The organism is Rhodococcus sp. P-2, assembly GCF_016598535.1.
GTDB lineage: Bacteria > Actinomycetota > Actinomycetes > Mycobacteriales > Mycobacteriaceae > Rhodococcus_F > Rhodococcus_F baikonurensis.
Map to the genome: position 1 here is coordinate 4,745,711 of NZ_CP066779.1, position 230,686 is coordinate 4,976,396.

Sequence of the window (230,686 nt, forward strand, 5' to 3'; positions counted from 1 at the left end):
AAAACGTCGATCGCCGTCTTACCGTCCTGTGGCCGAACGACATGTTCGAGGGCATAGACCCTCGATCCCTCCGCTGCGCGAGCGAGATCGGAAATACCGGGCAGAATGGTCGGTTCGGGTGGACCGCCCACACCACGGTGGAAGTTCTCGATCGAATGCCCCAGATAGAGGACGCGCCCGCCTGGAGTCAGCCACTCACCGATGCGCTTCAGGGTTTCGGCCAGCTCGTCGACCTCGAGGTGAAGAAAGCTGACCAACACCAGGTCGACCGCCCCTTCCGGTTGCCACGTAGTCGCGTCTCCGACCCGCCAGTCGACAACGTTGTCCCGGTCACTCGCCCGTGCCAGATCGATCGCCACGGGCGAGTAGTCGACCGCGGTCACCGACCAACCCTGTCCGGCCATCCACCGCGCATGACGGCCGTCGCCGCAGGCCAGATCGATCGCAGTGCCCGGCGTCAGGTCGGCAATGCGTGTTGCGACGGTTCCCGCCGGGTCGACTCCCCATGGCTCCGTCACCGCTCGGTATCGCTCGTCCCAGTCGTGTGCGTCCAAGATCTCTGCTCCTCGTAGTCCGAATCACCATCACTGATCAAGACGGTGCCCCGAGCAGCATAGAGAACCCGCGAACGTGACAGACACATACCCCTGGGGGTATACAAGTGGAGATCAGAAATACCCCCACCCGTATCAGGAGCGAAGATGTCAGCGACCAGAACAGTCACCGCGGACCCACCCACCCGAACCGGCGGCATACTCGCGCGCCTCGGTCGATCGATGGCGGAGCACACCCGCCTCGTTCTCGGTGTCTGGTTGATCGCGCTGGTTGCCCTCGGCGCCGCAGCACCGAGCGTCTTCACCTCCTTGGCCGGCGCAGGTTGGCAGGCGAACGGATCCGAATCAGTGCAGGTACGCGAGTTGGCCGAGCAGCATTTCGGTGGAAACTCCTCCGCCGCAGTGCAGGTGGTCGTTCACTCGGACTCGCTGCGCATCACGGATCCGTCGATGCAGCAAACGCTGGCCGCGGCAACTGAAATCTTTTCCGCGGACCCACGTTTCGGTGAAGTCGTCACTCCGCAGCCCGGAATGACCATCAGCCCGGACGGACATACCGGCATCATGATCGCGGGCGCAAACGCAAGTGCCGACGAGATGGTCAGTGCGGTAGACGAACTCGGCAAGGAACTCACTGCATTGTCCACGGACACCATCGAGGTGTACCCCACCGGCGCGTCGGCTTTGTGGAGCGATTTCAACAAGGCCAATCACGAAGCGATGATCAAGGCCGAAATGATGTCGTGGCCCGTCACTCTCGCGATCATGGTGTTGACCTTCGGTTCCCTTGTTGCCGCGGGACTCCCACTGCTGCTGACGCTCGCGGGGCTGGTCGCATCCGCGGGTGGGCTCGTGATCCTCAACGAGATCACGCCGATTTCCGTGTGGGCCATGAACTTCGCGATGATGTTCGCTCTCGCACTCGGCATCGACTACGCGCTCTTTCTCGTCGCCAGGTTCCGGGATGCATTGCGAACCAATGCGGATCCGCGGACGGCCGTGGCTCAAACCATGGACACCGCCGGCAAAGCTGTGGTCCTCTCCGGCCTGACAGTTCTGGTCAGCTTGTCTGCGGTGCTCATCGTTCCAGCCCCGGCCGTACGCACGATGGCTGTCGGAATCATGCTCGCTGTGATCTTCGTCCTCGCCGCAACACTCACCCTGCTACCGGCCGTGCTCGGCAGGATCGGCGCCAAGGTCAACGGCGGTTCACTACCGTACGCAAAGCGCCAGCAGCACCGCTCCCCGATGTTCGCAGCTTGGGCATCACTGCTGCACAAGCACCCGTGGCCTTTCGGCATCGGCGCTTTCATCGTCCTGATCGCACTCGTTGTTCCGGTCTTCGGCCTGAAGGTGGCAATGCCCTCCATCGCCGTGGTTCCCGAGGACGCCCCGGTTCGACAGGGCTACGAACTGGTCCAGCAGCAATTCGGTGACGGAGCGCCCGGAATGCTGCAGATCGTCACGTCCGCCGACGATGCAGCCGACACCTCGCGTGTTGCCATGAGCATTGACGGCGTCGCCATGGTCACCCCGGCGCAAGAAGCGGCCGACGGATCCGATCTGGCTATGCTGCAAGCAGTTCCCACTGTCGATCCGTCGGATCCTGCGATGGACACCATCCTTGCCGACCTTCGGTCGCAACTGCCGGAATCGGCGCTCGTCGGCGGCGCTCCGGCCGAAAATCTCGACCTCCAGCAGGCACTCGACGACTACCTTCCCATCGTCGTGGTCGTGATTCTGACGCTCGGATTCCTGTTGCTGCTGATCGCCCTCCAGGCACCTCTGATCGCCTTGATCGGCACGCTGGTCAGCCTGCTGTCCACCGGGGCCGCATTCGGAATCGCGAAGCTGATCTTCCAGGATGGTCACGGCGCAGGCCTACTCGGCTTCGATCCCCAGGGTTTCCTCAACGGGTGGGGTCCGGTCTTCTTCTTCGCCATGATCTTTGCCATCGCGATGGACTACACGGTATTTCTGCTCTCGAGCGCCAAGGAGCACTACGAACGCACAGGTGACCCCGCGATCGCACACATCGACGGCCTGGCACATTCAGGTCGGGTCATTGCGGCGGCAGCGGCGGTGATGGTTGCGGTCTTCTTCACTTTTGCGCTCGCAGATCCCTTGCCACCCAAGGAAATGGGCATCATTCTCGGTGTAGCCGTCCTCCTGGACGCAGTGCTCGTCCGCTTGGTGCTGCTGCCCGTTCTCCTGCGTCTCACCGGCCGGGCAGCCTGGTGGGCGCCGGTATGGCTACGTAGCGTCCTGCCGAACATCAGCTTCTCGCATGGCTGATCGTGTACCCGACATCACTGTTTTCTTGATACCCCCAGGGGTATGGTGGGAGCAAGAGAAATCGAAGACAACGACATCGAAACAACGACATCGAAACAACGGCAAGGAGCGGGCAATGACAACACCCACAGAACCGATCGCGATCGCAACCAAGGTCGCCGGAACTTTCGACGACGTCGTCACCCGGACGCGTGCTGCTCTCGCCGAGCAGGGCTTCGGCATCCTGACCGAGATCGACATGCAGGCAACGCTCAAGGCGAAGCTGGACGAGGACATGGAGAAATACCTGATCCTGGGCGCCTGTAATCCACCCCTTGCCCATCGGGCAGTCTCGGTGGATCGCCAGATCGGTCTCCTGTTGCCGTGCAACGTCGTCGTCCGAGAGGATACGACCACGGAGAATTCGTTCTTCGTCGAAGCAATGAATCCCGCTCTCATGGTTCAGGTTTCCGGCGAACCCGGCCTGAAGTCCGTGGCAGCCGACGCAGCCGTCAAGTTGCGCGCGGCCGTCGACTCGCTGATCTGACACCGCAGCCGGATCAAACACTGGATCAAGCAGTGACATGCCCCCAGGGGTACCCTTGGCCGCAGCACGAACACTCGAGAAGGGGCCACCATGACCGGCGACGAAGAGAGCATTGCGCTCGTATTGAACAGGCTTCGGCGTGCCCACGGCCAACTTGCCGGGGTCATCTCGATGATCGAGAACGGCCGCGACTGCAAGGACGTCGTCACGCAGCTCGCAGCCGTGTCCAAGGCGCTGGACCGAGCAGGGTTCAAGATCGTCGCTTCCGGGCTGCGTGAATGCCTGAGCGGTGACAGCGCCGACGGTCGAGAACCGATGACCGAGGCCGAACTCGAGAAGCTGTTCCTGGCCCTGGCCTGAAATACGAGAAGGGCCTGACCCGCAGTGAGCAGGTCAGGCCCTTTTTCGCGTGCGAAGAACTACTTCGCCAGGAAGTCGATCAGCACCTTGTTCACGGCTTCCGGACGCTCGAGGTAGCCGTAGTGCCCGGCGTCGGGAATCTCTTCGTACGACGCCGTCGCGATGCAATCCGCCACCTCGCGGGAGAGGTAAGGCGGGATCATGCGGTCGTCGGCGAAAGCGACGGACAGGCACGGGCGCATGATCGACTTGTATGCTCCCCGTCGATCGAAGGCGCGGTCCATGCCGAGCTGTGCGCGAACACCGGGTGAGGTTGCGCCGCCGGTGAACTCGAAGATGTCCATCCAGTCGCGTGCGGAGTGATCGTCGGCGAGCGTGGCCGGCGAGAGGTTCATCACCGCGGTCACTGCGGCACGGTACTTGGCCGGCAGGGCGACGCCACTGTCGAACAACTGGCGCTCACCCTCGGTCAGGACCTGCTGGAAATGATCCATCCGGGCATGGCCGGCGAGGAACACGGCTTTGCGAACCAGATCGGGCCTGGCGAGCGTCAGTTCCTGCGCTACCCGGGCGCCCATCGAGGTGCCGATGACGTGGGCCGGGCCGCCGCCGAGGTGCTCGATCAACCCGGCGGTGTCCGCAACCATGTCGGGCATCGTGATGCCGCCGAGGCTCTCGCCGGACGGGGCGATTCCGCGGTTGTCGAAGGTGGCGACGCGATAGCCGGCGGCCACCAGAGCCGGCGTCTGGTGCAGATCCCAGACGCGACCGGGGCTACCGGTCCCCATGATCAGCACCACCAGATCTCCATCACCCTTGACCTGGTAATTGATGGGGATTCCGTTGATTGTGGCGACCGTCATGTCAGCCTTCCTCCTCGTACGTGTGATCAACAATTTTGGTTGGATAGCCTAAGCTGATGGGCGGTCGTGTGACCGCAACCCCAGCCCATGCTCGTCCAGGAGGACCCCCGTTGAGAGTCGCTACGCTCGGATACCAAACCTGGGGCCACCGTACCCTGCAGGCCTTGATCGACTCCGATCACGAGGTCGTGCTGGCGATCACACACCCGAAGAGTGAGCACGTCTACGAACAGATGTGGGCGGACTCGGTTGCAGATCTGGCGGCCGAGAACGGTGTACCCGTTCACGTGGCGAACAAGCCTGACGACGCCTTCAAGGCCGCGCTGGCCGAGGCTGCTCCCGACATCATCGTCGCCAACAATTGGCGCACCTGGCTGCCGGCGGAGGTCTTCGACGCACCCAAGTACGGCACCCTCAACATCCACGATTCGCTGCTCCCCAAGTACACGGGATTCTCCCCGCTCATCTGGGCTCTGATCAACGGCGAAGAAGAAGTCGGGCTCACGGCGCACCTGATGGACGAGGAACTCGACGCGGGCGACATCGTGCTGCAGCGTTCGACGACGGTCGGCCCCACAGATACCGTCACCGATCTGTTCCACCGCACGATCGACATGATCGGCCCCATCACACTCGACGCCCTGGATCTGATCGCGTCCGGCCGTACCGACTGGACGCCGCAGGACCGCTCGCAGGCCACGTTCTTCCACAAGCGCGCACCGCAGGACAGTCACGTCGACTGGTCCTGGCCGGCCGAGGTCATCGAGCGTTTCGTCCGAGCACAGTCCGATCCGTACCCCAACGCTTTTGCGGAGTTCAAGGGCCGGCGCGTCCGCATCCTGAAGGCGTCCGTCTCACGCGGGCACTACGGCGGAACCCCCGGCCGAGTATTCATCCAGGAAGACGACGGCATGGTGATCGTCGCGGGCCCCGACGCATGGTCGGGCAAGAACAAGGGACTTCGGATCGAGCGCGTCCGACTCGACGACGGCAGCGAGTACACCGCCGCCGAGTTCTTCCCCCACGGCGGCGGGTACCTCACCTGATCGTCTGAACGCTCTCAGTCGCGACCCTCCCAGGCCGCCCACAGTTGCGCGTAACGCCCGCCCGCGGACACCAGTTCGCGGTGCGGGCCTTCTTCTACGATCTGCCCGTGTTCGAGCACGATCACTCGGTCGGCGCCTGCAGCTTGGGTAAGCCGGTGTGCGACAACCAGAGTGGCGCGGCCCTCCGTAGCAGCTTCGGCAGTCGCTTCCAGTTCCCGCGCTCCGGCGCTGCCCGCCTCCGCTGTTGCTTCGTCCAGTACCGCGACGGCGGGATCGGCCAGCACCAGTCTCGCCAAGGCCAACTGTTGCGCCTGTGCCGCCGTCATCTCGTGCCCGCCTTCACCTACGACGGTCAGCATTCCCTCGTCGAGAGCCTCCACCCACTCGTATGCGCCGACTGTCCGCAGTGCCGCGGCTACGTCCTCGTCCGAGGATTCGGGAGCCGCCAATCTCAGATCCTCGATCAGGGGTCCGGCAAAAACGTGGACCTCCTGACTCACGATCGCGATGTGGCGTCGTAGGTCGTCGAGGTCGGCAAGCGGGACACCGCCGATCGACACCCGCCCCGACGTCGGAGTGATCGAACCGGCAGCGATCGCCGCAAGCGTCGTTTTTCCGGCTCCGGTCGAACCGACGAGCGCCACGCGCTCCCCCGCTCGCAGGTTGAGCGTCACTCCATGGAGAACCTCGTGACCACCGTCGTAGCTGTGCCGGATGTCGTCCAGACGCAGCGAACCGTCAGCCGGAACGGAACCTGCATCCGTCGAAGGCTCCGTTTCCTCGATCTCGACGACGCCGACCAGTCGCGCGAGGCTGGCGCCGGCCGACTGCACTTCGTCGAAGGTGTAGAGCAGCGAGCCGATCGGGTTGAACAGGCGATGGAACAGCAGGGCAGCAGTCGTCGTCTGACCGACCGTCACGACGTCCTCACGAACCAGCAGGAATCCGACGACCAGAATCATGGACAAGCCCACGAATTCGGCGCGGTTACCGCGACCGGCGAATCTGGTGAACAGGCCGAAAACTCCGACGGCCAGATTACGCGCTTTCGCCGACGCCGCATCGATCTGACCGAGATGTTCCTTCTCGAGGCTGTACGCGCGCACGGTCTTGGCACCCTGGAGACTGCTGATCAGCGCTTGTGAACGAGCGCCCATCGCTACCCGCTCGGCAGCGTAAACGGGAGCCGATCGTGGCAGGTACCACTTGAGCGCCAGCGCGTACATCGGCAGCGCGACCATGCCGGCCAGACCGAGTCGCCAGTCGAGTCCGAGCATGGTCACCATGCTCAGAGCCACGAGCAGAACCGCCGCGATCATGCCGGGAACCACATCGGACACGGCCTTGGCGATCACCGAAACGTCGTCGCCGACTCGTGAGAGCAGATCGCCCTTGCCGACCTTCTCGACGGTCTGGATCGGCAGGCGCAGTGCCCGGTCCACGGTCCGCTCGCGCAGATCCGCCAGGATCGTCTCGCCTAGCCGCTTGATCAGATAGGCGGCCACACCGGTGAACACGCCACCCACGATTGCGGCAGCGGCGATGATCACGACCACCCCGACGATCGTCGACGTGGGCGCGTTGTCCCGGACCCGGTCGACCAGGACACCGAAGACGTAGATCGGCACCAAGGCCATCGCCGACGCCGAAGCCGCGACGATCAGGACCAGCAGGCTCTGCATCCGGTGCTCGGCCAGCGCCGCCCGTAACCACTTCCAGGTCTGGCGACCACCCGCGATCGGCAACAACTCACGCTCGGTCACCTTCTCCGCGTTCTCCCCGGCCGGCATACCGGTTGTCATGTCCGTGGCCGTCACCGCAGCACCGCTCCTCGGTAGTTCGCGTCGCCGCGAGAGAGTTCGGAATGTGTGCCCGTCGAGGCGATCATTCCGTCGTTCAACACGATCACTCGATCCGTCACGGCCAACAAGGCCGGGCTGCTGGTGATCAATACCGTCGTGTGGATGCCGCCGGCACCCTCGTGCCGCAGTTCTGCGATTCCTTCGGCGATCGACGCCTCGGTCACCGCGTCCACCGCCGTCGTCGGATCGTGCAGGACCATCACCGGTGCCTGTGCCACCAAGGCCCGCGCGAGGGCAACACGTTGCCGCTGGCCTCCCGACAAACTCGCGCCCCGATCGGTCACTTCGAGATCGAGACCGTCCGGATGTGCGTCGACGACATCCGCCGCTGCCGACGCCACCAGAGCGCTCTGGATGTCGAGACCGGCAGCATCACCGGCGCCCGCGGTCACGTTCGACGCGAGCGATCCGGAGAACAGATCGGTGATGTGCGGCTCCACCAGCACTGTGCGGCGCGCCAATCGCAAGTCCATGTCGGACAGGCTGATTCCGCCAACCCTCACCACTCCGCGATACGCGTCCTGCGCCAGCTGACCGGACAGGACCGCGACAAGGGCGTCGGCGTCCTGCGGCTGGTAAGCCACGACGCCCAGCAGTTCTCCGGCAGGCAGGTGCAAGTCGATGCCCTTGAGCGACTTGTACTCGACGCCGTCGAGGGTCAGGTCGGTGCCTTCGAGTTCGGTCTGCGAACCCGCGCCCCGCAGTGGCTCCGCGTCCAAGACCAGCGCCAGTCGATCCGACGACGCCCGCGCCACCGCGAAGTATCCGGGAATGGACGCAAGCAATCCGAGCGGTTCGATGATGAACTGCGCAAGCCCCACCACGGTGATGAGTTCACCGACCGTGATCCGGCCCTGCAACGCGAAGTATCCGGCGAAGCCCGCAACACCGACTGCGAGCAACGCACTGACGGTCGCGGCAACGCCGGTGTAGATACCGGTCGCCTTGGCCGTGCCGATCGTCGACGCGAGAGCCTGACGGCTGACTGTGCGATAGCGAGCCGACGCGGTCTTCTCGCCGCCGATCCCGCGCAGTGGACGCAATCCGCTGACCAGATCGGTAGCCATCGCGGACGCTCGCGCGATCGACGCCTGCTGACCGGTGGCCCTCGACGTGATGAGCGGCGCCGCCAATTGCAGCAGACCGAGAATGACCGGCGTTCCGATCAGAACGGCCAATCCCAGCCAGAGGTCGATCCACACCAACGCCACGGCCGACGCGACCGCAGCCGTCAGGGCCGCAGCCGCGCGCGGGACGATGTCCGCGATCCACGACGTCTGCTCGGCGTCCGATGTCGAAACAGTCAGCAGTTCACCTGAACGCAGATCGGTGCGCACCCCGCGCGGATCGAGGACGCGGTGCGCCACCTCGAGCCGGAGGCGATGAGCCTCCTGCTGCATCGCGGTGACGATGAAGCGTGCACCGAAGCGCCACGCGGCCGTCAGAACGAGAAACAGAGCCGCGAGACCGACGATGGAGACGATCAGGGCCGTGGTGTCCGAAGTCTCCACCGCACGGTCGATGATCACACCGATGGAGATCGGCACCGCCGTCTCGGTCAGTTGGTGCAGACAGACCAGAACCGTACCGATAGCGAGCGGGCGACGGTTGCGGACGAGGACGCGTCGCAAAATCGCAGCACCGCTGTGATTGCCACTATCGGGCTCGTCCGAGTCGACGGTCACACTCGAGGGGGTCGAACTCATGGAACTCCAAGCATCGATGGAAGCGATAAAGTTGAGTACAGAGATAAGTAAGTCGACCCTAATACATGAGCAACTAGCGTCGACACGCCCAGTTCTCATAGAGTCGCGAGTAAGAAACATTGCTTGCGCCGTGCAGGCAAGCACGAGAGGAACATGATGGCTGAGAACACGACCGTCGAAACCGAGATCGCGGACGAGGAAATCGAGACCGTCGCCGAGGAAACAGCGCGCATGGCGCAGCACGTTGTCGCTGCATACGCGGAGGATGCCGACGAGTGCAGGATGCTGCTCTCGATGCTCGGTATCTCTCCCGCCGCCAAGCTCGACTGAATCTTTCCCTCACCGACCGAGAAGGAACCACGTGCCTGTCAGTCCGGATTCGACCAGTTCAACCCTTTCTGACAGCGCACTTGCTTCTTCGACCGGTGACACCGTGTCCGGGCAGGCTGAGTTCGTCGTCGTAGCGAACCGCCTGCCCGTCGACTTGGAACGGCTTCCCGACGGCACCACCCGCTGGAAGCGGAGCCCCGGTGGACTGGTCACCGCTCTCGAGCCGATCCTGCGCAGCAATCAGGGCGCGTGGGTGGGCTGGGCGGGCGTGGCGGACGCCGATCTCGACCCCATCGTCGAAGACGGGCTCGAGCTCTACCCCGTGCCGCTGAGCGCCGAGGAAATCAACGAGTACTACGAGGGATTCTCCAACGCCACCCTCTGGCCGCTCTATCACGACGTCATCGTCAAACCCGAATACCACCGCGAATGGTGGAACGCCTACGTCGAGGTGAACCGGCGGTTCGCCGAAGCCACTTCCAAGGCAGCGGCACAGGGCGCAACCGTCTGGATCCAGGACTACCAGCTGCAGTTGGTACCGAAGATGCTGCGGATGCTGCGCCCCGACCTCACCATCGGCTTCTTCCTGCACATTCCGTTCCCCCCGGTCGAGTTGTTCATGCAGATGCCGTGGCGCACCGAAATCGTCGAAGGCCTCCTCGGCGCCGACCTCATCGGCTTCCACCTCCCAGGTGGCGCACAGAACTTCCTGTACCTGGCCAGACGCCTTGCCGGGCAGCAGACTTCACGCGGAACCGTCGGCGTCCGCTCCAAACTCGGTGTGGTGCAAGTAGGTTTCCGTAGCGTCCGCGTCGGCGCCTTCCCCATCTCCATCGACTCCGGCAAGCTCGACGAACTCTCGCGCACCAAGGCAATTCGGGACCGCGCCAAGCAGATTCGCAAAGAACTCGGAAACCCCAAGCACATCATGCTGGGCGTCGACCGCCTCGACTACACCAAGGGCATCGACGTCAGGCTCGCCGCGCTCCACGAACTTCTCATGGAGAAGCGCATCGATCCCGCCGACACGGTCATGGTGCAGCTGGCGACCCCGAGCCGCGAACGCGTCGAAAGCTACGTACAGATGCGCGGAGACATCGAACAGAAGGTCTCCCGCATCAACGGCGAGTTCAGCGAAGTCGGCCGCCCCGTCGTCCATTACATCCATCGGCCGATCCCGCGCGACGAATTGGTCGCGTTCTTCGTCGCCGCCGATCTCATGTTGGTCACGCCGCTGCGTGACGGCATGAACCTCGTCGCGAAGGAATACGTCGCCTGCCGCAGCGATCTGGGCGGTGCATTGCTGCTCAGCGAATTCACCGGTGCCGCAGCCGAACTCCGTCAGGCATTCCTGTGCAATCCCCATGACCTCGACGACGTCAAGGATTCGATGGAGAAGGCTCTCAATCAACCGCGAGAGGACGGCCGACGCCACATGCGCGCGTTGCGTCGTCAGGTCCTGACGCACGACGTCGACCGCTGGGCTCGCTCGTTCCTCGACGCGCTCGCACACGGCGGTGCTGCAGGCCCGGCGCTGATCGCTCCTGCCGAATCCCGAGAGCCCTGAGGCCAGTACGACAAGGCTGGGGCCGCGGAGAGTAAATCTCCGCGGCCCCAGCCTGTTTCATGCCCGGATCCAGCCCTTGGTGTGTTTGATCAGAAGGGTTGGACGTTGTTCACGAGCCAACGCCCGTCCTGCTTCTCCAGACTCATCTTCACGCGACTGCCACTGGCGACGGCTTCAGGTGATTCCGAAGACGTGGTGATCTGATTGAGGAACAGCATCGTTGTCGCGCTGTCCGCCTCCGCGTCGAGAACCGCAGCGCCCTGGACGACTACCTGAACGGTCAGCGACTTCTCCTTGGCTCCCGGAATGATCACCGATTCGATCAGATTGGTGAACGTGCCCTGGAAATCGCCCGTCAAACCGTCTGTGGCCGCGTGCAACTGCTGGTCGACGTTGTTGTAGTCGTACTGGAACATCGCAACCGCCTGATCGGAAGAGGCCTGTGCCACTTCGTCTCTGGTCTGATCGATCGCTGCCGTGTCACGCGTTCCGCCCGGACCGAAGTAGAGATACGCCGACACTGCTGCCAACGCGATGGCCACTGCGCTGATGACGCACAGAACGATGGCGAGCGGTGAGACGCGCTTGGGCTTGGACGTCTCTGGGATTACTTCTGGGGTCATGGCACAAACTCCACATTCGAGGCAAACAACTGCCCGTCGACGTCGCACATGGTGATTCGGAGTCGGTAGTTGCGTTCAGCGGGCGCTTCGTCGCCGTTCTTCTGCATCGCACGCACCGCGACCAATGAAGTCCCGCAATCACCGTCGGACTTCTCGAACCCGGCCTCGAGCACCTCGCCGTCGGTCTGAACTCCGGCCTGCCCAAGGACGTTGACAAACGAATCCTTGCGTCCGTCGAACTGCGACTTGAACTCGTCGGTGGTGCCGGCGAGGAACTTGTCGAGGTCGGCAGCCGCTGTATCCGCGTGCAGTGTCGTCAGATTCAGCGCGGTGGTCCGGGCACCGGCCACGTAGCGGGCTCGGTCCTCGTCGGCATTGGACGCCTTGTTCCGGTCGACGAGAAGAAACACCGTCAGGGCCGCAAGAGCAACAGCGATCACCGAAGCAACGGCGATCCCGACTACCAACCCGGCCTTAGGCTTCGAACGAACAGGGGTGTCCACAGCAGTTTCTGCGGGGGTTTCGGCGGTGCCGGCCTGCTCAGCCTTGGTCGCGACCTGATCACCGCTGACGACCTTCTCAGGTGGAGTATCGGGCTTGCCCAAAGCAACTGGCGCCGCCGCCTTCTGCTCGGCCGCCGTCTGCTCAGCCGACTTCTGCTCAGCCGACTTCTGTTCGGCCGACTTCTTTTCGGTGGGCACTACTACCGCGGCAGCGTCTGCATCCGCACCCGTGGGTCCGGCGCTGCGTGACGCGCGACGGCGCACCCGCTGCCCGGCCTGTGGATCTTCGTCTGTCATCAACCCTGCTGACCCTTCATGAACTGTTCGAGACTGACGTCGCCGCCGCCGAGGTTCGGTTGCGAGTACGTCCTTCCGTCCGGCCCGATGTACGTGCCTGTAATCGGATCGTACCGACGAGCCGAGACCGAAGGCGTCGACGTGTACGAGCTCGGGGTCGCGGTAATCGGTTCCGGAGGCCCGGATTGCGGGTTCGTGCCCAACGGGACGTAGCCGGAACGGCACTGTTCGACCGTCGGCGCACGACGTCCCGGATACTCCTCGCAGGGAAGGTTTCTCGCGCCTCGCACCGCGATCGGCGAATCCTGGGCAACCTGGCAGAAAAGATCCGACGGTGTCTCGATCGGTGATTCGTCCTTCGGACTGCGCCACTGCTCTGCGGGCAGGAATCCGGTAGTGCACGGCGGCGGGTCGTTGACCTCCATGTGGAAGTCCACCAGAGCGCCGTCCGCAGCCGGGCCGGAGCCTGCCACCGTGACCAGCGCTGCGGCCAGCGGCGGGTAGATGACCAGAATCTGCTCGATCGCGTTGTTGTAGATCACGCCGACCTGTCCGACGGACACGAGGTTCGCCAGAAGAATCGGCAATGTCGGCTGCATGTCTTGCAGAAGAGCATTCGCCTCCGCCGCGGCAGCCGGCCCCTTCTGGATGACGGCACGCAGATCAGGATCGCTGGCTCGGAGCTGGTCGGTGAACGTCACCAGATTGCTTGTCCAGGAACGGATGGCGTCGCTGCTGACCACCTGAGTGTCCAGGAGTGGACCGGCCTGCTCGATCAGCGTCTTGGTCGCGTCGGAGTTGTTGTTCGCCTCCTCGACGAACAGCCGAGCCGAGTCGATCAGCTTCTGCAGATCCGGGCCGGCACCGTTGAACGCCTTGAAGGATTCGTCGATGACGGTCTTGAGCTTGGTGTCGGAAATGCTCTGCAGCAACACATCTGCCTGATCGAGCATCGCGCCGACATCCTGCGGAATGCTGGTTCGGTCTTCGGGAATCACCGATCCGTTTTCCAGATGCCCGTCGACCACGATCGCTCCGGAGCTGTCGGTGTGCGGAATCAGATCGACGAACTGCTCGCCGATCGCCGACACACTCTTGACCGCGGCGTCGACGTCCGACGGAACCTTGACGCCACTCTCGAGAGACAGTCGCGCATTCACACCCGTCTCCGAGAGCTCCACCGCGTTCACGACACCGATGGTCTGACCGCGGTAGGTGACGTTCGAGTTCTTGTACAGCCCACCGGTCGCGGGCAATTCGACGGTGACGTCGTATCGGCCGATACCGACCATCGCCGGAACACGCACGTACTGAGTGGCCATCACGATCAAACCGACGACCGTCAAGACGGCGAAGATGATCAGCTGGATGCGGACGAACTTTGTGAGCATCATGGTGCCGGTGCCCCCTGGGGAAGTCCTGGAATGTTGATCGGCGGAAGTCCCGGAATCTGAATGGTATTCGGATCCGCTGCCGGGGCCTGCGCAGCGGGAGCCTGTCCGGCGGGAGCTTGTGCCGGCGGTGCGGCAGGCTTGAGCGGGTCGCTCAACGGGTTGCCTGTCTGCCCGGCGAGCCCGGCCTGCTTGCCCAACACACCTTCCGGCCCCGAGAGCGTTCCGGCCAACGGAGTTCCGGTGAGGAAGTTCGCATCGAGTCGGGGCAGCGAGATGTCGATGGTCATCGCCAAGTTGGCGTAGTCGCCGCGGATGACGTTGTCGATTCCGTTCTGTGGGAACGGGAAAGTCAAGAGGACTCCGAGAACCTGAGTGAGAGCGTTACCCGAATCCGCCAAGGCCTTCAGAGTCGGCGAAAGAGCCCGAACATTGGTCGCGAAATCGTCACCACTCTCCTGAATGACGCGGCTCGCCACCTCGCTGAGACCCCCGAGAGAGGTCAACGCGTTGGTGATGTCCTGACGCTGAGCGACAAGAACCTCGAGCGCCGGCGGGATGCCTTCGAGCGCTTTGTTCAAGGTGTCGTGCTGTGCCTGGACCGTCGAGGACAGGCGATCGAGTCCTTCCATCGCCGAAACGATGTCGCCTCGTTGCTTGTCCAGACTGCCGACCAACTGATCGAGCTGAGGTAGGAGGTCGCGAACGGAGTCTTCACGCCCACCGAGAGCGGCGTTGAGTTCCTTCGTGATGTCCTGGACCTGGGCGAGACCGCCGCCGTTGAGAACAACCGACAGAGACGACAGCGTCTGTTCCGTCGTCGGGTAGGCGCCCGCCCGCTCGATCGGAATCAGGTCACCGGCTTCGAGTCGGCCCTCGGGCTCTTCTCCGACCGGCGGCGCCAACTCGATGTGCTGAGAGCCGAGCAAGCTGGTCTGGCCGATTTTTGCCGTCGCGTTGGCAGGCAGCTGAACGTCAGGATTCAGCGACACCGTCACCAGAGCGTGCCAGCCCTGTACCTCGATGTTCGAAACGCTTCCCACTGCCACGTCGTCCACCCGGACGGGCGAATTCTGCGACAGCGTAGTCACGTTCGGCATCTCGATCTGGACCTCGTACGCGCCTTCGCCCCGGCCCTGAGTGCCTGGCATCGGCACGGAGTTGAGCCCGTTCCATTCACAACCGCTGGCGCCGAGAGCCACTGCCGTGGCCAACACGGCAACCGTGGTCTTGCGAGCTACCCGCATCAGTTCCCTCCGCCCATGTTGAAGAGTTCGGCGAGATCCTTGGGAACACTCGTCATAGGAGCACCTGACATCGGTCCTGCGACGGTTTCCGGCTGATTCTGACTTGCCGCTTCCAATCCCGGTTCGGTGTAGACGATCTGATCCGGGAAAGCCTGCACGCCCGCGACCGGGTTGAACAGGAATCCGGGGTAGTTGCCGATCATGGTGCTGAGCACCGGCCCGAGGTACTGCTTACACAGGTCGGCACTGTTCTGGGAGTTACCACTGTCGATGCCTTCGATGGAACCACAGATCCACTGGATCGGATTCTTGAAGTTACTCAGTGCGATTGCGCCGGTCATGCTGCCCTGAGCCGGTTTGTAGATCTGATAGAAGTTGGCAAGCGACGTCGGTCCGGAGTGCAGAACCTGCTCGATCTCCGGGCGCTTGTCCGTCAGTACCTGGGTGGCATCGGCCAGACGCGCGACCGATTCGCTCAGTCCCTCGCTGTTGTCCTTGACGAACCGCTGAACGTCGCCCACCGCCAGGTCGAGATCGCTGAGGGCGGTGCCCAACTCGTCGGAGCTGCTTGCGAGAACGCTTGTCACCGAAGCGAGGTGACCGCTGAACTGCACGATCTGCTCGTTGCTCGAGGACAACGCAGTGACAAACGCCTGCAGGTTCCGAATGGTGGAGAACAAATCGGTCCGGCCTTCGGACAGCGTGTGCATCGTGGCCGAGAGTTCGCGCAACGTCGACCGAATGGACTCACCGTTACCGTCGAGGTTCGTTCCCACGGTGTCGATGAATCGGCCGAGGGAACCCTGATCGTCCAGACCCTCCGGTCCGAGTGCGTCAGACAGTTTGGTCAGTTCGGTCTTGATCTCGTCCCACTCCACCGGAACGGCGGTGCGCTCGATCGGGATCTCGCCGCCGTTGGGCATCTGTTCCCCGCCGGAATACACGGGGGTCAATTGCACGAAGCGTGCGGACACGAGGCTTTGAGCAACGATGAGCGCCTTGGCATCTGCCGGAACGTCGACGCTCGAGTCGATCTTCATCTCGACGTACGTGTCCCGATCACGCGGTTCGATCTTCGTCACCTTGCCGACGTTGACACCGAGCACTCGCACGACGTCGCCCTCGTAGAGACCTGTCGTCGAGACGAAGTGCGCGGAGATCTTGGTCTTGCCCAGGCCAGGGATGAAGAGGTAGGCCGCACCCGCCACGAGCAGCGCGACCAGCACGCCCGCTCCGATCAGCACCCACTTCTTGCGTGGGTTGGTGGAGCCCTGTGAATCCTGTGAAGTCATGGTCTCGGTCATTCTCCCGGCCCCCTGATCGTCGGTGGAATGCCGGGGAAGAAGTCTTCCAGGTCGCCCGGAACCTGCTCGGGCGCGACGCTGGTGTCCACCAAGGTCTTCCACCAGTTACTCGGCAGAATGTTGATGATGAAGGCATCGAAGAACGGGCCGCTGGCCACGGTCTCGCCGAGCGCGGTGATGTACGGTCCGAGGCCGTCGAGCGCCCCGGCGATGTTGTCCTTGTTCTGCTGAAGAACCTCGGCGACGGAATTCAGCTTCTCGAGGGTCGGCCCCATCTGAGCCTCGTTCTCCTGCACAAGCGCTGACAGTTGACGTGAGACTGCGCCGGTGTTGACGATCAGTTCGCTGATCGCGTCACGCCGCAAGCTCAGTTCGGCAAACAGCTTGTTGCCGTCAACCAGCAACGAATCGATCTGACCACTTCTGTCGGAGAGGATCTTGGTGACATCTTCGGCCCGCGAGAGCAATTGGAGCAGGCTCTCGTCGCGTGAGTTGATGCTCTGCGAAAGCCGCGTCATTCCGTCCAACGCGGTGCGCAGTTCGGGCGGAGTATCGGCCAGCGTGTCCGAGATAGCGTTGAGCGAATCGTTGATCTGGTCCGTGTCGAGTTCGGATACCGTGGTACCGAGGTCGCCGAGCGCGTCGTTGAGAGAGTACGGGGAGTTGGTGCGCTCGATAGGAATCGGCGTGTCCGTGCGCAGCAGTCCGGATCCTTCCGGCCGCACCGCCAACGACTTTCGGCCGAGAACCGTGTTGGTCTTGATGTCGGCCGCGGTCTGCTCGCCCAGGGCGACGCCGTCCTGAACGGTGAAGGTGACCAGAACCTTCTGGTCGTCGAGCTCGACGTCGCTGACCTTGCCGACATTCACTCCGGCCATGGTCACATTGTCGCCGGCGACCAGGCCGCCGGCATCTTGGAAATACGCCGAGTAGCGAATGCCGCCGTTGATGAACTGGAGTTGATCGTATTGAAGCGTGGCACCCACTGTTGCCACCGCCAGGACGAGACCGATGACACCGATCTGTACCGGATTGCGTTCACGGGTAGGGGTCATGAGACTTTTGCGCACCTTCCCGTGTCCTGCACTGCCGTGGGCAAGATGATCGTCGTTCCGTCAGGTCCGGAGAACTTGAAAGTATTGGCGCACAGATAGAACTGGAAGAACGCTCCGTACGTGCCCACTCGGATCAGCTTCCGGTAGTCGGACGGCAGACGACCGAGAGCGGTATTGATGTCGTCCTTGCCCAGGTCCAGCTGCGTCATCGTTCGGTTGGTCTCCCCGATCAGGGTCTGGATGTCCGGACGTGTCGCCTGCAGCAGCGATGCGAGATCTCCGGTGGCGCCGGCGATCTCGGTGATCGAATTACCGATCGGGCCACTGTCCTTCGCCAATCCACTGACCAACTGCTGGAGCTGATCGATCGTGGTGGAGAACTGATCACCCTTGTCGTTGATCGTGCCGAGTACGTCGTTGAGGTTGGTGATGACGTCCCCGATCAGCTGATCTCGGTCCGCCAACGTGCTGGTGAACGAACTGGTGTTTCCCAGAAGCGAAACCAATGTTCCACCCTGGCCTTGGAGTACTTGGAGCAGGGCCCCGGAGAGGTCGTTGACCTGCTGGGGGTCGAGAGAGCGAAGCAGCGGCTTGAATCCGCCGAGCAGCAGATCCAGATCGAGAGCGGGCGACGTCTGGTCGACTGGAATCGATCCACCTGACGAAAGCGTCTCGGTGGAACCAGCGCCCTCGAGCAGTTCCATGTAGCGGTCGCCCACCAGGTTCTCGTAGCGCACAGTGGCTTTGGTGCTCTTCATCAGTGAGTACTTGGTATCGACGTCGAACTCGACCTCGGCCTGGTTGGAGTCACCGATGGACACTCCGGTGACCGACCCGACCGGAACACCGGCGATACGTACCTTGTCGCCGGACTTGAGTCCCGAGACGTCCGAGAAGGTGGCGTGGAATCCGTTGCTGCTGCTGAAGCGCACCTGACTGAAGACGATCGCCAGTCCGGCGAAGATGACCGCCATGACGACGGTGAAAATCAGCAGCTTGACCGTGGTCGGTCTCATCACTTCCCGTCTTCCTGCTCGTAGGAGTCACCGAAGAGATACTGGAAAATGGTCGGCACGGTGACGCGCAGTTCGGTGTTGGGAACGAAAGGCACGTTGCCGGTGTTGGTGACTGCGAACGGTGCATGCCCGTCGACCTTCGGATCGAATTCGGGCAGACCATAACAATTGGGTCCGCCGGAGGCCGCGACCTTGGGGAGAGATTGTGGGTTCTGGTACGCCTCGGCGCCGTACATGAAGCTCGCACTCAGCATCAGCGCCGCTTTGTCCCCGGTGCCTGCCAGTGGCTCGAACTTGATCCGGCCGTCGTTCAACCCGACGATGAAGCACGTCAGACCCGACGAGTACTTGTCGAGCAGGGTCGTCGTCGAGGTCAGAGTGTCGAGGGCGGTGGTCAGGTTCTGCTCGTTGTCGGTCAACAACGCGTTGCCCGTGTCCGCGAGGCCGGTGACGTTGAGCAACAGCAAGTCGAGGTTTGCCTGCTCGGCCACGATCGATCCGCTTGTCGCGGTGGCATTGTCGAGGATGCGCATCAGATCCGGTGCCACGTCGGCGTAGAGATTGGTGACATCGGCGGCACCGACCAAGTCTTCCTGGAGCTGCGGCAGAACCGGATTCATCTTCTTCAGATAGGTGTCACCGAGCTCGAGAACCTCACCCAGCGACTCGCCGCGTCCGTTGAGCGCAGTGGAGATCGCGCCGAGTGTGGCGTTGAGCTTTTCCGGTTCGATCTTCGCGAGTACGTCCGAAAGATGTTCGAAGACACTGTTGAACTCGACGGTGACGCTGTCCGAGGCGATGACAGCACCCTCCTGGATCGGCTGGGTCGAGGGATCGTCGGGAATCACGATGTTGACGTACTTCGCACCGAACACCGTGGTGGTCTTGATTTCCACCCGGGCGTTCGACGGAATCTTCGACATCTGGCCGGGATCCATCGCCAACTTCAGGTTTGCCTGGTCTCCGACGAGGGAGATCGATTCGACACGGCCTACCTGCACTCCGCGCAGCTTCACCTTGGCATTCGGTTCCATGACCAGGCCGGCACGCGTGGACGTCACGGTAATGGGTGTGCTCTTGGTGAACCCACCCGAGAACATGGTCAGGGCAACGGCGACGATCGCCACGAGTCCGAGGACGAGGCCGGCTGCGGCCAACTTCTTGTGCCATCTGGGTACGGTCATCGCTTGCCCGCCTATCCCGACAGGTTGAAGTTGCCGGACCCGCCGTAGATGGCGAGTGAGATGAGCAGGGTGACCGTGACGACCGCAATCAGCGAGGCGCGCACTGCGTTACCCACCGCGACGCCGACACCCACCGGGCCACCGGTTGCGTTGAAGCCGTAGTAGGTGTGGATGAGCATGACGGCCAGCGCCATGACTATCGCCTGGGCGAACGACCACAGTATGTCCGTGGGTATCAGGAAGGTCGTGAAGTAGTGGTCGTAGACGCCGCCGGACTGGTTGTAGAGGAACACCGTCGCAAAGCGGCTGGCGACGAAGGATGCGATCACCGCCAGTGAGTACAGCGGGATGATCGCGATCATGCCGGCCATGACGCGGGTGCTGACCAGATACGGAATCGACGGGATCGCCATCGTCTCGAGGGCGTCGATCTCTTCCGAGACGCGCATCGCACCGAGCTGCGCGGTGGAGCCGGCGCCGATGGTCGCGGCGAGACCGATCCCGGCGATGACCGGCGCTGCGATGCGAACGTTGATGAAGGCGGCGAAGAAGCCCGTCAGCGCTTCGACACCGATGTTGCCCAGCGAGCTGTAGCCCTGAACGGCGATGGTGCCACCGGTGAACAGTGTCAGGAACCCGACGATCACGACGGTGCCACCGATGACGGCGAGCGCACCGGTGCCCATGCTGATCTCGGCGATCAGTCGCAGAGTTTCACGTGGATAGCGCATCAGCGCCTTGGGAGCGTGACCGAGAGCCTTCGCGAAGAACAGCGCTTGATCACCGATGCTGTCGATACTGCGAGAGATCGAGCCGATCTGTCGACGTGTGCGCGGGAAGCGTCCCGCTGCGGCCAACGCCATCAGATCTCCTCCCGTTCGTCGTTTGTCGTTCTGTCCACTTCGATCTCTCCGACTGCCGTGTGCCTCATCCGGCCGTCAACTTGATACCGATGGTCGTGATGAGCACGTTGACGACGAAGAGCGCCATGAACGCGAACACGACGGTCTGGTTGACCGCGTCACCGACGCTCTTGGCGCCGCCTTTGACGTTGAGTCCGAGGTAGGCCGCAACCAGGCCGGCGATCATGCCGAACAGTCCTGCTTTGACCATGGAGAGCATGAGCTCACCGAATCCGGTGAGCAGTGTGATGCCGTTGACGAAGGCGCCGGGATTCACGTCCTGGATGAACACGGAGAAGACGAACCCGCCGAGGATGCCGATGGTGCAGACCAGTCCGTTGAGGAGCAGCGCCACTCCCGTCGACGCGAGTACCCGGGGAACGACCAACCGGTGGATGGGATTGATACCGAGCACCTTCATGGCGTCGATCTCTTCACGAATGGTTCGGGCCGAGAGGTCTGCGCAGATGGCGGTTGCGCCGGCGCCGGCGACGATCAGCACGGTGACGATGGGGCCGACCTGCGTGACGGTGCCGAGAGCAGCTCCGGCACCACTGAGGTCGGCTGCACCGATCTCGCGCAAGAGAATGTTGATGGTGAAGCTGACAAGCACCGTGAACGGGATCGCGACCAGCACCGTCGGAACCATCGACACTCGGGCCACGAACCAGGCCTGATCGATGAACTCTTGACGCTGGAAGGGGCGGGAGAAGACTGCCCGCAGGGTTTGGGCGGACATCTGAAAGAAGCCACCGACCGCTCGTAATGGTACCTCGACGAGGTCTACCATTCGCCCTCCTCGTCCTTGGTTGCCGCAGTACTGTCTGTTCTCATAGTCCAGCCCCCGACAGCTTGTGACTCAGGTCATATTAACTAGAACGTGTTCACCTGTCAAAAACAAGTGTCCAACTCTAAGAAGTAGCCTCACGGCGCCGATCCGAAACCGAAAGATTCGGAACATGGGAAGCATTCCTTTTCGGCGTGATCTTCGCCGAAATATCCTGGAAATTAATACTTTTGAATGATCGACGCTTCTCGGAACCAAGTTCGAAATTCAGCTATGCGAGAGCCTTGACCGGGCACGCCGATCGAATATCGCATCGTTCACAGGAATGCAAAATTGGAACACAGTCCAGTTTTTTCGAGACCGTTGGTCTCGTTTCAGAACGCAGGCAGATTACCGCGCCCACCGACTCGTGAACACGCTATTTCTACCAGGAAGTGGACACGTAGACCCGCCTATGTGTGAACGACGGTTCTACGTGTCGCGAGCACTGGTCAGCCCAGCGCCCTCAGGGCCGCGGATGCCGAGAACATCTTTGCCGGGTCACGGTCCGCGAAATAGTCACCCATCACTGCTGACAGCGCTTCCGGCGACCAGGAGTCACCGTCTGCGTCGAACCGTTGCTCGACGATGGGCGCCGCCATCAGCGCAACCATCGGGCCGTACACCACGAACACCTGACCGTTGACGGCGTCGGCTGCCGGTGATGCCAGATACGAGACGAGCGATGCCACGTGCTCGGGCGAGAGTGGATCGATGCCGTCGGCCGGCGCGTCGCCGAACACACCTTCGGTCATCGACGTCCGCGCCCGCGGGCAGATCGCGTTGGCCCGAACGCCGTAGCGCGAGAGCCCACGTGCGGCCGACAACGTCAGCGCCGTGATTCCGGCTTTTGCAGCGCCGTAGTTGGGCTGCCCTTCCGGTCCGAGGAGACCCGCCTCCGAAGAGGTATTGACGATGCGCCCGTACACGGGCGCCCCGGCTTCCTTGGATTTCGCCCGCCAGTAGGCAGCGGCGTTGCGGCACAAGAGGAAATGGCCGCGAAGATGAACTTCGAGTACCAGATCCCAGTCTTCGTCCGACATGTTGAACAGCATCCGGTCGCGCACGACACCGGCATTGTTGACGACGATGTCGACACTGCCGAACTGCCCCTGCGCTGCTTCCATCAGTGCGTCCGCAGTAGAACGCTCACCGACGTTGCCTGCCACGAATTCGACCTTGGCGCCCAGGCCGCGGATCTCTTCGAGCGTCGCTTCGACGGCCTCGTTCGGGGCCAGATCGTTGACGACCAACGACGCACCGGCCTTCGCCAGACCGATAGCCTCGAACTTTCCGAGCCCCGATCCGGCACCGGTCACGATGGCGACCTTGCCTTCGAGACTGGTTTCTGGGCTGTTCACAGCATTCATCGAAGCGCTCTCCCGGTTCTCTGCGGTCGTGTGTCGAGTTACCCGGCTCGATTGCCGTGACCCACGAGTTCGCAACTTTAGAACGTGTTCTTGTTTTGGGCAACCATCGTCACGGATGTTCGGTCAGCGCCGCACGCGGGCACTGAGCGATCGCGGAACGGACATCTTCCCAACGATCCTCCGGCGGACGCGCAGAACTGATCACGAGCTCCTCGTTGTCGTCGAGGTCGAAAATATCGGGTGCGATCCCGACGCACACACCGTTTGCCTCGCAACGGTCCAGATCAACCCTGACCTCCATGGCGATTCCTCTTCTCTACTCACAACTACTGGCGCGAACACGGATACGAAACGAGTGCCGCAGGGCTGTGCCGCACACCGTTCCTGGCGATAACACTAGAACCTGTTTCAGTCGTGTGCAATGATTCGAAAAAGTACCGAGAACGGACGTCGAACGATCCGCTGGACACAGCGAAGGCGCCCCTTGTCGCCGATGTACGCATCGATAGAACCTGTGTCAATCGAATGGTTGGCGCTTTGATTCGTATCTCTATGGAGAGGTAACCATGCACATCACCTACACCCCTGAGCAGCAACAGCTCCAGGAGGAGTTGCGTGCCTACTTCGCACAACTGATGACTCCCGAGCGGCGTGAAGCGCTAGCCGCCACGACGGGTGAATACGGCGAAGGCAATGCGTACCGCGAAGTCGTCGCGCAGATGGGCCAGGACGGCTGGCTCACTCTGGGTTGGCCGAAAGAGTACGGCGGGCAGGAACGCTCCGCGATGGACCAGCTGATCTTCACCGACGAAGCCGCCATCGCCGGTGCGCCCGTGCCATTCCTGACGATCAATTCCGTAGCGCCGACAATCATGCATTTCGGTACGGACGAGCAGAAGGCCTTCTTCCTGCCCAAGATCTCTCGCGGTGAGCTCCACTTCGCGATCGGCTACTCCGAGCCCGAGGCAGGCACCGACCTGGCGTCTCTGCGCACCTCGGCTGTCCGTGACGGCGATGACTACGTCATCAACGGGCAGAAGATGTGGACGAGCCTGATCCAGTACGCCGACTACGTGTGGTTGGCCTGCCGTACCGATCCGGAAGCCAAGAAGCACAAGGGAATCAGCATGCTGATCGTCCCCACCACGGCAGAGGGCTTCTCCTACACCCCGGTTCACACCATGGCCGGCCCCGACACCAGCGCCACCTACTACCAGGACGTACGCGTCCCGGCGTCGTCGATAGTCGGTCAGGAACACGGTGGCTGGGCACTGATCACCAACCAGCTCAACCACGAGCGAGTAGCGCTCACCTCGGCCGGACCGATTCTGACCGCCCAGCGCGAGGTTCGCGAGTGGGCACAGAACACCAAGTTGCCCGACGGCCGACGCATGATCGACCAGGAATGGGTGCAGATCAATCTCGCTCGCGTGCATGCCAAGGCCGAGTACCTGAAGTTGATGAACTGGGAAATTGCCTCCGCAACCGATCATGCTCCCGGACCCGAAGCCGCGTCGGCCAACAAGGTGTTCGGTACCGAATTCGCCACCGAGGCTTACCGCTTGCTGATGGAGATCCTCGGATCCTCCGCCACGATCAGGCAGAACTCCCCCGGCGCTCTTCTGCGTGGCCGCATCGAACGTATGCATCGTTCTTCGCTGATCCTGACGTTCGGCGGCGGTACCAACGAAGTGCAACGCGACATCATCGGAATGACAGCTCTGCGGCTTCCCGCATCGAAGCGATAAGGACCCACGATCATGGAATTCACCCTTACCGAGGCCCAGCAGGACCTGTCCGGTCTGACACGATCCGTCGTCACCGAACTGGTCACCAATGACCGCCTCCGTGAACTCGACGCCGCCGAAGACCGCTTCGACGCCATCTTGTGGAACGCTCTGGCCTCGGCCGGCGTCCTCGGCGCAGCTCTTCCGGAATCGGTGGGCGGCGACGGATTCGGTGTCCTCGAGCAGTGCAGCATCCTGGCCGAACTCGGGCGCGGTGTTGCAGCCGTTCCGTTCCTGACGTCCATCGTCGGATCGGCCGCAGCGATAGCAGAATTCGGCTCGGACCAGCAGCGAGACGAATGGGCGAGCGCTGCCGCCGCCGGCGAGAAGATACTGACCGCGGCCCTCGCCGAGGAATACAACGACGACCCGGCCCACCCCGTCACGCGTGCCGAGAAGACCGCCGACGGCTGGCGCATCGACGGAGCAAAGATCACCGTCGACAGTGCGCCGCTCGCCGATCTGTTCCTCGTCCCCGCCATCACCGAGGACGGCGTCGCAGTCTTCCTCGTCGAACCCTCCGACGCGGGCGTGCGCATCACCAGGCAATCGACCACGGATTTCTCGAGTGCGGCCCTGGTCGAGTTCGATTCGGTGCAGATTCCGGCCGATCGTGTTCTCGGGTCGGTTGCCCAAGGATCCGACATCGCGGCATGGATCGTCGAAAGAATTCAGCTCGGTTCCAGCGCCTACCAGTACGGGGTGCTCGATCAGGCACTGAAGCTGACCGCCGAATACGCCTCCGAGCGTGTGCAGTTCGGCCGTCCGATCGGTAGTTTCCAGGCCGTGGCACAGCGCCTCGCCGACGGATACATCGACGTCAAGGGCGTCCGTCTGACTCTCTGGGCCGCAGCGTGGCGTCTGAGCGAAGGACTTCCGTCCGACGGGGCAGTGCAGACGGCCAAGTTCTGGGCTGCAGATGCGGGACACCGAGTCGGGCACACTGCTGTTCACGTTCACGGCGGCGTGGGTCTGGACGAGGACCATCCCGTTCACCGCTACTTCCTCGCGGCCAAGCATCACGAGTTCCTGCTCGGCAACGCAACGGATCAGCTTCGCGCACTGGGCAAGGAACTTGCCGCAGTTCCTGCCTGAGTGCGTCCCACCGAGTGGAAATCCATGACCTGGTCCGAGACGAATCGATGATGATGCAGCTATGAGTCAGAGCCCCACTGTTTCCGATCTACTCCTCGGAGTCAGCGAGATCGACGACCGCGGTATCCGTTTCGAGGACCAGGTCATCACCTGGCGCGAGCACATTCAAGGCTCGTTCGATCGAGCAGCGCTGCTGGACACGCTGCTCGATCCAACGCGCCCCCGGCATTTCGGTCTTCTGATGGAGAACGTCCCCGAATTCTCGCTATTGCTCGGCGCAGCATCGTTCTCGGGTTCGGTTGCCGCCGGACTGAACACGACCAGGCGCGGCCCGGCACTGGCGCGAGACATTGCGCTCTCCGACTGCCAGGTCATCTTCACCGAGAACAACCAGGCGCATCTACTCGACGACGTCGATCTCGGCGACGTCCGGGTGATCAACGTGGATTCTCCGGCCTGGACGCAATTGTTGGCGCCCTTCGCCGATACGCCCGCCTACGCGCCGACGGCGCAACCCGACGATCTGTTGATGCTCATCTTCACTTCCGGAACCAGCGGTGATCCCAAAGCGGTTCGGTGCACGCACCACAAGTTGGCCTCTCCCGGGGTCATGCTTGCCGATCGCTTCGGGCTCGGCGCCGACGACGTCGTCTACATGGCGATGCCCATGTTCCATTCCAACGCCATGATGGCGGCGTGGACGGTCGCGCTACACGCGCGTGCGGGAATTGCCATGCGACGCAAGTTCTCCGCTTCGGGTTTTCTGCCCGACGTTCACAAGTACGGAATCACGTACTCCAACTACGTCGGAAAGCCGTTGTCCTTCATCGCTTCCACCCCCGAGGTGCCGAATGAGCGGGACAACACCTTGAAGATCATGTACGGCAACGAGGGTTCGGCGCCCGCCGTCGCCACCTTCGTTCGGCGCTTCGATGCCCGCGTCATCGACGGGTTCGGGTCCACCGAGGGCGGTATTTCGATCTCCGCGGCGCCGGTTCCCCGGGCCGGCGCACTGGGACTGCTCCCGGACGGCGTCAAGATCCTCGATCCCGAGACCGGAGCACCCTGCCCGCCTGCCGTCTTCGACGCCGACGGCCGGATCACCAACGCCGACGAGGCAACCGGTGAACTGGTCAACGTCACCGGCCCAGGCACGTTCGCCGGGTACTACAAGAACCCGGAAGCCGACGCCGAGCGAATGCGCAACGGCCAGTACTGGAGTGGCGATCTGGCGTACACCGATGCCGACGGCTACGTCTACTTCGCGGGACGCAGTTCCGGTTGGCTACGCGTGGACGGCGAGAACATCGGCGCCGCACCCATCGAACGCTCCCTGGTCGGTTACCCGGGCTTCGCGCAGGTGTCCGTGTACGCGGTCCCCGACAGCGACGTCGGCGACCGCGTCATGGCGTCGGTGATTCCGGTCGGCGACGTAGACAATTTCGACCCGGTCGCCGTAGCCGAATACATCGACTCCCGGCCGGAACTCGGTCCGAAGCAGAAGCCGACCTTGATCCGAGTGTGCAGTGAGTTCCCGAGAACGGCGACGTTCAAGGTGGTCACTCGAACGCAGAGTGCCGAACGCTGGAACACCTCCGATCCGGTGTGGATCCGCCGGCGCGGAGAATCCGACTTCCAATTACTCACTCCCGAACTGGCACTCGGCCTCGAGAAGACGCGAGAGTCCGTCTAGTCCGGTGTCTCAGTAGCGCTGAGCAAGCGGTTTGTGCGCCGACACCGTTTTGTAGAACTCGGTGAGCCGAAGCTGTGATGCCGCTGCCTCGTCGATTACCACCGTCGCGTGTGGATGCAGCTGGAGGACCGATGCCGGGCACACCGCGGCCAGCGGCCCCTCGACGGCAGCGGCAATCGCAGCGGCCTTGTGCTCGCCGGTCGCGATCATCACCAGATGCCGTGCTTCGCAGATAGTTCCGAGGCCCTGGGTGATCACGTGCCGTGGTACGTCGTCCGGACTCTCGAAGAACCGGGCATTGTCGGTTCGAGTCTGTTCCGTCAGCGTCTTGACCCGGGTCCTCGAATTCAGCGAGGACGTCGGTTCGTTGAAACCGATGTGACCGTTGCCGCCGATGCCCAGGAGTTGTACGTCCACCGGACCATTCGACCCAATCGCCCGGTCGTAGGCTGCCGCGGCGGCAAATGGATCCGGCGCGGTTCCGTCGGGGCTGAATACCCTTGACGCGTCCAGGTCCAGGTGATTCACCAACTCGGTTCGAATCACCTGGGCATACGACTCCGGGTGACCTTCCGGCAGACCGACGTATTCGTCCAACAGGAACGCCTGCAGGCCGACAAAACTCAACCCGTCCTCGCGGTGACGGCGCGCGAGTTCGCGGTACACCGAGAGCGGTGAAGACCCCGTCGCCAGGCCCAAAGTCCGTGCACCTGAATGCACCGCGTGTTCGAAGATGTCGGCAACAACGGTGCCGGCCGCCTCCGCACTGTCGACAATGACAATTTCCATCGGTTGATTCCTCAGCTTTCGGTGTAGTTCATGAGCCAGGTGTCATGAGCCAGTTCCCAGCGGCCATGACGGCGCGGGTTTCGAGTTCGGGACCGGTGACGATCAGATCGGCGCGGCAACCCGGCACGAGATCGCCGACGATTCCGGCCAGCCCCACCAGCGAAGCAGGCGTTGCCGTCGCTGCGATGACAGCCGAAAGCAGATCGACGCCCGCGTGATTGACCGCCCGGCGGACTATGTCCATCAACCGACTCGTCCCGCCGGCGATGGCCGTATCGCCGTGGCCGGCCAATCGCGCCACGCCACCGACAACGTCGACGTCGAGAGGCCCGAGTGGGTAGCGGCCGTCGGGCATTCCGGCGGCAGCCATGGCGTCGGAGACCAACGCGATCTGATGCGGACCGACAAGATCGAACACCGTCGCTACCGTCTCGTCGGCCAGATGTACTCCGTCCCCGACCAACTCGACCACCATCTGTCCTCTGGCGGCCGCGGCAAGACACGCCGCCACTGCGCCGGGAGCGCGATGATGCATCGGAGCCATTCCGTTGAACAGGTGAGTGGCACTGAGCGGTGCATGCGCCGAGTGTGCGATCGAACGGGTCGCGACCGGGTTGGACGCATCTGTGTGTCCGATACTCACGACGGCACCGTGACGTTCCATCAGTGAGGCAAGTTCGTCGAAGTGCGCTGTCTCCGGAGCGATAGTCATCGAGCGAATGTGCCCGCGGCCGGCTTCGAGCAGCGACTCGAGCAGAGCCGGGTCGCCATCGAGAATGCTGTCGGGATCCTGGGCGCCACAACGGAGTACCGAAAGGAATGGACCTTCCAGGTGAATTCCGGCCAGCGTGCCCTCGTCGACCAGTCTTGCCAGGAGTTCGATGCGAGTGCGCAGGATCTCCGGCGGCGCGGAGACGAGCGAGCCGATCACCGAGGTCGTGCCGTTCGTCCGATGGTGATCGGCAGCCGCGGTTGATCCGAACTCGTCTGCCTCGGGGAAACCGAACCCGCCGGCGCCGTGGCAGTGAACATCCACCAACCCCGGAATGATCGTTGTCCCCGCAGCCGCCCGTTCGGGTAACGGGTCGGTTCGCTGCGACGCCGGCCCGGCCCACACCACACGATCACCGGCGATCTCGACAACCCCGTCCGAGAGCAGTCGACCACCGGTCACCAATTGTCCACGCAGAATTTGTCCACGAAGTATCACGACATCACCTGCGGTACAACGGGAACTTCGGTATCTGCGATCGACAACTCACGGAGCACGGCGTCCGCGAGCACGTAGTGCCCATGTTCGTTCGGATGGAACGCGTCAGCCAGGAGCGCCGGCGGTGGGCCCTCGGGAGAATGGGCCGTCCACTGCGCGTAGTGGTCGACGAACACCACGCGCGTCGAGGCGGCTACTTGCCGCACGACCTCGACGTACTGAACCAATCCTGCTCTGGTGGGCGCGTTCTCGACGTCGATCGGCGGCGGCGTCTGCAGGATCGGCACCGCGCCGATCGCTCGCGTCCGGAATATCGTGTCCGAGAGGTCGTCTCGAAACCGTTCCAGTCCTTCGTCGCCGTCCAATGCGTCATTCGTACCGAGCATGATCAACACCACCGAGGGGTCGAACACTTCGATGCGGTGCGCGAAACCTGCACGCACGTCGGAGGATCGATTGCCACTTATTCCGGTGTTGACAAGGACGTGGTTGAACAGGGAAAGCTCACCACGGACGCGCTCGGCGCAGTGTTCGACGTAACTTCGATGACCATCGGTGTGCGTCAATCCCTGAGTGATGCTGTCACCGGTGAAGACCCATCGGATCGGCGTCGAGGAGTCGCCGAGCAAAGTCTCCAGTCGGATCCGTTCAGCAGTCTTGGACTTCAGAGACTGCGACGTCGGCGTCATCCCCTCTGCCTTTCGGCGCCCGATACTGCCGCCGCGAACTTCGACGTGATGAACGCCGGGTCCGTGATTGCGGTTCCGACAACCACCGAGTCTGCACCCAGGGCGATGGCGCGTGCCGCATCCTCCGGGCTGTGGTAGCGCCCTTCGGCGATGAGGACCGCATCTGGAAGTGCCTGCCGCAGTTCCGAGATCAGCTCGAGATCCGGGCCTGCCAGCCGTCTGCTGTTCTCGGTATATCCCGCGAGTGTGCTGGAGATGACGTCGGCGCCCGCCGCAGCGGCAGCGATACCGTCTTCGAGGGTCCCGCAGTCGGCCATGACGAGGCCGCCGCGATCATGGACCGCGTCGACGGTGTCGGCGAATGTCAATCCGTCCGGACGCGTTCGCAGAGTGGCATCGGCGGCCACGATCTGCGCACCGGTATCGACGACTTCGAGAGCTGATTCCCTTGTCGGCGTGATGAACACGCCCTCGGAACCGATCTTCGTCAAACCGATCACCGGTACCTTCACTGCCGACACGACTGCGGCGACATCCGGGGTTCCGCCCACACCGCCACAGCGGATCGCCACTGCTCCGCCGTCGACCGCGGCGCGAGCCATCCTCTCGATGGTCCCGGTGTCACGCAGGGCATGGCCGTGTCCGGCCTGACAGGACACGATCAGCTTTCCGCTGATGATCGTGAGCAACTCTTCGACAGTCACGGTGTTACCTCGATTCGTGTTGCGGCGGCCAGGAGCGCAGCTCCGACGAGCGGCGCATCGGTGCCCAGACGGGCTGGAAGAATGGCGGTTTCGGCAATGGGGCCCATCGCTTCCACCCGGAAAGCGGACGTCAGCGGAGACAGGAGGTCCGCTCCGATCTGGGCTGCGCCGCCGCCGATGACGATCACCTCGGGGTCGAATGCAGTGGCGACGCCGGCCAGGACGCGACCCAGCAGAGTACCGGCGTCGGCGACCACGGCACGGGCGATCGGATCGCCCGAGTGCATGAGCGCCACCACTGCCTGCAACGGTTGAGTGGGCACACCCACCCGCGCTGCGTACTCGGCTGCCATCGCCGGGCCAGAGGCGACTGCCTCGAGGTGATCGGTTCTGCCGCAACCGCAACCTATCGCCCCGGAGACCGGAACCAGCAGATGCGCGAGTTCGCCGGCTGTTCCGTGGGCACCGTGGTACAGCTGCCCCCCCACGGTCAACGCGCCACCGATTCCGGTACCGATCGAGACGAACAGTGCAGAGGTTCGACCGCGACCGGCGCCGATCATGTTCTCGCCGTGGGCCATCGCGCGCACGTCGTTGTCCACCGTCACCGGTAGGCCTGAGTGTGCCTCGAGTTCTCCGCGAACCTCGGCGCCACTCCATCCGGACAGAATGTCGGAGGCGAAGACGACGCGGCCACGCACCCGATCGATGATTCCCGGTGCACCGACTCCGATTCCGGCTACCGTGTGATTCGCCCTCAGACGGTCGACCAACGCGGTAGCGGTCCCGAGAACGGCTTCCCTACCCGCCGTCGGTGTTGCGGCACGAACGGTGTCGATCACGTCTCCGTCGGACGTCACCACCGCGGCAGCCACTTTGGTGCCGCCGATGTCGATACCGATCCATCGCTTCTGCCCAGATGTCATGTCAGAGGAGCCCGGCCCGTTCGAGAACGACCTTGATCGTTGCGGTCTCGGACTCGTCGAGCGAGAGCATCGGGGCGCACATCGTGTTGCCCGTGATGACGCCGCGCAAGGCCAGAGCCGTCTTGAACGCGCCCAGACCCGCGGCACCGGCACTGACGCGACCCGGTGTCGGCGCCTCGACGATGGAGAACAGATCGGTGAGTCGATCCTGCTCGGCCTTCGCTGCGGCCCAGTCTCCTGCCTGCGCGGCGCGCCACAGTCGCACGTAGCCGTGCGGGTCCACGTTGGCCAGGCCGGGCACTGCGCCCGAAGCACCCATCAGCAGGCATCCGTCGACGACTACCTCGTGCCCGGTGAAGACGGCAAAGTTTTCGAGCTCGGCCGACTGACGGAGCAACATACGGAAGCTGACGTCGTCGCCGCTCGAATCCTTCACTCCGGCGATGACTCCCTCGCGGCCGAGTTCGACCAGCATTGCCGGGTTGAGCTTGCTGTGGACACGAACCGGCACGTCGTAGGCGAACAACGGAAGATCCACCGCGGCGTGAATGGATCGGAAATGCGTTGCCGTCTCGGCCGCGTCGGTGATCGCATAGAACGGCGCCGTCGCGACGATGGCATCCGCACCCGCTTCGCGGGCCTGCTCGGCAACGGCGATGACCCGGTTGGTGGTCATGTCGTTCACTCCGACGAGGACCGGGACCTGCCCGCCGACGTGACCGATGGCCGTCTGCACCACCTGGGCGCGCTGAGCGTCGGTGAGGTAACCGACCTCACCCGAGGAACCGAGGACGAACAACCCGTCGACTCCGGCTTCGATCTGCAGTGAGAGCAGGCGTTCGAGCGACGTGGCGTCGACCTCGCCCTCGAGCGTCAGGGGTGTGACGATGGGCGGGACGATTCCGCTGAAGGTGGTGGTTTCCGTGCTCATGGGGTCTCCATATGTTGGTTGTCGGATTGAGTTGTGGGTGCGGCTGTCAGGGAGAACTGTCAGGGAGAAACGGAGACCGGCTGACCGCTCGAGGCGGACAGATAAGCAGCGTCGATCACGCGCATCGACGCGCGGGCGTCTGCCACGGTGTAGTCGGGTTCGGTCCGTGTGGGGAGTCGATCGAGCACGTGAGAGAGAAAGCTCGACACCGCGTTGTCCGACCCGAAGCCGCCGATGGGTGATGCGGTCACGTCTCCCGAGGCCGCGAAGTGTGTCACCGCGGGTTTGTCGTCGTCGGAACTTGCGTATCCGTGGGAGCCGAGGACCCGAACCGTCGCGGTATTCGCACCGAAACCCGGTGCTGCGGGGATTCTTCCGACGGTCACCGTCGCGGTGACGCCGTATTCCAGGGCGAGCGAGATCAACGCTGTGTCTTCCACACCGAATTGCTGGTGAGCGCCGCCGTAGAGCGTGCTCGTCTCGGCGTACACCTCGGTGATGTCCAGACCGGTGAGGTATCTGAGGTAGTCGGCGGCGTATCCGGCGAAGTTCACCACTTCTCCCCCGCCGGACAGCGCCGGATCCACCACAAGTTCGGGACGCTCGACCGAGGTGGCGAAATGTGTTCCGCTTGCCAGGAACTCGATGTCCACGTGGCGCGGCAGTCCGAGACTTCCGGCATCGATCCAGCGGCGCAGTCGTCGTAGCGCAGGTGAATGAGTGCGGTTCACCACCGTACAGATTCGCCCGTTCGACCGTGCGGCTTCCGCCACCGCCGCGGCCTCCGCCTCGTCGACGCCCACCGGCTTGTCCACCAGGACGTCGAGTCCCGCGTCCAATGCGGCAATCGCAAGCCGTGCATGCCTGGTCGGCTCACTGCAGATGATCGCCAGGTCTATCCGTTCGGGGTCGAGGAGCTCGCCGAGTTCGTCGATCCACTCGATGTCTGCGGCCTTTGCCATCGCGATCCCGTCCTCACGAATCCAATCGGGGACCGAGGATTCGTCGGAGGCCCCGACCACGCTCACTCGAGGATCGGAACGCAACAGGTCCGCGTAGGAACCGGCATGCCTGACGCCGCTGACAAATCCGACGCGGATCGAACCGGTGCCGGTCATCGGTGTTCTCCGATCGAGATCGCACGGCCGGTGTCAAGTGATTGCTGGGCAGCGATGGCAGTCGCGAGAGCTGCACGCACCTGCCAGTTCTCGACTATCGGGCTCGCGGAACCGTCGAGTGTGGCGATCCAGTGACGCATCTGATGCGACATCGCGTCCTCGATCGACGACGGCGGCGCGTTGGTCGTGTCCGTCATCAGTCCCGGGTCGTCGCCGGTGTCGTGCGCGAGCGTGCCGGAAGTTCCGGACACCACGATCCGGCGCACCATCTTGCCCGATTGCGGTAGTGCGTAAGCCAATTCGATGAGTGCCAGCGATCCGTCCTCGAAGCGAACGGTCAGATGGAAGCTGTCGTGCACGGGCATCCCCGCTGCGAAGGTGGGGAAACTACGAGCGAACACGCGGATCGGACGACGACCGATCAGCCACGTCACCAGATCGAGTGCGTGGGTTCCGTTGTGAACGGGGTGACCACCCGAGCGTTCCTTGTCGTGTTGCCAGCCTCGCCAGCCCCCTGGCCAGACATGCCCGGTGTACCAACTGAGGTGGATCAACCGGGGGTCCCCGATGGCGCCTTGTGCAACCGAGTTTCCGATCGAGGTGATCGACGGCTGGAATCGTACGGTCTGTCCGACCATCAGGGACGTGCCGCCACCTTCGGTGGCCTCGACCATCGCGTCGAAGTCCGCGACTGTCAGCGCAGCCGGCTTCTCCACGTGCACATGCTTTCCCGCGCGGCCGGCGGCAATCGTCACGGGCGCATGGTCGGGAGTGGCTCCGACCACGTTGACCGCGTGCACCGTCGGGTCTGCGAGAATCTTCGCCAGATCGGTACTGGCCTGCGCGCCCGGCGCCAATGCCGCAACCGATGCGGCCCGGTCCAAGTCACTACCGAATACGTAGGCGACTTCGACCGATGGAATGCGCGCCAGAGCGCTGACGTGATCCCGGGCGATTCCGCCACTGCCGATGACGGCTACACGCACGGTCACTTCGCACTTCCCGACAGCGCTGCCGGTTCGCCGCCACCGAGTCGCACCTGTTCGGCGACGACGAGTGCGCGTTCGCGTGCGTATGTCAACGGCGAGTCGGCATCAGCCTTGCCGTCGAGAACTGCTGCCATCTCGTCGATTTCGTGGCGAATCGCAGCCTGCATCCACAGCGAGGATCCACCGTTGCCCGAGTTGTACTTCTGCGTCCTGCTGGCAGCGTCGATCAACGATTGGTTCTCGGCGTCGAGGTCGAAGATCGGCCACGACTCTTCGACCCGTCCCCCGCGCAGTCGGCTGACCCGGCCGGTGTGGAAGTCCGCGTGGACCGAGCCTTCGGCGGCATCGACCGTCAGCTCCCACGAAGAAGTGTGTGAACGCGTCGAGATGGTGTGTCTGCCGATCGCGCCGCCGGCGAACGACACCACTGTGTTGCGGAAGCCGTCGTCCGCGGTGGCGATGCTCGACACGGCAGTCACCTCGCCGCCGAGCCAGCACATCAGGTCCAGTTCGTGAATCTCGTGAGTCAGTTCTCCACCCGTCCGGGTCTTGTCGAGCTTCCACCACTGTGGATCTGCGCCGCCGGTGTCGATCCATCGTGAGCGAGACGTTTCGATCGCAGCGACCTCGCCGAGCTCTCCCGAGGTCAGCAGGTCCGCCAGACGTCGTACACCCGGCATCATCCGCATGATGTGACCGACCATCAACGGCGAACCGCTCGCGTCGGCGCTCGCGATGATGTTCTGCGCATCGACCAATTCGACGGCGAGTGGCTTCTCGACAAAAACTGCCTTGCCGTGCTCGAGTGCCGCGATGGCAGGTTCGGCGTGCGCGTGATTGGGCGTCGCGACGACAACGAGGGCCAACTCCGGGTGAGCGGCCACCACGTCGTGGTCGTCTGTCGGGGTTGCCGAGAACTCTGCGGCGACGTCCTTAGCCCGCTCGAAGTCATGGTCGCACAGCATCGCCAGTTCGAAACGTGGATGGGCAGCCAGCTCGCGAGCGAGGGAACTACCGAAGAATCCGCAACCGACCACACCGACTTTGTATCGGGTCATGAAGTCTCCAAAGATTGGATGAGGGATGTCCTATGTTATACGGGCGGCGCCTTCACCCGTCAATTCGACTTCGGTAACACAGTCTTCATCTATGCAGGTAAACGCACTATTTTTGATTCCAAACCTCTCGGAACTCGAAGTTCCGCGGCGCGAGTTCCGAAGATTCTCTAGACGCTTTCTGATCCACAATGTAAGTTACGCAACATCGGACGTCGAACATAGGACATCCCCTATCCACTCCCCCGATGTCCCGCTCCCCGCCTTGGAGGCCGCCTTGAAGAACGAACGACCGCTGAGCTCCGCGTTCACCCGCCGAGACCTGTTCCGGTACACCGGGCTGTTGGGAGCTGCAGCAGGTATCACCGCGACTCTCGCGGCTTGTGGCGGCGGCCCGTCGTCGACCTCGGTAGTCGGCAGTTCCGCGAGCACCGGCGATCTGACCACCGCCATCGGATACGGCAACGACCAGAGCTTCGACCCGATGCAGACTGCATCCGGTTTCCTCATGGCGGCCGTCAACCACGTCTACGAGGGACTGCTCGAAAACGATCCCGGCACCGGTGAGACGTATGCGGCGCTCGCACAAGCCGTCCCGACCGACGCCACCGCCTCGAGCTGGACCATGAAGATCCGCGACGGTGCAACCTGGCACGACGGCACTCCGGTCACCTCGGACGACGTCGTCTTCACCTTCGATCGCATCCTCGATCCACAGCAGAACGTACTGATCCGCTCCTTCTTCTCCTCCTGGTTGCAGTCCGTCACCAAGGTCGACGACCAGACGGTGACCCTGAACTTCAACTACCCGTTCAGCGCTGCCGCACAGCGTCTCTCGATCGCCAAGATCATGCCCAAGCACGTCTTCGACGGTCATTGGGACGAGGCCAAGTCCGGCGCGCTGGTCGTCGGTTCCGGTCCGTACAAGCTCAAGAGCCACACCCCCAAGAGCAACACAGCTTTCGAGGCCTACGAGGCGTACAACGGGCCGCGTCCGGCCAACTTCGCGACGATGAACTGGCTGTCCATCGTCGACACTTCCTCACGCATCGCACGCGTCTCGGGCAACAATGCCGGTGCACAACTCGCCGACAACATCCCCGTCGCCAACGTCCCCACGCTGACCTCCGGCGGGCGCACCGTCGAGGGCAACCCGGGCATGAACCTCATGTACCTGCTCTTCGACACCACTCAGGCACCGTTCGACGACGTTCGTGTTCGCCAGGCGATGTTCTATGCGATCAACACCCCGAAGATGATCGAGATCGCCCTCGGCGGCAAGGCAGCACCGGCCACGAGTTACCTGTACGAGCGCAACCCCGACTACGCGCGGGCGTCCACCGTCTACTCGTACGATCCGGACAAGGCCCGCTCACTCCTCGCTTCCGCCGGTGTCAGTGGCCTCGACCTGACGCTGCTCTCCACCAACGTCAGCTGGTTGGCCGACTGCTTGCCGACCATCAAAGAGTCCTGGGACGCAGTCGGATTCAACACGACGCTCGAACCGCAGGACACCAGCGCCATGGTGAGCAAGCTCAACAGCGGCCAGAAGTTCCAGATCGCAGCGGGTACGTCCAACCCCCAGGCATTCGGCAGCGACGTCGACCTCCTCGTCCGCTACACGTACAGCAAGGGCGGCTTGTGGACGAAGACCTACGCCAAGTGGGACGACACCCCCGAGGCGCAGAAGATCTACGCCACCATGGACGAAGCCACCCGCGAGACCGCCCCGGCAAAGCGCAGCACCCTCGTGCAGTCGTACCTGAACCAGATCGCCGAAAATGCTGTCTACTACCCGGTTCTCCATCAGGAACTCCTGACTGCGTGGGATCCGAAGAAGATCGCCGACGTCACTCCGCTGCCGTACCCCGGCGTCAACCTGCTTCAGGCGAAGCCGGCCTGATACCCGTGTGCTCGGCCGTTTCCCACAACTGAGAGATCCCCCGATGGCAAGAGTCCTCCCCATGCTGATCAGGCGATTACTGATACTGATCCCCCTGATCCTCGGCATCATCGCGTTCGTCTTCATCGTGATGCAGTTCGCGCCCACCGATCCCGCAACCGCGGCGTTCAACGGCGGCAACCCGACTGCGGAACAGTTGCAGCAGTTCAAGGAAGAGAACGGACTGCTCGATCCGCTTCCGCTGCAATACGTTCACTTCGTGACCGATCTGGTCAGCGGCAACATGGGTGACAGTCTGATTTCCGGTACCCCGGTGTTGGATTCGATCTCCACCGCTCTGCCACTGACCATTCAGCTCACGGTTCTCGGACTGGTGATCGCCATCGTGCTCTCGCTGATCTTCGGTGTCACCAGCGCACTGTTCCGCGATCGTTGGCCGGATCAGGTCATCCGAGTGATCTCCCTCGGTGGTGTGGCAGCACCGTCATTCTGGTTGGCACTGCTGATGATTCAGTACCTTGCTGTCCAACTCGGATGGTTCCCTACCGGTGGCTACGTCAATCCGAGCGACTCCGTCGGTGACTGGCTCTGGTACATGGCGCTCCCGGCGCTGTCTCTGTCACTGCCCGTCGCGGCGCAACTGACGCGAATCATCCGCACGTCCATGGTCGAGGAGTTGGACAAGGACTACGTCCGTACCGCAATCGGCAGCGGCCTGCCCTATCACGTGGTGATCGGACGGAATGTGTTGCGTAACGCGCTGATCAACCCGCTCACCGTTCTGGGCCTGCGTGTCGGTTACCTCCTCGGCGGCGCCGTGGTCATCGAGCAGATCTTCGGCCTTCCCGGAATGGGTCAGCTCATGATCAACGGCGTCACCAACGGTGATCCCGCAGTCGTTCAGGGTGTTGTCATCGTGATCGCGGTCGGCTTCGTCGTCGTCAACCTCGCCGTCGACATCCTCTACCTGCTCGTCAATCCACGACTTCGGAGCGCAGCATGATGAGAAGAAAACTCACCGAGAAGCTTTCGCGACCCGGTATCACCTTTTCTCGCTTCCCCCTCTCGGCCTGGCTGTCGATGGCGGTTCTCGCGATCATCGTGCTCGCCTGCCTCTTCGCGCCGCTGATCACGCAGTACACCCCACTCGAACAGGCGGTCGGTACCGCGGGCCCCAGCGCCGAGCACTGGTTCGGTCAGGACAGTCTCGGCCGAGATCTGTTCAGCCGCTTGCTCTACGGCGGACGCTGGTCGCTGACCATCGGTCTCGGTTCCACCTTCCTCGCACTGTGCGCCGGCGCTCTCATCGGATCGGTGGCCGCAACGAGCCGAAAAGGCGTCGACGAGACCATCATGCGTGTGCTCGACGTAGTCATGGCGTTCCCGGGCATCGCGCTCGCTGCCGTACTCGTCGCAGCCTTCGGTGGTTCGATCCCGGTTCTGATCGTCACGATCGCGTTCCTCTACACGCCGATGGTGGCCCGCGTCGTTCGCGCGAACGTTCTCGCTCAGTACGGCGAGGACTACGTCGCGGCCGAAAAGGTCATCGGCGCAAGAACTTCACACATCGTCGTCAAACACGTCGTAGCCAACTGTGCTGCGCCCGTTCTCGTCTTCTGCACTGTCATGGTCGCCGACGCCATCGTGCTGGAGGCCAGCCTGTCGTTCATCGGCGCCGGTGTCCGTCCCCCGGATCCGTCATGGGGATCGGTGATCGCCGACGGCAAGAACATGGTCCTTCTCGGTGGTTGGTGGGCAACGGTATTCCCCGGACTGCTCATTCTTCTGACAGTGCTCTCCCTCAACGTGCTCGCCGAGGGCCTGACCGACGCGATGGCAGATCCGAGTCTGAAGAAAACCAAGAAGACGCCCTCCGCACTGGAAGCAGCGCAGACTGCCGCAGCGGAAGAGACCTCCAACGAGCTCATTCTGGAGGACGAAGCTGCAGTCACCGAGGCCCCGGAGTTGATCGACGACTTCGCCGACTCCAGCGTCGTGAAAGATGTTCTGAAGCCGGCCGCCGAGCCGACCCCTCTCGAAACTCACCTGAAGATCCTGGCGGAAACCGAGCGGTCTCGGTCCGATCGTCTTGTGTACGAGGGCGATGCAGCGCCCCTCCTCGAGGTCCGCAATCTCACGATCCGGTTCCCCGAACGCTACGGAGACACGGCGATCGTCGACAACGTGAGCTTCACCGTCCGCCCGAACGAGACGATGGCACTGGTCGGCGAGTCCGGTTGCGGAAAGTCGCTCACTTCGCTGGCGATCATGGGTCTACTGCCCAAGACAGCAGTGGTGACCGGCGAGATCCTGTTCGACGGCGTCAACGTCCTCGAACTGAACAACCGGGAGCGAAACAAGCTGCGCGGACACGACATGGCGATGATCTACCAGGATGCGCTGAGTTCTCTGAACCCGGCGATGCTGATCCGCGCGCAGTTCAAGCAGCTCACCAAGCGTGGCGGTACCCGCACAGCCGAGGAGTTGCTCGAACTCGTCGGACTCGATCCGGTGCGCACTCTCGCCAGCTACCCACACGAGCTTTCCGGTGGTCAGCGTCAGCGCGTCCTGATCGCGATGTCGCTCACCCGTAGTCCGCGGTTGATCGTCGCGGACGAGCCCACCACCGCCCTCGACGTCACCGTCCAGGCCCAGGTCGTGGACTTGCTCAACGACCTTCGGGAAAAGCTGGGATTCGCGATGGTCTTCGTCAGCCACGACCTGGCCCTCGTTGCCTCCCTCGCCCACAAGATCACGGTGATGTATGCCGGTCAGGTCGTCGAGTCGGCGCCGACGAGTGACCTGCTCGTCGATCCCCGCCACGAATACACTCAGGGCCTTCTCGGCGCCGTTCTCTCCATCGAGGACGAAGCGCCGCGACTGCATCAGATCCAGGGAACCGTTCCGTCACCCGGAAGCTTCGCGCCGGGAGACCGTTTCGCCGAGCGTTCCACCCGCCCGGATTCCGATCCCCTCCGTAAGCCGGAGATGGTCCGTATCGACGGGACCGAGCATTTCTTCGCGAACCAGTCCGCGACTCCCGCACACGCAGAATCGGAATTGGAATTGGAGAGCGTGCGATGACTACAGCTGAAGCACCCATCCTGGAACTGAAGAACATTCACGTCGTCCACAAGACCCGTTCGGGATCACTGTTCAAACCCGGCACGGTTCACGCGGTCAACGATGTCAGTATCGCCGTACGACGAGGGGCGACGATCGGCATCGTGGGCGAGTCGGGTTGCGGTAAGTCCACTCTGGCCAAAGTCATGGTCGGACTCCAGAAACCGACGTCGGGCGACGTGGTCTTTCGCGGCCGACGGGCTCTGACCCGATCGGCGGGCGTGCGCAAGGAGTTCGGGCGGGCGATCTCGATAGTGTTCCAGGATCCGGCTACCGCACTCAATCCGCGAATGACGGTGGCCGACATCCTCACCGATCCGCTCGACGTCCACGGCATCGGCAACCGCGCGAGCCGAACAGCCCGCGTTCGCGAGCTGGTTGGTTTGGTGGGGCTCCCTCAATCCGCACTCGAAGTCATCCCGAGTCAGATCTCCGGCGGTCAGCGTCAACGTGTCGCGATCGCGCGTGCGCTCGCGCTCGAACCCGACGTCATCGTCGCCGACGAGCCGACGTCGGCTCTCGACGTCTCGGTGCGAGCGCAGATCCTGAACCTGCTCAGCGACATCAAAGCTCGACTGGGGCTCGGCATGGTGTTCATCTCGCACGACATACAAACGGTGCGGTACGTCTCCGACACCATCGTCGTCATGAACGCCGGGCGGATCGTCGAGCAGGGAACGGCGCAGGAAGTATTCGACAACCCGTCGGACGCGTACACGGCCAAACTGCTGGGTGCGGCGCCCAGTCTCCTGCAACGCACCGTTGACGTGGGTTGACCAATGGAGCGGATGACCGGACATAGGATGAAGGACGTTCGTATCAGAAAAGGGGAATCGATGTCTGTCCGGAGTGGCACACAGGGCGCTCGTTTCAGCGCGCAAAACCGCATGCGCGCACTTCAGACGGACATCATGAACTTGATCCTCGAACGCAGACTCTCCCCTGGCGACCCGATGCCCACCGAGGCCGAACTGTCCGAGGAGTTGGGAATCGGCCGGAACACGCTCCGCGAGGCACTCAAGGTTCTGCAGGCCTTGGGCGTCGTCGAGATCCGTCACGGCTTCGGAATGTTCGTCGCCCCGAGCAACTTCGACGCTCTCGCCGACGGCCTGACCTTCCGCGGCCGGTTGTCGTTGCAGGGCACCGGGCACGAGGCGATGGAACTGGTCGACATTCGTCAAGCACTCGAGACCGGATTGATCGGTGCGGCAATGGCCGAGATGACGTCGGCCGACCACGCCGACCTCGACGAACTCGTCACCGGTATGGAGGTTCGTGCCGCCGCCGGGAAAAACTTCTCCGACATCGACGCGACCTTTCACTCCCGCCTGTACTCCCCGCTCGACAACCAGGTCCTCGCTCAGTTGATGGACGTCTTCTGGCAGGTGTACAGCGAGATTCAGCAAGCCATCGGGCATTCGGACACGCCACTGATCGACATCGCGTCGAAGCACCGTGCGATTCTCGACGCGATTCGTACGGGTGATGCCGTCGAGGCGGCGCACACTCTCGATGTGCACTTCGGTGGCCTGCGCGAGCGGATCGCCAGTCTCCATGCGTCCGAAGCGCAGTAATCTCGAAACACGTGATTTTGCTCCGCTGCCTCACCATCGCGCCCGTTCTTCCGGCAAAATTACGGGTATGAAGAACCCGAACCTGACGCCTTCGCGCGTTCTCGCAGTTGTCCTCGCTGCCGCCCTCGTCATTTTCGTGATCGCACGTCGCCGCGACGACGGCGCCCTCAGCCGCGGAGAATGGTTGTCGGACAGCGTCGGACCGGACGACCTCGCCGGCTGAAACGACGTATGCCCTCGGCCGAAACTCGGCCGAGGGCATACGTACATGTCATCTACTACTTCATCGAATCCAGTCGGGTTCGCGCGTCCTCGAACCCTGACACCAGCTCTGCCATGACCTCGGCGACGGGGCGGATCTCGTTCATCCGGCCCACGATCTGGCCGACGGGCATTGCCACAACTTCCGGGTTCTCCGATGCAGCGATTCTCTGATGAGCGTCGCTGACCAGCAGGTTCTGCAGCGGCATCGGCAAGGGCGCCGGTGCTCCCGGGTTCGACCAGGCTTCCGTCCACTTGGTCTTGAGCAACCGAGCGGGCTTACCCGAGTAGATGCGCGAACGTACGGTGTCGGCCGACGTCGCGCCCAACAGTGCGCGCTGAATAGCGGACGGGCCCTCGCCCGACGCACTGCCGAGTTTGTATTCGGAGGTGGTGAGCCAGTACGAGCCCATCCACACTCCGGATGCACCGAGTGCGAGTGCAGCAGCCACCTGACGGCCGCTGCCGATACCGCCGGCAGCCAGTACAGCAGCTGAATCACCCAGTGCATCAACAATTTCCGGGACCAGAACCATCGAAGCGATCTCGCCCGTGTGACCGCCGGCCTCGTAGCCCTGCGCGATCACGATGTCGACGCCGTTCTCGACGTGACGACGTGCGTGCTCGACGGCGCCGGCCAGTGCCGCTACCGGAACGCCCTTCTCGTGCGCCTGATCGATGACGTCCTTGGGCGGCGATCCCAGCGCATTCGCGATCAGCGCAATCCGATGCCCCAGAGCAACATCGACATGGGACCGCGCCACCGAGTGAAGCCATCCCAGTACGCCGGTCGCATGCTCGACGTCGTCGGACAGCGGCGGCACCCCCAGTTCGTCCAGCGTGCGATTGACGAAGGCGCGGTGCTCCTCCGGGATCAGCTTGTCGAGATCGACGGCACCACCCTCGGTCGGCACCTTGGCCGGCATGACGATGTCGACGCCGTACGGCTTCCCGTCGGTGTTCTCGTCCATCCACGTCAGTGCAGCTTCGAGCTCTTCCGGGTCGTTGAACCGGACGCAACCGAGAACGCCCAGACCGCCTGCGCGACTGATCGCGGCGGCGACGTGCTCGGAAGGAGTGAATCCGAAGATCGGGTATTCGATGCCGAACTTGTCGGCCAGATCCGAACGCATCAGGCTTCCACGCTTTCGTTTGCGGACGCCACAGGAGCGCCGTTTCCGTTGTGATCGTCAGCCTCGCGCGATTCCGTTTCAGCCTTGGCCCAGCGGTAGTCGGGCTTGCCTGCCGGATTGCGCTTGATCTGGTCGACGAACCACACGCTGCGCGGAACCTTGTATCCGGCAATCTCTTTGCGCGCCGCGGTGGCGATGTCGTGCAAGGTCGGCGACGTGCCTTCACGTACCTGAACCACTGCGGCAACCCGCTGACCGAAGCGCTCGTCGGGGATACCGACCACCAGCACGTCGAAGATGTCCGGGTGCGCCTTCAAAGCGCCCTCGACCTCTTCCGGGTACACCTTCTCGCCGCCGCTGTTGATGGACACCGAACCGCGGCCGAGCATCGTGACCGTGCCGTCGGCTTCGACCTGCGCGTAGTCGCCGGGGATCGAGTAACGAACGCCGTTGATGGTGCGGAAGGTTTCGGCCGTCTTGACCTCGTCCTTGTAGTAACCGAGCGGGATGTTGCCCTTGCGAGCGAGCATGCCGCGCTTGCCCGATCCGGGTTCGACCTCGTTGCCGTCGTCGTCGAGAACCGTTGTGGAGGCGTCGATCTTGACCGTCGGGCCGCCGGTGTGCTTCTGGCCCTTGCTGAGCACTGCCAGTCCACCGAAGCCGGTCTCGGACGCGCCGATGGAGTCGGTCAGCAAGCGGTTGGGCAGCAGTTCGAGGAACTGCTCCTGGATACTCGGCGAGAAGAGGGCAGCACTGCTGGCCATCACGTAGAGCGTCGAAAGATCGTACGGCTCACCGGTCTCCGGGTTTCCAGCGATCAGCGCGTCGAGCATCGGGCGGCCCATCGCGTCACCCGTGATGAAGATCAGGTTGACCTTGTGCTTGTCGATGTTCTGCCACACCTCGTGGGCGTCGAATTCGGGGTGCATCAAACAGGTTCCGCCGCCGAAGAGGCTGTGGAACACCGCAGACTGCGAACCGCCGTGAATCATCGGGGGGATCGGGTAGCGGATCATGCTCGGGTTGGCAGCGCCGACCTTCGCCATCTCGTACTCGTCCTCGACCGGAACGCCGGTGACGAAGTTGATGCCGCCGCCGAGCACACGCCACCAGTCCTCGTGACGCCACATGACGCCCTTGGGACTTCCGGTGGTGCCGCCGGTGTAGAGCATGAAGATGTCGTCGTTGCTGCGCTCTTCGAAATCACGCTCACCCGAACTCTGCGCGAGTGCGTCCTCGTAGCCGATGCCGAAAGCACTGAAATCCAGATCGGTGCCGTCCTCGACCACGATGACGGACTTGACCTTGGGAGTGTTCGGCAGGACGTTCGCAACCTTGTCCGAGTAGCGGCGCTCGTGAATGAGTGCCACCATGTCGGAGTTGTCGAAGATGTACTGCAACTCGTTCTCGACGTACCGGTAGTTGATGTTGACCATCACGGCCCGGATCTTGAAAACGGCGACCATGGCCTCGATCGCCTCGATGACGTTCCGGCAGTAGATGCCGACCTTGTCACCCGGCTGAACGCCATGTTCACGCAGGTAGTGGCCGAGGCGGTTTGCTCGGTCCTCCAACTGCGCATAAGTCATCTCGCGGTTGTCCGAGACCAGCGCAACGCGGTCCGGAACGAGGTCGATTGCGTGCTCTACGAAGTCTGCGATGTTAAGGGCCACGAGTTCAAAGTAGAACGTGTTACCGTTTCTGGCAAGACCCAATTTGAGAGCCAGCTCACAGACCCGCCAGGAGCCATCAGTGTCCACTTCGACGACCGAAAAATCAGACATTTCGGAAACCGCGCCGCATTGCCTCGTGGAGAAGCGCGGCCACGTTCTCATCGTGACCATGAATCGCCCCGAGCGTAAGAACGCCATCACCGGCGAGATGATGGCGATCATGGTCGACGCCTGGGACCAGGTCGACAACGACCCCGAAATCCGCGTGGCGATCCTGACCGGAGCAGGCGGCGATTTCTGCGCCGGCGCCGACCTCAAGAACATGTCCGCCAAACCGCCGGGAGATTCCTTCGCGGGCGGCGGCGTCGACATGTCCAAGATCGAAGGCCTCCTCAAGGGTCGCCGGTTGACCAAGCCGCTGATCGCCGCGGTCGAGGGTGCAGCCATCGCCGGTGGAACCGAAATCCTGCAGGGCACCGACATCCGCGTCGCAGGCGAGAGCGCAAAGTTCGGCGTCTCCGAAGCCAAGTGGGGGCTCTTCCCACTCGGCGGTTCCGCAGTGCGTCTGGTGCGCCAGATTCCGTACACGATCGCGGCGGACATCCTGCTCACCGGTCGTCACATCAAAGCGCCCGAAGCCAAGGAGATCGGGCTGATCGGCCACGTCGTCCCGGACGGCCAGGCCCTCGACAAGGCGCTGGAGCTCGCCGACCTGATCAGCGCCAACGGCCCCCTCGCCGTGCAGGCGATCCTCAAGACCATCCGCGACACCGAGGGCATGCACGAGGAAGAGGCCTTCCAGATCGACGCGCAACTGGGCATGAAGGTGTTCATGAGCGCGGACGCCAAGGAGGGCCCGCGGGCTTTCGGTGAGAAGCGGGCACCCCAGTTCAAGGGCATCTGAGTCAGGGTTGTCTGAGTCACCCCGTCTGACCCACCCCCTTTTCGAGCGAACGTACCTTTCGGCGCCTTCAGTGCGCCGAAAGGTACTTTCGCTCAGCCGGTTTCGTCCATTTTCACCCACCTCGACCTCACGAACACCTGAGGCCGAGGACGGGATTGCGCCAATCGGTAGTGCGCACGCAGGTCCTCGATCACGCGATCAGGGTCCGTTCGCAGTGCACTGGGCACCGTCGGCAACACGATGATTCCCGCATTCTGCATTCGCGTCCGACGTTCCACCGTGCGCTTGTAGTCCGTCGGCGCGGCATGCCATTCCAACGAGTCGATGTCCCACGCGAAGGCAACCGAATCGACCCATCCGTCCGGAATTGCGATGAAGTCTCCCTTCGCATCCCGGATCTCATGGTTGAACAACATTTCGGGCAGCCCGCTCCTCTGCCACAGTTTTCGCGCGTGAACCTCCGGAACCGAGTGGACGTTCGCGTTCACTTCGCGCAACACGACCCGAGGTAGCGCGGACCCCCGACTGCTGCCCGCCTCGAGTTCCTTCGCAAGTTCGCGCACCGAGACGTCGCCACGCTGAACGACCTCGGCAATGAGCGCCCGTGTGGGATCGAGGGCCCTGCACCGCCTCGCAGCGTCGAGTAGCGCCCTCGGCAGCGGCGCACAGCGCAGACCGTTACGAATCTCCGGCTCAGGCAGTCGAACAGTGCGCTCCACCGTGACGAACCCAACCGATTGAACACGACGGTCGATGGGGATGAGCACCTGCACATCCCCGGAATGCATCCGATATCCGTACTCCGACATGGCAGATCGCCCGGTCAGCAGAGACTCGTCACCGCTCAACATGAGCGCAGCGATCGATCGTTGACGCGGCGTCGGCTGACCATTTCGGAGCAGGATGACTCCTGGCAAAATGCGCTGCCAGGGTCCACCCACTCGGCACCGGGTGTGCACGGCGGAGTTGGACACGCCCAATCGCGCCAACTCCGCCGTTCGGATCACTCCGCTTCTACTGACGCGGTAGATCGCGTCCAGATCATCGCCCCACGTTCCACGCCGCATGGTTGCAGCATGACTCGAGTAGCAGCGCGGGCTCCGGAGGCGACCTGGGGTTTTGGTGGCCCTGTGGATAACTTTCGGCGAGCGAAAGGCACGTTCAGCGCCTCAGATGCGCTGAACGTGCCGTTCGCTCGAAAAAAGGGGGGGTCCCGCTCGAAAAAAGGGGGCGCCCCGCTCAACCACCCACCGCAGCCGCGAGCTCTCGCACATGGTCAGCGTCGCGGCAGGTCACCAGCAGCATCGTGACTCCAGCTTCCTCCCAACGCTTCACGTCTGCGCGCACCTCGTCGACGTTGCCGATGATCATGGTCTCGGTGACCATCTCGTCGGGGACGACGGCAGCGGCTTCCTCCTTGCGGCCCGACATGAAGAGGCGACCGATCTCGTCGACCTCCTTCTCGTAGCCCATCCGCTTGTAGACCTGCGCGTGAAAGTTCAACTCCGGGGCACCCATTCCGCCGACGTAGAGGGCGGTCATCGGCTTGAGAGTCGCGATGGCGCCTGCTCGGTCGTCGGTCACGATGACCTGGCACGTGGCGGCAACCTCGAAGTCTTCGCGGCTACGACGGGCCCCGGCGCGAGCAAAGCCTTCGTCGAGCCACTTGTTGTACATCGGGGCCAGGCGCGGGGTGTAGTAGATCGCCAGCCACCCGTCGGCGATTTCGCCGGCAAGCGCGACGTTCTTCGGCCCTTCGGCGCCGAGCCAGATCGGGATGTCCGCACGCAGCGGGTGCGTAATGGGCTTGAGCGGCTTGCCAAGTCCCGAACTGCCCGGTCCCGCATACGGCAGAGGGTAGTGGGGACCGGGACTGGTGACGGGCGCTTCACGGGCAAGGACCTGGCGCACGATCGAGACGTATTCACGGGTGCGTGCGAGCGGTTTCTCGAAAGGCTGGCCGTACCACCCTTCGACGACCTGTGGTCCGGATACGCCGAGCCCGAGGATCGTTCGTCCGCCGTTCAGGTGGTCGAGGGTGAGCGCGTGCATGGCACAGCTGGTCGGTGTTCGCGCCGAGATCTGTACGACGGACGTACCGAGCCGAACCTTCTCGGTGCGCGATCCCCACCAGGCGAGCGGAGTGAAAGCGTCCGAGCCCCACGACTCCGCCGCGAAGACCGCGTCGAATCCCGCACCTTCCGCAGCCTCGATCAGTTCCGGGGCGTTTGCCGGCGGCTGTGCGCCCCAGTATCCGAGTTGCAACCCAAGCTTCATCGCACGCCTCCACATTGCCGGTGATCAGAAGTGACTCTTGCCACAATCTCTAGAACCTGTTCTACTCGATCTTGTGACCATCGGAAAGAGCGGGGTGGCCGACAAGCCCCTGAGCGCACCATTGAATCTCCATTTCGACTACACCAGATCGACGGGACCGACCATCGGCGCGTTCGTGACTGCCCTGCGTGATCGCAAGGTGATCGGCGCACGAGGGTCGAACGGTCGTGTCTTCGTGCCGCCACCGGAATTCGATCCGGACACGGCCGAACCACTGACCGACTTCGTCGGAGTCTCCGACGGCGGAACGGTCGTGAGTTGGACGTGGATGCCCGAACCCATCGAGGGTCAACCACTGACGAAGCCTTTCGCGTGGGCCCTGATCAAGCTCGACGGCGCGGACACGTCCATGCTCCACGCGGTCGACGTCGACTCCCCCGACGACATCAGCACCGGGCTGCGGGTTCGTGCTCGCTGGGCGTCGGAGCGGATCGGGCAGATCAAGGACATCGAGTGCTTCGAACCAGGTGAGAGCGAAAACGGCATCGCGACAGTCGATCCCAGCGCCGATCCTGTCACCATGATCACGACGCCTGTCGACCTGCACTTCATGCATTCCGCTTCAGCCGAGGAGAGTTTCTACCTCCGCGGTCTCGCCGAGGGCAAGCTGATCGGTGGTCGTAGCGGACCCGAAGACAAGATCTACATCCCACCGCGCGGCGCCAATCCCACCAACGGGAAGCCGACGAGCGAGCAGATCGAACTGCCGGACAAGGGAATTGTCACCACCTTCTGCATCGTCAACGTCCCGTTCCTCGGGCAGCGGATCAAGCCGCCCTACGTGGCCGCCTACGTGCTTCTCGACGGGGCCGACATTCCGTTCCTGCACTTGATCCTCGAATGTGATGCCGCGGACGTACGGATGGGCATGCGCGTCGAAGCCAAGTGGAAGCCTCGCGAAGAGTGGGGTTACACCCTCGAGAACATCGAATACTTCCGGCCGACAGGTGAACCCGACGCCGAGTACTCCACCTTCCAACACCACCTGTGAGGCTCCTGAAATGACTTCTGCAGACATCGCAGTCGTGGGCTTTGCTCAGGCACCCCACGTCCGCGAAACCAACGGCACCACCAACGGCGTCGAGATGCTCGTCCCGTGCTTCCAGCAGCTTTACAACGATCTGGGAATCACCAAGTCCGACATCGGCTTCTGGTGCTCCGGATCTTCCGACTACCTGGCCGGACGAGCGTTCTCCTTCATCTCGGCCGTCGACTCCATCGGAGCGGTACCGCCCATCAACGAATCTCACGTCGAGATGGACGCTGCGTGGGCCTTCTACGAAGCGTGGATCAAGATCTTGACCGGCGAGGTCGAGACCGCGCTGGTGTACGGATTCGGCAAGTCTTCCGCCGGGCACCTGCGCAAGATCCTGTCGATGCAGCTCGATCCGTACCTCGTCACTCCGCTGTGGCCCGACTCTGTCTCGATCGCCGGGCTTCAAGCCCGACTCGGACTCGACGCGGGTAAGTGGACGCAAGAGGACATGGCGGAGGTGGCAGCTCGTAGCCGTCGTCACGCGCTGAGCAATCCGAAGGCTCAGCTCGCGGGCGAGGTCGACGTCGAGGCACTTCTCGCCAGCCCCTTCCTCGCAGATCCGTTGCGCACACACGATTGTGCACCTATCACCGATGGTGCGGCAGCAATCGTCCTGGCCTCGGGTAACCGCGCCCGCGATCTCTGCGAGCGGCCGGCGTGGATCACCGGACTCGAGCATCGCATCGACTCCCCCAACCTGGGCGCACGTGATCTGACCACGTCGCCGTCCACTACGTCGGCGGCCAAGGCGGCAACGGGCGGCGAGGTCGGCAACATCGACGTCGCCGAACTGCATGCACCGTTCACTCACCAGGAATTGATCTTGAAGGAAGCGATCGGCCTGACCGACGCCACCACGATCAACCCGTCCGGCGGACCGCTGAGCGGCAACCCCCTGTTCGCCGGTGGTCTGGAACGAATCGGCCACGCCGCCAAGGCGATCTTCGACGGCCAGGCGAATCGCGCTCTGGCCCATGCAACAAGCGGCCCTGTGCTGCAGCAGAACCTGGTAGCAGTCTTGGAGGGACGGAACTGATGGCCGGAACGCCTCAACTCGCGGCCGTGCTCGGCACCGGCCAAACTCACTACGTCGCAAAGCGTCACGACGTCTCGATGGCGGGCTTGGTCCGTGAAGCCATCGACGCAGCGATGCTCGATGCCAACGTCGGCTGGGACGACATCGACGCCGTCGTCATCGGAAAGGCCCCCGACCTGTTCGAGGGTTCGATGATGCCCGAACTCGCCATGTCGGATGCCCTGGGCGCCAACGGAAAGCCGTTGCTGCGTGTTCACACAGCCGGCTCTGTGGGCGGTTCGACGGCTATCGTCGCCTCCAGTCTGGTCAAATCCGGGGTCCACAAGCGGGTTCTGACGGTTTCCTGGGAGAAGCAGTCCGAGTCGAACGCCATGTGGGCGCTGTCCACACCGGTTCCGTTCAACATGCCCGTCGGCGCCGGTGCCGGTGGATACTTCGCCCCGCACGTCCGTTCGTACATTCGTCGATCGGGCGCACCGGAGCACATCGGCTACCTCGTCGCGGTGAAGGATCGGCTGAACGGCAGCCTCAATCCGTATGCGCACCTGCGGCAGCCGGACATCACCTTCGAATCGGTGAAGGCATCTCAGATGCTCTGGGATCCGATCCGCTACGACGAGACCTGCCCGTCCTCGGACGGTGCGTGTGCTCTGGTGATCGGCAACGAGGAAGCGGCCGCACAGGTCGAGGCCGAGGGTCGTTCCGTCGCCTGGATTCACGCGACGGCCATGCGCACCGAGCCGACCTTCTACGCCGGACGCGATCAGGTCAATCCGCAGGCCGGCCGCGACGCCGCGGCCGCGCTGTGGAAGTCAGCGGGAATCACCGATCCGCTCAACGAGATCGACTGCGCCGAAATCTATGTCCCGTTCTCGTGGTTCGAGCCGATGTGGCTCGAGAACCTCGGCTTCGCGGAGGAAGGTCAGGGCTGGAAGCTGACCGAGGCCGGAGAAACCGCGATCGGCGGCAAGCTCCCGGTCAACGCCTCGGGAGGTGTTCTCTCGTCCAACCCGATCGGCGCCTCGGGCATGATCCGGTTCGCCGAGTCCGCGATGCAGGTCATGCACCGCGCCGGCGATCACCAGGTGGCCGACGCCCGCAAGGCTCTCGGCCATGCCTACGGCGGTGGCTCGCAGTACTTCTCGATGTGGGTCGTCGGCTCCGAACGCCCCACCACGTAAGCAGCAGCACACACGCCGATCAGGAAGAGGCCGAAGATGAAGTACACCGTCGGGGTTGCCATGAACCCCTTGGACCAGTTAGCCGGTATCGCCAAAACGGCCGAGGAATGCGGCTTTTCGTCGATCGCTCTCCCCGATTCACTGTTCTTCATGGAAACGCAGGCGGCGGATTACCCGTACACCCCAGACGGGTCTCGGATGTGGAATGCCGAGACCCCCTGGGTCGATCCGCTGATCGCCGCGGCCGCAATGGGCGCCGTGACCGAGAAGATCGAGTTCTACACCCAGGTGCTCAAGCTGGGTAGCCGCAATCCGGTCCTGCTCGCGCGGCAGGTCGGATCGGTGGCGGCACTGACGAACAACCGCTTCGGCTTCGGCGTCGGAATCGGTTGGGCTCCGGAAGAGTTCGAGTGGTGCGGCGCTCCGTACAAGCGTCGGGGCGCACGTGTGGACGAGATGATCGACGTTCTCAAGCTGATTCTCGGCGGCGGCATGGTCGAGTATCACGGTGAGTTCTTCGATTTCGATCGCCTGCAGATGAGCCCGGCTCCCACCAAGCCGGTTCCGTTCTACGTCGGCGGCCACACCGAGGTCGCACTCAAGCGTGCTGCACGAGTCGGCGACGGATGGACGTCGGCGATGATCAAGTTCGACGACCTGGTGGGTGTGATCGCACGACTGCGCGAATTGCGCGCCGAGTACGGCCGCGAGAACGAGCCGTACGAAATCCAGACGGTGTGCATCGACCGTTTCGGTAAGGACGGTTACGCAGAACTCGAGGACGCCGGCGTCACGGACATCATCACCGTGCCTTGGGTTTTCGACGGAATCGGATTCGATGCCCCGCTCGAGGCAAAGCAGGATTCGATGCGCAAGTTCGCCGAACAGTACATCAACTGAGGAGCTGCGATGACCGACGAGCACCCCGCCCGCGTCGCGGGTAACGCATCGCGCGCCGCCGCGAGTGGCAAGAACAAGGAAGCCTGGCTGGACCTCTTCGCCGAGGACGGCTGGGTGGAGGATCCGGTCGGGCCGTCGGGTTTCGACCCCGAAGGCAAAGGCCATCACGGGCGTGAAGCGATCTCCAAGTTCTACGACATGACGATCGCCAACGCGGACAAGCTCGAGTTCCTGATCGACGATTCCCTGGTGTGCGGCAACGAGAACGTCAACATCGGCAAAATCCGTACGACCATCGGCGGCTCGATCATCGACGCCGAAGGCGTGTTCGTCTACCGGGTGAACGACGACGGCAAGATCGCGTCGCTTCGAGCATTCTGGGAAGTGGACCGTGCGATGAAGACGGCGCGCAAAGCCTGAGAACCCCCCCAGTACGAGAGCGGCCCCGGTCATCGACCGGGGCCGCTCTCGTCGTAGTCGAATCAGCCTGTCGTACTTGCACCGAGAACCTCGAAATGGTTTCCTGGTTGCCAACGTCGCGTGTCGATGACGGACTGCGTCAGGCATGGAGGCGTCGTACTGCAAGGGGTCACTCATGACCATTTCGTTCAATCACACCATCATCGCCGCAAAAGACCGACAAGAGTCTGCGTGGTTCTTCACTCACATGTTCGGTCTGCCAGGCCCGGTCGAAGCCGGCTACTTTCTCGGCGTTGAACTCGAGCACGGCGTGACACTGGACTTCGCACAGGTGGAAGAGGGCGCCGAGGTGGCGTCTCAGCACTACGCTTTCCTCGTCTCCGAAGATGACTTCGACGGCATCTACCAGCGAATACAGGCGTTGAAACTGGATCACTGGGCCGATCCGCGCCAGTCGAGTACCGGCTTCAACACCAACGACGGTGGGCGTGGTGTCTACTTCCTCGACCCGTCGGGACATTTCCTGGAAGCGATCACCAAACCGTACGGCGGCTGAATGAGAGAGTGAACTACAACCGGCGGCGCCTACGGGAGATGAGGGATCCCGCAGACGCCGCCGCAGTTCCAGGTTGCCAACGAGTGGCTCCCCGGAACGTCTACTGTAGTTCTGCGTGTTCGAGAGTGCAGAGGCAACTCCCGAAAAGCTACACAGAACCTACTCGCCGGTTACCAGGTCAGTATATGTCCGGATCAGTGTTTGACCGGGCAGCCCGATGTCTTGTAATCAACCTGAAACTCTTTGATGCCGTTGAGCCAGCCCGAGCGCAGGCGGCGGGGATCGCCGAGCCTGGTGATGTCGGGTAGGTGATCGGCGATCGCGTTGAAGATCAGATCGATTTCCAGACGGGCCAAGTTGGCGCCGATGCAGTAGTGCGCACCGGTGCCGCCGAATCCGAGGTGCGGATTGGGGTCACGCATGATGTCGAACTTCGTGGGGTTCTCGAAGACGTCTTCGTCGAAGTTGGCCGACGCGTACATCATCACGACGCGATCGCCCTTCTTGATCTTCTGTCCGCCGAGTTCGGTGTCTTCGAGCGCGGTGCGCTGGAAGGACGTTACCGGGGTGGCCCAACGAACGATCTCGTCGGCCGCTGTCTTGGGACGTTCCTTCTTGTACAGCTCCCACTGGTCGGGATTGTCGAGGAAGGCAACCATGCCGTGTGTGATGGCATTGCGAGTGGTCTCGTTACCCGCGACCGCAAGCAGGATCACGAAGAAGCCGAATTCCTCTGGGGAGAGCTCATTTCCGTCGATGTCCGCTTCGATGAGCTTGGTGACGATGTCATCGGCGGGACACTTCTTGCGCTGATCCGCCATCTGGTACGCGTATCCCAGAATCTCCATCGACGCCGCCTGCGGGTCGATGTCGAACTCGGGGTCGTCGTACGACGTCATCTGGTTGGACCAGTCGAAGAGCTTCATTCGATCTTCCTGCGGCACACCGAGAAGTTCGGCGATGGCCTGCAGCGGAAGCTCGGACGCGACCTGCACCACGAAGTCTCCGGCACCGCCGGCAGCCGCGGTCGTGACGATCTTTTCGGCACGCTCGGTCAGTTCCTCGCGCAGGCTGTTGATGGCGCGCGGGGTGAATCCGCGGGAGACCAGCTTGCGCAGCTTGGTGTGCTCCGGAGCGTCCTTGTTGATGAGAATGAACCGCTGCATCTCGACGTTCTCACGCGGGATGTCGTCGGCGAAGCGAGGAATCGCAGTGTTCTCGTGGGTCGAGAAGATGTCGCTTCGCTGCGAAACCTCCTTGACCTCTTCATGACGGGTGACCACCCAGAAGCCCTCGTCCTGGAATCCACCGATTTCCGGGGGCTGCGGATTCCACCACACGGGGGCCGTCTTCCGGAGTTCGGCGAACTCCTCGAACGGCATGCGTTCCGCGTAGATGTCGGGGTCCGTGAAGTCGATTCCCTCGGGGAATGCGGGCTGTGCCACTGATGTCTCCTGCCCTAAGCCTTTTCATCACAGGGGTGATGGGGATCCGTGATGTGTAACACGTTCTACTCTCATTGAAACACAAGCCTGCTTACTAGGAAAGGAAACGTCGACAGGTCTTGCTTCCCGCAGAGAACCTGTTCTACTTTTTCATTACAAGGAAAGGAGCCCGCTGTGGGCACACCAGTAATCGTCGAGGCTGTCCGTACACCGATCGGCAAGCGCGGAGGTTGGCTCGCCGGTCTGCATGCCGCCGAGATCCTCGGAGCGGCCCAGAAGGGCGTTCTCGACCGGTCGGGTATCGACCCGCTGCTCATCGAGCAGGTGATCGGCGGCTGCGTCACCCAGGCCGGCGCTCAGTCCAACAACATCACGCGCACGGCATGGTTGCATGCAGGTCTGCCGTGGCAGACCGGCGCAACGACCGTGGACTGCCAGTGCGGTTCCGCTCAGCAGGCGAACCATCTGATCGCCGGACTGATCGCCACGGGCGCCATCGATGCCGGCATCGCCTGCGGCATCGAAGCCATGAGCCAGGTTCCCCTCGGCGCAAACGTCGGCGATCAGGCCGGACCGCGTCGACCCGCGACGTGGGACATCGACATGCCCAACCAGTTCGAAGCTGCAGAACGTATCGCACGCCGACGCGGTCTTACTCGCGACGACGTCGAAGCTCTCGGCGTCCGCTCGCAGGCGCTGGCCAAGCAGGCTTGGGAGGAAGGGCGTTTCGACCGCGAGGTTCTCGAACTCTCGGCACCCCAGGTCGACAAGGAAGGAAACCTCACGGGCGAGACCAAGCTCGTCAATCGCGATCAGGGCCTGCGCGATACGACAGCGGAGTCCCTTGCCCGCCTGAAGCCCGTCCTCGAAGGCGGGATTCACACGGCCGGAACGTCTTCCCAGATCTCCGACGGTGCTGCGGCAGTCCTGCTCATGGACGAGGACAAGGCTCGCGCGCTCGGATTGAAGCCGCGTGCCCGCATCATCGCCCAGGCGCTGGTCGGCTCGGAGCCGGAATTCCACCTCGACGGACCGGTGCAGGCAACCAGCCGCGTTCTGGAGAAGAGCGGAATGAAGATCGGCGACCTCGATCTGTTCGAGATCAACGAAGCATTCGCATCCGTCGCACTGTCCTGGGCTCAGGTTCACGAACCCGACTTCGACAACGTCAACGTCAACGGCGGCGCGCTCGCTCTCGGCCATCCGGTCGGCAGCACGGGATCTCGACTGATCACCACCGCACTGCACGAACTGGAGCGTCGCAACGGCTCGACGGCTCTGATCACGATGTGCGCCGGCGGCGCGCTGGCCACCGGAACCATCATCGAGCGTATCTGAGATGACCACTCCCCCAGCCAAACCCAAGGGACTCGACGCTCCGGCGACGGTCAAGATCATCAAGTGGATGTCGAAGGCAAACGTCGCCATGTATCGCGCCACCGACGGGAGGCTGGGTAGCAAGTGGCGGGTCGGCAGCGCGTTCCCACGCGGGCTGCCGATCTGCCTGCTCACCACCACCGGTCGCAAATCCGGCGAGGAGCGGATCAGTCCGCTGCTGTTCCTCGAGGACGGCGAAGACGTGATTCTGGTGGCGTCGCAAGGTGGTCTTCCGAAGAACCCGATGTGGTACCTCAACATCAAGGCGGATCCGGTGGTGACGGTGCAGATCAAGTCTCGGATCCGCTCGATGAAAGCCCGCGTCGCCACCGAGGACGAGCGCGCTCGGCTGTGGCCGAAGTTGACGGCGATGTATCCGGATTTCGACAACTATCAAGCCTGGACCGACCGGATCATTCCCGTCATCGTGTGCGAGCCTCTGAAGAACTAAACGAACTGTTTACAACACAACGTTTACACTGGCCCGGGTTCGTGCCACCATGGGTTCATGACCGATGACCAGTTCAGACCGATCGATTCCGGCCGCGAACGCGCACATCGCGAGTACGCCGGGCTCTTTCGGATCAGCGAGCGCCACGGCGCGACCCAAAGCCAGCGCGCACGGCAATCCCATCCGGAGATGCTCGAGCCCTACGGCGCGGTGCGCGTCGTGGCTCGTCTTGCCGGCGGAACCGACACACCGCAGCCGAACGAACCCGAGGTCGACGACGCCGACGTCATGGCTGCGTTGACTCTGATCCCCAAGGCCCGAGCCGAAATGGAACAGCTGGAAGCGCTGTTCCTCGGAATTGCTCGCGAACGTGGCATGACCTGGCAGGATATTGCCTTCGGACTCGGACTCGGCAGCACTCAAGCCGCCCGCCAGCGCTACGAACGGCTCGTTCGCCGCACCGGAGGCTGAACGCGTGCCATAACGGGCGAGTTGGAGCACTATTGACTCGTACGGTCCGCACGGCGTTTCGACAGAGCCTCGAACACAGCAAGGAGTCGCATATATGACGACGCATATTCAAGATCAGATCCTGGACCGACGCGAGATCACTTCCGCACTCGTGCGTGCGCTGGAGCGTCGCCACGAGGTGCTGGATGCAGTGGTCGACAGCAAGGACCACCAGGAGGCACTGACCACCGTCGCGGAACTCCTCGGCACGTCGGAAGCAAATGCCGAAGCAGTTCTGAGCCTCAAGTTCAGCGCACTGACCAAGGCTGCACGCGATCGCATCCAGGGCGAGCTGGAGAATCTCGACGCAACACTCGAATGGACGACGCTCGATCGCCCCGCGAGCAGCGGGCAGAACTTCAGCTTGCGTCCGTTCAGCGACAGCGCAGAAGACAAGTCGCTGTTCACGATTCGTTCGGGCGAGCAGCTCGGCGAAGACGGCAATCCGTGGAGCGAGGATCGAATCGAAGCCGAGCGCGTCGGCGGTCTCGGCCGTATCGACGACGAGAGCGCTGCCTGGTTCGTCGCCGAGGACGTCTCCGGCGACAGCCCGAAGAGCGTCGGTCTGGTGTTCGGCGAACTCGACGGCCAAGAGGTCAACGTCGCGATCTGGATTGCACCCGAGTCCCGCAAGAAGGGCTACGGCACCGCCTGCGTGAAGCATTCGCGGCGCGAGCTCGCAGCAGAGTTCCCCGGCACCGTGCTGGTTGTTCGGGCGCCTGCGTAGGCGGCACGCCGCCTGTGAGTGGTTAAGGAGTCCCTGCACTCCTTAACCACTCACGGGGCCGGAGGCCCTACGCCCCGTACACCGGCGTCGGAATCTCAGCCTTCTCCAACAGCGCTGCCACGACGGGCCCGATTTCCTTCGGGTCCCAACGGTCACCCTTGTCCTCGCTCGGGCCGTGACGCCAGCCCTCCGCGACGGTGATCTTTCCGCCCTCGACCTCGAATACCCGGCCCGTGACGTCCTTGGCCTCGGCGCTGCCGAGCCAGACGACCAGCGGCGAGATGTTCTCGGGAGCCATGGCATCGAAGCCCTCTTCCGGAGCTGCCATCGCTTCTGCCATCGCCCCACCTGCACCGACTGTCATGCGCGTGCGCGCAGCAGGTGCGATCGCATTGACACTGACGCCGTAATTCTTGAGCTCGGCCGCGGCCTGGATGGTCATCTCGGCGATACCGGCCTTCGCCGCAGCGTAGTTGCCCTGGCCGATCGAACCCTGCAGTCCTGCACCCGAACTGGTGTTGATGATGCGTGCGTCGACGGTCTTGCCTGCCTTGGCTTCACCGCGCCAGTAGGCAGCAGCGTGACGCAGGGGCGCGAAATGCCCCTTGAGGTGCACACGGATTACCGCGTCCCACTCGCCTTCGCTCATGCCGACGAGCATGCGGTCACGCAGAAAGCCCGCGTTGTTCACGAGTACGTCCAGGCCACCGAAAGTATCGATCGCGGTCTTGATCAGATTTTCGGCGCCCGCCCAGTCGGCGACGTCGTCTCCGTTGACCACTGCTTGGCCACCCGCAGCGATGATCTCCGCGACAACCTGCTCGGCCGGACTTTCGCCGGTCTCGGAACCGTCGGCACCCGCACCGATGTCATTGACGACGACCTTGGCCCCCTCAGCCGCGAACGCCAACGCATGCGCGCGTCCGATACCTCGACCTGCCCCGGTGATGATGACTACGCGTCCGTCGACCAATCCACTCATTTTTGTCTCCTAATGCACTCTGCTCGGGCTTGTCGGCTCCGCTTGTGTGCTAACTTACCAAGCAATCGCTTGGTTTGGTACACAGACGTAAGGAATCCCGATATGGGCATCAGCACCTCCTCCGACGGAACCGGCATCACCACGGTCACCATCGACTACGCGCCGGTCAACGCAATCCCGTCCAAGGGATGGTTCGAGCTTGCCGACGCCATCCTCGACGCGGGCAAGGATCTGAACACGCACGTGGTGATCCTGCGAGCCGAGGGACGCGGATTCAACGCCGGCGTCGACATCAAGGAGATGCAGGCCACCGAGGGATTCGACGCACTGGTCGCCGCCAACCGCGGTTGTGCCGCAGCCTTCGCCGCCGTCTACGACTGCGCTGTGCCCGTCGTCGTGGCAGTCAACGGATTCTGCGTCGGTGGCGGCATCGGACTGGTCGGGAACGCGGACGTGATCGTCGCTTCCGACGACGCGATCTTCTCCCTCCCCGAGGTCGACCGCGGTGCACTCGGCGCTGCCACACACCTCTCGCGCCTGGTGCCGCAACACATGATGCGCACGCTCTACTACACGGCGCAGAGCGTCGACGCCCACACACTCAAGCAGTTCGGCAGCGTCTACGACGTGGTTCCGCGTGAGAAGCTCGACGAGTGCGCTCGCGAAATCGCCGCGAAGATCGCCGCCAAGGACACCCGCATCATCCGGTGCGCCAAGGAAGCCATCAACGGCATCGACCCGGTCGACGTCAAGGGCAGCTACCGCCTCGAGCAGGGCTACACCTTCGAACTCAACCTCCTCGGTGTGTCCGACGAGCACCGCGACGAGTTCGTCGCCACCGGCAAGCCGCGCGAGAACGCAACCCAGAAGGAAGGCTGAGAAAAACATGGCTAGCAAGCGTGACAAGACGAAGTCGCTCGACGAGGTAGTCGGCGAACTCCGCAGCGGAATGACGATCGGCTTGGGCGGCTGGGGATCTCGCCGTAAGCCGATGGCCTTCGTGCGTGCAATTCTGCGTTCGGACATCAAGGACCTGACCGTGGTCACTTACGGCGGACCGGATCTCGGACTGCTGTGCTCGGCCGGCAAGGTCAAGAAGGCGTACTACGGCTTCGTGTCCCTGGACTCCGCGCCGTTCTACGATCCGTGGTTTGCCAAGGCGCGCACCGCCGGTGAGATCGAAGTGCGCGAGATGGACGAAGGAATGGTCAAGTGCGGCCTCGAAGCCGCTGCCGCCCGTCTCCCCTTCCTCCCGATCCGCGCCGGCCTGGGTTCGGACGTCCGCAACTTCTGGGGCGACGAACTCAAGACCGTCACCTCCCCGTATCCCGAGGCCGACGGCCGTTCCGAGACCTTGATCGCGATGCCTGCGCTCAACCTCGATGCGTCGTTCGTCCATCTCAATCTCGGTGACAAGCACGGCAATGCCGCGTACAACGGCGTCGACCCGTACTTCGACGACCTGTACTGCATGGCCGCCGAGAAGCGTTACGTCTCTGTCGAACGCATCGTCGAGACCGAAGAACTGGTCAAATCCGTTCCACTGCAGAACCTTCTGCTCAACCGCATGATGGTCGACGCCGTCGTCGAGGCACCCAATGGTGCACACTTCACGTTGGCCGGCGAAAGCTACGGCCGCGACGAGAAGTTCCAGCGTCACTACGCCGAGTCCGCCAAGACCCCCGAGTCGTGGCAGGCGTTCGTCGACACGTTCCTCTCCGGCAGCGAAGAGGACTACCAAGCCGCAGTAAAGAAGTTTGCCGATTCATCAAAGGCAGGGGAGCAGGCAAAATGAGCGAATCCACCGTCACCCGCGCAGAGTACGTCGTTCTCGCATGCGCTGAAATCTTTTCCGGTGCAGGCGAAATCATGGCCAGCCCCATGTCGACGTCGTCCACCATCGGCGCTCGCCTGGCTCGGCTCACCACCGAACCCGACCTGCTGATCACCGATGGTGAAGCCCTCATCCTCGAGGACACTCCGGCAGTCGGAACGAAGGGCCCCGTCGAAGGATGGATGCCCTTCCGCAAGGTGTTCGACGTCGTCGCTTCCGGCCGTCGCCACGTTGTCATGGGTGCCAATCAGCTCGATCGCCACGGCAACCAGAACCTCTCCGCTTTCGGCCCGCTTCAGCAGCCGACGCGTCAGATGTTCGGTGTGCGCGGCGCCCCGGGTAACACCATCAACCACGCGACGAGCTACTTCGTCCCCAAGCACTCCAAGCGAGTGTTCGTCGACAAGGTCGACGTGGTGTGCGGTGTCGGCTACGACCAGATCGACCCCGAGAACCCGGCATACAAGTACCTGAACATCCCCCGCGTCGTCACCAATCTTGGTGTCTTCGACTTCGGAGGTCCCGGAAACACGTTCCGCGCGTTGAGCCTTCACCCCGGAGTCACGGCGGAAGAGGTAGCCGAGAACACCTCGTTCGAGGTTGCCGGACTCGCCGAGGCCGGTATCACCCGCGACCCCACCGCCGAAGAACTCCACCTCATCCGTGAGACCCTCGATCCGCGCAACCTCCGGGACCGTGAGGTCTCGGCATGACCCCCACCCTGAAGACCGCGCTGACCGAACTGGTCGGTGTCGAGTACCCGATCGTGCAGACGGGTATGGGCTGGGTTTCCGGGCCCGCACTGACGTCAGCGACGGCTAACGCCGGTGGTCTCGGCATCCTGGCTTCGGCCACGATGACGTACGACGAGCTCGAGCACGCGATCAAGAAGACGAAGCAGCTCACGGACAAGCCGTTCGGCGTCAACATGCGTGCCGACGCCACCGACGCCCCGCAACGCGCGGACCTGCTGATCCGTGAGGGCGTCAAGGTCGCGTCGTTTGCCTTGGCTCCTAAGAAGGAACTGATCGCCAAACTCAAGGACCACGGCATCGTCGTCGTACCTTCGATCGGTGCCGCGAAGCATGCGGTCAAGGTTGCGTCGTGGGGCGCGGACGCCGTCATCGTCCAGGGCGGCGAAGGTGGTGGTCACACCGGCGGTGTGGCAACGACATTGCTTCTCCCCTCGGTTCTCGACGCGGTCGATATTCCGGTCATCGCCGGTGGCGGATTCTTCGACGGCCGCGGGCTGGCTGCCGCGTTGGCGTACGGCGCAGCCGGTGTCGCGATGGGGACGCGTTTCTTGCTCACCAGCGACTCTTCGGTACCCGATTCCGTCAAGCAGGAGTATCTCAAGCGCGGACTGACGGATACAACAGTCTCTCGCAAGGTCGACGGCATGCCTCACCGCGTGCTCAATACCGACTTGGTCAACAGCCTCGAAGGTTCCAGTTATGCAACCGGTTTGATCGCCGCAGCCAAGAACGCCACCAAGTTCAAGGCCATGACAGGCATGAAGTGGTCGACGCTCGCCAAGGACGGTCTGGCGATGAAGCGCTCGGGTGACCGCACTCTGATGCAGATCATCATGGCCGCCAACACCCCGATGTTGCTCAAGGCCGGACTGGTCGAGGGCAACACCGAAGCCGGTGTTCTCGCGTCGGGTCAGGTTGTCGGCATGATCAACGATCTGCCCAGCTGTAAGGAACTGATCGAAAGCATCATGGAAGGTGCTGTGGGGCGTATCGACGCGCTTGCGGCTCTTCGCTGACCCAGATTTGTCCGAGTGCGTCTCCCCCACTGCGCTTTACGCGTAGTCGAAGGAGGCGCACTCTGTGCGTTGCGGGGCACTACCCGGTCTGCCGGTGACGACGGTCCGGCACCTCGAAATACTGGGAGATTGCCACGGCGGCCATCTGCACGGGTGCAACGTGCCGATCGTCGATCTTGCCTCGAACCAGCGGGCCACTGATCGACAGACCGACTTCGGTCCCTCCCAGTGCACCGACCCGCACTCCGATACAGCCGAGTCCCGAAGTACACGTGCCGAATACGACGCCGCGCTGACGGTGGGCAATTCCAGAAGGCTGCGCGAGCGGCGAACGGCGACCCGCCGCCAAGAGCGCTTTGCCTATGGCCGAGGACCGTGCAGGAATTCGAGTGCCGACGCCTGTCTGGAGTTCGGGTATCGCCCGGCTGCCGATCTTCTGGACGTAGCGCACGTTGCTTCCCTCGAGGACTCCGAGATGGACAGCCTGATCCGTGACGAGGTGCAGGTTGTACAACAACGGCACCACCACTCTCTCGAACTTGTTTCGATACAACGAAATTGCCCCGAGGTCACCGAGCTTGTCTCCAACTTCGTACTCGAGCCCTTCTCGTCGAAGCCAGTCCATTCTCACAAGCTTCAGAAGCATCCTGTGCACGGACGACCGCGGAATTCCGGTTCGACGAGCCACCTCCCCCAGCGTCAGTCGAGGTGTGTCACGAAAGCAATCCATCACCATCGCCAGTCTGTCGAGAGTTGACATGGGTATGGGCTCTTCGGTGATCGGTCCGACCAACATGGATGTCTCCGTTCCGGTGATCCGTCCGTCGAGCGGGCACCGCTGGGCGATGTGTTCGCTGCCGACTGCCAATCTCGGCTCAGTCGGCGCGCTCCGCCAGGGCATTTCCCACCGTGCGGGAGACGAACCCGCCTGGTCACTGCCACCTGCACCTATACCGATCACCGGTTGCACCCGTTGAACCTGAGCTCACTCCTCGCCACAGTGGCACGGACAGACCCCTGAACAGAGGACGGCGTTATGACCACAATGGACCTGGGCGAAGTCGACGAATTCCGCGTCATCGACGAAGGCGTTACCCCTGAGCGGTTTGCCCGCGGCTGGCACTGCCTCGGGCTCGCGAACGATTTTCACGACGGAAATCCACATCCGATCGAGGCCTTCGGCACCAAACTTGTCGTATTCGCCGACAGCCAGGGCGAGGTGAAGGTCCTCGACGCGTACTGCCGACACATGGGTGGAGACCTCAGTCAGGGCACGATCAAGGGAGATTCGATCGCGTGCCCATTTCACGACTGGCGCTGGGGAGGCAACGGAAAGTGCACGGCGATTCCCTATGCCCGCCGGGTTCCTCCGCTTGCCAAAACCCGCGCCTGGACCACGCTCGAACAGGATGACCTGCTCTTCGTCTGGCACGACCCCGAAGGCAATCCGCCTCCTGCCGAGGTCGCCATTCCGATCATCAAGTCTGCGGAGCACGAGTGGACCGATTGGGTGTGGAAGTCGATCGTCATCGATACCAACTGCCGAGAAATCGTCGACAACGTCGTCGACATGGCGCATTTCTTCTACGTGCACTTCTCGTTCCCCACCTATTTCAAGAACGTCTTCGAAGGTCACGTCGCGATCCAGGAGCAAAGTGGCATCAACCGCGACGACATCGTGACCTGGACCGACCCCGACGTGCCGAAGTTGGTCTCGAACCTCTCGGTGGCCGCCTATCACGGGCCGTCCTTCATGGTCGACGATCTGGTGTACCAGTACGAAACGTTCAAGGTGGATTCGGTTTTGATCAACTGCCACTACCCGATCAGCCCGAACAAGTTCGTCCTGATGTACGGCATCACCGTCAAGAAGACCGACGAACTTCCCGCCGGAATAGCGGACCAAACCGTTGATGCGATGATCGGTTACATCGGCGTCGGGTTCGAGCAGGACATCGAGATCTGGAAGAACAAGACTCGCATCGACAACCCGCTGCTCTGCACCGAGGACGGTCCGGTCTATCAACTGCGACGCTGGTACGAACAGTTCTACGTCGACGTCGCCGACGTCACGCCCGAGATGGTCGATCGCTTCGAATTCGAAATGGACACAAGCAAACCCATCGAGGTGTGGAAGCAGGAGGTCGCGGACAACATCGCTCGCAAAGCCGCTGCAGGGGTGGACCGATGACCATGGAACCGCTGGACTGTGAGCGGTGCGGAGCATACGTCCTCGTCGAGAAGAACAGTTGGCACCACACGTCGACTCAGTGGCGATCAGATTCTCGCACCACATGTTTGGAGTACCGCGAACACGTCGCACCGACGAGCATTCGATCCGGAAGCTGCTCCGAGTTGAGAAAATCCATCAACAGAGCCGCAGTCGACGGGCGCATAACCGTACCCGAATGACACTCGCCCTCGCGGCCACGACGGCTCACGCAAGGGCGGCGGACAGATCCCTAGACAGCGTGCCCTTGTTCTCCACCTCGATGGTCTCGCAGCCCTGCCAATGCGCAGTTCTGCGTAGGAGTTCCGCCAACCGGGGAGCAGTGTCGGCGTCCGCGGTGGGTTCGGCCCACGCCGCGCGCACCAGCAGCCGACGGTTCTGACGGTCGTTCTTCAGATCGACTCGGGCACAGATCTTGTCGTCGATCAGGACCGGGAGCACGTAGTACCCGTGAACTCGCTTGTGGGCTGGAGTGTAGATCTCGATCCGGTAGTGAAAGTCGAAGAGCCGCAACGCTCGATCGCGTGCCCACACTACCGGATCGAAGGGGGACAACAACGCTTCCGCACGGATGGACCTGGGACGCTTCGCTTGTGGATCGATCCACACTTCTCTTGCTTTACCTCGACGCTCCCAGCCGTCGACGGATACCCGGCGCACACTGCCGGCCTCTTCGAGTTCCTGCAACGCGGTTCGTGCTTCTGCGCTGGGCAGACGAAAGTAGTCGGCGATGTCGTCGAGTGTGCCCAGACCATGTGCCCTCACTCCCCGCAGCACCAGCTCGCGTATCGCCTCCGACCGCTCGACCCGTGCGTCGAGTATCTCGGGTTCAAGCATCTGCTCGGCCAGGCCGTAACGACGCTCGAAACCGGCGCGCCCCGCCGAGACCACCTCGCCCCAACGGAACAGCGTCTCGAGCCCGACCTTCACATCGGACCACCCCCACCACGGACCGCGTCGTGTGTTCGCTTCGTGTTCGATCTCGCTCGCCGCCATCGGACCGTTGTCGCGCAACTCCTGCCGCAACCAATCGAGGAAGACACTCCGATCGGAAGCCCACCCGTCCTTGTCACCGAGTGCTTTGGCGCGAAACTGATCCATCCGCCAGCGGAACAACGGCCACATGTCCACCGGCAAGAACGTTGCCTCGTGGCCCCAGTATTCGAGGTAACCCGAGCCGGGGGCGAAGGCGAGCTGATCGAGTCTGGATTTGTCGTACGCCCCCAACCGAGCGTAAACCGGCAGGTAGTGACTGCGCTCGAAGACATTGACCGAGTCGATCTGCAGCACCTGCAACCGGTCCATCACGCCGACCAGATTGCGACGCGTGACCGTCGTGGGATGCGATTTGCCGAATCCCTGAGCGGCAAGCGCTATGCGACGGGCAGCTGCCAGTGACACGACTTCGCTCATAGTGGGCCAGACTACGCACACCCACCGACACGTTTCAGGAGGCCGATGTTCCGCGGCGCGTGGACACGGTCGAGGCGGCCTGACGGCCGAACAGTACTGCCGACATGAACATCTGCAACCTGGCCGCGTTCTCCGCGGCAGCGTCGAATTTCATCATGCGGCCGACGTCCGGAACCAGGTTGAGCGCAGCATGAACCACGAACTTCGCCTCTACCGCCGACAGTTCAGGCCGGATTTCGCGGAGTACCCGCGCCCATTCGACCACGTAAAGCTTCTGGCGGTTCTTCAGATCGCTTCGATGACTCGGCAGAAGATTGTTCATCTCGGAGAAGTAGACCGACATCAATTCGTGCTGTGCGAACGACAATTCCACGTACATCGCCGACAACGACCGGAGCGCTTCTTCGTGCGAGTCAGCGGAATCGAACACCGCTGCAGTAGCCAAGTCCAAACGATCAGCGGCTCGATAGAATACGGCACCGAGAAGCTCGGCCTTGCTGGGAAAGTAGCGGTACATACCGGAGGCGTTCAAGCCGGCGGCCGCAGCGATCTCTTCGATGCTGACGTCGTGATACCCGCGAGAGTCGAAGAGTCGCACGGCTTCCTGCAGCAGACGTTCCCGTTTGTTCGTTGTCACCGTTCTGGGCAACGAGGACTGCTCCAGACGGCTCGCGGTGGTTGCGCCCTCGCCGTGATCTATCGCCAGACACGCCTCGAGCAGAACCTGCTCCATCACCCGCTGGGGCAGCAACAGATTATGGACGGTGATGCTGCCGATCACGCTGAACATCGCTGCCACGACGAGGGTCTCTTCACGCGCCGTCATTGCCGGATCGGAGCGCGAAAGATGCCGGGCTACCCGGCGATTGACCGCGCTGGCTTGCGCTCGAACGGATTTCCGATCGTCGGCTTCGAGAAACCGGCTCTCCCACCGATAGATTCCGGCCGTACGCCGATTGCGAATTGTCGTTCTTATCACTGCAATCAGATCTTCGCGCAACCGCTGCGCGTCGGTCGCTGCAGGCGCAACCGAGACGACGTCCAGGGCACTGGCGAGCGCTTCGGTCAACTCCAACGCCGCGTGGCGGAACATCGCGTACTTGTTCGGAAAGTGCCGATAGAGCGCCGAACCCGAAATACCCACAGCCGACGCGATGTCATCGACACTGACAGCTGGATATCCGCGCTCACTGAACGCGATTGCCGCCGCTGCCGAGATCTGCGCCTTGCGATCCTTCGGGCGCCTCTTGACGGAATCGGACCTCGCCTGCCGAACAATCCCGCTCGACGACTGCGCGTCGACGAACTGCTCGCTCGGGCTCACCGTGTACCCCACTCTCCAGCCTTCACGCTCGAAGTACCTCGATCCGCCTGTCCACCAGACGAGAATCAGCATAAGCATGATTCCGCGGATGCACACACATTTTTCAGCACATTGCGTTTCTGCCGCCAGATAACAGCTGGTGAAACGCCGTTCGATCACGACATACAACTTCGCCCTGACGCCAGCCGACGAGCCCCTCACCGAGAATTTCGGTTAACAAAACGTTGCCCGAAGCCGCCGACAATGGGTAGGGTCACCGCTCGAAGCTCAGTCCCCACGGCCGCGAAGCAATCCGACTGACAGATTCGGAATATTCGTAAACATACACGGGGCGGCGGCATGAACGGCCCCGATACTTCCACGTCAAAAGCGGAAATTCGATCAACACTGCAGACAAGTCGACGAGAATTTCGGTTCACATAATGCTTGCTTGGACACATATATGTGTGAGATGCTTCACAGGCAGTTCGCTCGACCGCCAGCGCTCGAACAGTTCGAACTCCGTGCCGAACACTGTTGATCTGCAAAGGAATTCAATTAGATGACGTACGAGCTACCAGCCGCGAAGGGCCCGGTGCGAGACGTAGCGTTACAGGGGGGCTATCTGATCGGATTCTCAGTTCAGGCACTCTTCGGCCTGTTCACGGCAATCCTCCGCAGACGACTCTCGTTGCACGAGACGGTTACTCAGACCCTGTTCATCGGCCGCGTCAGCACCGGCCCATCGTTGCTTCTCATGATTCCGATCGGTGTCTTCATCGCCGTGTCGGTCGGCGAACTGGCAGGCAGGATCGGCGCTGGTGGCTATTCCGGGGCAGTCGTGGCTTTCATCATCGTCGGTCAAGCCGCGGCATTGGTGTGCGCATTGATGATGGCCGGTGTCGCCGGGTCGGCGATCTGCACGGATCTGGGTTCACGAAAGATCCGTGAAGAGATCGACGCGATGGAAGTGATGGGCATCGACGTGATCGAGCGCCTGGTCGCACCGAGATTGGTTGCAGCAGTGATCGTCTCCCTTGCACTGTGTTCGATGGTGACCTTCGGCGGTGTGATCGCGTGCTACCTGTACCACATCTACGTCCAGCATCTTCCCGCCGGAACCTTCATGGCAACGTTCAGTCAGTACGGTCGATCTTCCGACTTCGTCATGGCTTTGGTGAAGGCGGCAATCTTCGGCCTCGCTTCGACTTTGGTTGCCACCTTCAAAGGTCTGCATGCAAAGGGCGGCCCTCGCGGCGTTGCCGACGCAGTCAACGAAGCGGTCGTCATTGCGTTCGCGCTCGTCTTCATCGTCAACACGGTGTTGTCCGCGTTGTACACCGTGATCGTGCCGGCAGTCGGTGAATTCTGATGTCACTCGTCGATCTCCGGATCCGAGCGCGTCAGGCCGGCAGGCCGTTACGGACCGCAGGCGACGGCTTGGTATCGCTCGGTCAGCACGTCACCTTTTACATCCGCACCATCGCCTCGATACCTTTCGCTCTCACCAAGTACCGCAAACACGTGCTCGGACAGATCAGCGAAGTCAGCTTCGGAACGAACTCGCTGTTGTCCGGCGGCGGAACCATCGGCATCGTGTTCGCGATGTCTCTCGCCGCCGCGATGATGCTGGGAGTGGAGACACATCGCGGTCTCGAACTTGTCGGCATGACTTCGCTCTCGGGCATGCTGTCCGCGGTTGCCAACACACGCGAACTTGCACCTGTTGTCGTCGCTATCGCGTTGGCAGCCAAAGTCGGAACGGGTTTCACTGCCCAGATCGGGGCCATGCGTATCTCCGACGAGATCGACGCCCTGGACTCGATGGCGATCCGATCGATCCCGTTCCTCGCCGGTACGCGGGTGATCGCTGCCATGATCTGCGTCATCCCGATCTACATGATCGGACTCTTGGCCAGCTACCTCTCGACCCGACTGGTCGTCGTGTTCTTCAACGGCGCGTCGGCAGGTACTTACGACTACTTCTTCCATCTGGCGATCTCGCCGCAGGACCTCCTGTATTCGGGACTCAAGGCGGTGGTCTTCGCCGCCGTCGTCGCGCTCGTGCATTGCGCGTACGGCTACTACGCCTCGGGCGGACCGGCGGGTGTCGGTCAAGCTGCCGGCCGCGCGCTTCGGACCGCCATCCTTGCGATCGGAATCCTCGACGTGCTGATGACTTTCGGCCTGTGGGGCCTCGTCCCCCAGATCCCGGGAATGGGGATCTGAGCCGTGGACAGACTCACTACACGCACGAAGATCGTCTATGCACTGCGCGGCACCATCGCCATCGTGGTGGCCGTCGTGGCAGCAGTGACGATGGTGCTACGCGGATCCGGAAACCTCGAGCAGAGCACCGACGTGTTCGTCGCGGTTCCGGCCACGGCGGGCCTGATCAGCGGCGAGGCACCGGTCCGGTACCACGGGGTCAACATCGGCCGAATCGGTGAAATCGAATCAGGAACAACAGAATCCGTTGTGCAACTACAGATACAGACTGACGATGCATCAAAGATTCCCGCCGACGTGATGGCTCGCGTCGTTCCACGTACGTTCTTCGGTGACATCTACATGCAACTCGTGGACGACCCGACGCGACAGGGCCGAACGACCCTCGCGGACGGTGACGAAATCCGCATGGACGACGGATCCGAGGCCGTCGCCCTCTACGACGTGTACACCAAGCTGGTCGGAGTCCTCACAGCGATGCAACCCGAGAAACTTCAAACGGCTCTGACCGCACTCGGCCAAGCTCTGGACGGAAACGGAGCCGAGATCGGTACCACGATAGACAATCTCAGCGCCGCTTCCGGTGCACTGGCTCCTGCCGCCCACCAATTCCTGCAATCCACTCCGGAATTCCGAACTGTCGTCGACGCACTGGACCGCGCGACCCCCGACATTCTCGATACCCTCGCCGCAGCCACATCCGTCTCGAACAACATGGTCGCCAACAGGGCGAACCTCGAGACCTCGATCGGCGCGGCGGCCGTATTCGCAGCGACCGTCGACGATTTCGTCGCGACGAACAACAGCAACGTCATCACTGTGATCGATTCCGCCGGAAAGATACTCGCGACCACCGCCGCCAATCCCGACGGACTGCGTTCCACTCTCGCCAATGCCAGCACGTTCGGCGCCGCCGGAGCTCGGGTCTTCGCCACCGGAAAGTTCGACATCACAGCAGTTGCCACGTTCGCCGAACCGCTCCCCTACACGGGCGCCGATTGCCCGCAGTACGGGGACTCGCGCGGCGCGCAATGTTCCGGCGCCAACCTGACGCCAATGCAACCCGTCAGTGCCCCGGTCGTGGGCGGCGAAGCCGAGGCTGCCACGCTGCGATACCTCGAAGACCAACTGCAGGGCGGCTCGCCGGAGCAGTCGGACACCCCCAACCCGGCAACAACACTGATGTTGGGGCCGCTGGTCAGAGGTAACGAGGTGACCGTCCCGTGAAGGTCCGTCCTGGCCAGGTAATTCGGTTGTCACTCTTCTGCATCACCGGCGTCGCCTGCGCGTCGTTCGTGGCGAACACGTTGTCGGTTCCGGTTCGCGGAAGCACTGATTCGTACTCGTTCGAGTTCACCGACGTCGAAGGACTCAACCCGGGTAACCCTGTCACCATGTCGGGTGTGCGCGTCGGCCGCGTGGACTCGGTCGCGTTTGCAGACAACGGCGGCGGTACGAGCAAGGCGATCGTCGACGTCGAAATCGAATCACAGTATTCACTCGAGTCGGATGTCCGTGCCGCAGTTCGTTACGGCGACATGCTGGGTGCTCGATACCTGGCACTGACCCAGGATCACAGTGCGACAACGGTATCCGCACAACGGCTCGAACCGGGTGACACGATACCGCTGGCGCAGACAACTCCGCCGATCAACTTGACCGCACTGATGAACGGCTTCAAACCGTTGTTCGCCGCACTCGAGCCCGAGCAGGTGAACACTCTCACGCGGAGTTTTGTCGAAACCTTCAACGGTCAGGGCCAAGCAATGACCACACTTCTCGATCAGATCGCGGCCATGAGTTCCGGCCTGGTCGACCGTCAGGACGTCTTCGCGCAACTACTCACGAACATGAACACTCTTCTCACCTCCGTGGACGAGCGCCAACCCGAATTGGTCAGTCTGCTGGACGGTTTGAACAGCCTGAGCACCGCCGTCGTCGGGCAGAACGATCAACTGGTCTCGCTCTTGGACCAGGGAAACCGCACTGTCTCGTCGTTGGCTCAGATCATGGCCGGGTCGAACGGCGCATTCGGTCAGACCGTGCAACAACTCGAAAGTGTCACCGGCAGTTGGATTGCGAGCACCGACGAGTTCAACAGGCTGGTCACCAACCTTCCCCAGTTCGCCGACGCCGCCAACCGTATCGGCAGCTACGGAAGTTTCATCAGCCTGTATCTGTGCAATTTCACTCTGAAGGCAGGCGACATGGAGGCCAACATCTTCGGTCCGACACATTCACCGGTGTGCTCATGATGTTCCTGGTCAAACTGATCGACGTGTTCGTCGGCATCATGCTCTTCCTGTTCAAAGGGGATCGCCGACGCAGCGGTAGCGGAACAGCTCTCGCGCTGGGTAGTCTCGGAATCTTCGTTCTGGTGGTGGGACTCGCCGCCGCACTGGGCATTCCGAAACTCTGGTACAACGTCCGCACGTCGGCATACACAGCCGAGTTCGCCAATGCCAGCGGGCTCTCCGACACAGACCCCGTCTATGTTGCCGGGGTTCCCGCGGGCCGAGTGGATTCGATCGATCTTGCCGGCGACCACGTGGTCGTCAACTTCCGCTTGGACAAGGATCAACCCTTGGGAAACCAAAGCACGGCGACTGTGAGACTCAAGACGGTCCTGGGCAAGCGTTACCTGGAGATCGTGCCGGCCGGCGTGGTCGACGACTCCGACGGGCGGGTCATTCCGCTTTCCCGCACTACGGTGCCGTACAGCCTCGACGATGTCAGCAGTGACGCCACCAATGCTGCCACGGGTGTCGACCTAGCGGCGATGGAGTCCATGATGAACACCCTTTCGCAGGTGATTCCCACGGATTCCGATCAGGTGGGCCGGGCTCTGGCCGGAATCAGCGGCGCCTCGGCTGCTTTCGCGCAGAATGGTGAGCAGATCGACCAGATTCTCAGCATGTCCCGCGAGCTGTCGGACATGGCTGCGGCACAAACCGATTCGATAGTCGGTACTGCGGCCAATGCTCAGACGATCGTTCGTACTCTTGCGATGCGCAAGGACGCCTTGACTCAACTGGTCGACAACCTGACAATCATCATCTCGAAGCTCTCGACCACCTTCGTCGATCGTCAGGAAGAGTTCGGGGCCATGACCGACAACCTGGTCGCGGTCACCACCACGCTGAAGAACAACGCAGATCAGATCGACCTGCTGCTGACTCGTCTTCCTTCCGCTCTGCGTTCGGTCACCGACTCCACCGGCACCGGTAATTGGACCGACGTCAACGCGCCGGCGGCCGTGATCCCGGACAACCTGCTCTGCGCGCTCGGCATCATGGAGGGCTGCAGGTGAACACACGAAAAGCGGTCACTGCCATGCTGGTCGTGACCCTGGCTATTGCACTCCCCGGTTGGTACGTCTTCGGACGAACCGATCAGTCCAAGACCGTCTACGCCGATTTCAGCTACGTCGGCGGGATCTACGAGGGAAGCAAGGTCACCGTCCTCGGAGTCGGCGTCGGGACAGTCACGTCGGTGGAACCTCGCGGAACTTCTGTTCGAGTGGCGATGTCGATGCCCAACTCCGTCGATCTGCCCGCCGACGCTTCGGCCTATGTTCTCAATCCGTCGGTTATCAGCGATCGCCACATCGAACTCGGTCCGGCGTACACCGGCGGAGAGACGCTGAAAGACGGCGATCAGATTCCGATCGAACGGTCCCACTCCCCCATAGATTTCGACGGGTTGATGGGAAGCGTCAGCACTTTGGCCGACGCATTTGCCGGGGACGGAGGCAATCTCGGTGATCTCGTGAGCCGCGGCGCCGCCGGATGGCAGGGCCAAGGCGATCAATTCAATACCGCAATTCGCAACCTCAGCACGGCAACCGGAGTTGTCGGCGCACGGTCGGAAGACATCGGTTCCCTTGTCGACAATCTCAACACGTTGATGAATGCTCTCGACGCGCGGCAGGTCAGCCTGGACGAACTTGTCGGTGACCTCGGCGTATTGGGTGATCAGTGGGCAGGCCAGAACATGGACATCTCACAGCCTCTGCAGGATCTGCAGGTCGTCTTCGACCAGTTGAACAGTTTCATGACAACTCACGGCGACGATGTCGGCGCAATAGCCGACAACGTGCGAGTTCTCGGTGACACTCTGGCTTCCAAACAACCTGGCCTCGCCGAGTTCATGGACCTGGTGCCGTTGATGATGCAGAACCTCTCCCAAACTATCGGCCCTGATCAGCGCGGGCGCATCCGGCTCAACGTCTCGACTGCATTGACTCAGTTCGCGGTTGCAAAACCGCTGTGCGACACCTACAAGTTGCCGATCTGCACCGGGGCCGGGTTCACGAATCCGATTTCCTTCCCCCTCAGTACTTCTGATCCGCTCGGCATCGCCTCCGCGATTTCCGGCGGAGCCGTCCCCGGAGGTGGCAATTGACGCGGCACTCGGTTCGAATAGTCGCCGGTGCCACGATCATCGGTGTGGGTTGTGCGGCCGTGTTCGCCTTCGGCGGCTGTAGCGCAGGCATTCAGGACCTTCCGCTGGGTCGTTCGGCCGACGGTGACGCGTACAACGTGGCGCTACAGCTGGCCGGCGCCGACGGTCTGGTGCTGGGAGCAGACGTCCGCAGCGGCCAGAAAGTCATCGGTCGAGTATCCGCACTGTCAGCCGACGCCGTCGGAGCCGACGTGACGCTGAGTCTGGACGCCGCGACGCAGTTGCCGGAAAATGTCGAAGCATCCGTCGAACTCCCGTCCGCACTGGGAAACCCCTTCATCAGACTTCGGGTGCCGGAAGTTCCGTCCGGCTCCACGCTCAGCGACGGCGACACGATTCCGGAGTCTCGCACCGAGATCGGTCCGCAGGTCGAAAGTGCACTTGCCACCCTCGGCACGGTTCTGACCGGAAGCGGTATCGATCAACTCGACACCGTTGTACGCGAACTGAACACCGCGTTTTCCGGGCGCTCGGGTGAAGTTCGTTCTCTGACCGAGACCCTCACTTCGCTGATGGCAGAGGCAAGCAGTCACCGCAGCGAGTTCGACGAGGCCGTCGACCTCGCTGCCCGGGTCTCCTCCCAACTGGCTGGGCAACGGGTAGTTGTCGACAACTACCTCGATTCCGTTCCACAGGTGGTGTCGATTCTCGTCGGACAGAAGGATCAGATTGCGAGCCTGTTGAACTCGACCGTTCAGCTCGCCACCAACGCAAACACCATCCTCGATTCCTCACCCAACGGGCTCGACGCGATGCTGCACGATGCGTCGACCGTTGTGGGAACTCTGGATTCGTTCAATTCGGAGATCGGCCAGACACTGGCGAACATGAACGGGTTGCTCGAAAACTTCACCAGTGCAGTCCAAGGTGACTACCTCGTGTTCGACGGCGCTCTGGATATTCCGGGAACGATCGACAAACTGTGGAGCGGCGGTATGGCAGGTCAATCGATCGCGCCGGCGGGAACTCTCACCGATCTACTTCAGGGAGGTCCACGTTGAGTCGTCTCGCGCTTGTTCAACTCGTCCTGTTCGCTCTGATCGCCGCTGTAGTCATCCCTTTCGGAATCGTCTACGTGGTCGGCCCTCAGGGTTTCGGTGGCCAAATCCGGCTGCACGCCAACATGTCCGACGCCTTCGGACTTACCAAGGGCACGGTCGTCACGTATCGCGGAGTGCAGGTGGGGAAGGTGAGTGAAGTCGAACTCGACGCAGGCACCCGCTCGGCTCGGGTGGAACTCTCACTCAACGACAACACGGAGATACCCACCGACAGTGTCGCCAAGGTGACGATGGGTACAGCCGCCGGAATCCAGAACGTCGACATCTACCCCAACACGGATCACGGCCCCTATCTCCGAGATGGCGACGAGATCGCCATGCCCGCGGATCAGCAGCCGGTGCAGATGAGCCAGTTGATGCTTCAGGCGTCCGGTGTCCTGGAAGGGATTGATCCACAAGCGATCAGCGACATCGGGACCGAATTGGGGAATTCGTTCAACGGGCTCGGCCCGAGCTTGGCGACGATGATCGACAACGGTGGGACCATGTCGGCGCAGTTGAACGACCAGTCGGCCGAACTCGCCGCGCTGCTGTCGCGAACCTCCACCTTGGTGGACTCCATGGCGACACAATCGGATTCGTTTGTCCGAGGAATGGCGGCTGCCAAGAACTTCACCGAACAACTCGAATCCAACGCTCCGGTGCTGATCTACCTCACCGATCATTCGCCCGCCGCCCTGAACAGCGCTCAACAGTTGTTCGACAAGTACCACAACACTTTCGGAGCGGTCCTGGCCAATCTCGTCACTGTCGCACCGATCATCTCCGACCGCACGGACGCCCTGGAAACCGGACTGGTCACGATCCCCGAAGGACTTGCCAAACTGGCATCCATCGTCAAAGGCGATCGCGCCGATTTCGCGTTGGTTGCCACGCAAGGGCCGGTGTGCAACTACGACACTCCCAGGCGAGAGGTAGGCGATCTCTCCCCCACCAGTCCGAATCTGGCGATGTACTGTCCCCCCGCCGACGACCTCGTCCAACGCGGAGCACAGAATGCTCCCCGCCCGAACGACCTCGGATTGCAGAACTCGACGGTCCCTGGCACGCCGATCGGACCGCCCGTCGTCGCGGATCCGATTCTGATTCCGACCGGAGTCGACGCCCTGAACTACTGGAGATTGATGTTGGAAGGACTGGGAAATGGCACACGGTGACAACGCACTACTCGACGAGGCAGAAGCCGAGGTGGCCGAACATCCGACTTCTCCGTCGCTACTTCGCCGCCTGAAGGAGCCACGCAACGCACTGATCTCACTAATGGCGGTAGCGCTGGTCGCAGCATTGGTGGTGCTCGGATTCCAGATGTACTCGGCGAATCAGGAAGACACGCTGCGGCAGGAAGCGCTGGACACCGCGAGGGAGTACTCGACCATCATGTCCTCCTTCGACTATCAGAACCTCGATGCCAACAAGGACACCATCGCGTCGATGTCGACCGACGAATTTGCCGGCACCTACCGAACCATGGTCGATTCACTGCGCGAGGTTGTCGCTGGAGGCCAAGGTCAGGCGAGCGCGACAGCGACAGACGTCGGCATCGACACGCTCGAAGATTCGTCGGCCGAAGTACTCGTGTTCGTCGACCAGCAGGCCAAGAACATTGCTGCGCCAGAAGGCAATACACAGAAGTACCGGATGGTCATATCCCTGGTCCGCTCGGACGACCGGTGGCTCGTGAGCAACGTCGAGACCAAGTAACTCACCCCTCACGGAGGAAGATCGATGCCCACTCACTACCTGGATTCGGAAAAGTCCGAGTCGTCTCTTCGAACCGATCAGACACGCATCACCATCACGGCCGAGCGTAGGCGGTGGGCCCGTAAACCCGCACACATCACCGACGCACTCGATTTCTGGTCGTTCGCCGGAGCCGCTGCCAACGTCATCCTGCAGCTCGGCTGGCCCGAGGTCGCCTACGGCGTCATGGAGAGCAAGGTCGAATCGGGTGCTCTGACAGTGCATCCGTGGAAGCGCGCACGAACCACGACGCAGTACCTGACGGTCGCGATCCTGGGTAACGAGGAAGAGCGAAAGGCTTACCGCGAGGCCGTGAACTCGGTGCACCGACATGTGAAGTCGGATTCAAACAGCCCGGTCAAGTACAACGCCTTCAATCGCGAACTCCAATTATGGGTTGCTGCATGCCTGTTCATCGGTTTCGAAGACAGTCATCAGTTGCTGCACGGCAAGATGTCCGAAGAACAGGCGGAATCGTTCTATCAGTCCGCATCAACGTTGGGAACGACGCTGCAGGTCACCGAGGAGATGTGGCCGGCCACCCGCGCCGACTTCGAGCGCTACTGGAACCTCGGTTGCGAACGCGTCGTCATCGACGAACGCACCAAGAAGTATCTGGTCGACCTCGTCAACCTTCGAATGATCGCGTGGCCGATACGCCTGGTGTTCCGAAACTTGCTGCGGTTCCTGACGGTCGGATTCCTACCACCGATCTACCGCGACCAACTCGACCTCGAATGGACCGAAGACGATCGCCGCCGATTCGAACACCTCTTCATTTTCGTGTCGTTCGTCAACAGGTTCATCCCACGCTCCATCCGTCAGGCCGGCAACACCATTCAGATGCGCGACATTCGCCGTCGGATCAAGGCGAGCAAGAATCTCGTTTGAGCCCAGGACCGGCAGCGCGATGATCGTTTCAATTCTGCTGCGCTGCAGGTAAATCGGGTCGGTCGGTCGACAACCGATCACGGCTGGACAGGGGTTCCAGAGCGACTGAAATCGGGTCGAAAAGCCGACAAACCGGGCCGATCGAGCGACACATTCGCCGCGCAGCGACGCCGTCGAGGCGCTTTTGAAGTGACTTGCATCACACTTTATCTCGTTTATGTAACGCCATGAGAGGTGGCATATCGCCACGCGACCTGGGAAAACACTCTTTGATGCATTTCTGTTGCACAAACATGTGTCGACACGCCGACCCGTGACCAATCCGTAATCATCTCTTATGGTTGGTGACAGCCCGATCAACCGGGCATTACCGAATCGCCACCGCCCGTCCCACCCCGCGGTTCGGACTCGACAACATTCCTAGTGGTGGAGCGGAGCTGAGACGGTCACCGTCCTCCGTCGGCGGGACTCGAGAGGATTTACAAAAAATGACCAAGACCACCGTTACCCGTGCCCTTGCCTCTGTCGCCGCAGCCGGAGCTCTCGCAGCCGGAGCCGTCGGACTGACCGCCGGCACCGCATCTGCAGCCACCCACGACTGGTCGGGTGTCGCGGAATGCGAATCTTCGGGCAACTGGGCTGCGAACACCGGAAACGGCTACTACGGCGGACTCCAGTTCAGCCAGAGCACGTGGGAAGCCTACGGCGGAGCGGGCAGTGCCGCCAACGCCAGCCAGGCAGAACAGGTCCGCGTCGCGGAAAACGTCCTCGCCGGTCAGGGCGCCGGCGCGTGGCCGGTCTGCGGACAGTACCTCCGCTGATTCCAGCTCACGTAATGCGTCACTGCCCGGTGTTCGTCGAATTCTCGACGAACACCGGGCAGTGTCTTTTCAACCGACAGTTATCTTCCGCTGCCACTGCTGTTGAAAGAAGTTACGTCAGTGCGTGATCCATCAGGATGCCGCGGCGCGAGCGAGGTGTACCGGCTGGCCTTACTGTCACCCATCAACCTACGAAGCCGCATCCACCATCGTTGGAGCATCCGTCGGACCCGGCTACCCGAAGTGACCGGCGCCGCCGTAGACGCGTACGGGATGGGTTCCTTGCGCACATAGTGCTCCATAACCCCAGCTTAGCCCTCTTTCGATGCCCAAAGGCTCGATTGCAACCACTGCCTCGCAGCCCTTACAACGACCGAACAAACCGTTCCGGCGAACTCGGTGGCCCATCCTTGACCAGGCGGGCGAAGCGGTCGGGTAAATCTCGTGGCCCGAACACTTCTCGACCTTCGTGTGACAGAAGGCGGTCAACGCTCCACCACTCGAAGTGCTCGACAAACTCGGCGGCAAGCGCTTCGCGCCCCAACGACCCACAGGGCTCGAATGCAGCCTCCACCGGCACGAGGAAGTAGTCGTTGATCGCACCGTCCCAACCCGGCAATACTGTCGGATCACGGATCTCCTCATGCCACACGTGGGTGGCGGCGCCGTAGTCGCGCAAGCCGATCTCCTCGTCCAGTTCGCGCGCGAGCGCCTCGGACGGGATTTCGTCTCCTTCCAAGCCTCCGCCCGGAGGACACCAGACCGTCAGCCCGCCCCCGGGTGCGATGAATCGATAGAGCAGAAGACGGGACTGGTCGTCAACGACCAACCCCCTGGCCGAATGCCTCAGATGCATGAGTACCACTGTAAGGCGGCAGGTCAGGCCATAACGGCCAACTCCGGCAACCCTGCAACCACAACCGCAAGGTTGTAGCCGGACATCCGCAGTTCTCCGTTGTCCCCGGTTCTCGCGTACTCCGCATGCCCGAAAGCCCGCTCGTGTTTGATCCCGTCCGGGGTGACTCCTTCAGCCGTGGACAACCGATGAAACTCGGTGCGCGTCGGATCGCCGCCGAAACGGCCGAACCCCGCGATGCTGTCGCCTTCCGCTTTCATGACGTAGACGTGGCGGTCGGCGATACCGAGGTCCGATTCCACCTTGGCCCGCACGCCGGGCGAACCGTAGAACACCACGTCGTCGACTGCTGCGCTGGCTCCGCGCTGCAGCGCAAGAGAAGTCGCGAGCGATCCGTAGGAATGGCCCAGCGCTGTGATGTGGACGCGGTCGTTGACCGACGCAGCACGAAGGCCGTGAAAGAAGCTGCCCAATGCGTCGGCGGCTATGCCTGCTTTGGACGATCGACTGACGTCGAAGCTGGCCCGACCGATGTCGAACTTTCCAGGCCCGATCACCTGTGGCGCGTCGTATCCGATCCAGGCGATGGTGGCCACGCTTTCCCTTCGGCCGGCCAGTTCGAGTTGGCGCATCGCCTCGGCTCGCAATCGTGTTGCCTCGCCGACCATTCCGCGCATCGAGTCCTTGACGTTGGTGTTCAATCCAGGAATCGTCACGGAGATGTGATCCGCGGTGTCCGGATCACCGATCGCAATTGCGGCGAAGCCTCGTTCACCCGAGCGCATGTCCATCAGCAGCAATCGTCGACAAGGTTCGGCATGGAACAACTCGTCGAGCGCGTCCAAATCCTCGAGTTTACGTTCGGCGTACCACTGGCCGGCCCCGGTGTTGCTCAGTCTGCCGCCGAAGAACTCTCGGTGAAGTTCTTGCGAGATTCGCACTGAATCATCTTGCAGCCGTGCTCGTTCCGATTGAATCCGATCGAGATTGGCAGGACTGCGAACCGCTGCAGGAATTCCGTCGAGGTTGGCGATCAGATCGGGTGCATGGCGCAACATCTGACGCTGCCGATCAGGGCTGAACGCTCGCCACTCCTCCCCCACGCGCACAGCTTTGTCACGGAGGTCGGTGCCGACCTGAGACCGCAGCGACAACGCATGATGAAGATCCGCGCTGACGAGCAATGCCTCACCGATCAGTTCTCGCACTGCAACCTCGAGCAACTGGGCGTGCACGTGGAGCGGGTGACCGTCGGCGATGGGCGCAACGGCAGAGACGGTTCCGTCCTGACGAATATGCAAGTCGTCGGCGACGGCTTCTTTGCGCAGAGTGGTCAGTCGTCGACGGATGTCGCGGACGCGGTGAGCGACCAGAACGCCTTCCAACCCAGCGGACAGCTGGTCCAAGGCGTCGACGTCCCATACGTCGATATCTGTGAGATCCACTCGGGTCAGGACGAACGAGCAGCGATCCGAGCCTGTACTTCCGGGCGACGCAACGGCGGGACGGTCTGCGGCGGCTGTCTACGAGGCGGCAGGGCGCTGAGCAGGCGTGTCGTCGTTTCGGTTACCTCACGCACCGCTTGCTCGAAGGCGTCTCGATTGGCGTCGGACACCTTGGCTATCCCGCTCACCTTACGTACGTATTGGCGAGAGGCTGCCTCGATCTCCTCCGGCGTAGCTGCGGGCTCGAGTCCACGAAGTTCAGTGATGTTTCGGCACATAATTCGACGATAACCCTGCTCACCGACGCCGTCACGGTTCGATACATCAATGTATCCAAACTGCCACGCAGATTCGGGCATCACGGTAGTTTCAGTGAAATTCCCCCAGTGACTGGAAGTAGCCACTAACTCATGGACTCTGCACTCACCTCCGTCGGCCTACCCGCCGCACTCGCCATCATCATGTTCGGCCTCGGGCTTTCCTTGACGGTCGGAGATTTTGCCCGCGTGTCAAAAGCGCCGAAAGCCGTCTCGATTGCCCTGATCTGTCAGTTGTTGTTGCTCCCGGCTGCGGCCTTCGGCCTGGTCACGTTGTTCGACCTCGATCCACTGCTCGCCGTCGGCATGATGCTTCTCGCCGCATCACCGGGCGGCACGACCGCAAACCTGTTCAGCCATCTGTTCCGCGGCGATGTTGCTCTCAATGTGACACTGACTGCGGTCAATTCGGTGATTGCGGTGGTGACCCTTCCGCTGATCACCAACTTCGCGCTGGGGTACTTCGAACCCGAAGACGCGGACGGCACCCTCGGACTGCAGTTCACGAAGGTACTTCAGGTCTTTGCCGTCGTACTGATTCCTGTCGCCCTCGGAATGTGGGTTCGATTGCGCTCGAGCGCCTTTGCCGAGCGCATGGACAAACCCGTCCGCATCGGATCTGCGGTGGTTCTGGCACTGGTGATCGTCGGAACGGTTGTTTCCGAACGCGAGAACATCGCGGACTATCTCGTCGACATCGGCGCCGTCGCTGCGTTGTTCTGTCTACTGAGCCTTTCGATCGGTTACGTCATTCCCCGGATATTCGGCATCGAGGACAGACAAGCCATCGCCAGTTCCATGGAAATCGGCATCCACAACAGCACGCTGGCGATCACCATCGCCGTCAGTCTTCTCGACAATGTGCAATTGGCAGTACCGGCGGCGGTGTACGGCGTTCTGATGTTCCCGCTCGCCGCGGCCTTCGGCGCCACTATTACCCGCAAGTCACGGACAATGGCCGAAATCGACTAAGATAAGGCGGTTTTCGATATAGGTGATCTGGTATCGCCGACCCTACGATCGATACGGACTCAGACCGAAGGGTATCGAAAAATGCTGACCACCACACCTACCGTGCCGGACGAACGCGCCTGGCAAGAACTAGTCGACGCACTGACCCGTCGCCAATTCGGCATCGGAGCCGGGCTTGCAGCAGTAGCAACAATTCTGTCGTCCTGCAGTTCCAGCGATGGTTCAAATGCCCCTGATGACGCTCAAATGCGCACCGTCACCACGCCGTTGGGAACTTACGACATACCGACCAACCCCAAGCGGGTCTTGGCCGTCGACGCCCGAACCGACCTCGAGCTCGCCATTGCCCTCGAACTACCGGTCTTCGGATACAACATCTCACCCGCCACCGAGTGGGTTCCCGTCGACGGCTCGGCCGAATACCTCAGCGACAAGCCCAATCTGGAGCAGATCCTCGGACTCGCACCCGATCTCATCATCTGCGTCAACGCCGACAACGAGTACTGGCCCGCTGCAAAGCTTCAAGCCATCGCTCCTGTCCTGACGACCGAATCGAAGCAAACGTGGCGGGAGAACCTAACCCGCCTCTCCGATTGGTTGGGTCGAACACCCACCATGGATCGCCTGATCACCGACTACGACGCTCTGATCACCGACATTCGCTCTCGACACGCTTCGGCGATCGCGGGAAAGACCGTCGCAAGCTTGTCCTACAGTCCGGACAAGGCCACGATCTACATCGACAGCCTTCCCGTGTCGGAGGAAACTGGCAAGAAGAATCGCCAACCCACCGACATGACGCTCGCCGACATCGGCGGAAGAACTTTGAACACAACCGGTTTCGACAATCAGGGACGGCTGAGCATCGAGGAGATGGATCGCCTTCGCGATTGCGACGCGTTCATGGTTTCCGTCACCGACAGCAGCGACACCACCTTCGATCAGCTCTCGGACAACAAGTTGTGGCAACGACTTCCAGCCGTGCAGTCCGGGAACGTCACCGTTCTGCACGGCAGTACGTACTACGGATCCATCTACACCAACACGTACGTCGCCAAAGGCTGGGACGAACTCTATTCGACGCTCGACTAGTCGGACTTGTTCGTAGAGATGCCGGCTGCTCCCGAGCGGTCGGCATTTCACGTTTCGAGGTCGATACCCAATGCTCCGGAGAGGGTCCGCAGACAGATCACTCTCAACTCTTCCTGCGGTATCGAAGGTTGATCGAGCCAGTCGAGGCAGACGGCCCGGACGAAAGCGATCCATCCCCGCACTGCGACGGCAGCGATCTGTCTTTTTTCGCCCTCGAATTCCAGTGCGTCGAGGATTCGAATCTGCTGCTGTTCGAGTTCCCGTTCGACGATCGCTCGGATGCCGGCCTCGGCTGAGAGCGTGCCCACGTTGATGGCGCGCACTCCCCTGCTGTGCGACTTCACGTACGCGAAGTACGCATCCAACCCGGCTGCCACTTGTTCGCGCACCGGCAGCGACGCGTCGGGTGCGGTCACCTCGAGCAGGTGCTGCGATTCGCGCTCGACGATTGCGGCGAAGAAGTCTCGCTTGGTCGGAAAATAGTGGTACATCAACCCGCGCGAGACGCCCGCAATCTCGGCGACCTCTTCGATCCACACGTCCTCGTACGAGCGGTCGGCAAAAAGTTGCGCGCCGATGTCGAGCAACTGCGTGCGCCGCTGCTCTCGGTCCAGGCGTTTTCGTGGTGCAACCATAGGCAAGTCAGATTACTACTTGACACCGATTCAGTAAGGCGTACTTTGCGTACTAGACACCAATTCAGTAAGCGATCTCACCCGGGGGACACATCATGAGCGTCGACACCACTCCAGAGGCGACGACCGATGCTCGGATCCCGCATCCGGCGTGGCGCCTGCCAGTTCTCGGCGACGTCCTCGGGATCAACATCCGGACGCCCCTGCAGAACTCCGTGAGCATCGGCCGAGAACTCGGGCCGATCTTCGAAAGAAACGTCCTGGGCAATCGCTTCGTCTTCGCCTCGGGCGCGGACATGGTGGCAGAACTGTCCGACGAGTCCCGGTTCGCGAAACACCTCGCACCCGGGGTCAAAGCGCTACGCGGAATCGGCGGCGACGGACTGTTCACGGCGTACAACCATGAGCCCAACTGGGGCAAGGCGCACAATCTCCTGGCACCGGCGTTCAGTCAGACTGCGATGCGCTCGTACCACCGCACCATGCTCGACGTGGCCGGCGAGCTGGTCGACCACTGGGACAGTCGTGAAAGTGACTCCCCCGTCGACGTCTCCGCTGACATGACCAAGCTGACACTGGAGACCATCGGACGCACTGGATTCAGCTACTCGTTCGACTCTTTCGAACGTGAAGAGCAGCACCCGTTCGTCAAGGCAATGGTCGGCGCACTCTCCCATTCACAACGCACGACGTTCCTGAAGTCGACCGCCCTCGGGCGAGTGCTCGCGCGGCGCGCTGATCAACGTGACGAGGTCCGCAAGGCGTACATGGCCGAGGTTGTGGACGAAGTGATCCGTGCCCGGCGGACAAGTACCGAACCGGGGCCTGAAGATCTCCTCGAACTGATGCTGCGGGCGGCGCGCGAAAACGATCCCAACCGTATCGACGAACTGAACATCCGCCACCAGGTCGTGACCTTCCTCGTCGCCGGACACGAAACCACCTCCGGCGCATTGTCGTTCGCGCTCTACTACCTCTCGCAAAACCCCGAGGTGCTGGCCAAGGCTCGAGCCGAGGTCGACAAGGTGTGGGAGGGTGAGGAACCCGCCTTCGAGAAGATCGCGAAACTTCGATACGTACGACGCGTCCTCGACGAATCGTTGCGTCTGTGGCCGACCGCTCCCGCCTACGGCCGCGCGGCACTCGAAGACACCACGCTCGTCGGCAAGTATCCGATGAAGAAGGGCGATTGGATGCTCGTCCTCATCCCCTCACTTCATCGCGATCCGGTGTGGGGCAGCGATCCCGAGGCTTTCGATCCGGATCGATTTTTGCCCGCCAACATCAAAGCCAGGCCGGCGCACGTGTACAAGCCCTTCGGGACCGGTGAACGTGCCTGCATCGGAAGACAATTCGCCATTCACGAAGCGGTCCTCGTATTGGGCACCATCTTGCAGAAATATACGATCGAAGCTGATCCGGCTTACGAGTTGAAGGTAGCCGAACGGCTCACCCTGATGCCCGAAGGCTTCAACGTGACGGTCCGCCGACGCTGACCTCGGAAAACTGCGTCGAGTAAGTCGGTTGAACAGTCCCAAATGCGGTAATCCCAGCTGGCAGCAGCAAGCACCGGCGCACTCTGGGAGTTCACATGGCAAAGAGGCCTGCAGTTGGAATCGTTCTACTCTCGGCGGCATTGGCCACGGGAGCGTGCTCGGCAAGCGTCGGGACGCCGCAAGTGGACAAGTCCGAAGTCGCAAGTCAGATCTCCACTCAACTCGCGGAGAAGATCGGCGAGCCACCCGACGACGTGACGTGTCCGGAGAACCTCGACGCCGAAGTCGGCGCATCGATCACGTGCATCCTGACCGAGCAGGGCACCGAATACGACGTCACAGCTACCGTGACCAGCGTTGACGGTGAAAGTGCGAACTTCGACATCAAGGTCGCGGATGTGCCGAACAACTAACTGCTGTGCGCCTTTATTAACCGCCCGCGGTTAATAAAGGCGCACAGCAAGGCGTCAGAGCCGCTCGATAATCGTCGCGTTCGCGGTGCCGCCGCCTTCACAGATGGTCAGCAGGCCGTAACGACCGCCGGTGCGCTCGAGTTCGTTGAGCAGCGTCGCCATCAGCTTGGTGCCGGTCGCGCCGAGCGGGTGGCCGAGTGCGATCGCGCCGCCGTTGACGTTGACCTTGGCCGGATCTGCGCCGATTTCCTTGATCCAGGCCAGGACGACCGGGGCAAAAGCTTCGTTGATCTCGACGAGGTCGATGTCCTCAATGCTCAGACCGGCCTTCGCGAGAGCATGCTTCGTGGCCGGGATCGGCGCACTGAGCATGAAGATCGGGTCGTCGCCGCGAGCGCTGAGATGATGAATCCGGGCGCGGGGCTTGAGGTTGTACTTTTCCACCGCTTCCGCCGACGCCAGCAGCAGCGCACTCGCGCCGTCGGAGATCTGGCTGGCCACCGCTGCGGTCATGCGACCGTCTTCGACGAGAACCTTGAGCGTCGCCATCTTTTCGAGGCTGGTCTCGCGGGGTCCTTCGTCGACGGTCGCGTCACCCATGGCGACGATCTCGTTGTCGAAACGACCCGCGGCGATTGCAGCCTTGGCGCGCTCATGGCTCTGCAGTGCCCACTTCTCGAGCTCTTCGCGGCTGATGTCCCACTTCTCGGCGATCATTTCGGCGCCCTTGAACTGCGAGACTTCCTGGTCACCGTAACGCTCGGTCCAACCGACCGAACCCGAAGTCGGCGTGTCGAATCCGTACTGCTGACCGACGATCATCGCTGCCGAGATCGGAATCTGGCTCATGTTCTGAACGCCGCCGGCGACGATCAGATCCGCGGTGCCCGACAGGATGGCCTGAGCACCGAAGTGCACTGCCTGCTGGCTCGAACCACACTGACGGTCGACCGTCACACCGGGTACGTGCTCCGGGAATCCCGCTGCGAGCCAGGACATGCGGGCGATGTTGCCGGCCTGGCCGCCGATGGCGTCGACGCAACCGAAGATCACGTCGTCGACGTCACTGGGATCGATACCGGTGCGCTCGACCAGTGCCTTGACGACGTGCGCACCGAGATCGATGGGGTGCACGCCGGACAGCGCGCCGCCCCTCTTGCCGATCGGTGTTCGAATGGCGTCGACGATGTAAACCTCGGACATAGCGTTAGCTCCTAGTTTCGTTGTGCAGCAATAGTTCTTGAAGTTGATTCAGCAATAGCGTCTGAAGTTGTTGCCGGATCGGATAGCCCGTCGAGCACGATCGCGAGATATTGAGCCGCGACGGCGTGAGCCGAGAGGGATCCACCCGGGCGGTACCAGCGAACCGCGACCCACACGGTGTCGCGCATGAATCGGAAGACCAATTCGACGTCGATGTCGGAGCGGAAGGTCCCGTCCGCGACGCCGGCTTCGAGGACGCCGACCCACAGGTCCCGGAACTCGGTGTTGCGCTCGGCCAGGTAAGCGAAGCGCTCGTTCCCGACGAGGTGCTTGACCTCGTCCTGGTAGATCGCAACAGCCGAATGTGAGGCGTCGATGGCCTCGTACGAAGTCACGACCAGAGCTTCGAGCGTCGCGCGACTGTCCAACCCCGCCGCGACGATCTCGCGGTATTTTCCGAAGAGTTCGTCGAGGAACTGGTGCAGGATCTCGTCGACCATCGACTCCTTGGAATCGAAATGGTGATACAAACTGCCGGAGAGGATCCCGGCGGCGTCGGCGATATCGCGGACCGTCGTCGCGCGCACTCCGCGATCGGCGAACAGCCCGGCCGCGATCTCGAGCAGCTCGTCGCGGCGCCCTGACTTGCCGGTTGATTCGTCGGAATTTCGAGGTGGCGTCATGTATTCAATCCTATCCAGGGCCCTCCCCTGTGCGCGGTCAGCGAGTCCAGGGACTCCTTAACCGCGCACGGGGACGCTAGGCCCTCTGCGAAGAAACGGAGACGATCTCGCCGGTCATGTAGGTGGAGTAATCGCTGGCGAGCATCGCGATGACCGTTGCGATCTCCCAGACCTCCGCGGCGCGGCCGTAGGCCTCACCGGAGGCCAACTGGTCGAGCAGTTCCTCGCTGGTGACCTTCGCCAGAAACGCATGACGCGCAATGGAGGGCGAGACCGCGTTGATCCGGACTCCGTACTCCGCTGCTTCGATGGCGCTGCACCGAGTCAGTGCCATGACGCCGGCCTTGGCTGCGGCGTAGTGCGCCTGTGAATGCTGCGCGCGCCAACCGAGAACGGATGCGTTGTTCACCAGAACACCGCCGTGCGGAACGCTCTTGAAGTACCGCAGCGCGGCGCGCGTCGAACGGAAGGTGCTGTTGAGGGTGATGTCGAGAACGCGATCCCACTGATCGTCCGTCATGTCGACGACGGGAGTCTCACCGCCCAGGCCTGCGTTGTTGACGACGATGTCGATACGCCCCAGCTTCTCGGCCGCGCCGACGAACAGCGCGTCGACCTGCTCGGTGCTGGACACGTCGCAGATGATCGACTCGACCTGCTGACCGGGGAATTCGGCCTTCAGCTTCTCCACCGTCTCCCCGAGCCGACGCTCGTGGAAGTCGGAGACGAGAACGTCGCCGCCCTCGAGAAGCACCCGGCGTGCAGTTGAGAAGCCGATGCCGGTTCCGGCTGCGGCGGTGATGATCGCCTTCTTGCCCGCGAGCAGTCCGTGGCCCGGGGTTTCCTCCGGCGCAACGGAAAGCGGGGACGCGGCTTTGGTGTCAGACATTAACGAGCCTCTCGGGGAAGACCGAGCACGCGCTCGGAAATGATGTTGCGCTGAATTTCGTTGGAGCCGCCGTAAATCGTGTCGGCGCGGGTGAAGAGGAAGAGGCGCTGCCACTCGTCGAGCTCGAGATGCTCGGGATCGGTGATGTCCGAGGCATTGCCTTCGGAATCGGCCCACGGTGCAACCAACGACGACGCACCTTGCACGTCCATCGCCAGCTGCCCCAGATCACGATGCCAGTTGGCCCACAACAGTTTTGCGACGGACGCTTCTCCGCCACCGGTTCCGGCGTCGACCGCGTCGAGAGTACGCATCGCGTGGGCGCGCATCACGCGCAGTCCGACCCACGCACGGGCGATCTTTTCACGGATGTGCGGATCCTGGTCACTGCCATTGGCTTTCGCCAGGTCGACGACGCCTTGGAGCTCGCGGGCAAATCCGATCTGCTGTCCGAGCGTGGACACACCGCGCTCGAAGGTGAGCAGCCCCATCGCGATCTTCCAGCCCTCGCCGGGTTCCCCGACCACGAGATCGGCGTCGGTGACGGCGTCGTCGAAGAAGACCTCGTTGAACTCCGACGTGCCGGTGAGCTGCTGAATGGGCCGAACTGTCACACCGGGCTGATCCAACGGGACCAGCAGGAAGCTCAACCCCTGGTGACGCTTGGAGCCCACTTCGGTGCGGCAGACCACGAAGCACCACTGCGCGACGTGAGCGAGTGAGGTCCACACCTTCTGGCCGTTGATGATCCACTTGCCGTCTTCGAGGCGTGCGGTGGTGGAGACGTTCGCGAGGTCGGAACCGGCGCCGGGCTCGGAGTAGCCCTGCGACCACAGTTCGCTGACCGTGTTGATGCCAGGAAGGAATCGGTGCTTCTGCTCGTCGGTGCCGTACGCGATCAGCGTCGGGCCGAGCAGCTCTTCACCGATGTGGCTGACGCGAGCCGGCGCACCGGCCTTCGCGTACTCCTGATGGAAGATGACCTGCTGGGAGATGCTTGCTCCCCGCCCGCCGAACTCCTTCGGCCACCCGAGGCACGTCCACCCCGACGCTGCGAGGTGCTTGTCCCACTCGAGTCGTTGCTCGAAGAACTCGTGCTCACTGCCGGGGCCGCCCTTACCCTTGAGCTGGGCGAATTTGCCCGTCAAGTTCTCGGCCAACCACTGCGCGACCGTGGCCGCAAACTCGTCGTCCGTCATCTGCCCGTCCGGGCTCTCGCTCTGGTCCACATATGTAAGATAACCTACCAAGCACTTGCTAGGTAGCGTGTCAGGTAGGAGTCCAGTGACCGAACAACCGAGAACCATCCCATCAGCCCTCATCCGGGCCGCCGAGGAGTTCGGTGAGCGCGCGGCTATCGCCGATGGCGACACCCGACTGACCTTCGCACAGCTACATCAGCGCGTCCGCGATTTCGCCGGCGCACTGATCAACCGTGGGGTGAAGGCAGGCGACCGCGTCGTCATCTGGTCGCCCAACACGTACCACTGGGTGATCGCCCTGCTCGGCGCTCAGTACGCCGGAGCAGCCATCATCCCGATCAACACCCGATACACCGGCACGGAAGCGCTCGACATCATCGAGCGCGTCGACGCAGCTGCCCTGGTGGTCGTCGGCACGTTCCTCAAGGCCGATCGGTACCAGCAGTTGCTCGACGCCAACCCGGACCTGTCGATCCCTACCGTCATCCAGGTACCGATCGACGGGAACGACGACCGTGACGGCGTCATCGAGTTCGAGGACTTCCTCGCGCTCGCCACCGACGCCGCTCGCACCGAAGCCGACGCGCGTGCTGCGAAGGTACAGCCCGACGACGTCAGCGACATTCTCTTCACCTCCGGCACCACGGGACGTAGCAAGGGTGCGATCACCGCGCATCGTCAGTCCATCGCCGTCGCGAAGTCGTGGGGTGAATGCGCCGAGGTCACCGCCGACGACAACTTCCTCATCATCAGCCCGTTCTTCCACACCTTCGGCTACAAGGCCGGAATCCTGGTCTGCCTGCTGAACGGCGCGACGATCGTGCCGGTGTCCGTCTTCAACATCGACGACACCCTCGCGCTGGTCAACAGCGAGAAGATCAGCATCCTGCCGGGCGCCCCGACGATCTACCAGACCATCCTCGATCACCCCCGCCGCAGCGAATACGACCTATCCTCGCTCCGCATCGCGATCACAGGCGCAGCACCCGTTCCGGTTGCCCTCGTCGAGCGCATGCAGGCAGAGCTTTTCGACGCCGTCCTCACGGCATACGGTCTGACCGAAGCCGTGGTTGCGACCATGTGCCGCACCGACGACGACCCGGTCACCGTCTCCACCAGTTCCGGCCGCGCGACAGCCGATTTCGAGGTCAAGATCGGCGATCAGGGTGAGATCCTGCTTCGTGGACCGAACGTCATGCTCGGGTATCTCGACGACCCCGAATCCACCGCCAAGGCAATCGACGCCGACGGCTGGTTGCACACCGGAGACGTCGGAACCCTCGACGAGCGTGGGTATCTCGACATCACCGATCGTCTGAAAGACATGTACGTCAGCGGCGGATTCAACGTCTACCCCGCCGAGATCGAAGGCATGTTGGCTCGCCTGCCCGGCGTCCACGAGTCTGCCGCCATCGGCATCCCCGATCACCGGATGGGCGAGGTGGGCCGCGTCTACATCGCCCAACTCGACGGTGCCGGCCTCACCGAAGAGTCGGTGATCGCCTTCCTCAAGGAGAAGATCGCCGGCTTCAAGGTGCCCCGCGAAGTACGCTTCGTCGATCACCTGCCCCGTAACCCTTCGGGTAAGGTCCTCAAAACGGTTCTGCGCGGGGAACAGTCATGACCGTTCCCTTCGAAGCCGACGTCGTGACCTACGAGGTTCGTGACTCGGTCGCCGTCGTGACGTTGAATCGCCCCGACTACCGCAACGCCCAGAACTCGGTCGTGACGTACGCACTCGACGCGGCTTTCCAGCGCGCCGTCGAGGACGACGACGTGAAAGTGATCGTCCTGGCAGGCAACGGACCTCACTTCAGCGCCGGACACGATCTGGGAACTCCGGGACGCGACCATCACGTCGAGTACGAGAACAAGGCCACCATGTGGTGGGATCACGTCGACAAGCCCGGCGGTGACCAGCGTTTCGCCCGCGAGATGGAGGTCTACCTGGGCATGTGCCGTCGCTGGCGGGAGATCCCCAAGCCCACCATCGCGATGGTGCAAGGCGCCTGCATTGCCGGTGGGCTCATGCTCGCCTGGGTCTGCGACATGATCGTCGCGGCCGACGACGCCTTCTTCTCCGATCCCGTTGTCCGCATGGGCATCCCCGGCGTCGAATACTTCGCGCACCCGTGGATGGTCGGGTCACGTTTCGCGAAGGAAATGCTCTTCACCGGCGATCGCTTCACCGCGCAACGCGCCTACGAAATCGGCATGGTCAATCGCGTCGTCGCCCGCAAGGATCTCGAGAAGGAGACGTTCGAGCTCGCCGGACGTATCGCCGAGATGCCGCGCTTCGGACTGGCTTTGACCAAGAAGGCCGTCAACCAGTGCGAGGACCAGATGGGGATGCGCAACGGCATCGACTCCGTCTTCGGTCTGCATCACTTCGCTCACGCTCACAACGCCGAGGTCGGCAAAGACTCGCTTGGTGGTCTCGACGCCAAAGCCATGGCTGCCAGTGCTCGCGCACCGCAGGAAGGAACAAACTAGTGGATCTCGTATTCGACGACGCCACAACCGCATTCCGTGACGAGGTCCGCTCGTTCCTGGAAGCGAATGTGCCCGCGACTCCCCTGAAGTCGATGGATACCGCCGAAGGCTTCGAAGAGCACCGTCAGTGGGAGCACACTCTCGCCGACGCCGGCTACGCCGTCGTCTCCTGGCCCAAGGAACTCGGCGGACGCGATGCGTCCCTGCTCGAATGGGTCATCTTCGAGGAGGAGTACTACCGCTCGGGCGCGCCCGGCCGCGTAAGCCAGAACGGCATCTTCTTGTTGGCTCCCACACTGTTCGAGCATGCAAATGCCGAGCAGTTGGCTCGCATCATGCCGCGCATGGCTCGTGCCGACGACATCTGGGCCCAGGCCTGGTCCGAGCCCGAATCGGGTTCCGACCTCGCCAGCCTGCGTTCGAGTGCGAAGAAGGTCGACGGGGGCTGGCTGCTCAACGGTCAGAAGACGTGGAGCTCACGCGCAAGCTACGCGGACTGGGGCTTCGGCTTGTTCCGCTCCGATCCGGATGCGCAGCGCCACAAGGGCATCACGTATTTCATGTTCGACCTCCGATCGAAGGGCGTCACCGTCCGCCCGATCGATCAGCTCGACGGCGAGCCCGGCTTCGCCGAGATCTTCCTCGAAGACGTCTTCGTTCCGGACGACCCGGCCAACCCCGGCGAGTCGGGTGTGATCGGCAACGTCAACGAAGGTTGGCGCGTCGCGATGAGCACCGCGAGCAATGAGCGCGGCCTCTCGCTGCGCAGCCCCGGCCGTTTCCTCGCCACCGTCGACCGCCTGCTCGAGCTGTACAAGTCCAGCGGACGAACCGATGACAACGCTCTACGTAACCAGGTTGCCGACGCCTGGATCGGTGCTCGCGCATACCAGCTCAACACTTTCGGTACCGTCACCCGGCTCGCCGACGGTGGACAACTCGGCGCCGAGTCCTCGATCAACAAGGTCTTCTGGTCCGAGTGGGATATCGCCACCCACGAGACCGCTCTCGAACTGCAGGGCCCGGAAGCCGAGCTGGCCGACAACTGGATGGACGGATACCTGTTCTCCCTGTCCGGCCCGATCTACGCAGGCACCAACGAGATTCAGAAAAACGTCATCGCCGAGCGTCTGCTCGGCCTACCGAAGGCGGACCGATGAGATTCGCGCTCGACTCCTCCCACCAGGACTTCGCTGCAAGCATCGATGCACTGCTGACCAAGTCCGACATGCCCTCCGTCATCCGCTCCTGGAACGACGGTGACACCGAGCCGGGCAAGAAGCTCTGGCAGCGCCTTGCCGAGACCGGTGTCAACGGCCTCGTCATCTCCGAAGAACACGACGGACTCGGCGCCGACGCCGTCGACCTGGTCGTTGCTCTCGAACAGCTCGGTCGGCACGCAGTACCCGGACCGGTTGTCGAAACGATCGCCGTGGCACCGACGCTCCTGGCTTCCGTTGCACCGGAACGTCTCTCTGCTCTCGCCGAGGGTTCGCTGGCAACCGTCGCCGCTCCCCCACACACACCGTTCGCACTCGATGCCGATGCGGTGGATCTGGTTCTGCTCGTGCAGGACGGCTCCGTCTCACTCGGCGTCCCTGGCGAAGCCAAGGTATCGGTAGATCTCTCCCGCAAGCTCTACGAGGTTTCTGCCGGCGAATCGCTGGGCTCCGCCGACTTTTCGGCCGCCTTCGACATGGGCGCGCTTGCCACTGCCGCGCAGTTGCAGGGTCTCGGCCAGACACTGCTCGAGGTCACCACCGAATACGCGAAGCAGCGCAAGCAGTTCGGCAAGGTCATAGGACAGTTCCAGGCAATGAAGCACCACCTGGCGGAAGTTGCCGTTTCGCTGGAAATGGCTCGTCCCCTGCTCCACGGTGCCGCTCTGTCGGTTCGCGATCAGTCGGCCGACGCTTCCCGTGACATCTCGGCGGCCAAGGTCGCGTGCGGGGATGCTGCGTACAAGGCCGCTCGCGTCGGACTCCAGGTTCACGGCGCCATCGGCTACACGATGGAACACGATCTCTCCTTGTGGCTCACCAAGGTACGAGCACTGCTCACCGCGTGGGGCACACCGTCCGAGCACCGCGCACGCGTCGTCGAAGCTCTGGTTGCATCATGAGCATCGACACCGAAGACCAGGCAGCACTGCGCGCGTCGGTACGCGATCTCCTGAGCAAGCATTCCGACTCCGCTGCCGTCCGCGCTGCCATCACCACAGAGATCGGCTACGACGCCGCCCTGTGGAGCAAGCTGTGCGAGCAGATCGGCGTCGCCGCGCTGGCGATTCCCGAGGAGTTCGACGGCGTGGGAGCAGGTTTGGGTGAGGTACACGTGGTCCAGGAGGAACTGGGCCGCACACTGACCCCGTCACCGATGCTGGGTTCGGCGATTCTTGCCTCACAGGCACTGCTGCTTTCCGGTGACAACGACGCATGCTCGCGACTGTTGCCCGGTGTCGCATCCGGCGAGAGCACGCTGGCCCTGTGCTGGGCAGGTGCCACAGGTTGGAGCGCCTTCGGCGTCGAGGCAACCGAGGATGCGTTGACCGGCACGGCGTCGTACGTCCTCGACGGCCACGTCGCAGACACCCTGCTCGTTCTGACAGCCGACGGGTTCTACGAAGTGGATCCCGCGGCCGAGGGCGTCTCCCGCCGACGCGTCCCCACCATGGATCCCACGCGAACGCTGGCAGAGGTCACGTTCTCCGGTGTTCGCGGTCGTCCACTGCAGTGGTCCGAAGATCTGGTCGATCGCATCCGAACCGTCGTTCTGATCGCGTTGTCCGCGGAACAGGTCGGAGCGGCCGCGGCGATCGTCGAACAGACCGTCGAATACACGAAGTCGCGCAAGCAGTTCGGCCGCGCGATCGGTTCCTTCCAGGCCCTCAAGCACCGGATGGCCGACATGTACACGTTGGTCGAGACGGCGCGCTCGATGACGTACGCCGCCGTGGCGACGCAGTCGGCGGACGACGCGGCGGTAGCGAAGGTGTACTGCTCGGAAGCGTTGCAGCAGATCACCTCCGAAGCGGTTCAGTTGCACGGCGGAATCGCGATCACCTGGGAGCACGACGCTCAGCTGTACTTCAAGCGTGCACACGGCAGCGCTCAGCTCTTCGGACAGCCGAGCACCTACCTGCCGAGCCTCGCGCAGGCAGCGGGTCTGTAGGACGCCTCGGTGCTTGTTCGCTCGGGATTTCGAGTGAACAAGCACCGACGCCGCCCAGTCAGTGGAATGATCCGCAGATTTATGCGGCTCGATCACGCAGAATCGGTCACCAGACAGCTGTCCATCTCACAGACCGGAGTTTTCTCGTGAATCGATTCGACGACAAGCGCGTCCTCATCAGCGGCGCAGGATCCGGAATCGGCCAGGCCACCGTTGCCCGCATCCTGGCAGAAGGAGGCACCGTCGTCGCCGCCGACATTTCCGAGACCGGCCTCGAACAGACATTGAACGCTGCGAAGGACGCAGGCCATGCCGATCGCCTGACCACGGTGAAGGTCGACATCTCCAGCGAAGAGTCTGTTCGCGAACAGGTCGGCGCTGCGATCAAGGCTCTGGGCGGTCTCGACGTGTTGATCAACGCGGCGGGCATTCTGCGCTCCGCGCACACCCACGAGATGGCGCTCGATTTCTGGAACACCGTCATCGGGGTCAACCTCACCGGAACATTCCTCATGACGAGGGAGTCCCTGCTGGCACTGCTCGAAAGCGGAGCAGGCGTCGTGGTCAACTTCAGTTCCACGTCGGCCACGTTCGCCCACCCCTACATGACGGCGTACGCAGCGTCGAAGGGTGGAATCCAATCCTTCACGCACGCACTCGCTCTCGAGTACAGCAAGCAGGGCCTCCGCGCCGTGGCCGTCGCACCCGGCAGCATCGCTTCGGGCATGACGTCCGATCCCGGCTTCCCGGCCGACATCGACTTCACGCTGCTCGGCAAGCTGGCGCCGGCAATCGGCGAGGGCTTCGCTCCCCCGTCCGCGGTCGCCGGCGTGATCGCGATGCTCGCCTCCGAAGACGGCTCGTTTGTCACCGGAACGGAAATCCGCATCGACGGCGGCACGCATATGTGACCACTTGCTGTGCGCCTTTATTAACCCCCGGCGGTTAATAAAGGCGCACAGCAGCAAGGCGGCATACTTACCTGGTCGCGCGGAACCGGTCCGGCGGTACGGAGTGCGGTGGGGAGCCAGCAGTGAGCGAATCAACAGGCGGTACGAACCTCGAGCCTGTGCTGATCAGTCCTGTTGTCGGCGGAATGATTCGCACGTGGTCCGAGGACGAGACCCGCTTGTGGAGCGTCGACGATCCCACCGCGCTCGGCGCACTGCTCGGACAGGGCCTCGTAGCTCGCACCGCCTTGCCGGACAACAAGTTCCGAGAAGTTGCGTTTCTGAATCCCCAGACCCAGACCCTCACTGTGCAGCCGCGCTTCGCCTCACAGGACAGCGCTGCCCTCGCCGCACCGTTCGAGCTCACCGCCGCGACTGCCCCGACCAGCGGCGCCTGGGAAGATCTCGAGGCGGTACTCGCCTCCATCGCGATCTCCGCTGCCGGTCGCGGCGAATTCTGGCTCGCGGAACTCGGCGGGTGGGATTCTCCCCACGAGCCGAACTGCCTCTTCACGACCGTCGACGAATCGGGCCTGGCCAATGCAGTCATGGAAGCCACCCCCGCTCCCGTGGGCACCGGCGTCTGGCCGGAGGTTCCGAACGGCCAAACCGGAGTTTCGGTCTCTGCACCAGCCTCGCAGGACACCATCGAGGCCGCCGGAATCTTCGCAGTATCAGCTATCGAGACGTGGGGCGTCACTCCGTGGGACATCAACCTCACCTTCGGCAAACTGGTAGATTTCGCCTGATCAACAGCCCCGACACGCGGCGGTGAGTTGTACGTCTCCCCTCAGCCGACGGCTCACGGTTCGTCACAACACGCCCAATGGCGACGACATCGGGCCCCTCGATGGGCATACTGAGGGAACTGGGGTTACTCCCGGTCACAAATACCCATGGATCCGCGTCGGGGCGGGTGCGGTCCGACAACACGCGAGCAGCCACAGACACTGGCAGCTCCGAAAGGTTCAATCATGGCAACCGACCAATTACAGACGGTTGTATTGCACGGCGACCAGCTCAAATACGTCGACCAAGGCAGTGGCCCCGTTGTGGTGCTCATTCACGGCCTACTGGGCGCGCACTCCAACTGGGAGCCGCAGATCGAGACGCTCTCGCGCCACTACCGCGTCATCGCTCCTGATCTATTCGGACACGGCGCGTCGGACAAGCCTGCCGGCGACTACTCACTCAGTGCTCACGCCGCCACCGTTCGTGACCTCCTCGAAGCCCTCGATATTCCGTCGGCCACCCTCGTCGGTCACTCCCTCGGTGGTGGGATCGCGATGCAGACGCTGTACCTGTTCCCCGACCGGGTGGAGCGGCTGTGCCTGGTGGCCAGCGGCGGACTCGGCCCCGAGGTAAGCCCACTCCTGCGCGCGGCGACTCTGCCCGGCAGCGAACTGGTACTTCCCGTTCTCGCGTCCAGGACGCTGACCGACGTGACGGACAAAGCGCTCGGACTTTTCAACAAGATCGGCCTGTTCAAGCTCGGTGCCAGCGCGAGTGAGGCCCGTAAGAGCTTTGCTTCGGTATCGGACGCGTCGACACGTCAGGCATTTCTGGCGACCGCGCGATCGGTCATCAACTACAACGGCCAAACCGTCAATGCCACTCCGCATTTCGCCAACTTCAAGAACCTGCAGGCACTACTGGTGTGGGGCGAGGAAGACACCATCATCCCCAACGCCCACACCGAGAACGCTCGCGCCGAACTACCGCTGGGGCGGGTGGAGATCTTCAAGCGCGCCGGGCATTTCCCGCACCTTGACTATCCGGATCGCTTCGACCGCGTCTTCTCCGAATTCATGACGGACTGCGGAGTCGGTATCGGCACCGGACCCAAGGCCGTCAGCAGCTGAACTAGCTCCCCGCAACCAGCTCTTCGAGGTAGCTCGCCACCCCGTCCTCGTCGTTCGTGGGCAAAATTCGGTCGGCGAGCTCGATGACCTCAGCTCTGGCGTTGGCGGGCGCCAGAGCCGTTCCGGCCCAGGTCAGCATCGCAACGTCGTTGAAGGCGTCACCGGCCGCGGCCACTTCCGACGCGTCGATGCCGTCGATCGCGCACAACTGCGCGAGAGCGCTGGCCTTCGAGACGCCCGCCGCTGCCATTTCCATGTACGGGGCCCCGGAGTGGGTCAACTCCACACCCTCGATACCCGCAGCGACCGCAGTTCGGTACAGGTCGGCGCTGGGAACCTCGGCATGCCGGGCCACGATCTTGACCATCGGCTCCACGTCCAGCGGCAGCGTATCGGCGAGCACCATCTCGTGCAGGTGCCGGTGATGGTCCGCGAACTCGCACAGAGCGGCATACTCCGGCTCGGCAAAGAACTGCGTGGGTCCGACGTTCGCGAACACGACGCCCGGAATCAGAGCGCGAACCTGCTCCATAGCCGTTGCAGCCAAAGATGTTTCGATCGAAATGGTGTCGACGATCTCCGGAGTCCCGTCCGCCAGGTCGAGAATGACAGCTCCGTTGGCACACACAGCTTTACCGCGAAATCCGCACGAGCTCGCCAACGTGTGTACCGAATGCCTGGCCCGGGCCGTCGCCCACACAACTTCGATCCCCGCGAGCCGCGCGTTCTCCATGGCCTGCGCGGTGCGCGCCGAAATCGTTCGGTCGGAGCGCAGCAGGGTGCCGTCGAGGTCGGTTGCGAACATACGAATACGGGTCACCAGACAATGATGGCAGTCCGTTCGCAGCCCTCACCAACTACGTGGCATGGGCCGTTGCTCTGTCAATTACTTGCTTGGGCCTCGAGAAGGTGCCGACGCATCTCACCGAAGACCACACCCAGCCGCTCGACATCTCGCGGGCTCAGCAGGTCGAACATGCTCTCCCGTACAGCGGCCACGTGCGCCGGGCTTGCCGACGCCAGTTTCTCGGCACCCAAGTCGGTCAGCTCCGCATTAGCGCCCCTCTTGTCGTCGACACACTCGACCCGGCGCACCCACCCGGCACCGACCAGGCGATTGACGGCCCTGGTCACACCACTTCGTGTAGCCATAACAGCGTCGGCGAGCTCACTCATGCGCAGTTGCCGCCCGGGCGCTTCGGCGAGAGCGACCAGCAGTTCGAAATCAGTGAAGGAAATGTCGGAGTCTCGCACCAACTGCTGATCGAGAACACGCTGGAGCAGTCGGGTCGAGTCCAGGTAAGCCCGCCAGGCCGTTTGCTCCGAGTCGCTCAACCACCGCGTCGATTCCATAACGCCAGCATAGCTGAAGTAGTTGATAACGAAATCAAATGATCTATTCTCAATGTAGTTGATCAGTCAACTACCTGTTCGAAGAGAAGGTTCAACCGGGAGGCGGGCGCCATGAGCGACAACAACGCAGTGCAGTTCGACAACGCAATGCAGTTCGACAAAGCAGCGCAGTTCGACAAAGCAGCGCAGTTCGAGGAACGCCGTGCCGAGATCAGAGATCGACATCTGATCCCCGCTGACAAACGACCATCATCGATGGCACGCGGGCTGCACCATACTGCCCTGATCAGCAGTGACGTCGAGCGAACCGTGAAGTTCTATCAAGATCTCCTCGGCTTCCCACTCACCGAATTGATCGAGAACCGTGACTACCCCGGGTCGTCGCACTTCTTCTTCGACATCGGTAACGGCAATCTCCTGGCCTTCTTCGACTTCCCGGGTCTCGACGTGGGCCCGTACCAAGAAGTACTCGGCGGCCTCCACCACGTCGCGATCAGCGTCGAACCTGCCAAGTGGGCAAAGCTGCGCACCCAACTGACCGAGGCCGGCGTCGAACTGATCGAGCACAGCGAGGTTTCGTTGTACTTCCGCGATCCCGACGGCGCTCGACTCGAGCTGATCGCCGACCCGCTCGGCGAGATGTACGGCAATCACGTCCTCTGAAAACTTGCTCCCCCCAAACCATTCGGAAGGCACACCATGACCTCCACTCTGTCGCAGCCGAACCTCGATATCCGTCGATCGGGCGATCGCTTCAAGTCCAATGCCGGCTGGCTGGACTCGAAGCACTCCTTCTCGTTCAGCAATCACTACGACCCGAAGAACACTCACCACGGCCTTCTCCTGGTCAACAACGACGACATCGTCACGCCGGGAATGGGATTCGACACCCACCCGCACCAGGACATGGAGATCGTCACCTGGGTCCTGAGAGGTTCTCTCGTGCATCAGGATTCGATGGGTCATTCGGGTGTCATCTACCCCGGTCTCGCCCAACGGATGAGCGCCGGAACTGGCATCCTGCATTCCGAGAAGAACGACTCGTGGCGACTCGGTGACGTGGCCGGCATGCATTCCGACAAGCACAGCGACCCGGTTCATTTCATCCAGATGTGGGTTATCCCCGATGAAGCCGGAATCACCCCCGGCTACGAACAGTTGGAGATCGACGCCGAATTGCTCGCCGGTGGACTGGTTCCCGTCGCGTCTGGCATGGACGCGTACGCCGATCACTCGGCAATCCGGATCAAGAACAAGTACGCCGCTATGCACGTTGCGCGTCTGCAACCCGGACAACCTGTGACCCTGCCGGATGCACCGTTCCTGCATGTTTTTGTCGCCGACGGTCAGGCCGCCATGGAAGGCGTCGGCGTGCTCGAACAAGGTGACGCGGTACGCGTATCCGGCGGCGGAGGTCAGCAGGTCAGCTCCGATACCGGGGCTGAGGTTATCGTCTGGGAAATGCACGCCACCGTTTCGCAAGGATGACATGAAGTCCTTCTCGTACGACGCTTCACCGGCTCGAATTGTCTTCGGTCAAGGGACGATCGACACGATCGCCGAAGAAGTGCGGCGGCTCGGCCGTAGTCGAGTGATGGTGCTGGCAAGTCGTCGGTTGAACGCGGTTGCCGCCGCCGTCACCGCATCCCTCGGCGACATGGTGGTGGCCCGCTTCGACGGCGCTGTGATGCATACTCCGATCGAAGTCACGACAGCCGCGCTGAAACTTGCCGAGAGCCATCACGTCGACGTCGTCGTCGCGATCGGCGGCGGGTCGGCAACCGGGTTGTCCAAGGCACTCGCACTACGAGCGGGGTTCGATCAGATCATCGTTCCGACGACGTATGCGGGGTCAGAAGCCACTCCGGTGTTGGGTGAAACGGAGAACGGACGCAAGACAACTCGCTCGTCGCCCCACATCAGACCGGAAACCGTCATCTACGACGTCGACCTCACCCTCGATCTGCCGCTTGGCACCACCGTCACCAGCGCCGTCAACGCGATGGCGCACGCGGTTGAAGCGTTGTATTCAGCCGAGTCCAATCCGATCACCGACTCGATGGCGATCGAAGTGATCTCCGGGATCGCCCGTGCGCTGCCGAGCATTGTCGATGATCCGAAAAATCTGGAAGAGAGGGCCGAACTCCTGCAGTCGGCCTGGTTGGCCGGAACCTGCTTGGGCACAGTCGGTATGGGGATTCATCACAAGGTGTGCCACACCCTTGGCGGCAGCTTCGGTTTGCCGCACGCCCCTACCCACACCGTTGTCCTCCCCCACGCAATGGCGTTCAACGCGTCTGCCGTCCCGGAAGTGATGTCGCGAATAGCGACTGCCCTGGGTGTATCCGATGCCGCTACCGGCGTTTTCGACCTCGTCACCGCGTGCGGCGGACCGACGTCTCTGCGAGAACTGGGAATGCGTCACGATCAAATCGAAAAGGCAGTCGAACTCGCGACCGCGGCCGCTTATCCGAACCCGCGTGAGATCACCGCGGCAGGCCTGAACGAACTCCTCGATAACGCCTGGTCCGGGCGTCGACCCGCCATCGGGTGAGAACAAATCAGGCAGTACCGCCACGAGGCCTGACATGTTCGAAGATCAGAATCGTCTCGGTCGCAGCAACCGCCGGGTGTGCCGAGAGATTGTTGACGACGAAGTCACGCAACTGCGCCGAATCCGTCGTCGCGACGTGCAGCATGTAGTCGTCGACACCGGCAACGAAGTACACGTTGAGGACGGAGTCCAGCTTGGCGAAGTCGTCACCGAGCCGGTTGAGGTGCGACCGTGCGTTGGCCTGCAATCGAACAGCGATCATCGCCTGCAGATCCATTCCGAGAGCGGCGGGGTCGATGTCCGCGTGAAATCCCCTGATCACACCGTTGTCCACCAAGGCGCGCACACGGCCGAGGCATGTCGACGGTGCGATTCCCGCGATCGCGGCCAGCGCATTGTTCGGAATCCTCGCGTCTTTCGCCAGCTCTTCGAGCAGAACCCGGTCGACCTCGTCCAACTTCACGGCAGCCCGAACATGCTTCGGCGAGGCGGCCGTCTGAATACCGATTTTTGAACTTTCGCGCACCATGGATACAGCCTAGAGAATTATCTTCACTTCTCTTCACTATCTGGCGACGAAACTTCATGCTTGGCACCTGCCATTCGAAGAAACAACAGACTCAGTTCGGAGCCGTGTCATGAAGGTCGGAATCCCCCGCGAGATCAAAAACCACGAGTACCGCGTGGCCATCAGCCCAGCAGGCGTCCACGAACTGGTCGGCCGAGGGCACGAGGTCGTCATCGAAACGGGCGCAGGCGTCGGCTCCTCGTTCAGTGACGAGGATTTCAAGGCCGCGGGCGCACAGATCCTCGGATCTGCCGATCAGGTCTGGACGGACGCAGATCTACTCCTGAAGGTCAAAGAACCTATTGCAGAAGAGTATTCGCGGCTCCGCAAGGATCAGGTGCTCTTCACCTACCTTCACCTGGCGGCGTCGAAGGAATGCACCGACGCACTTCTGGCGTCTAAAACCACCTCCATCGCCTACGAAACCGTTGTCGGTTCCGACGGTTCACTGCCCCTCCTCGCCCCGATGAGCGAAGTAGCCGGACGCCTGGCACCGCAGGCCGGCGCCTACCACTTGATGCGTCACGGCGGCGGACGCGGAGTTCTGATGGGCGGCGTTCCCGGAGTGCGCCCCGCCAAGGTCGTGGTGATCGGTGCGGGAGTCTCCGGTAAGAACGCCATCGCCGTGGCCTACGGCATGCAGGCCGACGTCACCGTTCTCGATCTGTCGATCGCGCGCCTGCGGGAAATCGACGAGCTGTACCACGGCCAGGTCAAGACCATCACCTCCAACAGCCTCGAACTGGAACAGGCAGTACTCGACGCCGACCTTGTCATCGGCGCCGTGCTGGTCCCCGGGGCGAAGGCTCCCACCCTCGTGTCCAACAGCCTGGTCGCGCGCATGAAGCCGGGCTCTGTCCTGGTCGACATCGCCATCGATCAGGGCGGCTGCTTCGAGGATTCGCACGCGACCACGCACGCCGATCCGACGTACCAGGTACACGGTTCGGTCTTCTACTGCGTTGCCAACATGCCCGGAGCCGTACCCCGTACGTCCACCTACGCACTCACCAACGCGACACTTCCGTACGTCGTCGCATTGGCCGACAAGGGGTGGAAGGACGCGGTCGCGACAGTGCCCGGCCTGGGGTCAGGACTGAGCACACACGACGGTCTACTCCTGTCCGACAGTGTTGCAGCGGCGCACGGGTACTCGGCTACGACTCTCTGACCCTGGCGACTCTGACCCAGGCGAGGAAAGCTCGAGATCGCTAGCCTTGATCCATGAGCAATCCTGACATCACGCTGAATTCCGGAACCACGATCCCGCAACTCGGCCTCGGAGTCTGGCAGGCCACCAACGACGAAACCGAGCATGCAGTGCGGTTCGCACTCGACGAGGCCGGCTACCGGCACATCGACACTGCCGCCGCCTACGGAAACGAAGAGGGCGTCGGACGAGGTATCGCCAACTCGTCCGTCGCACGAGAGGACATCTTCCTCACCACGAAGCTGTGGAATGCAGATCAGGGCTACGAGCCGGCATTGAAGGCTTTCGACAGCAGTATCGACAAGCTCGGCGTCGACTACGTCGATCTCTACCTCATCCACTGGCCGCTGCAGGACAACGACCGACTCTCCCGCACGTGGGAAGCGCTCGAAAAGATCGCGGAATCGGGCCGTGCCAAGGCAATCGGGGTGTGCAACTTCGAGCCGCATCATCTGCAGCTCCTCGTCGATCGCGGCGGAATGTTGCCCGCCGTCGATCAGGTGGAACTGCATCCGCACCTCACGCAGCACGCTATTCGCGACAAGGCCGCCGAGCACGGGATCAAGGTCGAATCGTGGAGCCCACTCGGCGGTACCAGCAACGCGGGTTGGGGTAAGGCGTCCAAGCCCAACACCCTGCTCACCGACCCGATCATCACTCGAATCGGTGATCGCCACAGCAAAACTGCCGCGCAGGTCCTGATCCGCTGGCACCTTCAGAACGGCCTGATCGTCATCCCGAAATCCGTACACGATGCTCGGATAGCTCAGAACATCGACGTATTCGACTTCGAACTCACCGATCTCGATCTGAGCGAAATCGACACGCTCGACGACGGTACCCGCGTCGGAGCGCATCCCGATGAGCTCAACATCGGTGCGCCGAGCTGATCAAGCCGCTCGTTTGGTGGGGCGAAGCGCATCGAATCCGTTTCGCCTCACCATCGTTCCGAGGGTCTTCCACCACGGCCGAGCCGGATCCGGCTCGCTTCCGTCGCCCATTCGGTGCAATTGATCGGTGTGCCACTGCAGGTCGAGTGCACCGTCGAGCATCGAGATGTCGGCAACCTTCCCCAACAACTTCCGCGCGCCGAACTCCACAGTCGGGACGTTCAATCGTTCCCGATCCGATTCCAGGAGAACGGTTGCCGCGTCCGGGATCGTGATCGTCGGCCGGCCGAGACCGATAACATCGCACGCGCCGGAAGCGAGTGCCTCGACCATCGCCGATCGCGAGCGGAAGCCGCCGGTGACCGCCAAGGGAATGTCGCCGGCAATCGCTCGGACTGTCTCGGCATACTCGAGGAAATATGCCTCTCGATCGCGAGTGCTCTGCTTCTGCGCTTTACCCATCATGGCCGGCGATTCATAACTGCCACCGCTGATCTCGATGAGATCGACGGATTCTTCGGTCAACGCGCGCACTACTTCTCGCGACTCGTCTTCCGAGAACCCGCCGCGCTGGAAATCAGCCGAGTTGAGTTTGACCGACACCGCGAATCCCGGCGCAACGGTAGAGCGTATGCGCCGAACGATCTCGATGAGAAAGCGTCGTCGACGCTCAGGATCTCCGCCCCACTCGTCCGTCCGCTGATTGGACAACGGCGAAAGGAACTGCGCAACAAGATAACCGTGCGCTGCGTGTATCTGCACGCCACCAAATCCGGACGACTCGGCGATGCGAGCAGTTTCCGCGAACTTGTCGATGATCTCGCCGATCTCGGCAGTCGAGAGTTCTCGCGGCGTCGCCATGCCCGGAATTTTCAGCGCGATCGCGCTGGGGGCGACCGGTCGACCTCTGCTGGCAATCGGGTTGGATTGTCGCCCTGGGTGGTTCAGCTGCATCCAGATCTCGGCGCCGCCGTTCTTGGCAGTCTTGGCCCAGGAAGTCAGCGCTTCGGCATCTCGATCGTCGTCGACGACGACGTTGCCCGGTTCGGCGATCTGCGTTCGATCGACCATGACATTGCCGGTGATCAGCAACCCGAACCCGCCACTGCCCCAACGCCCGTACAACGTTTCCAAGCGGGTGGACGGTCCGTGTGCCCGGTCACCCAGGGCCTCGCTGAGCGCCGCTTTCATGGTCCGATTCCGCAGGATCTGCCCGCAGGGCAAAGTCAACGATTCTCCGAGCGTGGTCATGGATGCCTCTCGCAACGAATAGGGAAAGAAGGTCAATGGCGGGGCGCAGAACCGAAGTGCCGCTTGGTGTCGCGCACGAAGCTCGAGAAGATCAGTGAGTTGACCGGTAGGCCACCGCGTACCGCGAGCGACAGCTTCGGACGCGGCGAGAATGCAAAGGTCCACTGCAGTCTCGAGCCGACTGCGAGTTCATCGACGCGATAGTCCTCGGCAAAGGATTGGAACAGCGGCACATTCGATTGTTCGACGTAAAACGAGTGCCGACGCGTTTCGTCGTCCCAGGTGATGAACTTTTCGCGCATCTGCATTGCACCGCCGCCCACCTCCGCGATTCGTCGCGTGCCGACACCGTACGGGCGAGGCGAGGTGTAGTGAACTTTGGTGAGCAGCCGGCACCACGACAACGGTTCGTCCGCGGTCAGACCAGCCCAGACGTCATCCGGTTGGGCGGTGAGGTCGATCGAATACGTGAAGATATGCGGTGCCGTGTCGAAAAAATCGGCACCGACCGGTTCGAGGTCGAACCAATGTGTCATCGCCTACTCCTGCCCAATTAGCCGTTACATGAAGTTACGGATACTTGACGACCGAAGTCAACCCCCGAAGGCTCAGTTGGACCGAGCTTCAGAGCGCGAGAGCCCCTGCAGCGAAGCGATGACCTGTTCGAGCGGCTCGATACTTCGAGTCGTCTGACACACCGCCACTGCACCTTCGACCGACGTGATCGTCAGGTTTGCCATCGATTTTGCCTGCGCTGCAGGATAACCCGCAGTTTCGAGTTGCGATTCGATCAACTTCTGCCAACCCAGCATGACCTCAGCCGACACTTCCGCGACTTCGGGTTCACTGGCACGCGCCAACCCGCCGGCAATCACCGGGCAGCCGATCGCAAAGTCCGAGCGCGTGAGATTGAGCCGCCAGATGTCTCCGACCGCTTCGATCACGTCGGCTGTGGAACCGGTAGCCGCGGCCGAGCTGATTCGCCTGGTGATGATCGCACCGGCCGCGCGTACGGCTTCGACCATCAGCTCGGTCTTACCGCCTGGAAAGTGATGGTAGATCGACCCTCGGGGCGCGCCACTGTGCTTGATGACGTCACTGAAGGACGTCGCATCGACACCGTTGCGACTGATCAATTCGACCGCACTGCGAATCATGCGATCACGTGAGCTCAGCTCTGCCATGTCACTGATCCTTCGGCCGTCGGTACACCTGTCGACTCATACGCTACGTTATGTATGACGACCTACATAGTGATGGGATGAAACAATGAGTGACGAGACAACCGCGACCGTCGACCCGGCGCAGATGACAGGCCTCGAACTTCTCCGCTGGATGGGGACACAGGTCAACGACCGGCCCAGCATCGGACGCCTCCTCGGCATGGAGATGCGCGAGGTCAACGAAGGATCCGTGAGCTTCGCCCTGACCCCGCGCGCCGATTTCAGCAACCCCCTCGGCACTGTCCACGGCGGCATTTGCGCAACGCTGCTCGATTCGGTCATGGGCTGCGCGGTACACACGATGCTTCCGGCGGGCGTCGGATACACGACCCTCGCACTCAAGCTCAACTACATCCGCACGGTGCCTCTCGACGGTGACGAACTGACAGCCCACGGCAGTGTCATTCATGTGGGTGGGCGTACCGCGACCGCAGAGGGCAAGGTGCTGGACAAGAACGGCAAGTTGGTGGCACACGGAACTACGACGTGCATGATTTTTCGCTGAGCCGACGGAGGATGGCGAAAATGTAGCCGCGCCCGACGTGAGCAGGGGGCGAGTGTCGATGTACGATCGGCTCGTGACCCTGCTCACTGCGCACCTCTGGTGGCCCGACCGCTGACGGTCAGCCGCAACTGCGTGCTGCCCGGACCGATATCGGGTGGTCCAGCAGGCTCCTCTCAGGATCCCCGATCCGGCAAATGCCGTACGCGTCGTCGCTACGACCGCCAAGATCAGGTACCGAATCCACGAAGGAGAGTTAGTTGACCACCACCCCACTCAACCGTTCGCTCGAGCCTTTGGGCGTCTCCATCCCGTCGAAAGTGCCGACGCACTGGTACAACCTGGCGGCTGACCTCCCCGAGCCTGTTCCCCCGCACCTGCATCCGGGCACGCGTGAGCCGCTCGGCCCCGAGGACTTGGCGCCGCTGTTCCCGATGAACCTCATTGCGCAGGAAGTCGCAACCGAGCGCTACATCGAGATCCCGGAGACGGTTCGCGAGATCTACGGCATGTGGAGGCCCTCTCCGCTGTTCCGTGCGCATCGACTCGAGCGTGCTCTGGGCACACCTGCTCGCATCTATTACAAGTACGAAGGCGTCAGCCCGGTCGGTTCACACAAGCCGAATACTGCTGTCGCGCAGGCGTACTACAACGCAATCGAAGGAACCACCAAGCTGACCACCGAAACCGGTGCGGGCCAGTGGGGTGCGTCGCTGTCGTTCGCGGGTGCGCTGCTCGGACTCGACGTAGAGGTGTGGCAGGTTCGCTCCTCCTTCGATTCGAAGCCGTACCGACGCATCCAGATGGAGGCGTACGGCGGAGTCTGTCACCCGTCGCCTTCCGACCTGACGGAAGCCGGACGCGCACTGCTGAAATCGCATCCCGACACCACAGGCTCGCTTGGTATGGCGATCAGTGAGGCCGTCGAGGTCGCTGCGCAGGATCCGAACACGCACTACTCACTCGGCAGCGTGCTGAACCACGTCATGCTGCACCAGACCGTGATCGGTCAGGAAGCAATGGTTCAGCTCGAAGAAGCCGGCGACGCCGTCCCCGGCACCGTGTTCGGTTGCGCCGGCGGCGGTTCCAACCTCGCGGGACTCACCTTCCCGTTCCTGGGACGAAACCTTCGCGAAGGCACCAAGACTCGTCTGGTCGCCTGCGAGCCATCGGCATGCCCGTCCCTCACCCAGGGCGAGTACCGCTACGACTTCGGTGACGTCGCCGGTCTGACGCCGCTGCTCAAGATGCACACTCTTGGCAAGGACTTCGTTCCCCCGGCCATCCACGCCGGTGGCCTCCGCTACCACGGTATGTCGCCGATGGTCTCGCATGCGGTCAACCTCGGCCTCATGGACGCGATTGCCGTCGATCAGGACGACGCACTCCAGGCCGGTCTGATTTTCGCCCGCGCCGAAGGAATCATCCCGGCTCCGGAATCAACCCACGCGGTTGCCGGCGCCATCGCTCACGCCCGTGCCGTCACAGAACCCGAGGTGATCGTGATCGGACTGTCCGGCAACGGTCAGTTGGATCTGCCGGCGTACTCGCCTTACGTCTGACACTGTCGGTGTGGTGGTCTCGTGTGTACGAGGCCACCACACTTCGTCACACCGATCACGATCCCTGGTCGGATCCCAATTCGTCGACCGAACCGACAGAAATCGAACTTGCCCGGCCCTGACGCGACAGGCAGTGGCTCGATCTCGAGGCACGGATCAAGTCAGCCACCTCCGAAACGAACCGATCAGTTTGCTCGATCGGTTACGGTCTTTCGATGCAGCTTCGGTTGAAGGAACACTGGAAACTGATCGCCCTCGGACTCGCGTTGATCGTGGCAATCGCTTTCATCGTCGTATCGGCACTCTCAGACTCGAACGAGGTTGCATCGCCGAAGACAGGCGGTCCGATCGTCGAACAGGGTGTTGTCGACGTGGACCTCTCCGATCCTCCGCAGCAAGCCTGGGAACTCGATGTCCGAGCGCTCACGGACAACCCGGGTGACGTGCTGCTGTCGATGCCTTCCACGCTCGATAGCTACTACGGCTACGGCAACACGTACCAAGTCGGTGATGTGCTGGTGGCCGCGACTGCTTATCCGCTTCCCAAGACCGACGAGTCTTCGTCGAGTCAGGGAGTCGGTGCCGTCACACTCGTCGGGGTGAATCCCGACGACGGAAATCCGCTGTGGAAAACGCGAATCGGCGGAGTCATCGGCCAGTGCAGTCAGCAGAACGAATCCACGATCATCGCGTGCTGGGGCGATCGACGGATGATCTTTGTCGATACCGCGACCGGAACTCTGATGTCCGACCTCGGTACCGACTTCGATCTCAATGGCGCCACCATCACAGGAGACACCGTGTACACGTCCGGCGAAAGGACGGACGGAACCGTTCGAACGCGAATTCTTGCCAGCGGCACCACAACCAATTTGACGGCCAACTTCGTGCGTACCTTCGAACCAAGTGAGAAGTTCGGAGCCGTCTACCCGGTCCCTCACACCGACACTGTCATTGCCATGGAACAGGGCGACGGCGGGGACCCACAGTACCGCTATCGAATCTACGATCTGCAGTCCGGCGCAGAACGATTCCGATTCGAGGGTGATTCGCTTGCTCCGGCCGGGAACGGATTGTTCCTCACCAGTGTCGGCGGCAGGTCGGGATATGCAGGAACCCAAAACCTCTTGGCTTCCGACGGATCCACGATTCGTGCGATACCGATTCCCTCGTACTCATCGTCGTCCTACCCGAGCAAGCCCTCGACGGCGATGCCGATGTTTCTCGGCGACGGCGCCTACGACCCGAACTCCGGTGACGAACTTTGGCGCAGTTCACAAATCGTCAACACCGCGATGGCCGGGACGGGAAGCGCCATCGCCGCAGTAGTAGGAAAAACAATCCTCGTCACGTCTCCCGAGACCCGCACAATCTCCGGTCTCGACATCGAGAGTGGTCGACAGTTGTGGCAGACACCCTGGCAAGACGCGTACTGGGTTCGCAGCGGGGTAACCGATGGCGACCACTTCGTCTTCAGCGACTACACCGGAATGCATTCGATCAGGGCTCGCGACGGAAAGATGATGTGGTCGGTTCCCCTTCCGCCAGAGGTCGATCCGCGCGGAGTCGTCGTCTCGAATGCCGGCAAAAACGTGTCGTTCTCCTGGCAAAACCATTTCACCATTTGGCGATAGGTCGGCAACATCGCCGATACCGTGTCGTACTGACGAGCCAGCTCAGCAACAAGTAAGCGGATCGACGAGCAGCCATCAATGGCCACAATCCAGTCTTCCGCATTTGTTCAATTTCGGAAGAACGATCTCGAACAACTACACATATCTCCGCGCCTCCAATTTCGGAAAGATCAGACCAGACCTGCAGTGAAGAGGTGCGTAAAAATCGCGACTCACGTATCTGATCCAATCCAACCGTAAAGGGAGCCAACGGGAATGGACGCGAATTCCTCTGTTTGCAGTCAGCAACAAATAGTCCAGTTTGCGCGTAACCATCTACGTACCGGGGGACCGAGCTCAGACCAAATTCGTCGTCATTTCGGTTTGCACAAACGCGCGTTCTTCACGCAGCTCGACACCCATCTGGACGATTCTGCACTTTCAATGCCCGAAAAAGTTGCACTCCGCCGCATCTGCCGACAGGAAGACAGAAGATGCCCGATCACACGTATGAACGTCTCAGCAGGTCAAGTTGGCCCACCCCGGCCGATGTGCGACGCGCTTCCTTTCCCACCCCAGAACCATCCCGCTTGACGATCGAAAGCCGCGAACTACGTTGAGCCGCTGAATTCTTCCGCAGTCCCCTCTTCTTGGTTGGGATCATCGGAGATCTAACAACCGCGCGACTTTCAGACTCAAATGCAATGCCAACCGGTCGTCGCCGTTTGCCAAGTCTGCGCGTGTAATCTCCTGAATTCGCCGCAAACGATAGTACAAGCTCCCTCGATGCACACAGAGCGCCTCGGACGTTCGCTTTACGTCACCGGCATTGTCCAAAAAGCTCTCCAGCGTCGCGAGAAGAGCCTCGCTTTTTGAGTCCTCATGGCTGAGCAAGGACTGCAAACCTGAGTGAATACTGTTCTCGAGTCGATCCTCCGACAGTTCGGCCAGAAGTCCGTAGACGCCGAGATCCCGATAACGCACAACATTTCCGAGCACCTTGACGACCTGGGCTACGTCTGCAGAACGTCTGGACTCTTCGTAGGATTCGCGCACGTCTGCAACCGAGGTTCGCGGTTCACCGATACCAACCCAACATTCGATGTTCTGGCGCCCACTTTCAGACAAGACTCGTTCCCGGGCTGCCACGATCAGCGAGTCCAGATGGGTTTGAGTCGAGCGTTCGGCCACCGATACGATCAACAGACTGTGGTCGGGGCGGTCGAGTTGGATTGCACTGTTCCGCGGGAGCCTCCGCCGAAGCTGATCGACGCCGACGGCAACACTCAGACGATCTCTTTCGGTCAATGTCGACCGGTCCACGGGGCGGAGCAACATCGTCACCGCGACTGCTGGACCCGCAACCATCAAGCCCTCATCAGCCAATCTGCTTGACGCGTCCTCGCGCAGCGACCGCTCGCCCGACAGCACGTCTCGAGTGAGTTCCCGCTCCCGACTTCGGGACAACTCGTCCAGCAACTGTTCGCGATGAAGGATCATCGCCGCCGCATCAGCCGTGTGCCTCAAGACCTCGGCCTGATCCTCGTCAACTTCGCCCTCTGAAATCAACAGCCAGACGAAGCCCAGCAGCGCATTGCGGTATCGGATCGGCATCCCGACCCGGCCAAGGGTCAGCCCTAGTTCTTCGTTGACGGGAACAGTGAAGAGATCGAGGGCCTTGCGGCCTCCACTCGCGTAGATGAAGTCCACAATCTCGCGTGAAACATTCCGCTGTAGAACCGAATTCATTCTGACTGAATCGACAGCGCTGTCGTGCGAGTTGTACGCGAGTAGACGGATCTGGGCGTCATCGATTGCAACGGAACGGTCCAGTCGACGCCCGGTAGTATCCACCAGATGCTGTAGTTCTCCAGCCATGGTCGAACTGTACGAGTCAAACTCTCCGCTTTGCAACATATGACCAAATTCGTCCGCGACAATTTGAACAAATGACAGTGATGCAACTAACTTTCGCGCCATAAGCTCGCTACATGCCGAAGCACATGAGAACCGGAACGTGTTCGTTCGGCCAGCGACCAGGCATACCCAGCACCGACTGGTTGCACGACAGCGACGAGATTCGTTGCAGCCGTGCGATTTGCATTGAGGACCGAAGCCAGCCGACGCGCTCTCGCGCGAGAAAACGTCGTCCCTGATCCGGAATCGATCGCAACCTCCGGTTCGCCAGATCAACGTGGGTCCGGTCGGCCTCTTCGATTTCGCATGCCCCCCGAACGACATCGACCACCTTGACGTCGCAAAACCGTTGCCATTCAGCATATCCCGAGAGGAATCATCATGACCGGCACAGCAAATGCTCCTGTAGAGCATCAAATCGAGACTTCACCTGGACGTCGATCGGCGCGCCGTAGAGCCCTGATTGCCGGCGCGACAGGCAACATCGTCGAATGGTTCGATTTCACAATCTACGGTTTCACTGCCGCAGTTCTCGCGACAGTGTTCTTCCCTCCGGAGTTCGGCAGTGGCGCACTGCTTGCCACCTTCGCTCTTTACGGAGTCGCATTCTTGGCCAGACCTGCCGGCGGCATATTCTTCGGAAGACTGGGTGACCGCCTCGGCCGACGGAGGTCACTGTCCCTGGCAATTACGCTCATGGGCTGCTCGACAGCGGCTATCGGCCTCCTACCGACATATGCTTCGATCGGTGTCGCCGCACCGCTGTTGCTGCTGCTCTGTCGCTTGGTTCAAGGATTCTCAGCCGGTGGCGAATACACCGGAGCGGCAACCTTCGTCGTCGAGCATGCGCCGTCCCACCGCCGAGGCTTGTACGCAGGGATAATCAGCTCTTCGTCATTCGTCGGCAGCATCTTGGCCACGGTCACAGTCTTGTCATTCAGCTTGGTCGGCGCTGAGCACTTCGCCGACGGAGGATGGCGCTGGCCGTTCATCATCGGAGGCGTTGTCGCCATGGTGGGTCTGTTCATGAGGCTTGCCGTCGAGGAGACTCCGGCGTTCAAGGAAATGCAAGAAAACGATTCCCTTCCCACTCGCCCACTCGCAGATCTGTTCCGCAATCACTGGCGGACTCTGCTCACGTCCTTCGTGTACTTCGCCTCGCTCGGTGTCGTTACTCATATGCTGCTCGGTTACATGCCGACATTCCTGGTTATTTCAGCCGATGTTCCGAGCACGGTTGCCCTGCTGATGACAACCGGCGCTTTGGTTCTCGCAGTCCCGCTGTTCATCTTCTTCGGCGCCACAGTCGACCGAATCGGCCGGAGACCTCTCGTCAGAATCGGCATGGTGATGTCAGTTTTCGTATCGGTACCCAGCTACCTGCTCATCGGCACCGGGAATGCTTTCGCGATTGCCGTTGCCCTGGCCGCTCTGGTCGTCGCGCTCTCCCTACTTGCTTCCGCTTTGCTGGTAATTCTCGAAATGATGCCGACGCGCGCGAGATTCACCGGCACGGCAATCCCTTATAACGTTGCGTATGCACTCTTTGCAGGAACTGCGCCTCTGGTGTGCGCGTCGTTGGTCAATGCCACAGGAAGCAATCTGTCCCCGGCCTTCTACGCAACCGCCATCGCTTTGATCGCACTTCCCATTCTGTGGCGAGGGATTCCGGAAACGAAAGACTGGTCAGCCACGCAGGGCAGTGCGACGAAGTAATTCTGACAATGGGCGCGCCATGGGTGCGATTCTTTGCGCAGCTGTCGATAGCGTTCCGACGGCCGCCGAGCGAAAGTTGAGGATGACGATCTTCTGGGCCTCCAGGTGCGAAATCAAGCAAGGCAGAGCCCATTCCGAGAAGTTGGGGTACGGCTCTCCGGAGGAGGTCGAAGTCGTCAGGCTTACCAAGAACCCAAGCTCGCCAGTCGAAGAGATGCGCTTTCGATCTGGCGCAGTCACAAGAAGGAGGGGCCGAAAGTGCCTACCAACAAGACCGACGCAGTTGTGGTCGGAGCTGGAGTAATCGGCAGCTCCATCGCCTACGAATTGGCCGCTAGAGGCTACGAAGTCCTGGTCATCGACAAGTCTGGTGGTCCGGGCTACGGCTCGACCAGTGCATCCAGTGCGGTTATCCGGTTCAACTACTCCACATTCGACGGTATGGCTGCGGCTTGGGAGTCGCTGCATTGCTGGCAGAACTGGAACGCGCATCTCAACGCGAGAGTCGACGGTGCGCTTGCGAAGTTTCGGCAATGCGGGATGGCGCTGCTCGATGTCGACGTCGCACCTCACGCGCGCACGATTGGACTATTCGAAAAGATCGGAATCGACTACCAGCTCTGGGATGCAACGACACTCGTCGAAAAGATTCCCGGCATCGACTCCGGCAAATACTATCCGCCGAAGCCCGTCGACTCGGAGTCGTTCTTCGCAGATACGACAACCACGCTCGGTGCGTTGTACACACCTCAGGCGGGGTTTGTCGACGACCCGCAACTGGCCGCCGCGAATCTTGCTGCGGCAGCTCGTTCGCATGGTGCGGTTTTCACTTACAACACGCGTGTAGTGGCAGTCGAGCAGTTGGCTGACGACAGCTGGCAGCTAGGGCTCGACGACGGGGAAATTGTGAAATCCAAGATTGTCGTCAACGCTGCCGGCCCCTGGTCGGGAGCATTCAACAATCTGTCGAATGTCGGGTCCGACTTCAAGGTTTCGGTTCGGCCCTTGCGTCAGGAAGTCCATCACGTCACCGCACCCACTGGGTACAACGACGGCGAGATCCTCGGCCCGATGATCGCCGATTTGGATCTCGGAACCTACATGCGAGCCGAACCCGGAAACGGCTTCCTTGTCGGCGGAACCGAACCGGAGTGCGATCCGCTCGAGTGGATCGACGATCCTGACACCGCGAACCCGAATCGCACTGTTGCCCGGTTCGAAGCGCAAGTTTTCCGCGCCGCCAGACGTTTCCCCAGCTTGGAAGTCCCGTCACAACCGAAAGGTATTGCCGGCGTGTACGACGCAGCATCTGACTGGACCCCGATCTACGACAAGACAGACAGACGAGGGTTCTACGTCGCCATGGGCACCAGCGGAAACCAATTCAAGAATGCGCCCATCGCTGGACGCCTCATGTCGAGGATCATCGACCAGGTGGAAGCCGGACACGATCACGACGCTGATCCCGTGACCTACATCGGAATGCACACCGGGCTCGAAATCAACCTCGGCGCATTCTCCCGGCTTCGGGCACCCAATGCCGAGTCGACCGGGACAGTAATGGGTTAGAAGTGTTGTCCGGCTTGGAGAATCGATAGCCGCGACAACTGAATAGACACGGTTGTGGGTGTCCACCACGTGGTGGACACCCACAGCCGACTTCTTCTTCCACGGAATCGACGGAAAATCGACGATCGAACGTGTCAGCGTGGACATCGTCTCCGGGACGAGCAGCTACCGTGCATGGCATTTCTTCAAGTAGCTCAGGAACGATGCCTGCAGCCCGGTGACGTGCGTCTCGTGCAACAACGCGGTCGAAACATCCTGCGACCGCCCCTTGCCGTGCAGCTCCTCCACGACAGCGAGAACGTTTCGTGCCAGTCCGCGGTAGATCGGAATGGGCCCCGTCAGTTCGGCTTCGTTCAGCGTGACGTGCAATTGCGGTACAACTGAGCCCACGCCACGCGTTGGCAGGGTCTCGACCATTGTGTGGATCTGGCTGTCGGCGTTCACAACTCCGGGGCTACCCGCACCGAAGGTCGCGAATGGAGTCGCGTCACGTAGCCATGAGTAGAGCGCGAAAAGACCTCCGTAGGAGTAACCGAAAAGGCCGTGCCCGGACTCGCTGACGCGCAGCTTCGACGAGCACAGGTGAGGGTGGAGTTCGTTGGTCAGGAAGGCGAGGAAGACGTCCGCATGGGTGTCTGCGAGCTCCTCGAGATATGCGTCTACGTATTCCTGGGTCATTGCACCGGAGTCGCGAGCCGCGGCAAGAGTAGCCACCATCTCGGCGCCTACCGGTTCCCCCGGCGGCACGAGATCGCGGTTGCGTAGCCGTGCCCAGTTGGCGGCTTCCTCACCGGCATAACCGACACTGACCTGAATGTACGGTGCGATTGTCAGATACGGGTCTTCCTGCGTGACGATGAGTGGGGCGGTCAGACCCACAGCCCAGTTGCCGTCCATCACGTAGATCAGCGGTAAGGGATCCGTGGAGTCCGCGTAGCCGGGTGGTGTGGTCACCCAGACGCCGTAGCGGTGCCCCGATTTCGCCGTTATTTCGAAATACTCCGTGTCTGCAAAACATCCGTGCAGCATTGCGCTCATCGAACCTCTCCCTTCACTACCTGGCCGGATTTCACGACGAGTACAGCCATGTCCGGATCGGCGAACACCTTGGCGTCGCAGAGCGGATCTCGTCGCCAGGCGACCATGTCCGCCTGCATTCCGACGCGGATAGTCCCGACGGTCTCGCCGATACCGAGGATGTCGGCGTTGACGCTGGTGGCCGACACGAGTGCGTGCATCGGCGACTCCAACTCGGCGCGCAAGCGCAACTCCTCGCCTCGGCGCTGCTGGTGCGGCCCGATGAGGTCCGAGCCCAGGCCGATCCTCAGGCCTGCTGCGCGAGAGACCTCGAGTGCCGAGGCCATGCGCTGACGTACTCCGGCGGCGCGGTCTCGTATTGCAGGGTCCAGGTCCATGCTCGCGGTGTCCGTCAACTGCTCCACCACGGCGAAGGTGGGGACCAGAGCCACGTCGTGCTCGCGCATCAGCTGGGCGGTCTCCGCGTCGATGTCGGTGCCGTGTTCCACGCACCGGACTCCCGCCCGCACTGCGTTGCGAATGCCCGCATTGTTGTGCGCGTGCACCGTGACGTAGGTGCCGCGCGACGCTGCCTCTTCCACTGCCACGGAGATTTCCTCGACGGTGAACTGTGTGTCGGTGAGGCGGTCGTGGCCTCCGACGACACCGCCGGTGACGCACAGCTTCAGGAATGTTGCGCCTCGGCGGAACGACTCGCGCACGTTGCGTCGTAGCTCGTCGGCGTTGCCGGACATCAAAGACAAGGCGCAGAGCCCGGGGAGGTGATGCATGTTCCACAGCTCAGTCGGTTCCCACGAAGCCCCGTAGTAGCCGTGCCCGCCGGTCTGGCACTGCACCGGACCACACGAGAGGACACGCGGACCACGAACCTTGCCGCTGGCGATGACGTCGACGACTCCGCCGTCGATGCCACCGACGTCTCGCACCGTGGTGAAGCCTGCGTCGAGGGCCTGGCCGGCAGCGCCGAAGATGTCCGCAGCGAGTTCGGCCGCCGAGAGCTCAAACCCGAATTGCCGTCGTATCGGGCTCGAAAGGCCCAGGTGGACATGGGCATCGATGAGCCCCGGAGTCAGAAGCATGCCGTCGAGGTCGACTGTCCTCGCACCCGACGGCGCCTGTCCGATCGCGGTGACAATGCCGTCGCTCACGCACACGTCGACTTCGACCGGGTCGGTGCCCGATCCATCCGCGACCTTGCCGCCGGCAAACCATACGTCAGTCAAAGGGACCTCCCGAGCATGAGAAAACCTCTTTCCTAAACACTGGTGAATTCGATATGCGGTACCGTACTCAACAGTGGTGAACCCGTCAATGGAGGTAACGTGAGATCGCCGGTTGGGGAGGGTCGAGAGCGACTGTTACAGGCACTGTTCGACGAGTTCGGTGAAACCGGCCCAAGTCCGAAGCTGTCGATGCGCCAAGTAGCGGAGCGACTCGGAGTGCACCACACGCTGCTGACTTATCACTTCGGATCACGACCGGGTCTCCTCAGCGCCGTGCTGTCGGAAGCGCGCCGCCGTGACAACCTCGTCATCGCCGCGATGGGCAAAGATCTCGGATTCGCGGCCCTGTGCAGGGCGATCTGGAGCTTTTACTCGAACGCCGAGCACGAAGACCGAAGCCGCACCTTTTTTCACCTGGCCGGACTTGCGGTCTACGAGCACAACGCATTTCAAGATTTCGCCGCCGACCTCGACGAATTGGCCCACCTCCTCGAAGCAGCAGCCCTTCGCGACGGATTCACCGTGGTGGATGCACAGCAGCAGAGCGTCATTGCAACCGCATGTCTGCGAGGACTGTTGCTGCAGAGGTTGCTCACCCCTGATGCCGAGGTCGACGCCGCAGCCGAGCGCTTCATCACCTCGTTGACCACGACCATTACCTGAGGCCCCACAACCGATCACCCTCGTTCGAAATCACCGACGCGGGGCCGTTTACCATGGGCTCGCTCATGTTTCGGCGCGAGCCGGGTCTCTGATCCCCGGTTGAGTGGTGGCCGATCGCCCTTTCGACATCTGTACGAGCGAACTGCCGAAAGATGCGACAAGTGAACCTATCTCGGCGCAGTAGACACACGACATCATCGACAAGTCCGATGATTCACGCGAGATACGAAAGTCAGGATCAGATTGTGACCATTACCTTCCGCGCCGCAGAGTTGGACAGCGCAAACGGGATCTTTCAACAAGCACTGCTTGGCCAACCCAGCGCCGAACCACTCAGCGGAGACATCATCACGCGCGCTGACGTCGAGTTCACCAGCGACGACGGGCGCATTCAATCCGGAGTCTGGGAGAGCGAACCAGGAAAGTCGCGGTGGGAGTTCCTCACCCGCGGCGAGATCATCACCATCGTCTCCGGCGCCATGACCGTGGAGGAGGACGACGGCGATCCCGTACATCTCGTTGCCGGTACGAGTGCAATCTTCCCAATCGGATGGAAGGGTATGTGGACGGTCACCGAGACCGTACGCAAGGTGTTCGTCGTATACAACGTATGACCAAGGGAAACCGCAACATCCGACGTTCACGGCCCGTCGTACGGTCGGATCTCACGACGCAGCCCACTTGCCCTGAGTACTTGACGCTGCACTCCCGCCCGCACGGAATCCTCGGTGCCGATTACTCTCACATGGTTTCTGGCGCGAGTGATCGCCGTGTACAACAACTCCCGAGTCAGCAGTGACGACGCCTCGGCCGGCAGCATCACCGATACCGTGTCGTACTGGCTACCCTGGCTCCGGTGAATCGTCATCGCGTAGACGGTCTGCACCGACGAGAGTTGGCTCGGGTGGATCAGAAACGCATCACTCCCCCGCTGGAACGCGGCAATGGGAACGCCATCCTCACGCTGCACGATCACACCGGCATCCCCGTTGTAGATCTTTGCCTCGTAGTCGTTGGCCGTCACCAACAGGGGTTGGCCCGGATACCACCTCGTCGGGTCCAGGAATTGCCCTGATGCCGTGCCGACCCACTCCATCGCCTGCTGCGCCCACCTCCCGACACCGTACGGTCCGTCACGGTGGGCGCACAGAAGGCGGTGCGATTCCAAGCCTTTCAGCGCGCCGATCGCATCACCCACTTCCGCCGACGCCGTCACCACCTCTGAACTCGCAACGATGTCGGCGCGCAATGCGTCGACGTCCTCGGGAGAATGGAAGGAGACGGCGGGATCACCGCTGCGCAGGATACGCAGAACCTCAGCGGAATCTCCCGCTCGAACTGCCCTGGCCAACGACGCGATGGTTCCGTCGAAGCGGCGCCCGCGTGAGAGTTGAATGATCCCGCCCCGCAGACGATCCTGCTCGTCCACACTCAGTGCCTCTTCGGCCCCGGTTGCCGCGAGATCGTCACCCACCAACTGTGACAGCGCCGGATTTCCACTGACTTCTACCGGGCGGGCGACAAGATCAGCAAGAACAGCGCCGGCGTCGACGGAGGTCAACTGATCGGGATCGCCGACGAGCAGTAGCCGGGCATCGGGGCGAACGGCTTCGAGCAGGCGCGCCATCAAGGTGAGGGAGACCATCGACGTCTCGTCGACGACGACCACGTCGTAGGGAAGTCTGTTGGTCGCATTGTATTTGAAACGACTCGAACTCCCCCGCTGCCAACCGAGTAGCCGGTGCAAGGTCATGGCCGCGAGTTCTTCGGGAAGGCCAAGGCTCGCGGTCTGCTCACGTACGGACTCTTGTAGACGTGCTGCGGCCTTGCCCGTCGGCGCTGCCAACCCGATGCGAGCATTCGAACCCAGTTCCTCCGACAGGAGAGCGAGAATACGTGCGACCGTATGGGTTTTGCCGGTTCCGGGCCCACCGGCGATGACCGTCGTCCACTGTGTCGCGGCGAGAGCAGCGGCTATTCGTTGACGATCAGGGGCGGAGGTCGGCCCGTGCTCGTCGACGAACAACGAATCCAGGCGCGTTCGGACCGCTTTCAGGTCGGCGGGCGGCCACGTGGACGCACGCTCGTCGAGCACTCGCCGAATCGTCTGCTCCTGCAGAAAGTACCGATCGAGGTAGAGAAGCTCACCGTCGTCGGTGTCGACCAACCGGAGCGGTCTGAGAGGTCCGGCGTTGCCGCCGATCACCAGAGGGCTCAGCCGAAGGGCGGCAACGATCTCCGACGGTTCGGGCCACGGCAACGACGCAAGTTCGTCTTCCGTCGCATTGTCGACGCTCACATCACGCATCCGTCGGAGATCGAGGCACACCGAACCTGATCGCACGGCCCGAACTGCCAACGCCGCGGCCAGCATCACTTTCTCGGAAGTTTCACCGCCCAGGCTGCACACCCGCGTCGCGACATGGACGTCAGCGGCAAGCAGAACCCCAGCTTCGTTGAAGATTCGCACGATCCCTTTGGCGCGCTGCGCCAATTGCGCCTCGGTCATCGGGTCTTCTCCCCTGCCGTGTTGGATGCATCGAGACCGGCCAGCAGATCCGATAGTTCAACCGTCAGCTGAGCAGGCGGTTTCCATTCGAATACACCACATTCCGGCGGACTGTCCGGGCCGAGCATCCCACGCACGAATTGATACTGCGCTCCTCCGAGATGGAGATGCGGATCGTAGTCGGGCAGTCGCCACCGCAGATACCGATGCAGCGCAACCGAATACAGCAAAGCCTGCAAGGGATAGTGCGAGCGCATCATCTCCGTCGCCATGAGTTCACGCGTGTAGTTGGCAGCCGTCAGATCGCCGCGTCCGAGCCGGTTGGTCTTGTAGTCGACGATCACGAACGACGGGCCCGGGATCCGGAGGACGGCGTCGATACTGCCCGTCAGGAACCCACGCATCGGTGACGTCTCGACGCGGTCGAGATGGTCGGCGTAGGACGCGAGGATGTCGTCGGAGGGAAGGTGGCGCCTCAACAGTTCCGACACTCCGCGAAGTGTGACACTCATCGACACCGGATCGTCGCCTCCGGCCAGTGGGAGTTCGAAATCGAGTTCGGGAAGGCGATCTTTCGGCGCGATCGTTGCCAAGGTTCCGAATCCCAGTGGAGTCTGCATCACCAGTAACAACGCATCCGCGAGTGCTTCGGAGTCGACCTCGGCCGCCCGGACCGAGACCGCCTCCGCGCAGCGCATACCGAGTTCCGCTCTCAGGTCTGAAGCAGCCGTGTCCACCACCTCGAGCACCTCGTGCACCAGCGTGCCGAATGCGGCGCCCGCCGGAAGGCCGTTCATCGGTGAAGCCAGCGCCTCCAGGGGCGAAGGGGTGACAGTCCCGATGTCTACGGAATCCTCTGGCTCGTCGTCCTTTTCGGGATCCTCCACCTCACTGTCGGTGCTCGTGATCGCGTGGTGCGCTCCGGCGGTCAGTGCCGAGTACGACGTACGACGCCACAGAGTGTCCAGGTCGCGATCGAAACGCGCCGCGGCCAGTTCGGTCACTTCCGCGGCCGCACCGGACCACAGGACAGGCGACGGTGGATGTGGACCTACCGGTTCCACCGAGATCACGTCGGACGCTGCTGCCGGCCACGTCGCGAGTCGTGCTGCGGTCGTACCGTCGTCGAGCACCTTCACTACCCGAGCAGGTTCGGCGATGCCGGGCGTACGTCCGAGCATCAACCGGTGCAGTGGCGAGCGGGAGGTCCCGTAGCTGGGTGCCCACCAGAGCACGAGTTGGCACTGTGCTCGGGTCAGCGCCACGTACAGCAATCGTAGTTCTTCGCCTGCTTCCTCAGCCTCCGCAACAGTCTTTCTGGCGTTGTACCCCGGACCTTCCTGTCCACCGACGTCGAGGATGCGGCGCCCATCCGGGTCGTGTAGCAGCTGCGTCGGCGAGTTGAAGCCTCCCACGCTCTCCCAACTGAACGGGACGTAGACGATCGGGAACTCGAGCCCTTTGGTGGCGTGCACGGTTGCGATTTGCACTGCGGCAGCGTCACTGTCGAGGCGACGGCTTCTGTCGGTCGCACTCCCGGACGTCGGATCCTTGATCCGGTCGGAAAGCCAGCGAACCAGTGCGCTCAACCCGAACGCTTCCTCGGTGGCGACGCGACCGAGGAGTTGTGCGACGTGCCGCAGATCGGTGAAATCTCGTTCGCCGGACGGGGCCGCGAGTACCCGCTTCTCCAGATTCGTTTCGGCGGAGATCCTTTCGAACACGGCCGCGAACCCGACGCGTGCGAACAACCCGGAATACGAGCGCAGTTGACCCGCCAGTTCCGCGACGACGTTGTCGCCGTCAGCGTCCAGTTCTTCGGAGGTGCGTCCGAAAATCGGCGAGAGCGCGGTCAACCGGACGCGATCCGACCGGTGCGGCTGCTCGATCGCCTGCAGCAGCCACAGCCACTGCGTCGCACTGGGTGTTGCGAAAACACTGGACCCGCCGGTCAATACGGAAGGTACACCTACGGCATCGAGGGCATCACGGATCATCGCCACCTGCTTGTGGGTGCGCACCAACACCGCGACGTCCCCCGGCTCGACCGGGCGAGGATCACCGTCGACGGCCAAGCGGGCATCGCTGCCCAGGAGCCCGACCACGTCTGCTGCGACGTCGTCCGCGACGCGACTGCGCAGTCTGCCTACAGCCGGAAATCCTGAACGATTGAGCGGTCCGGCTCCGGTTCGCGGCAGATGGCGTACACGCATCGGCACCGGGCCGAACAACCGAGACTTCTTGTGCGAAGCCTCCACTGGATGCGCGACGATGCCTTCGTTGCCGAGTGCGGCACCGCCGTAGAGGTGTTCGAGTGCCGCCAACAACCCTGGATCGCTACGCCAATTGGTGGTCAACTCCTGGTGCGCATCAGCCTGATCGACCGCATCGAGATAGCTCAGAACTTCTGCCCCGCGGAACGCATAGATAGCTTGCTTGGGATCACCGACCAGGACCAGTGTGGTGTGTCCGTGGAAGGCCAACCTCAGGATGTCCCACTGCAGTGGATCGGTGTCCTGGAACTCGTCGATGAGCACGACTTCGAATTTTTCGCGCACCCGACGGCACGCGACGGGACCGTATTCCGGATCGGTCAATACGCCGTGCAACAGCGTCAGGAGATCGTTGAAGTCGCGAATTCCTTTGGTTCGCTTACGTCGCTCGACCTCGAGACGAGCAGCATCCGCGAAGAGGACTCGCTGACCAGGCGCGGTCTCCTCCTCGCCGTCGGGTTCGAGGATTGCCTGACCATCGCCGACTGCGCTTCGGGCAATAGCCAGCGCGTCCTTCATGGAGAACGGTGGAGACGAGTCCGTTCGGCTGTAGCGGCTGAGGTACAAATCCGAAACGACTTCACTGATCAGGTCGTCGACCGATTCCACGAAAGTCGTGTCCGGCTCACGTTCCCCGGCGATACCGAGGCCGTCGAGCATCCGCTGGCAGAAACTGTGGGTGGTCGTGATGGTTCCGGCGTCGAACTCCGCGAGAGCGCGCAGGAGTCGACGACGCCGCACACCGATCTCCTCGTCGTCCGCCGTTGCGAGGTATGCCACCAGATCATCATCCGACCGCCGCGCAGTCTCCGGATCAACCAGTGCTGCAGACACTCCGGCGAACCGTTCTCTTGCACGCTCACGAAGTTCCTGAGTGGCGGCCCTACTGAATGTCACCAGCAGAACTTGCGATATGTCGGCGAGACCTTCGGCAACACAACGAGTCGCGAGTCCGACGATCGCGTAGGTCTTGCCGGTTCCGGCGCTCGCTTCCAACACCGTAGTGCCGGTAGGCAGTGGCCCCAAGAGATCGAAGTCCACGGGTTACTCCGCTCTTTCGTTGGTCAGCAACGGATCCCACAGCCGTCGGGCGAGAACTCCGAACCGAGTCGGTTCCTCGGCCCAGACGAACTCGTCGTCCGACGGCGGGTCCGCGGAAAGCTCCGCAAGTGTTCGAGCTTCTCCGAAAACATAAGCGTTGCTTGGATCGATCATCTCGCCGTACTGCCCGGTCCACTGGGTGTCCGCACCGTTTGTCGCATCGTCGACCGATTCACCGCCAAAACGTCGGCGCGCGTATTCGGCTGAGGTAGCGGCCCACATCGGCAGCGGGCGATGCAGTCCCCGCTCCCGTAGGTCCACCAATTGCTGCAGGATCTCGATCGCATTGACTGGCGCATCGAGCACCGACCGTGCCGCTGCGATCTTTCCCCGACCCCGTCCGATGGAGACTGCATCGAGCGCTCCGGGTCGTCCGTGCGCTTTCAGAGCGAGCAGGTTGATCCAGGCCGTCATCCGATGTTTAGGCGCCAGTGAGGAATACGACGCCCGCACCACTGAGTTTCCGTGCACCCCGGTTACCGTTCCGGTGAGACGATGCCCGTCACCGAGGTCGATGTCGACGTCGACGGCTTCGGAGTCGCCGTCGAAGTGCGGCAAGGCAAGTCCGGCAATCTGATCTACCACCCATTCGACGTTCCCCAGAACCGTGGCGCCCAGGTTGTAGGGCGGCAAAGTACCGCGGCGCCACTCCGCTGCACGGAAATCTGCAGAGCTCCGACCAGCCAAGCGCGAGAGAAGCATTCGATCACCCAGAGCCCAGGTGGACAGTGGATCGAGCTCGGTTGCCAGCGAATCAGCGATGTCGTCGTCGAGTTCCGGTACCCGGACACCGAGGCGTTGGCGCAGAAAACCACGCGCGGGATGTACGAGGAAGCTCACCAGGTCGGCGAGGTTCACTTCCTTCGGATGCACCTCGGGTAGCTCGGCCGACAGAACTGTCGGCAATTCGACCGGTGTTCCGGAGGCAGCCCTCGCACCGGCCAGCGCTGCCGTGTCGAAGCTGAACGGCTGATCCGGCGAGAAGTTTCGATTGTCGAACGACTGCAACGGATGTCGTGTCAGCACTCCGTTGATCGCTTCCGGACCCACCGTCGCACTGAGTACGTCGAGGAGGCCACTGAGGGGGATCGCCGGCGGTCTGACGACACCGGTGACCGGATCGGCACCGGTATACAACAGAACCAGATGCTCACCCGCAGACATCACGGCGTCGAGAAGCAGTTGCCGGTCTTCACTGCGCAGATCACGCTCCCCCACAACGGGATCACGGGACAAGATGTCGTCGCCGTCGACTCCACCGGTTCGAGGGAACACCTCGTCGTCGAGCCCGATCAGCACGACCACGCGATGCGGCACCGAACGCATCGGAACCATCGTGCACACCGTCAGTTCGCCGGTTCGGAAGTTGGCGCGCGTAGGTCTGCCCGCGAGGCTTCGCGAGAGCATCGCGCGAACATCAGCCAGACGTAACACCGTCTCTCCGCCGAATTCGACAGCAGCTGCCAGTTCGCGGTGAGCCCCTGCGCTCTGCCACGAATCAGCGGGCGCTGTGTCGGTCAGCAGATCCAGGGCCCGCATCAGCACACGAAGCCATTCGGCCGGCGAATGTGGGCCGGCGAGATCGCGAAGCGAGACGGCCAGGCGATCGACGAACTCTGCAAAACGTCCACTCAAGTCGATGTCGGTGCCGTCCACGTCATCGAGTGGCAGCGCGAGATCCAGCCAGGCATTTTCCGATTCGTCCGCGCTGACCCCCAACAAGATTCGGTCCATGGCGGTGTTGAAGGTGTTCTGCGGAAATGCGTCGAGACCGAATGTTGCACGCTGCCGACTACCGATTCCCCAGCGAGCACCCGCTTCTGTCGTCCATTCCCGCAGTCTTTCCAACTCGTCGTCGCCCCACGAAAAACGTGTGCGGACAGGCTCGGTCGCGGCAAGGTCGAGAACCTCACTGGCTGTGGCCCGGCCGTCGGCCAGGTCGAGGAGAGAGCCGAGAACGGCCAGGACAGGATTGGTCTGACGTAATCCGCGGTCTGCCAGCCTTACTCGAAGAAGATGCCCGGGGTGGCCATGGACGCCTTGCCCGAACGCTGCACGAACCAAGGGTGCATACGTTTCGACGTCCGGGCACATCACGAGTACGTCGCGCGGCTGCAATGTCGGGTCGTCCTCGAACAATCGGAGCAGACATTCGCGGAGCACCTCGACCTGCCGTGCCGGCCCGTGGCACGCGTGGACCTGAACTGTCCCATCGGGTTCCGCTGCAACGCTGGGAGCACGATCGGCGATGACATCGGCTTTGACCGTCGCCAGGAGGGATTTCGGGCCGGCTGGTTCGGGAAGATGCACCGTCTCGAACTCGACGGCACCGAGGCTGATCTGAAGTTCACGAACGTCGCGAGCGAGGCTCGACAGCAACGGATTGGCGGATATCAGCGCCGACCCGTCTTCCGAACGTCGGATCGTGCTCTCACTTCGAGGTTGCATGCGCGAGCTCATCGTGGCCCACAGCGCAGGGCTGGGGTGCGGAAGCCAGATGTGCACGTCCCGATTCGCGCTGAGTGCGCTCAAGATCATTCGCTGATCGACCGGCAGCCGTGTCGGCCCGAAGACCGACAGACGTTCCGGCAGGTCGACCAAGGCCGGGTCCTCGACCAGCGCGCTGCTCACGAGCCCCAGTCGCTCTGCCGGCCCCGGAACGTCGATCTTGTCCGCGACGATGCACCACAGGCGTGCCTGCCATTCGAAATCCTCCGACAGTGCCGATCCGTGTCCGTCGGTCAACCGCCCGGCGGCCCAGTCGATCAGCATCTGCGGGCGTTGCGCGGCGTAACTGCGGAAGAGTTCGGTGACGTGCGTAGCGGAGGCAAACCGTCGACCTTCACGATGGCCTTCGAGATGCTTCGCCAGGACTCCGCACCAGGGCTCGCCGAGGGACTCGTCGATCACATCGAGAACCGTCCACACCAATCGCGTCGGCGACCATGGGTCGTCGTCAGCCGTGATTCCACTGACCGCGGCGACGGACTCCGCGACCAAGCGCGCGGGTGAAGGAAACGCGATGTTCGCAGAAATTCCGTCCACTGCTGACGGCCCGGACGTGCCTAGCTGGGAGGACAGCCGCTGATTGAGCCAACGCTCAACGCCCTTAGCCGGAACCGCAACAGTTTCTCGGGCGAAGGGATCCGACAGCGGTGTACGGAGGAGCGTGGCCAACGCCGAGACCAAGGTGTCCGAACGCTCGGCCCGGTACAACTTCAGCAATCTTCGCTCCCCTCACTCCGTCCAGACGTCCATCTCACCACGGCGATGTGACATGCCACGCCGAACCAGCCTCACGCAGCGGTGACGCGCAGGCAACATGACCGCAACCGGACGTTCGTACTGTGCGGGAATGACCAGTCCCGTCGCCACACCTCGCCCCGCTGGAACCGGTCTCGACATCTCCGGCCTCGGCAAGACCTTCGAGATGGGTCGTCGGTCGGTGACCGCGCTGACCGACGTGTCCCTTCAAACCAGCGAAGGCTCCTTTCTGTCTCTGCTCGGGCCCTCCGGATGCGGGAAGTCCACCGTTCTCCGCATCCTTGCCGGCCTCGATACTCCGACGTCGGGAACAGCACTTGTCAACGGACAGTCGCCCGCCGAGTTACGCAAGCGCCGCGAACTCGGAATCGCCTTCCAGGATTCGGCTTTGCTGCCGTGGCGAACAGTGGCCTCCAACATCAAACTGCCGCTGCAGGTTGCCGGCATCGATCCCGACCCCGAGCTGATAGCCGATCTGATCGCGCTCGTCGGCCTCGAAGGATTCGAGAAAGCCAAGCCCGCCCAATTGTCCGGCGGTATGCGTCAGCGTGTGTCGATCGCACGATCGCTCGTGGTCAAGCCGAGTGTCCTGCTACTCGACGAGCCTTTCGGCGCACTGGACGATATGACCAGGCAACGGCTCAACATCGAATTGCTCAGAATCTGGACCGAGAAACCGGCGACCACATTGATGGTGACGCACGGAATCGCCGAGGCTGTGTTCCTCTCCGACGTCGTCGCCGTCATGACGCCGCGGCCCGGACGCGTCCTCGAAGTCGTGCCGATCGACCTGCCGCGCCCACGGACACCCGAGATGATGCGGACACCTGAGTTCCACGAGATCCACGACTACCTCTCCGGCCTGCTCTTCGGAAAAGCAGGCGTCGCATGACCATTACCGATATCGAGAACGTCGCGACCGCGGCGGCGCAGCCATCAGCGCCGCGCCGGATCCGATTGAAGCGTCCGACGTGGTTCGGGGGTGCAGTCGGTATCTGCGGACTGATCGCACTCTGGTGGATTCTCGCGGCGGCCGGTGTTGCGGGAGGCACGATTCCGACGCCGTGGGTGGTTGTGTCGACGATGTTCGACGACGGCTGGTCGCTGTACGGACCCAATTTCACCGTCACGGCTTCCGGTGCGCTGCAGGGCTTTATCTGGGGAAATCTGCTGGCGATCACGCTTGCCGTGCTGGTCGTTCTCATTCCGCCTATCGAGGGATTGGCCACACAATTGGCGATCCTGAGTTACTGCACACCGCTGTTGGCGCTCGGCCCGATCATCCTGGTCGTCTTCGGCGGCCGGACCCCCACAATCTTCCTCGCCGCGATGTACTGCTTCTTCACCACGATGGTCGGCACACTCGCAGGCCTGAGATCGGCAGACAAGACGAGCCTCGATCTCGTCGCCGCCTACGGCGGTGGGCGTTGGCAGAAGTTCACCAAAGTTCAACTGGTGAGCGCACTTCCGAGTACCTTTGCCGCTCTCAAGATTGCCGCACCTTCCGCTGTACTCGGCGCTATCCTCGGTGAGTATCTCGGCGGGGTGGACAGCGGGATCGGCGTCGCACTCACAGCCGCTCAGACGTCGTACAACGTCCCGCGAACGTGGGGAATGGCCATCGCCGCCGCCTTGCTCGCCGGCCTGGGATATGCCGTCGTCGCAGCGATCGCCCGGCTCGTCACCCCGTGGACGAGCGCTCCGGGAGCACGGAAATGACCGCGGTCCGAGGAACATTGAGATTCCTCGCTCCGATTGCCATCGCCTCGGCCCTGTTGCTTGTCATCTGGGTGGTCTTCCTCAATGCCTTCCCCCAGGTGGGTCCGCGTGTGGGAAAGACGCCGGCCGACGTCTGGGAGTATTTGTTCTCCGGCCCTAAATCTGCTGACGCTCGTTCGGGCATCATCGACAATCTGTTCATCACTCTGCGCGACGCCGGTGTCGGCTTTGCCGTCGGAATGACTGCCGCGCTCGTGGTGGCATCGATCTTCGTCGTTTCCCGCACTGTCGAACAGACTTTCATGCCCGTTGCAATGCTTCTACGATCTGTTCCTCTCGTTGCGATGACCCCGATCATCGTCCTGATATTCGGCCGCGGAATCGTGGGTGTGACGGTCATGGTTGCGATAGTGGTGTTCTTCCCGGCGCTGGTCATGATCATGGTCGGTCTACGTGCCGCTCCAGTTCAGGCGCAAGATCTCATAGCTGCGTACGGCGGGAGTCGTTGGACCGCATTGCGAATGGTGTCCGTACCGTCCGCACTTCCGGCGGTGTTCGCCGCCGCTAGGGTGTCAGTGCCCGGCGCTTTGATCGGAGCACTGATCGGCGAATGGCTCGGTAGCGGTCAAGGCTTGGGTTCGAGCATGATCAAAGCCATTCCGCGCTATCAGTACAACGAACTGTGGGCATCTATCGTGGTGATCACCGTGGTGTCGATCATCCTCTACGCCGTGGTCGGAATCTTCGAAAACATCGCCCTGTCTCGTTTCGGGCCTTCTGCCGGCAAGTCGTGACATCTGTTAACACGACCTCAACAAACTCTGTCTCCCAAGCAAACTGAACGAAACCGACTGGCCCTAGTGTTCCGATTCATGACGCCATTCAAGCCCGTCCGCCAGCTGGACCGCAGGGCCTTCTTCCGATACTCCGCGCTGACCGGCATCGCAGTCGCCGGTAGCGCGTCATTGCTCGCGTGTAGCAGTGACTCCAGCAGTTCGAGTGGCGGAACCACGGACGACGGTTCCGAATTCGGAACAGTTGCAGTGCAGTTGTCCTGGATCAAGAACATCGAGTTCGCCGGCGAGTACTTCGCTCTGGACAAGGGGTACTACAAGAATGCCGGGTTCGGGAATGTCGACCTGGTGGCAGGTGGCGCAGCCGGTACCGGCGTCGAAGCCGGCTTGGACACCGGCAAGGTCTGGATCGGAATGTCCGCACCGCAGCTCACAGCCCCCGCTGTACTCGACGGGCTGGACGCAAAGATCGTCGGTGCGACATTCCAGAAGAACCCGTTTGCAATTGTCAGTTCTGCTGCGGCACCGATCAACTCGCCGCAGGACATGATCAGCAAGAAGATCGGCGTCCAGGATTCCAATCAGCTCGTCTTCGGAGCTCTCCTGGCAGCAAACGGCCTGACCGAAAGCCAGATGACGATCGTGCCCGCGCAGTTCGATCCGAGCCCCTTGGCGAACGGCGAGGTGGACGGTTGGGTCTCCTACGTCACCAACGAGCCGATCACGCTGGCCGCCAAAGGTTTCCCCAACGCCCACTTCCTCTTCGCGGACTACAACCTGCCGTTGGTCGCCGAATCGTTCACGGTTCTCCAGTCCACCATCGACAACGAGAGGGACAAGCTCAAGGCATTTCTGAAGGCCGAGATCCAAGGCTGGAAGGACGCGGTCGCCGATCCGGCAGAGTCGGCACGGCTCGCCGTCGAGGTCTACGGCAAGGACCAGAACCTGGAACTCGACGAACAGATCAAGGAGGCCACCGCACAGAACGATCTTGTGGTGTCGGCGGATACCAAAGCGAACGGGTTGTTCACGATGACACCCCAACTGATCGAACAGAACATCGCAGCGCTGTCGAAAGCGGGACTGGAGATCACGGCGGACCAACTGTTCGACATGTCGATCCTCGAAGAGGTGTACGCCGAGAATCCAGATCTCATCTGACGGTGCCGGTCAGTTCAGATGCGTGTCCGAGGGAGTCGGCCTGCGGGTGCGCCCGCTCCCGTCGGTGTCGAGGTCGAACCGTGACGGAGACCTCGCGTTTCATCCGGAGGCATGCTGCCACCGGAGATGCCCGATGATGACGGTGGCGGCAGTGAGCATTGCCGCGAGGTAGACCGGGATGGCGATGTGTGTCTTCATCAACAGAGCCCCCGTGACAGCGCCGGCGAAGATCAAAAGGACTGCCCACAACCTGCGGTTGACCAGACGGGCAAATCCTTTGTGGAGGAATGATTCGCCCGCCAGCGCAGTGATCGTCGAGGTGACGACGACGGTGGTCATGTCCTTGACCGCCAGGAATCGCGCGGTGCAGGCTTGAGCCCCCATTTGCACGGCGATGATGCAAGCAATGGCGACTCCGAGTGTCGAGTTGCCCTCGACCGGGAAGACGAGCAGGGCGGTGCCGGCCGCCACCAACACCACAACGCCGACACTGAGCACCATGGTGACCGGCGAACTCCACCCCGGTGAGCATCGACGCAGAACAAGGCCGCTGAGCGCAGCCCCCAGCATGAAAGCAGCCAACGCCAACAGTGGACCCACGACTGGCAGGCTGTCCTCGCCCGCGACGCCCATTCCGAGGATCACGATGTTGCCGGTCATATTGCCGGTGAAAATCCGGTCCAACCCGAGGTAGCCGACTGCGTCGAGCAGCCCGGTCACGAACGTCAGCACCATCATGAGCCACAGCTGCAAATACTGATGTGAGACCGTCCAAGCAGTCCGGCCGATCGGGAGCGACGCCGAGTCGTTCGGATCGGTGCTGGAGGTGGTCGTATCGGTAATACTCACTCGAACACCAGCGCTGCCCCGTCGCTGCGCGGATCGGCCCCGGCGTCCAGGGCGCCGTCGGCGGTCACGCGGGCAACCATGGAGTGCCCGGCATTGCTGTCGAGTTTGTGCCCCGTGGTGACGGTGAGTGTGGACCGGTTGATCTGTTCGACTGCAGTCTGTTCGAGAGTGGGCTCGACGAGCACCTTGTCGTTGGTTGTGCCTGCCTCTAGGCCGCCGACGATGAACCGAGGCGCCGACACCGTTGCCTGTGCGCTCAGTCCACTCAACGCACGCAGAATCAGTTGGGTGTGGATCTGCGATTGCGCTTTCCCTCCCATGGTTCCGTGTGCGGCGACGGTGCCGTCGTCAAAGGTCGCTATGACCGGTACGAGGGTGTGCGCGGGTCGTTTACCCACCTCGACGTGATTGGGTGAGTTGGTGTCGAGAGTGAAGAATGCGGCGCGATTGTGCAGCACCAGCCCGGTATCAGGTTCGAGCAGTTGCGAGCCGAAAGAATGGAATACCGACTGGATCAGCGACACGGCGGTGCCATCGCGCGAGACAGCCGCGATTCCCACAGTGTCGCCGCCGGGGCGCGGAGTTGCCGCTGAGACCAAGCGGGGTGCCCCTGCAAGCCGTGCAGCGGCCTGGGCGAACGCCGCCGTGTCACTGCTCACGGTGAGCAGTTCGTCGATATCGACGTGTGCGTGGCGCGGGTCGGCCAGGTAAGTGTCTCGGTGTTCGTCGGAGTCGTAGAAGATTTCGGCGAGCACTCCGGCATCGATCGAAGTCGGGCTCGGGCTGCCGACCAAGGCGGCACCGAGAGACCGCAGCAGGGTGTAGCCCTGCGAGTTCGGCGGCGCGGTGGACACGGAGAATCCCGCGAAGTCTCTAACCAAGGGTGGTTCGATGGTGGGGTGGTGCCGGTACAGGTCGTCGCGGGTAACGGGTACGCCCAGTTTCTGCAGCCCGGATGCCACGCGGGCGGCGGTGCGGCCGCGGTAAAACGAATCGAGCCCGTCCTGGGCCAGATCGCGCAGCGTGCGAGCCAGTTCGGGTTGCAACAGCAAGTGGCCTGCCGGGACAGGACGTCCATCGTCGAGGAAGAACTTCGCGCGCATTCCCGGATCGGCCCATAGACTTTCACGCTCGATCTCGATGGACTCCGCGAGACCGGGACTGACCGGGACGCCCTCTTCTGCCAGCTTGATCGCCGGTGCCAACACCGTGGATGCGGGCAGAGAGCCACCCGTATCGAGAAGCGCCGTCCATCCGGATACCGCGCCCGGCACCGACACCGTCAGTGGACCGCTGATCGGCATCGATGTCATCGACTCGAACAATTCGGTGACCGGGGATCCGGAGCCGTATGCACCTGAGGCGTTGATGCAGATCTGTGTACCGTCCGGGCGGCGAAGGACCGCGATCACGTCACCGCCGACGCTGCACATGTGTGGGTACACCACGGTCAGCGCGGCAGCGGCGGCCACCGCCGCGTCGACGGCGTTGCCACCCGCTTCGAGAACGGTGCGAGCAGCATCGATTGCGGCGCCGTGGGGTGCGGCGATTGCAACGTGGTGAGTACCACTTGGACGATCGGACATTTTGTCATCTCCTGGTTTAGATCCCCGGCTCGGGCCGGGGTGGAACAGCAATTTATGCGCGGTACTTGCCGACGGCAGGTGCGAGGGAAAGGTCAGTGCACCCGTGCAATCGCGATTCGATAACCGCCGTAGAGAGCAGCCGCGACGAGGACAGATACGAGCGCGGTCACACTGAAGAAGACGAATTCGGTTGCCGGGTCGTATGTTTGGGCGAGCAGGCCGGCGAGAGTCGATCCTCCGGCCATGGTGAGAAAGTACAGCGCCGTCATCTCCGCCTTGTGCGCCCGCGGAGCCAGCTGCGCGGTGGCCGACAGTACCGAGGGAACGACCGCGATCTCTCCCGCTGCGAACAGGAACATCGCAACGAGAACGACGATCACCGAGTTCGTCGCCCCGGTAGATCCGGCCAGCACGGCGAAAACTGCCATCGCGGCGGCAAGTAGGGCGATCCCCCCGAACACCTTTGCGCCGGGGTTGGGCTGCCGGTCACCGAGCTTGGTCCACGACAGCGCGTAGAGCGGCGCGAGTACGGTCGCGAACAAACCCTCGAGGGTGATGATCAACGCAGCGGGCATCGTTACCGATCCCACAGTCAGGTCGACTCGAGTATCCACATACACGGCCAGCGTGGTGAACAGCTGAAACAGCAAAGTCCAGAACAGCAGACTGCTCAGAAACATCGGAATGTAGGCGACGATTCGTCCACGTTCCACGTCTTCGGTCTTCCGGGACGAAAGCAGCTTCGCGAAATAGGCGAGACTGGCGATGACGATGACGACCGTCAAGACTGTGCTGATGTTGTCCAGGTTCAGGGCCCCGCTGAACACGGCCACCGCGATCGCGGCCGCAGGAGCAACTGCCAGTGCTACGGCCATCGCCCAGCGAGAGCGTGGCAGCGGGTTCGGAACCGTTCGCGTTGCGGCCGGCAACCTCCCGTAGCCGGCAAGGTACTGAGCCAGTCCGCACAACATGCCGACCGCCGCTGCACCGAAGGCGAGGTGGAAGCCTACGGAACTCTGCAACACCCCGGTCAGCACTGGCCCGAGGAACGCACCCAGCGAAATGCCCATGTAATAGAGCGAATACCCGGCGTCACGCCGTTGGTCGTCGTCCGCGTACAGCATGCCGACCATGGCGGTCACGTTTACTTTCAGCCCGCCGGTACCGGCCACGATGAGGATCAACCCCGCTGCCACCCCGGCGACCGCTGGAACCAGTGCCAGGACGAGGTGGCCGAGAAGGATCAAGACGGCCGAGTAGAGAACGACGGTCCGCGGGGCTACCACTCGGTCAGCGATCCAGGCACCCACCATCTGTGACACGTAGATCGCACCGCCGTAGGAACCGGCTACGCCGACAGCCACATTGACATCGAGACCAAGCCCGCCGTCAGTGAGCGAGTAGTAGAGGTAATAGGCAAGAATCACCTGCAACCCGTAAAAACTGAATCTTTCCCACAGCTCGGTTCCGGCCAGGGTGACCAAACTGCGGGGGTGGGACATAAGCGTCGATTTAGGAGCTGTCGAACTCTCCGGAGCGACTGGTATCTGGACTGCTTCGTCCATCGTCATCGTTGTCCCTTTCCATAACTATGTCCTGCCGCGCCGGCACTGCGATCGGGTGGCGGACTCAGCGGGGGCGATAGTTTGTAGGCAGCTCCGCCGCTCGCGAGTGATTCAGATCATAGGGACTGGTAGGACCAGATAGTCAAGGAGAATGAGGAAATTTATCGGCTCTATCATCAATAACCTGGAGAAATGCAGCAGCACTGGTATTTTGGTGGGACCAGACGGAGAGGCGGGTCGAAGTGACAGCATGGTCCGAGATCGATATCACCGGCGCTTCGGTGCCCGAACGCCTGAGCGGGCGTATCGCCCAACTGATCGACAGTGGCCGAGTTGGACCGGGATCTAAACTTCCCAGCGAACGGGAGCTGATGACTATGCTCGGCGCCTCACGGAACTCGATACGCCACGCGCTACAAGACCTGGAGCTGCGTGGCTACGTAACGCGGAAGCCGCGGGCGGGGCGGATCGTCGCCCCCGTGGAAATGCGGGCGCTCGCCGAGGGCAGCATTTTCGGCGTGATGAGTAGCGATCAGAGAACGGTTCGCGAAGTAATGGATCTTCGGTCCGTCGTCGAGCCGCCGATCGCCGAACGCGCGGCGGTGCGCCATCGACCGTCCGAAATCGAAGTACTACGTGAGCCCCTGGAAACCTCCGAACGCGAACTCTCACGGACACCGCCCTCACTGCAGGTACTCCAGGTCTGCGACGTTCAGTTCCACCTCGCAATCGCCAGATTGGCCCACAACCCCATGCTCCGGAAGCTCGTGAACGAGACAAACGAATGGATGGCGCCGTCACGGCAAACCATGTTCCAAACCGAGCAACGCATGCAGCAATCAGTAAATGCGCATCGGAAAATTTTCCACGCCATCGCGGACCGAGATCCCGCACGCGCCAGAAAGGCCATGCAAGACCACCTTGTAGACGTCCTCCGGACGATCGAACCACTTGCAGGCTGAGCGACGCGCCCGTGAATCTCAGTTTCACTGCACTGGCCGTGCCTGTTCGGCATCTAGATCACACAGCGGACAGTGGGCGATGGCAGGGCGGTAGAAGCTGTTCCGTCGCTTGCGATTTGGCTGAATACGAACAGCCAACCGTCATCCACGTCTAATCCGACCCCATTGCTTTCGTCTCGAAACCGCTCCTGTTGGTCATACCGCCACAGCGCCTGGCGCTACTGGCCGAAAGTGAACCTGAGACTCGCATTTATCAAGGTGTTGAGCCGCTTTCGCATCCCGACAACCTCCGCCTCGGGCGGTATCGGATCGTCCAAGAAGAGCGTCCAACGCAGCATCGTGCTGTTTCCAACCGCCTCGATGTCGAATCGGATGACGGCGTCGGGGCGGTCCGGCCAGATCGAGGACCAGATCACCAGCTCCGGTTCCTCAGCCCTGACGATCGCCGGTGCGATCTCGCTCTCGAGCAGTTCCAGCCAGTGCCGAGCGGGCTGGCGGTACGGATCGATCAATGCCTCGAACATGAAGCGCGCAGGCGGCGGCTGGCTCCGGCGCCTCGTCGCGACTTGCTGCATGGCTCGAGCGTAACCGCCCCTAGGAGATACACCTCTACCTTCACCGTGCTGGATCCACGAAAACTGGGATAAACCGGGCACTGGCGGAGGACACTCAGGAGCACATCCGTCTGGGAGGGCCGCTCATGCGTAAACGCCATCAAATCCTGCTTGCAGTGTCCGCAGCGATCGGGCTGTCGCTGACGCCGATCAATGCGTCGGCAACACCGAGTACAGGGGTACACGGTGAAATCCTCGGGCAGGTGACATTCGACGGCAAGGACTACATCCTGCGCCAGATCACCATCGACCCCGGCGGTTCCACCGGTTGGCACTTCCACGACGGGACGCTCTACGCACTGATCGCGCAGGGCACGCTGAGCCACTACCGATCCGATTGCTCCGTCGACGGGATATACAGCGCTGGAAATACATTGATCGAACCCAGCGGTTCTGATCATGTGCACATCGGAAACAACTCTCAGACAACACCATTGGTACTCGAGGTCATTTACGTCAATCCGACGGGGAGCCCCCTGTCCGAGGATGCTGCGCCTCCCAACTGCCAACTACCCGGCTGACGGGGCAGAAGAGGTAAAGCGCACCGGCATCGATTCGAGTCCGGACACGAAGTTGGCGGCACGCCGCGGCAACGGCGCGTCGGTGGCAAGTTCCAGGTCCGGCAGCCTGGCGAACAGTTGCTCGAACATGATTCTTCCCTCGAGCCTGGCCAGCTGATTACCCAGACAGAAGTGAGTTCCGAAGCCGAAGGCCACGTGCGGGTTCGGTGTGCGGCCGATATCGAACTGTTCGGCGTTGACGAACACGGATTCGTCGAAATTTGCAGATTCGAAGAGCAGAAGCATTTTCTCGCCTGCCTTCAGCTGCGCACCGAAGAAATCGGTATCACGTGTCAGGGTTCGAGCCATGTTCTTGATCGGCGACGACCACCGCAGCATCTCCTCCATCGCCAGAGGAATGGCATCGGGATCGTCGACCAGTTCCCGATGCTGGTCCGCATGGCGCAGCAGCTGTTCCATGCCACCGCTCAGGACGTGCCGTGTGGTCTCGTCACCGCCGATGAGAATCAGTAGGGACTCGTTGACGATTTCCTGATCGGAGAGAGCCTCGCCGTCGACCTCACTGTGTATCAACGTGCTCACCAAATCGTCGGCCGGCTCGCTCCTCCGCTCGGCGATGGCTCGCATCATGTACGCGGTGAAGTCGACATACGCAGTCATCATGGCTTGCAGCTGCTCCTGGGAAGCGTTGCTTCCCAGTGCTTTCACCAGATCGTCCGACCACCGCAGAAACAAAGCGCGTTCTTCCGGACGGACACCCAACATGTCGCCGATGACCGCCATAGGCAGCGGTGCCGCCAAGTCTGCGACGAAGTCGGCTTCTCCTTTCTCACAGACGGCGTCGATCAGTTGATCGCAGATCTCCCGGATACGGACGGCCTTGGCTTCGACCTTCTTACGTGTGAAACCCGCGTTGACCAAGCGTCGACGCGTGAGGTGCTGCGGGTCGTCCATGTCGATCATCTGCGGCAACGGACCCGTTTCGGGGCGGATGCCACCGGCGTTGGAGAACAGTTCGGGATCCCGCTCGGCTGCGACGACGGCGTCGTAGCTCGCGGCCGCGGTGATTCCGTTGGCGTCGTCTCGGTACACGGGCTCGTGATCACGCATCCAGGCGTACGCGTCGCGCACATTCCCGAGGTCTCCGCTGTAGAAGCGTCCGTCGATCAAATCGAAGGTCGGTCTGGTAGCCATCACTCCACCTCTCGCACAACCCTTGCCTCAATAAGTAGAACCTGTTCCTATATAGCGTGGGGCGTTTTCACCGAAGCCGAACCGGAAAACCTCCAGAATCAGCACGCGAGCCCGCCGGAGCAACGACCAGGAGACACGCATGGACGACGACACCGCCTCAGCGGGCATACCCACTTTCACCGGCAGATCGATACTGGTGACCGGCGGCGGTAGTGGCATCGGCCTGGGCATCGCTCGTTCGCTGGTTGCGGCCGGCGCTCACGTGACGATCTGCGGACGCAACAAAGTGAAACTGGATGCTGCTGCCGAATCGATCCGGCAGTCGAATCCGGCAGGATCGGTCGGCGTCTCCTCCGCCGACGTCACGATCGAGGCAGACGTCGTCGCCGCTGTCGCCGCAGCGGTGTCCGTCACCGGAAAGCTCGACGGAGTGGTGGCCTGCGCCGGTGGGAACGAAACCATCGCCCCGGTCACGCAACTCGACGTCGACGCGTGGCGCCGCACCGTCGACCTCAACGTCACAGGGACCATGCTGACGATCAAGCACGGCGCCCGGGCACTGGTGGCAGGAGGCGGCGGATCCATCGTCGCGATCTCGTCGATCGCCAGCAGCAACACACATCGCTGGTTCGGCGCATACGGCGTCTCGAAGTCCGGCGTCGACCACCTGGTGCAGTTGGCGGCAGACGAACTGGGCGCCAGCAACATTCGTGTCAACGCGATTCGGCCGGGGTTGACCCGAACGGATCTGGTCGCGCTCATCACCGACGGTGGCCCCATCCTCGACGACTACCTGGCCAACACTCCACTCGAACGCGTCGGTGAAGTCGAGGACGTCGCCGGACTCGCTTCCTTCCTCCTCGGACCGCAATCCACCTGGATCACCGGGCAGATCATCAACGTGGACGGAGGCCAAATGCTGCGCCGCGGACCGGATTTCCGCTCGATGCTCGAACCCGTCTACGGCTCCGACGGACTCCGCGGGGTGGTCGCGCCATGAGCTACACGATTCTGGGCAAGAAGGTCGAGATGCCGGTCGAAGTTCGCACCGCGTCGGCCTTCATGGCGCTGTACTCGGTACCCAGCGCAACCGCGCAGTCGATCATCGACTACACCGGCTTGACGGTGCTCCAGTACCGGCCCGGTCGGGCGCTGTGCGGGCTGGTTTTCGTCGACTACATCGACGGAGATCTGGGCCCGTACAACGAATTCGGAGTGACGTACATGGTGCGCAGCCACACTGCGCCTCCCGAAACCTCGGTGCTGGGAGATCTACGTTCACTCGCTGCGGGAACTGCGGGGGCGCTCATTCACGAGTTGCCGGTGGACGGCGAATTCACCAAGGCCGCCGGCCGGGAAATCTGGGGGTTCCCGAAGGTGCTTGCCGAATTCGACACCGAGCACGTCGGCTCGGTCAAGCGCGGATCCGTCTCGCGCGACGGCAAACTCATCACACAGTTGAGTGTGAAATCCGGCGTCAGCGTGCCGGGCGGTGGAGCCAACATGTCGTTGGCCGCGTACTCACATCTCGACGGCGTCACCAGGTGCACGTCGTGGGACATGGCGCCGACCGGCGTCAAATCGCGACCTGGTGGAGCCGAGGTGCAGCTGGGCAGTCACCCGATGGCGGCGGAGCTTCGGAAACTCGGACTCCCCCGCCGTGCCTTGATGACCACGACCATCAAGAACCTGGCGATGACGTTCGGGGAGGCGACAGCGATCTGAGTGTCAGCCGACGGCACCCCTTTCGGTCGCGTGTGACTCGGGCTACACTCCTGGACGGTTGACCAACTCGCGTCAGACCGCCCGAAAGGACACTCGTGCAGATCACCCGACGCACCGTACTGGCAGGCGCTGCCGCCGCACCTGCGCTCGCCGCTCTGTCGACGAACCAGGCCGTCGCAGCTTCGTCGGCACGCTCTGATTCACCCGCACGCACCGACAAGTCGTCGGCGTCACTGCAGGTGGGCGCCGGAATTTCCGATGTGACCGGACCGGTCGCCGAAGTCGGCATGATGGGCTACTCGAGCTTCGACCAACGCGCCGAAGGTCTGCACCAGCGAATGCGCGCACGCGCCTTCATCTTCGAGTCCGGCGGGTCGCGGGTCGTCTACGTCTGCGTCGACAACTGCATGATCTTCCAGTCCGTGCACGACGAGGTTCTGCGCCGGCTGGCCGGAAAATTCGGCGATATCTACACCGAACGCAACGTCATGTTGACAGCCATCCATTCACACGCGGCATGTGGTGGGGCCTCGCACAACTACGCGTACAACCTCGCAGTTCTCGGCTTCGAATTGCAGGTGTTCGAAGCCGAGGTCAACGGCATGGTCGAGGCGATCAGCGCTGCCCACGAGAACCTGGCGCCCGGCACGGTACGTTTCGGCCGGTCCGATCTCACCGACGCGAGCGTCAACCGATCACGAGTGGCGTTCGATCTCAATCCCGAAGAGGACAAGGCCTACTACCCCGGCGGCAACGATCACCACATGCGGGTCATGCGAATCAGCCGGGGCAGCAAGGACATCGGGGCGATCAACTGGTTCGCCACCCACTGCGCCTCGCTCACGAACGAGAACCATCTCATCTCCGGGGACAACAAAGGTGCCGCGGCGTACTTCTGGGAGCACGACGACCAGGGCGTGCGCTACCTCGACGGCGACACCAGCTTCATCGCCGCATTTCCGCAGACCAACAGCGGCGACATGTCACCCAACCTCTTCCTCGAACCCGGACGTGGACCGACCGACGACGAATTCGAGAACGCACGCATCATCGGACTGCGCCAGGTCGCGGCGGCTCAAACTGCCTTCCACGCGGCGTCCGAAACCGTCACCGGTGGCGTCGACAGTCGGATCATGTACCTGGACATGGCAAATCAGGTGGTGAGTGGGAGATTCACTCCGGATGGGCGCGAGCATCGCACCGCGCCGGCTGCGATCGGCGCGGCGATGAGCGCCGGAAGCGTCGAGGACGGACCGGCAATTCCGATCTTCCCCGAGGGCACCAGGAACCCCATGATCGACGCACTGGGCGGCATGGATGCCCCTGTGCCTCAATGGCTTCAGGATGCACAGGCCCCCAAGCTCGTAGTCGTTCCGGTCGGCCTGTTGCCACCGGGCGGATGGGTACCGAACGTACTGAAGATCCAGATCCTGCGGATCGGCCAGTTCTACATCGTCGGTGGCCCTGCGGAATTCACCATCGTCTCCGGATTACGGGTGCGTCGAACCGTCGCCGACGAGCTTGGGGTTCCCCTCGAGAACGTCATCTTCCAGGGATACGCGAACTCGTACTCGAGCTACTGCACCACGCCACAGGAATACGATTCGCAGCAGTACGAGGGCGGTTCGACGATGTTCGGCCGTTACACACTGCCTGCCTATCAGCAGGGGTACGCCGCTCTCGCAGCCGCGATGCGCGATGGCACCGAACCTCCTCGCGGCCCCGCGCCGGCCGACCTGTCCGGGTTCCAGCCCAGCTTCGGACCTGGCGTCGACTTCGACGAACCTTTGCCGGGAACACAATTCGGCGATGCGACCGTCCAGCCAGGCGACAGCTCACCGGGCGGGCAAGTTGCCGTCGAGTTCGTCACCGGCCACCCCAAGAACGACACTCACCGAAACGGGACCTTCTACGAGATCCAGCGAAATACCGGCGGATCCTGGACGCGCGTCGCCGACGACAACGACTGGTCCACCAAACTGCACTGGCGCCGGGTCGGGAGCAACGGTTCCGTCGTTCGCATCACGTGGGATGTTCCGGCCGATACTCCGGCGGGTACGTATCGAGTCCAACACTTCGGTGCGTCGAAGGCCCGGGGTACCGGCGCGATCACGCCCTTCTCCGGGGTGACCGCCGAATTCCGACTCACCTGACCCGCGCGGTGGCTGGGTTCAGGCTGCGGTCGGATGCAGCGAGGTGCTCGGCGCCGACTGCTCTGACGCTGCCGGGCGGTCGATCTTCGCCGCGACGATCAGAACCAGCAGACCGGCGACGGTGACTGCCGCTCCCATCCAGATCGGGGAGGTGAAGCCGAGCCCCGCAGCGATGGTGATTCCGCCCAGCCATGCCCCGAGTGCGTTGCCGACGTTGAAGGCGGCGATGTTGGCACCCGACGCCATGGTCGGTGCGGCCGACGCGTAGTTCATGATCCGCATCTGCAGGCCGGGAACCGTCGCAAAACCGAAGGCGCCCATGAAGAACAGCGAGATCACAGTCATGACCTTGCTCTCCGCGGTGGCGGCGAACACGATCAGAACGACGGTCAGGATCGCGAGAATCCAGACCAGCGCCTTCGTGAGCGAACGGTCGGCCGCCTTGGCGCCGAGGAAGTTACCGACGAACAGGCCCGAGCCGAAGAGGATGAGCAGCCACGGAACGCTGGACGTCGCGAAGCCGGTCACCTCGGTGAGGGTGAAGGCGATGTAGGTGAACGCTCCGAACATTCCGCCGTAGCCGAGGATGGTGATGACGATCGAGAGCCATACCTGCTTGTTGCGGAACGCCCCCAACTCTCCGCGCAATCCGCCGCCGGTCGTGCTGGCGGGTGTCGTCGGGACGAGTGCTGCAATTCCGATCAGGGCGATGACGCCGATGACGGTGATGGCCCAGAACGTCGAGCGCCACCCGAGTTGCTGGCCCAGCAGCGTGCCGAACGGAACGCCGAGGACGTTGGCGATGGTCAGGCCCGCGAACATCATCGCGATGGCGCCGGCGCGCTTGTTGGGCGCGACCATGTCGGCGGCAACCACCGAACCGATTCCGAAGAATGCACCGTGGCACAGCGCCGCGACGATGCGGCCGCCCATCATGACCTCGTACGACGGCGCGAGCGCGGACATCAGATTGCCGATGATGAACAGCACCATGAGCGAGAGAAGGACTTTCTTGCGCTCGAAGCGGGTGACGGCAGCGGTCAGGAGGATCGCACCGATCGCCACCGACAGTGCGTAGCCCGAGATCAGGTAGCCCGCGACGGACTCGGTGACCTCGAAGTCGGCTGAGACCTCGGGCAGGAGGCCCATGATGACAAATTCGGTGAGGCCGATTCCGAACCCGCCCATAGCGAGGGCAATGAGACCCAATGGCATCTCGATGTTCCTTTCACAGATTTACGCGTAAGCCGTTAGCGGGCGTGTGCAGTAGTTGCAGGCGCGCTATAAATAGTTGCACGCGCGCGCTACATGCGCAAGCTGGTAACCTGGAGCCGCAGGAAACGGACAAGGAGAATCACATGGGGATCGCCGACGACGCCGTCGAAATCCGTTCGCAAGGGTGGCGCACGCTCGCAGCACTGCACGGCGCCCTCGACACCGAACTGGAACGCGCGCTCCAGCGTGAGCACAAACTGTCCGTCGTCGAATACACCGTGCTCGACGCGCTGAGCCGCCAGGACGGCTGGCACATGCGCATGGCCCAGCTGGCCCGCGCTGCCGCACTGAGCAGCAGCGCCACGACGCGCTTGGTGAACCGACTCGAAGATCGAGGACTACTGACGCGCATCCTGTGCGCCGACGACCGTCGAGGCATCTACACCGAGTTGACGCCGGCCGGCCGCGAGCTTCTCGAAAGCGCACGGCCGACGCACGACGCCACCCTCGAGGCCGCGCTCGACGAGGCATGCAAAACGCCTGAACTCGCGCCACTGGTGCGCGCCCTGCACGAGTTACCCGTCGGCTAGAAGTCTGCCGGAAGCAGGGCACGCTCCGCGATGCCCGAGACCACCTGAGCGACAAACACACCCGCGTCGACCTCCGCCCGCCCACCACGCGCGGGGACCAGAACGTCGACGGTGCCGCCGTGCACCTCGTTGTCCCCGATCACCGCGATGTACGGGTCACGGTGAGTGCGCGCCTCGCGGATGCGACGTCCCAACGATCCGTCAGCTGCGATCGCCACTCGAACATCGTGAGCCTCGAGATCAGCCCGCAAACGCTCGGCCGCATCCCGATGTCGGTCGCCGACGGGCAGGATCGAGACTTGGTTGGGTGCCAGCCACGGCGGCATCCGTCCTTCGAACCTTTCGATCAAGAGCGCAGTCATGCGTTCCATCGACCCGAGCAAGCCCCGATGGATCATGACGGGGCGAGCCTTGGATCCGTCCTCAGCGGTGTACTCGAGGTCGAACCGCTCCGGTTGATTGAAGTCGAGTTGGACGGTGGAGAGTGTTTCCTCGCGGCCGTGCGCGTCTCGCACCTGGACGTCGATCTTGGGACCGTAGAACGCTGCCTCCCCCTTCGCTTCCACGTACTCGATCGAGCGTGCATTCAGCGCCCCGCGAAGGTGATCCTCGGCGTCCGCCCACTGCTCGTCGGTGCCGAGGTACTGCCCCTCTCCCCCTCTGATCGAGAGTCGGTACCCCCGTTCGGCAATCCCCAGAGTCGAGTAGCAGCGCTCGATCGCGTCGAGCGCGACGATCACTTCCGCTTGCACTTGTTGACGACTACAGAAGACATGTGCGTCGTCGAGATTGATCTGTCTGACTCGACTCAATCCGCTGAGAACTCCGGAGAGTTCGCTACGAAACATCGAGCCGAGTTCACGAACGCGGAAAGGTAGCTCGCGATAACTACGACCGCGAGCGGCGAATACCTGAGCGTGATGAGGACAGTTAGCCGGACGAAGGAGAAATGCCTCTCCGCCTATTTTCATTTCGGGGAACATGTCGTCCGAGAACTTGGACCAATGACCAGATCTCTCGTACAACTCTTTCTTCGCCATAACGGGGGTATAGACACCCCGGCACCCGGAGCGCGCTGCTTGTTCGGCGGCGAACTTTTCGAGTTCGCTCCTGATGATCGCGCCGTCCGGTAACCAGAGTGGGAGGCCTGCTCCGACAATGGGGGTGGTGGCGAATAACTCCAGCTCGCGCCCGAGTTCACGGTGGTCAACGCTCATGAGAGCTCTCCAAATCGTTCAAGGGGAGACGCACACGGAGCGAAGAAACAAGAAAACCCCGGGGCGATAACTCCCGGGGCTGAAAGGGTTCGGTCAGCAGTTGCTAAACGATGCGCCGGAAGAGAACCGGCGTCGTCGTGCTGTGCGCAATACTGACCATGTACGTGAGGTTACATCAACTTCCGACCCACCTACAGCCCGAATTGTCGGGCCTCTATGCTGACGCAACTGGGAAGGCGCAGCAGTAGCCAACGAAACACCCACGAAGAGCGAAGTTTCGGCAATCATGTCCGAACGTGAGGTTCTCGGATATGAGGAGGATGTGCGACGGTGCCGGACCACTTGCTCGAACAGTTGATCACCATTCCTTTGTTCACCGGAATCATCGGGTACATCACCAATTGGTCGGGCGTCCTGATGCTTTTTGCGCCGATCAACTTCCACGGGATCAAAGTGCCCGGCCTCAAACTGCTCTTCCCGTTCCTTCCCCGGCGCGTCCAGGTGATCCCCGCGATCACGAGCGACGGCCGATTCGGTTGGCAAGGGATCGTCCCTTCGCGGGCGGAGAAGATGGCGTCGATCGCCGTCGACAAATCCCTCGCGAAGGTCGGCAGCATTGCCGACTTCTACCGCGTTCTGGACCCGGACAGCATCGCCGAGCACTTGGTGAACATCTCGCGCAGTGAAGTGCGCGGCGTGGTCACCAGAATCATGACGGCCGAGAATCCTCAGCTCTGGCACAACCTTCCGACGTCGGTGAAGGAAGCCGTCTTCCGCAAAGTGGAGGACGACTTGCCGGCCAGCGTGCGCATGATCACCGACCGCATCGAAGAGGACATCGACGAGTTCATCGACGCGAAGCTGATGGTGATCCGCTACCTCTCCTCGCATCCCAAACTGCTCAACGACATCTTCCGCACGATGGGCAACAAAGAGCTCCGGTTCATGCAGAACTTCGGCTTCTACTTCGGTTTCCCGATGGGCTTCGTGCTCGTCGGAATCCTCCACCTGGTTCCGCAGTGGTGGGTGCTTCCCATCGGTGGCGTGATCATCGGATACATCGTGAACTACCTCGGCATCACGATGATCTTCGAGCCGATCACCCCCAGCCGTTGGGTGCCGTGGCGACAGGGACTTTTCCTCAAACGACGCACCGAAATCATCGCCGGGTACGCAAAAACCCTGGCCGATCACGTCGTGACGCTCGAGAACATCGGCACCGAACTCCTCGAAGGTCCCCGCTCGGACCGAACCCGACGGATGCTCGACCAGGTACTGCGCGAATCCGTCGACGACGCCGCCGGCTGGGCAAAGTCGGTCGTCAAGATGACCGTCGGTTCGCAGAGCTACAAGCGTCTGCCCGGCCTGGCCACCACCGAAGTGCTCGACCTGTACCCAAGGGTCTTCGAAGACGCAGAGTTCGCCGAGAGCCAGTCGGAGAAGATTCGTGTCTTCGTCACCGAACGCATGAGCATCCTTTCACCGGAAGATTTCAGCGAACTACTACGCTCAGCCGTCAAGCAGGACGAGTGGCTGTTGTTCGTACACGGGGCCGTGCTGGGCTCGTTTGCCGGTTTCCTACACCTCGCAATATTCGGAGTATGAGTCGGAGTATGAGTATGAGTGAGCACGACCACCGCCTGATCGTCGAAGCGGAATCGTACGACTGGGCTGCGGACATCACGCCGGTCGAATCCGTCGAAAAGCGTCTGATCCGTAGCCTTGTCGGGCTCACTGCCACGACGACGCTCACGTCGATCAAGCTGACGGGTTGGGCTTTCGGAACGGCGAAGGAGGCGACGCGACAGATCGTTCAGGCTGCCGCCGAAGCCGCGGCAGAAGCTGCTGAATCCGCCAACGTGCAATCCGAACGTCGGGCCGAGAACTCCAACGGAGACGGCTCGCGGACGGAGAACCTGCGGGCTGCAATGGCGCCTCGTACCAACCGCAAACAGAGCGTCGAGGCCACTCTCGCGGCGCTGCGGGCACGCGGCGACAGGTTGCTGGACCGTTCCGCGGACGTGACCGATCGCGACGATCTGCACCCGGCCTACGACCGGATCCTCGACGAGATCGCGCCGGACGAAGCTCGAATTCTCCGGCTGTTGGCCACTTCAGGTGCGCAACCGAGCGTGGACGTACGCACGGCGCGTCCGTTCGGCGTCGGCTCGGAGATGATCGACGAGGGTTTGTCGATGATCGGAGAACTGGCGGGATGCCGGCATCTGGATCGCATCAGCGCCTACCTGAACAACCTGCATCGGCTCGGTTTGGTGGCGTTCTCACGCGAGCCCGTCGAGGCCGACCGGTACCAGGTGGTCGAGGTGCAGCCGTCGGTGATCGAGGCCGTCAAGCGCGCGGGACGATCCAACAAGATCGTCCGTCGTAGCATCCTGCTGACGCCGTTCGGTGACGACTTCTGTCATACCTGTTTTTCGCTGTAGGGCCTCCGGCCCCGTGAGTGGTCAAGGAGCCCCTGGACTCCTTAACCACTCACGGGGGCTTGCCCCTACAGCCAGGTATCTTCCGTCGTGGTCGTCAGGAAAGCTTCCAGATCGTCACGCCAGGTAGCCGGAACAGTCTTGTCCGGTTCGATGCCCGTGTACTGCCCACGATAGAAGAGCAGCGGGCGTTCGGTCTTGATCTCACTCATCGACGACACCCGACCGAAGACGACGTAGTGATCACCGCCGTCGTGGACGGTTTCCACCGTGCAGTCGATGTGTGCGAGAGACTTGTCGATGATCGGCGAGCCCAGAGGTGATGGCGTCCAATCGATACCGGCGAACTTGTCCGGCTCACGTGACCCGAAACGAGCACACACCGCCTGCTGTTCCTCCGCCAACACGTTGACGGCGAACTTCCCGGTCCGCTCGATCGCCGCCCACGACCGAGAACCCTTGGTGGGGCAGAACAGCACCAAAGGCGGGTCGAGTGACAGGGCGGCGAAAGACTGGCACGCGAACCCGACGGGCTCACCGTCGTCGACTGTCGTGATGATGGTGATACCCGTGCAGAACTGCCCGAGAACCGTGCGGAACTGGCGTGGATCGATCGCCTGCTCCGCACTCACCGACGCGTCGGGCGAACTCACGGCTTCATTCCCACCGTGAAGTCGTGACCCCACAGGCTCACGGCCGTGCTTTCCCTCGCGATCCAGTTTTCGTCCTCGACCTCTAGTCCCTCACAACCAAATTCGATGTCGAACCCGCCCGGAGTCTTCATGTAGAACGAGAGCATCTCGTCGTTGACGTGGCGACCGAGCGTCGCCGACATCTTGACCTTCTTGCGCAGTGCTCGGTCGAGGCACAGTCCGACGTCGTCGGAGTTCTCCACCTCGAGCATCAAGTGCACGATGCCCGTCGGGTTGGGCAACGGCAGGAACGCCAAGCTGTGGTGACGCGGGTTGCAGCCGAGGAACCTCAGCCACGCCGGGTCGCCGTCCGCGGGTCGGCCGACCATCTGCGGAGGCAGACGCATCGAATCGCGAAGTTTGAATCCGAGTACGTCGCGGTAGAACCGCAGCGACGCGTCGTCGTCATCGGTGGTGAGCACGACGTGACCGAGACCCTGCTCCCCCGTCACGAACCTGTGTCCGTACGGGCTGACGATCCGGCGATGTTCGAGAGCAGCGCCGTGGAACACCTCGAGGGAGTTACCCGAGGTGTCCTCGAACGCGATCATCTCGACGACGCGACGGTCCTTGAGTTGCTCCGCCGTGCCTTCCTTGAACGGAACACCGGCTGCCGACAACCTGTCACGGATATCCTGCAGCTCAGCGGCATTCGCGGTTTCCCAACCCGAGACGAGCAGACGGTCGGTGTCGTTCGGAACGATGACAAGACGCGCCGGGAAGTCGTCCATACGCAGATACAGCGATTCCGCGTCGACGCCCTTGCCCTCGATCATTCCGAGGATCTTGAGTCCGTACTCGCGCCACGCAGCCATGTCGGTGGCCCCGATGCGCATGTACGCCAGAGATCGAATACCCATCATTTACCTCCGTCGAGCAGGAAGTCGGTTGCGAGCCGGTTGAATTCGTCGAACTTCTCGAGCTGCGCCCAGTGACCGCAACCGCCGAAGACGTGAAGCTGTGCGCGCGGGATCATCTTGAGCGCAACCAGTGCGCCGTCGAGAGGGTTGACCCGGTCCTCACGGCCCCAGATCAGCAACACACGCTGACGCAGCTTGTACGCCTCGCGCCAGAGCATGCCGAGCTCGAAGTCGCCGCTGGAGAAGGACTTACCCATCGCTTTGGCCGCAGCGAGCGACTCGGGAGTGCTGGCCGCAGCAAAACGTTCGTCGACGAGTTCCGGCGTGATCAGCTTCTGATCGAAGACCATGATCCGCAGGAACGCTTCGAGGTTCTCACGTGTGGGCTGGTAGCTGAACTTCCCGAGGTTCTTGACGCCCTCGGTGGGGTCCGGCGCAAACAGGTTGACACTGAGACCGCCGGGGCCCATCAGAACGAGGCGACCGGCGCGGTCCGGGTAGTCGAGCGCAAAGCGAACAGCAGCGCCACCACCGAGCGAATTGCCCAGCAGATCAACGCGACCGCTGATCTCGAGCGTATCCAGGAGATCGTTGAGCGCCGACGCACTGTGCACGAAGTACTGCGGATGCTCCGTCGGCTTGTCGGACTGCCCGTAACCGGGCTGATCGACCGCGATGACGTGAAAGTTCTTCGCCAACACCGGAATGTTGCGGGCGAAGTTCGACCACGACGACGCGCCTGGGCCACCGCCGTGCAGCAGCACGATGGTCTTGTCGTTGCCGACGCCTGCCTCGTGGAAATGCAGTTTCAGATCGGGGCGCACTTGCGCGAACCGCGAAGTGGACTCGTAGGTGAGAGCTTCTTCGGTGGTTGTCACTGAGCCTCCTCTAGACCATCGTGTCGGTGATCGGCAGACCGAATTCGCCGGTTCCGAACATGACGTATGCGCGTTCGGGATCGTTCGCGGCGTGGACGCGACCAGCGTGTGCGTCACGCCAGAAACGCTGAATCGGCGTGCCGTTCTGCAGCGCCGTGGCGCCGGAGTTCTCGAAGAGCTTGTCGATCGAGGCAATCGCACGGCCAGTGGCGCGCACCTGGTCACGTCGAGCGCGCAGGCGTAGTTCCATCGGAACCTCTTCGCCCGCAAGGATCAACGCGTACTCGTCGGCGACGTTGCCGGAGAGCTGACGCCACGCGGCGTCGATGTCGCTGGACGCCTCGGCGATGCGCACCTTGGCGAACGGATCGTCCTTCGACTTCTCGCCGGCGAACGCAGCACGAACACGCTTGCCTTGATGCTCGACGTGCGCTTCGTAAGCGCCGTACGCCATTCCGACGATCGGCGCCGAGATCGTGGTGGGGTGAATGGTTCCCCACGGCATCTTGTAGACCGGTGCAGTGTTCTTCTCGAGGCCCGGGGCGGTCAATTCGCTCATCGCCCGGAAGCTCAGAACGCGATGCTTGGGAACAAAAACATCCTTGACCACAACGGTATTGGAGCCGGTTCCACGCAGGCCGACCACATTCCACACGTCGTCGATCTGGTAGTCCTCGCGAGGAATCAGGTAGCTCACGAAATCGACTGCGCGGCCGTCCTTGAACACCGGACCACCGAGAACGGCCCAGCTGGCATGGTCACAACCCGAGGACCACGCCCACGCACCGTTGACCTTGTATCCGCCCTCGACTACTTCACCCATACCCATCGGAGCGTAAGAGGACGAGATGCGCACGTCAGTGTCGTTGCCCCACACGTCTTCCTGCGCCTGCTGAGAGAAGAGGGCGAGGTGCCAGTTGTGTACGCCGATGATCGAGGAGACCCACCCTGTGGAACCGCACGCGCTGGCGATCTTCTTGACCGCGGAGTAGAACAGCACCGGATCGGCTTCGTATCCGCCCCACTGCTTCGGCTGCAGCAAGCGGAAGAAGCCTGTTTCCTGGAGTCCCTTGATGGACTCGTCGGGGATACGACGCAGATCCTCGGTCTCCTGTGCGCGCTCGCGCAGTGCCGGCAGTAGTGCGTCGAGCCTCTGCATCACCTCGTGGCTGTCATGGTTACCCACTTCGACGCTCCCGTCTTCCTCGATCGGTTGGTTCACTTACACTTGAGACTAGAACACGTTCTCTTTTCTGTCGAGACGCTGACAAAGGTCCCGTTTGTGGCCGCAATGCTGTAACAAGTGCCCCCAAAATCTGGCGGAACCGGATCGAGTTCTATAACGTGTTCTACTAACAGCTAGAAGGGATGTGAGGTCACAATGGCGCAGATTCGCGAGATCGACGTCGGAACGGTGCAGACTCGTTTCGCCCGCGGTTGGCACTGCCTGGGTCTACTGAAGACCTTCAAGGACGGCAAACCGCACGCGATCGAGGCTTTCGGTACGAAGCTCGTGGTGTTCGCCGACAGCAAGGGCGACATCAAAGTTCTCGACGGATACTGCCGTCACATGGGCGGTGACCTCACACAAGGCGAGGTCAAGGGCGATTCCATCGCCTGCCCCTTCCACGACTGGCGCTGGGGCGGCAACGGCAAATGCACCGGCATTCCTTATGCCCGCCGCGTGCCTCCGCTCGCACGTACCCGCGCGTGGACGACCCTCGAGCAGAACGGTCAGCTCTTCGTCTGGAACGACCCCGAGGGCAACCCACCGCCCGAGGAGATCGTGATTCCCCGTATCGCGGGCGCGTACAGCGACGAATGGACCGACTGGACCTGGAACTCCATGGTCATCGAGGGTTCCAACTGCCGCGAGATCATCGACAACGTGGTCGACATGGCGCACTTCTACTACATCCACTACGCCTTCCCGACGTACTTCAAGAACGTCTTCGAAGGTGAGATCGCCACTCAGTACCTCAACACCACTGGCCGTCCCGACATCGGAATGGCCTCCCAGTACGGCGGCGACACGCTGCTTCGCTCCGAAGCTGCGTATTACGGGCCGTCGTACATGGTCAATCCCCTGTGGAACAGCTACAGCGGATACGAGGTCGAGAGTGTTCTGATCAACTGCCACTACCCGATCAGCCCGGACTCGTTCGTGCTGCAGTGGGGCGTGACGGTCAAGAAGCCGACGGGTGTCTCCGACGAGATGGCCGACAAGTTGGCCGGCAAGTTCACCGAGGGCATCAGCGAGGGCTTCCTACAGGACGTCGCGATCTGGAAGAACAAGACCAAGATCGAGAATCCCCTTCTCTGCGAAGAAGACGGCCCCGTCTACCAGCTACGACGCTGGTACGAGCAGTTCTACGTGGACAAGGCCGACGTCACCGAGAAGATGACGCAGCGCTTCGAGTTCGAGGTGGACACCACCAAGGCAAACGAAGCCTGGCACGCCGAGGTCGAGGAAAACCTCGCACGCCAGAAGGCCGAGAAGGAAGCCGCAGCAGAAGCGGCAAAGAAGGAAGCAGAGGTCTAATCGTGAGCGCCTCGATCGGAACCGACGCACGGTGGGCTCGTTGGGCCAAGGCACCGGACTTTGCCGGGCAAACGGAACGGCTCGAGGCGATCGCGGCCCAGACGATCGAGGACAAGCACGAATATCTCGACTCGGGTCTGCAGGAGGTCGACTGCAAGGCATGCGGTGCCTGCGTACTTGTTCGCAAGAACACGTACAAGCACACCAGTGTTCAGTGGACTTCCGACCCGGCGCTGCGTTGCCACACCTTCAAAGAGGCAATCGCTTCCGGGCAGTCGACGGCATTGAAAGACGGTTGCCCGAAGCTGCACGACAGCATCGCCGACGCAGTCAGGGACGGCACTATCACGGTGCGTGATCCCGAGGTCAGCTGACCTGATTGTGCAGAACGAGGGCCGACCCACCACGGGTCGGCCCTCGTTGTGCGTTCCGGTAACTGTGCGTCTGTCAGGCAGGCGGTCGCACTTTCCGTGCAGCCACCGCATAGACGTCGCTCGACGTGGTGAGCGAGTTCTTTCCGCTGACTGCCGGCACTCCCCCACGGAGATTCACCGCCCAGTTGAGCGCACCCAGTGGTCCGCATCCGCTAGCCCCCGGCGCCGCAAACGCAGCATCCGAATGTGGGACTGCCGGAAACACTGCACCCGGGAAATCACCGATGGGTTCCGATGGCGGGTTGCCTGTTGTCGTCAGATGAAGGTTGATCGGATTCGAGATCGAACCGATGTAGCAATCGTCGCCCAGCAACGGATTCGACAGTTTCAAGCGGACCGGCATCGTGAGTTCCTGCTCGAGGACCTTCAGATCCGGGACTCCCACCGATTCGACTGTCGCGCTGATCTGAGTCAATCCGAGCGGAGTATCGATCCCGAGCGCACCCCCTGGCACCGAAATCGGGTTGGAATAGACCCCGTTGGACCCGTCCTGCTTGGCGACGAAGGTCTCGACGAAACTGTTGTCGGGCTGGATCGCGTATTTCACCCCGCCCGCAACCTTGAGACTGCCGTCCGGGATCGGCACCGAAAGTGCACCCAATTTCATGGTCCCTCCCCGCACCACGACGGTGGCGCACGTCGTCACCTCGAGATCCTCGATCGGGCACGTGCCCCAACCGTCGAAGGTCAACGGATCAACCTCCGGCGCACTGGAGGAACCGAGTGATCCTCCCCCGGAGGACCCTGACGAGGATTCGTCGGCGACTGCCACACCTGCCCCGGCCATGACAAACGATGCAATTACCACAACGGTCGACAACACTCGAGATTTATTGCGGCTCTTCATCTTCGAATTCCTCCATCGTTGACGGAACTTCACGAGAGCCACCCCTGCGGATCGCACCTCGATCTACGCCCGGCACGCTACCGAGAAGTGAGACGCGGATTCACACATAACGGCGATATTTCCCACCAAAGAACTACGGCGATCACGCTCGATCGAACTTCCGTCCTAGCTCGGAAACCGTATCGATCCCGTTGGCTCAGCTCGGTTCGACTGCTCCCGAACCGATGACCTGATCGAGGAACGGCCCGAACATCTCCCCCAGGTTCTCGGCGATCTGATCGGGAGTACCGAAGGACAACGTCACGTGGCTGATCGCGAGACGCACTATCGTGCTGCCGAACATCTCGGCATGGATGCGGTCGACGTTCGCCCAACTGGTCATGAAGATCTCGGCCAACCTAGCGCTCGCATGTTCGAGCAGTGGAGTCCCGTCGGTGGTGACCAGGCTCAGCAGGTCATGTTGCGGACGAGGACCGACAATACCGACCACCATCGGATCCCGGGCACCGGCGTCGAAGAATGCACGGAAGGCCGCCGAGACCGCACCCCGGGGGTCCGAATGGTGCAGCGTTACTTCGCGTTCCACCTCTTCGAGGAACTCGTCGACGAAACGTATAAGGTATCCCGACGCCAATCCCTGACGTGACGTGAACTCCTTGTACAACGTCTGCCGGCTCATACCCGCAGCTTCCGCGATATGCGCCATGGTGATGTCGTTCCACGATTTCTCGGTCAAGAGTTCGCGTGTGGCGTCGAGCGCTGACGCACGGAGAAGTTGACGAGCTGCCTCGTGGTACGGGACACGGGCACGAGCGGTGGACATATCGGGAAGATTTCCATCGCCCGTGCTCGGTGTCAAAACGGTGGACACGCAGGCTGCAGAAGTCACGAGCACACTCAGAGCACCGGTGAGGCGACAAGACCCGCCGCAAGTTCGGTCAGATCCCTGTTTGTATCGGCGAGTACGTCTGCGCTGGTGTCCGGGGAGCATTCGATAAGGGTTCGGACGGCGCGAATGTCCTTCGGCCGGCCCACGCTCACAGCACCGACGATATTTCCGTCGCGCATGCAGATCGCGGTGAAATCGTAGGAGTCCAAGTCTCCGCGGACGATCACGGTGTCATCGGCACCTGGCCAACCGGCTACCTGGATGTTGCGGCCGAATTGGTTCGACCAACTCCATGGGACGGATTCGAAAGGTTCATCCTTGCCCACGATGGTCTTGGCAACTGCTACGCCGTGGTCCTGCGCAGTGTTCCAGTGCTCACCACGGTGCATGCCGCCGAGAAAACCGTTGGGCACGTTGGCCACATCGCCGATCGCGTACACACCATCGACAGACGTCCTGAGGTATCGGTCGACCGAAATCCCGTTGTCCACCGCAATACCCGCAGCAGCAGCCACATCGGTATCGGGCAAGGATCCGATTGCGACGACGGCCAAGTCCGCTGTCCACTCGCGTCCGTCACGCGCACGTGCGGTGACGCCGTCGGCACCCGTCGTGAGCGTCTCGAGGTCAACTCCCGTCTGCAAGGCGACGCCCGCCGAGGCGTGCAGCGCGGCGATCTTCTCCGCTATCGACGGTGGAAGCAGCCTGGACAGGGGCAGCGGTTGCGCTTCGAGAACCTGCACACTGCAACCCAAGTCGCGTGCGGTCGATGCCACCTCGGATCCGATCAAGCCACCGCCGACCACCAATAGCGAGGATCCTTCGATCAGCTGGGATTGCAAGCGTCGCATGTCTGCGATATCCCGAAGATAGTGAACGCGCTCGGAATCGTCCGCGGCCAACCGTCGGGACCGTCCACCCGTGGCAAGAATCAGAACGTCGAAGTCGATGCTCTCGGCGTCGTCCAAATGTACTGTGCGGGTATCGGTGTCGATACTCGTGACAGTCTTGCCGATCCGGAGGTCGATGCCCTCCTCGCTCCAGAACGTCGAGGGCCGCAACCGAACCCGATCGATCGACGCTTTCCCGGACAGAAGTTCTTTCGACAACGCCGGGCGTCGGTACGGCTCCTCGGGTTCGCTGCCGATCAGGATGATGCTGCCGCCGAACCCTTCCTTGCGCAGGGCCTGCGCCGCACCGGCACCGGCGATGCCCGTGCCCACGATCACCACGGTGCGTGTGTCGGACTCGCGGACCGCTGTCATCAGCGGTCCACCTCGACCATCTCGAAATCGACTTTGGCAGCACCACAATCAGGGCAGGACCAGTCTTCGGGAATCTCGTCCCAGCGAGTGCCCGGCTCGATACCGTCGTCGGGCCAGCCGATCGCTTCGTCGTATTCGAACCCGCACTGGAGGCAGCGGAACAATTTGTAAGCAGTGGCAGTCTCGGACATCGGTTTTCCTTTCGCCTGTGAATAGTTCGATCAGGATTGCGCGACGAGCGTGAAGTCGACCTTCTCGCGGACGCCGCAGTCGGGGCAGCACCAGTCGTCCGGGATACTCGACCATAGCGTGCCGGGCGGAAAGCCCTCTCGCGCAGCACCTGTCGATTCGGTGTACGTGTAATCGCAGATCGGGCAGATGTAGGCGTTCATGCGTTCACCCCGTAGGCCGCGAGGATCTTGGCCCGCTTCTTCGGCGCGATGTTGACCTGGGTGATGTCACCTCGGTAGTGCGCGAGGACGCGGTGATCCATCACCTTGCGCCACAAGGGCGGAACTGTGGCGAGCATGATCATGCTGGCGTACCCGCTCGGGAGCTGAGGTGCCTCTTCCATGCTGCGAAGCGCCTGGTAGCGACGCGTCGGGTTCGCATGGTGATCGCTGTGCCGCTGCAGGTGATAGAGAAAGACGTTGGTGCAGATGCGATCACTGTTCCAGCTGTGCGCCGGCGTGCATCGTTCGTACCGTCCGCTTGCGGTTTTCTGACGCAGGAGTCCGTAGTGCTCGAGGTAATTGATCGCTTCGAGCAGCGAGAATCCGATGAAGGCCTGGATCACGAGGTACGGCGCAATACCGATCCCGAACACTGCAAGCGCGACACCGAACAGAACAACCGACATGAGCCAGGCGTTGAGCACGTCGTTCTTGATGCTCCAGTGCGTGGTGCCCAAACGCTCGAAGCGGGTCTTCTCGAGATGCCACGCCGACTTCAATCCCCCGGCTACGCTGCGCGGCCAGAAACCGTAGAGGGTCTCACCGAAGCGCGAGGTCGCCGGATCTTCCGGAGTCGACACTCGCACATGGTGGCCACGGTTGTGCTCGAGGTAGAAGTGACCGTAAGCACTCTGTGCGAGAACGATTTTGGACAACCAGCGCTCGACGCTCTCCTTCTTGTGCCCGAGTTCGTGGGCGGTGTTGATGCCGATTCCGGCCGTCACACCTATCGTCACTGCGAGTCCGATATTGGAGAGAACGCTCAAATCCCAACGCGCCCAGATGTAGCAGGACAGGAAGAAGGCCGTGTACTGCAGCGGCAGATAGGCGTAGGTGCACCACCGGTAGAAGCGGTCGTTCTCGAGTTCGTCGATCACCTCGTCGGGCGGATTCTTCCCGTCCTCACCCGCCAGAATGTCGATGACAGGAATGAGGGCAAACGCGATCAGTGGGCCGGTCCACCAGAAGACATTCCATCCGGTGGCGGTAACAAGCCCCACGGCGATGAAAGTTGCCGATGACGGAATCAGCGCCAACAGCCATAAGTAGCGTTTCCGGTCTCTCCAAGTTGCGAGCCGACCATCTGGCTCGGTGTACACCAACGCCGCCATCGAATTCTCCAGTTCTCGTTCGAATCAGTGAGTGCGTCCTGCGCGGCAATCCGCGACACGAACAACATCTATGTATAGAGAGTGGACAAATTGCGGTCTTTTGTCAACGATTTTGGAGGTAAAAGTTTTACAAACACGCAGATTTGTACAAAGCAGCGACCTTTCCAGCCGGGCTGATCGCAAATCTTCCACCACCGGGCCACGCTCGGTACAAAAGCGGAATGGGGACGTCAAAGTGCGCCATATGCGCCAAGCACCGAGGAACAGGTCCGCTCGTCAGCCCTCGAATTTTCGAGGACGACTTCGTCGTTGTCACCCATCGACCCCCTCCACCACACGGACGTTCGGTTCCTGGATATGTGTTCGTCGAGACCCGTCGACACGTGTCCGGGTTGCCCTCACTATCCGAGCCTGAAGCACTCGCCATCGCACGCGCGGTCAGGCGCGTCTCACGTGCTCTCGACTCGGAATTAACTCCGGAATTCGTGTTCTCCGCGATCGCCGGGCTAAGCGTCCCCCACTTTCATCAGCACGTTTTCGTCAGGCCTTTCGGCGCTCCGAGTTCACTGAGTTGGAACGACGTTGATTCATGGGACGACGCGCCACGCGTCGGCGAGGCCGAGCTCGCGCTCCTGTGCGGGCGAATCTCAGCTAGCTTCGAACCCGAGCACTAGCGCAAGACAATCGGAGCGCGTTCGGACCGTCCAGTGAGAGACACAAGCTCTCGATGTCCGATTTGCGCGAATTTCCCCAAAACAAATGTTCGCTTACCCATACTGAAATGACCGACTGTCCTCGACGTGAGTGGGTCCTCATGGATACCGACGTATTGGTAGCGGGCGCCGGCCCGATCGGCTTGACCACCGCGATCGAGCTGCGCAGACGCGGTATCTCATGTCGAATAGTCGACCCGCTCGACGAACCGCGGCAATACGCGAAAGCCGTCGGGATTCAGCCACGCACTCTCGAACTCTTCGAGAACATGGGGGTGCTCCGCCAGGCGCTTGATGCCTCGACATTGATGCGCGGTCAAATCATGTACACGAACGGCGTCGAGGTCGGCCGCGTCGACCTCATCCTCCCCGAGGACGTCCCTTACTGGTTCCTCTGCCTGCCCCAGTATTCGACGGAGCGCATCCTCACCGAGCGCCTCGCCGAATTGGGGACAACCGTCGAACGCGGAGTCGGCCTTACCGCATTCGAACAATCCGACGACGGCGTCACCTGCACACTCAGCGACGGCAGCACCGTGACAGCCCGGTACCTGGTGGGTTCCGACGGCGCTCACAGCGTGGTCCGCAAAGGGCTTGGCCTGAGCTTCGAGGGCGGTGCGTTTGCCGAAAGCTACATGCTCGGCGACGTCGAAGTCGACTGGTCGATCCCCAGCGGCTACTCCGTCCGAGCCAACCACACCGCCGACGACGGAACCACCGACGACCTACTCGTGTGCATCCCGCTCCCCGGACACAAGCGGTACCGCATGTCGATGCTCGTTCCGGAAGAGTTGATGCCGGACGAATCGTCGAACAAAGCCGCTGTACAACACGGCTTTTCAACCGGCACGACACCTGAGCTCCATCACATCCAAGCAGTGCTGGACAGACTGTCCCCAGAACCGACAACCGCCTCGACGCTGCGGTGGTCCTCGGTATTTCGCATCAGCCACCGCATCGTCGACGCCTACGGTCGCGGGCGGGTCTTCGTCGCCGGTGACGCCGCACATATCCATCCCCCGACTGGAGCGCAGGGCATGAACACCGGGATCCAAGATGCCCACAATCTCGCATGGAAGGTAGCGCTCGCCGTCAAGGGTGTTGCGAATGCGGATCTTCTCGAGACCTACGACGCCGAAAGGCGGCCGGTCGGTGAAGAAGTCGTCGGGATGACGGTCCGAAATGCTCGAGAAGGAATCGGTTCGGGAGAGTCTTCCATCGACACGGCAATGCGGCGCCAGGCTCAATTGTTGATCGACTACTCGGAGAGTCCGCTGAACACCGGGCGTGATTCTTCGAGTCCACACGTTCAACCGGGCGAGCGTGCACCCGATGCACGCGGAATGCGCCGAGACGGTGTGCAGTATCCAATTCGGTTGTTCGACTTGCTGTCCGGAGTCGACCACACGTTACTGCTGACTTCGGACGGATCCGCAGAGAGCATCAACAACCTGGAGAAGGTGGCCGACGCCGCAATTCGATCAGCGCACGGCTTGCTGGACGTCTACGCGATAGTGCCACCGGGAACCGTGACCGTCGACTCGCTGGTGCCGACCATCGAGGACAACGCCTCGCAACTGTGCGCCGCGTATGGGGTCGAAGGTACGACGGCGCTGGTCATTCGCCCCGACGGCTACCTCGGATTCCGTGGTCACCCGGAGAACGTTTCCGATTACTTCACGAAAGTGTTTGCCGTCAATCAGGAATGAGCGAAGCGAACATCAACCGAATCTCGGGCGAGAGCTGCATCAACTCGACGTATCCACCCAACGGCCCGGCATCGAGGTAGGAGAACTCCATGCCGGCGCCCTCTACCCGACCTTGTTGCACCACCGACATTCCGCGATGCTCGGCCTCGAGCAACGTCGCCTCATAATCGTCTGGAACCCAAGCCATGTGATGAACTCCGACGCCGTGAGTCTCCAGGAACTCCGTGTACAGGTTGCGTCCGGACACTGGTTGGATCAACTCGAGCTGTTGGCTGCCGGCATATCCGATCGACACGTGAACGACATAGTCGGCAGGCTCACCTCGATACGTTGTGGTCTCTGGACCAAAGGCGATGTCTGGCATACGTAGCCATCGCTCCACTCCCCACTGCCGAGTGAACTCCTGTTCGGCGGCCTCGATGTCCTCGACCACCCAGCAGATCTGGAAGATCGGTCCCGAGACCAAGGGGGTCATGCCATTTTTCCGTTGTCCACCGAGTAGACGGCCCCGTGTATCGCCGAGGCGTCGTCGGAGGCCACGAAAGCCACCATCTTCGCAACGTCCTCGGCTTCCATCAAGCCTCGCGGCGATGCAACCTTCATGACGAGATCGAAGTCGACTCCGTCGGGGAAGGTGAATCCGGTGACTTGAGGAGTCATCATGCCGCCGGGGCAGATTGCGTTGACCCGCAGAGACTTTCCGGTGAATTCCATCGCCATCGCCCTGGTCAGACCGATGAGTCCGTGCTTGGCAGCGCAGTATCCAGCCGAGTACGCCTGCCCTTCCAGCCCCGCGATCGAGGAGACGTTGACGATGTTGCCGCCCCGTTTCAGCAAGTGTGGCAATGCTGCGCGGGAAAGGAAGAACGGTCCGTTCAGATTGACCGCAAGGTCATGTGCCCATTCGGAATCCGCAATATCCGCCGTATGACGAAGCGAGTGGGATCCCGCCACGTTGACGAGGATGTCGATACCACCGAGCGCTTCGACGCACGCCTGTACTGCCGCATCACACTGAGCAGAATCCGAGACGTCCGTCGCCGCGTAACGACGCTCACCGTCCGCGCCGACCACCTCGACCATCGACTGCCGCAGCTTTTCCTTGTCACGGGCGATACCGAAAACCTGTGCGCCCCTGCGGTGGAGTATCTCGGCCACCGCGCGCCCCAACCCTGAGGACGCGCCGGTCACCAAGGCCACTTTTCCGGCCAGTACGTCTGCCACGGGCTAGGAAGCCGCTGCTTCGCGCTGGAGTTCCAGTGCGATGTCGATCAACTGATCTTCCTGGCCGCCGACCAACTTGCGCTTGCCTGCGCGTACCAACAGCTCCGCGGACGACACTCCGTACCGCTCGGCCTGACGCTCGGCATGCTTGAGGAAGCTCGAGTACACGCCGGCGTAGCCCATCATCAGTGCCTGACGATCGAGCAGGCATTCCTGCGGCATTGCCGGGCGCACAACGTCTTCGGCTGCATCGGCGATCGCGAAGAAGTCGATACCGGTCTTGACGCCGATCTTGTCGCAAACACCGACGAAGGCCTCGACCGGGGCGTTGCCGGCACCGGCACCGAACCGACGGGTGCTGCCGTCGATCTGCTTGGCTCCCGCACGAACTGCCGCGATGGAATTGGCGACGCCCAGGCCCAGGTTCTCGTGGCCGTGGAAGCCGACCTGAGCATCGTTGCCGAGTTCCTGAACCAGCGCCTCGACGCGATCGGATACCTGCTCGAGTACCAGCGCGCCGGCCGAGTCGACCACGTACACACACTGGCAACCCGCGTCGGCCATGATGCGGGCCTGCTTGGCCAGCTTCTCCGGCGGAATCGAGTGAGCCATCATGAGGAATCCGACGGTTTCGAGTCCACGCTCACGCGCGAGACCGAAGTGCTGGATGGATACGTCCGCCTCGGTGCAGTGAGTTGCGATGCGGCAGATAGACGCACCGTTGTCCTGCGCAATGACGATGTCGTCCTTGACGCCCAGCCCGGGCAGCATCAGGAAGGCGATCTTCGCGTTGGTCGCCGTCTCGACTGCAGCTTTGATCAGTTCCTGCTCGGGAGTCTTCGAGAAGCCGTAGTTGAACGAGGACCCGCCGAGGCCGTCGCCGTGAGTGACCTCGATGACCGGCACTCCGGCTCCGTCGAGGGCACCGACGATTGCCCGTACTTCTTCGACGGTGAACTGATGACGCTTGTGGTGGGAGCCGTCGCGCAGCGACGTGTCGGTGACGCGGATGTCCCAGCTCGAATCGAAATGAATCATGTCGCTCATGCCTTCACACTCAGAAGCTTCTGGGCGATTTCCTCGCCCACCTTGGTGGCTGCTGCCGTCATGATGTCGAGGTTGCCCGCGTACGGGGGCAGGAAGTCGCCTGCGCCTTCGACCTCGACGAACGTGGTGACCGTGGCATAGCCACCGGAAACGACGCTCGGTTCGTCGAACTGCGGTTCGTTGAGCAACCGGTAACCCGGCACGTACTGCTGGATGTCCTTGACGACGCGGTGAATGGAGTCGGTGATCGCGGCCCGATCGGCGTCCTCGGGGATAGCGCAGAAGATGGTGTCGCGCATGATCATCGGCGGGTCTGCGGGGTTGAGGATGATGATCGCCTTGCCGCGCTGTGCGCCGCCGATGGTCTCGATACCGCGGCTGGTGGTCTTGGTGAACTCGTCGATGTTCGCGCGAGTTCCCGGGCCGGCGGACAACGACGCCACGGAGGCGACGATCTCGGCGTATGCCACGTCGACGACACGCGATACCGCGTAGACGATCGGAATGGTTGCCTGCCCACCGCACGTGATCATGTTGACGTTGGGCGCGTCGAGGTGCTCGCGCAGGTTCGCGGGCGGAACCACAGCCGGGCCGACCGCGGCCGGAGTCAGGTCGACGGCACGGATACCGGCGGCCTCGTAGCGGGGTGCTGCCTCGCGGTGCACGTATGCCGACGTCGCCTCGAAGACCAGGTCCGGTTTCTCCGCCTGGCTGAGCAACCAGTCGACGCCCTCGGCGGAGGTCTCGAGTCCCATCTTGCGGGCGCGCGCCAACCCTTCACTCTCGGGATCGATTCCGATCATCCATCGCGGTTCGAGCCACTCGGAACGCTGCAGTTTGTACAACAGATCGGTACTGATGTTTCCCGATCCGACGATCGCCACACTTGCCTTGGTCATGACTACTCCTACGTGAACTGAAGAGAGACGGAACCGAGGCCGCTGAACTCGGCTCGGAAGTTGTCGCCTGGATGAGCGTCGATCGCTCGCGTGCACGAACCCGGCAGAACGATGTCGCCGGCCTTGAGCCGAACTCCGAACGTGTCGACCTTCTGCGCCAACCACGCGACAGCGGTGACCGGGTTACCGAGAACCGCATCGCTGCGCCCCTCCGCAATCCGCTCGCCGTTGCAGGTCAGCACCGCATCGATCGCCTTGATGTCGATGTCCGACGGGCGAACTCGTTCCTTGCCGAGAATGAACCCGGCGGAGGACGCGTTGTCCGCGATAGTGTCCGAGAGGCCGATCTTCCAGTCCTTGATCCGGCTGTCGATCAACTCGATGGACGGCGCATAGGCGACAGTGGCGTCGATGACGTCTTGTTCGGTGCACCCGGCGCCCGGCAGATCTGCTCCCAGAATGAAGGCGACCTCCACCTCGACGCGTGGGAAGCAGAACCGCGACGTGTCGACCGGACGGTTCTCGTACTCTTCCATCTCGGCGAGCAGGTGACCGTAATCGGGCTCGTCGACGCCCATCATCTGCTGCATCGCCAGTGACGAGAGCCCGACCTTGTGTCCGACCACCTTTGCGCCACCGGCAACTCGACGCCGGATGTTGATGAGCTGGATCTCGTAGGCATCGACGACATCTATTTCCGGATAGTCGGCGATCAGCGGACTGATCGGAGCGCGGTCCCGTTCCGCCGAATCGAGATGGTCGGCAAGTTCGCCGCGGATCTGCGTCGAGAGCATCGATCAGGCCTTTCCGGCTGTTGCGAATGTGGCTGCATGCTGGCCGGCACGACGGCCGGAGAACACGCAGTCGGCGAGCGACAATCCGCTCACATACGAGTTGGAACAGATACCGACGGCGGTACGGCCGGCGGCATACAGGCCGGGGATACCCTCCCCGGCCTCGTTTTTCACCATGCCGGACGATTCGTCGACCACCAATCCACCGAGCGTGAGCATCGGGCACGGATTCATCATGTTGGGCTTGATCGAGACGTCGTACATCGTGAACGGTGCAGACAGTATCGGCCTGACGAAGTCCGACGGTTTGCCCATCGGATCAGGTTGTCCGGCAGCGGCGGCGGAGTTGTGCGCGTCGACTGTGGCTTGAAGGCCGGCGACGTCTATCCCCGCTTTCCGGGCGACCTCGGCAATGGTGTTGCCACGGACGGCGGTACGCATCATGCCGGTGGTCTGTACTCGCTGGAACCACATCGACTGGTCACCGATCTGCGACTTCGCTTCACGAACGAGTGCGGAATCTGCCAGCAACCAACCGATTCCGCGGCTCTTCTCCGCCATCGCCTGACCAAGTGCGGCGCCGTAGCGGGACTCGTCGACGATCCGCTCTCCGGATTCACCCACCAGAACCGAACCGAGAAAAGCGCTGGGCGGGACGATGAATCGCCAGGCGGAGACATTGCCGAGTTTGTCGGTCGCTCCCCCGGCCTCGATGCCGAGGTTTATGCCCTTGCCGTCGTCCCCGGAGGTGCCGAGCGGGATACCGCCCTTGTAGGCAGGGGCATGGGTGCGCATCATCTCGCGATTGGAGACGAAGCCGCCGGCGCTCAGGATCACGCCTCCGCGCGCCTGGATGCGAATCCGCTTGGCGTACTTCTTCTCGATCTTCGCGATGAGTGCGTCGAGAATCGTGCGCAACTGCGGCGCGTAGACGCCGGGCTTGGAGGACAGGGATCCGAGCGTCGCGTGCCGGCGCCGAACTCCGGCAGGTGCGTCACGAAGCGTCAGTGCTTCGACGCCGATCACCCGGCCGTCCTCGATGATCAGCCGGTCCGCTCGCGTCTGGCCGAGCAACTGGACGCCCTTCGCCTCCGCGGACTTCGCGAGCGGGCCGTACAGCATCTTCCCCGAGGTGCCACGCCCCTTGGCACGATGACCGCGCGGAGCAGGCTTTGCGATGTCACGGAACCCACCGGCAGATTCGCTGCCCGAGAAGTAGAGGTAGTGCTTGTTGCTCGGGTACGACGTCTTGTAAGGACACAGTGAGGCCTCGAACGGCACTCCGTGACTGCGCAGCCAGTCGATCGACGCCGGGCTCTCGTCGACGAACCGGCGCAGGGTCTGCGGCGTCACCGCGTCACCGACCTCGCGGTTCAGGTAGGCGAGCATGGCTTCGGGACTGTCCTCGATGCCGGCTTCCTTTTGAATCACGGTGCCGCCACCGGCGTAGTAGATTCCTCCGGAAATCGTGCTGGCACCACCACCGAGCGCTCGGTCGATCGCCAGAACCGACGAACCGGCCGCTACCGCTTCGAGCGCCGCGCTGGCGCCCGCCACACCGAACCCGACGACAAGGACGTCAACCGAAGTATCCCAGGTCACACCGCACCATCCTCAATCTCACTGCAACGTGTTTCGTTATCAATGACAACGTCCGGAAATACTTCCTGGCAGAAAGCATGGACTGACACCCCCATCATTCTATAACGTGTTCTACATGAGCAAGCAGGAATACGACATCGTCGTCGTCGGCAGTGGTGCCGCAGGTATGACAGCGGCCTTGACCGCAGCCCACCAGGGCTTGAGTGTGGTCATCGTGGAGAAAGCCGCCCACTACGGCGGATCGACCGCCCGTTCCGGTGGTGGGGTCTGGATCCCCAACAACGAGGCACTTCAGGCGGACGGTGTCACCGATACCCCGGAGGCCGCACGTTCCTACCTGCACAGCATCATCGGCGACGTCGTCGCTCCCGAACGCATCGACACCTATCTCGAGCGCGGTCCCGAGATGCTCTCGTTCGTGTTGAAGAACAGCCCGCTCGAACTGCAGTGGGTGCCCGGCTACTCCGACTACTACCCGGAAGCTCCCGGCGGACGCCTCGGTGGACGCAGTGTCGAGCCCACCCCGTTCGACGGCAACAAGTTGGGCGCCGACCGCAAGAACCTCGAGCCCGACTACGTCAAGGCCCCCAAGAACTTCGTCATCACCCAGGCCGACTACAAGTGGCTCAACCTGCTGATGCGCAATCCTCGCGGACCCCTGCGCGCCATGAAGGTCGGCATGCGATTCCTCGCAGCCAAGGCCACCAAGAAGGATCTGCTGGTTCGCGGCCAGGCACTGGTCGCCGGTATTCGACTCGGACTTCAGTCCGCCGGAGTACCCATCCTGCTGAACACCCCGCTGACCTCCCTGTACACCGAAGACGGCGCAGTTCGCGGCGTCAACGTCCTCGTCGACGGCGAGGAGCAGGTCATTCGCGCCCGCCACGGAGTCGTGTTGGGATCCGGCGGATTCGAGCACAACAAGGAAATGCGTGAGAAGTACCAGCGCGCACCCATCGGCACCGAATGGACCGTCGGCGCGAAGGCCAACACCGGCGACGGCATCCGCGCGGGCCAAGAAGTCGGCGCTGCAGTCGATTTCATGGACGACGCCTGGTGGGGCCCGTCCATTCCACTGACCGGCGGCCCGTGGTTCGCTCTTTCCGAGCGCACCCTCCCGGGCTGCATGATGGTCAACATGTCGGGCAAGCGCTTCGGTAACGAGGCCGCTCCGTACGTCGAGGCAACCCATGCGATGTACGGCGGTGAGTACGGTCAGGGCGAAGGCCCCGGCGAGAACATCCCGACGTGGATGATCCTCGATCAGCGCTACCGCAACCGCTACACGTTTGCCGGTATCACTCCCCGCTCCCCCTTCCCCGGCCGCTGGCTCAAGGCCGGCATCGTGGTCAAGGCAGGAACCATTGCCGAATTGGCCGAGAAGACAGGGCTTCCCGTCGCATCGCTGACCGAGACCGTCGATCGGTTCAACGGCTTCGCGCGCAACGGCAAGGACGAGGACTTCGGACGTGGCGACAGTGGATACGACGCGTACTACGGCGATCCCCGGCTGAAGAACCCCAGCCTCGCCGAAATCAGCAAGGCTCCGTTCTACGCCATCAAGATGGTTCCGGGTGACCTCGGTACCAAGGGCGGAATCTGCACCGACGTCAACGGCCGAGCACTACGCGAAGACGGAAGCGTCATCGACGGCCTCTACGCCGCCGGCAACGCGAGCGCTCCGGTCATGGGCCACACCTACGCCGGACCGGGCGCGACCATCGGTCCCGCAATGACTTTCGGTTACCTGGCCGTACTCGACATCGTCGAGCGCGCAAAGAAGGCCGAGACCACCGGAGCAACGGCATCAGCTGCGACTGAAAAGACGGCGGTCGACCATGCCAATTGATCCGAAGATCGCGCTCGGCGCCGAGCTTGCCCCACAAGAGTTCTCGTGGACGCAGTCGGACGTGCAGCACTACCACTTGGCACTGGGCGCTGGAGCACGTCCGCTCGATCCGAGCGAACTGCGCTACCTCGACGACGAAAAGCCTCAGGTACTGCCCACCTTCGCCACCGTCGCCGCCAACTTCCACGCCACCGAAGCCCCGAAGGTCTCGTTCCCCGGCGTCGAAATCGATCTGGCGAAGGTAGTCCACGGAAGCCAGGAAGTCACTGTCCATCAGCCGATCCCGGCAAGTGGAAGTGGTCGCACCACAACTCGAATCGCCGAGGTCTGGGACAAGGGCAAGGCCGCGGTGATCGTGCAGGAATCCGTCACGGTCGACGCCGAAGGCAACCCTCTCTGGACCGCTCGCTCGTCCATTTTCGCCCGCGGCGAGGGTGGTTTCGGGGGTGAACGTGGTCCGTCGGAGTCGATTTCGCTTCCGGATCGCGAACCAGATGAGACAGTGGTGACGCCTGTGCTTCCACAGCAGGCTTTGCTGTACCGGATGTGTGGTGATCGGAATCCGTTGCACTCGGATCCGCAATTCGCCTCCGCGGCAGGCTTTCCAGCGCCTATCCTGCATGGACTGTGTACTTACGGAATGGTCTGCAAGACCGCAGTGGATACCATGCTCGACGGCGACAGCAGTCGGGTAGCCGGATTTCGGGCCCGCTTTGCCGGGGTCGTATTTCCCGGCGAGAACTTGAGTATCCAGATCTGGAAAGACAATGGGCGACTCCTGATCTCAGCTTCTGTACTGGAGCGCGAAGCTCCTGCTCTGGCTGACGTAGTTCTCACTCTTGTCTGATACCAACCTGTCTGATACCCACCTGTTAGAACTCACCGCAGTTCTCGAACCCGATGGAGTAGCCCGAAGATGACGGCACAAGACGAAAAGTTCCGACTGTCCCGACGAGGTTTCATGGCGGCTGGAGCCGGCGCTGTGGCAGCGACCGCCTTCGCCGGCTGGACGCCCGCCTATGCCGTCCCCGCCGGCTCCTCCGGCTCCGCGGGTGGTCCCGTCTCCACCCTCACGCCGCCGCCTGCCTTCCCCGAAGGCATCGCGCTGTACCAGCAGGCATATCAGAACTGGTCCAAAGAGATCATGCTCGACGCGATCTGGACCTGTTCGCCCAAGACGCCCGAAGACGTAGTCCGCCTCGCGAACTGGGGACACGCCAACGGCTACACCATTCGCCCCCGCGGCGCCATGCACGGTTGGACACCGCTGACCATCGTCAACGGCGCGCCGGTCGACAAGGTCATCCTCGCCGACACCACGGTCCACCTCACCGGCGTCTCCGTCAACGCCGGCGGCAGCCCGGCTACCGTCACCGCAGGACCCGGCGCGACCCTCGACGCCATCACCACCGCACTGCAGGCACAGGGCCTCGGGTTCGCGAACCTGCCGGCGCCTGGTGTGTTGACCATCGCCGGCTGCCTCGCCGTCGACGCTCACGGCGCAGCTCTTCCCGCCGAAGGCGAAGCGCATGTTCCCGGACAGACTTTCGGCTCACTCTCCAACCTCGTCACGTCCCTGACCGCGGTGGTCTGGAACGGTAGTGAATACGCACTGAAGACGTATGCACGTAGCGACGCGGCGATCAAGCCGCTGCTGACTCACCTCGGACGCACCTTCCTCACCTCCGTCACCTTGCAAGCCGCCCCCAACTACCGCATGCGCTGCGTCAGCCACACCGACATCGGTTGGCAGGAACTCTTCGGCGCCCGCGGCGCGTCCGGACGAACCTTCGAGAAGTTCGTCCGCGAAAACGGTCGCGCAGAAGCAATCTGGTACCCCTTCACAGAACGCCCGTGGATGAAGGTGTGGTCACTTGCCCCCACCAAGCCGCCGTTCTCGCGTGAGGTGACCGGACCGTACAACTACATCTTCTCCGACAACCTCCCGGAGCCGGTCACCGACATGATCGGCCAGATCAACGCCGGAAACCCGGGCATCGCACCGGCATTCGGCCAGATCATGTACGCCACCACCGTTGCCGGACTCGCCGCCACCTTCTCCAACGACCTCTGGGGATGGTCCAAGGACGTACAGTTCTACATCCGGGCCACCACCCTGCGCCTGACCGAGGGCGGCGGCGCCGTCATCACCTCCCGCGCCAATATCGGCCAGGTCATCCACGACTTCACCCAGTGGTTCAACGGCCGCATGGAGTACTACCGCTCCATCGGACAGTTCCCCCTCAACGGCCCCGTCGAAATCCGCTGCTGCGGCCTCGATCAACCGTCCGAGGTCGAGGTCGACTCGGCAGGCGCCCCCACCATCTCGGCCATGCGCCCCCGCCCCGACCATCCGGAGTGGGACACCGCCATCTGGCTCAACGTCCTCGGCGTCCCCGGAACCCCCGGCATGTTCGCGTTCTACCGCGAAATGGAACAGTGGATGCGCAATCACTACAACAACAACGACGCCACCTTCCGCCCCGAGTGGTCCAAGGGCTGGGCGTTCGGCCCCGACAAGCCGTACACCGACACCCCGATCATCACCCAGGGCCTCCCCCAGACCTACCGCGACGGCGTCCCATCGAGCGACAACTGGGACACCGCCAACGCCGCATTCAACGCGTTGGATCCGCACAAGGTCTTCAGCAACACGTTCCTGGACCAGTTGTTGCCCTGAGGTTCACGAACCACCTACACGCTCTGACAACTCGACGGTCGTCGCCACTCCCAGCATTCGGGAGTGCGGCGGCCGTCGTGCGTTGGAGCGACGGACATGAGAAAGCCCTCCGCATGCCGACCAGGCGCCCGACTCAATCGCGATCAGGATGGATCGCCTCGTGCATACTTTCCACTGCCCTGGCATGAGTTGAGAGCTCGGATCTAGCCGACCGAATCGTGGCGCTGTCGCTGCGTGCCCCCGGCTCGGACGACGACGAGTCCTCTCCGTGGCTCGACACGCCTCCTCCGGGCTGCTCGGAGGAGCCGGTGCGCTCTTCCCTCTCCGCGCGGGCACGCAACAACGACTCGGACTTCGGGGTATTTCGCATCGGAGCATTGTCCCAGATCCATCTCCTACGACTCACACGGAGCGCTCTCACCCCCGGTGAGCGGGTCGTTCCTGAACATCGATACCTGGAAAGTCCGCAACAAAATATCTACAGCGGTCAGGGTAGACATTCTCGCGGGGCTGTTGTATCTTTTTTCTCGTAGCAAGGAACGAGTCAAGAGATGCGGGAGAGATGAACTACCCGCAAGCAGTACCGCAGGGCAGGGACGTGCCGGGGCCGAATTCGTGTGTGAGTGTGCAGTCGGACCCGGCACCCCCCTTCAAAGCGGCTACCGGATGTCTTGTGCGAGTCCGGAAGTTCGAAAGAATGCAGTTATGTAAGTAAGTTCAACCCCATCCGGCCCCCGGCGCACCTCGCGCCGGGGCCCCGTCCGTTCAGCGAAAGAAGCGAGCCATTCCGGCAGATACACCACCGGGGGACCCCTCCGGCAGATTCGACGACGAGAACTATCCTGCGTACAGCATGGGACATGCGGCCGAGATCCTCGGCGTCAGACAAGCTTTCCTTCGTAGCCTCGATGCCGCGAAACTGCTTACCCCACAACGCTCCGAGGGCGGACATCGCCGCTACTCCCGCTACCAGCTGCGCATCGCGGGCCGCGCGCACGAACTTGTAGCCAATGGCACGGCTCTCGACGCGGCTTGCCGCATCATCATCCTCGAAGACCAACTCACCGAGGCTCGTCGCATCAACGCCGAGCTTCAGCAAGCGCAGGACCGACGAGCGGAATCGGACGCGACGCCAGACTGAGGACTGACGTGATCAGGCACTGGGAGTAGCAGTCGCCCCTGACCGTCAATCTGTTCACTCCCCCTTCGAACTGCTAAATTCAGACAATTGGGACATTGCTCGGCGTCGGTTGCTCGATTTCCACATCGAAGGGATCGCAGGCATGAATTCCTCCCACCACCGCCGCCGGGTGCGACTGGCTGCTCTGTCGATCACCTTGACCGTTGCCATTGCAACCGCTGCGTGCAGTTCCGACGAGGACGCGGCAATAAACACGAACAGCGCAACTCCCAGCACCGCGAGCAGTCAGGAATCCACCGAGATCGCGGACATCGTCCGCCGTCAGGTGGCCGACCTGGGCCTCAGTGCCGCGGTGTTCGGTGTATGGCGGGGCGACGACGAGGTTGCTCTCGGCGCCGTCGGAGAGTCCCCTGTCGGAGTTCCGGCTACAACCGACATGCAGTTGCGCGTCGGCCAGCCGATGGAACCGATGCTCTCGACAGTCCTGCTGCAGCTCGACGAAGAGGGAACGCTCCCCCTCGATCAGCCGATCGCGAAGTGGGAACCGAACTTTCCACGCGCAGAGACCATCACTCCGCGAATGCTGGCCAACAGCACGTCGGGCATCTCCGACTACGTGACCGATCCACAGTTCCTCAAACTCTTCACGGACAATCCGATGAAGGGCTGGACTTCTCAGGAGATCCTGAATCTTGCCAACTCTCGTCCACCTCTGTTCGAACCCGGCACCAGTTGGGCGTACGCGCACAGCGACCTGACGCTGCTCGGCGACGTCATGGAGAAAGCGACTGGAAAACCGCTGGGTGACCTACTTCAGCAGCGCGTCTTCGATCCACTCGGGATGGATAACAGCAGCGTTGTGCTCACGCCGCAGATGGACGAACCGATCCTGCACGGCTACACCAATGAACGCGGAGTGTTCGAAGACTCCACCTTCTGGAATCCGACTGCTTTCCTGCACAGCGGAAACATGAACGCGCCTGTCGCCGACGTCGGAAGGTGGGTTCGCGCACTCGGAACAGGAGAGTTGCTCTCCGACAAGGCTTTCGAGCAACAGATGGCGCCGACGACTGCGGGCTTGGGAAGTATGACGGCGGACAAGTTCTTTTCCTTCGGGACCGGGCACCTCGACGGCTGGCTGGTGATGAACCCGTCGTACGGCGGTTACAACGGTCTTGCGCTGTACTACCCCGACTCGAAGACGACGATCGTCGTCTACGCCACACTCGGGCCGACAACCAACGCGGACCTCAACAACGCCGTGTCGATGGGGAAGGAGATCGGAACCCTCCTCGAGCCGGATCACCCGCCGCAGGTACCGACACCGTGACGCCCCACACACGCTGGTAGTAAACAGCGCCGGTCGGCAACTTCCTGTTTACGCACGGATTACCTCCAGGACTTATCGCCCCATCACCATTCTCTTCAGTACCGAACGAAACGCGTCGGACCGCGGGTTGTCTCGCCAGTGAACGAGAACGTAGATAGATGGGGACCTGCCCGATGAGGAAATACGCGATGTCAGTGGCATGCACGGTTGCAGTCACAGCGGGGGTGACTCTTGTGATGTCGGTGCCTGCCGGAGCGGACCCGAATGACGGTGGGTCGTGCCCGGCCGGTGCGGTATTCGCGGTCGGCGGAACGTGGGATCCGACAGGACAAACGACACAACCAGTCACCGACCGCTACGTGGCCCAGGGTTATGCCGCCAAGCCGGTGACCTACCCCGCCAGTTTCTGGCCGCTCGGCGATCAGACGTACGACCAGAGCGTTGCCGCCGGCGCCCAGACACTTCGCACCGAAGTCAACGCATTCCACGCTCAGTGCCCGGGCAGCGAGATCGTTGTCACCGGATACTCGCAGGGAGCGCGGATTGCCGGCGACGTGCTCGGTGACATCGCACGCGACGGATCCATTCCGCAGTCGCAAGTCGAAGGCGTCCTCTACGCCGACCCTCGCAACTCGGCCGGGGGCATCGAAACCGTAGTGCCCAATGTCGTTCCGGGAGCGACGATGTCCGGAGCACGCGGCGGATTCGGCGACATCGCAGTACGGGAAGTCTGCATCGAGGGTGACGGCATCTGCAACATGCCCAAGCCGCGTGATGCTCCCGAGGTGTTCGTGGATTCGGTCTTCGGCTACTTCACGAAGCACAACACCTATACGCCGATGATGTCCGAGCCCGCTCCGCCTGCTGCCCCGGCATTGCCGGAGACACCGTCGGTACCTCTGCAACCCGCTGACATTGCCACTGCGATCGTGACGCGGGTCGTCGAGAACATCACTCCGTATCTGACCGCTGCACTCACCACCGTGCTGACCAAGTAGCCGGACGGCTGGCTAGGGCACCATCGCTTCATCTCCACCACCTCCGCAGGAACCACCCGGCTGGAACGCCCTCTACACGCCGACGATGCAGACGTCGAGAAGTTGAGTGCATCCTGCCGCAGGTCGGGATGCACTACTCCGCGTTACGTCTATTGCTCTACAAAACTATTCAAGATCGTGACGCGCAGTCGCTCTCCACCGGCATGGCGCCGCAGGCGGCTGAAGTCGCATCAGTCCGCTTCCTGGCGGCGAGTCGGCAGGTGGCGGAACGTCACGATCGGGAGGAGCGCCGCTAACCCGAGCACAGAGAGGCTCGCCCGCAGCGCAATCAGCCTGGATTCGACGTTGATCTCCACCGCCTGATCGAGTTGCGCCGAGGTCAGTTCCAGCCCAGTGAGACTGGCGCGGAGGTCAAAGTTGGCGACGAAACTGACCGAACTGGCCGTTACCTCGATACTGCCGCTGGACAGTAGATCTGGGCTGTTGGTGATACGGACCGAGGCAGACTGCGCGAGCACGGACATCAGGACCGCCCCGGCAACGGCGGTGCCGGTGCACAGGCCGAGAAAGTTCGCCATTCCTCGAGCGCTGGCGATCTCACCCGCGATAGCAGGAGGGTTAGTCTCCATGAGAAGCGCACTGCCCGCACTCAATCCGACTCCGATGCCGAGACCCAAGCACACTTCGCATAGATGCCCAGCCCGAGCAGCTGAGCATTCTTGGCACCGAGCACGCCGCTGATCTTGCCGCCCGTGATCGTGAAGGCTGCGACGAATACCCCGTAAGCGACGATCGCCAATTGCACGTTCGAGATGGTGGTGTCCAGGCCGTCGACGATGCCGCTGATCGCCATCGGCAGCGCCGTCACGTTGAACACAGATACCAACCCTGTGAAACACACTAGTACCAGCGGTAGCCAACTCGCCCTCGGGTGGGCGTCACTCGTAAGCGCTTTTGTAACGGGAGAGGAAGGCAACGGGTCCGCGGTATCCATGATGCGCCCCTAGGAGGATCGGAGTTGTCTCGACGGTGGCATATCGGTCACGAGCAGCGACGCCGAGGGCGGACACCTGACTGGGTGGCCCCCCTCCCTGCGAACTGCTGGCTTCGATCAGGTCGGCAGGGTCAGGAATTTCATCGCGGCTGTCTTCTCGAATCGGCGAGAGACGTTGCCGGCAAGCCCTCCTTCGAGGGATGCATCGCCCATCAGATCGAGTTTGCCCGCAGGCGCACCTTCATTGAAATTCAACTTGTCCAGATCCACCCAGACGACATTAGGTCGCGTGGTCGAGTCGAAGACGTACCGCTTGTTGGTCAAGTCTGCCACCGTCTGCCAGATCGTCTGCGATGCATAGGGTTTGTCCGGGTCGGGGATGCGGAAAGGTTGCGCCGCATTGCGGATCACACTGAACATTCCCGCGACAGCCTCGACTTCACTCTTAGGTTGGGGCAGTCGGCCTACGTAGTATGCGGCGCGGGCGAACCGGTCGCCTGCGAGTGTGGTGCCCGGCAGAGGGGTAGTGCCCCCGAAGCCGTCGACCTCTTTGAGAAGTTCGATCTGCTTGTCGTAGGCCGGGGAATTGGTCATCACTAGGTGTTCGCGGCTGTGCCAGACGGTGGCCTTGCCATCCAGGTATTCGATGATCGCCGAATCACCGGTCGCATCGTCCAATGCAAGATGAACTGCAGGCACTTCGCCGGTCGCCGGATCGCCCAGTGGGACAACCTGAACGTCGACGTCGCTGATCCACGCGGCGGCATCGGCAACGGTGGAGAAGTTGTCCAGGAAGTACTGCAGCCAGACCGCCATGCTCAGAGCCGGTCTCGACGTGTCGTGGGTACCGTAATCCGATTCTGCGAGCCACAGAATATGACCTGCTAATCCCGCTTCGTTCATACCGTCGACCGACATCATGTCGAAAGCGCCGGCCACGACACTGCCGTATTCGGCAGTCCAACTCAGAGAACCGCCTACGCCGTCGTCGCGTTTGATCCCACGCGGAAGCGACCACAGGTTCGTACCGGTGTCCCGATGGTAATCCATATTTCGTCCGACAAGAACAGATCCGGCCGCATCAGGCCACATCACCCTGGTACACATTGATTTTGCCTTCCGTAGTTCTTCGAGAACTTCATAGTTGCCCGAGGTCCAGACCGAGATTCAGCTCCGAGACGCCCTTCGACCACAGCCGAACGGGCATTTCCTCTCAGAAGCCCTCATTGACAAAGACATTCAGAAACCAGCGTCATTCTCGGGGGAGAATGTGGTATTCGTGCAGCAGCTGTCCGATCTCGTTCTCGTCGAGCTTCTTGTCCAGTCTGCGGCGAAGTAGCTTCGGCAACGGCACGCTCTCCTCCTTCTTGTCATTGAGGAAGTAGGTTGCTTGGAGAAGTTTGCGGATGTCGTAGGTGGAGCCGAAAACTTCCGGGACTCCGCGTTCGATCCCGAGCAGGCTGTACGCGGCCTCCATCCCGGTGCGGACCGAGTACTCCGTCGTAAAGATGCAGTCGCGTGTTGTTTCCGCGAACTGGCCGAGGAAGGCGAAGTTGACGGCACCATCCGGTACAACCGCAGGCCGGTCACCGGCCTGACGGGGCATGAAAAAGGAAGTGACATAGGGCATCATCACTGGAACGGTCTTCGCCGCATTGGCCGCAAGTTCCGGGATGTCCTCGACTGGAACGCCCATGTGATAGAGCCACTCTTGGGTGATTTCCTCGCCGGTGCATTCCTGCATCGGCTTGTCGACGTAGTCACCGGGGACGTCGACGAATAGTGAGTAGACCCAGACGACGATCTGATCCTTGGGTTGTTGTTTGAAGTGCGGTTGCCGGTTTACGGTCCAGCTCATCAACCACTTCGAATCTCGTGCTGTCACGATGCCGCCGGTGACTACGCGTCCACTGAATGGGTCACGCTTGCATATCTTTTCGATGTATTCTGGGATTCGGGCATCCAATGTGGTCACTGTCGCTGATTCCCACTTGGTTTCTGCGACGTGCCCACCGAAGACGTCTGGTCGTCCGAATGCGGGGTCTTTTGTTGCTATACGACGCCACAAATCCCACGCTGGAGCGGGGCCCTCGTCGAGTTTCGCCGGCGTGTGATGGTCTCCGTTGCTCGAATTTTCGGTGAGCGAGCCGATGGTAGTCAACACCAGGTCGCCGCCATCGAGGTCGACCCCACCCAAAACACCCTCGGATTTCCAGTGAATGCGTTTGGCCCGCTTGACTTCACCCGAGATATCGAAGTCAATGTCGGTGACTTCGGTATCGAACCGAAAATTCACTCCCTGATCGAGCAGCCACGTGTACAGCGGCAGCACGAGAGACTCGTACTGGTTGTATTTGGTGAACTTGAGGGTACTCAGGTCCGGCAGGCCTTTGATGTGATGGATGAATCGATGCAGGTACAGCTTGATTTCGAGAGCACTGTGCCATTCCTCGAACGCGAACATCGTGCGCCAGTACAGCCAGAAATTGCTTGCGAGGAATTCCTTGCCGAACACCTCGTTGATGCGCTTGTTCTCGAGTTCGCTACGCGGAGTGAGAAAGACCTTCATGATGTCCTTCTGCGCCTTCGAGTTCAGATTGAACTTGAAGTCTGTGTGCGCGTCCTCACCCTGACGTTCGGTGACGCGCTGCAGCGAATAGTTCGGGTCGTCTTTGTTGAGCCAGTAGAATTCGTCGAGCACGCTGGCGTCTTCGACCTCGATCGAGGGGACAGAGCGGAACAGGTCCCAGAGACATTCGAAGTGATCTTCCATCTCGCGGCCACCGCGAATGACGAAGCCCTTCTCCGGTTCCTTGATTCCGTCGAGTGCACCGCCGGGCAATTTCAACCGCTCCAGGACGGTGATGTTGTTTCCTGCCATCTGGCCGTCGCGGATCATGAATGCTGCACCGGCAAGCGATGCAAGCCCCGAACCGACGAACCATGCAGTCTTGCCGTCCACCCCGTCAGGCTTGCGTGGCCGCGCGAACGCTTCGTAGTTTCCACTGCTGTAATACATTGTTCCCCATCTAATTTAGAGGTTTGGCGACAGGACCCTTCACGGAATGGATGCCGAGTTTTCTCTTGGTGATGTAGTTTTCCTTCGGTCACGCCGAAAGTATTTGCATTACAGCGACACCGGGAGCCAAGATGTTGTAGGGAATACAGCGGCCGCCTCGACGACAGGAGAACGTCGCGATAACGACAGCGAGATCTGCTGTAAACTAGAATCTTTCGGATACGACGGCGACCGAGCTGTCAGCCGCTCGGAGACGTCGCGTTTGGACGTCTCTGATGACTCGAAATCCCGTCTACATGCGGCGAATGGCGTCTCGCTGATGCCGTACGCCGTGACGTCGAACCCCTTGAAGGCCGTCTGGAACGCGATCGGTGATCCCCGAACGCATGTACCGAGGACTTTGGTTTTCCGGGTTGCGATCATTATTTCGTCCTCGAGGTTAAGTCGGCAGTTTTCGCACGGCGGTTGGTCAGCAAGCCGGCGATCCATCCGAGGACGAGTATCACGACGAGGGTGAGCCAGAGTGGGGACTGCACTGAGACCCAAAACAGTTGGATCGTGGTCGCGGCCCGGTTCTGGAGGATAAAGGTCACCGCCAGCACCACCAACAGCAAGGCGAGGGTGTTACGTGATGCGAGTACTGATCGGGCGGATGCCTGCCGGGTTTCCGAACTCATGGGAGGTACCCCATTCTATGTCGAGTGATATCGATCGAATGCTTTTTCGAAGGAGATACCGGACTCTCCCGTACCGATCCAGTTCTGTTCACGTCTGGCGGCGAGGGTCTGAGATTTTGTGTCTCGGCGTGCCGAGGTTTCCTACCCGCGATCCCGGTAATGGCTGAAATCTGGAGCGGAACCAACTGGGATTACGTGGCTAATCGAAACATAACACGAGTGGCGCCGAAATGTCGGCTTTAGATTGCGTAAGCAATTCGCCTTCACACACCGTCTCTCTGGCATTTCGCTTGAACCTGAGGCTTTCTATTCAGTCCATATGCGTTACTGCGCGTGCGGAACCTGCCTAGAGTAGACACCGGCATCTGCCTCGTCACCGGATATGGACTCGACGTTCTCATCGCCTGAGCCATACGGAAGTTCCGGAGGTCCGTGCGCTGGTCAGCGATGGAAAGCTGATCGACTGGTAGTTGCCGGCGGCTACCGCGCTCATCGTTGCCCTGCTCCTGAGTCTCGGATCGTAGTGTCAATGAGGTGCAGTTCGCGCGCTGTTGAAGCGGCGTACGACCGGTGAAATCGACTCCCGGCGAACGCTTGCCCGAAATAGATTCCTGACGCATCGACAGCATGTTCGAAACACGGACTCCCCAGAGCGGCGAATGACCGCTTGTCACCTCGTCAAATACGATAAAGCAAGTGAAAATAGCAATTTAGTATCCGATCGTTGACCCTTTCATCAGAGGATAATCTCGCCGGGAAACTATCATCGAACGGTTCGGCTCTTGTCCTGAAATACGGGTCTGCTTCCCTCTCGAAAACGAACTGTTCACGACGGCTACGCGCGCTCACAGAAGGATGGAAGCAAAACATCGATCCCAGAGTGAACACATCCCATACCGTTGCCGAACTTTTACGAAACCATCCCGCAATAGTTTGAGAACTTGATCGGGTGGGCGTAGCAGCGCAGGTCGGCGATCTCCCCCACCTCAGCGAATTCCTCGATATTGCGGGCGCGACGTGGCGCGTTCAGACTGCTTCGGCCATAGAAGTAGCCGGACGGCTGCTCCTTCCGAGGAATACTGCGGATGCCAGCAGGAAGAATATTGCGCCGACAAAGGTTCCGATATTGGCCATGTTCGGGTCCAACGTGTTCCCGTCTCGCAAGACGAACGATCCGATCGCGGAGACTCCGAATGCGATGGATCCCAAGGTATTCAGCCACACGCTTTGCCATTCCTTCGATTGCGGTGCCCAGTAAGCGCCTTCCCTCAGCATGATGAGGACAGCCAGTCCGCTCGAGACGAGGAAGGCTATCGAGCCCTCCGCGTTCGGATTCCAGACCAAGTGCATCTCGCCTCGTAGCGTAAGCGCGTGCAGCGCAGCCCCGGTGCTGACGTTGAACAAGATCGTCCCGAGTAACTGCACGGCAGCAGACAGCCAGACGGCCCGGATCGCGGGACGCCCCGAGTCGGTTGTGGTTGCTGGCCCGGCCAGCACCAACTGAACGAAAGCCGCGCAGGTAAAGAACCAGGAGCCCGCGAAGAAGAAGCTGTTGGCGAGTGCGGCACCGAAGAAGACCGACAGAAAGGGTGCCGACCCGAGTGCGAAGAGTGCGGATCCGATCACGAACCCCCACGACTGCATTCGAATGGTCGGGTGAATCAGCATGCGCTGCAGTGTACTTGGACTCGGTATGGAAAGTCCTCCATTCGGAACCTTGGTCATCAGGCACTGATTTCGATCCGCCCGCCGCGGGTACGCAGAAACAAATTAAAACCATCTGCTTGTTTTTTACTTTACCGAAGCATGACTCCACTTTGGGTGCTAATGTCCGATTTATGACAGCCACTCCTCCAGCTGGAAATCGTTTGCTGTTTCGCAATGTCCGTGTTTTCGACGGCACCTCCTCGACCCTTGTTGCCGGGGACGTTCTGATCGACGGCACCACGATCGCCGCGGTGTCGGAGTCGCCTGTCGGGGATGATCCGAGCCGCGAGACCACTGTCGTGGACGGTGGTAATCGAGTACTCATGCCCGGCATGAGCGATGCCCACGTTCACCTGGTCGGTAACGCGAATTCATACGTCGACATGGTGACCGGCAGTGAAGCGCACATCGCACTCAACGGCCTCGCTGAAGCAAAGAACATGCTGCACCGCGGGTTCACCACGGTCCGGGACATGGCGGGTGACACAAGCAGCATCAAGTCCGTGATCGATCGAGGCCTGTTCGAGGGGCCGCGCATCTACCCTTCTCAGGCTGCCATCTCCCAAACCAGCGGACACGGCGACTTCGGGTTTGTCTACGAATTCCCGACCGCGTTGGGAGGCAAGCAGTCTCGCGCCGAAGAAATTGGTTTCATGCGCGTCGCAGATGGCCCTGACCGGGTACTGGCAGCCGTTCGCGAACAGCTGAAGAAGGGCGCATCTCAGATCAAGATGATGGTCGGCGGCGGCGCTGCGTCGATGTACGACCCGCTCTACACGGTCCAGTTCACCGATCCCGAGCTTCGTGCAGCAGTGCACGCGGCCACCGACTACGGCACCTACGTCGCCACCCACGTTTACAACGTCACCGGCATTCGCCGCGCCATCGAAGCTGGCGTGAAATCCATCGAGCACGGTCATCTCGCTGACGAGGCGACGATCGCTCTGATGGCTGAGAAGGACATCTGGCTTTCGATGCAGCCTTTCGCGCTGGGCGATCACCACTATCCGGATCCGGGCCGCGCAGAAAAGGATCGCGAAATCTGCACCGGCACTGACGATGTGTACAGCTGGGCACGCAAGCACGGTGTCAAAACAGCGTGGGGTACGGATCTTTTGCTCGAGCCGCAGCTTGCGCCGCGGCAGAGTGAAATGGCGGCGCGACTCGGTGATCACTACAGCAATGCCGAAGCACTTCGGATGCTCACGTCGGGAAATGCCGAACTCTTCCGTCTTGCCGGCGAACGCGATCCGTACCGGCAAGCACCACTCGGAGTGATCGCCAAGGATGCGTGGGCAGATGTTCTTCTCATCGACGGCAATCCACTCGAGGATCTGAGCCTGCTCGCCGATCCGGCCAAACATCTCTCCGTCATTGTCAAAAATGGTCAGGTCGTCAAAAACATACTGTGACAACGTCTTCATCGCGTTGATCCGTCTGACGTGCAGCCAATTCAAGCTGAACACCTGAGCGGGTCGATGTGTCCTCGTGCTCCACCGAGTCGGGAGTCCAAGTTGGTTGAAACACGTTTCGAGCGTTGGGAATTACCTGAGGACCGAGTCGAAGGGTCGTTGGTGTCCGCCCGCGGTATCGAGCTCCACGGGCCGTGGGGGCATGTGTTCGGTCCACTCGACATCGACATCGAGGCTGGCGGTGTGACCGTCCTGGCCGCGCAATCGGGTGCCGCGCGCACAGCCCTGCTGATGGCACTATGCGGACGGATGCGATTGTCGTCCGGGTCATTGACTGTGCTGGGCTACGAGAAACCCTCGAGAATTCTGGCTGTCTCGGCGATCGCATGTCTGAACGAACTCGACGAAGTTCGCCCATCGGTGACGGTGCGGGACATGGTGACCGAACAGTTGCGATGGAATTCACCGTGGTACAAGTTCGTGCCCCGGGTGAGCGAAGATCAAGTAGCAGATATGTGTGCGTACACATTTGGCGGCGTAGACCTCCCCCCGCTCAATGCCTTCGTCGACGATCTCCCGGAGATCCAACAACTGTTGCTGCGGATCGCCGTCGCGAACACCAAAAGACCACCGCTACTGGTGGTGGGTCGAGTCGACAAGATCGCCGACGACGACGAGCGGACAATGTTGTTACGCCGACTGGTCGCATTGGGAGAGCACCAGTCGGTGATCACCGCCGATGTCAACGACCTTCCGCCGGACAGCGGCGTCCATGCCGTGGTGAACATGCACGGCCTGCTGGGCGCCGGTGACATCGGCGTCATGACCGAAGGACGGTGAGCGATGCTCGCAGGTATATCTCTGGGCAGTGATATCAAACGCTACTCCCGCGGCACCCTGCCACGAATCGCGATCGTCACCATCATCTTGTTGCCGTTGCTGTACGGCGCCATGTACTTGTGGGCTTTCTGGAACCCGTTCGGCGAGGTGAACAAGATCCCCGCAGCGATTGTCAATAACGACTCGGGGCGAACATCGACAGGCCAACAAGTCGATGCCGGCGATCAGGTCGTCAAGTCGCTCATCGCCTCCGGGCAACTTGATTTGGCGGAGGTCTCGGATCAAGAAGCCCAAGCCGGACTCTCGAGCGGCAAGTACTACTTCACCATCACCTTGCCGGAGAACTTCAGCGACGCTGTCGAGTCACCCAACGGTGACAACCCCGAGAAGGCCGATCTCACCTTCACCTTCAACGACGCCAATAATTATCTAGCCACCATCATCGGGCAGGACGCGTCCGAACAGGTCATCAATCAGGTCAACTCGACCATCGGCGCCCAAGGCGTCGGCCAAGTCCTGACGGGCCTACAGACCGCCGGTTCGGGCCTGGGCCAGGCTGCCGACGGAGCGAAGACCCTCGCGGCCGGGATCGACACCGCCAAAGGTGGGGCCGATCAACTGAGCTCCGGTGCAGGCGAACTCGCCACCAACATGGTCACCGCACGCGATGGTTCCGCGCAGCTCGCAGCCGGCGCCGGGCAACTCGCCACAGCCATCGACGGCGTCGCCGACCCACTGCTCAACGCCCTCGACTCCACTGCCGTCTCCGACGTCGGTGCGCAAGCTGCGCAACTGCGGCAATCCCTCACCACCCTCGGGGATCGCCTCCCCAAGCCGCCACAGGTTACCGTCTCCCCGGCAATCCAGCGGGTGCTCGACCTTCTCGGACCCAGCACCGATCCGCTCGCACAACAGGCCGTTTCAGCTCTCACACCTCTCGTGGCAGCACAACCCCAAAGTGACACTGCCGCACTACAAGCGGAGATAGCGCGCCTCAGCGGTGATGCGCGCGCGCTCGAATACCAGTTGACGGATCCATCCAGTCCCCTGCAATCCGGACTCGCGCTGCTGCAAAACGGCGGGCTCGCCTCCGACGTCCGGCAACTACGCGACGGCGCCGACCAGCTCAGTTCCGGCGCCACGACTTTGAACTCCGGACTGATCCAGTTGACCGACGGCAGCACCCAGCTCGCGAGCGGAGCCGATCAGTTAGCTTCGGGGATGGTCGAGCTGCAATCAGGCTCAGGCGAACTGGCAGACGCACTCGCACAGGGCGCTGGGCAAGTACCCAGCTGGACGGACGCGCAACGCAACGCTACCGCGGACACCCTCTCCACCCCAGTCGCACTCAAGCAGGACTACACCAACGAGGCACCCACATTCGGTACCGGATTCGCGCCGTTCTTCCTCTCCTTGGCCCTGTTCGTCGGCTGCATCATCACCTGGATGCTGCTGACCCCGCTACAATCCCGCGCAACTGTCAGTAACCTCGGCCTCTATCGCACAGTTCTGGCTTCCTACTGGCCGGCACTGCTCATCGGCATCCTCCAAGTGATCACGATGTACGCCGTGGTCCACATCGGGGTCGGCCTGGACGTCAAACACGTTCCCGGAACTATCCTGTTCCTGATGCTGGTCTCGGCGACGTATTTGGCGATGATCCAGATGTTCAATGCTCTCTTCGGCGTCGCAGTCGGCCGAGTGGTGACATTGGCCTTCCTGATGCTGCAACTGGTCTCCGCCGGCGGCATCTACCCAGTGCCCACGACAGCGACGCCCTTCCAATACATTCATCCGTTCGACCCGATGACATACACCGTCAATGGCCTCCGGCAACTCATCACCGCCGAACACGTCGACTCTCGACTCTGGACAGCAATCGCCGTCCTGACCGGCATTCTGCTCGTCTCGATGACTATCAGCGCACTCTCCGTGCGCCGCAACCGGCGTTACACCATGGAACGCCTGTACCCGTCCATCGAGGTGTAAAGCACTGCACAGCAACATCTTCACAGTCGACCACATTTGAATCACCGTCCAAGTCGTACCCCGCACGCTCGCATACTGGAGGAGAAAAAAATGTCAGACGGCTTCGCAGCTCCCACCGAAACCCTCGCACCGGCGTACACAGGACGGCTCGGCACCGATCCGATTCCAGCTCTGAAAATGCCCAAGGCCGAGTCGGATCCCGAAGCGGCGTACCGATTCATCCACGACGAACTGATGCTCGACGGCAGTTCCCGACTGAACCTGGCAACCTTCGTCACCACCTGGATGGATCCTCAGGCAGACAAGCTGATGGCCGAGACATTCGACAAGAACATGATCGACAAAGACGAGTATCCCGCGACAGCGGAGATCGAAACTCGTTGCGTCAACATGGTTGCCGACCTCTTCCACGCAGAAGGGCTGACCTCCGACCCTGCGTCCGCAACGGGGGTCTCAACGGTAGGGTCCTCCGAAGCTGTGATGCTCGGCGGCCTCGCACTCAAATGGCGCTGGCGCCAGCGCCGCGAACAAGAAGGTAAAGACACCACGAAGCCCAATCTCATCCTCGGCAGCAACGTCCAGGTCGTCTGGGAAAAGTTCTGCCGCTACTTCGACGTCGAACCAAAATACCTCCCCATGGAAAGGGGCCGCTACGTCATCACTCCCGAACAGGTCCGTGACGCCGTCGACGAGAACACCATCGGCGTGGTCGCCATCCTGGGCACTACATTCACCGGCGAGCTCGAACCCGTCGCCGAGATCGCCGAAGCCCTCGACGAGATCGCCTCAAACGGTGGTCCCGACGTCCCCCTCCACGTCGACGCTGCCAGTGGAGGTTTCGTCGTCCCGTTCCTTCACCCCGAGCTGATGTGGGACTTCAAGGTTCCGCGTGTGGTCTCGATCAACGTCAGTGGCCACAAGTACGGCATGACATACCCTGGCATCGGTTTCGTTGTCTGGCGCTCGAAAGAACACCTACCGGAAGACTTGGTGTTCCGGGTCAACTACCTCGGCGGCGACATGCCGACTTTCACCCTCAACTTCTCTCGATCTGGCAACCAGGTCGTCGGGCAGTACTACAACTTCATCCGCCTCGGCGTCGCCGGATACACCCAGATCATGGAATCGCTGCGCGACACCGCGCTTATGCTTTCCGCCGCAATCTCCAAGATCGACCACATGGCGATCATCACCGACGGCACCGCTATACCGGTCTTGTCCTTCGAAGTCGTCGACGACCCAGGCTTCACTGTCTTCGACATCTCCCACGAACTCCGGGCACGCGGATTCCAAGTGCCCGCGTACACCATGCCCGCCGACGCCGAAGATGTCGCCGTCCTGCGGATCGTGCTACGAGAAGGTTTCAGCCAAGATCTCGCGTACAAACTCGCCACCGCCCTCAACGAAGTCGTCGAGCAACTTCGTAAGAGCAACGCCGATCGACCCCAAAGGACTGCCTTCGCCCACTAACTGCTGTTGAGGGGCAGCCTCAGAACCGCTTCCCCTCAACAAGCTTCTAATTCTGGACGACCAGCTGCACCAACGAACACTTTGCAACAGGCGAAGACCGACTCCGCCTGCTAGCCCCGTCAGTGCACGCCGTTCGTACGGATCGACCGGAACCACGGTGCGTGTGCGCTCACCGCGAAGAACGCACTGCGGCAGATGTGCATGTCAAACGTACGTCTGGCAGTTTCGGCTGACTGAAAGTCGACCGATTCGTACAAGTCGAGAGCCACCGCATCGAGCACCATCGATCACATGCTCACCTTCATCGTCAGGTACGGGTACGTCCCGTTCATGCTCTTGGGAATCAACGGAATCGCAATCGCACTGGCGGCATCCGGCGCGCCGAAATGGTCACTGGTGGCGTTGATTCTCTTCGCTGTGGTCTGCTCATTCGCGGCCGAACGGGCGCTTCCCTACGAATCTTCGTGGAATGCCCCGGGACCGGACAGGTTTCGCGACGCTGTCCATGCGTTTGTCAACGAATCCCTCATCCTGGTCAGCGTCGCGGTGATTCCGTTGATGGCCGCGGTGATTCCGTTCGACGGTCTGTGGCCGAGCGGTCTTCCGTTTGTCGTTCAGGTTGTCTTCGCAGTGTTGGTTGCCGATTTCGGCATCACCGTAGTGCATTTGATCAGCCACAAAGTTGGATGGTTGTGGCGTTTCCACGCGGTTCATCACAGCCTCGAACGGTTCTACGGTATGAACGGACTCATGAAGCACCCCGTGCATCAGACTTTCGAAACCGCCGGCGGCGTCCTGCCACTGATCCTCCTCGGGATGCCCGTTCCAGTTGCCTCGGCGCTCGCGGTTTGCGTCGCTGTCCAACTCCTGCTTCAGCATTCGAACGCCGATTACCGCATCGGCCCTCTCCGTCCGATCCTCGCGCTCAACGCCGGCCACCGATTCCATCACCTGAAGTGGGCTGGAATCGGTGACGTCAACTTCGGTTTGTTCACTCTGATCTGGGATCACCTGTTCCGCACTTATTCTTTCGATCCGGAAAAGCGCTTCAGCAGTGACGATCTCGGAATGGCGGCCAAGCCCGACTACCCGGACGACTACCTCGGCCAGTTGGCGGAACCGTTCCGGAGACAGACCTGACGGACGAAGGTCGAGATTCAGCCCGCGAGTACCCGTCGCATGACGGGCTTGGCTGCGAACGCACTGGCCAACACCAACGCAATCCCCACTGCCAGGGTGAGGCCCAACTGAACGAGTGCCATCGGAGTGGTCAGTACGACTGCCCCTGCCAGCGGGAAGAGGAACAGCAGTGCGGCGCCGGCGCCGGCCAGCGCCATTACGATCACGGGAGTGCGAACGTGACGCATGCGGGCACTGTCCATCACCTCGACAGGTGTGCCGGCCAGAGTCAGACTCCGATAGAGCTCGCGGTTGTCGAGGATCCCGGATACCTGGGTGAGTGCAGACGAGACAGCTGCCAACGTGAACGTTGCTCCGAGTGTGAACAACACACCGGTTCTCATGTCGGCGAACAAGAATTCCTGTCCCGGTTGCAGTTCCTGACCCTCTCCGTTGCCGATCGCTGCGAGCAACGACGTGCCGGCGGCAACAAAACTTGCCATCGTCACACCGCTGACCGTGCGCCACACGGCCTTCGGGTTGTCCAGGACCCGACGTGCCGCGATCAACGAAGCACCGTCCCTCGCGAATCGGAGCATGATCCGTCCGAGCAACGAGATGACGAACGGACCGACCAGCGCAACAACGCCGAAGCAGAGACCAAGTCCCACCAGAATTGCCGCGATGCTCGCCGCGGCACCACCGAATGCACTCCATCCCAACAGAACCCCGACGCCCGCGACAGCGAAGATCATCTTCGGCGCGGCACTCGGATTGCCCGCCGTGACTCCCAACGGACTCACGAACACCTGACGCATACCGAGCATCGACGTCAAAGCCGCCAGTACGGTCATTCCGAATACGATGCCCACCAGAGGAACTGCGCCGACCCACAGCTCACCCCACTCGAAGGTGCGACCTTGAAATCGCAAGAGCGCCACGAGCGGCAACGCGAGGAAGTACCCCAGCGCGCCGATCAACGCACCGGCCAAGCCCTGGACACCCGATTCCGCAGCGCACAGCGCAACAATCTGACGAGGTGTGGATCCGATGAGTCGCAGCGCGGCCAGACGTTCGTCTCGGCGACGGGCGCCCAAGCGGGCCGCCGCCAGACCGAGAGTGATCGCCGGGACGATCATCAGCACCGACGCAACCCCCGCGAGCGCAAGATAGGCCTCCGACTCGGGTTCACTCGTTCTGCCGGCAAAGGCACCGTAACCACCGAGAACCGTGAGCAGCAAGGTGGTCGACGCGGCAAAGGCCGATACGGGGAGCGCGAAGGTACTCAACGCCTTTCGTCCCTCGCCTCGCACCGTCATCAAGGCGACACGCGCTGTGGCCTTCATGCCGCCACCTGTGTCCCGACGAGCGAACCGGCCTGCATCGTCATCGTACGATCACACCAGCGAGCGACCTCGGCGTCGTGAGTGACGACGACCAATGCCGAACCGATCTGTTGCGCAGAATCACGCAACACTCTCATCACTTCCCAGCTTGTCTGTGCGTCGAGGGCACCGGTCGGCTCGTCCGCGAACAGAACTGCAGGTTTGGTCACCAACGCTCGGGCGATCGCGACACGTTGGGATTGTCCTCCCGACATCTGACCTGGGCGCCGGTCCTGCAATCCCTCCAGACCCAAAGGTGCGAAGAAACCGTGCGCCGTCCTCTTCGCTTCCGCGATGGACAAACCGTTGAGCACCAAAGGCAAAGCGACGTTCTCGATCGCCGGAAGCTCCGGCAACAGCTGACCCGACTGGAAGACGAACCCGTAGGACTCACGCCGCAGTCGACTTCGATCGTTCTCACCGAGGTTTTCGATATGTCTACCGCCCAACATGATTGCGCCTGAGTCAGGTTTCACGATTCCTGACATGCAGTGCAGCAGCGTCGACTTACCCGATCCTGACGGTCCCATGATCGCCGTGGCAGTGCCCGCACGGACTTCCAGCGACACACCACGGAGCACCGGAACATTGCCGTACGACTTGCCCAGCGAGTGGACCGACAAGACTGCGGGTGATTGTGCGTTGTTCATGAGTACAGCCTCTCGCGGACCCCTCGCCGACACATCGGCCCAGCGCACGATCTTCGAACTGCCCACGGTCCTACCGGAGGATGACCGGACCCCGAGGTCTGTCAGGGTCGTCACTATGATTTCCGGCATGACCTGGTCCGGCGCCGTCCACATGCAGCCCGGCATTCTCATTTTCGCCGGAGCCGTCGGATCGGCACACACGCATGCGCATGCCGCTGTTCAGATCATGATCGTCGACGACGGGGTGGTCACGGTCACTGACGGGAACGGCCACAGGGAAGTCGTGCGATCCGTGGTCATTCCGTCAGGGGCGGTGCACTCGTTGTCCGCCTCGGAAGGCGCGCGAGGACGGGCGATCTATGTCGATTCCACCATCGGGATGGGCCGACGCATCCAGCCGCCTGAATCCGACCTCGGCGGTGTGGCCGAATGGTCGAATCGTGGACGGACGGCCGTGGCGATGACCGACCGTGGCGATGATTCTGATCTGGAATACGCAGCGAGGCTCGTCGATTCACTGTCCGAAGGCAAACAGCCGTCGAACCTACGTGATCTTCACCCGGCCCTCGAACATGCTCTGACGATACTGCCCGAGCGCCTTTCGGGGCCGATCACGCTGGCGGACACCGCCGCGCGGGTCTCCATCTCGTCCGGACGCTTGGGAAGAATCTTCAACGATCAACTGCAGATGAGCTTTTCGACGTACATCCGTTGGTTGCGGCTGCGGCGCGCCATGGAAGTTATGAGCAGTGGCGCAAGTCTGACAACCAGTGCCCACGAGGCCGGTTTCACCGACAGCGCCCATCTCAACCGCATCTGCCACAGCATGTTCGGGCTCACGCCCAGCGCTGCGACCGGCGATCTCACCTGGAATTGATGCTGCTCCCTGAACCAACGCTGTCCGTCTCCGTCCTCGCCAGTAGCGACAGACGACTGTAGAGGCGCGCCAACCCGGGCATGTCCCGGAGGCTGCCTGCTACTTCTCCGACGCAAGCGTCGGCATACACCGTCAGTCGCGCATCGACGTCGTACAGAACATCGACGACGTTACCGAAGCGGCGGACTGCAAATTCCGATGCTTCTTCGAGAACTGGGACCCCGAAGATCACCCAGTCGTCGAAGCGAGAGGCAAGCTCGAGGTAGTCGGCGGCCGAGGTCGAACCGCCGCACAGCACCGCGAAATCGAACCACACGACACCATCTCGAATCGCCGAGCACGCCAATGTGCGTGTACCGATCGTCAATTCGACACCCTCACCCGACGGCCTCACGATTTCCGAGTCGACGAGGAATTCTCCTGTCGCAAAACGGTAGTCCCCGGCACTTGGTTGTCCTGCGGTCCGGTAGTCGATAGAGCCACCCAACTCGATCACCTCGAGAGTCAACTCGATCAACTCGATCGACGGAACGAACTGCTCGTGAAAAAGCGGATTCGGAAGAAGCTCGGCCGGCGGGACATTGGACGTGACAACAACAGTCACACCTTTCGCGACGATTGTGTCGAGAACCCTTGCCATGAACATTGCGTCGGCAACGTCGTCGATGTGGAACTCGTCGAAGCAGAGCACACGGATTCCGTCTGCGACGTGGTCCAACGCCGAACCCATCGACCCGAGTTCGTGCGCCCGTGCGTGCAGGTCTGCAAAGAACCGATGAAAGTGAATGCGCCGCTTGCCGACTGGGATGCTGTCGTAGAACTCGTCCATGAGCATCGTCTTCCCGCGGCCGACGCTTCCCCAGAGATAGATCCCGCCCCCGGTCTCACCGCCGGATATCCGGACCCGCAGGGCATCGAGAGCTTCACGTGCCGCCAACTGCTCTTCGTCCAGTAGCATTAGACTCCTCTACGTCTGTAGAGTCGAGGCTAGCGATCGAAAGCAAATCGAGTCAATGTGACCCTCACGACGCACCATCAGCAGCAAGGAACGACATGAAGCCCGACCGCAGAGCTCTCATCGCGGCATCCGCCGTCACGATCATCGCCGAGCAGGGCCCGCGTGCACTCACCCATCGGGCGGTCGATCAGTCCCTGGAACTTCCCGCCGGTTCGACGTCCTACTATTTCCGCACTCGCGAGGCACTTCTCGAAGCGACCGCACTGCACATCGTGCAACGATCGCGTTCCACTTTCAGTGGACTACTCGAAAGCCACGGAGACCCTGCCACCCTGACGGCCGAGTATCTCGACGATCTTCTCTCGCAACGCCGAAACGAATTGATCGCGCGATATGCACTGCTCCTGGAGACTCCCCGAGATTCGACATTGCACCAACTCCTCGAAGGAAGTCTGTTTTCGCTGGAGAAGGCAATACCCATCTTCGAAACCATCGGCGTCGACGATCCCGACGTCGCTGCCGCCAATTTCCTGAGCCTTCTGGAGGGCTTGATCTTCGATTACTGCCTCGGATCACGCAGCCGAGATCCTCGCCCCACCGAAACCGTTCGGCAGCTCAGGATCCCGATCGACATCTACCTGCACGGAGTTCACGCCAACTGAAAGACGTTGTTCAGCAGAGGCTTCCGGTGCATGGTCGTTGACCGGAAAACAGTGCCGCAACAAAGGGAGTGCTGTCTGGAACCGAAGCCGGAACGGTTCCCAGATGATCAGTGGGATAGGTATGGAATGCAAAGTCCACACCGTTTGCAGCGAGGTCAGCCGCGAACTTCAGTGTCAGCGGTGCCGGAACATCGATATCCGAGAGTCCCTGACCGATGAAGAACGGGCGGTCGTATCCCGAGGTCGGCACGGTGAGCAGTTCACGTGCAGCCTCCATGAATACCGGATTGTCCAGCGACTTCGTCAGCACCTGCCCGAGCGTGACGGTTCCGTACTTCGCGCGCGCCTCGGTGTAGCACATGTTGTTCTCGACATCGTCGAGGATGGTCTTGCCGAGCGGGGTCAGATACGAGTCGATGTCGATGTCCGGCCACGAAGCACGCAGTCCGTCAAGAACGTTCGCGATGTAGACCGTCGTACCCTTGAGCGGAAGCGCCGGGAAGGCCGGACCGCCGAGCGGTAGGAGATTCTCGATGTTCGAGGGGACACCAGTGGCGACTGCGCCGCGGTAGTCCAACTCCGGCGCGTAATCAGTGGCAAGCGAAGCGGTGAACATAGTCGCCTGCCCGCCCTGCGACTGCCCCATCGCAACCCATTCGCTCGACAAGTCACCGTCGACCGCACGAGCAGCACGCACCATGTCCACAACGCTGTGCGCAGCGGAACGACCGTCGAGATACGGGTGAACACCGGGTGTTCCGAGTCCCACGTAGTCGGTGGCCACCACCGCGTATCCCTGCTCCAGCCAGTGACCGAGATGCGTCGCGTTCCGCTCGAGCGGAACGCTATTGCTCGGCGCACACTGATCCGCGACACCCACCGTTCCGTGCGCGTAGGAGATGACCGGCCAACCACCCTCGGGCGGAGCCCCCTCGGGGCGATACACCACACCGCTACTCGTCATCGGTGCATCCTTCGGGCCCGTGGACCAGTACGTCACCTTCGTTGCGCTCACAGCACCCGGGATGACCCGATCCGCACCGAGCGACTCCTGGCCCACCACGGCGCCGGGGGCATTCTTCGATTCCGCCGCGGCCGGTGCGGTGACGGTCAACGCCACCAACGCGCTCGCACCCAATCCGACGAGCGTTCTACACAGCCGCTTGCTCACGTGCCTTCTCCTACCGATTGCGTTGACAGTGCCGTATGTGGCGATCAGCCCCACATCAGCCAGCCGATCGAGTTCAGACCTTAGAACAGCCTTACCAATTGGTCAACCTAAATTCCCGCTCCACATTTCCCGTTGTCACGCGACTGCTCCGGTAAGGTGGCGGTGTTCTATACATGCAGGTCCCCCGCGAGTTCAGGAGGCCGAAGGGCTCTCTCATGTCAGCGCCTGATCTCCCGACGTTCCCCCCGTCCCAGCAGAATTCGGTGGCCGCGATCCTCCGAGCGGCAGGCTGTGTGTTCGCCGAAGACGAAGCTCGCCTACTTCTCCACACTGCACGCTCTCGCGACGAACTCGACGCGATGATCGATCGACGAGTTGCCGGCGAACCACTCGAGCCTGTCATCGGCTGGGCAGAATTCTGCGGACTACGCATCCACATCGACCCTGGAGTATTCGTCCCCCGCCGACGCACCGAACTCCTCGCCCGCCAGGCCTGCGCACTCGTCGGTGCGGGAAGCGTCGTCATCGACATGTGTTGTGGTTCAGGAGCTGTCGGGGCCTTCGTGCAGGCGATGATCGATGCTGTCGATCTCTACGCGGTGGACATCGAACCGGCCGCCGTTCGCTGCGCTCGTCAGAACATCACACCGCCCGAGCGTGTTCTCGAAGGCGATCTGTACGGCCCACTGCCGACGGCATTACGAGGTCGTGTCGACGTCGTCGTCGCCAATGCGCCCTACGTCCCCACAGACTCGATCCGGCTGATGCCGCCCGAAGCGCGACTTCACGAACCGCGCGTCTCGTTGGACGGCGGCGCCGACGGCCTGGACCTACAGCGTCGCATCATCGCCGATGCTGTGCCGTGGCTACGACCGGGCGGTCATCTGCTCGTCGAGACAAGCACGGAGCAGGTCGAGATGACCGTCGAAACCTTCACTCGGGGAGGGTTTCTCACGCGGGTAGCAACCTACAGTGAGACCGCGTCAACTGTGGTGATCGGTCAGTGTTGAAGGCGATCGGATCATGAAGGCGTGGACCACTCCCGAGCGCGGGCGGCAAAGCCGTCGACAAAAAGCCCGAACGCACGATCGACGCGGGCCCGATCCCCCGTGGCCAGAAGATCCATCGACAGACCCCGCATTTGCGAGAGCAACAGAGTAGCGACAGAGGCAACATCGTCCTCGGGGCAGCCCGCTTGCCGTAGACCGGCTTCCAGTGCCTCGATCCAATCGCCCACGAATCGATCCAGGAACCGTCCGTAGCGTTCACGATCGCCGAGCGCGAGGGCGTAGATCTCGACCATCACTCGGAACCGCGGCAGGACCTCCGGCGTCGTACGTTCGGTCCACCACGCGGTCAACACTGTCGCCGGATCGACCCCCGGTTTCATCGGGACCGCAATCGGAATGGACTCACCACGCATGTTCTCGATGACCTCGGAGAGCAGATTCTCCTTACTCTCGAAATGGTTGAGCAACGACGCATGCGACACACCCACGGCCTTGGCGAGCTGCCTCACCGTCAGTTCCCCGACACCGTTGTCGATAACGTAGCGGGTCAGCGCGTCGAGCAACTCCTCACGTCGCCCGGCATATCTCAGGCTGCGTTTGTCGATGCGTTCGGGCTCCGGCACATACCCACCCTACCGGCCGGAACCACCAGGTCAGCGGCTGACTGCCTTCTGATACCGACGAATAGCGAACGGCACGAAGACGATCAGCAAACCGAAAGTCCACAACAACGACGCGATGACCGGGTTCTGAAGTGGCCACGCATCCGGAACTGTCATCGCAGGATTGGTATTGCCGAACAATTCACGGACCGCCTGCGTCACCGCCGACACCGGATTCCATTCGGCGATCACCTTGAGCGGCCCGGGAAGGTTGGTGGTCTCCACAAAAGTGTTCGCGATGAACGACAGCGGAAAGATGACGATGAAGCTCGCGTTGTTGAAGACCTCCGGCGTCCGGATCCACAGCCCCACAACAGCCATGACCCATGACAGCGCGTACGCGAAGAACAGCAGCAGCGCATAGCCTGCCACCGCCTCGAGGAAGCTGGAATGAATGCGCCACCCCACCAGAAGACCGGTCAACGACATGACCACCAAGCTGATGACGTTGATCAACACGTCACTCGACGTTCGGCCGGTGAGCACGGCAGACGGAGCCATGGGCAACGATCGAAATCTGTCGATGATTCCTTTCTGGATGTCTTCGACCATCCCCAGACCAGTCCAGGTTGCACCGAATATGACTGTCTGCGTGAAGATTCCGGCAATCAGGAATTCTCGATACGACGTGCCCGGGACAGAGATCGCGCTGCCGAACACGTAGGCGAACAAGAGCACGAACATGATCGGCGACAACGTGGTGAACACCAGCAGATCAGGAACGCGCTTGATCTTGATCAAGTTTCGCCTGGCGATGGTCAAACCGTCTTCGAGCGCCATCTGCACGGTCATTTCTGATCCTCCAGTTCAGCCTGGTGCCCGGTCAGTGTGAGGAAGACATCGTCGAGGGTGGGTCTGCGAAGTCCGACGTCGAACACCCGGATGCCGCGTGCCGACAGAAGATTGAGCGCCGCAACCAAGGCATCGGTGCCGTCGTCGACAGGAACAGTGACGCGACGGACATTCTCTTGAACCTGAATGTCCCCCACGGCAAGCGAGCGCAATTCCTCTCGCACGATGTCGAGATGTTCGACCTCGTGCACGCTCAGTTCGATGCGCTCACCCCCGACCCGCGCCTTCAACTGATCTGCGGTACCGCGCGCGATGACCGAGCCGCGGTCGATGACCGCGATCTGGTCGGCCAGCCTCTCTGCTTCTTCCATGTATTGCGTCGTGAGCAACAGTGTTGTCCCCTGCGCCACCAACCCTTCGATGACATCCCAGAGACCGAGTCGCGCCCGAGGATCGAGGCCGGTGGTCGGCTCGTCCAGAAACAACACCTGCGGCCGAGCAACCAATGCGCCCGCGAGATCGAGACGTCGCCGCATTCCACCGGAATAGCCCTTGACCGGCCGATCTCCGGCCTCGACAAGATCGAACTGCTCGAGCAATTCACGCGCTCGGGCCTTACTGCTTCGGGCGCCGAGGTGATACAGCCTCCCAACCATGTCCAGATTCTCGTAGCCCGTCAGGTACTCGTCGACCGCGGCATATTGGCCAGAAGCACCTATCTTCGACCGCAACGCCCGCGCATCCTCGACCACGTCCAGCCCGGCAACCTCGGCGCGACCACCGTCCGGAATGAGCAGCGTCGTGAATATCCTTACCGCGGTGGTTTTTCCGGCACCGTTGGGACCCAACAGTGCCATCACCGAACCCTCGCGCACTTCCAGGTCGATACCGTCCAATGCCGTGACGTCGCCGTACTTCTTGACCAACCCCTCGGCCACTATCGCTTCGGCCATGAGCCCTCCCGCGTCGGTTGTCCGTCGGTAGTCCGTTCCCCAGTGTGACCCAGGAGGCCGACACATTCCAGGATTTTTCACGCAACAGTCCTGCAAACGGGCCGCCGACAGGACCCAACCATCGAGAACCCTCACGATTGGGCTCGCTCGCGTATTCGAGTGGACGAAATGCCCCGGATTTCAATTCATGTTAGCGTCGCAAAGTTCGTGCCTCAGAATGCAATCCAGACAAATGTCTCTACAGGCGAAGAATCTGACCTGGAGGATAACTCCCATGCGTTTCATCTCTATGCGACGGTACGCAAATCTACCGAAAACAGTCCGTCTCATGTCGCTCACGACGGCTATCGCGCTATCTCTCACATTTGCCTATTCCTTTCAGGTGCAAGGGCGCACAGAATCACTTACGTTTGCTCCCGCTGCTCTATCTGCCAATCCGGAATCTGCTGCTCTCCCCTTTGACATTCCGGACCGGGCAACGCTGAACGGACGGAAGGTATTCGGACATTATTTTCCGCCATACCCGGTATCGATAGACAACGCCACCCCGAACAACGACTTCTACACAACTCAGTACATGACAGTGCACGGAGAGAACAATGCACACGTCAATTCAGCGGGATTCATACGCGACCGGCCTGCTCCACGCCCTCCGATCGCAGATCCCCAGTGGCGTCAGAGAGATCTCGAAACTGAAGTTCGACAGGCAGTCGCCGCTGGGCTCGACGGGTTCTCTGTCGACATCATGGCCAAGGCAGCAGACGCCAGTTGGTGGGGTTCAATCATTCCCGGCGCGCTCATGCAAGCCGCCGCAACAGTGGATCCAAATTTCAAAGTAATGCTTATGCCCGATATGAGCGCTTCTTTCAATAGCATGACCCCAGCAGAACTTGCGGCAGAAATTGCGCCATATGCGACAAAACCGTCGGTATTCAAACTTGGAGACGGACGACTTGTCATTTCCCCATTTCTTGCCGAGGCGAAAAGTCCAACATGGTGGTCGCAGTTCATCACCCTGATGAGTCAGTCATATGGGATAAATGTGGCTTTAGTTCCAGTATTCCTAGACGCAGCGGCAAACAGGAACGCATTTGCTTCTATCAGCTATGGCATGTCAAGTTGGGGGAACCGGAATCCAGCAGGGAACCCTGTGGTCAACAGCCCTAATTCTCCGCTGGATTTGGCCGCCGCTGCCCATGCATTGGGAAAGATCTGGATGCAATCGGTCTCCTTCCAAGACGTCAGACCTAACCAGGCCATCTACGACGAAGCGGAAAACACCCAGAATCTGCGCAATACCTGGCAGATCGCGCTCGATTCAGGCAGTGAATGGGTCCAACTGACAACGTGGAACGACTACAGCGAGGGAACATCCTTTGCCCCCAGCGCGGGGCACGGACGCGCCCTACTCGACATCAGCGCCTACGGTCTGTACTGGTTCCGGTCAGGGGTGATGCCGACGATCGTTCGCGATACTGCTTACTTGAGCTACCGAACGCAAAAAGTATCTGCAGTTCCTGCCAACCCGTCGACACCCCCGATGTCGCTGCGCCAATGGTCATCTCCTGCTCGAGATACCGTTGAGGTTCTCACCTTCTTGACGGCTCCTGCCGTCGTCAAAGTGACGGTCGGAACCACAACAACCACCTGCAATGCTCCGGCCGGGATGGGCACCTGCATCGCACCGTTAAAGGTAGGTGCTATCAAAGCCACAGTCGTTCGCGGCTCGACCGAGGTGTCTCGGGTGAGTTCACACGCTGCGGTAACAGCCACACCGTACAACCAGAATCTCGAGTACCTGGTCGATTCCAGTCGGAGATAACGGTGACGAAGATCGGGTAAGTCCGTCGACTCACCCGATCTTCGTTGCGCCGTCGGTTTCAGCTGCAATTGGTAACTCGGGCAGCGATACCGCCCCCGTCCGCTCCACCCTCACCGCCAACGTCACCGCGGCGGCCAGCGCCGATACGCCCGCTCCGATCCAGTACAAGACCGCGAACGAATGGAGAGTCGGCACAGTGCTCGCACCGATCACCACCGCCGAACTGGCCAATACCGCTGCCGCAACGGCGCTTCCGGTGGAGGTACCGACCGAACGGAGCAGGCTGTTGAATCCGTTGGCCGAGGCAGTCTGATGGATCGGTGCAGATTCGGTGATCAGGGTCGGCATGGCGGCCAGGGAAAATGCCACACCGGCCGATACCACGGCAGCGCCGATCACGATATTGACCAACGTCGGCGCCAACAGCACACGCAAGACGTAGCCGATTGCAATGACGATCGCACCCGACGCCAACGTAGCCTTCGCTCCCCATCGTCTCGTCACTTTCGACGACACCGGTGCCAACCCGATCATCAGGATGCCCCCCGGCATCATCGCGAGTCCGGCTTCGGCGGCCGAGAGTCCGAGACCGGCCGCCGACGCCAGGGGCAACTGAAGTTCCTGTGTTGCCGCCAACGCGCTGATGAACATGGCAAAACCGAGTAATACGGCGCAGACATTCGAGACCAGAATCGGAGCACGAAGGGAAGTCCGCAGGTCGACCAACGGTGCCGGCGTGTGCAGTTCCCACGGAATCCATCCACAGAGCAAGACCACACCGGACGCGATCAGAACCAGAACCTCGGGGCTTGCCCATCCCCATTCGGTTCCCTTCGAGACAGCCAGCAACAATGCCGTCATGGCGAGTGTGAGGACTGTGGCTCCCAGAAAGTCGAAGCGTCCGCGACTCTTCACAGCCGATTCCGGCACCACCAGCGGCAAGACGACTATCAGTACAACCCCGAATCCACCAGTGACCCAGAAGAGCGCGGGTAGTCCCCAGTGCGCCGAGATCACCCCGGCCATCGGCATGCCGAACATGCCGCCGATACCCAGGGTCGCACTCATGAGCGCGACTGCACCACTGAGCTTTTCCGGAGGAAAGACATCGCGCATGATGCTGATTCCGACGGGCAGAAGTGCCGTCGCGAAGCCCTGCAACGAACGTCCGAGGATCAGGAGCCAGAAACTCTGACTGAGCGCCGCAACCATGCAGCCGACGATCATCACCGCAAGGCAGACGAGCATCATCGCCCGCTTGCCGAACATGTCGGCAAGCCGGCCGATGAGAGGGGTCGCGACGGCACCGGTCAGCAACGTCGAGGTCACCAGCCAGGAGGCGGTGGCCGACGAAACTCCCGATGCCGTCGCGAACGCAGGCAGGACCGGCACCACCAGGGTCTGTTGCAGCGCGACCACCACACCGCTCAGACTCAGGACGCCGACGACCCACCCGGTCCGCGCTTTCGCGCGAACAGTCTTGTCCGTCAAGCGTTCGAGCGAGCGGCTACTCCGGCGTCGACAGGAACCACGATGCCACTCATGTGGGCACTCGCGTCGGCGGCGAGGAACAGGACTACTCGCGTGATCTCGAAGGGATCCAGCCAACCGATCGGCTGCGCATGCAGAGTCGCGTACACAGGTTCGACGTCGTCTGCCGTCGGCGATTCGAGGTCAGGCCGCATCATTGCGTACATCATGTCGTTGTGAATCATCGGCGTCGAGATATTTCCCGGTGCAATAGCATTCACGGTCACACCCGAGTTGGCCAGTTCGAGTGAGACGCTCTTCGTCAAACCGATGACGCCCCATTTGGAGGCGCCGTACGCCGCCATCTGGGTGCCACCGGATCGACCCATCATCGAGGAGATCGTGATGATGCGACCGTAGCCACGTTCCGCCATTCCACCTGACACGGCCGCAACGGTATTGAACACACCGGTCAGGTTCGACGAAATGACTTCGTTCCACTGTGCCGACGTCATCGACGTGATCGGAGCGGGCACGGAGACACCGGCATTCGCGACTGCAATGTCGACGCGGCCGAATTCGGATTCCGCGCGGGCAACGAGCGCGTCCATTGCTTGGCGATCAGCCGTGTCGGCCTTGACTGCAATACACCGGCGGCCCGTGGCTTCCACCAAACGAACGGTTTCCTTCAGGTCCTCCTCGGTTGCGAGGGGGTAGGCGACGACATCACTGTTCTCGCACCGATCGCAGATCACGATGTCCGCGCCACGCTCCGCGAAGGCGATAGCGTGGGCGCGCCCCTGACCGCGTGCGGCGCCGGTGATCAGTGCAACTTTTCCTTCGAAGCTGCCTTCGAGGCTGTTCATGCCGTCTCCTAGTTCGTCGTATGCCAGCGTGCGCTGTACTGCATGCGTACTCCGAACCCGCCCGAAAGAAACAGTCGATCCCGGACAGCGGGAATCTAGCCGATCACTGGTAAACGGCGGTCTCGAACTCCAGGTATCCGTTGATGGATCCAGCGTCCGCGAACGGCAGAATCTGCGTTGCCCAGAACCCTCCGACGCCGGTCTGCCGGTCGATCCAGTAATAGAGGTTGGCCAGACCCGCCCAAGCCAGCGATCCGGCCGGCCTACCGGTGGGTGCCACCTCTTCATTTGTCATGAAGGAGTATGCCCATCCCTTGGGTACACCGGGGAAGAATTCCGCATCGTTGGACAGTGTCGGGAGAACTCCGGGCAACAACCCCACGTGCTGGCCTTCGAGCCCGTTCTGAACGGCTGCAACTACCGTCTCCGACGACAACACGCGACCCGAAGTGCCCACGCCGTCGTTCAGCCACATACGAATGAACTTCATGTAGTCGCCGACAGTGCCGTGCAAACCGTGACCACCCATGTGCACCTCGGGTTCGGCCGGAAGCTCGAATCCAATGAGCGGAGTGAGGCTTCCGTCGCTCTCGCGCTGATGGATCGGTGCAAGTCGATCCTTCATCGACGGGCTCATCGTGAACGCCGTATCCGTCATCTCGAGCGGTTCGAAGATGCGCTCGCGCATGACATCGCCGAGTCGCTGACCTCGAATCGACTCGACAACCTGTCCGGCCCAGTCGATGTTGGTGCCGTACTCCCACTTCTCACCCGGGTCGAAGAGCAGCGGTGTCGTGAGCGCCGCTTTGCTGCACGTGATCACGCTGGGCTGCCCATGTTCCTGCGAGAGCCGATTGTACGACTCGTTGAAGAAGTCGTAGCCGAACCCTGCAGTGTGCAGGAGCAGCATGCGAGTGGTGATGTCGCGCTTGGGTTCCCGAAGAACGGGGTTTCCGCAGGCGTCGAAACCGTCCAGGACCTTCAGCTCACCGATGTCCGGAACATAGGTCGCTGCAGGTGCATCGAGATCGAGCAACCCCTCCTCCACACATTGCAGGACAGCGGTACCGGTGATCGCCTTGGTTGTGGAGAAGAGCGCAAAGGTTGTATCGAGGGTCATCGGAACGCCGTAACCTAGTGTCCGCTCACCCGCAGCACCCTCGTAGATGTTGCCTTCTCGATCCGTGATCATCGCAACCACACCCGGGACGCGATCAGCTCCCTGGGTTGCTCGCGCCAGCACGTCGTCGAGGCGCTGCTTCGAAAGGGGCTTCCGCGCAATATCTTCGATCGTCACTGCATTTCTCCATCCGACTTGCAACTTGTCTTGTCGAACAGAATGTAACGGCGATCACACACCCGGTTCTGCCTCGAAACGGCAGGAAAACTGTCTCGTTTCGGCAGAACCGGGCAGAGCCTGGAATCAGCTCTGGGGCGCTCCGATATTCACCAACCAGGAAATGCCGAATTTGTCTGTACAGGAGCCGAATTCGTCTCCCCACATCTGCTTCTCGAGCGGAACGCTGACCGTACCCGTTCCCGACAACTGCTCCCAGTACCCGCGCAGCACATCGCCGTCGTCGCCACTGAGGCTGACTGTGATGTTGTCGCCGGCGTTGTACGGCATGCCGGGCGGAGTGTCGGCACCCATCAGGGTGTATCCCTGATCGGTTTCGAGCATTCCGTGCATGATCTTGTCCCCGCCTTCGCCGGGATTGCCGAATTCACCGAACGTGCTCAGCGCCAGCGTGCCACCGAAAATGCCCTTGTAGAACTCCAACGCTTCTCGGGCATTGCCGTTGAAGCTGATGTACGGATTAAGTCGAGTTGCCATGACGTACTCCTAGCTCGTTGGATAGCTGTCACGTTCGATTTCAATCCTTGCAGACTGCTCCGACACGAAACAACGGATCGCGGCAGTTCATCCAGTGCGTAAACCGATCGTCATGACCGTTCAAACAACTGCCCTCAGAGTGGGTTACGAGTCTCGGAAGGCAACTCTCCGAACCGTTTCCGGTAGGCGGCCGCAAACATGCCCAGATTGACGTAGCCCCAGGCGTTGGCGATTTCCGAGACGGTTTTCCCATCGGAACGCAACAGTTCGCTGCGTACCCCCTCCAGCCGGCGCGCGCGCAATCGTTGCCCCGGCGTGGTGTCTCGGTACCGTCGAAATCCCGCAGTGAGCGCCCGGACACTGACACCCACCGCAGCCGCGATCTCCGATGCCGTCGGCACCGAGCGAGCAAAGGTATCGATGTACTCCTCTGCCGATCGCACGTAGGCCGGTTCGGCAGAAGCGTCGACGCCGAGCTGCAACCCGGCCTGTGTTGCCCACTCGTCGAGAAGCTGAGCCGTAATGAGTTCTTGAACCCTGGCACCGAGCCTTTCACCCGACATCGCGTCGGGCGACTCTGCAATCGCTCGAACAACGTAGTCCATCAATGCAAGCCAACTCGAGCCACGCCCGCCGATGGTGCACTTGTGCCGCCATAGACGGTCGTCGGGAACTGTCCCGTACCACTGCAGGGCATGATCGGCGACAAGCTGATGCGGCACAGTGAGATTCAGCTGCAGATGGTCCTCGTCGAATTCGACGAAATAGTCGGTCCGACTGCAGTCTGCGACAAAGGTCTCCCCCACTCCGGTATTCGCCGCAGCGCCCCGGCCAAGAGCATGTCGACCGTTGCCTCTGATCGTCGTCAGGACCAGAATGTTTCCGGCTTCAGGCGAACATTCACCGACGGAGACCGGAATTCCGTAACAGAATCTGGTGACGTCGATCTTGCCGACCGCCGCGGAGTACATGTCCGAAGCCGGCTTCAACCGACTTCCGATCGGCGTCACCGTGTAGGGCATGTAGATGTTGTCGGACCACTCCTTGATGCGGTCCCAGTCCCGAGAAAAGGCCTGGTGATGCTGCATGGTGGGCCGGCCGGCCGCGTCGATGAGCAAGGCATCCTCGAACATGATTCGAGTATCGCACCAGGGTCCGGGAAGGTCACGCAAAGTCAGCTGAGGCGATCTCTGGCTGAACAGCGGCGAAAAGCAACGAATCCGCCACAGTTCCCCGGATAACCATGTGCGCCCTCATCCGCCCCTCCTCCACCATTCCGATTTTGGTGAGTACCGATGCCGACGCCGAGTTCTCCGGACGACACGTTGCCTGCACGCGTTGCGCTCCGAGTCGAGCAAACGCGAGTTCCAGAACCGCGCTCCCCGCTTCGGACGCATAACCCTGCCCCTGGAACTTCGGGTTCACGACAAAACCGAGTTCCGCCCGCCGGTGCGCGGCGGATACTTCCCACACAGCTACCGAACCGATGACCGTTCCGTCGACCTTCGACGTGATCGCCAGGGTGAATGATCGACGCTCGACCCCCGCGGCTTCCAATGTCGCGTCGGCCAGGAATGCCCTGGTCACTGCCAGAGTGTTCGGACCCCAATCCACATATCTACAGACGACGGGGTCGGAGGCGTACTGATGGACGGCATCTTCATCCCCGAGTGTGAAATCTCGAAGGACGAGGCGTTCGGTAGTCAACGTGAACATCCAGCGATCGTAAATTAGCCGCGAAAGCATATTGACTCGAACTGGTGTTCGAGTATTGTTGGGGTGGGGATCGGGGGATTCAATGAGTGTTCTGTCATCGGATGTGGTGTCTGGCTCTGCGGTGGGGTTACGCGGACGTCTGTGGCGGTTGTCGGCTGCTGAGTTGCGTGCTGCTGCAATCGAGGCGAGTGCGGAGATTCTGCGTCTGGAAGCTGTTCGGGTGGCGGTGGTCGACGAGCTGTCGTTGCGTCCGGATGATCAGGTGATCGCCAGCCGCGGGGTGGGTGCGTGGTTGGCGGCGAACACGATGTTGCAGGTGCGGGACGGGAAGAAGATCGCCGCGTTGGGTGCGGCGCTGCGGCCGTTTCCCGCGGTGGCAGCTCGGTTCGATTGCGGGGATTGTTCGTTCGATCATGCCGTTTTGATTGTCTCGTTTTGTGAGTCGCCGCCGAAGGGGATGCCGGACGAAGCGTTGCCTCGCTGTATCGATTTGTTGTTGGCTGCCGCTTCCGGTGTGGAAGCAACGACGACGAAGGTCCGATATGTGATCGCGACGTTGGAGCGCGTTTTCGAATCCGATGAAATTCCACCCGCCGAAGACGTCGACCGCAACGAGTTGAGGATCGCCTCGACGTTGAATGGTCGGGTGGTGGTGCGTGGGGATTTCGACGCCCTCACCGGCGAAATGCTGCTGTCGGCGTTGTCGAATCTGACGATGCCAACCCCGGCACCCGATGGAACCCCGGATGCCCGGTCGGCGGCGAAGCGGACCGCGGACGGGTTCACCGAACTGATCCGCCGCTATCTGGATTGCGCCAAGACCGGTATGGATGGTGGGCAGCGGCCGCACGTGAACGTTCACATCAATGCCCGGGATCTGGCCGAGCACCGGGACTGCGCCGCAACACCAACTGGTGATGGTGGGTCTGTGTCGGATCTCGATGTGGGGCACATGCCCTGGCTGGGACCACTCTCGGTATCGCAGACCAGGCTTCTGGGGTGCGACTGCTTCCTCTCGACCGTCTTGCTCGATGATCACGGGGCGCCGTTGGATGTGAAACCCGGGAAACGGTTGGTCACCGCCGAACAGAGAGTGGCATTGATCGCGAGAGACAAAGTCGTCGTCGACTTACCCGCACCGTTCGGGCCCAGAAAGCCCGTCACGATGCCCGGCTTGACCGTGAACGACAAATCGTCCACCGCTTTCGTCGGTCCGTAAACCTTGGTCAATCCCCTCAGTTCAATCATGAGGAGAACTGTGCCCTACCGGCACTGACCAGCACATCCGTCCGGAGGATGACATGAACCCTGAGATGCGGAGACGGCAGTTCAGGGAAAACCCTGTCCTCGACCGGAAGTCGGAACTGCCGCGGCATGAGGGTAGGGCGCATCGAAGTCGCCGTCGAACAATCGCCAGTAGAAGTCGTTCATCCTCGCAGCGGCGGGCGCGTGCCGGGTCAAGATCGCGGCCACCTCCGGTGCCACATCACCTGGGATATGACCTGTGGCGCATCGTCGTACGTACTGGTTGCGGGTGACTGGTCCGCCGTGTTTCGGTCTCGGTACGCCGCAGACCTCGGTCACCAACCAGTTGACCAGAAGCATGGCGGCATAGTCGGCGTCATGAGTGGCATGGCGCCGGGCGAAGTCGTGCTCGACAGTCGACAGGTCGAAGTGTGGGGATGTGGCCAGTCCGAAGTCGGTGAGATAGATCCGCTCCAAATCGGTGCGCATGTTGCCGAAATGTCCGTCCATGTGCAGCAGCTGTCGATCTCGCAAGAACGCCGCGATCTCCGAAAACTGTCGCTCGAGGTCGGCAGCTTTGGCGGCCGGGTTGTCTTGCAACCAATCCGAGATCGGGTGTGCGATGTACTCGCAGAACAGTACGAGGCTGCACGGTGCAGCGGCGAGCGCTTCGAGGCGGACCCGCACTTCACTACTGGCGCGGGCGGTGTGAACGGAATCGATGTCGGCGTGTTCAGGCGCAACCGGCGATCGGCCGGGCAGCACTCGCCAGTGGTAAAGCATTGGGAACGACTGTGTTTCGCCGGCCAGGACGGCCTCGGTGACCATGATGTTCGCGGCCAGCTCTCGCCAAGCGTTGAAGCTTGGGCCGCCAATGCCGTACTGGCAGAACATCGGCAAGTCGAAATGATTGGAGGTGCAGCCGACGTCGGCGAGTTCCCGATTGCTGAGTGGGATGCGTTTGGTGAATATCGGAACGCCGTTGAGCCTGTGGTCACAGATATTGACCACTCCTGCGGCGCCGCCCACGCCGACGCTCGAGACTCGAGCGGTGTCGGTCAGTCGGGCCAGTTTGACATCGCTCTGGGAAGACAGGAATGTCGACAGTTTTCGGTGGCGGTCAATCCTGACGTGTGTCACTCCACGACTGTGCCACAGGATCGTCCGGCTTCGATCTCGCGGAGTCGCCTGTCGAAGTCACCGATTCTGGCGGTGTCCTCGTAGTAGTCCTCCTGCTCGATGATCTTGCCCCACTTGGTTCGAACGAGAAGCACTGTTCGATTGTGGTAGATGACGGAGCCGTCGGGGCCAAGGGCTCGGTCGTCGAAACGGGCGAGCAGAGTCATCCGCCATGGTGGACCGCCGAAATACGCTTCGGTGACTTCGCCTTGAAGTCCGGCAGCGACAAATTCCTGGAGAAAGTTCTCGATTCGGTCCCGCCCGGCGTGCTCCCCGGCCCACCGATGATCGCCATCTGCGAATCTCAGAACTGCGTCGCGGTGATAGGACCCCAACAATGGGCGGTAGTTCCCGGAGTTGAGCGCCCGGACGTCGCGCCCGAACTTGAAGATCAAGGCTTTGTGGAGCAGCGACCGCGAGACGATCGCCGTTGCGAGGCCTGCCGCGAACCAACTTTTCATCTTCGAAGCTTGTCGTGGCACCGAATGCCCTGTCAACGAAACGCCGAGGTCTGCTGATACCTGACAGAGAATTGGATATTGACAGTGACTGTCACAATAGGTGAGACTCGCACTATCGAGGAAGGTCGGATTTCGGCCGAGGTGAAAGGACGTTGCTGATGTCACTACGAGAGAGACAGCGGTTGCAGGTGCGAGCAGACATTCAACGTGCGGCATTCGATCTGTTCGCGCGTGACGGATTCGAGGACGTGACCACCGAGCAGATTGCGGCGGCGGCGGGAGTGTCGGCAAGTACGTACTTCCGGCACGTTCGCAACAAGGAGGATCTGCTGTTGGATCCGGTCAGGCAGGGCGGCGCCGGAATCGTGACGTTGCTCGAGGATCGCCCGGCATCCGAGTCGGCTGATCTTGCGATCTCGCGGGCGATCCTCGAACGCTCCAATGCATTCGAGTCCTCGGAGATCGATCAGTGGCGGGCAGCGTTTCGTACCGCGCCGCATTTGATGGATCGAGTCGCGCTCATCGCGCCCGAGCATCGTGATCGGTTGGTCGAGTTGGTGGCGCACCGGATGCACCTCGATCCGGAAAATGACAGCCGCCCCGGACTTCTCGTTCATCTGATGTTGGCGGCGGCGGAGTTCGGTTATCGCCAATGGATACGCAACCCCCAAAAGCGCGGCGCATCACTTCCCGTGTGCGTCGAGGGGGCGCTCGACGCGGTCCGGGGATCCCGGTGGCGCACGCAGGACGTAGACGACACGAAAGGTAGTGACCAGTGATGACCGAGAACCCTCAGGACACCGTGCCACCGGTAGCGGATCTGCCCGCGGTGGATGTGGTTGTTGTCGGTTCGGGGGCTGCCGGTATGTCCGCGGCAATCACCGCCGCCCGAAACGGACTCTCGACGATTCTCGTGGAGAAGTCCGAATACTGGGGCGGTTCGTCGTCCCGGTCCGGGGGTGGAGTGTGGATTCCAGGAAACTCGATACTTCGCCGCGAGGCGCCGGCGGATGATATTGACTCTGCGCGAACATATCTGAAGAGCATTGTCGGAGAGGATGCAGACACCGACCGTATCGACACGTATATCGATCGAGGCCCGGAAGCCCTCGATTTCCTGATTCGGCACTCTGCACTCGAGCTCGAATGGGTGAAGGGTTACTCCGACTACTTTCCCGAGGCACCCGGCGGACTTGCAAGCGGCCGCTCGTGCGAGCCGCGCCCGTTCGACGCGCGAGCACTGGGCGACGATCTTGCGACACTTCATCCGCCGTACATGAAGGTTCCGCTCAACATGGTTGTCCAACAATCTGATTACCGTTGGCTGAGCACGGGGATTCGGCATTGGCGCGGGCCGGTGCGAATGCTGCGGGTGGGTATGCGCTCGCTGGCCGCGAAGGCCAGGAAGAAGAAGTTGATCGGGCTCGGCCCAGCGCTCATGGCGGAACTGATGCTCGGAGTTCGGGGAGCTGGAGTGCCGGTGAAGCTCGGAACGAAGCTTGTGGATTTGATTACCGACAGTGATCGTGTCGTGGGCGTGCGACTCGAGTCCGGGGGAGTGCAGACAACACTGCACACTCGATGCGGCGTCATTCTCGCGTGCGGTGGGTTCGACAACAACGACGACATGCGAGGCGAGTACCAGCGTCGGCCGAGCAGTGCACAGTGGACCCTCGGGGCACCGACCAATACCGGGGACGGGATACGGGCGGCACTGCGGGTCGGCGCGGCAATTTCGTACATGGACGACGCGTGGTGGGCTCCGTCGATCCCGCTGCCCAAGGGACCGTGGTTCGCCTTGGCGGAACGCTCGTTGCCGCGCAGTCTGATGGTCAACGCCGGCGGCAATCGCTTCATGAACGAGTCGCTTCCCTATGTCGAAGCGGCGCACGCGATGTTCGGCGGAAAGTACGGCCGAGGTGAAGGACCCGCTGAGAACATCCCGGCTTGGCTGATCTTCGATCAGACGTACCGTGACCGTTACCTGTTCGCGGGAGTTCCGGCGCGCAGGCCGATTCCTCGGTCCTGGATCGAATCGGGCGCGATCGTACGAGCTGGATCGATTGCCGAACTCGCTGCCGAGATCGGCGTGCCAGGTGACGCGTTGTCAGCGACGATCACACGATTCAACAGTTATGCCCGCGAAGGCGTCGATCGCGACTTCGGCCGTGGGACAAGCAGATACGACCATTACTACGGCGACTGCACCAACAAGCCCAACCCCAGCCTCGGAGAACTTACCAAGGGTCCGTTCTATGCCGCGAAAATGGTGCCGGGAGACCTCGGGACCAAGGGCGGCATCGATACGGACGCTTGCGCGCGGGCGTTGCGCGCGGACGGTTCGGTCATCGACGGGCTCTACGCAGCAGGTAACACCAGCTCGCCGGTGATGGGTCATACCTATGCCGCTCCAGGTGCAACTATCGGTCCCGCAATGGTTTTCGGCTATCTGGCGGCGCTCGATGCGGCCGGGGGCTTGCCCGAGGGCAGAGGCCAACAGGCCGAGGGTAGAGGCCAAGAGGCCGTGGACCGCAATAATGGTTTGGCAGAACGCCGTGGGTAGGGTTCTCTTGAGAGCGTGACCCACCTCAACATCGCCGACGTCGACTACTTCCTCCCTGATGGTCGACAACTGCTCAGCGGTGTCAGCTTCCGGGTCGGAAACGGTGCAAAAACTGCACTGATCGGCCCCAACGGCACTGGTAAGACGACGTTGCTTCGCATTATCGCCGGAGACGCCGTCGCCGACGAGGGCGCAGTCACTCGATCCGGCACACTGGGCGTGATGCGGCAATTCGTCGGCCAGGTTCGCGACGAGTCCACCGTGCGAGATCTGCTGTTGTCCGTGTCTCCGGCACCGATCCGCGACGCAGCGCTGGCGCTCGATACAGCCGAAAACGCGATGATCGAGCGCGACGAAGAATCAACTCAGATGAAATACTCACACGCACTGGCCGATTGGGCTGACGTCGGAGGCTACGAGACGGAAGACTTCTGGGACAAGGTCACCACCTCGGCGCTCGGTGTCCCGTACGACCGTGCGAAGTGGCGAGCGGCCAACTCGCTGAGCGGGGGCGAGCAGAAGCGGTTGGTCCTCGAAGCACTGTTCGCTGGGCCCGACGACGCACTTCTGCTGGACGAGCCGGACAACTACCTCGACGTTCCGGGTAAGCGGTGGCTCGAGAAAACCATCTCGGAATCGTCGAAAGTTGTCTTGTTCGTCAGCCACGACCGCGAACTGATCGCCAATGCAGCTACCCACATCGTGACGCTCGAACCCGGAATCAGCGGCGCGACGTCGTGGACCCACGGCGCTGGGCTGGCCAGCTACCACCAGGCCCGCGAAGACCGCAACGCTCGCTTCGAAGAACTACGTCGACGCTGGGACGAAGAGCATGCGAAACTTCGTGCTCTTGTTCTGCGATTGCGTGAGAAGGCCAAGTTCAACGACGGCGTCGCGGCGCGGTATCACGCTTCGCAAACCCGGTTGGCGAAGTTCGAGGAGGCCGGACCGCCCGAGGCGATCCCCCTCCAGCAGAAGGTGACAGTACGGCTGGAGGGTGGGCGAACCGCCAAGCGGGCCTTGGTATGTCAGGATCTCGAGCTGACGGGGCTGATGAAGCCGTTCGACACCGAGATCTGGTACGGCGACCGCGTTGCCGTGCTGGGCTCCAACGGTTCCGGAAAGTCGCATTTCCTCCGTCTGTTGGCGGGTGGTGGGACCGACCCGGGGACGGAGCATCTACCCGTCGAGGCGCTCGACATCGCGCCGGTCGAGCACGGTGGTACCGCGACGCTCGGTGCCCGGGTACGTCCCGGATTGTTTGCGCAGACCCACTCCAGGCCTGATCTGACCGGAAATACGCTGCTCGAGATCCTGCACATGGGCGACGAACACCGAAACGGAATGGGACGTGAAGCGGCGAGCCGGGCTCTTGATCGTTACGGACTGTCTCGAGCAGCCGAGCAGAAGTACGACGACCTGTCCGGCGGACAGCAGGCGCGACTGCAGATTCTGCTCCTCGAACTCTCCGGCGCGACGATGTTGTTGCTCGACGAGCCGACCGACAACCTCGACCTCCATTCGGCGGACGCGCTCGAGCAGGGCATCGCACAATTTGCCGGGACCGTCATCTCGGTCACCCACGATCGTTGGTTCGCGCGCGGGTTCGACAGGTTCCTCGTCTTCGGATCGGACGGGAACGTGTACGAGAGCGAGTCGCCGGTGTGGGACGAGGCCAGGGTCGAACGAGCACGCTGACGCTGTGTCTCGGTGACGCTGTGTCTCGCTGACCGAGTGCGCATCTGCCGGCTATTTGGGAAGAGGCGGCAACTCGTTGATCACTGCGTCAAGGAGACTCAGATCGCTGCGATCCGATCGAGGCGGTGGACACTGCGAAAGATCGAGCTGTGTCGGGAAGTGCCACAGAACGCGACCTGGATCTACTCGGTCGATCGCCGCGTACCAGTGGGTGAGTGGCCCAGCGAGCGCTGCATGAAGCTCGAAGTGCCGTCGTCGGCGGCTGTGGTCTCTTTCGCGTTGCAGCCGAAGTTGTTCCGGTGACGGCATCGAAATGACGGTCAGGTCTGCGAAACCCAGTTTCAGCTGTTCAAAAGCGCTTTCCACTGCCGAAAGCTCGCGCTCGAATCGCTCCGCTGGTGCCGCACCCACTGCGGCGAGGCACCAGCTGTAGTGCAGTTTCAACGGGTCGCTGTCGCAGATCGCGATGCCGGATCTCACTTCGAGTTCTTCCGCTTGCGACCATCGGTTCGAATTGACCGTTGCCCAGTAACTTGCCTGCACTTCGAGGTTGGTTCCATCCGGTTCGAACCCGGTGGGCTGATATTCGGCCACGAATTCCTCGACGACCGATTCATTCGTCATCTGGGCTCGGCACCAAGTGGTCTTACCGGCGGCGCTGGGTCCTTCCACTGCGATGATCACCAGTTGATTCTCCATAACGATTGGGGCGGTTGGTTTTTGCCCGTTGCCAGGAATCTCTTAACATCCGAAGGGGGCTCCTTCGTGGTCCGACACGGCCTTTTTCGGTGCGGTGGGTCACAAAATCGCAGTGACGGTTGCCACATAACGGACGGATAACGATTGGTATGGTTGAACCTCGAATCAATCGGTTGACCTGTGGCTATTGCTCGAGTTACGAAAGAATCTGGTACATGGGTACCGGAAAAATGCCCCGTGACCAATCCGTGACCATCGCCTACGGTCGTTGACAGCCCGAAACTACCGGGCAAACACCGACCCGCAACTGCGTGCTTCTGCCCCGCGGGTCCGGTACTCCCGAAACCTTCGCGGGGCAGGAGTGAAACAGACGAGTCGATCGACGAGACGTGCAAGCGTCCGGACCGACCTCGTCCGCGGTAGCGGAGAGGATCTACCCAATGACCAGCATTACCTTCAAGCGCGCCCTCGGCGCAGTTGCAACCGCAGGCGCAGTCGTCGCGATCCCGCTCGCCATGAGCACCGGTACCGCTTCGGCAGCCGGCCACGACTGGTCCGGAGTCGCGAACTGCGAGTCCTCCGGTAACTGGGCCGCCAACACCGGCAACGGCTTCTACGGCGGTCTCCAGTTCACTCAGAGCACCTGGAACGCGTTCGGTGGATCGGGCAACGCTGCCAACGCCAGCCAGGCTGAGCAGATCCGTGTCGCCGAGAACGTTCTCGCAGGCCAGGGCGTCGGCGCATGGCCCGTGTGCGGTCAGTACCTGACCACCGGCACCACCGCAGGCAACTACGAGGCCGCAGCAGCTCCCATCACCGCTGAGGCTTCCGTCGAGTCGGCTCCGGCAGCAAGCACCGGAAGCGGCAACTACGTGGTCAAGGCAGGCGACACCCTGTCGAAGATCGCTGCTGCACACGGCATCTCGCTCGAGAACCTCGCCAGCCAGGTCCCGAACATCAACCTGATCTTCCCGGGACAGTCCCTCTCGGTCTAGTCTCGTGGCCGTTCAGGTCTTCATTGCGTCGACATTGTCCGGAGCTGTTGCAGCTCCGGACAATGTCGACGTTTCTGCGTTCGCAATGAGCTCTGCTGCTTCCGTGTGGATGGGATCAAGATCCTGGCGCCACCCCAGAATGCGCAGTGCGGACCCGGCGATCACCGCGGCGTCGGGGATCGGTGTTCCTTCGAGTGCGTCGGCTCTTGCGCTGATCACGCTTTCGACCAGACGAAACGGCAACTCGGCCAGTTGTGTCGACGCAGGATCGCCCATCGCGTCGAGAACTGCCTGGGCGAGTGCCCGGTACTGCTCGCGAAGCCGATCGCGATCAGCCCGGAACGACATGAATCTGTCGCTTCTCAGTTCCGGCAAGAGGTAAAGGACGCCCAGGTTCCACCGACCGGTGATCAGTTGCGCGGCGTCGAGGTACGACAGTGCATACAGCTTCACCTCGGGAGAGGCGTCGAGAGGCCTGAGGTTCTCGGCGAAGTCGAGCGCCGGAGTCACTGTGTCGGCGAGTAGCGCAACGAGGATGTCGTCCTTGGTGGCGAAATGGTTGTACAACGACGCCTGACGCATCCCGACAGCTTCGGCAATGTGGCGCGTCGACGTCGCGGCAAAGCCTCGGGTGGTGAACAGTTCTGCAGCAGCATCCAAGATCTCCGCCCGGGCGGTCCCACCCGGGCGTCGGCGAGCGGTCAGGCGGGGTCGTCCGGGGCCGGCGTTGGTCACGCCTTCCATAGTGGCAGGCGGAGGCCTTACGTGCGGGGTGGACGGCCCTGTGAGCATTCGGTCACGTGCTCGAAACGTACTCAACGAGCCTGTTACAGAATCGGGCGAATCGTATACGCGGGCGTCACCTGCGACGAGTTGATTTCGCGAAAACTGTCAATCGACAGTTATTCGCCTCTGAATCGCCTCGCCGAAGGAGTACGCCGTTGAGTGCAACAACCCCGGCTGCGCAGCCCACCACCGCATCCGCACTCGCCTCGTCACCTCACGACGACGGCGATCTCGCGGAGTTCGGTTACGAGCAGCAGCTGCATCGATCGCTGGGAAAGTTCGCGTCGTTCGCTGCGGGCTTCTCCTTCGTCTCCATTCTGACGACGATCTTCCAATTGTTCGGCCTCGGTTTCGGTTTCGCGGGTCCGGCGTTCTTCTGGACGTGGCCGGTCGTCTTCGTCGGCCAGTTCATGGTCGCGCTCAACTTCGCGGAACTCGCTGCCAGGTATCCGATTTCGGGAGCCATCTACCAGTGGTCGCGACGGATGGGCGGTGAGATAGTCGGCTGGTTCGCCGGGTGGTTCATGATTCTCGCTCAGATCGTCACTGCATCGGCTGCTGCCATCGCCTTGCAGGTCGTGCTTCCCAATGTGTGGAGCGGGTTCCAGATCATCGGCGAGGACAGTGCGCTCACCTCCTCGAGCGGTGCTGCCAATGCCGTGCTGCTCGGTTCGGTACTTCTGGTTCTGACCACCTTCATCAACTGCATCGGCGTCAACTGGATGTCGCGTATCAACAATATCGGTGTGACCTGCGAAATCGTCGGTGTCATCGCAGTGATCGGGATGTTCTTCACCCACGCTCAGCGCGGACCGGACGTCGTCTTCGACACCGGCAGTGCCGGCGGTCAGCCCGGATACGCCTGGGCGTGGATCATGTCCGGACTGATGGCCGCTTACGTCATGGTCGGCTTCGGTTCGGCAGGGGAGTTGGCCGAGGAGACCCGCAACCCCCGACGCGTCGCACCTCGTACGATCCGCCTCGCACTGTCCGCTTCCGCACTCGGCGGCGGCTTGATGATTCTCGGCGCGTTGATGGCAGCCCCCTCACTCACCGACGGACGCCTGGCCACGGAAGGTTTGCCGTACGTACTGACATCGATTCTGAGTTCGCCGTGGGGCACGGTCCTGTTGATCGACGTCTCGATCGCAGTGTTCGTGTGCACCTTGGCCATTCAGACTGCTGCTTCACGGCTGATGTTCTCCATGGCCCGCGACGGCCGGCTGCCTGCCTCGCAGATACTGGCAAAGGTCAATCCCCGCACCGGAACACCTATCGCACCGTCCGTCCTCATCGGCCTGATCTGCATAGCCGTTCTGGCCGTCAACGTGGGCAACTCGGCAATTTTCGCGACCCTGTCCAGCGTATGCATCATCTTGATCTACTTGGCCTACCTCATGGTGACCGTGCCGCTGCTGGTTCAGCGTCTCAAGGGTTGGCCGCGCACCGCTGTCGGCCCCAAGTTCGACGCCGAAGGCAAAAAGCTTTTCTCCCTGGGCATCTGGGGAGTCCCGGTCAACATCGCCGCGGTTGTGTACGGCGCGCTGATGGTGATCAACCTGTCCTGGCCACGAGCCGAGATCTTCAACCCCACGGGGGAGTACCCCATTCTGCAGTGGGCCGCGCCCATCACGATAGCGCTGGTGGTGGGGCTGGGAGTCGCCTGCTTCCCGCGCGGCCGCGCCACCCCGAATCCCGTCACGATCGGAGCCTGACCATGAGTACTCAGACCACCGCCGGAGCGCGCGAGCATGCCCGGTCCCAAGCTGGAACGATCACCGATTCCATGCCCGTATTGCCTGCTACGCATTGGCCGAACCCACCCGAGGACGTCGCTCCCGAACGTCTGACCTGGGCTGAAACCGTGCCGGGTGGGCGGTACACGACCAAGGTTCTCGCCCGTGGAACCCGATTGCGACTTCGCGACATCGCCGGCAGCGCCTGCGCAAACATCTTGCTCTATCGCGCCGACGCCCCCTGGGAGCGTCTCAACGTCGCCGATACCGTCAAGGTGCCATGGCAGGCCTATCTCGGCGTCGGGCACCCGTTGCTCTCCGATCAGGGGCGAGTACTTGCGACCGTGGTCGCGGACACGTCGGGTCACCACGATGCGTTCTGCGGAACGACGTCACGTGCCACCAACGAGGCGAAGTACGGGCAGGGTTCGTTGCACAGCGCCGCACCCGCCGGACGCGAACTGTTCACCGTCGCTGCCGCGAAGAACGGACTCGGGCCGCAGGACATTGCGCCTCCGTTGTCCTTCTTCCACGGTGTCCGCGTCGAGGCGGACGGCGCTCTCACCAGTACCGGATCCGCCGGCGCAGGCGCAACGGTCGATCTTCTCATCCACCTGCCGGTCATCGTGATGATCGCCAACACCGCGCACCCACTTGATCCGGCGCTGGAGTTTCCCACCACGTCCCTCGAAGTGCTCGCGTGGAATGCGGCCGACGAACTCGGCAGCCTTGCCGGCGGCGGGCCGGAATACCAACGCGCAGTGCTCAATACCGAAGATGCCTGGACGGCTTCGAACCTGGAGGAGATCGTATGACCACCACCTTGGATGTGCCCGCCCTCGTTCCCGGAACGGTGATCCTCGACGAGATTGCCGATGCATTCGGGCCGTGGTCCGCAGTTGTCCGCGCCGGTGACGTCCTGACCGTCGTCGATCTGCACGGAAACCAAGCCGTCGACACACTCGTCTACGCCAGTGACGATCACAGCGTTCGGTACTCGGCAGCAGCGACGGTCGCAGCCCAGAAGAACCTGTTTCTGTCCGCAGGCTCCGTGCTTCGCAGTGACGACGGAACGCCACTCATGACCCTGGTCGCGGACGAGGTCGGAAACCACGACACCGTGGGCGGCGCGTGCTCACAGGAATCGAACACCCTGCGGTACGGCCACCACACCAAACATCAGCACGCGTGCGTCGAGAACTTCCTCGTCGAGGGCGCCAGATGGGGGCTCGGTAAGCGGGACCTGGTGTCCAACATCAACTTCTTCATGAACGTCCCGGTCGACCCCGACGGCACGCTCGGGATCGTCGACGGGCTTTCAGCGCCAGGCAAGCGGCTCGCGTTGCGTGCCGAACGCGACGTGCTCGTCCTCGTGTCCAACTGCCCGCAGATCAACAACCCGTGCAACGGCTTCGATCCGACTGCCGTCCGCATGATAGTCACACGGCCGGAGGCAGACGAATGAACGCAAAACTGACCATCGTGCGTCCCGGAATGTTGACGACGGTTCAGGACTATCCAGGACGCGTCGGGTACTGGCAGATCGGAGTCCCACCGTCGGGCCCGATGGACGACCTGTCGTTTCGGTTGGGAAACACCGCACTCGGAAACCCCGAAGGTGCCCCCGGCATCGAATGCGCGATGGCCGGACCTGCGATGACGTTCGACGAGGACACCACGGTATGCGTCACGGGCGCCCCGGTGTCGGTGACGGTCGACGGCGCCGCACACGGTCAGTGGCGTCCCGTTTTCGTCCCCGCTGGAGCGGTGCTCGATGTCGGAACGGTCAGCGGCCCGGGACTGCGCATCTACGTACTCGTCCAGGGCGGAATCGAGACCGACGACTATCTCGGCAGCGCGTCGACCTTCACCCTCGGCAGGTTCGGTGGACACGAAGGGAGGACCCTGCGGGCGGGGGACGTTCTCAAACTCGGACAGGCGACCGGCGCAGTGGGAGCTGTTCCCGCCGAGCATGTTCCGGCGATACACACGTGCTGGGAACTTGCGGTGACCGAGGGCCCGCACGGGGCGCCGGAGTTCTTCACCCGCTCCGACATCGACACGCTGTACGCGACCGAGTACGAAGTCCATTTCAACTCCGACCGCACCGGAGTCCGGTTGATCGGTCCGAAACCTGACTGGGCCAGAACCACCGGCGGCGAAGCGGGACTTCACCCATCGAATATCCACGACAACGCGTATTCGATCGGTGCACTCGACTTCACCGGTGACACGCCCATCCTCCTCGGACCCGACGGACCGAGCCTCGGCGGCTTCGTCTGTCCGATCACGGTCGTGTCCGCTGATCGCTGGAAGCTCGGACAGTTGGCACCCGGGAACAAGATTCGCTTCGTACCGATCCGCGCCGAACGCGCAGCCTCCCGCCGTGACCTCGGAGTATCGCGTCGAGCGTCCAATTCGGTTGTGCATTCCTCCGGTGGTGACGGCGACGACGGCGTCATAGCCCGCCGTGACGGCGACACCGCGGTCACGTACCGGCGCTCAGGCGATGACAACGTGTTGGTCGAATACGGCGACATGAACCTCGACCTGGCCCTCCGTGCGCGTGCACATGCACTGCATCAGCGACTCGAAGCCGAGAAGCCGGCCGGACTACTCGATCTCACACCGGGAATCCGCAGCCTGCAGGTTCGCGTCGACCCGGACGTCCTGCCCGTCCGCAAGCTGATGGGAATGCTCGCCGAGGCGGAGGACACCTTGCCTGCTGCCAACGAACTCGTGGTGCCCAGTCGCACTGTGCGGATGCCACTGTCGTGGGACGACCCGGCTACGCGCGAAGCGATCCAGCGGTACATGCACGGCGTGCGTGCCGACGCGCCGTGGTGCCCGTGGAACATCGAGTTCATCCGCCGGATGAACGGTCTCGAATCCGTGAACGACGTGTTCGACACCGTCTTCGGCGCCGAATACATGGTGCTCGGACTCGGCGACGTCTACCTCGGGGCTCCGGTCGCGACGCCGCTCGACCCACGTCATCGTCTTGTCACGACCAAGTACAACCCGGCCCGCACCTGGACCCCGGAAAACGCCGTCGGGATCGGCGGGGCTTACCTCTGCATCTACGGCATGGAAGGCCCAGGTGGATACCAGTTCGTCGGACGTACGACGCAGGTCTGGAATCACCGTCATCCCGCGAAGTCCGGGCCGTTCGAGGAGGGCACTCCGTGGTTGCTGCGATTCTTCGACCGGATCTCCTGGTACCCCGTCGAGCCGGACGAGTTGATGGATCTGCGCGCGGACACCGCCGCCGGCCGCGGCGGGGGCGTCGAGATCGAGGACGGCAGCTTCTCGCTGGCCGAGCATCAAGAGTTCCTCGCGTCGAACTCGCGCTCGATCGAGGAGTTCCGCGCGATGCAGTCCGTCGCATTCGGGGCCGAGCGTCAACGCTGGTCCGACGCAGGGGAGTTCGCGCTGCCCGGTTGATGGTCGAATGAGCACCCTCCTCACTCAGCAAAAAGGTGTTCAGCCCACAGCGGTCGCCATCGTTGGTCATTGTGGAGGTCGACTACGTGAGCGACACTCAGACATGCGATTCGTGACACTGCCCCAAGGAAGCCTGGACGCGGACGAGTACGGCAGCCGGAACATCACCATGATGCAGCTCGCCCGTTCGGTGGACGGTGGAGAATTCAGGAGTCACTTCGCGTGGTGTCGACCGAACAGCCTGTTAGGGAAGCACTCTGCGAACCTCTGGCAGCTGTACGTCGTCGTGGACGGCTCGGGCTGGGTAGCCGAAGGCGACGGTCGGCGGGTCTCGATGGCGACAGGTGAGGCAGTGGTGTGGAGCCCTGGCGAGATCCACGAGTCCGGTTCGGATGACGGGATGCTTGTGGTGATAGTGCAAAGCGGCACTCCGTTCATCGGGCTCCTCAGCGAGTCAGAGCGCGATTGAACAGATCGATGAACGGGCGAGGCGACGGGGTTCCGGTGGGCCGGAAAGGCGCAGAGTCCCTCGACGCCGATACCCACTCGATTCTGCTCACCCGCGACAAGTCGAGCTGATGCCGGGTGTCGGCGGAGAGTCGGTGCAGGAAGAGGGTTCCGGTTCGCCCGTTTCCTTCCCGAAACGGGTGGGCATGATTGAGCGTCGAGTACACCGATGCGAGCGCGAACGACGCAGCGCCGTGATCGAGCGCTACCCAATCGACGGCGGCGATGATCTCTTCCACCTCGGACAGATAGTTCCGAATCGCCGAGACCGGCGCAAACGTCGCCGCACCTTTCCTGATGTCGACCGTTCTGATGTGGCCGGCCCACTGATACAGGTCTTGGAAAACGTGCTGGTGAAGCAGGAGTAGTTCGGCTGTGTCTCGCGTGTGCGGTACGAGGTCGCTGCCGAGGTGCGCCTCACCCAGGCGGAGCGCGGTCGCCGCGAACTCGAGTGATTGCAGGGCAGCGGGATCCCGCACGTCGAAGTTGTTCTCGAGTACCGACGTACCGCGATAGACGTACGGCGCTGATCTTCGCCAGCGGATCCGCGGGGGAATCGGTGACGACAGGCCGACAGCCCGCGCCAATTCCTGCTCGAAATATTCACGCCGAGAGAGTGTTCCGACGAGGACGGCTTCGAGTTCCGCGATCTGCTCATCGCTCGGATCCCAGCCTTCGAGGCCCTCGGCCGCCAGAACCTGTTCGAGCGCAGTGCGATTCACGGGTCGATGTCGGGTAGCGCCGACGCGGACGCGGCATATTCGAGTCGTCGTTGCACACCTGCGACTTCGCGCACCGCATTGCTCAGCAAGCTACGCGAGAGGGGAGTGAGTTCGGCGATCACGACTTCGTCGGTCGGGGGCCTACCCGCGGAGAATTGATCGGTCTGGTGGCGGACACGAATCTGCTGCAGCACCTCGAAAGATTCGATCAGTACCTGGGCGTCGTCGTCGAGTAGGAAACCACTTCCCGCTGCGGCTTTGAGGCGTTCGAGGGTCGAACTCGTGCGGGCGCCCACGGAAATCCCCGCCCATCGAGCGATGTTCACGATCGGTTGGACGGCGCTGGCTTTGAGGTCGACGGTTCCGGTCCGACGCGTCATCACGTCCTTGAACGAATGGAGCTTTGCCTTGTCGCCGACCGCTTCGCGAAGGAGCAGGCGCATCACTGCCGGGTGCAGTCGCAGTTGATCCAACGCCGCAGGACGAGGATCCAACGCAGGATCGCCCGCGACGACGCGGGCATCCCCGAGCATCGACAACATGACCAGGGCTTGGTCCTGATACGGATTGGACACCCATTTCCGCAGCGCAGTGCGCCATTGTGGGAGCGTCCGAGCAAACCTGGCCTGGGTCGCGACGGCGTTCTTGGTGTCGCGAGGGAACCCGCAGAGATCGAGGATGTCGTGGATGGTCTTCGCGGCGTCGGCTCCCTCGTGATGTGATTCGCCGCCCCACACCAGCGCACTGTCGATATCCGAAGAGGGGAGCGCTTCACGTCTGGCGACGCTGCCGAGCGACAGCCACGCGAAATCCGGTCGCTCGTCTCCGCCCACTACCAATTCGATCGCTCGCCTGACCGTCACGTCGATCAGCACCGCCAGCGTCGCACCGATGTCGAGCGGTGAGACCCGTGACGCCACCAATTCCGTCACCAGAACAGGGACCGCGCGGGCTGTTTCGACGAGGTGGGAGTCGTCCTGTGCCGTGGCGAGCGCTGCGCGCAGTTCGAAACCCTGATTGGTGGCCGAAGTCAGGAGGTCGCTGAGTTCGAGCACACCCATCAGTGCGCCTGCCTCGGTCACGACCGGGAGATGGCGCAATCCGTACTCGAGCATGTCGGTCACGGCGTCGGCGCCCAGTCGATCCGGATCGACTGTCACTGCTGACGGCGTCATCACCGTTGATACCGGCTGGTTGCTGTCGATACCACCGACTACCACGCGGGCACGTAGGTCACCTTCGGTGAAGATTCCGAAACCGGTTGTCTCCGTCGGGATCACAACAGCGCGGCGGCCCGCATCGGTCATCAACGTGGCGGCATCGCGGATGGTTGCCCGGCCGTCGCAGACAATTGCGGGCCCGCGCAACAGGTCTCGCACCCGGCGCATGGCGGGACTCTGCATGCCTTGCCCCGCCGAGTGCCCCGTCATGGGGTCATTGTCGCAGGTGTGTCCGTTTCAGGCAGCGGAGGGGGAGATGTCAGAGACCGCCGAGTCGCGAGAGTACGTCGAGAGCGGAATCTGCAGTACGCCAGAGCGCGTCGATCTCCTGTTCTGCGCCGGGACGTGTCTGCGGATTCTGGAGGGCGAATCCGTTGGCCAGTGTGATGGTGTTGTATCCGCTGTCGGCGGCGCGGAGCAGCAGTTCCGAGGGCTGCGAGTTTCCGGCCAATCGGTCGAGTCCTTCGCCGACGAAGTAGAACCGCCAGAGCGGCCCGAGATCGGCGTCGTACTCGGCCTTGGTGAGGGTTACGATCGAACCACCCTTGACGGCGATGGAATCGACGATCTTGTAGAAATCGGGGACATCCTCCGCAGTGGTTCCGGATGTGGCGACGGCGTGAGCGAGGTCGACGGTGAGATGGGCGTTGTAGCCGGCCATGGCGACTCGTGCCGGACTGGCGTCGCACTGACGCGTCAGGGTGAAGTAGTTGCTCCACGCCGGATCGGTGGGAGTGCCGGTGAACTCCGCATGGACGTTCACCAGGTACCTGCGCAGCAATTCGTAGCTGACGGAATGGGCCCACTCGTCATCGTCGAAGGCCGCAGGGTCTCGCTGCAGCGGCATCACCGCCTCGTGCTCCACAGCGTCGAGGCCGACGGAGAACAAGCCTCGCCAATCGTGGTGTGAGACGAGGATCGACGTGATCTCACGATGCCGTTCGACAGCGGTCTCCAGACGCGGTAGTCCAGCGCCGGTCAGCGTCGTGACGTCGCTGAGTTCGGCAATCCGGCCCACCTCGGCATTGCTCAGCGGGCTGCCACAGGCCGTCGAAAGACTCTCGCCCGGATCTGCGAGTGCAGAGCCGGGCGAGAGGAAGGTGGACGCGAGGAAAGTGACGGTGATGCCGAGCGCGAGCGTCAACGGATACAGCCGCATCGGTGTCATCGGCTCAGACTAGGCGCCCACTTTCGCAAATGTCCGGATTGGCGATCAGCTGATAACCGCGTCGGCCTCGATCTCGATGAGCAGAGCGGGGTCGATCAGCGAGCTGACCTCGAGGATCGTGGTGGCGGGACGAATTTCGCCGAACACTTCGCCGTGGGCGAGAGCGGCCTGCTCCCACTGCGTCATGTCGCGAAGGTACATGCGAGTGCGGATGACGTCGCCGAGGGTGGCGCCTGCCTCGGCCAGTGCTGCCTTGATGGTTTCGAGCGCTGCGCGAGTCTGATCGGTGAGGGTCTCACCAGGAGCGGTGGTGCCGGAGACTGCGATCTGGTTACCGATGCGCACGGCGCGGGAGTAACCGATCTTCGGTTCCCATTCGGAACCGGACGAAATGTTGATTCTGTTCGGCGTGCTTGTGTTCGACATGCGAGGAATTGTGCCAACAACTCACCGGCCGTGGTGAGGCACGGTCGGCTATTCGCTTCATCTTGACATAGCTTAGAACAAGTGTTCGACTTGGGGCCATGAGGTGGTCGGGTCAGGCATTGGATGCAGATGACGGAGCGCTACCCGGACTCGAACGGGCCGGGTTGGTGCGCTCCGTGCAGACTCCCGAGTTCGAGGGAATCACGTTTCACGAGGTGCTCTGCAAGAGCGCGCTCAACAAGATGCCCGAAGAGTCGACGTTGCCGTTCAGCTTCACCGTCAACGCTTTTCGTGGTTGCTCGCACGCATGCCGATATTGCTTCGCGAGACCGAGTCACGAGTATCTCGACCTCGACGCCGGCGCGGATTTCGACTCCCAAGTGGTCGTGAAGACGAACATCGCCGCGGTGCTCCGTAAGGAGTTGGCGCGAAAGTCCTGGAAACGGGAGGCGGTGGCACTGGGCACCAACACAGATCCCTATCAGCGAGCCGAGGGCCGATACCGCTTGATGCCCGGCATCATTCGCGCGTTGACCGAATCGGGAACTCCCTTCTCGATCTTGACGAAGGGAACTCTGCTCCGACGGGATCTGCCGCTGTTGAAAATGGCGGCGGCGCAGGTCGACGTCGGAATCGGAGTGTCGTTGGCGATCAACGACGCAGCCCTTCAGAAGCAGATCGAGCCTGGTACCCCGTCGCCGCGGGCGCGTCTCGAGATGATCCGCGCCATCACCGATGCCGGATTCTCGTGCAATGTCATGGTGGCGCCGGTCATTCCGTTCCTCACCGATTCCACCAGTCACCTCGACGGTCTGTTCGAGGCACTGTCGGAGGCAGGCGCGAGCAGCGTGACGGTCTTTCCGATGCACCTGCGCGGGAGTACTCGGGGTTGGTTCATGAATTGGCTTGCTCAGGAACACCCGGCGCTCATCCGTCGCTACCGCGAGCTGTACGGGCGGGGTGCGTATGTCACGCCCGAGTACAAGCGCTGGCTTGCAAGCCGTGTCGAGCCACTGGTCGAGCGTCATGGGTTGGGTGGTCGCTCGGAGCATCGAGACGTCAGTGCAGCCGGCATCGAATCGCGCGAGGCGCCTCGGGAACTGGTGGGTGCGGGAGCAGCTCTTACCTTGTTCTGACGGCCGTGGGCGCGTAAATCGGAGGCGCCCCGGACGTTTGCCGGGCTACATTCGCCTGGTGCTACTCACACTGACGTCCACCCCGACCTCGCAGACTCCTGATGCGACCGCGTTGAGCTACCTGCTGCACAAACATCCCGACCGCGTGCAAAGCTTCGACTTGGCGATCGGCACCGCCACGGTTCTGTACCCGGAGTCCTCGGCCGAGAAGACAACTGTGGCAGTGATTGTGGACGTCGACCCCATCGAACTTGTGCAGAGTAGGTATCGACGCGGCAAGAGTGGCGACAACTTTTCGCTGGGGGAGTACGTCAACGATCGGCCGTATGCGGCGTCGTCCATCCTCTCGGTTGCCCTGTCGAAGCTGTTTCGCACCGCGTTGACGGGAACGTGCAAGTCACACCCGGAACTCGTCGGAGCCGAACTCGCGTTGACCGTCTCGATTCCGGTGGTTCCGTGTGGCGGCGATGCGGATTTGCCTCGTCGGCTGTTCGAGCCGCTGGGCTGGGATGTAACCGCGATACCGGTGCAGCTTGATCCGCACCTGCCGACGTGGGGAAACTCCGACTTCGTATCGCTGACGCTCACCGGGGAACACACGGTGCAGAGCGCCCTGCGGCACCTCTACGTGCTGTTGCCGGTCCTCGACGACGTGAAGCACTACTGGGTGGGACCCGACGAGGCAGACAAATTGATCCGCGTCGCTGGAGAGTGGTTGGCGTCGCATCCGGATTCCGCGCTGATCATGTCCCGCTACCTGGCTCGTCGACGCGACCTGGTCGAATCGGTGGTCGATCGACTGATTCCCGAACAAGCCGAGGCGCAGATCGAAGTACCGCGACCGGATCCGCCGCTGGCGAGGCTTCGCGTCGACGCAGTGTCGGCGACGCTTCAGCGACTGCCCGTGCGAACGATCGTCGACATCGGTTGCGGCGAAGGGAAACTGATCGAGGCACTGATGCCGCACGCTCGATTCGACAAACTTGTCGGGGTGGACGTGAGCGCGCGCGAACTGACGCGTGCGCAGCGGAGATTGAAGTTCACCGAAATGTCCGACGTCCAGCGTGAACGGGTGTCTTTGATGCAGTCGTCGGCGACTTACCGCGATGCACGGATGAAAGGCTTCGACGCAGCCGTGCACATGGAAGTGATCGAGCATGTCGATGCTGCGCGGTTGCCTGCCCTGGTCAGATCGGTCTTCGTGGACGCAGCACCGCAGTACGTGCTGATGACAACTCCGAATGCCGACTACAACGTGCTGTATCCGGCGTTGGCGGAGGGAGAGTTCAGGCACCCGGACCACAGGTTCGAGTTCTCCCGAACCCAATTCGGCGACTGGGCAACCGAAACGGCCCGAGCCTACGGGTATTCCGTGGAGTTCGAATTCGTCGGAGCCATCGATCCGGCCCTCGGCGGGCCGACTCAGATGGCGATCTTCACGAAGGAGGCACGAACGTCATGACGGTGTACGAGATTCCAGACCTCGCTCTTGTAGTACTCATCGGTGTCAGTGGCTCGGGAAAGTCGACCTTCGCGGCGCGTCACTTCGGTGACTTCGAAACTCTCTCGAGTGACACCTTCCGTGGGTGGGTCAGTGACGATCCGAACTCACAGGAATCGACGTCCGACGCTTTCGAAGTGCTGGAGTTCGTCGCAGCCAAGCGTCTGCGACGCGGACGTCTCACGGTTGTCGACGCGACCAACGTCCAGCCCGCTGCGCGCAAGCGGCTCGTTGCGTTGGCACGCGAGCACGACATACTGCCGGTGGCAGTCGTGCTCGATGTTCCGGAATCGGTGTGTTCGGCACGAAACGACGCTCGCTCTGATCGGACGTTCGGACGCGACGTCATTCGCCGCCAGCACCAACAGTTGACTCGCTCGCTCCGAGGTTTGGGTAAGGAAGGTTTCCGTTCGGTTCACATCCTCAGAGGTGAGGACGCGGTTTCCGAAGCCACATTCTCGCGCCACCCGCTGCGCAGCGATCTGCGTGTCGAGCATGGCCCGTTCGACGTCATCGGCGACGTCCACGGATGTCGAAGTGAGCTCGAGTCGCTCCTCGTGAAACTCGGCTACACCCTCGACTACGGGACGGATGGCCGGGCTGTCGATGCGGTGCCGCCGGACGGGCGAACTGCCGTCTTCCTCGGGGACTACGTGGATCGGGGACCGGACTCGGTCGGTGTGCTGCGTCTGGTCATGGGGATGGTCGCGGCGGGACATGCGATAGCAGTTCCGGGTAACCACGAGAACAAACTCGTCAAAGCGCTTCGGGGTAAGAAGGTCACGGCCAGTCACGGACTGGCCGAGACGCTCGAGCAGCTTGCCGCCGAGTCGGCGGAGTTCCGCGAAAGCGTCGTCGACTTCTGTGACGGCCTCGTGGCGCACCTCGTCCTGGACGACGGCAAACTCGTCGTCGCACACGCCGGTCTCAAGGAGGACTACCACAACAGGGCGTCCGGCCGGGTGCGAAGCTTTGCGCTCTACGGTGAAACCACCGGTGAGACTGACGAATTCGGCTTGCCTGTTCGATACCCGTGGGGGCAGGACTACCGAGGATCAGCCATGGTCCTCTACGGTCACACGCCGGTGCTCGAGGTGGAATGGATCAACAACACCGCGTGCCTCGATACCGGGTGCGTCTTCGGTGGATCCCTCACCGCTCTTCGATACCCGGAACGAGAGATCGTGTCGGTTCCGGCGGAGCGGGTTTGGTACGAGCCGGTGGTGCCGCTGGCTGCGCCGACTCGCGATCCGGATGTGCTCGATCTCGCCGACGTCCTCGAAACGACCGGCGTCGACACCGAACTGCGCGGGCGAGTGTCCGTTCGCACCGACAACGCCGCCGGCGCCTTGGAAGTGATGAGCCGATTCGCGGTCGCCCCGCAATGGCTGCGGTACCTACCGCCGACCATGGCGCCCTGCGCGACGGCTCAGTCCGACGACTATCTGGAACACCCGTCGACCGCGTTCGACGCATACCGGGCCGGCGGAATCGGAACAGTGATCTGCGAAGAGAAGCACATGGGTTCGCGGGCAGTGGTGCTCGTGTGCCGTGATCGATCGGTTGCTCAGTCCCGCTTCGACGCACCGGATTCGCTCACCGGGATGGTGCACACCCGCACCGGCCGTCAGTTCTTCGGCGACGGCCTGACTCAGCAGTTGATCGACGACATCGCCGCCGCAGCCACAGCAGCGGGGTTGTGGGAAGAGTTGGGCACCGACTGGCTGCTCCTCGACTGCGAACTGTTGCCGTGGAACGTCAAAGCGGAGGGTCTGCTGCGCTCGCAGTACGCGTCGGTCGCGGCGGCAGGGCGATCAGACCTCGCCGCTCGCGAGGCCGTGTTGGCGCAGGCAGGTTCGCGGGGCCTGGACGTGGCGGAAATGTTCGAACAGACAACTGTTCGGGCTGCCAGTATCGACCGCTTCGGTGAGGCCTACCGACGGTATGTGTGGCCGACGAACGGACTGGACGGCGTCACCATCGCGCCCTTCCAGATTCTTGCGACCGAGGGCCAGTCGTACGGGGAACGGGATCACGAATGGCACCTCGGTATTTCGGACCGCCTGGCCGCGGCCGACCCGAATCGATTTACCACCACGCGTCGACTGGTAGTCGATCTCGGTTCCGAGGACTCGGTGTCCGAAGCGACGAAGTGGTGGGAGTCACTGACCGCTGACGGTGGTGAGGGGATGGTCGTCAAACCTCTGGCGAATCAGATCCACGGACCGCGGGGGTACAACGCGAAGGTACAACCGGGCATCAAGGTTCGCGGCCGGGAGTACCTGCGATTGATCTACGGTGCCGACTACCTCGAACCGTCGACGCTTGCTCGGCTACGCAATCGCAACCTCGGGCACAAGCAGTCGATGGCGCTGCGCGAGTACGCGCTCGGCATGGAGGCAGTCTCCAGGCTCGTCGACCGTGAACCTTTGTGGCGAGCGCACCAGGCCGTGTTCGCGGTGTTGGCTCTCGAATCGGAGCCGGTCGACCCGCGGTTGTGACGGCCGGTGCCGGGGCTCGGATTGATACCGTCGGGTATGGGTGTGATTACTCGCTTGGACGGTTTCAACCGACGCCATCCGTGGAGTCACAACGATCACTACGGCCGGTGGATTCTACGTAATCTGCGCGGGGTCAGGTCCGCTCGTGCTCTCGACGTGGGGTGCGGGACGGGCAATCTGATCGAACTCTTGCGTCGGCGGTTCGACGTGGTGGTCGGTGTGGAACCCGACCCCACGACCTGGTGTCGGCTTCGGTTTGTCTCGCTTGTTCCGATGGCGCTGGTCGACCGGCATCTCAGGCAGCGCACGATGCAGCGAGAAAGCGATGATCACTGCCACCACACCGATTGCCGCCGACGCAGTTCGCCAACCCCAGGATTGGCCGATCGCCGAGGAAAGTGGACCCCCGAGAACAAAAGCGAGAGACGTTCCGGCATACACCATCGCGATTGCCTTGCCCTGTTGTCCGCGCGGAACCAGGGTGGCTGCGACCGGGGCAACGACAGCCCAGAACACTCCGTGCGTCGCAGCGCAGAGCAATCGTCCGATCACCAGCATCGGATAGTTGACGGCGCACGCTGCGACCAGTTGCGACACCGCGAGGGTGGCCACCGTCAGAACGACGACGCGTCGGCGCGGCCAGGTTTTGACCGCTCCGATCAGCGGAAGAGTCAAGGCCGCGACACCGTATGCGTAGAAGGTCAGCAGTAGGCCGACACGCCCTTCGGTGACGTCGAGGTCCGTCGAGATTTCGCTGAGCAGTCCAACGGGGAGCATTTCGGCCGTCACGTAGGCGAAGGCTGCTCCGGCCAGGGTCATCAGCCGGAGCGTGGTTGCCTTGGGCAGTCGAGCGGTCATGTTGTGTAACGATACATGTATCGATACACACCTGCGCAATCGATATTTTGCACTCGCTATGCTGATGCTCATGGCCACACGTGCGCAGCGTTCGAGTCGACCGACGATGGCCGACGTCGCCAAGGCCGCAGGGGTGTCGGTGATGTCGGTGTCGTACTCCTTCGCACAGCCCGAGCGCGTGTCGGAATCAACGCGGGCCAAGGTGTTCGCGGCTGCTGAAGAACTCGAGTACGCGGGCCCCAACCGGGCGGCGCAGTCCTTGCGAAGCGGGAAATTCAACAACATTGCGGTCGTCTTCAGCGAGAAGCTGACTTACGCCTTCGAAGACGCAGTAGCCCGGCGGTTTCTCTCGGGAGTGGCCGAAGCGTGCCTGGATGCGAACGCCGGGTTGATGATGCTGCCGAACTCGGGGAAACCTGGAGACGTCGACAGAGTTCGCGACGCAGCAGTAGACGGCTTTGTCGTCTGGACCACCGTCTTCGACGATCCCATCCTCGAAGCGATCGTCGGCACCGGAAAACCCGCATGCATCCAGGGTGGGCCCCTGCACGAGGGTGTGGATCTCGTCGGGATGGACGATGTTGCCGGCGCCGTTGCGATCGCGGCGGTCGGGTTGTCGGAGGCGCAGCGGCCTGTGGTGATCAGCCTTCCGTGGGATCGTGAGCGTCGGTCCGAGATTCGGATGGACGTGGATCCAGGTGAAGCGTTGTTTCCGGTGTCCCGCCATCGGCTCGAGGGCTACGAAC

The 230,686-nt window shown here is 62.1% G+C and carries 213 protein-coding genes and 6 pseudogenes (2 of these 219 cut by a window edge); 113 read left to right on the forward strand and 106 right to left on the reverse strand.

The features are described 5' to 3' along the window. Nucleotides 1–554 carry the 5' portion of a class I SAM-dependent methyltransferase gene (locus I7X09_RS22240; protein WP_200313720.1) on the reverse strand. Its footprint begins 31 nt before the window's first position, so the window shows 554 of its 585 coding nt (coding positions 1–554); it begins with the start codon at nt 552–554; the stop codon falls past the left edge of the window. 147 nt (nt 555–701) lie between these two features. On the opposite strand from I7X09_RS22240, the gene I7X09_RS22245 reads away from it, so the two are divergent. The 3 genes from I7X09_RS22245 (at nt 702) to I7X09_RS22255 (ending at nt 3,735) form a co-directional block, all read left to right on the forward strand. Beyond that, nucleotides 702–2,849, forward strand: coding sequence for an MMPL family transporter (locus tag I7X09_RS22245; RefSeq protein WP_200313722.1), 2,148 nt, complete (start codon nt 702–704; stop codon nt 2,847–2,849). A gap of 115 nt (nt 2,850–2,964) precedes the next feature. Next, nucleotides 2,965–3,375 carry a DUF302 domain-containing protein gene (locus I7X09_RS22250; RefSeq protein ID WP_200313724.1) on the forward strand — a complete coding sequence of 137 codons (411 nt, stop codon included), beginning with the start codon at nt 2,965–2,967 and terminating at the stop codon, nt 3,373–3,375. A gap of 90 nt (nt 3,376–3,465) precedes the next feature. Beyond that, nucleotides 3,466–3,735 carry a metal-sensitive transcriptional regulator gene (locus tag I7X09_RS22255; protein WP_095971462.1) on the forward strand — a complete coding sequence of 90 codons (270 nt, stop codon included), beginning with the start codon at nt 3,466–3,468 and terminating at the stop codon, nt 3,733–3,735. A gap of 59 nt (nt 3,736–3,794) precedes the next feature. Here the strand turns inward: I7X09_RS22255 and I7X09_RS22260 are convergent, their stop codons facing one another. Further along, nucleotides 3,795–4,598, reverse strand: a complete 804-nt coding sequence (locus I7X09_RS22260; protein WP_095971463.1) for an alpha/beta fold hydrolase — start codon at nt 4,596–4,598, stop codon at nt 3,795–3,797. Nucleotides 4,599–4,708: 110 nt separating this feature from the next. On the opposite strand from I7X09_RS22260, the gene I7X09_RS22265 reads away from it, so the two are divergent. After that, a complete protein-coding gene (locus tag I7X09_RS22265) occupies nt 4,709–5,644 on the forward strand; it encodes a methionyl-tRNA formyltransferase (RefSeq protein WP_166813796.1) in 936 nt (311 codons plus the stop codon). Nucleotides 5,645–5,658: 14 nt separating this feature from the next. Here the strand turns inward: I7X09_RS22265 and I7X09_RS22270 are convergent, their stop codons facing one another. Further along, nucleotides 5,659–7,446, reverse strand: coding sequence for an ABC transporter ATP-binding protein (locus I7X09_RS22270; RefSeq protein ID WP_442800603.1), 1,788 nt, complete (start codon nt 7,444–7,446; stop codon nt 5,659–5,661). Nucleotides 7,447–7,457: 11 nt separating this feature from the next. Beyond that, nucleotides 7,458–9,212: an ABC transporter ATP-binding protein gene (locus I7X09_RS22275; protein WP_234036681.1), complete on the reverse strand. Its 1,755-nt coding sequence runs from the start codon at nt 9,210–9,212 to the stop codon at nt 7,458–7,460. Nucleotides 9,213–9,368: 156 nt separating this feature from the next. Between I7X09_RS22275 and I7X09_RS22280 the strand changes: the two genes are divergently transcribed. Both I7X09_RS22280 and I7X09_RS22285 read left to right on the forward strand, forming a co-directional pair. After that, the gene (locus I7X09_RS22280) at nt 9,369–9,542 is read left to right on the forward strand and encodes a hypothetical protein (protein ID WP_020968508.1); all 174 of its coding nucleotides are present in this window, start codon (nt 9,369–9,371) and stop codon (nt 9,540–9,542) included. 103 nt (nt 9,543–9,645) lie between these two features. After that, on the forward strand, nt 9,646–11,109 hold the full coding sequence (locus tag I7X09_RS22285; protein WP_124568816.1) for an alpha,alpha-trehalose-phosphate synthase (UDP-forming): 1,464 nt from the start codon (nt 9,646–9,648) through the stop codon (nt 11,107–11,109). Nucleotides 11,110–11,198: 89 nt separating this feature from the next. Here I7X09_RS22285 and I7X09_RS22290 read toward each other — a convergent pair whose 3' ends face one another. From I7X09_RS22290 to I7X09_RS22345, 12 genes are all read right to left on the reverse strand, one after another. Continuing rightward, nucleotides 11,199–11,732: a twin-arginine translocation pathway signal gene (locus I7X09_RS22290; RefSeq protein ID WP_095973520.1), complete on the reverse strand. Its 534-nt coding sequence runs from the start codon at nt 11,730–11,732 to the stop codon at nt 11,199–11,201. Continuing rightward, entirely contained in the window at nt 11,729–12,532 is an 804-nt protein-coding gene (locus I7X09_RS22295) for a hypothetical protein (protein WP_200313727.1), read from the reverse strand. Before I7X09_RS22295 ends, I7X09_RS22290 begins: the two co-directional genes overlap by 4 nt. Beyond that, complete coding sequence (locus I7X09_RS22300) at nt 12,532–13,926, reverse strand: MCE family protein (RefSeq protein WP_200313729.1); 1,395 nt, start codon at nt 13,924–13,926, stop codon at nt 12,532–12,534. Before I7X09_RS22300 ends, I7X09_RS22295 begins: the two co-directional genes overlap by 1 nt. After that, nucleotides 13,923–15,170, reverse strand: coding sequence for an MCE family protein (locus I7X09_RS22305; protein WP_200313730.1), 1,248 nt, complete (start codon nt 15,168–15,170; stop codon nt 13,923–13,925). The genes I7X09_RS22300 and I7X09_RS22305 overlap by 4 nt, the downstream gene beginning before the upstream one ends. Next, nucleotides 15,170–16,474, reverse strand: coding sequence for an MCE family protein (locus I7X09_RS22310; RefSeq protein ID WP_019747000.1), 1,305 nt, complete (start codon nt 16,472–16,474; stop codon nt 15,170–15,172). The genes I7X09_RS22305 and I7X09_RS22310 overlap by 1 nt, the downstream gene beginning before the upstream one ends. Further along, on the reverse strand, nt 16,471–17,529 hold the full coding sequence (locus tag I7X09_RS22315) for an MCE family protein (RefSeq protein ID WP_021332433.1): 1,059 nt from the start codon (nt 17,527–17,529) through the stop codon (nt 16,471–16,473). Before I7X09_RS22315 ends, I7X09_RS22310 begins: the two co-directional genes overlap by 4 nt. Beyond that, on the reverse strand, nt 17,526–18,545 hold the full coding sequence (locus I7X09_RS22320) for an MCE family protein (RefSeq protein ID WP_019746999.1): 1,020 nt from the start codon (nt 18,543–18,545) through the stop codon (nt 17,526–17,528). The genes I7X09_RS22315 and I7X09_RS22320 overlap by 4 nt, the downstream gene beginning before the upstream one ends. Further along, nucleotides 18,545–19,729, reverse strand: coding sequence for an MCE family protein (locus I7X09_RS22325; RefSeq protein WP_200313732.1), 1,185 nt, complete (start codon nt 19,727–19,729; stop codon nt 18,545–18,547). The genes I7X09_RS22320 and I7X09_RS22325 overlap by 1 nt, the downstream gene beginning before the upstream one ends. Before the next feature lie 11 nt (nt 19,730–19,740). Then, nucleotides 19,741–20,592, reverse strand: coding sequence for an MlaE family ABC transporter permease (locus tag I7X09_RS22330; protein WP_003945759.1), 852 nt, complete (start codon nt 20,590–20,592; stop codon nt 19,741–19,743). Between the two features lie 64 nt (nt 20,593–20,656). Next, complete coding sequence (locus I7X09_RS22335; RefSeq protein WP_003945687.1) at nt 20,657–21,421, reverse strand: MlaE family ABC transporter permease; 765 nt, start codon at nt 21,419–21,421, stop codon at nt 20,657–20,659. Nucleotides 21,422–21,909: 488 nt separating this feature from the next. Next, nucleotides 21,910–22,827 (reverse strand): 3-oxoacyl-ACP reductase, encoded by a 918-nt coding sequence (locus I7X09_RS22340; RefSeq protein ID WP_095973525.1) that lies wholly within the window; start codon nt 22,825–22,827, stop codon nt 21,910–21,912. 109 nt (nt 22,828–22,936) lie between these two features. Continuing rightward, nucleotides 22,937–23,128 carry a ferredoxin gene (locus I7X09_RS22345; protein WP_033232296.1) on the reverse strand — a complete coding sequence of 64 codons (192 nt, stop codon included), beginning with the start codon at nt 23,126–23,128 and terminating at the stop codon, nt 22,937–22,939. Nucleotides 23,129–23,393: 265 nt separating this feature from the next. Between I7X09_RS22345 and I7X09_RS22350 the strand changes: the two genes are divergently transcribed. From I7X09_RS22350 to I7X09_RS22360, 3 genes are all read left to right on the forward strand, one after another. Continuing rightward, on the forward strand, nt 23,394–24,575 hold the full coding sequence (locus I7X09_RS22350; RefSeq protein ID WP_200313734.1) for an acyl-CoA dehydrogenase family protein: 1,182 nt from the start codon (nt 23,394–23,396) through the stop codon (nt 24,573–24,575). Between the two features lie 12 nt (nt 24,576–24,587). Next, nucleotides 24,588–25,709 carry an acyl-CoA dehydrogenase family protein gene (locus I7X09_RS22355; RefSeq protein WP_095973526.1) on the forward strand — a complete coding sequence of 374 codons (1,122 nt, stop codon included), beginning with the start codon at nt 24,588–24,590 and terminating at the stop codon, nt 25,707–25,709. Nucleotides 25,710–25,770: 61 nt separating this feature from the next. After that, entirely contained in the window at nt 25,771–27,402 is a 1,632-nt protein-coding gene (locus I7X09_RS22360; RefSeq protein WP_200313736.1) for a long-chain-fatty-acid--CoA ligase, read from the forward strand. A 9-nt stretch (nt 27,403–27,411) separates the two neighbouring features. Here the strand turns inward: I7X09_RS22360 and nagB are convergent, their stop codons facing one another. The 9 genes from nagB to I7X09_RS22405 are packed head-to-tail and all read right to left on the reverse strand — an operon-like array spanning nt 27,412 to nt 35,816. Then, nucleotides 27,412–28,191, reverse strand: coding sequence for a glucosamine-6-phosphate deaminase (gene nagB / locus I7X09_RS22365; protein ID WP_166813759.1), 780 nt, complete (start codon nt 28,189–28,191; stop codon nt 27,412–27,414). A gap of 28 nt (nt 28,192–28,219) precedes the next feature. Next, nucleotides 28,220–29,401 carry an N-acetylglucosamine-6-phosphate deacetylase gene (locus I7X09_RS22370; RefSeq protein ID WP_234036682.1) on the reverse strand — a complete coding sequence of 394 codons (1,182 nt, stop codon included), beginning with the start codon at nt 29,399–29,401 and terminating at the stop codon, nt 28,220–28,222. After that, on the reverse strand, nt 29,398–30,090 hold the full coding sequence (locus I7X09_RS22375) for an SGNH/GDSL hydrolase family protein (protein WP_200313738.1): 693 nt from the start codon (nt 30,088–30,090) through the stop codon (nt 29,398–29,400). Before I7X09_RS22375 ends, I7X09_RS22370 begins: the two co-directional genes overlap by 4 nt. Beyond that, nucleotides 30,087–30,794: an N-acetylmannosamine-6-phosphate 2-epimerase gene (locus I7X09_RS22380; protein WP_095973530.1), complete on the reverse strand. Its 708-nt coding sequence runs from the start codon at nt 30,792–30,794 to the stop codon at nt 30,087–30,089. The genes I7X09_RS22375 and I7X09_RS22380 overlap by 4 nt, the downstream gene beginning before the upstream one ends. Next, nucleotides 30,791–31,720, reverse strand: coding sequence for an ROK family protein (locus I7X09_RS22385; protein WP_200313740.1), 930 nt, complete (start codon nt 31,718–31,720; stop codon nt 30,791–30,793). Before I7X09_RS22385 ends, I7X09_RS22380 begins: the two co-directional genes overlap by 4 nt. 1 nt (nt 31,721) lies before the next feature. Then, complete coding sequence (locus I7X09_RS22390) at nt 31,722–32,651, reverse strand: dihydrodipicolinate synthase family protein (protein ID WP_200313742.1); 930 nt, start codon at nt 32,649–32,651, stop codon at nt 31,722–31,724. Between the two features lie 59 nt (nt 32,652–32,710). Beyond that, complete coding sequence (locus I7X09_RS22395; protein ID WP_200313744.1) at nt 32,711–33,769, reverse strand: Gfo/Idh/MocA family protein; 1,059 nt, start codon at nt 33,767–33,769, stop codon at nt 32,711–32,713. Beyond that, a complete protein-coding gene (locus tag I7X09_RS22400) occupies nt 33,766–34,761 on the reverse strand; it encodes a Gfo/Idh/MocA family protein (protein ID WP_124568827.1) in 996 nt (331 codons plus the stop codon). Before I7X09_RS22400 ends, I7X09_RS22395 begins: the two co-directional genes overlap by 4 nt. Next, nucleotides 34,758–35,816, reverse strand: a complete 1,059-nt coding sequence (locus I7X09_RS22405; RefSeq protein ID WP_200313746.1) for a Gfo/Idh/MocA family protein — start codon at nt 35,814–35,816, stop codon at nt 34,758–34,760. Before I7X09_RS22405 ends, I7X09_RS22400 begins: the two co-directional genes overlap by 4 nt. Before the next feature lie 274 nt (nt 35,817–36,090). Here I7X09_RS22405 and I7X09_RS22410 point away from each other — a divergent pair, with 274 nt between their 5' ends. The 6 genes from I7X09_RS22410 (at nt 36,091) to I7X09_RS22435 (ending at nt 42,636) form a co-directional block, all read left to right on the forward strand. Further along, nucleotides 36,091–37,716 (forward strand): ABC transporter substrate-binding protein, encoded by a 1,626-nt coding sequence (locus tag I7X09_RS22410; protein ID WP_200313748.1) that lies wholly within the window; start codon nt 36,091–36,093, stop codon nt 37,714–37,716. Nucleotides 37,717–37,759: 43 nt separating this feature from the next. Then, a complete protein-coding gene (locus I7X09_RS22415; RefSeq protein ID WP_029254514.1) occupies nt 37,760–38,719 on the forward strand; it encodes an ABC transporter permease in 960 nt (319 codons plus the stop codon). Further along, entirely contained in the window at nt 38,719–40,800 is a 2,082-nt protein-coding gene (locus tag I7X09_RS22420; protein WP_200318034.1) for a dipeptide/oligopeptide/nickel ABC transporter permease/ATP-binding protein, read from the forward strand. Before I7X09_RS22415 ends, I7X09_RS22420 begins: the two co-directional genes overlap by 1 nt. Then, the gene (locus tag I7X09_RS22425) at nt 40,797–41,615 is read left to right on the forward strand and encodes an ABC transporter ATP-binding protein (RefSeq protein WP_200313750.1); all 819 of its coding nucleotides are present in this window, start codon (nt 40,797–40,799) and stop codon (nt 41,613–41,615) included. Before I7X09_RS22420 ends, I7X09_RS22425 begins: the two co-directional genes overlap by 4 nt. Nucleotides 41,616–41,675: 60 nt before the next feature. Beyond that, nucleotides 41,676–42,413, forward strand: coding sequence for a FadR/GntR family transcriptional regulator (locus I7X09_RS22430; RefSeq protein WP_007734278.1), 738 nt, complete (start codon nt 41,676–41,678; stop codon nt 42,411–42,413). 67 nt (nt 42,414–42,480) lie between these two features. Then, nucleotides 42,481–42,636 (forward strand): hypothetical protein, encoded by a 156-nt coding sequence (locus I7X09_RS22435; protein WP_019746984.1) that lies wholly within the window; start codon nt 42,481–42,483, stop codon nt 42,634–42,636. 55 nt (nt 42,637–42,691) lie between these two features. Here I7X09_RS22435 and I7X09_RS22440 read toward each other — a convergent pair whose 3' ends face one another. After that, the gene (locus I7X09_RS22440) at nt 42,692–43,807 is read right to left on the reverse strand and encodes an NAD(P)H-dependent flavin oxidoreductase (RefSeq protein WP_003945863.1); all 1,116 of its coding nucleotides are present in this window, start codon (nt 43,805–43,807) and stop codon (nt 42,692–42,694) included. Then, nucleotides 43,807–45,480, reverse strand: coding sequence for an acyl-CoA synthetase (locus I7X09_RS22445; protein ID WP_039973409.1), 1,674 nt, complete (start codon nt 45,478–45,480; stop codon nt 43,807–43,809). The genes I7X09_RS22440 and I7X09_RS22445 overlap by 1 nt, the downstream gene beginning before the upstream one ends. 79 nt (nt 45,481–45,559) lie before the next feature. Between I7X09_RS22445 and I7X09_RS22450 the strand changes: the two genes are divergently transcribed. Beyond that, entirely contained in the window at nt 45,560–46,384 is an 825-nt protein-coding gene (locus tag I7X09_RS22450; protein WP_070796348.1) for a crotonase/enoyl-CoA hydratase family protein, read from the forward strand. A gap of 92 nt (nt 46,385–46,476) precedes the next feature. On the opposite strand, the gene I7X09_RS22455 is transcribed toward I7X09_RS22450, so the two are convergent. Both I7X09_RS22455 and I7X09_RS22460 read right to left on the reverse strand, forming a co-directional pair. After that, the gene (locus I7X09_RS22455; protein ID WP_200313752.1) at nt 46,477–47,451 is read right to left on the reverse strand and encodes a hypothetical protein; all 975 of its coding nucleotides are present in this window, start codon (nt 47,449–47,451) and stop codon (nt 46,477–46,479) included. 172 nt (nt 47,452–47,623) lie between these two features. Continuing rightward, complete coding sequence (locus I7X09_RS22460) at nt 47,624–48,661, reverse strand: LLM class F420-dependent oxidoreductase (RefSeq protein ID WP_200313754.1); 1,038 nt, start codon at nt 48,659–48,661, stop codon at nt 47,624–47,626. Between the two features lie 73 nt (nt 48,662–48,734). Here I7X09_RS22460 and I7X09_RS22465 point away from each other — a divergent pair, with 73 nt between their 5' ends. From I7X09_RS22465 to I7X09_RS22490, 6 genes are all read left to right on the forward strand, one after another. Continuing rightward, entirely contained in the window at nt 48,735–49,712 is a 978-nt protein-coding gene (locus I7X09_RS22465) for a Zn-ribbon domain-containing OB-fold protein (RefSeq protein WP_172436585.1), read from the forward strand. 10 nt (nt 49,713–49,722) lie between these two features. Further along, complete coding sequence (locus I7X09_RS22470; protein ID WP_200313756.1) at nt 49,723–50,793, forward strand: thiolase domain-containing protein; 1,071 nt, start codon at nt 49,723–49,725, stop codon at nt 50,791–50,793. Beyond that, entirely contained in the window at nt 50,793–51,974 is a 1,182-nt protein-coding gene (locus I7X09_RS22475) for a thiolase domain-containing protein (protein ID WP_095970999.1), read from the forward strand. Before I7X09_RS22470 ends, I7X09_RS22475 begins: the two co-directional genes overlap by 1 nt. 36 nt (nt 51,975–52,010) lie before the next feature. After that, a complete protein-coding gene (locus I7X09_RS22480; RefSeq protein WP_095970998.1) occupies nt 52,011–52,874 on the forward strand; it encodes a TIGR03619 family F420-dependent LLM class oxidoreductase in 864 nt (287 codons plus the stop codon). Between the two features lie 9 nt (nt 52,875–52,883). Next, nucleotides 52,884–53,294 (forward strand): nuclear transport factor 2 family protein, encoded by a 411-nt coding sequence (locus I7X09_RS22485; RefSeq protein WP_007734269.1) that lies wholly within the window; start codon nt 52,884–52,886, stop codon nt 53,292–53,294. Nucleotides 53,295–53,469: 175 nt separating this feature from the next. Beyond that, nucleotides 53,470–53,850 carry a VOC family protein gene (locus I7X09_RS22490; protein WP_020906296.1) on the forward strand — a complete coding sequence of 127 codons (381 nt, stop codon included), beginning with the start codon at nt 53,470–53,472 and terminating at the stop codon, nt 53,848–53,850. Between the two features lie 194 nt (nt 53,851–54,044). Here I7X09_RS22490 and I7X09_RS22495 read toward each other — a convergent pair whose 3' ends face one another. Beyond that, nucleotides 54,045–55,295: a cytochrome P450 gene (locus I7X09_RS22495; protein WP_007734267.1), complete on the reverse strand. Its 1,251-nt coding sequence runs from the start codon at nt 55,293–55,295 to the stop codon at nt 54,045–54,047. 174 nt (nt 55,296–55,469) lie between these two features. Here I7X09_RS22495 and I7X09_RS22500 point away from each other — a divergent pair, with 174 nt between their 5' ends. From I7X09_RS22500 to I7X09_RS22515, 4 genes are all read left to right on the forward strand, one after another. After that, nucleotides 55,470–56,633 (forward strand): steroid 3-ketoacyl-CoA thiolase, encoded by a 1,164-nt coding sequence (locus I7X09_RS22500; protein WP_095970996.1) that lies wholly within the window; start codon nt 55,470–55,472, stop codon nt 56,631–56,633. A gap of 1 nt (nt 56,634) precedes the next feature. Then, nucleotides 56,635–57,123 carry a nitroreductase family deazaflavin-dependent oxidoreductase gene (locus I7X09_RS22505; protein ID WP_095970995.1) on the forward strand — a complete coding sequence of 163 codons (489 nt, stop codon included), beginning with the start codon at nt 56,635–56,637 and terminating at the stop codon, nt 57,121–57,123. A 57-nt stretch (nt 57,124–57,180) separates the two neighbouring features. Then, nucleotides 57,181–57,594 (forward strand): hypothetical protein, encoded by a 414-nt coding sequence (locus tag I7X09_RS22510; RefSeq protein ID WP_021342917.1) that lies wholly within the window; start codon nt 57,181–57,183, stop codon nt 57,592–57,594. A gap of 94 nt (nt 57,595–57,688) precedes the next feature. Next, a complete protein-coding gene (locus I7X09_RS22515; RefSeq protein ID WP_095970994.1) occupies nt 57,689–58,360 on the forward strand; it encodes a GNAT family N-acetyltransferase in 672 nt (223 codons plus the stop codon). Between the two features lie 67 nt (nt 58,361–58,427). Here the strand turns inward: I7X09_RS22515 and I7X09_RS22520 are convergent, their stop codons facing one another. Continuing rightward, on the reverse strand, nt 58,428–59,342 hold the full coding sequence (locus tag I7X09_RS22520; protein WP_095970993.1) for an SDR family oxidoreductase: 915 nt from the start codon (nt 59,340–59,342) through the stop codon (nt 58,428–58,430). Nucleotides 59,343–59,444: 102 nt separating this feature from the next. Here I7X09_RS22520 and echA20 point away from each other — a divergent pair, with 102 nt between their 5' ends. Genes echA20 through I7X09_RS22540 form a run of 4 tightly spaced genes read left to right on the forward strand, consistent with a single transcriptional unit; the run spans nt 59,445 to nt 62,947 of the window. After that, complete coding sequence (echA20, locus tag I7X09_RS22525) at nt 59,445–60,221, forward strand: (7aS)-7a-methyl-1,5-dioxo-2,3,5,6,7,7a-hexahydro-1H-indene-carboxyl-CoA hydrolase (protein ID WP_003945611.1); 777 nt, start codon at nt 59,445–59,447, stop codon at nt 60,219–60,221. 7 nt (nt 60,222–60,228) lie between these two features. Further along, a complete protein-coding gene (gene ipdA, locus I7X09_RS22530; RefSeq protein WP_003945662.1) occupies nt 60,229–61,137 on the forward strand; it encodes a cholesterol ring-cleaving hydrolase subunit IpdA in 909 nt (302 codons plus the stop codon). Further along, a complete protein-coding gene (locus I7X09_RS22535; RefSeq protein WP_003945796.1) occupies nt 61,134–61,889 on the forward strand; it encodes a CoA-transferase subunit beta in 756 nt (251 codons plus the stop codon). Before ipdA ends, I7X09_RS22535 begins: the two co-directional genes overlap by 4 nt. Next, nucleotides 61,886–62,947: an NAD(P)H-dependent flavin oxidoreductase gene (locus I7X09_RS22540; RefSeq protein ID WP_075832222.1), complete on the forward strand. Its 1,062-nt coding sequence runs from the start codon at nt 61,886–61,888 to the stop codon at nt 62,945–62,947. The genes I7X09_RS22535 and I7X09_RS22540 overlap by 4 nt, the downstream gene beginning before the upstream one ends. 79 nt (nt 62,948–63,026) lie before the next feature. Here the strand turns inward: I7X09_RS22540 and I7X09_RS22545 are convergent, their stop codons facing one another. Together I7X09_RS22545 and I7X09_RS29505 are read right to left on the reverse strand one after the other, a co-directional pair. Continuing rightward, a complete protein-coding gene (locus I7X09_RS22545; protein ID WP_234036993.1) occupies nt 63,027–63,572 on the reverse strand; it encodes an IclR family transcriptional regulator domain-containing protein in 546 nt (181 codons plus the stop codon). A gap of 39 nt (nt 63,573–63,611) precedes the next feature. Beyond that, nucleotides 63,612–63,683, reverse strand: a pseudogene (locus I7X09_RS29505) (helix-turn-helix domain-containing protein); the annotation flags it as partial. On the opposite strand from I7X09_RS29505, the gene I7X09_RS22550 reads away from it, so the two are divergent. Both I7X09_RS22550 and I7X09_RS22555 read left to right on the forward strand, forming a co-directional pair. Next, the gene (locus I7X09_RS22550; protein ID WP_172436575.1) at nt 63,658–63,924 is read left to right on the forward strand and encodes a hypothetical protein; all 267 of its coding nucleotides are present in this window, start codon (nt 63,658–63,660) and stop codon (nt 63,922–63,924) included. The pseudogene I7X09_RS29505 and the gene I7X09_RS22550 sit on opposite strands and share 26 nt — an antisense overlap. A gap of 59 nt (nt 63,925–63,983) precedes the next feature. Beyond that, nucleotides 63,984–65,138 carry a Rieske 2Fe-2S domain-containing protein gene (locus I7X09_RS22555; RefSeq protein WP_166810686.1) on the forward strand — a complete coding sequence of 385 codons (1,155 nt, stop codon included), beginning with the start codon at nt 63,984–63,986 and terminating at the stop codon, nt 65,136–65,138. A gap of 246 nt (nt 65,139–65,384) precedes the next feature. Here the strand turns inward: I7X09_RS22555 and I7X09_RS22560 are convergent, their stop codons facing one another. Beyond that, nucleotides 65,385–66,590: a winged helix-turn-helix domain-containing protein gene (locus tag I7X09_RS22560; protein ID WP_095970988.1), complete on the reverse strand. Its 1,206-nt coding sequence runs from the start codon at nt 66,588–66,590 to the stop codon at nt 65,385–65,387. Nucleotides 66,591–66,624: 34 nt separating this feature from the next. After that, the gene (locus I7X09_RS22565) at nt 66,625–67,914 is read right to left on the reverse strand and encodes a TetR/AcrR family transcriptional regulator (RefSeq protein ID WP_234036970.1); all 1,290 of its coding nucleotides are present in this window, start codon (nt 67,912–67,914) and stop codon (nt 66,625–66,627) included. Nucleotides 67,915–68,455: 541 nt separating this feature from the next. On the opposite strand from I7X09_RS22565, the gene I7X09_RS22570 reads away from it, so the two are divergent. From I7X09_RS22570 to I7X09_RS22620, 11 genes and pseudogenes are all read left to right on the forward strand, one after another. Next, a complete protein-coding gene (locus tag I7X09_RS22570) occupies nt 68,456–69,265 on the forward strand; it encodes an MlaE family ABC transporter permease (RefSeq protein WP_095970986.1) in 810 nt (269 codons plus the stop codon). Beyond that, the gene (locus I7X09_RS22575) at nt 69,265–70,122 is read left to right on the forward strand and encodes an ABC transporter permease (RefSeq protein ID WP_095970985.1); all 858 of its coding nucleotides are present in this window, start codon (nt 69,265–69,267) and stop codon (nt 70,120–70,122) included. The genes I7X09_RS22570 and I7X09_RS22575 overlap by 1 nt, the downstream gene beginning before the upstream one ends. Before the next feature lie 3 nt (nt 70,123–70,125). Beyond that, nucleotides 70,126–71,349: an MCE family protein gene (locus tag I7X09_RS22580; RefSeq protein WP_200313758.1), complete on the forward strand. Its 1,224-nt coding sequence runs from the start codon at nt 70,126–70,128 to the stop codon at nt 71,347–71,349. Beyond that, entirely contained in the window at nt 71,346–72,377 is a 1,032-nt protein-coding gene (locus I7X09_RS22585) for an MCE family protein (RefSeq protein ID WP_166810690.1), read from the forward strand. Before I7X09_RS22580 ends, I7X09_RS22585 begins: the two co-directional genes overlap by 4 nt. Beyond that, nucleotides 72,377–73,432: an MCE family protein gene (locus tag I7X09_RS22590; RefSeq protein WP_200318040.1), complete on the forward strand. Its 1,056-nt coding sequence runs from the start codon at nt 72,377–72,379 to the stop codon at nt 73,430–73,432. The genes I7X09_RS22585 and I7X09_RS22590 overlap by 1 nt, the downstream gene beginning before the upstream one ends. Then, nucleotides 73,429–74,526 (forward strand): MCE family protein, encoded by a 1,098-nt coding sequence (locus tag I7X09_RS22595; protein WP_200313760.1) that lies wholly within the window; start codon nt 73,429–73,431, stop codon nt 74,524–74,526. Before I7X09_RS22590 ends, I7X09_RS22595 begins: the two co-directional genes overlap by 4 nt. Next, nucleotides 74,523–75,587, forward strand: a complete 1,065-nt coding sequence (locus I7X09_RS22600) for an MCE family protein (protein WP_166810692.1) — start codon at nt 74,523–74,525, stop codon at nt 75,585–75,587. The genes I7X09_RS22595 and I7X09_RS22600 overlap by 4 nt, the downstream gene beginning before the upstream one ends. Continuing rightward, entirely contained in the window at nt 75,584–76,804 is a 1,221-nt protein-coding gene (locus I7X09_RS22605) for an MlaD family protein (RefSeq protein WP_200313762.1), read from the forward strand. Before I7X09_RS22600 ends, I7X09_RS22605 begins: the two co-directional genes overlap by 4 nt. Further along, nucleotides 76,791–77,348, forward strand: coding sequence for a mce associated protein mas1a (locus I7X09_RS22610; RefSeq protein WP_200313764.1), 558 nt, complete (start codon nt 76,791–76,793; stop codon nt 77,346–77,348). Before I7X09_RS22605 ends, I7X09_RS22610 begins: the two co-directional genes overlap by 14 nt. Before the next feature lie 24 nt (nt 77,349–77,372). Next, on the forward strand, nt 77,373–78,278 hold the full coding sequence (locus I7X09_RS22615) for an oxygenase MpaB family protein (RefSeq protein WP_200313766.1): 906 nt from the start codon (nt 77,373–77,375) through the stop codon (nt 78,276–78,278). Between the two features lie 488 nt (nt 78,279–78,766). Continuing rightward, a pseudogene (locus tag I7X09_RS22620) lies at nt 78,767–79,093 on the forward strand (transglycosylase family protein); the annotation flags it as partial. Between the two features lie 370 nt (nt 79,094–79,463). On the opposite strand, the gene I7X09_RS22625 reads toward I7X09_RS22620, so the two are convergent. Genes I7X09_RS22625 through I7X09_RS22635 form a run of 3 tightly spaced genes read right to left on the reverse strand, consistent with a single transcriptional unit; the run spans nt 79,464 to nt 81,678 of the window. Next, nucleotides 79,464–79,955: an NUDIX domain-containing protein gene (locus I7X09_RS22625; RefSeq protein WP_200313768.1), complete on the reverse strand. Its 492-nt coding sequence runs from the start codon at nt 79,953–79,955 to the stop codon at nt 79,464–79,466. Between the two features lie 23 nt (nt 79,956–79,978). After that, complete coding sequence (locus tag I7X09_RS22630) at nt 79,979–81,400, reverse strand: alpha/beta hydrolase (RefSeq protein WP_200313770.1); 1,422 nt, start codon at nt 81,398–81,400, stop codon at nt 79,979–79,981. Nucleotides 81,401–81,405: 5 nt separating this feature from the next. Next, a complete protein-coding gene (locus I7X09_RS22635) occupies nt 81,406–81,678 on the reverse strand; it encodes a DUF2277 domain-containing protein (protein WP_003945457.1) in 273 nt (90 codons plus the stop codon). 132 nt (nt 81,679–81,810) lie between these two features. Between I7X09_RS22635 and I7X09_RS22640 the strand changes: the two genes are divergently transcribed. Beyond that, nucleotides 81,811–82,689 carry a bile acid:sodium symporter family protein gene (locus tag I7X09_RS22640; RefSeq protein WP_200313771.1) on the forward strand — a complete coding sequence of 293 codons (879 nt, stop codon included), beginning with the start codon at nt 81,811–81,813 and terminating at the stop codon, nt 82,687–82,689. 81 nt (nt 82,690–82,770) lie between these two features. Next, entirely contained in the window at nt 82,771–83,781 is a 1,011-nt protein-coding gene (locus I7X09_RS22645) for an ABC transporter substrate-binding protein (protein ID WP_200313773.1), read from the forward strand. A gap of 47 nt (nt 83,782–83,828) precedes the next feature. Here I7X09_RS22645 and I7X09_RS22650 read toward each other — a convergent pair whose 3' ends face one another. Then, on the reverse strand, nt 83,829–84,416 hold the full coding sequence (locus I7X09_RS22650) for a TetR/AcrR family transcriptional regulator (protein ID WP_124568848.1): 588 nt from the start codon (nt 84,414–84,416) through the stop codon (nt 83,829–83,831). A gap of 95 nt (nt 84,417–84,511) precedes the next feature. Here I7X09_RS22650 and I7X09_RS22655 point away from each other — a divergent pair, with 95 nt between their 5' ends. Together I7X09_RS22655 and I7X09_RS22660 are read left to right on the forward strand one after the other, a co-directional pair. Beyond that, nucleotides 84,512–85,912 carry a cytochrome P450 gene (locus I7X09_RS22655; protein ID WP_200313775.1) on the forward strand — a complete coding sequence of 467 codons (1,401 nt, stop codon included), beginning with the start codon at nt 84,512–84,514 and terminating at the stop codon, nt 85,910–85,912. Between the two features lie 95 nt (nt 85,913–86,007). After that, on the forward strand, nt 86,008–86,325 hold the full coding sequence (locus I7X09_RS22660; RefSeq protein WP_124568850.1) for a DUF4333 domain-containing protein: 318 nt from the start codon (nt 86,008–86,010) through the stop codon (nt 86,323–86,325). Between the two features lie 54 nt (nt 86,326–86,379). Here the strand turns inward: I7X09_RS22660 and I7X09_RS22665 are convergent, their stop codons facing one another. The 4 genes from I7X09_RS22665 to I7X09_RS22680 all read right to left on the reverse strand — a co-directional run bounded on the left by I7X09_RS22665 (nt 86,380) and on the right by I7X09_RS22680 (nt 90,329). Further along, nucleotides 86,380–87,528: an acetyl-CoA C-acetyltransferase gene (locus tag I7X09_RS22665; RefSeq protein WP_124568851.1), complete on the reverse strand. Its 1,149-nt coding sequence runs from the start codon at nt 87,526–87,528 to the stop codon at nt 86,380–86,382. Nucleotides 87,529–87,539: 11 nt separating this feature from the next. After that, the gene (locus I7X09_RS22670; RefSeq protein WP_095970970.1) at nt 87,540–88,211 is read right to left on the reverse strand and encodes a TetR/AcrR family transcriptional regulator; all 672 of its coding nucleotides are present in this window, start codon (nt 88,209–88,211) and stop codon (nt 87,540–87,542) included. Between the two features lie 76 nt (nt 88,212–88,287). Next, nucleotides 88,288–89,100 (reverse strand): SDR family oxidoreductase, encoded by an 813-nt coding sequence (locus tag I7X09_RS22675; RefSeq protein ID WP_003945582.1) that lies wholly within the window; start codon nt 89,098–89,100, stop codon nt 88,288–88,290. Next, on the reverse strand, nt 89,100–90,329 hold the full coding sequence (locus tag I7X09_RS22680; protein WP_200313777.1) for an acyl-CoA dehydrogenase family protein: 1,230 nt from the start codon (nt 90,327–90,329) through the stop codon (nt 89,100–89,102). Before I7X09_RS22680 ends, I7X09_RS22675 begins: the two co-directional genes overlap by 1 nt. A 55-nt stretch (nt 90,330–90,384) precedes the next feature. Between I7X09_RS22680 and I7X09_RS22685 the strand changes: the two genes are divergently transcribed. The 8 genes from I7X09_RS22685 to I7X09_RS22720 all read left to right on the forward strand — a co-directional run bounded on the left by I7X09_RS22685 (nt 90,385) and on the right by I7X09_RS22720 (nt 98,778). After that, a complete protein-coding gene (locus tag I7X09_RS22685) occupies nt 90,385–91,926 on the forward strand; it encodes a FadD3 family acyl-CoA ligase (RefSeq protein ID WP_200313779.1) in 1,542 nt (513 codons plus the stop codon). Next, the gene (locus tag I7X09_RS22690; protein WP_019746945.1) at nt 91,923–92,795 is read left to right on the forward strand and encodes an enoyl-CoA hydratase; all 873 of its coding nucleotides are present in this window, start codon (nt 91,923–91,925) and stop codon (nt 92,793–92,795) included. The genes I7X09_RS22685 and I7X09_RS22690 overlap by 4 nt, the downstream gene beginning before the upstream one ends. Continuing rightward, complete coding sequence (locus tag I7X09_RS22695) at nt 92,795–93,955, forward strand: acyl-CoA dehydrogenase family protein (protein WP_200313781.1); 1,161 nt, start codon at nt 92,795–92,797, stop codon at nt 93,953–93,955. Before I7X09_RS22690 ends, I7X09_RS22695 begins: the two co-directional genes overlap by 1 nt. After that, nucleotides 93,952–94,917 carry an acyl-CoA dehydrogenase family protein gene (locus I7X09_RS22700; RefSeq protein ID WP_200313783.1) on the forward strand — a complete coding sequence of 322 codons (966 nt, stop codon included), beginning with the start codon at nt 93,952–93,954 and terminating at the stop codon, nt 94,915–94,917. Before I7X09_RS22695 ends, I7X09_RS22700 begins: the two co-directional genes overlap by 4 nt. Then, nucleotides 94,914–95,966, forward strand: a complete 1,053-nt coding sequence (locus I7X09_RS22705; protein WP_200313785.1) for an acyl-CoA dehydrogenase family protein — start codon at nt 94,914–94,916, stop codon at nt 95,964–95,966. The genes I7X09_RS22700 and I7X09_RS22705 overlap by 4 nt, the downstream gene beginning before the upstream one ends. Before the next feature lie 146 nt (nt 95,967–96,112). Beyond that, a complete protein-coding gene (locus I7X09_RS22710; protein WP_200313787.1) occupies nt 96,113–96,877 on the forward strand; it encodes an SDR family NAD(P)-dependent oxidoreductase in 765 nt (254 codons plus the stop codon). A 122-nt stretch (nt 96,878–96,999) separates the two neighbouring features. After that, nucleotides 97,000–97,665: a hypothetical protein gene (locus tag I7X09_RS22715; RefSeq protein WP_200313789.1), complete on the forward strand. Its 666-nt coding sequence runs from the start codon at nt 97,000–97,002 to the stop codon at nt 97,663–97,665. Nucleotides 97,666–97,890: 225 nt separating this feature from the next. Then, nucleotides 97,891–98,778, forward strand: coding sequence for an alpha/beta fold hydrolase (locus tag I7X09_RS22720; protein WP_003945464.1), 888 nt, complete (start codon nt 97,891–97,893; stop codon nt 98,776–98,778). 1 nt (nt 98,779) lies between these two features. On the opposite strand, the gene I7X09_RS22725 is transcribed toward I7X09_RS22720, so the two are convergent. Together I7X09_RS22725 and I7X09_RS22730 are read right to left on the reverse strand one after the other, a co-directional pair. After that, nucleotides 98,780–99,598, reverse strand: coding sequence for an HAD family hydrolase (locus tag I7X09_RS22725; RefSeq protein WP_124568856.1), 819 nt, complete (start codon nt 99,596–99,598; stop codon nt 98,780–98,782). Nucleotides 99,599–99,660: 62 nt separating this feature from the next. After that, nucleotides 99,661–100,131 (reverse strand): MarR family winged helix-turn-helix transcriptional regulator, encoded by a 471-nt coding sequence (locus I7X09_RS22730; protein ID WP_095970964.1) that lies wholly within the window; start codon nt 100,129–100,131, stop codon nt 99,661–99,663. Between the two features lie 147 nt (nt 100,132–100,278). Here I7X09_RS22730 and I7X09_RS22735 point away from each other — a divergent pair, with 147 nt between their 5' ends. Genes I7X09_RS22735 through I7X09_RS22745 form a run of 3 tightly spaced genes read left to right on the forward strand, consistent with a single transcriptional unit; the run spans nt 100,279 to nt 102,685 of the window. Continuing rightward, on the forward strand, nt 100,279–100,794 hold the full coding sequence (locus I7X09_RS22735; RefSeq protein WP_200318042.1) for a VOC family protein: 516 nt from the start codon (nt 100,279–100,281) through the stop codon (nt 100,792–100,794). Nucleotides 100,795–100,830: 36 nt separating this feature from the next. Further along, nucleotides 100,831–101,619 carry a pirin family protein gene (locus I7X09_RS22740; RefSeq protein WP_095970962.1) on the forward strand — a complete coding sequence of 263 codons (789 nt, stop codon included), beginning with the start codon at nt 100,831–100,833 and terminating at the stop codon, nt 101,617–101,619. Nucleotide 101,620: 1 nt separating this feature from the next. Further along, nucleotides 101,621–102,685: a maleylacetate reductase gene (locus I7X09_RS22745; protein ID WP_200313790.1), complete on the forward strand. Its 1,065-nt coding sequence runs from the start codon at nt 101,621–101,623 to the stop codon at nt 102,683–102,685. Nucleotides 102,686–102,692: 7 nt separating this feature from the next. Here I7X09_RS22745 and I7X09_RS22750 read toward each other — a convergent pair whose 3' ends face one another. Beyond that, the gene (locus I7X09_RS22750; protein ID WP_019746936.1) at nt 102,693–103,214 is read right to left on the reverse strand and encodes an Lrp/AsnC family transcriptional regulator; all 522 of its coding nucleotides are present in this window, start codon (nt 103,212–103,214) and stop codon (nt 102,693–102,695) included. A gap of 109 nt (nt 103,215–103,323) precedes the next feature. Here I7X09_RS22750 and ald point away from each other — a divergent pair, with 109 nt between their 5' ends. Beyond that, on the forward strand, nt 103,324–104,424 hold the full coding sequence (ald, locus tag I7X09_RS22755) for an alanine dehydrogenase (RefSeq protein WP_019746935.1): 1,101 nt from the start codon (nt 103,324–103,326) through the stop codon (nt 104,422–104,424). A 53-nt stretch (nt 104,425–104,477) separates the two neighbouring features. Beyond that, the gene (locus tag I7X09_RS22760; RefSeq protein ID WP_200313792.1) at nt 104,478–105,353 is read left to right on the forward strand and encodes an aldo/keto reductase; all 876 of its coding nucleotides are present in this window, start codon (nt 104,478–104,480) and stop codon (nt 105,351–105,353) included. Here the strand turns inward: I7X09_RS22760 and I7X09_RS22765 are convergent, their stop codons facing one another. From I7X09_RS22765 to I7X09_RS22775, 3 genes are all read right to left on the reverse strand, one after another. Continuing rightward, a complete protein-coding gene (locus I7X09_RS22765; protein ID WP_200313794.1) occupies nt 105,354–106,604 on the reverse strand; it encodes an NADH:flavin oxidoreductase/NADH oxidase family protein in 1,251 nt (416 codons plus the stop codon). It abuts the gene before it with no gap. A gap of 32 nt (nt 106,605–106,636) precedes the next feature. Then, entirely contained in the window at nt 106,637–107,140 is a 504-nt protein-coding gene (locus I7X09_RS22770) for an SRPBCC family protein (RefSeq protein WP_095970957.1), read from the reverse strand. 72 nt (nt 107,141–107,212) lie between these two features. Continuing rightward, entirely contained in the window at nt 107,213–107,788 is a 576-nt protein-coding gene (locus tag I7X09_RS22775; RefSeq protein WP_095970956.1) for a TetR/AcrR family transcriptional regulator, read from the reverse strand. An 85-nt stretch (nt 107,789–107,873) separates the two neighbouring features. Here I7X09_RS22775 and I7X09_RS22780 point away from each other — a divergent pair, with 85 nt between their 5' ends. The 3 genes from I7X09_RS22780 to I7X09_RS22790 all read left to right on the forward strand — a co-directional run bounded on the left by I7X09_RS22780 (nt 107,874) and on the right by I7X09_RS22790 (nt 111,525). Beyond that, on the forward strand, nt 107,874–108,332 hold the full coding sequence (locus tag I7X09_RS22780) for a PaaI family thioesterase (protein WP_200313796.1): 459 nt from the start codon (nt 107,874–107,876) through the stop codon (nt 108,330–108,332). Between the two features lie 257 nt (nt 108,333–108,589). Then, the gene (locus tag I7X09_RS22785) at nt 108,590–109,891 is read left to right on the forward strand and encodes a TrpB-like pyridoxal phosphate-dependent enzyme (RefSeq protein WP_200313798.1); all 1,302 of its coding nucleotides are present in this window, start codon (nt 108,590–108,592) and stop codon (nt 109,889–109,891) included. 215 nt (nt 109,892–110,106) lie between these two features. Continuing rightward, nucleotides 110,107–111,525: an outer membrane protein assembly factor BamB family protein gene (locus I7X09_RS22790; RefSeq protein ID WP_200313800.1), complete on the forward strand. Its 1,419-nt coding sequence runs from the start codon at nt 110,107–110,109 to the stop codon at nt 111,523–111,525. 639 nt (nt 111,526–112,164) lie between these two features. Here I7X09_RS22790 and I7X09_RS22795 read toward each other — a convergent pair. Continuing rightward, complete coding sequence (locus I7X09_RS22795; RefSeq protein WP_234036683.1) at nt 112,165–113,484, reverse strand: PucR family transcriptional regulator; 1,320 nt, start codon at nt 113,482–113,484, stop codon at nt 112,165–112,167. A gap of 318 nt (nt 113,485–113,802) precedes the next feature. Between I7X09_RS22795 and I7X09_RS22800 the strand changes: the two genes are divergently transcribed. The 3 genes from I7X09_RS22800 (at nt 113,803) to I7X09_RS29615 (ending at nt 116,899) form a co-directional block, all read left to right on the forward strand. After that, a complete protein-coding gene (locus I7X09_RS22800; RefSeq protein WP_200313802.1) occupies nt 113,803–115,137 on the forward strand; it encodes an MFS transporter in 1,335 nt (444 codons plus the stop codon). 258 nt (nt 115,138–115,395) lie between these two features. Continuing rightward, the gene (locus tag I7X09_RS22805; RefSeq protein ID WP_200313804.1) at nt 115,396–116,706 is read left to right on the forward strand and encodes an NAD(P)/FAD-dependent oxidoreductase; all 1,311 of its coding nucleotides are present in this window, start codon (nt 115,396–115,398) and stop codon (nt 116,704–116,706) included. 58 nt (nt 116,707–116,764) lie between these two features. Next, nucleotides 116,765–116,899: a hypothetical protein gene (locus I7X09_RS29615; protein WP_267910365.1), complete on the forward strand. Its 135-nt coding sequence runs from the start codon at nt 116,765–116,767 to the stop codon at nt 116,897–116,899. Here the strand turns inward: I7X09_RS29615 and I7X09_RS22810 are convergent. Continuing rightward, nucleotides 116,872–117,744 (reverse strand): alpha/beta hydrolase, encoded by an 873-nt coding sequence (locus I7X09_RS22810; RefSeq protein WP_200313806.1) that lies wholly within the window; start codon nt 117,742–117,744, stop codon nt 116,872–116,874. The two genes, I7X09_RS29615 and I7X09_RS22810, sit on opposite strands and share 28 nt — an antisense overlap. Beyond that, nucleotides 117,741–118,967, reverse strand: a complete 1,227-nt coding sequence (locus tag I7X09_RS22815) for a metal-dependent hydrolase family protein (protein ID WP_200313807.1) — start codon at nt 118,965–118,967, stop codon at nt 117,741–117,743. The genes I7X09_RS22810 and I7X09_RS22815 overlap by 4 nt, the downstream gene beginning before the upstream one ends. Nucleotides 118,968–119,066: 99 nt before the next feature. Between I7X09_RS22815 and I7X09_RS22820 the strand changes: the two genes are divergently transcribed. Both I7X09_RS22820 and I7X09_RS22825 read left to right on the forward strand, forming a co-directional pair. Then, nucleotides 119,067–119,630, forward strand: a complete 564-nt coding sequence (locus tag I7X09_RS22820) for a TetR/AcrR family transcriptional regulator (RefSeq protein ID WP_166810715.1) — start codon at nt 119,067–119,069, stop codon at nt 119,628–119,630. 245 nt (nt 119,631–119,875) lie between these two features. Continuing rightward, nucleotides 119,876–120,244, forward strand: coding sequence for a cupin domain-containing protein (locus I7X09_RS22825; RefSeq protein WP_166810716.1), 369 nt, complete (start codon nt 119,876–119,878; stop codon nt 120,242–120,244). A gap of 26 nt (nt 120,245–120,270) precedes the next feature. Here I7X09_RS22825 and recD read toward each other — a convergent pair whose 3' ends face one another. Genes recD through recC form a run of 3 tightly spaced genes read right to left on the reverse strand, consistent with a single transcriptional unit; the run spans nt 120,271 to nt 128,738 of the window. Further along, nucleotides 120,271–122,139: an exodeoxyribonuclease V subunit alpha gene (gene recD, locus I7X09_RS22830; RefSeq protein ID WP_095970953.1), complete on the reverse strand. Its 1,869-nt coding sequence runs from the start codon at nt 122,137–122,139 to the stop codon at nt 120,271–120,273. Continuing rightward, nucleotides 122,136–125,453: a UvrD-helicase domain-containing protein gene (locus I7X09_RS22835; RefSeq protein WP_200313809.1), complete on the reverse strand. Its 3,318-nt coding sequence runs from the start codon at nt 125,451–125,453 to the stop codon at nt 122,136–122,138. Before I7X09_RS22835 ends, recD begins: the two co-directional genes overlap by 4 nt. A gap of 3 nt (nt 125,454–125,456) precedes the next feature. After that, nucleotides 125,457–128,738: an exodeoxyribonuclease V subunit gamma gene (gene recC / locus I7X09_RS22840; RefSeq protein WP_200313811.1), complete on the reverse strand. Its 3,282-nt coding sequence runs from the start codon at nt 128,736–128,738 to the stop codon at nt 125,457–125,459. A gap of 97 nt (nt 128,739–128,835) precedes the next feature. On the opposite strand from recC, the gene I7X09_RS22845 reads away from it, so the two are divergent. From I7X09_RS22845 to I7X09_RS22860, 4 genes are all read left to right on the forward strand, one after another. Then, nucleotides 128,836–129,669: an ABC transporter ATP-binding protein gene (locus tag I7X09_RS22845; protein WP_200313813.1), complete on the forward strand. Its 834-nt coding sequence runs from the start codon at nt 128,836–128,838 to the stop codon at nt 129,667–129,669. Then, a complete protein-coding gene (locus I7X09_RS22850; RefSeq protein WP_200313815.1) occupies nt 129,666–130,496 on the forward strand; it encodes an ABC transporter permease in 831 nt (276 codons plus the stop codon). The genes I7X09_RS22845 and I7X09_RS22850 overlap by 4 nt, the downstream gene beginning before the upstream one ends. Continuing rightward, a complete protein-coding gene (locus I7X09_RS22855; protein WP_124568870.1) occupies nt 130,493–131,290 on the forward strand; it encodes an ABC transporter permease in 798 nt (265 codons plus the stop codon). Before I7X09_RS22850 ends, I7X09_RS22855 begins: the two co-directional genes overlap by 4 nt. A gap of 78 nt (nt 131,291–131,368) precedes the next feature. Continuing rightward, nucleotides 131,369–132,451: an ABC transporter substrate-binding protein gene (locus I7X09_RS22860; RefSeq protein WP_200313817.1), complete on the forward strand. Its 1,083-nt coding sequence runs from the start codon at nt 131,369–131,371 to the stop codon at nt 132,449–132,451. Between the two features lie 99 nt (nt 132,452–132,550). Here I7X09_RS22860 and I7X09_RS22865 read toward each other — a convergent pair whose 3' ends face one another. From I7X09_RS22865 to I7X09_RS22875, 3 genes are all read right to left on the reverse strand, one after another. Then, nucleotides 132,551–133,300 (reverse strand): YoaK family protein, encoded by a 750-nt coding sequence (locus I7X09_RS22865; protein WP_234036684.1) that lies wholly within the window; start codon nt 133,298–133,300, stop codon nt 132,551–132,553. Further along, the gene (locus I7X09_RS22870; protein ID WP_166810724.1) at nt 133,297–134,886 is read right to left on the reverse strand and encodes a gamma-glutamyltransferase family protein; all 1,590 of its coding nucleotides are present in this window, start codon (nt 134,884–134,886) and stop codon (nt 133,297–133,299) included. Before I7X09_RS22870 ends, I7X09_RS22865 begins: the two co-directional genes overlap by 4 nt. Before the next feature lie 92 nt (nt 134,887–134,978). Continuing rightward, nucleotides 134,979–136,388: a peptide MFS transporter gene (locus tag I7X09_RS22875; RefSeq protein ID WP_172436583.1), complete on the reverse strand. Its 1,410-nt coding sequence runs from the start codon at nt 136,386–136,388 to the stop codon at nt 134,979–134,981. Between the two features lie 305 nt (nt 136,389–136,693). Between I7X09_RS22875 and I7X09_RS22880 the strand changes: the two genes are divergently transcribed. After that, complete coding sequence (locus I7X09_RS22880; RefSeq protein WP_095970945.1) at nt 136,694–137,413, forward strand: FadR/GntR family transcriptional regulator; 720 nt, start codon at nt 136,694–136,696, stop codon at nt 137,411–137,413. A 218-nt stretch (nt 137,414–137,631) separates the two neighbouring features. Here I7X09_RS22880 and I7X09_RS22885 read toward each other — a convergent pair whose 3' ends face one another. Beyond that, a complete protein-coding gene (locus tag I7X09_RS22885; protein ID WP_234036685.1) occupies nt 137,632–137,988 on the reverse strand; it encodes a hypothetical protein in 357 nt (118 codons plus the stop codon). Nucleotides 137,989–138,113: 125 nt separating this feature from the next. Between I7X09_RS22885 and I7X09_RS22890 the strand changes: the two genes are divergently transcribed. Further along, complete coding sequence (locus tag I7X09_RS22890) at nt 138,114–138,548, forward strand: cupin (RefSeq protein ID WP_095970944.1); 435 nt, start codon at nt 138,114–138,116, stop codon at nt 138,546–138,548. Here I7X09_RS22890 and I7X09_RS22895 read toward each other — a convergent pair. After that, the gene (locus I7X09_RS22895; RefSeq protein ID WP_095970943.1) at nt 138,537–139,742 is read right to left on the reverse strand and encodes a cytochrome P450; all 1,206 of its coding nucleotides are present in this window, start codon (nt 139,740–139,742) and stop codon (nt 138,537–138,539) included. The two genes, I7X09_RS22890 and I7X09_RS22895, sit on opposite strands and share 12 nt — an antisense overlap. A gap of 139 nt (nt 139,743–139,881) precedes the next feature. Between I7X09_RS22895 and I7X09_RS22900 the strand changes: the two genes are divergently transcribed. The 3 genes from I7X09_RS22900 (at nt 139,882) to I7X09_RS22910 (ending at nt 143,620) form a co-directional block, all read left to right on the forward strand. Beyond that, nucleotides 139,882–140,742: an SDR family oxidoreductase gene (locus I7X09_RS22900; protein WP_200313819.1), complete on the forward strand. Its 861-nt coding sequence runs from the start codon at nt 139,882–139,884 to the stop codon at nt 140,740–140,742. After that, entirely contained in the window at nt 140,739–141,467 is a 729-nt protein-coding gene (locus tag I7X09_RS22905; protein ID WP_124568876.1) for an acetoacetate decarboxylase family protein, read from the forward strand. Before I7X09_RS22900 ends, I7X09_RS22905 begins: the two co-directional genes overlap by 4 nt. A gap of 95 nt (nt 141,468–141,562) precedes the next feature. After that, complete coding sequence (locus I7X09_RS22910) at nt 141,563–143,620, forward strand: neutral/alkaline ceramidase (RefSeq protein ID WP_200313821.1); 2,058 nt, start codon at nt 141,563–141,565, stop codon at nt 143,618–143,620. Between the two features lie 18 nt (nt 143,621–143,638). Here I7X09_RS22910 and I7X09_RS22915 read toward each other — a convergent pair whose 3' ends face one another. After that, complete coding sequence (locus I7X09_RS22915) at nt 143,639–144,835, reverse strand: MFS transporter (RefSeq protein WP_095970939.1); 1,197 nt, start codon at nt 144,833–144,835, stop codon at nt 143,639–143,641. A gap of 143 nt (nt 144,836–144,978) precedes the next feature. Here I7X09_RS22915 and I7X09_RS22920 point away from each other — a divergent pair, with 143 nt between their 5' ends. Further along, a complete protein-coding gene (locus I7X09_RS22920) occupies nt 144,979–145,425 on the forward strand; it encodes a MarR family winged helix-turn-helix transcriptional regulator (protein WP_003945852.1) in 447 nt (148 codons plus the stop codon). Here the strand turns inward: I7X09_RS22920 and thrS are convergent. Then, entirely contained in the window at nt 145,422–146,642 is a 1,221-nt protein-coding gene (gene thrS, locus I7X09_RS22925; RefSeq protein WP_200313824.1) for a threonine--tRNA ligase, read from the reverse strand. The two genes, I7X09_RS22920 and thrS, sit on opposite strands and share 4 nt — an antisense overlap. A 330-nt stretch (nt 146,643–146,972) precedes the next feature. Between thrS and I7X09_RS22930 the strand changes: the two genes are divergently transcribed. After that, the gene (locus I7X09_RS22930) at nt 146,973–148,247 is read left to right on the forward strand and encodes a DUF445 domain-containing protein (protein WP_019746908.1); all 1,275 of its coding nucleotides are present in this window, start codon (nt 146,973–146,975) and stop codon (nt 148,245–148,247) included. 14 nt (nt 148,248–148,261) lie between these two features. After that, nucleotides 148,262–149,086 (forward strand): Abi-alpha family protein, encoded by an 825-nt coding sequence (locus I7X09_RS29510; protein ID WP_095970937.1) that lies wholly within the window; start codon nt 148,262–148,264, stop codon nt 149,084–149,086. A gap of 65 nt (nt 149,087–149,151) precedes the next feature. Here the strand turns inward: I7X09_RS29510 and hsaB are convergent, their stop codons facing one another. Genes hsaB through hsaA form a run of 4 tightly spaced genes read right to left on the reverse strand, consistent with a single transcriptional unit; the run spans nt 149,152 to nt 152,699 of the window. Then, nucleotides 149,152–149,736 carry a 3-hydroxy-9,10-secoandrosta-1,3,5(10)-triene-9,17-dione monooxygenase reductase subunit gene (hsaB, locus tag I7X09_RS22940; RefSeq protein ID WP_003945677.1) on the reverse strand — a complete coding sequence of 195 codons (585 nt, stop codon included), beginning with the start codon at nt 149,734–149,736 and terminating at the stop codon, nt 149,152–149,154. Beyond that, nucleotides 149,733–150,635, reverse strand: coding sequence for an iron-dependent extradiol dioxygenase HsaC (gene hsaC, locus I7X09_RS22945; protein ID WP_003945585.1), 903 nt, complete (start codon nt 150,633–150,635; stop codon nt 149,733–149,735). Before hsaC ends, hsaB begins: the two co-directional genes overlap by 4 nt. Beyond that, on the reverse strand, nt 150,635–151,513 hold the full coding sequence (hsaD, locus tag I7X09_RS22950; RefSeq protein WP_200313826.1) for a 4,5:9,10-diseco-3-hydroxy-5,9,17-trioxoandrosta-1(10),2-diene-4-oate hydrolase: 879 nt from the start codon (nt 151,511–151,513) through the stop codon (nt 150,635–150,637). Before hsaD ends, hsaC begins: the two co-directional genes overlap by 1 nt. 10 nt (nt 151,514–151,523) lie before the next feature. Continuing rightward, nucleotides 151,524–152,699, reverse strand: coding sequence for a 3-hydroxy-9,10-secoandrosta-1,3,5(10)-triene-9,17-dione monooxygenase oxygenase subunit (gene hsaA / locus I7X09_RS22955; protein ID WP_031332838.1), 1,176 nt, complete (start codon nt 152,697–152,699; stop codon nt 151,524–151,526). Between the two features lie 195 nt (nt 152,700–152,894). Between hsaA and I7X09_RS22960 the strand changes: the two genes are divergently transcribed. Then, entirely contained in the window at nt 152,895–154,055 is a 1,161-nt protein-coding gene (locus I7X09_RS22960; RefSeq protein ID WP_200313828.1) for a Rieske 2Fe-2S domain-containing protein, read from the forward strand. A gap of 2 nt (nt 154,056–154,057) precedes the next feature. Then, complete coding sequence (locus I7X09_RS22965; protein ID WP_007734099.1) at nt 154,058–154,429, forward strand: hypothetical protein; 372 nt, start codon at nt 154,058–154,060, stop codon at nt 154,427–154,429. A gap of 73 nt (nt 154,430–154,502) precedes the next feature. On the opposite strand, the gene I7X09_RS22970 is transcribed toward I7X09_RS22965, so the two are convergent. The 6 genes from I7X09_RS22970 to I7X09_RS22995 all read right to left on the reverse strand — a co-directional run bounded on the left by I7X09_RS22970 (nt 154,503) and on the right by I7X09_RS22995 (nt 159,054). Further along, on the reverse strand, nt 154,503–155,336 hold the full coding sequence (locus tag I7X09_RS22970) for a hypothetical protein (RefSeq protein ID WP_200313830.1): 834 nt from the start codon (nt 155,334–155,336) through the stop codon (nt 154,503–154,505). A 196-nt stretch (nt 155,337–155,532) separates the two neighbouring features. Further along, nucleotides 155,533–156,159 carry a TetR/AcrR family transcriptional regulator gene (locus I7X09_RS22975; protein WP_200313832.1) on the reverse strand — a complete coding sequence of 209 codons (627 nt, stop codon included), beginning with the start codon at nt 156,157–156,159 and terminating at the stop codon, nt 155,533–155,535. A gap of 74 nt (nt 156,160–156,233) precedes the next feature. Beyond that, the gene (locus I7X09_RS22980) at nt 156,234–157,490 is read right to left on the reverse strand and encodes an NAD(P)/FAD-dependent oxidoreductase (RefSeq protein ID WP_200313834.1); all 1,257 of its coding nucleotides are present in this window, start codon (nt 157,488–157,490) and stop codon (nt 156,234–156,236) included. Further along, a complete protein-coding gene (locus tag I7X09_RS22985) occupies nt 157,490–157,681 on the reverse strand; it encodes a rubredoxin (RefSeq protein ID WP_007734094.1) in 192 nt (63 codons plus the stop codon). Before I7X09_RS22985 ends, I7X09_RS22980 begins: the two co-directional genes overlap by 1 nt. A 30-nt stretch (nt 157,682–157,711) precedes the next feature. Beyond that, the gene (locus tag I7X09_RS22990; RefSeq protein WP_200313837.1) at nt 157,712–157,882 is read right to left on the reverse strand and encodes a rubredoxin; all 171 of its coding nucleotides are present in this window, start codon (nt 157,880–157,882) and stop codon (nt 157,712–157,714) included. Beyond that, the gene (locus I7X09_RS22995; RefSeq protein ID WP_124568882.1) at nt 157,879–159,054 is read right to left on the reverse strand and encodes an alkane 1-monooxygenase; all 1,176 of its coding nucleotides are present in this window, start codon (nt 159,052–159,054) and stop codon (nt 157,879–157,881) included. Before I7X09_RS22995 ends, I7X09_RS22990 begins: the two co-directional genes overlap by 4 nt. A gap of 814 nt (nt 159,055–159,868) precedes the next feature. Between I7X09_RS22995 and I7X09_RS23000 the strand changes: the two genes are divergently transcribed. Further along, the gene (locus I7X09_RS23000) at nt 159,869–161,476 is read left to right on the forward strand and encodes an FAD-dependent monooxygenase (RefSeq protein ID WP_200318047.1); all 1,608 of its coding nucleotides are present in this window, start codon (nt 159,869–159,871) and stop codon (nt 161,474–161,476) included. On the opposite strand, the gene I7X09_RS23005 is transcribed toward I7X09_RS23000, so the two are convergent. From I7X09_RS23005 to I7X09_RS23030, 6 genes are read right to left on the reverse strand one after another with little or no spacing between them, the layout of a single operon-like run. Continuing rightward, a complete protein-coding gene (locus tag I7X09_RS23005; protein WP_200313839.1) occupies nt 161,463–161,951 on the reverse strand; it encodes a VOC family protein in 489 nt (162 codons plus the stop codon). The genes I7X09_RS23000 and I7X09_RS23005 overlap by 14 nt on opposite strands. After that, nucleotides 161,948–162,700 (reverse strand): SDR family NAD(P)-dependent oxidoreductase, encoded by a 753-nt coding sequence (locus I7X09_RS23010; RefSeq protein WP_200313841.1) that lies wholly within the window; start codon nt 162,698–162,700, stop codon nt 161,948–161,950. Before I7X09_RS23010 ends, I7X09_RS23005 begins: the two co-directional genes overlap by 4 nt. Nucleotides 162,701–162,703: 3 nt before the next feature. Further along, the gene (gene dmpG / locus I7X09_RS23015) at nt 162,704–163,747 is read right to left on the reverse strand and encodes a 4-hydroxy-2-oxovalerate aldolase (RefSeq protein ID WP_200313843.1); all 1,044 of its coding nucleotides are present in this window, start codon (nt 163,745–163,747) and stop codon (nt 162,704–162,706) included. Next, nucleotides 163,744–164,646: an acetaldehyde dehydrogenase (acetylating) gene (locus I7X09_RS23020; RefSeq protein WP_124568885.1), complete on the reverse strand. Its 903-nt coding sequence runs from the start codon at nt 164,644–164,646 to the stop codon at nt 163,744–163,746. The genes dmpG and I7X09_RS23020 overlap by 4 nt, the downstream gene beginning before the upstream one ends. Nucleotides 164,647–164,654: 8 nt before the next feature. After that, nucleotides 164,655–165,440, reverse strand: coding sequence for a 2-keto-4-pentenoate hydratase (locus I7X09_RS23025; RefSeq protein ID WP_200313845.1), 786 nt, complete (start codon nt 165,438–165,440; stop codon nt 164,655–164,657). 3 nt (nt 165,441–165,443) lie between these two features. Next, nucleotides 165,444–167,042 (reverse strand): FAD-binding protein, encoded by a 1,599-nt coding sequence (locus tag I7X09_RS23030; protein ID WP_200313847.1) that lies wholly within the window; start codon nt 167,040–167,042, stop codon nt 165,444–165,446. A 115-nt stretch (nt 167,043–167,157) separates the two neighbouring features. Here I7X09_RS23030 and kstD (I7X09_RS23035) point away from each other — a divergent pair, with 115 nt between their 5' ends. The 6 genes from kstD (I7X09_RS23035) (at nt 167,158) to I7X09_RS23060 (ending at nt 175,040) form a co-directional block, all read left to right on the forward strand. Continuing rightward, nucleotides 167,158–168,891: a 3-oxosteroid 1-dehydrogenase gene (kstD, locus tag I7X09_RS23035; protein ID WP_185564823.1), complete on the forward strand. Its 1,734-nt coding sequence runs from the start codon at nt 167,158–167,160 to the stop codon at nt 168,889–168,891. Then, entirely contained in the window at nt 168,881–169,738 is an 858-nt protein-coding gene (locus tag I7X09_RS23040; RefSeq protein ID WP_200313849.1) for a MaoC/PaaZ C-terminal domain-containing protein, read from the forward strand. Before kstD (I7X09_RS23035) ends, I7X09_RS23040 begins: the two co-directional genes overlap by 11 nt. A 69-nt stretch (nt 169,739–169,807) precedes the next feature. Further along, nucleotides 169,808–171,571, forward strand: a complete 1,764-nt coding sequence (locus tag I7X09_RS23045; RefSeq protein ID WP_095970925.1) for a cholesterol oxidase substrate-binding domain-containing protein — start codon at nt 169,808–169,810, stop codon at nt 171,569–171,571. Nucleotides 171,572–172,424: 853 nt separating this feature from the next. Beyond that, nucleotides 172,425–172,712: a MerR family transcriptional regulator gene (locus tag I7X09_RS23050; RefSeq protein ID WP_200313851.1), complete on the forward strand. Its 288-nt coding sequence runs from the start codon at nt 172,425–172,427 to the stop codon at nt 172,710–172,712. A 142-nt stretch (nt 172,713–172,854) separates the two neighbouring features. Further along, entirely contained in the window at nt 172,855–174,042 is a 1,188-nt protein-coding gene (locus I7X09_RS23055; RefSeq protein ID WP_200313853.1) for a serine hydrolase domain-containing protein, read from the forward strand. A 188-nt stretch (nt 174,043–174,230) separates the two neighbouring features. After that, the gene (locus I7X09_RS23060) at nt 174,231–175,040 is read left to right on the forward strand and encodes a PE-PPE domain-containing protein (RefSeq protein WP_095970923.1); all 810 of its coding nucleotides are present in this window, start codon (nt 174,231–174,233) and stop codon (nt 175,038–175,040) included. A 230-nt stretch (nt 175,041–175,270) separates the two neighbouring features. On the opposite strand, the gene I7X09_RS23065 is transcribed toward I7X09_RS23060, so the two are convergent. From I7X09_RS23065 to I7X09_RS23085, 5 genes are all read right to left on the reverse strand, one after another. Continuing rightward, nucleotides 175,271–175,618 carry a hypothetical protein gene (locus I7X09_RS23065; protein WP_200313855.1) on the reverse strand — a complete coding sequence of 116 codons (348 nt, stop codon included), beginning with the start codon at nt 175,616–175,618 and terminating at the stop codon, nt 175,271–175,273. 71 nt (nt 175,619–175,689) lie between these two features. Further along, nucleotides 175,690–175,917 (reverse strand): hypothetical protein, encoded by a 228-nt coding sequence (locus I7X09_RS23070; protein WP_200313857.1) that lies wholly within the window; start codon nt 175,915–175,917, stop codon nt 175,690–175,692. A 234-nt stretch (nt 175,918–176,151) separates the two neighbouring features. Next, a complete protein-coding gene (locus tag I7X09_RS23075; protein WP_200313859.1) occupies nt 176,152–177,141 on the reverse strand; it encodes a linear amide C-N hydrolase in 990 nt (329 codons plus the stop codon). A gap of 145 nt (nt 177,142–177,286) precedes the next feature. Beyond that, complete coding sequence (locus I7X09_RS23080) at nt 177,287–179,053, reverse strand: oleate hydratase (RefSeq protein WP_200313860.1); 1,767 nt, start codon at nt 179,051–179,053, stop codon at nt 177,287–177,289. A gap of 1,703 nt (nt 179,054–180,756) precedes the next feature. Then, nucleotides 180,757–181,398: a hypothetical protein gene (locus I7X09_RS23085; protein ID WP_200313862.1), complete on the reverse strand. Its 642-nt coding sequence runs from the start codon at nt 181,396–181,398 to the stop codon at nt 180,757–180,759. 170 nt (nt 181,399–181,568) lie between these two features. On the opposite strand from I7X09_RS23085, the gene I7X09_RS23090 reads away from it, so the two are divergent. The 5 genes from I7X09_RS23090 (at nt 181,569) to I7X09_RS23110 (ending at nt 188,288) form a co-directional block, all read left to right on the forward strand. Continuing rightward, complete coding sequence (locus I7X09_RS23090) at nt 181,569–182,849, forward strand: metal-dependent hydrolase family protein (RefSeq protein ID WP_200313864.1); 1,281 nt, start codon at nt 181,569–181,571, stop codon at nt 182,847–182,849. 204 nt (nt 182,850–183,053) lie between these two features. Further along, the gene (locus I7X09_RS23095; protein WP_024488313.1) at nt 183,054–183,689 is read left to right on the forward strand and encodes a hypothetical protein; all 636 of its coding nucleotides are present in this window, start codon (nt 183,054–183,056) and stop codon (nt 183,687–183,689) included. Between the two features lie 3 nt (nt 183,690–183,692). After that, nucleotides 183,693–185,678: a YhgE/Pip domain-containing protein gene (locus I7X09_RS23100; protein ID WP_200313866.1), complete on the forward strand. Its 1,986-nt coding sequence runs from the start codon at nt 183,693–183,695 to the stop codon at nt 185,676–185,678. 90 nt (nt 185,679–185,768) lie between these two features. Further along, nucleotides 185,769–187,148 carry a glutamate decarboxylase gene (locus tag I7X09_RS23105; protein ID WP_200313868.1) on the forward strand — a complete coding sequence of 460 codons (1,380 nt, stop codon included), beginning with the start codon at nt 185,769–185,771 and terminating at the stop codon, nt 187,146–187,148. Between the two features lie 291 nt (nt 187,149–187,439). Further along, the gene (locus I7X09_RS23110) at nt 187,440–188,288 is read left to right on the forward strand and encodes a sterol desaturase family protein (RefSeq protein WP_200313870.1); all 849 of its coding nucleotides are present in this window, start codon (nt 187,440–187,442) and stop codon (nt 188,286–188,288) included. Between the two features lie 17 nt (nt 188,289–188,305). Here I7X09_RS23110 and I7X09_RS23115 read toward each other — a convergent pair whose 3' ends face one another. Further along, nucleotides 188,306–189,613 carry an FtsX-like permease family protein gene (locus tag I7X09_RS23115; RefSeq protein WP_095970921.1) on the reverse strand — a complete coding sequence of 436 codons (1,308 nt, stop codon included), beginning with the start codon at nt 189,611–189,613 and terminating at the stop codon, nt 188,306–188,308. After that, on the reverse strand, nt 189,610–190,455 hold the full coding sequence (locus I7X09_RS23120; RefSeq protein WP_200313872.1) for an ABC transporter ATP-binding protein: 846 nt from the start codon (nt 190,453–190,455) through the stop codon (nt 189,610–189,612). Before I7X09_RS23120 ends, I7X09_RS23115 begins: the two co-directional genes overlap by 4 nt. Between I7X09_RS23120 and I7X09_RS23125 the strand changes: the two genes are divergently transcribed. Continuing rightward, the gene (locus I7X09_RS23125; protein ID WP_200313873.1) at nt 190,430–191,179 is read left to right on the forward strand and encodes a helix-turn-helix domain-containing protein; all 750 of its coding nucleotides are present in this window, start codon (nt 190,430–190,432) and stop codon (nt 191,177–191,179) included. The genes I7X09_RS23120 and I7X09_RS23125 overlap by 26 nt on opposite strands. Here I7X09_RS23125 and zapE read toward each other — a convergent pair. After that, complete coding sequence (zapE, locus tag I7X09_RS23130; protein WP_200313875.1) at nt 191,166–192,137, reverse strand: cell division protein ZapE; 972 nt, start codon at nt 192,135–192,137, stop codon at nt 191,166–191,168. The genes I7X09_RS23125 and zapE overlap by 14 nt on opposite strands. 95 nt (nt 192,138–192,232) lie before the next feature. On the opposite strand from zapE, the gene I7X09_RS23135 reads away from it, so the two are divergent. Further along, the gene (locus I7X09_RS23135) at nt 192,233–192,799 is read left to right on the forward strand and encodes a TetR/AcrR family transcriptional regulator (RefSeq protein WP_200313876.1); all 567 of its coding nucleotides are present in this window, start codon (nt 192,233–192,235) and stop codon (nt 192,797–192,799) included. Nucleotides 192,800–192,809: 10 nt separating this feature from the next. Here the strand turns inward: I7X09_RS23135 and I7X09_RS23140 are convergent, their stop codons facing one another. Further along, entirely contained in the window at nt 192,810–193,970 is a 1,161-nt protein-coding gene (locus I7X09_RS23140; protein WP_095970918.1) for a lipase family protein, read from the reverse strand. Nucleotides 193,971–194,185: 215 nt separating this feature from the next. On the opposite strand from I7X09_RS23140, the gene I7X09_RS23145 reads away from it, so the two are divergent. Then, nucleotides 194,186–194,980: a putative protein N(5)-glutamine methyltransferase gene (locus tag I7X09_RS23145; RefSeq protein ID WP_200313878.1), complete on the forward strand. Its 795-nt coding sequence runs from the start codon at nt 194,186–194,188 to the stop codon at nt 194,978–194,980. An 11-nt stretch (nt 194,981–194,991) separates the two neighbouring features. Here the strand turns inward: I7X09_RS23145 and I7X09_RS23150 are convergent, their stop codons facing one another. The 3 genes from I7X09_RS23150 to I7X09_RS23160 are packed head-to-tail and all read right to left on the reverse strand — an operon-like array spanning nt 194,992 to nt 197,387. Then, the gene (locus tag I7X09_RS23150; RefSeq protein WP_124568899.1) at nt 194,992–195,603 is read right to left on the reverse strand and encodes a TetR/AcrR family transcriptional regulator; all 612 of its coding nucleotides are present in this window, start codon (nt 195,601–195,603) and stop codon (nt 194,992–194,994) included. Between the two features lie 30 nt (nt 195,604–195,633). Then, on the reverse strand, nt 195,634–196,434 hold the full coding sequence (locus I7X09_RS23155; protein ID WP_003945537.1) for an ABC transporter permease: 801 nt from the start codon (nt 196,432–196,434) through the stop codon (nt 195,634–195,636). Continuing rightward, nucleotides 196,431–197,387: an ATP-binding cassette domain-containing protein gene (locus I7X09_RS23160; RefSeq protein ID WP_095970915.1), complete on the reverse strand. Its 957-nt coding sequence runs from the start codon at nt 197,385–197,387 to the stop codon at nt 196,431–196,433. The genes I7X09_RS23155 and I7X09_RS23160 overlap by 4 nt, the downstream gene beginning before the upstream one ends. A gap of 328 nt (nt 197,388–197,715) precedes the next feature. Here I7X09_RS23160 and I7X09_RS23165 point away from each other — a divergent pair, with 328 nt between their 5' ends. Continuing rightward, on the forward strand, nt 197,716–199,209 hold the full coding sequence (locus I7X09_RS23165; protein ID WP_200313880.1) for a glycoside hydrolase family 71 protein: 1,494 nt from the start codon (nt 197,716–197,718) through the stop codon (nt 199,207–199,209). A 30-nt stretch (nt 199,210–199,239) separates the two neighbouring features. Here I7X09_RS23165 and I7X09_RS23170 read toward each other — a convergent pair whose 3' ends face one another. The 6 genes from I7X09_RS23170 to I7X09_RS23195 all read right to left on the reverse strand — a co-directional run bounded on the left by I7X09_RS23170 (nt 199,240) and on the right by I7X09_RS23195 (nt 205,095). Beyond that, on the reverse strand, nt 199,240–200,700 hold the full coding sequence (locus I7X09_RS23170; RefSeq protein ID WP_200313882.1) for an MFS transporter: 1,461 nt from the start codon (nt 200,698–200,700) through the stop codon (nt 199,240–199,242). Further along, the gene (locus I7X09_RS23175) at nt 200,697–201,545 is read right to left on the reverse strand and encodes a mycofactocin-coupled SDR family oxidoreductase (RefSeq protein ID WP_166810754.1); all 849 of its coding nucleotides are present in this window, start codon (nt 201,543–201,545) and stop codon (nt 200,697–200,699) included. The genes I7X09_RS23170 and I7X09_RS23175 overlap by 4 nt, the downstream gene beginning before the upstream one ends. Before the next feature lie 103 nt (nt 201,546–201,648). Beyond that, nucleotides 201,649–202,788, reverse strand: a complete 1,140-nt coding sequence (locus I7X09_RS23180; protein ID WP_234036971.1) for a serine hydrolase domain-containing protein — start codon at nt 202,786–202,788, stop codon at nt 201,649–201,651. Nucleotides 202,789–202,968: 180 nt separating this feature from the next. Further along, nucleotides 202,969–203,379 carry a VOC family protein gene (locus tag I7X09_RS23185; RefSeq protein WP_200313884.1) on the reverse strand — a complete coding sequence of 137 codons (411 nt, stop codon included), beginning with the start codon at nt 203,377–203,379 and terminating at the stop codon, nt 202,969–202,971. 134 nt (nt 203,380–203,513) lie between these two features. Then, nucleotides 203,514–204,512: an AraC family transcriptional regulator gene (locus I7X09_RS23190; protein WP_200313886.1), complete on the reverse strand. Its 999-nt coding sequence runs from the start codon at nt 204,510–204,512 to the stop codon at nt 203,514–203,516. A gap of 31 nt (nt 204,513–204,543) precedes the next feature. Then, the gene (locus I7X09_RS23195; protein ID WP_200313888.1) at nt 204,544–205,095 is read right to left on the reverse strand and encodes a GNAT family N-acetyltransferase; all 552 of its coding nucleotides are present in this window, start codon (nt 205,093–205,095) and stop codon (nt 204,544–204,546) included. 82 nt (nt 205,096–205,177) lie between these two features. On the opposite strand from I7X09_RS23195, the pseudogene I7X09_RS23200 reads away from it, so the two are divergent. Further along, nucleotides 205,178–206,212, forward strand: a pseudogene (locus tag I7X09_RS23200) (DUF222 domain-containing protein); the annotation flags it as partial. Between the two features lie 2 nt (nt 206,213–206,214). Here I7X09_RS23200 and I7X09_RS23205 read toward each other — a convergent pair. The 3 genes and pseudogenes from I7X09_RS23205 to I7X09_RS29520 form a co-directional block, all read right to left on the reverse strand. Further along, nucleotides 206,215–206,343: pseudogene (locus I7X09_RS23205) on the reverse strand (ATP-binding cassette domain-containing protein); the annotation flags it as partial. 81 nt (nt 206,344–206,424) lie between these two features. Then, entirely contained in the window at nt 206,425–207,480 is a 1,056-nt protein-coding gene (locus tag I7X09_RS23210) for a serine/threonine protein phosphatase (RefSeq protein WP_200313890.1), read from the reverse strand. Beyond that, a complete protein-coding gene (locus I7X09_RS29520) occupies nt 207,477–207,980 on the reverse strand; it encodes a nuclear transport factor 2 family protein (protein ID WP_234036686.1) in 504 nt (167 codons plus the stop codon). Before I7X09_RS29520 ends, I7X09_RS23210 begins: the two co-directional genes overlap by 4 nt. A gap of 158 nt (nt 207,981–208,138) precedes the next feature. Between I7X09_RS29520 and I7X09_RS23220 the strand changes: the two genes are divergently transcribed. The 3 genes from I7X09_RS23220 to I7X09_RS23230 are packed head-to-tail and all read left to right on the forward strand — an operon-like array spanning nt 208,139 to nt 212,241. After that, entirely contained in the window at nt 208,139–208,759 is a 621-nt protein-coding gene (locus I7X09_RS23220) for a TetR/AcrR family transcriptional regulator (protein ID WP_234036687.1), read from the forward strand. Continuing rightward, complete coding sequence (gene kstD, locus I7X09_RS23225) at nt 208,759–210,543, forward strand: 3-oxosteroid 1-dehydrogenase (protein WP_200313892.1); 1,785 nt, start codon at nt 208,759–208,761, stop codon at nt 210,541–210,543. Before I7X09_RS23220 ends, kstD (I7X09_RS23225) begins: the two co-directional genes overlap by 1 nt. Nucleotides 210,544–210,558: 15 nt before the next feature. Continuing rightward, complete coding sequence (locus I7X09_RS23230; RefSeq protein WP_200313894.1) at nt 210,559–212,241, forward strand: ABC-F family ATP-binding cassette domain-containing protein; 1,683 nt, start codon at nt 210,559–210,561, stop codon at nt 212,239–212,241. A gap of 51 nt (nt 212,242–212,292) precedes the next feature. Here I7X09_RS23230 and I7X09_RS23235 read toward each other — a convergent pair whose 3' ends face one another. Next, the gene (locus I7X09_RS23235) at nt 212,293–212,940 is read right to left on the reverse strand and encodes a hypothetical protein (RefSeq protein WP_200313896.1); all 648 of its coding nucleotides are present in this window, start codon (nt 212,938–212,940) and stop codon (nt 212,293–212,295) included. Between the two features lie 440 nt (nt 212,941–213,380). Between I7X09_RS23235 and I7X09_RS23240 the strand changes: the two genes are divergently transcribed. Next, nucleotides 213,381–213,935: a LysM peptidoglycan-binding domain-containing protein gene (locus I7X09_RS23240; protein WP_095970250.1), complete on the forward strand. Its 555-nt coding sequence runs from the start codon at nt 213,381–213,383 to the stop codon at nt 213,933–213,935. Nucleotides 213,936–213,947: 12 nt separating this feature from the next. Here I7X09_RS23240 and I7X09_RS23245 read toward each other — a convergent pair whose 3' ends face one another. Further along, nucleotides 213,948–214,679, reverse strand: coding sequence for a TetR/AcrR family transcriptional regulator (locus I7X09_RS23245; protein ID WP_166810239.1), 732 nt, complete (start codon nt 214,677–214,679; stop codon nt 213,948–213,950). Between the two features lie 197 nt (nt 214,680–214,876). On the opposite strand from I7X09_RS23245, the gene I7X09_RS23250 reads away from it, so the two are divergent. The 5 genes from I7X09_RS23250 (at nt 214,877) to I7X09_RS23270 (ending at nt 220,370) form a co-directional block, all read left to right on the forward strand. Continuing rightward, a complete protein-coding gene (locus tag I7X09_RS23250) occupies nt 214,877–216,436 on the forward strand; it encodes an amino acid permease (protein ID WP_095970248.1) in 1,560 nt (519 codons plus the stop codon). Between the two features lie 2 nt (nt 216,437–216,438). Further along, a complete protein-coding gene (locus I7X09_RS23255) occupies nt 216,439–217,272 on the forward strand; it encodes an urea amidolyase associated protein UAAP1 (RefSeq protein WP_200313898.1) in 834 nt (277 codons plus the stop codon). Then, a complete protein-coding gene (locus I7X09_RS23260; RefSeq protein WP_200313900.1) occupies nt 217,269–217,922 on the forward strand; it encodes an urea amidolyase associated protein UAAP2 in 654 nt (217 codons plus the stop codon). The genes I7X09_RS23255 and I7X09_RS23260 overlap by 4 nt, the downstream gene beginning before the upstream one ends. Next, on the forward strand, nt 217,919–219,901 hold the full coding sequence (locus I7X09_RS23265; RefSeq protein WP_200313903.1) for a 5-oxoprolinase/urea amidolyase family protein: 1,983 nt from the start codon (nt 217,919–217,921) through the stop codon (nt 219,899–219,901). Before I7X09_RS23260 ends, I7X09_RS23265 begins: the two co-directional genes overlap by 4 nt. A gap of 103 nt (nt 219,902–220,004) precedes the next feature. Continuing rightward, the gene (locus tag I7X09_RS23270; protein WP_200313905.1) at nt 220,005–220,370 is read left to right on the forward strand and encodes an AraC family ligand binding domain-containing protein; all 366 of its coding nucleotides are present in this window, start codon (nt 220,005–220,007) and stop codon (nt 220,368–220,370) included. On the opposite strand, the gene I7X09_RS23275 is transcribed toward I7X09_RS23270, so the two are convergent. The 4 genes from I7X09_RS23275 to I7X09_RS23290 are packed head-to-tail and all read right to left on the reverse strand — an operon-like array spanning nt 220,348 to nt 223,944. After that, nucleotides 220,348–221,130 carry a Fic/DOC family protein gene (locus I7X09_RS23275; RefSeq protein WP_200313907.1) on the reverse strand — a complete coding sequence of 261 codons (783 nt, stop codon included), beginning with the start codon at nt 221,128–221,130 and terminating at the stop codon, nt 220,348–220,350. The genes I7X09_RS23270 and I7X09_RS23275 overlap by 23 nt on opposite strands. Continuing rightward, on the reverse strand, nt 221,127–222,560 hold the full coding sequence (locus I7X09_RS23280) for a putative nucleotidyltransferase substrate binding domain-containing protein (protein ID WP_234036688.1): 1,434 nt from the start codon (nt 222,558–222,560) through the stop codon (nt 221,127–221,129). Before I7X09_RS23280 ends, I7X09_RS23275 begins: the two co-directional genes overlap by 4 nt. 49 nt (nt 222,561–222,609) lie before the next feature. After that, the gene (locus I7X09_RS23285) at nt 222,610–223,509 is read right to left on the reverse strand and encodes a DUF5995 family protein (protein WP_200318063.1); all 900 of its coding nucleotides are present in this window, start codon (nt 223,507–223,509) and stop codon (nt 222,610–222,612) included. Nucleotides 223,510–223,563: 54 nt separating this feature from the next. Then, the gene (locus I7X09_RS23290; RefSeq protein ID WP_095970242.1) at nt 223,564–223,944 is read right to left on the reverse strand and encodes a RidA family protein; all 381 of its coding nucleotides are present in this window, start codon (nt 223,942–223,944) and stop codon (nt 223,564–223,566) included. Between the two features lie 98 nt (nt 223,945–224,042). Here I7X09_RS23290 and I7X09_RS23295 point away from each other — a divergent pair, with 98 nt between their 5' ends. The 4 genes and pseudogenes from I7X09_RS23295 to I7X09_RS23310 all read left to right on the forward strand — a co-directional run. Further along, a complete protein-coding gene (locus I7X09_RS23295; RefSeq protein WP_095970241.1) occupies nt 224,043–225,080 on the forward strand; it encodes an Rv2578c family radical SAM protein in 1,038 nt (345 codons plus the stop codon). A 37-nt stretch (nt 225,081–225,117) separates the two neighbouring features. Beyond that, nucleotides 225,118–226,542 (forward strand): 3' terminal RNA ribose 2'-O-methyltransferase Hen1, encoded by a 1,425-nt coding sequence (locus tag I7X09_RS23300; RefSeq protein ID WP_200313909.1) that lies wholly within the window; start codon nt 225,118–225,120, stop codon nt 226,540–226,542. Beyond that, entirely contained in the window at nt 226,539–229,082 is a 2,544-nt protein-coding gene (locus I7X09_RS23305) for a polynucleotide kinase-phosphatase (RefSeq protein ID WP_200313911.1), read from the forward strand. The genes I7X09_RS23300 and I7X09_RS23305 overlap by 4 nt, the downstream gene beginning before the upstream one ends. A 36-nt stretch (nt 229,083–229,118) precedes the next feature. After that, a pseudogene (locus tag I7X09_RS23310) lies at nt 229,119–229,307 on the forward strand (SAM-dependent methyltransferase); the annotation flags it as partial. A gap of 90 nt (nt 229,308–229,397) precedes the next feature. On the opposite strand, the pseudogene I7X09_RS23315 reads toward I7X09_RS23310, so the two are convergent. Next, nucleotides 229,398–230,012: pseudogene (locus I7X09_RS23315) on the reverse strand (MFS transporter); the annotation flags it as partial. Here I7X09_RS23315 and I7X09_RS23320 point away from each other — a divergent pair. Continuing rightward, a protein-coding gene (locus I7X09_RS23320) for a LacI family DNA-binding transcriptional regulator (protein WP_234036689.1) crosses the window boundary here: on the forward strand, nt 230,011–230,686 show its 5' portion. 380 nt of this gene lie beyond the right edge of the window; the window shows 676 of its 1,056 coding nt (coding positions 1–676); the start codon lies at nt 230,011–230,013; its stop codon lies off the right edge, out of view. The pseudogene I7X09_RS23315 and the gene I7X09_RS23320 sit on opposite strands and share 2 nt — an antisense overlap.

Bases quoted from the DNA above. Each gene is read 5' to 3' on its own strand.
- I7X09_RS22245 (WP_200313722.1), top strand. From the start codon at position 702: ATGTCAGCGACCAGAACAGTCACCGCGGACCCACCCACCCGAACCGGC.
- I7X09_RS22250 (WP_200313724.1), top strand. From the start codon at position 2,965: ATGACAACACCCACAGAACCGATCGCGATCGCAACCAAGGTCGCCGGA.
- I7X09_RS22255 (WP_095971462.1), top strand. From the start codon at position 3,466: ATGACCGGCGACGAAGAGAGCATTGCGCTCGTATTGAACAGGCTTCGG.
- I7X09_RS22260 (WP_095971463.1), bottom strand. From the start codon at position 4,598: ATGACGGTCGCCACAATCAACGGAATCCCCATCAATTACCAGGTCAAG.
- I7X09_RS22270 (WP_442800603.1), bottom strand. From the start codon at position 7,446: ATGACAACCGGTATGCCGGCCGGGGAGAACGCGGAGAAGGTGACCGAG.
- I7X09_RS22275 (WP_234036681.1), bottom strand. From the start codon at position 9,212: ATGAGTTCGACCCCCTCGAGTGTGACCGTCGACTCGGACGAGCCCGAT.
- I7X09_RS22280 (WP_020968508.1), top strand. From the start codon at position 9,369: ATGGCTGAGAACACGACCGTCGAAACCGAGATCGCGGACGAGGAAATC.
- I7X09_RS22290 (WP_095973520.1), bottom strand. From the start codon at position 11,732: ATGACCCCAGAAGTAATCCCAGAGACGTCCAAGCCCAAGCGCGTCTCA.
- I7X09_RS22295 (WP_200313727.1), bottom strand. From the start codon at position 12,532: ATGACAGACGAAGATCCACAGGCCGGGCAGCGGGTGCGCCGTCGCGCG.
- I7X09_RS22300 (WP_200313729.1), bottom strand. From the start codon at position 13,926: ATGATGCTCACAAAGTTCGTCCGCATCCAGCTGATCATCTTCGCCGTC.
- I7X09_RS22305 (WP_200313730.1), bottom strand. From the start codon at position 15,170: ATGCGGGTAGCTCGCAAGACCACGGTTGCCGTGTTGGCCACGGCAGTG.
- I7X09_RS22310 (WP_019747000.1), bottom strand. From the start codon at position 16,474: ATGACCGAGACCATGACTTCACAGGATTCACAGGGCTCCACCAACCCA.
- I7X09_RS22315 (WP_021332433.1), bottom strand. From the start codon at position 17,529: ATGACCCCTACCCGTGAACGCAATCCGGTACAGATCGGTGTCATCGGT.
- I7X09_RS22320 (WP_019746999.1), bottom strand. From the start codon at position 18,545: ATGAGACCGACCACGGTCAAGCTGCTGATTTTCACCGTCGTCATGGCG.
- I7X09_RS22325 (WP_200313732.1), bottom strand. From the start codon at position 19,729: ATGACCGTACCCAGATGGCACAAGAAGTTGGCCGCAGCCGGCCTCGTC.
- I7X09_RS22330 (WP_003945759.1), bottom strand. From the start codon at position 20,592: ATGGCGTTGGCCGCAGCGGGACGCTTCCCGCGCACACGTCGACAGATC.
- I7X09_RS22335 (WP_003945687.1), bottom strand. From the start codon at position 21,421: ATGGTAGACCTCGTCGAGGTACCATTACGAGCGGTCGGTGGCTTCTTT.
- I7X09_RS22340 (WP_095973525.1), bottom strand. From the start codon at position 22,827: ATGAATGCTGTGAACAGCCCAGAAACCAGTCTCGAAGGCAAGGTCGCC.
- I7X09_RS22345 (WP_033232296.1), bottom strand. From the start codon at position 23,128: ATGGAGGTCAGGGTTGATCTGGACCGTTGCGAGGCAAACGGTGTGTGC.
- I7X09_RS22350 (WP_200313734.1), top strand. From the start codon at position 23,394: ATGCACATCACCTACACCCCTGAGCAGCAACAGCTCCAGGAGGAGTTG.
- I7X09_RS22355 (WP_095973526.1), top strand. From the start codon at position 24,588: ATGGAATTCACCCTTACCGAGGCCCAGCAGGACCTGTCCGGTCTGACA.
- I7X09_RS22360 (WP_200313736.1), top strand. From the start codon at position 25,771: ATGAGTCAGAGCCCCACTGTTTCCGATCTACTCCTCGGAGTCAGCGAG.
- nagB (WP_166813759.1), bottom strand. From the start codon at position 28,191: ATGGAAATTGTCATTGTCGACAGTGCGGAGGCGGCCGGCACCGTTGTT.
- I7X09_RS22375 (WP_200313738.1), bottom strand. From the start codon at position 30,090: ATGACGCCGACGTCGCAGTCTCTGAAGTCCAAGACTGCTGAACGGATC.
- I7X09_RS22385 (WP_200313740.1), bottom strand. From the start codon at position 31,720: ATGACATCTGGGCAGAAGCGATGGATCGGTATCGACATCGGCGGCACC.
- I7X09_RS22390 (WP_200313742.1), bottom strand. From the start codon at position 32,651: ATGAGCACGGAAACCACCACCTTCAGCGGAATCGTCCCGCCCATCGTC.
- I7X09_RS22395 (WP_200313744.1), bottom strand. From the start codon at position 33,769: ATGACCGGCACCGGTTCGATCCGCGTCGGATTTGTCAGCGGCGTCAGG.
- I7X09_RS22405 (WP_200313746.1), bottom strand. From the start codon at position 35,816: ATGACCCGATACAAAGTCGGTGTGGTCGGTTGCGGATTCTTCGGTAGT.
- I7X09_RS22415 (WP_029254514.1), top strand. From the start codon at position 37,760: ATGGCAAGAGTCCTCCCCATGCTGATCAGGCGATTACTGATACTGATC.
- I7X09_RS22420 (WP_200318034.1), top strand. From the start codon at position 38,719: ATGAGAAGAAAACTCACCGAGAAGCTTTCGCGACCCGGTATCACCTTT.
- I7X09_RS22425 (WP_200313750.1), top strand. From the start codon at position 40,797: ATGACTACAGCTGAAGCACCCATCCTGGAACTGAAGAACATTCACGTC.
- I7X09_RS22430 (WP_007734278.1), top strand. From the start codon at position 41,676: ATGTCTGTCCGGAGTGGCACACAGGGCGCTCGTTTCAGCGCGCAAAAC.
- I7X09_RS22435 (WP_019746984.1), top strand. From the start codon at position 42,481: ATGAAGAACCCGAACCTGACGCCTTCGCGCGTTCTCGCAGTTGTCCTC.
- I7X09_RS22440 (WP_003945863.1), bottom strand. From the start codon at position 43,807: ATGCGTTCGGATCTGGCCGACAAGTTCGGCATCGAATACCCGATCTTC.
- I7X09_RS22455 (WP_200313752.1), bottom strand. From the start codon at position 47,451: ATGCGGCGTGGAACGTGGGGCGATGATCTGGACGCGATCTACCGCGTC.
- I7X09_RS22460 (WP_200313754.1), bottom strand. From the start codon at position 48,661: ATGAAGCTTGGGTTGCAACTCGGATACTGGGGCGCACAGCCGCCGGCA.
- I7X09_RS22470 (WP_200313756.1), top strand. From the start codon at position 49,723: ATGACTTCTGCAGACATCGCAGTCGTGGGCTTTGCTCAGGCACCCCAC.
- I7X09_RS22475 (WP_095970999.1), top strand. From the start codon at position 50,793: ATGGCCGGAACGCCTCAACTCGCGGCCGTGCTCGGCACCGGCCAAACT.
- I7X09_RS22480 (WP_095970998.1), top strand. From the start codon at position 52,011: ATGAAGTACACCGTCGGGGTTGCCATGAACCCCTTGGACCAGTTAGCC.
- I7X09_RS22485 (WP_007734269.1), top strand. From the start codon at position 52,884: ATGACCGACGAGCACCCCGCCCGCGTCGCGGGTAACGCATCGCGCGCC.
- I7X09_RS22490 (WP_020906296.1), top strand. From the start codon at position 53,470: ATGACCATTTCGTTCAATCACACCATCATCGCCGCAAAAGACCGACAA.
- I7X09_RS22505 (WP_095970995.1), top strand. From the start codon at position 56,635: ATGACCACTCCCCCAGCCAAACCCAAGGGACTCGACGCTCCGGCGACG.
- I7X09_RS22510 (WP_021342917.1), top strand. From the start codon at position 57,181: ATGACCGATGACCAGTTCAGACCGATCGATTCCGGCCGCGAACGCGCA.
- I7X09_RS22515 (WP_095970994.1), top strand. From the start codon at position 57,689: ATGACGACGCATATTCAAGATCAGATCCTGGACCGACGCGAGATCACT.
- I7X09_RS22520 (WP_095970993.1), bottom strand. From the start codon at position 59,342: ATGAGTGGATTGGTCGACGGACGCGTAGTCATCATCACCGGGGCAGGT.
- echA20 (WP_003945611.1), top strand. From the start codon at position 59,445: ATGGGCATCAGCACCTCCTCCGACGGAACCGGCATCACCACGGTCACC.
- ipdA (WP_003945662.1), top strand. From the start codon at position 60,229: ATGGCTAGCAAGCGTGACAAGACGAAGTCGCTCGACGAGGTAGTCGGC.
- I7X09_RS22535 (WP_003945796.1), top strand. From the start codon at position 61,134: ATGAGCGAATCCACCGTCACCCGCGCAGAGTACGTCGTTCTCGCATGC.
- I7X09_RS22540 (WP_075832222.1), top strand. From the start codon at position 61,886: ATGACCCCCACCCTGAAGACCGCGCTGACCGAACTGGTCGGTGTCGAG.
- I7X09_RS22545 (WP_234036993.1), bottom strand. From the start codon at position 63,572: ATGGACTGGCTTCGACGAGAAGGGCTCGAGTACGAAGTTGGAGACAAG.
- I7X09_RS22555 (WP_166810686.1), top strand. From the start codon at position 63,984: ATGACCACAATGGACCTGGGCGAAGTCGACGAATTCCGCGTCATCGAC.
- I7X09_RS22560 (WP_095970988.1), bottom strand. From the start codon at position 66,590: ATGAGCGAAGTCGTGTCACTGGCAGCTGCCCGTCGCATAGCGCTTGCC.
- I7X09_RS22570 (WP_095970986.1), top strand. From the start codon at position 68,456: ATGACGTACGAGCTACCAGCCGCGAAGGGCCCGGTGCGAGACGTAGCG.
- I7X09_RS22575 (WP_095970985.1), top strand. From the start codon at position 69,265: ATGTCACTCGTCGATCTCCGGATCCGAGCGCGTCAGGCCGGCAGGCCG.
- I7X09_RS22590 (WP_200318040.1), top strand. From the start codon at position 72,377: ATGTTCCTGGTCAAACTGATCGACGTGTTCGTCGGCATCATGCTCTTC.
- I7X09_RS22610 (WP_200313764.1), top strand. From the start codon at position 76,791: ATGGCACACGGTGACAACGCACTACTCGACGAGGCAGAAGCCGAGGTG.
- I7X09_RS22615 (WP_200313766.1), top strand. From the start codon at position 77,373: ATGCCCACTCACTACCTGGATTCGGAAAAGTCCGAGTCGTCTCTTCGA.
- I7X09_RS22625 (WP_200313768.1), bottom strand. From the start codon at position 79,955: ATGCATCTGAGGCATTCGGCCAGGGGGTTGGTCGTTGACGACCAGTCC.
- I7X09_RS22635 (WP_003945457.1), bottom strand. From the start codon at position 81,678: ATGTGCCGAAACATCACTGAACTTCGTGGACTCGAGCCCGCAGCTACG.
- I7X09_RS22640 (WP_200313771.1), top strand. From the start codon at position 81,811: ATGGACTCTGCACTCACCTCCGTCGGCCTACCCGCCGCACTCGCCATC.
- I7X09_RS22645 (WP_200313773.1), top strand. From the start codon at position 82,771: ATGCTGACCACCACACCTACCGTGCCGGACGAACGCGCCTGGCAAGAA.
- I7X09_RS22650 (WP_124568848.1), bottom strand. From the start codon at position 84,416: ATGGTTGCACCACGAAAACGCCTGGACCGAGAGCAGCGGCGCACGCAG.
- I7X09_RS22655 (WP_200313775.1), top strand. From the start codon at position 84,512: ATGAGCGTCGACACCACTCCAGAGGCGACGACCGATGCTCGGATCCCG.
- I7X09_RS22660 (WP_124568850.1), top strand. From the start codon at position 86,008: ATGGCAAAGAGGCCTGCAGTTGGAATCGTTCTACTCTCGGCGGCATTG.
- I7X09_RS22665 (WP_124568851.1), bottom strand. From the start codon at position 87,528: ATGTCCGAGGTTTACATCGTCGACGCCATTCGAACACCGATCGGCAAG.
- I7X09_RS22670 (WP_095970970.1), bottom strand. From the start codon at position 88,211: ATGACGCCACCTCGAAATTCCGACGAATCAACCGGCAAGTCAGGGCGC.
- I7X09_RS22675 (WP_003945582.1), bottom strand. From the start codon at position 89,100: ATGTCTGACACCAAAGCCGCGTCCCCGCTTTCCGTTGCGCCGGAGGAA.
- I7X09_RS22690 (WP_019746945.1), top strand. From the start codon at position 91,923: ATGACCGTTCCCTTCGAAGCCGACGTCGTGACCTACGAGGTTCGTGAC.
- I7X09_RS22700 (WP_200313783.1), top strand. From the start codon at position 93,952: ATGAGATTCGCGCTCGACTCCTCCCACCAGGACTTCGCTGCAAGCATC.
- I7X09_RS22705 (WP_200313785.1), top strand. From the start codon at position 94,914: ATGAGCATCGACACCGAAGACCAGGCAGCACTGCGCGCGTCGGTACGC.
- I7X09_RS22720 (WP_003945464.1), top strand. From the start codon at position 97,891: ATGGCAACCGACCAATTACAGACGGTTGTATTGCACGGCGACCAGCTC.
- I7X09_RS22730 (WP_095970964.1), bottom strand. From the start codon at position 100,131: ATGGAATCGACGCGGTGGTTGAGCGACTCGGAGCAAACGGCCTGGCGG.
- I7X09_RS22735 (WP_200318042.1), top strand. From the start codon at position 100,279: ATGCAGTTCGACAAAGCAGCGCAGTTCGACAAAGCAGCGCAGTTCGAG.
- I7X09_RS22740 (WP_095970962.1), top strand. From the start codon at position 100,831: ATGACCTCCACTCTGTCGCAGCCGAACCTCGATATCCGTCGATCGGGC.
- I7X09_RS22745 (WP_200313790.1), top strand. From the start codon at position 101,621: ATGAAGTCCTTCTCGTACGACGCTTCACCGGCTCGAATTGTCTTCGGT.
- I7X09_RS22750 (WP_019746936.1), bottom strand. From the start codon at position 103,214: ATGGTGCGCGAAAGTTCAAAAATCGGTATTCAGACGGCCGCCTCGCCG.
- ald (WP_019746935.1), top strand. From the start codon at position 103,324: ATGAAGGTCGGAATCCCCCGCGAGATCAAAAACCACGAGTACCGCGTG.
- I7X09_RS22760 (WP_200313792.1), top strand. From the start codon at position 104,478: ATGAGCAATCCTGACATCACGCTGAATTCCGGAACCACGATCCCGCAA.
- I7X09_RS22765 (WP_200313794.1), bottom strand. From the start codon at position 106,604: ATGACCACGCTCGGAGAATCGTTGACTTTGCCCTGCGGGCAGATCCTG.
- I7X09_RS22770 (WP_095970957.1), bottom strand. From the start codon at position 107,140: ATGACACATTGGTTCGACCTCGAACCGGTCGGTGCCGATTTTTTCGAC.
- I7X09_RS22775 (WP_095970956.1), bottom strand. From the start codon at position 107,788: ATGGCAGAGCTGAGCTCACGTGATCGCATGATTCGCAGTGCGGTCGAA.
- I7X09_RS22780 (WP_200313796.1), top strand. From the start codon at position 107,874: ATGAGTGACGAGACAACCGCGACCGTCGACCCGGCGCAGATGACAGGC.
- I7X09_RS22790 (WP_200313800.1), top strand. From the start codon at position 110,107: ATGCAGCTTCGGTTGAAGGAACACTGGAAACTGATCGCCCTCGGACTC.
- I7X09_RS22795 (WP_234036683.1), bottom strand. From the start codon at position 113,484: ATGGCGCGAAAGTTAGTTGCATCACTGTCATTTGTTCAAATTGTCGCG.
- I7X09_RS22800 (WP_200313802.1), top strand. From the start codon at position 113,803: ATGACCGGCACAGCAAATGCTCCTGTAGAGCATCAAATCGAGACTTCA.
- I7X09_RS22810 (WP_200313806.1), bottom strand. From the start codon at position 117,744: ATGAGCGCAATGCTGCACGGATGTTTTGCAGACACGGAGTATTTCGAA.
- recD (WP_095970953.1), bottom strand. From the start codon at position 122,139: ATGACCGAGGCGCAATTGGCGCAGCGCGCCAAAGGGATCGTGCGAATC.
- I7X09_RS22845 (WP_200313813.1), top strand. From the start codon at position 128,836: ATGACCGCAACCGGACGTTCGTACTGTGCGGGAATGACCAGTCCCGTC.
- I7X09_RS22850 (WP_200313815.1), top strand. From the start codon at position 129,666: ATGACCATTACCGATATCGAGAACGTCGCGACCGCGGCGGCGCAGCCA.
- I7X09_RS22855 (WP_124568870.1), top strand. From the start codon at position 130,493: ATGACCGCGGTCCGAGGAACATTGAGATTCCTCGCTCCGATTGCCATC.
- I7X09_RS22860 (WP_200313817.1), top strand. From the start codon at position 131,369: ATGACGCCATTCAAGCCCGTCCGCCAGCTGGACCGCAGGGCCTTCTTC.
- I7X09_RS22870 (WP_166810724.1), bottom strand. From the start codon at position 134,886: ATGTCCGATCGTCCAAGTGGTACTCACCACGTTGCAATCGCCGCACCC.
- I7X09_RS22875 (WP_172436583.1), bottom strand. From the start codon at position 136,388: ATGTCCCACCCCCGCAGTTTGGTCACCCTGGCCGGAACCGAGCTGTGG.
- I7X09_RS22885 (WP_234036685.1), bottom strand. From the start codon at position 137,988: ATGCAGCAAGTCGCGACGAGGCGCCGGAGCCAGCCGCCGCCTGCGCGC.
- I7X09_RS22890 (WP_095970944.1), top strand. From the start codon at position 138,114: ATGCGTAAACGCCATCAAATCCTGCTTGCAGTGTCCGCAGCGATCGGG.
- I7X09_RS22895 (WP_095970943.1), bottom strand. From the start codon at position 139,742: ATGGCTACCAGACCGACCTTCGATTTGATCGACGGACGCTTCTACAGC.
- I7X09_RS22900 (WP_200313819.1), top strand. From the start codon at position 139,882: ATGGACGACGACACCGCCTCAGCGGGCATACCCACTTTCACCGGCAGA.
- I7X09_RS22905 (WP_124568876.1), top strand. From the start codon at position 140,739: ATGAGCTACACGATTCTGGGCAAGAAGGTCGAGATGCCGGTCGAAGTT.
- I7X09_RS22915 (WP_095970939.1), bottom strand. From the start codon at position 144,835: ATGCCATTGGGTCTCATTGCCCTCGCTATGGGCGGGTTCGGAATCGGC.
- I7X09_RS22920 (WP_003945852.1), top strand. From the start codon at position 144,979: ATGGGGATCGCCGACGACGCCGTCGAAATCCGTTCGCAAGGGTGGCGC.
- thrS (WP_200313824.1), bottom strand. From the start codon at position 146,642: ATGAGCGTTGACCACCGTGAACTCGGGCGCGAGCTGGAGTTATTCGCC.
- I7X09_RS29510 (WP_095970937.1), top strand. From the start codon at position 148,262: ATGAGTGAGCACGACCACCGCCTGATCGTCGAAGCGGAATCGTACGAC.
- hsaC (WP_003945585.1), bottom strand. From the start codon at position 150,635: ATGGGTATTCGATCTCTGGCGTACATGCGCATCGGGGCCACCGACATG.
- I7X09_RS22960 (WP_200313828.1), top strand. From the start codon at position 152,895: ATGGCGCAGATTCGCGAGATCGACGTCGGAACGGTGCAGACTCGTTTC.
- I7X09_RS22970 (WP_200313830.1), bottom strand. From the start codon at position 155,336: ATGAAGAGCCGCAATAAATCTCGAGTGTTGTCGACCGTTGTGGTAATT.
- I7X09_RS22975 (WP_200313832.1), bottom strand. From the start codon at position 156,159: ATGTCCACCGCTCGTGCCCGTGTCCCGTACCACGAGGCAGCTCGTCAA.
- I7X09_RS22980 (WP_200313834.1), bottom strand. From the start codon at position 157,490: ATGACAGCGGTCCGCGAGTCCGACACACGCACCGTGGTGATCGTGGGC.
- I7X09_RS22985 (WP_007734094.1), bottom strand. From the start codon at position 157,681: ATGTCCGAGACTGCCACTGCTTACAAATTGTTCCGCTGCCTCCAGTGC.
- I7X09_RS22990 (WP_200313837.1), bottom strand. From the start codon at position 157,882: ATGAACGCCTACATCTGCCCGATCTGCGATTACACGTACACCGAATCG.
- I7X09_RS22995 (WP_124568882.1), bottom strand. From the start codon at position 159,054: ATGGCGGCGTTGGTGTACACCGAGCCAGATGGTCGGCTCGCAACTTGG.
- I7X09_RS23000 (WP_200318047.1), top strand. From the start codon at position 159,869: ATGGATACCGACGTATTGGTAGCGGGCGCCGGCCCGATCGGCTTGACC.
- I7X09_RS23005 (WP_200313839.1), bottom strand. From the start codon at position 161,951: ATGACCCCCTTGGTCTCGGGACCGATCTTCCAGATCTGCTGGGTGGTC.
- dmpG (WP_200313843.1), bottom strand. From the start codon at position 163,747: ATGAGCGACATGATTCATTTCGATTCGAGCTGGGACATCCGCGTCACC.
- I7X09_RS23020 (WP_124568885.1), bottom strand. From the start codon at position 164,646: ATGACCAAGGCAAGTGTGGCGATCGTCGGATCGGGAAACATCAGTACC.
- I7X09_RS23025 (WP_200313845.1), bottom strand. From the start codon at position 165,440: ATGCTCTCGACGCAGATCCGCGGCGAACTTGCCGACCATCTCGATTCG.
- kstD (WP_185564823.1), top strand. From the start codon at position 167,158: ATGAGCAAGCAGGAATACGACATCGTCGTCGTCGGCAGTGGTGCCGCA.
- I7X09_RS23040 (WP_200313849.1), top strand. From the start codon at position 168,881: ATGCCAATTGATCCGAAGATCGCGCTCGGCGCCGAGCTTGCCCCACAA.
- I7X09_RS23045 (WP_095970925.1), top strand. From the start codon at position 169,808: ATGACGGCACAAGACGAAAAGTTCCGACTGTCCCGACGAGGTTTCATG.
- I7X09_RS23050 (WP_200313851.1), top strand. From the start codon at position 172,425: ATGGGACATGCGGCCGAGATCCTCGGCGTCAGACAAGCTTTCCTTCGT.
- I7X09_RS23055 (WP_200313853.1), top strand. From the start codon at position 172,855: ATGAATTCCTCCCACCACCGCCGCCGGGTGCGACTGGCTGCTCTGTCG.
- I7X09_RS23060 (WP_095970923.1), top strand. From the start codon at position 174,231: ATGTCAGTGGCATGCACGGTTGCAGTCACAGCGGGGGTGACTCTTGTG.
- I7X09_RS23065 (WP_200313855.1), bottom strand. From the start codon at position 175,618: ATGGCGAACTTTCTCGGCCTGTGCACCGGCACCGCCGTTGCCGGGGCG.
- I7X09_RS23075 (WP_200313859.1), bottom strand. From the start codon at position 177,141: ATGTGTACCAGGGTGATGTGGCCTGATGCGGCCGGATCTGTTCTTGTC.
- I7X09_RS23080 (WP_200313860.1), bottom strand. From the start codon at position 179,053: ATGTATTACAGCAGTGGAAACTACGAAGCGTTCGCGCGGCCACGCAAG.
- I7X09_RS23085 (WP_200313862.1), bottom strand. From the start codon at position 181,398: ATGCTGATTCACCCGACCATTCGAATGCAGTCGTGGGGGTTCGTGATC.
- I7X09_RS23090 (WP_200313864.1), top strand. From the start codon at position 181,569: ATGACAGCCACTCCTCCAGCTGGAAATCGTTTGCTGTTTCGCAATGTC.
- I7X09_RS23100 (WP_200313866.1), top strand. From the start codon at position 183,693: ATGCTCGCAGGTATATCTCTGGGCAGTGATATCAAACGCTACTCCCGC.
- I7X09_RS23105 (WP_200313868.1), top strand. From the start codon at position 185,769: ATGTCAGACGGCTTCGCAGCTCCCACCGAAACCCTCGCACCGGCGTAC.
- I7X09_RS23110 (WP_200313870.1), top strand. From the start codon at position 187,440: ATGCTCACCTTCATCGTCAGGTACGGGTACGTCCCGTTCATGCTCTTG.
- I7X09_RS23115 (WP_095970921.1), bottom strand. From the start codon at position 189,613: ATGAAGGCCACAGCGCGTGTCGCCTTGATGACGGTGCGAGGCGAGGGA.
- I7X09_RS23125 (WP_200313873.1), top strand. From the start codon at position 190,430: ATGACCTGGTCCGGCGCCGTCCACATGCAGCCCGGCATTCTCATTTTC.
- I7X09_RS23120 (WP_200313872.1), bottom strand. From the start codon at position 190,455: ATGTGGACGGCGCCGGACCAGGTCATGCCGGAAATCATAGTGACGACC.
- zapE (WP_200313875.1), bottom strand. From the start codon at position 192,137: ATGCTACTGGACGAAGAGCAGTTGGCGGCACGTGAAGCTCTCGATGCC.
- I7X09_RS23135 (WP_200313876.1), top strand. From the start codon at position 192,233: ATGAAGCCCGACCGCAGAGCTCTCATCGCGGCATCCGCCGTCACGATC.
- I7X09_RS23145 (WP_200313878.1), top strand. From the start codon at position 194,186: ATGTCAGCGCCTGATCTCCCGACGTTCCCCCCGTCCCAGCAGAATTCG.
- I7X09_RS23155 (WP_003945537.1), bottom strand. From the start codon at position 196,434: ATGACCGTGCAGATGGCGCTCGAAGACGGTTTGACCATCGCCAGGCGA.
- I7X09_RS23160 (WP_095970915.1), bottom strand. From the start codon at position 197,387: ATGGCCGAAGCGATAGTGGCCGAGGGGTTGGTCAAGAAGTACGGCGAC.
- I7X09_RS23165 (WP_200313880.1), top strand. From the start codon at position 197,716: ATGTCGCTCACGACGGCTATCGCGCTATCTCTCACATTTGCCTATTCC.
- I7X09_RS23175 (WP_166810754.1), bottom strand. From the start codon at position 201,545: ATGAACAGCCTCGAAGGCAGCTTCGAAGGAAAAGTTGCACTGATCACC.
- I7X09_RS23185 (WP_200313884.1), bottom strand. From the start codon at position 203,379: ATGGCAACTCGACTTAATCCGTACATCAGCTTCAACGGCAATGCCCGA.
- I7X09_RS23190 (WP_200313886.1), bottom strand. From the start codon at position 204,512: ATGTTCGAGGATGCCTTGCTCATCGACGCGGCCGGCCGGCCCACCATG.
- I7X09_RS23195 (WP_200313888.1), bottom strand. From the start codon at position 205,095: ATGTTCACGTTGACTACCGAACGCCTCGTCCTTCGAGATTTCACACTC.
- I7X09_RS29520 (WP_234036686.1), bottom strand. From the start codon at position 207,980: ATGAAAAGTTGGTTCGCGGCAGGCCTCGCAACGGCGATCGTCTCGCGG.
- I7X09_RS23220 (WP_234036687.1), top strand. From the start codon at position 208,139: ATGTCACTACGAGAGAGACAGCGGTTGCAGGTGCGAGCAGACATTCAA.
- kstD (WP_200313892.1), top strand. From the start codon at position 208,759: ATGACCGAGAACCCTCAGGACACCGTGCCACCGGTAGCGGATCTGCCC.
- I7X09_RS23235 (WP_200313896.1), bottom strand. From the start codon at position 212,940: ATGGAGAATCAACTGGTGATCATCGCAGTGGAAGGACCCAGCGCCGCC.
- I7X09_RS23240 (WP_095970250.1), top strand. From the start codon at position 213,381: ATGACCAGCATTACCTTCAAGCGCGCCCTCGGCGCAGTTGCAACCGCA.
- I7X09_RS23245 (WP_166810239.1), bottom strand. From the start codon at position 214,679: ATGGAAGGCGTGACCAACGCCGGCCCCGGACGACCCCGCCTGACCGCT.
- I7X09_RS23255 (WP_200313898.1), top strand. From the start codon at position 216,439: ATGAGTACTCAGACCACCGCCGGAGCGCGCGAGCATGCCCGGTCCCAA.
- I7X09_RS23260 (WP_200313900.1), top strand. From the start codon at position 217,269: ATGACCACCACCTTGGATGTGCCCGCCCTCGTTCCCGGAACGGTGATC.
- I7X09_RS23265 (WP_200313903.1), top strand. From the start codon at position 217,919: ATGAACGCAAAACTGACCATCGTGCGTCCCGGAATGTTGACGACGGTT.
- I7X09_RS23270 (WP_200313905.1), top strand. From the start codon at position 220,005: ATGCGATTCGTGACACTGCCCCAAGGAAGCCTGGACGCGGACGAGTAC.
- I7X09_RS23280 (WP_234036688.1), bottom strand. From the start codon at position 222,560: ATGACGGGGCACTCGGCGGGGCAAGGCATGCAGAGTCCCGCCATGCGC.
- I7X09_RS23285 (WP_200318063.1), bottom strand. From the start codon at position 223,509: ATGCGGCTGTATCCGTTGACGCTCGCGCTCGGCATCACCGTCACTTTC.
- I7X09_RS23290 (WP_095970242.1), bottom strand. From the start codon at position 223,944: ATGTCGAACACAAGCACGCCGAACAGAATCAACATTTCGTCCGGTTCC.
- I7X09_RS23295 (WP_095970241.1), top strand. From the start codon at position 224,043: ATGAGGTGGTCGGGTCAGGCATTGGATGCAGATGACGGAGCGCTACCC.
- I7X09_RS23305 (WP_200313911.1), top strand. From the start codon at position 226,539: ATGACGGTGTACGAGATTCCAGACCTCGCTCTTGTAGTACTCATCGGT.